A 229,566-nucleotide genomic window follows, 5' to 3' on the forward strand; every position below is an offset into this window, starting at 1 on the left:
TGTCGAATAAAGAGAGCGAACTCAAGGAAGTCATGCAGCTCTCGGGTTTCACCGAGCAACTTCAGCAGATGGCCAAGTTCGTCGGTGACATCGCCAGTCAAACCAACCTGCTGGCCCTCAATGCGGCCATCGAAGCGGCGCGAGCCGGTGAGGCCGGGCGAGGTTTTGCGGTAGTCGCCGATGAGGTGCGCAAGTTGTCGAGCATGTCCGGCGAAACCGGGCGCAAGATCAGTGAAACCGTGATCACCGTCAACGCTGCTATTGCCCGTACGGTGCAGATGTCCCGCCACCACGCCGAGCAAGACACCGTGACCCTCGCCGATTCGGAGCGCGTGGTCTCTCAGGTCATCGAACATTTTCGCGCTACCGCCCAGACCCTCGTACGCAACAGCCATGACTTGCAGCAGCAGAGTACCTGCGTCGCCGACGAGATTGCCGAGGTGCTGGTCGCCTTGCAGTTCCAGGATCGCGTCAGCCAGATGTTGACCCTGATTACCGGCGACCTGGGCAAGCTGCAGCAGCAACTGGACGAGCGCCAAGCGTCGAGCCTGAGTGGGCATGCGCTCCCTCCGATGCGCAGTGACCGTTGGCTGCAAGAGCTTTCAACGGCTTACACGATGCCGGAGCAGCACGCCATTCATGACGGTCAGCCGCACGCCAAGGCCGAGGCCAACGAAATCACCTTTTTCTAGAGGAGTTTTTCCGATGAGCAAAACCATTCTGATCGTCGACGACTCGGCCTCCATCCGGCAGGTGGTGAGCATCACGCTCAAAGGCGCCGGTTATGACGTCATCGAAGGCTGTGATGGCAAAGACGCACTGAGCAAGCTGGACGGCCGCAAAATCCACCTGATTGTCAGTGATGTGAACATGCCCAACATGGACGGCTTGAGTTTCGTCAAGGCCGCCAAGCTGCTGCCGGCCTACAAGTTCACGCCGGTCATCATGCTGACCACCGAGGCCGGTGATGCGATGAAGCAGCAAGGCCAGGCTTCCGGTGCCAAGGCGTGGATGGTCAAGCCCTTTCAGCCCGCACAAATGCTTACCGCCGTCTCCAAGTTGATCCTGCCATAGCGATGACCAGCGACTGCTGGCCAGGAGGTCTCCATGAAAAGCCCCACCCCGATGCTCCGTCGTATCCAGGTCATGGAAGGCCCCCTGACGATCTACACGGCGACTGAACAAAAAGACGTGTTGTTGTCGTTGTTTCCCCTGGCCCATGAGGTCGAGTTGGACTTGTCCAATGTCGACGAACTGGACAGCGCCGGCTTGCAACTGTTGATCCTCATCAAGCGCGAGTCGCTCAAAGAGGGCACGCAGTTGTTGCTGAGCAACCCCAGCCCGACGGTGATCGAAGCGATACGGCTCAGCGGCCTTGACGACTACTTCACCAATGCCTCTTTCCCCCTGTCGGTCGGAGCATGATCGTATGGCCCAGCCCATGAACATGGATGACGTGCTGCAGACTTTCATTGCCGAGAGTCGCGAACTGCTGTTGCAGATGGAAGATGCGCTGCTACAGATCGAGAAGTCGCCGCAGGACCTGGACACCATCAACGGCCTGTTCCGCGTCGCCCACACCATCAAAGGCTCGGCCGGCTTGTTTGGCTTGATGCCCATCGTTGAGTTCACCCATGTCGCCGAAAGCGTCCTGGATCGGGTACGCAGCCTGGAAGTGCGGGTCGACGAGGCGTTGAGTGCGTTGTTCCTCGACGCCCGTGACCATATCGGCCAATTGATCGACCTGCTGGCCGAGGATGGCAACCTCGATCGATTGGACGAACCGTTGCAGGTCCAGGGCCAACGCCTGGGTGAGCGGCTTGCCCTGTACCTGGACGGCTCGGTCGCGACCGCTTCGCCCACCCCTAAAGGGGAGCCGTCGTCGACGGATGAGCAAGGGGCAAGTCCTGGCCACTGGCATTTGTCCCTGCGCTTTGGCCCGGATGTCCTGCGCAATGGCATGGACCCCTTGGCGTTCCTGCGCTACCTGAGCACGTTGGGGCGCTTGCTGCATACCGTCAGCCTGTTCGACGCGTTGCCGCCCCTGGCGTCCATGGACCCGGAAACCAACTACCTGGGGTTTGAACTCGCGCTGGCCAGCGACGCTTCCCGTGAGGTCATCGACGGCGCCTTTGATTTTGTGCGCGACGACGCGATCGTGCAGATCCTCGCACCCCACGCCACTGTCCAAGTCTGCCGCGCGCACATCGATGCATTGCCGGAAGACAAGGCTGCGTTGCTCGAGCTGCTGGTGCGTTGCGGCACATTGACTGAGCCCCAGGCCGTACTCGTCGCTCAGGAGGGCGAGCACGCAGCGGCCGAGACGCGCGACGAGCCTGATGCAACACAGGACTCGAACACGCCGGTGATCAAGGCCGGCAAGAGTGCAGCGAGTCATGAAAGCAACCTGATTCGGGTCGATGCCGGCAAGCTGGATCAACTGATCAACCTGGTCGGCGAGCTGATCATCGCCGGCGCCGGAGCCAACCTGGTGGCGGTGCGTAGCGGGATTGGCGAGATGATCGAGGCCACCAGCCTGTTGTCGCGATTGGTGGAGGAGGTCCGTGACTCGGCATTGACATTACGCATGGTGCAGATCGGCGCGACGTTCACGCGTTTCCAGCGTGTGGTGCGGGACGTATCCAAAGAGCTGGGCAAGGACATCGTGCTGCACATCGGCGGTGGCGAGACCGAGCTGGACAAGACGGTTGTCGAGCGTATCGGCGACCCGCTGACGCACCTGGTGCGCAATGCCATGGACCATGGCATCGAACCCGCGTCCACGCGCCTGCAACGTGGCAAGCCGGCCCAGGGCACGGTGCGCCTGAACGCCTATCACGAATCCGGCAGCATCGTGATCGAGGTGTCGGACGACGGCGGTGGCCTGGCCAAGGACAAAATCCTCGCCAAGGCCCGCGAGCGTGGCCTGGTGGGCGAAGGCCAGCAACCCGCGGACAAAGACATTCTGAATCTGATTTTCGAGCCGGGTTTTTCCACCGCCGACCAGGTCAGCAACCTGTCGGGGCGCGGCGTGGGCATGGACGTGGTGAAGCGCAATATCACGGCTTTGCGCGGCAGCGTGAGCCTCGAGAGCGAAGAGGGGCAGGGCACCACGGTGCGCATTCGCCTGCCGCTGACGCTGGCAATCATCGACGGTTTCCTGATCGGGGTGGGCAAGGCGTCCTATGTCATCCCGCTGAACATGGTCGAGGAGTGCATCGAGCTGGCGCCGGAGCAATCGGCAGGCACCGGCTACCTGGACCTCAGGGGCGATGTGCTGCCGATCTTGCGCCTGCGGGACATGTTTGATGTGCAAGAACCTGGAGGTAACCGAGAAAACGTGGTCGTCGTGCAATACGCAGGCCTGCGTGCCGGCCTGGTGGTCGATCGCTTGCAGGGGGAGTTTCAGACCGTGATCAAACCATTGGGCAAAGTGTTTGGTGAGGCCCATGGACTGGGCGGGTTCACGATCCTTGGCAGTGGAGCCGTCGCCCTGATTCTGGATATACCCAATCTGTTAGGACTCGTTGCCAAGGACGCCACCTACCGTTCGATCCCAAGTCCTTTATCGACTCAATGAAGCGTCACCAGGAGTTCCTCGCCATGACCGTTATCAGAAACATCATGTTGTTGGTTTTCACGGCCGTACTGGGTGTTGTCGTGTTGGGCGGCACCAGCTTTTACCTGACCGATAAAATCAATACGAGCGCCAGTTATGCCAATGCCAACACGGTCCCCAGCTTGCTGGACATCGACCGTGCCGCCGCGGCCTTCACCGACCTTCATGCCTTGCAATGGCAGCATTTGAACGATCCCGAGAAAAATGTCGTGCCGAGTTACGCCGAGAGCGTGGCCCAGCGTTTCAGTGTCATTGCCAAAGCCCTGGATCACTATCAGGCCGAGTTGATCTCCGACGACCATGACACCGCACTGTTGAAGCAACTGCGTGGTCGCCTGGAGGAGTTCGCCAGCTTGCAGGCGCGTTTCGACACGTTCGTCGCCAGCGGCGATCAAGCCTCGGCCCGTGCCTTGATCGAGGCGAGCCAGCCCTTGCAAAACGCGGCGCTGACGGCGATCAGTGATCTGCGCGAATACAACCTGGAACTGGGGCGCAAGGGCCAACTGCTCGCGACCGCCACCGAGAAGAATGCACGCTACATCATCCTGTTGGTGAGTGGCCTGACGCTGTTGGCAACCCTGCTGATCGGTGGGTTGCTGGGGCGTAGCCTGATGCGCCAGCTCGGTGCCGAGCCGTCGGTGGTTCGAGCCTTCGCTGCACGTTTGTCCGCCGGCGAGCTGACGGCAAAGGCAACGCTGCGCCAGGGTGACACCACCAGCCTGATGGCGAGCATGCAGCAGTTGGGCGCGAGCCTGCATGAATTGATCGAGCAGATGGACCGTATGTCCAGTGAGCACGACAAGGGTGACATTGACGTGCAGATCGATGCTGGCCGCTTTCATGGCAGTTATCGCTCCATGGCCCAGGGCATCAACGATATGGTCAACGGCCACATCGCGGTCAAGAAAAAAGCCATGGCCTGTATCCGTTCGTTCGGCGAAGGCGATCTGTCGGCACCCCTCGAGCGCTTCCCAGGCAAAAAAGCCTTTATCAACGAAAACATCGAGCTGTTGCGCACCACTATCCTGGCGCTGATCAATGAAATGCAACACATGTCCAGCGAGCACGAAAAAGGTGACATCGACGTCATGATCGATGTGGATCGCTTCTCGGGTTCGTACCGTGATATCGGCCAGGGTATCAATGACATGGTCAGCGGCCATATCAGCGTGAAGAAAAAGGCCATGGCCTGTATCCGTTCGTTCGGCGAAGGCGATCTGTCGGCGCCGCTTGAGCGGTTCCCAGGCAAAAAAGCCTTTATCAACGAGAACATCGAGCAACTGCGGGCTAACGTCCAGGCACTGATCGAAGACACCCGCCAGATCAGTGACAGCGCGCTGATCGGCAAGCTGGACACCCGCCCTGACGTGACACGGCATCAGGGTGACTTCCGCCGCATCATCCTCGGCATCAATGGTTCGCTGGATGCGATCATCGTGCCGATTACCGAAGCCATGGAGGTGTTGTCGGCGATTTCCGGCGGCGACCTGACCCGTAGCATCAACGGCGACTATCAAGGCAAGTTCCTGGAGCTCAAGCACTCCGTCAACGGCACCGTGGAAAAACTCTCGGAAATCATCGCCGAAGTGCGCGGCTCGGCGGACTCGCTGTCCAGTGCCTCGGAAGAGATCTCCGCGACGGCCCAGAGCATGGCTCAATCGGCGTCCGAACAGGCCGCATCGGTGGAACAGACCTCGGCATCGATGGAGCAAATGTCGGCGTCCATTGCCCAGAACACCGAGAATGCCAAGGTGACCGATGGCATGGCGGGCAAAGCCAACAAGGAAGCGTCCGAAGGCGGTCGAGCCGTCAAGGATACCGTGGCAGCGATGAAGACCATCGCCGAGAAAATCGGCATCGTCGATTCCATTGCCTACCAGACCAATCTGTTGGCGCTCAACGCCGCCATCGAAGCCGCGCGTGCTGGGGAGCATGGCAAGGGGTTCGCAGTGGTGGCGGCAGAAGTGCGCAAACTGGCCGAGCGCAGCCAGATTGCCGCGCAGGAAATCGGTGAAGTGGCCAAGAACAGCGTGGCCTTGGCTGAACGCGCGGGCAACCTGCTGGACGAGATCGTGCCGTCGATCGCCAAGACGTCGGACCTGGTGCAGGAAATTGCAGCCGCCTCCGAAGAGCAATCCATCGGCTCCGAGCAAATCAACAGCGCGATGTCGCAGATGAGCCAACTGACCCAGCAAAACGCGTCGGCTTCCGAGGAACTGGCTGCGACGGCCGAGGAGATGAGCGGCCAGGCCGAGCAGTTGCAGGAACTGATGGGCTTTTTCACCGTACAGACCAAGCGCGCCGGGCGGACGGTCTCGATGCCCGCCACCAGCCGTGCGACGTTCACCCATGATCAGGACAGCCATTCAGAGAGCGGTGGTTTCGTCCGCTTCGGGAGTTGACCCATGAGTGCCTCAGCCGTTATGTCGGGCACTTTCGAGCCACCACTGCAAGTCGAGGAACCCTTGCAGTACCTGACCTTCCTGGCGGCCCAGGAGATGTATGCGGTCAACACCCTGAGTGTTCGCGAAATCATCGAATACAACCAGGTGACCAGCGTGCCGATGATGCCGGCGTTCCTGCGCGGGGTCATTAACCTTCGCGGTTCGGTGGTGCCGGTGGTGGACCTCAAGGCCCGGTTTGGCCAGGGGACGACGGTCTTGGGCAGCCGCACGTGCATTGTCATCCTGGAGGCGGCGAAGGAGGGTGAGTCCCAGGTCCTGGGGGTGGTGGTGGACTCGGTCAGCGAAGTGATCGAGATACTCGATGCGGATATCAAGCCCGCCCCCGCCTTCGGTAATCACATTCGCACCGACTTCATCCGGGGGATGACCAAGGTGCGAGGCGACTTTGTCACGCTGCTGCAAATTGAGCATGTTTTGTGTGTCGATGAGATGGCCGGCTTGATGAAAGTGTGACGCGAACGGCCGCGCCCCCAGGCGCAGGCGGACAGTAACTGATCCGAGGTGAATCATGGCGCTATCCATCGAAAATCCAGGCAATGCCACGGCCTCGAGCCCAGGCCAGTACCTCACCTTTGAGCTGGGGGAGGAGATGTTCGCCGTCGGCACGCTCAACGTACGAGAGATCATCGAGTATGGGCCGATCACCAGCGTGCCCTTGTTGCCCCCCAGCATTCGCGGGGTGATCAACCTGCGAGGCGCCGCGGTACCCATACTGGACCTGGGGGTGCGCTTTCGCGGCGAACGCACCGTACAGACCTCAAGGACCTGCTTTGTGATCCTCGAGGTGCAGACCAATGCCGTGCGCAAGCCGGTGGGCATCATTGTGGATGCGGTCAGCGAAGTGCTCGAGATCGCCGGGCAGGACATCGAACCCTCGCTGAACTTCGGTACCGACGTCAGGGCTGATTTCCTGTTGGGCATCGGCAAGCTGGAGAGCGGTTTCGTGCTGTTGCTGGATGTCGGTCGGGTGCTGTCCCTGGAGCAGGTCGATGCACTGGCGAACCTTGAGTCTTCGCTGCCTGCGACCGTCTGATTCTTTCTTGGAAACGTCCTTATGAACGTGATTCTGTCCGACGCCGAGTTTCAGCAATTTCGCAATCTCATTCATCAGATCGCGGGCATCAGCCTGTCCGATGCGAAGAAACAGTTAGTGAGCGCTCGGCTGGCCAAGCGCCTGCAAGTGTTCAAGCTCACGAACTACGGCGCTTACTACAAGGTGCTGATGCAGGACAGTGCGGAACTGCAGGTGGCGATCGACATGCTGACCACCAACGAAACCTATTTCTTCCGCGAGCCCAAGCATTTTGATTTCCTGCGTGATGTGGCGCTGCCCGAACTGCGCGGCAGCGGGCCGTTGCGCGTATGGAGTGGCGCGTGCTCGACCGGGGAGGAGCCCTATACCCTGGCGATGGTCCTGGCGGACAACCTCGCCGGTCGGCCCTGGGAAATTGTCGCGTCGGACATCAGCAGCCGGGTATTGGACAAGGCCCGCCTAGGGCGCTACCCCCTGGACGGGACACGCGGGATTCCCGAAGCACTGCTGCATAAATATTGCCTCAAGGGTGTCGGTACCAACCACGGGTGTTTCATGGTCGAACCGGCGCTGGCGTCGCGGATCGACTTCCAGGCGATCAATTTGAATAACCCGTTGCCGAAACTGGGGATGTTTGACGTCATCTTCCTGCGCAACGTGATGATCTATTTTGACAACGACACCAAAGTGCAGGTCGTCAAGCGGCTGGTCAGCCACCTCAAGCCGGGTGGGTATTTCATTGTCAGTCACTCGGAGAGCCTCAATGGCATCACCGATGAGCTGCGGCTGGTCAAGCCTTCCATCTACCGGAGGCCACATGCCTGATTCCCGCGAGGTGTTCCTGAATCCCGGCGAGTGGTTTTTCGGCGCTGGCTCGATTCGGCTACGAACCGTGCTGGGGTCGTGTGTGGCCCTGGTGTTCTGGCATCCCCGGCACTTGCTGGGCGGCATGTGCCACTACCTGCTGCCGCAGCGCGCGGTGGCCAAGCCCGGTGTGCTGGACGGGCGCTACGGCAATGAGGCACTCGAATTGTTGCTCGCACGGATACACGCGAGCAAGGTCCGGCCTGCCGAGTTCAGGATCAATGTCTACGGTGGTGGGGACATGTTTCCCGGGCTTGCGCGTGCGGATAACCACTACGTCGGGCAACGCAATGTCGAGCAAGCCAGGCGACTGCTCGACCTGCACCAGTTGCCTTGCCACAACTTCCACGTGGAAGGCGTGGGGTATCGCACCGTGGTGCTCGATCTTGCCACTGGCAACATTGAACTCAACTACCTGGCCCTGCAACGACCCCCCGGCAGACCCCATGGAGAGCGTACGACATGAGCCTTATCAAAGTGCTGATCATTGACGACTCCGCCGTGGTTCGCCAGGTACTGACGGCGACCCTGGGACAAGACCCCGCTATTGAAGTGATTGGCGCAGCCGCGGACCCGGTGTTCGCCATGGAAAAAATGAACAAGCAATGGCCGGATGTCATTGTGCTGGACGTCGAGATGCCACGGATGGACGGCATTACGTTCCTCAAGAAATTGATGGCCGAACACCCCACGCCGGTGGTCATCTGCTCCACATTGACCGAGAAGGGCGCGGCCACCACCATGCAGGCACTGGCTGCCGGCGCGGTGAGTATCGTGACCAAGCCACAACTCAATTTGCGCCAGTTTCTGACCGACAGCGCCGATGAACTGGCCGGTGCCGTCAAGGCCGCAGCCCGGGCCAACATGAAGCGGATGGTGCCGTCCGGGGAGCGGGTCCCCGTCAGGTTGAATGCCGACGCCATACTGCCTGGGAGCACTCAGGCGATGGCGCGCACCACCGAAAACATCGTTGCCATCGGAACGTCCACGGGAGGGACGCAAGCGTTGGAGCTGGTGTTGACCGCCTTGCCCAGGGTCTGCCCAGGCATTGTGATCGTGCAGCACATGCCTGAACACTTCACGGCGGCGTTTGCCGAGCGACTCAACCGACTGTGCGAGATCGAGGTCAGAGAAGCCAGGCATGGCGACCGGGTCATGCCCGGCTGTGCGCTGATTGCACCCGGTGGCCGGCACATGTTGCTCAAGCGCAGTGGTGCCCAATACCAGGTAGAAATTGTCGACGGGCCTCCCGTCAGTCGGCATCGCCCTTCGGTGGATGTGCTGTTTCGCTCGGTTGCCCGCAGTGCGGGGGGCAACGCCCTGGGCATCATCATGACGGGCATGGGGGACGATGGCGCCCGAGGCTTGAAGGAAATGCACGACAACGGTGCCCGCACCCTCGGCCAGGATGAACAGTCCTGTGTGGTGTACGGCATGCCCAAGGAGGCCTTCAAGCTGGGGGCCGTGGAGCGTGAGCTGCCCCTTGAGCATATTGCGGCGGCGATTTTGCAGTCGACGCATCAGCGTCGCTGAGGCTTCGGTCCGTGTGTGAGGGGCGGCAGGACACCCTGCGCCCCAGGCTCAAAGACTCGCGTTTCGACAATGTGGTCTGGGGTTCGGGCTAGAGCTTTTTCGCCATGTCCCTTAACACGAACTTCTGGATCTTGCCGGTCGAGGTCTTCGGCAACTGCGTGAACACCACCGTGCGCGGGACCTTGAAGCCCGCCAGGTGTTCTCGGCAGAAACTGATGATCTCGGCTTCGCGGACGTGGGGGTGGTCGGCCTTGAGGGTGATGAAGGCACAGGGCGTTTCACCCCATTTCTCATCGGGGCGGGCGACGACGGCTGCTTCCATGACGGCCGGGTGGCGGTACAGCACACCTTCGAGTTCGATGGTGGAGATATTCTCGCCGCCGGAAATGATGATGTCCTTGAGCCGGTCGCGGATTTCCACGTAGCCGTCGGGGTGGGTCACCGCCAGGTCGCCGGTGTGGAACCAGCCGCCTTCGAACGCTTCGGCGGTGGCGGTCGGGTTCTTCAGGTAGCCCTTCATCACGGTATTGCCGCGCATGAAAATCTCACCGATGGTCTGGCCATCATGGGGCGTGGGTTCAAGGGTTTTCGGGTCGGCGACCATCACGCCTTCCAGGGTCGGGTAGCGCACACCTTGGCGTGCCTTGATCTGCGCCCGTTCTTCCAGGGGCAGGGCATCCCATTCGGCGTGCCAGGCGCAGAGGGTCACCGGGCCATAGACTTCGGTCAGGCCATAGACGTGGATGACCTTGATGCCCATTTCTTCCACGGCACCGATCACCTTGGCCGGTGGAGCGGCGCCGGCGACCATGGCGTTCACCGGGTGGTCGATGGCGGCCTTGGCCGAGTCCGGCATATTCACCAGCGCGTTGAGCACAATCGGCGCACCGCACAAGTGGGTGACCTGGTGCTCGCGGATCAGATTGAGGATTTTCTGCGGATCGACTCGGCGCAGGAACACATGCACCCCGGCCAAGGCCGTGATGATCCACGGGTAGCACCAGCCATTGCAGTGGAACATCGGCAGGGTCCACAGGTACACGGGGTGGTTGCCGATCGCCCAGATCATCTGGTTGCCCAGGGAGTTGAGATAGGCGCCGCGGTGGTGATAGACCACGCCCTTGGGGTTGCCGGTGGTCCCCGAGGTGTAGTTCAGCGAAATGGCCTGCCATTCATCCTCCGGCCACTGCCAGGCGTAGTCCGGATCGCCTTCGGCCAGGAAGGCCTCGTAGTCCAGTTCGCTGACCGGCTGGCCTTCGCCGTATTCCGGGTCGTCGACGTCGATCACCAGCGGCGGATGGTCCAGCATGCCAATGGCGGCATGCACCACGTCATGGAACTCGCGGTCGGCGATCAGTACCTTGGCTTCGCCGTGGGCCAGCATGAACGCGATAGCCTCGGCATCCAGGCGCACATTGAGTGCATTGAGGACCGCGCCAATCATCGGCACGCCGAAATGCGCTTCGAGCATGGCCGGGATATTGGGCAGCATGACGGCCACCGTGTCGTTTTTGCCAATCCCGCGACCAGCCAGGGCAGACGCCAGGCGTCGGCAGCGACGGTAGGTTTGCGCCCAGGTGGCGCGCACCGATCCGTGGATCACGGCAGGGTAGTCGGGATAGACGCTGGCGGTGCGTTCGATGAAGCTCAACGGCGAGAGGGCGATGTGATTGACGCTGGTCGGCGCGAGGCCTTGCTCGTAAATGGACATGGTGCAAATACCCGGTGGCTGATTATTAGCTCTATTGGTCGAGGTGCTGGTGCTGGCCGCTCGGCGGACAACGCTGGCCTTGAGGCTTTAGCGTAGGCAAGCCGGCCCCAGCAGGAAAAGCGCGGTGACTTCTCCGGCCGCTTTTATATACTGTTCGCACGGATATATGGAAGTACTACCTGAGTTGTATAGTATATCTACTATATTTCGCTCACCGGCTTTCCCTCTGCATAGGTTCGATGATGATAGGCAACTCTGTGCGCGTGCCGCGCTGCTCGCCGCTGCTCGATCATGACCCGCAGCCGAGCCTCCTGTTGGACGCCCAGGCCCGGCCGCTGGAACTCAATGCGGCGCTGCGGGTATTGCTCGAGCAGCTGTCCCTGGCCGAGTGCGAAAGCCTGTTGCCGGTCAATTACGTGTCGCTCGTCCAGGCGTGCCTGGGGCAGGCGCGGGCGATCGAAAATGTCGAGGCGCAGTTCGCCGACCGCATCCTGGTGTGGACCTTTATTCCCGACCCTGGGGGCAATCGCGTACTGGCCCGTTGCCGGGACGCCAGTGCGCAGATTGCCGCCGAGCGCGAATCGGTCAAGGCCAGGCGCTTGTACCGGCTGATCATCGAAAACACCACCGACCTGATTTCCCGGCACACGCCCGACGGCTGTTTTCTCGATGCCTCGCCGGCGTCCTGGGCCTTGCTGGGGTATTGGCCGGGGGAGTTGCGTGGGCGCCCGGCGCAACGCCTGTTTCACCGCCAGGGCTTGGCCAGGCTGGCGCGTCGCGCCCGTGAGGGCCTGGAGCAGGACGGTTACTACACGATGACCTATCGCATCCGCCATCGTCAGGGGCATTACCTGTGGTTCGAGACGGCCTGCCGGGCAATCCGCGAGACCTACACGGGGGCGGTGGTGGAGGTGGTCAGCGTGTCCCGCGATATCACGGCCAGGGTCCAGGCCGAGGAAACCACCCGGCGCCTGGCCGAGGTGGTGGAGGCCCACACCGACCCCGTGTTGTTTATCCAGCCCGGCGGGGCCGTGACCTATCTCAACCCTGCCGCTCGACGCATCCTGGGGTTGCTTGAATCGCCGCAGATGCCGAGCCTGGCGCAGTTTCTCGGCAGCGAGGTCCTGGCCTGCCTGCACCGCGAAGGCTGGAGTAATGCGGAACGCCATGGCCGCTGGAGCCTCGACACGCGCCTGCAACCGCTGGGTGGGGCGGTGACGGTGCCCGTGGTGCTGATGTTGCTGGCGCATCGCTCTGCCAGCGGCGAGCGTTTTTATTCCCTGGTGGTTCGCGACCTCACTGAACGGGAGTTGCGCGAGGCTCAACAGCGTCATCACCAGGATGAACTGGCCCACACCGCGCGCCTGGTGACCCTGGGGGAACTGGCGTCGGGCATTGCCCATGAAATGAACCAGCCCCTGGCGGCCGTGGTGAACTACGCCAACGCCAGCCAGCGTTACCTGAGTGCCCTGGGCAGCGACTCCCCGGCGGCCGAACGGGTGGCGCAGGGCCTGGAGCGGATCTCCGTGCATGCCAACCATGCCGCGCAAGTGATCAAGCGCCTGCGCGCATTCCTGCGCAAGGGCCGACGGCGCATGGAGGCGTTGAACCCCCGGGAGGTGGCCCGCGAAGCGGTACGCCTGTGCGCCTGGGAGGCCGGCGATTGCCAGGTGACGATCGAGGATCGCCTGCCGGATAATCTGCCGCTGATCTACGCCGACCGCGTGCTGCTGGAGCAGGTGCTGTTGAACCTGCTGCGCAATGCCATCGAGGCGAATCGCGAAGCCCATCCCGGCCGGCCCTCGCGCCTGGTCATCGGCGCCGTGGCGCAGCGTGACGGCTGGGTGCAGATCGACGTCAGCGACCAGGGCCCCGGTGTATCACCGGCCCAACTGGAGCAGATATTTACCCCGTTCTACACCAGCAAGGCCAATGGCCTGGGCCTGGGCTTGTCCATGAGTCGCAGCATCATCGAAGGTTTCGGTGGCGAGTTGCAGGCTGTGCCGATGTCGGCAGGCCTGCAAATGTGCTGTCGCTTGCCGGCACATGCCCAGGGCGGTGCAACACAACAACAACAGGAATGAAGGCATGGTCAGCGTGACGGAACAGGTGGTGTATGTGGTGGATGACGACCAGGGGATGCTCGACTCGACCGTCTGGTTGCTGGAGTCGGTGGGCCTCAAGGCGCTGCCGTTTACCAGTGGCCGCGACTTTCTTGAGGCCTGCGACAGCCGCCTCAATGCCTGCGTGCTGCTGGATGTGCGCATGCCCGGCATGGGCGGCCTGAATGTCCAGGAGCACATGCGCAGCCGAGACTTGCACCTGCCGGTGATTTTCGTCAGTGGCCACGCCGACGTGCCGATCGTAGTCCGTGCCTTCAAGGCCGGTGCCCATGACTTTATCGAAAAGCCCTACAACGAACAGTTGCTGCTGGACAGCGTGCAGCAAGCCCTGAGCAAAGCCGATCAACACCACAGCCTGGGCGAAGGGCCTGCGCGGGTCCAGGCGCGCCTGCAACAACTGACGCCACGGGAGCGCGATGTGTTGCTCCCGCTGGTGCAGGGCTACACCAACCGGGAAATCGCCGAGCAGTTGGGTGTCAGCGTCAAGACCATCGATCTGTATCGCGCACGGGTGATGAAACGCATGGCGGCCAGTCATTTACCGGAGCTGGTGGGCATGGCGATTGCCGCCGGCCTGGTCGACCCCCTGCACCTGCGCTGAGGCGGCTCAGGCCACGGCAACCTGCAGGCTCGGCCGGTCACTGGGCCTTGTCGCCAGCATGCGCTCGATGGCACCGGTGAGCAGGTTCTCCAGCAGTTCGGTGCGTTCCGCCTCATCCAGCGCCTGATCGGCCAGCCAGCTCGGCGCGTTGTTCAGCAGCGTGGCGATGGCGTGGCCAGCGGCTTGCAGGGCCTGGGCACTCAGGCGCCGCGGCCGGCCGAGCATCTGCAACAGTCGGCGTTCGTATTGTTCGCGCAACTGCCGCACCCGCAGTTGCTGGTCTTGCGTGAGACAACCGCTGTCACGCTCCACCAGGCGGAAATGCCAGGGCATCTCTTCATGCAGCCTCAGGTGCGCGTGGATCAGCCGTTGCAGATTGTCCTGGCGCGAGCGTGGTCGCTGCTCGACGCGCCCCAGGGTGGTCAGCAGTTCTTCGTAGAACTCTTCGATCAGGTCCAGCAGCAGATGCTGCTTGCTGGGATAGTGGTGATACAGCGAGCCCGGGGTGAGCCCCAGGCTACTCGCCAGCTCGCGCATGCCGACTTGACCGAAGCCTTTGCTGGCCAGCAGTTCCAGGGCCTTGTTGCGGTGTTCGCACAGGCGCGAGCGATATTCAGCCATAGCTATGGAAGCCGCGCCCGGTCTTGCGCCCCAGGTAACCGGCGGCGACCATCTCCCGCAGCAGCGGGGCGCTGCGGTATTTGCTGTCCTGGAAGCCGTCGTAGAAGGCCTCCAGGATCGCCAGCAGGGTATCCAGGCCGATCAGGTCGGCCAGTGCCAGCGGGCCGATCGGCTGGTTGCAGCCCAGGCACATGCCGGCGTCGATGTCTTCGGCGCTGGCCAGGCCCTCCTGGAGCACCAGGATCGCTTCGTTGATCATCGGCACCAGGATGCGGTTGACCACAAAGCCTGGGCGATTGCCGGCGGTGATCGCGGTTTTGCCCAGGTACTGGGCCAGCTCGATGGCCTGGGCGTGGGTCGCGTCACTGGTCTGCAGGCCCCGGATCACTTCGATCAGGCCCATCACCGGCACCGGGTTGAAAAAATGCAGGCCGATAAAGCGCTCGGGGGCGTTGACGCTCGCTGCCAGTTCGGTGATGGACAGCGACGAGGTATTGGAGGCAATCACGCACCGCTCATCGACGTGCGCGGCGATCTGTTGCAACACGCGTCGTTTCAGCTCGAGGTTTTCCGTGGCGGCCTCGATCACCCATTGCACAGGCGCCAGGCTGGTGTAGTCGGTGCTGGTGCGGATCTTGTCCAGGGCGGCGTGCTTCTGCGACTCGCTGAGCAGCCCCTTGCTGACCTGGCGATCAAGGTTCTTGCCCACCGTGGCCAGGGCTTTTTCCAGGGCACCGGCGCAGATGTCCAGCAAGGTCACGTTAATGCCGGCCACTGCGCAGACCTGGGCGATGCCGTTACCCATGGTGCCCGCGCCGATTATGCCGATAGTCTGCAAATTCATCGTCAGTCTCTCTTCTCAAGGTGCGCTGCCTTTGCAGGGCAGGCACGCCTTGCAATACGGAGCATTGGGCGAGAGTCTAGGGCCCGACAATGTGGCGGCCTATGCCGTAACCTGTCAGTTGTATTGGCGTTTCTTACCATGTTCACGCTACAGGACCCCAGAATGATGCCCACGCGGGAAAAGGATTCGGTTGCCGTCTACTTCGTGCAGGTCATGATCCATGCGCTGCGCGACCAGCCTGAGCGGCAGGCCGCGGTGCTGGCCGAAGCGGGCATTGCGCCGGCGCTGCTGAATCAGCCCGAGGCCCGGGTGCCGGCCAGTGCGTTTGCGGCGTTATGGCTGATCCAGATTCGCGAGTTGAACGACGAGTTCTTCCGGCTCGACTCCCATGGCATGCCGCCGGGCAGTTTCGCCCTGATCTGCCGGGGGCTGATCCAGGAACCGAACCTGGGCAAGGCACTCACCCAGTGCCTGGCCAGTTTCTCCCTGTTCCTGCGCGATTTTCGCGGCAGCCTCAGCGTGCAGGGCAAGCGCGCGGTGCTGCGCCTGGAGGCCGGCGGCGGCGATGACGACACCCGTCGTTATGGCGAAGAAACCTTTCTGGTGCTGATGATCAGCCTGCTGTGCTGGTTGGGTGGCCGACGCGTGCCCATCGATCGCGCCGATTTCCGCCATGCCCGTCCGCCCCAGAGCGACGACCTGTTGCTGTGGGGCTACAACCTGACGTTTGGCGCCGAGCGCACCGAAATCGAATTTGCCAGCAGCTACCTGCACCTGGCCGTGGTCCAGGACCTGGCTTCGCTCAAGGTGTTCCTGCGCAGCGCGCCGCAATGGCTGGTGATCCGCTTTCGCAACCCACATGGCGTCTCGACCCAGGTGTACCAGCGCCTGCGTGGCAGTCATTACAGCCAATGGCCGGCCCTGGAGGACTTGGCGGTGGACTTGCACATGAGCCCCAGTACCTTGCGCCGACGCCTGGAGCGCGAGGGCTGTTCGTTTCAGGAGATCAAGGATGAAGTCCGGCGCAGCATGGCGCTGGAGCTGCTGTGCCAGACACGGGCCAGCATTGGTGAAATCGCCGCGCACAGTGGTTTCCAGGAGCCCAGCGCGTTTCATCGGGCCTTCAAGAAGTGGACCGGTGAAAGCCCTGGCCGTTACCGCGACCGCGTCCAGGGCAAGCCCTAATGCCATTCAGTCAGGGCTTTTTTGTAGGAGCGAGCTTGCTCGCGAAGAACTCACAGGCGCCGCGTTCATTCAGGAAGCACGCGTTATCGTTGACGTTTTTCGCGAGCAAGCTCGCTCCTACAAACAAGCCTTAACTGAATGAGCCCGCTCCCCACCGTTACAGTGTTCCTCCTTCAGTGAGAGTGTCCGTTTACGTCAGTTTTTCGACGGATTTGGTAATTGCCAGGGCGCACTCGCTCAACGCTCAATAGCGCTATGTGCTGCGGGCTCCGCAGTACACCTGGGTTTTTGCCGATGGCCGTCTGGGTCAATCGCCAGCGGCGAAGGCGGTAGCAGCCTGTCTAACGAGTCAACGAGGAAAGCAGCAATGAGTGGTTATGCCCATCCGTACCGCGATACCGAATTCGTGCTGGAGGAATTGGTCGGGTTTGAGCGGTTATGCGCGAGCGCCGGGCTTCAGGATGTCAATAACGAGCTGGTCTCGGCCATTTTGAGCGAGGCCGGCCGCTTGGGTTCCGGCGTGCTGGCACCGCTCAACCGGGTCGGCGATACCCAGGGGGCGCGGTTGGGCGAGCAGGGTGTGCAGGAAACGCCGGGGTTTGCCGATGCCTATCGGCAGTTCCAGGAGGGCGGCTGGCCCTCGTTGACGGCGGCGGAGCAGCATGGCGGGCAGAACCTGCCCAACGTGATCGGCACGGCCGTCAATGAAATCTGGCACAGCGCCAATATGGCGTTCGCCCTGTGCCCGATGTTGACCCAAGGCGCCATCGAGGCCATTGCCCATCACGGCTCGGCCGAACTGCAGGCGCACTACCTGCCCAAACTGGTCAGTGGCGAATGGACTGGCACCATGAACCTCACCGAACCGGATGCCGGCTCCGACCTGGCCGCGATCAAGAGCCGGGCGGTCCCCCAGGGCGATCATTACCTGATCAGCGGCCAGAAGATCTTCATCACCTGGGGCGACCACCAGATGACCGACAACGTCGTGCACCTGGTGCTGGCGCGGTTGCCAGAGGCTCCGGTGGGCGTCAAGGGCCTTTCATTGTTCGTGGTGCCGAAGTTCTTGCTCGACGCCCAGGGCCGGCCAGGTGCGCGCAATCATGTGCAGTGCATTTCCCTGGAACACAAACTGGGCATTCATGGCAGCCCCACCTGCGTGATGAACTTTGGTGACCCCGAAGGGGCCGTCGGCTATTTGCTCGGTGAACCGCACACGGGCCTGGCCTGCATGTTCACCATGATGAACCACGCCCGCCAGAGTGTCGGGTTGCAGGGGCTGGCGATTGCCGAACGGGCCTACCAGCAGGCGCGTCAATACGCCAAGGACCGCCTGCAAGGCTCGCGTAAGGACGGCAGCCGTTTCTCGATCATCCACTTTCCGGATGTGCGCCGGATGTTGTTGCAGATGAAAGCGTCCATCGAAGCCATGCGCGCGTTGGCCCTGGTGGCCGCGGCGGAAGTCGACCGTGCCGCGTGCGCAGCCACGGCAGACCTTGCGCGCGAGCATCAGGGCCGGGTCGACCTGTGGACCCCGATCGTCAAGGGCTGGCTGACCGAGCTGGCCCAGGAGGTCACCTCCCTGGGCGTGCAAATCCACGGCGGCATGGGGTTTATCGAAGAGACCGGCGCGGCCCAGCATTATCGTGACGCCCGTATCCTCACCATTTATGAAGGCACCACCGGTATCCAGGCGCTTGACCTGGTTGGGCGCAAGACCCTGCTGAACCAGGGCGAGCTGTTGAACAACCTGCTGGATGAAATGCATGAAACCGTCGAGCAACTGCACCGCATCGACGCCCTCGCGTACCAGGCGGTGACGCTGGAGGCCGCACTCGGGGCCGGACGCCAGGCCTTGTCCCTGTTACTCGACCAGGCCAAACACGATGGGGATTGGGCGGGCAGCGTCAGCGTTAACTACCTGATGCTGTTCGGCTACCTGTCGGGCGGCTGGCTCATGGCGCGCTCGGCGGTGCAGGCGCATGCGCGCCTGGCCGCCGGCACGGGCGACGCCAGCTTCCTTGAAGCCAAGGGCATCAGCGCACGTTTCTATGCCGAGCAACTGCTGCCCCGCGTGCACGCCTTGCTGGCGGCGATCAGCGCCGGGAGCGCGAGCATCATGGCGTTGGAGGAAGAGCAGTTCTGACCGCCGCGTTGTAGCGTCTGCAGCCGGGGGTACCTCACGGCTGCAGACGCCATTGGCCAGGGCGGCGTCAGTTGCATGTGTTATGAGGTAATAACGTCGAAATTGGCCGCTGTGGCGATAAATGGGGACAAAAACGCTGCCTGCCATTCAACATTCATAAAAACGTAACAACACTGCTGCAAAGTTCGGGAGCCCTTAAACACAAGGAGTTCCCTTAATGAAAAGCTTGATGAAGTCTGTTGCACTCGCCGTTACGGTATCGCTGTGCGGCACCACGGTGTTCGCTGCCGAGAGCGTCCGCCTGACCGGCTCCGGCGCCAGTTTCCCTGCACCGATCTACCTCACCTGGTTCAAGGACTTCAGCAAGAAAAGCGAAGGTGTCACCGTGGATTACCAATCCAAGGGCAGCGGCGCGGGTGTACAGGACTTCCTGAATAAAACCGTCGACTTCGCCGCCAGTGACTCGGCGATGAAAGACGAAGACATCGCCAAGGTCGCCGAAGGCGCGCAGTTGCTGCCGATGACCGCGGGCGAAATCGTGCTGGCCTACAACCTGCCGGGCAACCCCAAGGGCCTGAAGCTGCCACGGGATGTGTACTCCAACATCTTCCTGGGCAAGATCACCAAGTGGAACGATCCGCAGATCGTCGCCGCCAACCCTGACCTGAAACTGACCGATACGCCGATCACCGTGGTTGTGCGTGCAGACTCCAGCGGTACCACGGCGGTCTTCACCAAGCACCTGGCAGCGATCAATCCGCAGTTCCAGAAAGAGCTGGGTGAGGGCAACACCGTCAACTGGCCAGCCAGCGACAAATTCATCAAATCGCCCAAGAACGATGGTGTGACCGCCACCGTACGCCAGACCCCGGGCGCTATTGGCTACATCGAATACGGCTTCGCCAAGCTGGCCAAGGTTGACTTTGCCCAACTGCAAAACAAGTCCGGTCATTACGTCGTGCCGAACGCCGAAAGCGGTGCCGAAGCCCTGGCCGCGGTGAAAATGCCGGAAAGCCTGGTGGCCTGGCTGCCGGACCCGGACGGTGCCAAGTCGTACCCGATCACCTCCTACACCTGGATGATCTTCCGCAAGCAGAACGGCAACCCGGCCAAGGCCAAGGCCATGCGTGAAATGGTCGAGTACAGCCTGACCGAGGGGCAGAAAATCGCCGACTCGATGGGTTATATCCCGCTGCCGAAATCGGTCGTGGACCAGGTTCGCAAAGCGTCCGCCAACATCCAGTAACGCGCTTAGGGCCTCTCTCGGTGTGTGCTGCCAGCCATGCCGGGAGCGCTTCCCCCCTGTTCCGGAACTCGCCAATGAACACACCTTTTGTCGTACCGGTTAACCCGGATTCTGCCTGCCAGCCACCGTCTACGAAGGATTTCCTGGTTGACCGGACCTTCCGTGCGCTTGCGCGAATAGGGGTGGTGCTGGTGCTGGCATTGGTCTTTGCCTTGGTCTTCGAGGTGGGACGCAAAGCCCTTCCCGGCATGGAAAAGCACGGTTTTGACGTATTGCTCGGCAGCGTCTGGGACGTCAACCAGGGCAAGTACGGCATTCTGCCGGCTATTTGGGGCACGCTGTACAGCGCCCTGATCGCCTTGTTGATCGCCGGGTTTTTCGGCGTCAGCATGGCGATTTTCCTGACCCAGGACTTCCTGCCCGCAAAACTGGCCGCCGTGTTTCGTACCATCGTCGAATTGCTCGCCGCGATCCCCAGCGTGGTGTACGGCCTGTGGGGCATCTACGTGGTGATTCCGGCCATTCGCCCGCTGACGGCCTGGTTGAACACTGAACTGGGCTGGATCCCGTTTTTCGGCACGTCCTTGAGCGGGCCGGGGCTGCTCCCGGCGGCGCTGGTACTGGCCATCATGATTCTGCCGACCATTGCCGCGGTGTCCCAGGACGCCCTGACCGCCGTGCCGATGAAAACCAAGCAAGCGGCCTATGGCATGGGCACCACCCATTGGGAAGCGATCCTCAAGGTGATGGTCCCGTCCGCCGCCACCGGTATTTTCGGCTCGCTGGTCCTGGGCCTGGGCCGCGCGCTGGGTGAAACCATGGCCCTGGCCATGCTGGTCGGTAACGCGAACAACATCTCCCTGTCGCTGTTTGCCCCGGCCAATACCCTGGCGGCCTTGCTGGCGCTGAACTTCCCCGAAGCCGGGCCGAACGAGATCGAGGTGTTGATGTACGCGGCACTGGTGCTGATGTTGATCACGCTGATCGTGAACGTCTTCGGCTCCATGATCATGATGTATGCCCAACGGGGTAATAAGTGATGACTGATCTCACTGCAGCAACCGACCTGACCGCGCCCGCAGGCGCGATGCCCAGCTTGCAGCGCAAGTTCGAAGGCCGCGCCCTGCGTAGCCTGGTATTGACCACTCTGGTCTGGGGCGGCGCGCTACTGGCCAGCGTGCCGCTGATCTCCGTGCTCTACATGCTGATCATGCGCGGCGGGGCGCGCCTGAGCCTGGAAGTGTTCACCGAGTTGCCTCCGACGGGGTTCGAGACGGGCGGTGGCTTCGGCAACGCCATGGCCGGCACCTTTGTGATGGTCGGTATCGCGGCGGCTATCGCCGTACCGGTCGGCATCATGGCGGCGATCTTCCTGGCCGAACTGGGGCCGGACAGCAAGCTGGCCAACGCCTCGCGCTTTGCCGCCAAGATGCTCACGGGGCTGCCTTCCATCCTGGCCGGGGTGTTTGCCTATGCCCTGGTGGTGATGACCACCGGGACCTACTCGGCCCCGGCGGGCGGCGTGGCACTGGCGGTCCTGATGCTGCCCATCGTGGTGCTGACGGCGGAAGAGTCGATGAGGATGGTGCCCAAGATCATGAAGGATGCGGCCTACGGCATGGGCTGCACACGCTCGCAGGTCATCTGGAAAATCGTCTTGCCCACCGGCCTGCCGGCGATCCTCACGGGCGTCATGCTGGCCGTGGCGCGAGCGGCGGGCGAAACCGCGCCGTTGTTGTTTACCGCGCTGTTCAGCAACTACTGGATCTACCACGACGGCAGCCTGGCCGTCATGAATCCGACGGCCTCGTTGGCCGTGCTGATTTACAACTTTTCAGGCATGCCCTTCGACAACCAGCTTGAGCTCGCCTGGGCGGCCTCGCTGGTGCTGGTCATGATCGTGCTGGTCGTAAATATCGTCAGCCGTATTTTCGGCAAGCCCAAGTATTGAGAACGGGAGCACCTGAATTTTGAACGTATCAACTGCGCAACGAGCCGCTCCGTTTGTCACCCAGGCGCCTGTGGTCATGGACTGCAAACTGGACAAGATTTTCTACGGCAACTTCATGGCCGTGCGTGACAGCCATGTGCCGATCGAAAAAAACAAGATCACCGGCTTCATCGGGCCTTCCGGCTGCGGCAAAAGTACCGTGCTGCGTAGCCTCAACCGCATGAACGATCTGGTGAAGGGCTTTCGCTTCGAGGGCCATGTGCATTTCCTCGGGCAGGACGTCTACGGCAAGGGCGTTGATCCAGTGGTCGTGCGCCGCTATATCGGCATGGTGTTTCAACAGCCGAACCCGTTTTCGATGAGCATCTTCGACAACGTCGCCTTCGGCCTGCGCCTCAACCGCTACAAGGGCGACCTGGGTGATCGCGTCAAGCACGCCCTGCAAGGCGCCGCGCTGTGGGATGAGGTCAAGGACAAGCTCAAGGTCAGCGGCCTGTCGCTGTCCGGTGGCCAGCAGCAACGGCTGTGTATCGCCCGAGCCATCGCCACCGAGCCGGAGGTGCTGTTGCTCGACGAGCCTTGTTCCGCGCTGGACCCGATCGCCACCCGCCGGGTCGAGGAACTGATGGTCGAGTTGAAGAAGGACTACACCATCGCGCTGGTCACCCACAATATGCAGCAGGCCATCCGCGTGGCGGACACCACGGCCTTCTTCTCAGTGGACATTTCCCAGGGCACGCGCACCGGCTACCTGGTGGAGATGGGCCCCACCGCGCAGATTTTCGACAACCCGCGCGAACAAATGACCGGGGACTACATCAGCGGCAAGTTCAGCTGACCCACTTATCCAACGTTTCTCAGGATTGCCAATGCCTGCAACACGTCGCCTTGATTTGCCCGCGATCGAACGCGCACTGCGTGAGGTACAGAGCCGCTTTGCCGAACTCAGCCGGCACTTTACCGAGCCGCGCGACCCCTTGACGGACGAAGTGCTGCACAACGTGCTTGAAGGCTACGCGCTGATTGACGATTATGTCGCTCGCGGCGTCGACCTGTTCGATCTGCAGCAACTGAACCTGATGCTGGAGATCAACGCCACCGTGCTCTGCGGCAAGGACCCGGTGCGTCGGCTGGAATACGCCCAGCACCTGGCGGCCACCGAGGAGCACTTTTTCAACAACGTTGAAGGTGGCATCAAGGACTTGTACAACTGGTATTGCGCGTATCGCAGTGAGTCCGTGTGGAAGCGTGCCGCGGGTGTGTATGTGCGCATCCTCAGCAAGCCGCAATTGTTCATCGAGGGCAACAACCGCAGTGGCTCGCTGATCGTCAGCTACTTGCTGATGCGCGCCGGGTTGCCGCCGTTCGTGCTGACGCTGGATAACGCCGAGGGCTATTTCAACCCGTCCTCGGTCATACGCAACTCCGCCAAGCATGGCGTCAAGGCGTTGTACGAATTGCCCAAGATCAAGAAAAAATACGCTGCGTTCCTGGAAGATAAGGCGCCTGATCCAATGAAGTTTTTCCTGAGCGACACCGCCGTGCCTGCCTATCAGGGAGGCCTTTGATGGGACGGTATTCAGTGACCGACACGCTCCAGCGCCTGTTCAAACGCCCGCGCATCCGTATCTCGTTTGATATCGATGACACATTGGCCTGCCAGCTCCACCATAGCGCCGTCGAACGCAGCCGGCTGCCGGCCTGTGTCCACCGGTTGCTCGGCGAGCCGCTGCGCCTGGGGACACGCGCCCTGACCCGCGAACTGCGCCGCCAGGGTTGCAGCATCTGGGTCTATACCTCGTCCGGTCGCACACCGTCCTATATTCGGCGTTGGCTCATGCTGTATGGCATCCGTGTCGACGGTGTGGTCAACAGCGTGCTGCACAACCGTGCGCTGACGGTGCATGGCCTGTCGAATACCCCCTCCAAATTTCCGCCGGCCTTCGATATCGACTTGCATGTCGATGATTCCGAAGGTGTGCGCAGTGAAGGCCATGACCATGGTTTCCGCGTGGTCGTGGTGGACCCGCAGGACGAAAACTGGGCACAGCGAGTGCTGGATGCCGTCGCTCATGTCCAGGCGCAACTCGCCCGGCAGCAACCGCTCAGGCACCCACAGCCTGCGCGACCACGGGCGCAAGTGTTCTCCTCCTGAGCATGGGTATCTGCTTGGGCTCAACGCTGAACACCCGGTAGATAGGGGCTGCTGTGGCGAGCGGGCTTGCTGTGGTGAGAGGGCTTGCTGTGGCGAGCGGGCTTGCCCCGCGTTGGGCTGCGCAGCAGCCCCAGTCAAGAAGAACGCGGTGTATCAGACACTCTGTAGAGGCTGGTTTTGGGGCTGCTGCGCAGCCCAACGCGGGGCAAGCCCGCTCGCCACAACAGGTCTGTGTGCCGGGGCGATCGCCGGAATACGCCTTTCAGCGCATATGCAGAATAATCGGGCTGCTGCTGGCCGGGTCTGTATGCCCGCGCAGCTTGGCCACCGCCTTCGCGTCGACCGCGCCACCGCTGTTGCCCCAACTGCTGCGCACGAAACTCAGAACCTCGGCGATTTGCGCGTCGGTCAGTTGCTCGCGGAAGGCCGGCATGCGGTACGCGTCCGGCACGCCGGCGGCGACGACGCGTTGCGAGCCGTTGAGGGTGATGTTGATCGCCGAGGCGTCTTCCTTGGCCAGTGCCGAGGTGGCGCCGGCCAGCGGTGGCATCCACTCGGGTTGGCCCTTGCCGTCAAGGCCGTGGCAGGAGGCGCAGCGGGTCGCGTAGGTGTGCGCGCCGGGGGAGTCCGGGCGCGCTTCGGCGGTCACGTAGTGCCAGGGTGTGCCGTCGCGCTGCGGGTCGCCGGGTAGTGACTTGAGGTAGCGCGCGATGGCCGCCAGGTCGTCGTCAGCCATGAACTGGGTGGAGTTGTTGAAGGCTTCGGTCATCGAACCGTAGACCACCGCGTGTTGATTACGCCCGCTCTTAAGGAACTGCACGATCTCCGGTTCGCTCCAGCGCCCCAGCCCGGTGTTAGGGTCCTGGCGCAGGCTGGGGGCGTACCAGCCGTCGAGCAGGGCGCCGGCGAGGAACGGCGCGCCGGATTCGTCGAGGGCCTTCTCGTTGAAAGCCAGGCCGCGCGGCGTGTGGCAGCTGCCGCAGTGGCCCGGCCCCTGGACGATGTAGGCGCCGCGGTTCCACAGCGCGTCTTGGCTGGGCTTGGCCGCGTAGGTGGCGGTCGGCGCGAACAGGCCGTTCCACAACGCGATGGGCCAGCGCATATTCAGCGGCCAGGGAATATCGCTGGGGATATTCGGCTGCTTGGCCGGTTGCACGCCATGCATGAAAAACGCGTACAGCGCACGCACGTCATCGTCGCTGAGCTTGGCATAGGACGGGTAGGGCATGGCCGGGTAGAGGCGTCGACCACCTGGCGCTACGCCGTGGCGCACCGCGCGGTCGAAGTCGGCCAGGCTGTAGGCGCCGATGCCGGTGCCCTGGTCGGGGGTGATGTTGGTGGCGTGGATAGCTCCCAGCGGCGTGGCCATCTCCAGGCCGCCGGCAAACGGCGCCTTGCCCGGCAGGCTGTGGCAGGCCACGCAGTCGCTGAGGCGGGCGACGTACTCGCCACGGCTGATCAGGGCCGGCTCGTTACTGGCGGCCGCTTCCTGTGCGAAGGGTGAAGCGGGCTGACGGTTGACATACCAGGCCAGCAGCGCGGCGGCGACCAGGCCGGCCAGCGCGAGCCAGCCTACGGTTCTTGCGAATCGGCGGTTGTTCATGGGCGTTCCTTGTCGGTTAGCTGAAGGTGTATCGGCTCAATGGCAGGCTGCGGATGCGCTGGCCAGTCAGCTGCGCGACCGCATTGGCCACCGCCGGCGCCACGGCAGGCAGCGGTGGTTCGCCGATACCGCCCATCTTTTCGCCACTTTCGACGATCTTGACGTGCACCTGGGCCATGCGCGAAGGCGGCAGGATCGGGTACAGGTCGTAGTTGCGCGCACGTGGCTTGCCGTCCACGTACACCGCTTCCTCCAGCAAGGTTTGCGACAGGCCCAACGCCACGGCGCCATTGACCTGGGCCTCAATGATCGCCGGGTTGACGATGCTGCCCGGATCGATGGCTTCCCAGATCTGGTGCACCTTGACCTGGCCCTTGTCGATCGACACTTCGGCGATCACTGCGGCGTGGGAGCCGAACGGCGAAGCCATGGCCACGCCGCGCGCGCGTCGAGTGCCGTCTTCGGCGGTGTAGGGGCCACGCTTCCAGCCACCGGACAGCTCGCCCACCGCGTTGAGCAAGGTGGTCAGCCGTGGGTTGTCGCGCAGCAGGTGCAGGCGCAGCTCAAAGGGATCGCGGCCGCCTTTGTCCGCCAGTTCATCAAGGAACGCTTCGTAGAAGAAGTCGTTGAGCGAATTGCCCACCGAGCGCCAATAGCCGAGCATGGCCGGGCCCTTGACGTAGATCTGCGCGATGCGTTTGTTGGGGATGGCGTAGCTCTTGCCCGACAGCCCTTCAAGGGCCGTGGGGTCGAGCTTTTCGCCCTGTTTGCCGGCGATGGCTTCGGTGGGGCCTTCGGTGGCGCTGACTGCCTCGATTGCCACGGGCAAGCCTTCGGCGTCCAGCGCGGCGCGGAACTTGACCACCGCCACCGGGCGCAGCACATCGCGCAGAAACTCTTCCTCGCGGCTCCAGATCAACTTGATCGGACGGCCCACCGCCTTGGCCAGGGCGATGGCCTGCGGGTACGGGCTGGCCGAGTCATACAGGAAATGGCGGCCGAAAAAGCCGCCCAGCAGGGGCGAGTGCAGGTTGATTTTGGACGGGTCGAGACCGGCGCGCTTGGCGATGTCGGCGCGGAACAGGTCGGGCGCCTGGTTGGGCAGCCAGATGTCCAGCGTGCCGTCGGGGTTGAAGCGTGCCAAGGCCGACGGCGGCTCCAACTGAGCGTGGTTGACGTATTGATTGTGGTAGGTGGCTTCGACCTGGGTCTTGGCGCCTGCCAGGGCGGCGGCGACGTCGCCTTGGTTTTCGTCGTCGCGGGCCGGGCCTTGTTGGGCCGCAAGAAAATCACGGTACGTGTCGCTGGAAAAATTCGCCGGCATCACGCGCACGCTGGCATCGGCGGCAGCTTCCTGCCAGTCGACCTGGATCGCCTCGACGGCGCGCTTGGCGTGCCACCAGCGTTCGGCCACGACGGCGACCGCCCCAGGCAGTTGATGCACCGAGTGCACGCCTTTCATGGCTTCGACCTGGGCCTGGTTGCGCAGGCCGCCCACGCTCATGCCCAGGCGCGGCGCGTGCTGCACGGCGGCGTGGAGCATGCCGTCGACCTTCATGTCGATGCTGTATTGCGCCTTGCCGGTGGATTTGTCATAGGCATCCAGGCGCCTGACCGGCTTGCCGATCCAGCGGAACTGGCTCGGGTCGCGCAGGGTGATGCTGGCCGGGTCGGGCACCGGCATGTCCAGCGCGCGACTGGCCAGCTCGCCGTAGCCCAGTGAGCGGCCGGACGCGGCATGAACCACACGGCCCGGCTGGGTGGTCAGCTCGGCCAGCGGTACGCCCAACTGCTCGGCGCCGGCCTGCAACAGCATGGCGCGGGCCAGGGCGCCGAGGCGGCGCATGGTCGGGTAACTCATGCGCACCGACATGCTGCCGCCGGTAATGCGCATGCCGTTTTCCATCACCACATACGCTTCACCGGGCGGCGCGGCTTCGACGATGAACGTGGCGGGGTCGGCGTCCAGCTCTTCGCCGACAATCTGCGCCATCGCGGTATGGGTGCCTTGGCCACCTTCCATGAAGGGGCTGAGCAGGCGCACGCTGCCGTCCGGGCGGATCTCCAGGAACGCCGGCACCTGGGTGCCGCGTTCCGCCGTGGCGGCGGCCTGCACCCGGGCCGAGCCCAGCGGCAAGCCGAATCCGATGACCAGCGCGCCCACGGCCGTGCTGGTCAGAAAGCGCCGGCGCGACAGGTTGATGGGCTCGCTCAGCGACAGGTCGGGTAGCTCGTAGCGCGTGTTCATCAGGCGTTCTCCTGCTTGGCCAGGTCATGCACCGCGGTACGAATGGCGTTATAGGTGCCGCAGCGGCACAGGTTGACCATCGCTGCTTCGATCTGCGCATCACTCGGCGCGGGGGTGTGCTTGAGCAGCGCGGTGGCGGCCATCACCTGCCCGGACTGGCAGTAACCGCATTGCGCCACTTGATGCTCGACCCAGGCGGCGACCACCCGCTGGCCCACCGCATCGGCCTCGATGGCCTCGATGGTGGTGATCTCGCGACCGACCACACCCGCCACCGGCGTGACGCAGGAACGCACCACGTTGCCGTCCACCAGCACCGAGCAGGCGCCGCATTGCGCCAGGCCGCAGCCGTACTTGGTACCGGTCAGCCCAAGGTCATCACGGATGACCCACAGCAATGGCGTGTCGGCGTCGGCATCGACCTGATAGGACTTTTGGTTGATTCGTAGCTCCATGATGCATGGCTCCGTGGCTCATCGGCTGATCTTCGGTCGGTGGGGCTTTTTTCTTATGCGAGCGACAGGCGCTCATTGTCGAACTCTAGACCAGGGGGCAAGGGCTATCTATCAAAGCGCCGATAAGTCGGAGGATCAGGCAAGTATTCAAGAGGATTGGGCGATCGCGGCGCGGCAGGCCGCTCCCGGTGCGGACCTGTTCGGCTTTCGGGGGGCGTCTGGTTGGGGGCGGTGTATCAGTTGGCAAAGCAGCCGTAGGCGTGGCGGAACATCCCCACCGGCCTACGGCTCATATCAATCAACGAAACGCTGGCACGACCTGCTCGATAAACAGCGCCAGGGATTTCTTCTTCTCGGCGTGGGGCAAGCTGTTGTCGCACCAGAAGCTGAACTCATCCACGCCCAATTCCTGGTAGTACTTGATGCGCGGGATGATCTCTTCGGCGGTGCCGATCATCGCGGTCTTGTGCAGGCTGTCCAGTTCGAACTCGGGGCGGGCGGCGAATTTTTCCTCCGGGCTTGGCGCCAGGAAGCCGTTGACCGGCACCTCTTTGTTGCCGAACCAGGCATCGAAGGTGCGATAGAACTTGGAGATCGCCTTGGCCCCGACTTTCCAGCCCTCTGGATCGTCGGCGGCGTGTACGTGGGTGTGGCGCAGCACCATCAATTGCGGGCGCGGCACCGCCGGGTTGTTGTCCAGGGCGGCCTGGAATTTGTTCTTCAGGTCGAGCACCTCTTCATCGCCTTTCATCAGCGGCGTGACCATCACGTTGCAGCCGTTGGCCACTGCGAAGTTGTGTGAGTCCGGGTCGCGGGCGGCGATCCACATCGGCGGGTTGGGCTTTTGGATCGGTTTGGGCACGCTGGTGGAGGTGGGGAACTTCCAGAGGTCACCATCATGGGCGTAGTCGCCCTGCCACAGCGCGCGCACCACCGGCACCATTTCGCGCAGGGCCTGGCCACCGCTGGAGGCGGGCATGCCACCGGCCATGCGGTCGAATTCCACCTGGTAAGCGCCACGGGCCAGGCCGACTTCCATGCGGCCGTTGCTGATCACGTCGAGCAAGGCGCATTCACCCGCCACCCGCAGCGGGTGCCAGAACGGCGCGATGATGGTGCCGGCGCCCAGGTGAATGGTGGTGGTCTTGGCCGCGAGGTAAGCCAGCAACGGCATCGGGCTGGGCGAGATGGTGTATTCCATGGCGTGGTGCTCGCCAATCCATACGGTGCTGAAACCACCGGCTTCGGCCATCAGGGTCAGTTCGGTCAAGTCTTCGAACAGCTGGCGGTGGCTGATGCTTTCATCCCAGCGCTCCATGTGTACGAACAGGGAAAACTTCATGACGCTTACCTCGGATCTATTGTGATCGGCCTGTCGACTGCGGGCCCTTGAATGCTCACGCCCTTGTGAAGCCTGCCAGTGATGACGGCTGTTCGGCGGATTGATTGTTGGTATACCATAATACGGAATATCCGCAAAACTTTTCTCTCCAACGGTCGCACTCTCACCTCACAAGGAAGGCGAGCTAGATGAACATAAAACAAAAATTGATCCTGGCCTTTACGGTGATCGCCAGCCTGCCGGTGATTCTGGTGGCTGTGATGATCATCCTCAACGTGCGTCATGAAGCACGGGATGGCTTTATCGACGGCAGCGAGCGCGAGATCCGCCAGGTCGACAACGCCATGCAGCTGTTTTTCGAGGGCATCAGCCAGAACGTCGCCTACCTGGCAGCGCACCCGCAGTTGCAGGGCATTGATGGCGATGTGAAACGCTACCTGGCCGCCGATGCTGCGCGCGTCGCCCCCGGCGTGCGTGACGAGCAGGTGTTCAAACTGTTCGAAGGCTTGGCCAAGAGTCATTCGGCCTATACCTATCTGTCCTTGGGCACCGAAGACGGTGGTTATGTGTTTTGGCCCGGCGACCCCCAGCTCGCCAGCTACGACCCGCGCACGCGTCCCTGGTACAAAACCGCGATGGCGCAGCCGGGCAAGACCCTGCGCACCCAGGCCTACTACTGGGCCGCCGACGATGTGGTGCTGGTCAGCACCGTGCAAAGTTTCAACAGCCGCCAGGGCAAGCCGGGTGGGGTGGTGAATATCGACGTATCGCTCAAGCAACTGACCGACCTGGTCAAGCAGATCAAGTTGGGCGAGAGCGGCTACCTGATGCTGATGGAGGCCGACAATACCGTACTGGTCGACCCGAATGACCCGTCCCATAACTTCAAGGCGCTGGGCGAGTTGGGCGAGGGCTACCGGCAGTTGAGCGAGGCCGGCCAGGGTTTGGTCCAGGTCGAGCTGGCGGGGGAGCGCTACATGGCGCTTGTCTGGCCATCCAAGGCATTGGGCTGGCGATTTGTCGGGGTGATGCGCGAAAGTGAAGTGATGGCCGGCGCGGCGCGCCTGACCTGGCTGATCGCAGCCATCGCGCTGGTGTGCGCGGTGCTATTTGCCGGGGTCGGGGCCTGGTTTGCCGGGCTGATCGTCAAGCCGATTCGCGGCGTGGCCAGTGGCCTGGAAGGTATCGCTCAAGGCGAAGGTGACCTGACCGCGCGCCTGGCGATCAAGGGCCGCGACGAGACGGCGCAACTGGCCGGCTGGTTCAACCAGTTCCTCGAAGCGATCCGCACGCTGATTCAACGCATCGGCCAGGCCGCCGGGCAGATCCACAGCAGCTCTGGCAGTGCCACTGAAGTCTCGGTGGAAATGGCCGAAGTCGCCTCGCGCCAGCGCGAAGCGGTGGATATGGTCTCCACCGCGTTTCATGAAATGGTCGCCACTTCCAACGAAGTCGCGCGTTCCTGCAGCCAGGCCGCCGACTCGGCCGACAACGGCCAGCGCCAGGCCCATACCGGGCAGCAACAGATCGACGCGGCGGTGAACAGCGTGGGGCGCCTGAGCGAAGAAATCGGCCACTCCGCCCAGGCCATGGAGCAACTGGAAAAAGACAGCAACGACATCCAGTCGATCCTCGGCACCATCCGCTCCATCGCCGAACAGACCAACCTGTTGGCGCTGAACGCCGCCATCGAAGCCGCGCGAGCGGGTGAGCAGGGCCGTGGTTTTGCGGTGGTGGCGGACGAGGTGCGCGCGTTGGCCAAACGCACGTCGGACTCCACCGGCGAAATCGACGGGCTGCTGGGTAACCTGGCGCGGCGCACGCACCAGATGGGCAAGCAGATGCATGCCAGCCTTGAGGTGTCCCAGGAAACGGTGGTGTCGATCAACGACGCTCGCGAAAGCTTCGGGTTGATCCGCGAGTCGGTGGACGTGATCCGCGACATGAACACGCAAATCGCCACCGCCGCGGAAGAGCAGCACCAGGTGGCCGAAGACATCAATCGGCATATCAGCCAGATTCACGGGGATGCGCAATTGGTGGCAAGCCTGGCCGACGCCACACGCCAGGATGCACAGCAATTGACGGCGTTGTCGCAGACGTTGAATCAACTGGTCAGCCGGTTTCGAACCTGACCTGTATCTGGCCGTCATCCCGCAATCAAACTGTGGGAGGGGGCTTGCCCCCGATGGCGGTGGGTCAGCGACAAATAAGCGGGCTGTCCCACCGCGATCGGGGGCAAGCCCCCTCCCACATGTCTAACCGAGTACACCAGACACAACTCCGGTTGGCTCTAAGGCACACAGAAGCCAGAGCAAAACCAGACCGAGGGCTGCCTGATGATTGTGTGGCTCAGGCCGGCAGCGGCAGGGCGCCCATCTTGCCGTGGCAGTACACCAGTGGCCCGGCGTTCTGCTGGGGCACGATCAGGTTCTTCACCGAGCCGACCATGATCGCGTGGTCGCCGCCTTCGTATTCGCGCCACAACTCGCACTCGATCACCGCCGTGGCATTGGCCAGGATCGGGTTGCCCAGTGCGCTCAAGGTCCATTCGATGCCTTGCGCCTTGTCCTTGCCCTTGCGCGCGAACGCGTAGGCTTCGCTTTGCTGGCCTGCGGAAAGGACGTGGATGGCAAAGCGCTTGTTCTTGATCAGCACCGGGTACGAGTCGGAACTGTAGTTGGGGCAAAACAACACCAGGGCCGGGTCCATGGATAACGAGCTGAAGGCGCTGGCCGTCAGCCCGACGATTTGCCCGTCGTCATCCAGCGTGGTGATCACGGTGACCCCGGACGGAAACGAACCCATCACTTGTTTGTAGATGGCGGCATCGATCATGGGACGGTCCTCTGCGGGTTGAGCGGCTTTTATAGGTTTGTAGGTATGATGGTATACCGTAATACAATCCGTGCAACCGCTTTTTCAATCGCCCGATGAACGTCGATCCTGGCTCTTACAGCCAATAAATACGGGGACTATGCCAGGAAATAACCGCGTGCCCTGTGGCACACTTGCGGATCAGATGCGCGCTGAGACTACGGATCAGTCTTGTGAAAATGTTGGAATACCATAATATGGTGTTCATCTGAGGGGCGGCCGCAGAGCTCCCCCGGTTTGGCGTCAAACAACTATAAGATCAGACAAACGCGAGTTCATTTCCATGCCCCAGATGTCCCGGCAAGACCCCCTGATCGAGCATCACACGGTCGATTACGTCCCCCTCGCAGAGCGCCATGGAAAGGCCCGCGACCTGTTCACCTTATGGTTCAGCACCAACATTGCACCGCTGCCCATCGTCACCGGCGCCATGGTGGCCCAGGTGTTCCATCTCAACCTGGTGTGGGGGCTGCTGGCGATTGCCCTTGGGCACCTGCTCGGCGGCATCGTGATTGCCCTCGCATCGGCGCAGGGCCCGCGCATGGGCATCCCGCAGATGGTGCAGAGCCGGGGCCAGTTCGGCCGTTACGGTGCGCTGCTGATCGTGTTCTTCGCCGCGCTGATCTACATCGGTTTCTTCATTTCCAATATCGTACTGGCGGGCAAGTCCATCGTCGGCATCGTGCCGTCGGTCCCGGTGCCGGCAAGCATCCTGATCGGCGCGCTCGCCGCCACGGCTATCGGCGTGATCGGCTACCGCTTTATCCATAGCCTCAACCGTATCGGCACGTGGGTGATGGGCAGCGCGTTGCTGGCGGGGTTCGTCTACATCTTCGCCCATGACCTGCCGGCGGACTTCCTCACCCGTGGCGGCTTCAACGCGGCCGGCTGGCTGGCCACCGTATCGCTGGGGGTGATCTGGCAGATCAGCTTTTCGCCCTACACCAGCGACTACTCACGCTACCTGCCGGCGGATATCGGCATCACTCGGCCATTTATCGCGACTTACCTGGGCGCGACCCTTGGCACCATCCTGTCCTTCGCCTTTGGCCTGGTCGCGGCATTGGCCACCCCCGAAGGCACCGAAGCCATGCTCGCCGTCAAGCAAGCCACCGGCTGGCTGGGGCCGATCCTGATGGTGCTGTTCCTGCTCAACATCATCAGCCACAACGCCCTGAATCTGTATGGCGCGGTGCTGTCGATCATCACCTCGGTCCAGACCTTCGCCAGCCACTGGACCCCCAGCATCAAGGTGCGCGTGCTGCTCTCAGGCGTGATCCTCGCCGGTTGCTGTGTCGTCGCGTTGGGCGCGTCGGCGGACTTCATCTCGCAATTTATCGGCCTGATCCTCGCGCTGTTGCTGGTACTGGTGCCGTGGGCGTCGATCAACCTGATCGACTTCTACGTCATCAAGCGCGGGGTCTATGACATTGCTTCGATCTTCCAGGCGGATGGCGGGGTGTACGGGCGTTTCAACCTGCATGCGATCGTGGCGTATTTCCTTGGCATCCTTGTGCAACTGCCGTTTGCCAATACCTCGCTGTATGTGGGGCCGTGGGCCAACCTGGTGGAAGGCGCGGACTTGTCGTGGCTGGTGGGGTTGGTGGTGACGTGTCCGTTGTATTACTGCCTGGCGACACGTCAACACACCCAGAAGGTCAGGGCGGGGCGGTTGGGCTATACCGACTGATCCACGCCGCCAAACTCCTCCAATGCATCCACTAACGCGCCCTCGAAGTATTCCTTCGAGGCGCGATCCCACAGGATATGAAACGCCGGCACCTCCACACTCCCTGTGTGGATGACAATCCCATTCACCCGCGCCACCGACGTCTGCGCCACCATGCCCGGTTTGAATGTCGGGTGGCTGAGGTCGACGCCGCACAGCTTGGCCATGACCTGGGCAATCACACCGCCGCTGAGCCGCACACAGGCATGGCTGTCCTGGCGCGGCAGCAGGTAGTTGGCGCGGTGGTCGAGTTCCCAGCGCGCTTCTTCATCGGCGATGCGCTGGCCCTCATCCTGGGGGCTGCCCAACAACAGGTATTCGTTCTGCGACAGGCGCGCCACCCAACCGCCGTCGGCCTGCGCGAGTGCGCGGTTGGGCGCACCGGGCAGGGTGAAGCCGCGTGCGCTGAGGTACTCGGCGCTTTGCGTACCGCGAAAGCCAACCCGGGGCAGGTCGGTCTGATCTTGCAACTGGCAGGCAGGCGTGAACAATTCGTGGGCTTTCAGACTGGTCATGGCTTAACCCTCCTGGCGTTGGTTGGTGGGGTCGAAGAACGGCAGTTGCACCACCTCGGCCTGGACGACGATGCCGCCCTCGACGCGAATCGGAATGCGCTGCCCCGGTGTGCTCTGGTCGATCCCGGCATAGGCCAGGCCGATGATACGGCCCAGGCTGCTGGAGTATTCGCAGGAGGTGACGTTGCCGCTGATGTCCGCGCCGTTGAGCACCAGGTGGCCTTCCAGCGGTTGTACGCTGCCCTTGGGCAGGCTGAAGCCCACCAGTTTGCGTTTCAGCGGTTGGGCTTCGAGGATGTCCACCGAGCGGCGGCCGACGAAAAACGGCTTGGTGCGGCTCACTGCCCAGCCCATGTCGATTTCCGCCGGGTGGGTCATGCCATCGGTGTCCTGGCTGATGATCACGTGGCCTTTTTCCAGGCGCAGCAGGCGTTGGGTCTCGACGCCGAAGGGGCGAATGTCAAAGGCCTTGCCGGCCGTCATCAACGCGTCCCACAACGCCAGGCCGTGGCGCGCCGGTACGTGGATTTCATAGCCCAGTTCGCCGACGAAACCCACCCGCAGCAGGCGGGCCTTGGTCCCGGCCACCGTGCCCTGGCGCACGCCCAGGTAGGGGAAGCCTTCAGCACTGAGGTCGAGGTCGCTGCACACCTGTTCCAGCACCTTGCGCGAATCCGGCCCGGCCACGTTCACCGCACAGATCGCTGCCGTGACGTTGGTCACGTCCACGTCCAGGCGCCACTGCGCGTTCCACTTGAGCATCTGCTGGTAGATGCGGTCGACGCCGCTGGTGGTGGCGGTGACGTAGAAATGCTTGTCGGCCAGCCGCGCGCACACGCCGTCGTCGATCACCACGCCGTGTTCGTTGGTCATCAGCGCATAACGCGAACGGCCCACCGGCTGCTTGAGGAACGCAAAGGTGTACATGCGGTTGAGCAGTTCGGCGGCGTCCGGGCCGCGTACATCCAGGCCGCCCAGGGTCGACACATCGATCAGGCCAACCTTGTTGCGCACGTGCAGCGCTTCGGCCTGCATGCAGGCTTCGCGGTCCTCGGGCTTGCCATAGTAGGCCGGGCGTTGCCAGATACCGGCAGGCATCATCTTCGCCCCGGCTTGCACATGGCGCGCGTGCATCGGCGTTTGGCGGTAGGGGTCGAAGGCACGCCCGGCGACATGCGCGAGTTTTTCCGCCACGAATGGCGGCCGTGCGGTGGTCACTCCGGTTTCACTGATATTGCGCTGGGTCGCCCAGGCCACCAGCCGCGCGGTCGGCAGCGCCGAGTGGCGCCCCTGGGACGGGCCCATGCCGACCGTGGAGTAACGCTTGACCAACTGCACATCGCGGTAGCCGATGCGGGTGGCGTTGACGATGTCCGCCACTTGCAGGTCTTCGTCAAAATCCACGAAGTCCTTGCCCTTGGGGTGCGGGAAGATTGGCCAGTGGAAGTTGACCTGGGCTTCGCTGCGCAGCGGCACGCGCGGGCTGGCAGTCTTCAAGCCGAGGGCGAGCACACTGTCGGCGGCGGCATTGGTGGCGTCTGCCAGCACGTTGTCCAACTGGTGCCGACCGTGCACGGAGCCGGCCACATTCAGGTTCTGCGGTAAACCGCTGAGGCTGAACTCCGCACGCGAGTCGTCATAGGCCAGCTTGCCACCGGCCTGGCACAGCAACTGATAGACCGGCATATAACCGGCGGACATGCACAGCAGGTCGCAGTCGATCACTTGCCCGCTGGCGCTGACCTGGCCCTGGCCGGTGATCTGACGCACGTCGACGCCCTTCACATGGCGCAGGCCTTTTTCATGCAGGGCCTCGAACACCGTGCTGTTGGTCAGGCACGGGATCTTACGCTGGGCCAGGGCCGCGGGCAGGGCGTTGTCTGCCGGAGCGTGACGCAGGTCGATCACGGCGGCCACGTCGACGCCCTGGTCATGCAGGTCGAGGGCGGCGAGGTAGCCGTCATCGTTGCCGGTGAGCACCACGGCGCGCTTGCCGGGCTTGACCGCATAGAGCTTCATCAGGCGTTGCGCGGCACTGGTGAGCATCACCCCCGGTAGATCGTTGTTGCGGAAAACCACCGGTTGGTCGAACGAACCGCTGCACACCAGGCACTGTTGCGCGCGCACCTTATACAGGCGCTTGCCCTGGATCACCGGCAGGTAGTTGTCGGTAAACCAGGCATTGCAGGTGGCGTCGGTGAGCACTCGGATATTCGCGTGCTGCTGCACCGCGTCCAGCAACTCGCGGCGCAAGGTGTCGGCGCGGGTGCCGGCGATATCGAAGCGCGCATAGGTCAGCGACCCACCGAGGATCGGCTGCTGTTCGATCAGCAACACCTTGGCTCCGGCATTCGCGGCGGTCAGCGCGGCCTGCAAGCCGGCGGGGCCGGCACCGATCACCGCGAGGTCGGTAAACAGGTAGGCCTTGTCGTAGTACTCAGGTTGGAATCTCAGGTCGAGCACGCCCAGGCCGGCCTTTTTACGGATGATCGGCTCCCAGACTTTCCACATGCCCTTGGGCTTGTAGAACGAGCGATAGTAGAAACCCACCGGCATGAACCTGGAGAACTTGCCCAGGTAGGCGTCCTTGTCGTTGTCCAGCGAACCGTTGACGTTCTGCGCCGTTACGGCCAAGCCGGCGGACAGCGCGTGGGCATCGGCCAGCACGTTGGGTTCGCGGGGCAGTTGCACCAGGCTGTTGGCGTCCTGGCCGGCCATGGTCAAGGGGCCGCGTGGGCGGTGGTATTTGAACGAACGCGACATCAGGAAGCGCCCGTTGGCGAGCAGGGCACTGGCGATGCTGTCGCCCTGTAAACCTTGGTAGGGCAGGCCGTCGAAACTGAAATCGAGTGGCTGGTCACGCTGGATCAGCAGGCCCATGGGGGCGGGGAGGCGGTTCATCCGGCGATCTCCTTGGCGGTGGTGAAGTCGACGCGGGTGGTGAATAACTCGCGGGGATCGAAGGTGCGCAGGATTTCATCGGTGACCGTGTGGCGTTCGGCGAGGAACCAATAGCTGGAGGGCGTGTGCATCCACCATTCGCGCACCACACCGGCGAGGTTGTCGGTGTTGAACACGTAGTCGGCCCATTCGGCATCGCTGCACGTCACTGGGTCGGGCATCGGTTTGAATTCACCGCCATAGGTGAACTCGCTGATATTGCGTGGCCCGTTGAGCGGGCACATCATGATTTTCATAGTCCGCTCTCCGTCAGTGACTGGCCGCCGTGGCGCCCATCTCGTTGACTTGCTGGAAGGTCGAGAAACGTTCGAGACCAAACGGCTTGATCAGCTCCGGCACCTTGCCGCCGCTGGCGACCAGCTCGGCCATGGTCTTGCCGCAGATCGGCGTGGCCTTGAAGCCCCAGGTGCCCCAGCCGGCGTCGAGGTAGTAATTTTTTACCGGCGACAGGCCCATGATCGGGCTGTAGTCGGGGGTCATGTCGGTGATCCCGGCCCACTGGCGCATCAACTTGGCATTGGCGAGGAAGGGGAACATCTCGATGGCATGGGCCAGCAGGCTTTCCTTGAGGTCCAGGGTCGAGCGCGTGTTGAACAGCGGGTAAGGGTCGGAGCCACCGCCGAACACCACTTCGCCGCGGCTGGTTTGCTGCACGTAACAGTGCAGCGCCGAGGAACTGACCAGCGGATCGAGGAACGGCTTGAACGGCTGGGTGACCATGGCTTGCAGCGGGAAGGTCTGGATCGGCGAGCGAATGCCGGCCTTGGCCATCAGCAGCGAGCTGTGCCCGGCAATCGCCTGCACCGCGCAGCCGCACCGGATGGTGCCGCGATTGGTCTTCACCGCCGTGATGGCGCCGTTCTCGATCACCAGGTCCTGCACTTCGGTGAGCTGATGGATTTCCACGCCGCGTTTGGCCGCCTGCTTGGCGTAGCCCCAGGCCACGGCGTCGTGGCGCGCGGTGGCGCCGTCGATATGCCAGAGCCCGGCGATCACCGGCAAGTGGCCGGGGTCGAGGTTGAGGCTGGGCACCAGCTCGCGGATCTGCTGGCGGTCGATCATTTCCGTACGTCCGCCGAAGTGCTTGTTGACCTCAGCGCGCTGGCGGAACGAACGCACGGTGGCGTCGGTGTGGGCCAGGGTCAATTGGCCGCGCTCGGAGTACATGATGTTGAAGTCGAATTCGTTGGACAGCGACTGGAACATCTTCACCGACTCGGCATAGAAACGAACGCCTTCGCTGGTGAGGTAGTTGGAGCGGATCACCGCGGTGTTGCGCGCCGTATTGCCGCCGCCCAGGTAAGACTTTTCCAGCACTGCGATATTCGTGATTCCGTGGTACTTGGCCAGGTAGTAGGCGGTCGCGAGGCCATGGCCGCCGGCGCCGATGATCACGACGTCATAGCTGGCCTTGAGTTCCTTGGGCGGCGGTAGATCCACCTCCACCGGGTACTCCGAACTCAGTCCGTATTTCAATAGATTGAATGGCATACGGCCTCCGATTGGCTGCGTAAGGTGTGGTGTTGCGCGAGGGCGGCGGCCACGGTGTTTTTCATCAGGAAGGCAATGGTCATCGGCCCGACACCGCCGGGCACCGGGGTGATGGCGGCGACATGGGGCAGGGCGCTGTCGAAGTCGACATCGCCCACCAGGCGGCTGCGGCCGTCGTCGTCGATGCGGTTGATGCCGACATCGATCACCACCGCGCCAGGCTTGAGCCAGCTGGCGTCGATCAAGCGTGCACGGCCTACGGCGGCGATCACGATATCGGCCTGTTTGCACAGGGCCTGGGCATTTTGGCTGCGCGAATGCAGCACGGTCACCGAGCAGTCCGCCTTGAGCAGCAGCGCGGCCATGGGTTTGCCGACGATGTTCGAGCGGCCGATCACCACCGCGTGTTTGCCGCGCAGGTCGCCGCAGGTTTGCTCCAACAGGTACAGGCAGCCGCTCGGCGTGCACGGCGTGAGTACCGCGCGCCCCTGGCTGAGGCCGCCGACGTTCTGGCTGTGAAAACCATCGACGTCCTTGTCCGGTGAGATGGCCTCCAAGGCACGCAGTTCGTCCATCTGCGCCGGCAACGGCAATTGCAGGAGGATGCCGTGGATCGCCGGGTCGGCATTCAATTGGCCGATCAGGATCAACAGTTGTTCGGTGCTGGTGTCATCGGGCAGGCGATGCTCCACGGAGCGGATGCCCACCTCCTCGGCGCGCAGGATCTTGTTGCGCACATAGACCTGGCTGGCCGGGTCGTTGCCCACCAGGATCACCGCCAGGGCCGGTTGAATGTCTTGCGCATGCAGGTGCGCCACGTCCTCGCGCACTTGCAGCAGCACCCGCGCGGCGGCGGCTTTGCCGTCGATCAGTGTGGGCGCGCTCACCGGAACACCACCGTTCTGTCCTGGTTGAGGAAGACGCGGTGCTCCAGGTGGTACTTGACCGCCTTGGACAGGGCCACGGTTTCGGTGTCGCGGCCGATGGCGACGAGGTCGTCGGGCTTGTACACGTGGTCGACGCGCTGTACTTCCTGCTCGATGATCGGGCCCTCATCCAAGTCGCTGGTCACGTAGTGCGCGGTGGCGCCGATCAGCTTCACGCCGCGTTGATAAGCCTGGTGATAGGGCTTGGCCCCCTTGAAACCGGGCAGGAACGAATGGTGGATATTGATCGCCCGCCCCGACAGTTGCCGGCACAGGTCGTCGGAGAGGATCTGCATGTAGCGCGCCAACACCACCAGTTCGGTGCGGGTGTCGTCGACGATCTTCATCAGCTCGGCTTCCTGCGCGGCCTTGTTGTCCTTGGACACAGGCAGGTAAATAAAGCGAATACCCTCACGCTCGGCCATGGGCCGCAGGTCGAGGTGGTTGGAGACGATGGCGGTGATGGTCATGTCCATCTCGCCCTTGTGGTAGCGGTAGAGCAGGTCGGTGAGGCAGTGGTCGAACTTGCTCACCATCAGCATCACGCGCATCGGCTCGCGGGTGTCGTACAGTTCCCACTGCATATCGAAGGCCTGGGCGACCTCGGCGAAACCGTCCCTGATCTCTTGCAGGTTGCCCGCATGGCCATCGTTGAAACGGAACACCGCGCGCATGAAGAAGCGGCCGCTGAAGTCATCGTCGAACTGCGCCATCTCCCCGATGTAGCACGCCTTGTCTGCCAGGTAGGTGGTGACGGCAGCGACAATGCCGGACACCGCGGGACAAGTGACTTTGATGATGAAATGGTTTTTTTCGTGTTGCATGACACGTCCTCGGGATGATGGCGGCAGCTCATCGCATAGCGAAAAAATGTCTGAGGACAGCAGGCTCATTCCTTGAGCGCGTTTTCTTGTGGGGAATAAAATATTCCTGAAGTGGCTTTATAGGGGAATGGGGGCGGGGCGTCTAGGGGTTTTGGGAAAGATTTTTAACTGGGGGGAAATTTTTTGGTTGGGTTGGGTTGGGTTGGGTTGAGTACATATCCGTTTCTGCGGTAACGGCGGCTGGCGGTTCCGCTCTTACAACGGGTCACTTTTGGCAAACGCCCGGGATGCCGGCCCAGCCAAAAGTAACCAAAAGGTCTGTGCCCCACCACTCGGCAACGCGGGTTTCTTTTTGGTTGGCATACATGCACCTCTTACTCATGTTATGCCCGAACACAAAATTTCTGACACCCCCGAAACCCCCACCCCCAAAACAACGGATATGCCCACGATCACTCCTTATCCCCCCCATAATTCATAATCGACAACAACCGAATCGGCACCCGCACCAACTCCTCCGGCCCATGAGGAATTTCCCCCTCAAACGTCAAGCTGTCCCCAGCCTCCATCCGATACAGCTGATTGCCATGCCGATAAATCAACTCCCCCTCCAGCAAATGCAAAAACTCCGTCCCCGGATGAGCAAAGGTCGGAAACTCCTCACTGGCGTCATCCATGCTCACCATGTACGCCTCGAAACTCTTCTTCGGCCCGCGCGTATGGTTGAGCAGGTGATAGGTATGCCCCTTCTCGGTCCCCCGGCGCACCACTTCCATGCCCTGGTCAGCCTTGACCAGCAAGGCGCTGCCATCCTGCTGGTCGTATTCGCTGAACAACTTCGATAACGGCAGCCCGAGCACATCGCACAGGCGGCTCAAGGTATCGAGGCTGGTGGACACCTGGGCGTTCTCAATCTTGCTCAACATGCCCTGGCTGATATCGGCAATCTTCGCCACGTCGGACAGCTTCAGGTCCTGGGCCTGGCGCTGGCGTTTGATCTGCAGCCCCAGGTATTGCTCGAGCTTGAGGCGCGGGGCGGTTTCGGTGGACATGATCATCGGCTCCTGCACGGTTTCCGTTCAGTAATATTATTTTCGCACTGGGAAAGTGCAAGGTCTGGCGCTTGAAGGCCACCCCGCTGTACGTATTCCTGCGGGGAAAAGAATTTTCCCATATATACAGCACAAAAGCGCTTTCACCGGCACATCAATCCGCCGCTCGCGAATCTGGCAAGGGTATTGCATTCCTGTTGGGAAACTAACTTTCTTTTTAGGAATAAAAAGACAGCCTAGGCCCACCCACACGGTTTTGCCTTTCGCGAGGAGTGACACGCAATGTTGCCAGCAGAAACCCAGCGCATCATCGACAAGCACGGGATCAAGTACGTGCTTGCGCAGTTTGTGGATATACACGGGGCGGCCAAGACCAAGTCGGTGCCGATCTGTGGGCTCAAGACCGTGGCCGAAGAGGGCGCGGGGTTCGCCGGGTTTGCCATCAGCGGCATGGGCATGGAGCCTCATGGCCCGGACTTCATGGCGCGCGGCGATCTCTCGACATTGACCCCGGTGCCCTGGCAGCCAGGTTATGGGCGCGTGGTGTGCGTCGGTCATGTCGACGGCCAGCCCCATCCCTACGACAGCCGCTACGTGTTGCAACAGCAGGTGCAGCGCCTGCAGGACAAGGGCTGGACGCTGAACACCGGCCTGGAACCCGAATTCAACCTGATGCGCCGCGACGAGCAGGGCAAGTTGCAACTGGTAGACCCCAGCGACAACCTCGACAAGCCTTGCTACGACTACAAGGGCCTGTCCCGTTCGCGGGTGTTCCTCGAGCGCCTGACCGAAGCCTTGCAGGCGGTGGATTTCGAGGTCTATCAAATCGACCACGAAGACGCCAACGGCCAGTTCGAGATCAACTACACCTACAGCGACGCCCTGACCTCGGCCGACCGTTTCACCTTCTTCCGCATGGCCGCCGGCGAGATCGCCAATGACCTGGGCATGATCTGTTCATTCATGCCCAAGCCCGACCCGAAACGCGCCGGCAACGGCATGCACTTTCACTTGTCGATCAGCAGCGCCGAGAACAAAAACCTGTTCCATGACGCCAGCGACCCGAGCGGCATGGGCCTGTCGAAACTCGCCTATCACTTCGCCGCCGGTTTGCTCGCCCATGGCCCGGCGCTGTGTGCGTTCGCCGCGCCCACGGTCAACTCGTACAAGCGCCTGGTGGTCGGCAACTCGTTGTCCGGCGCCACCTGGGCCCCGGCCTTTATTGCGTTTGGCGCCAACAACCGCTCGGCCATGGTGCGCGTGCCGTATGGCCGCCTGGAGTTCCGCCTGCCGGATGCCGGTTGCAACCCTTACCTGGTCAGCGCCGCGATCATCGCCGCGGGCCTGGACGGTATCGATCGCCAGTTGGAAATCGACCACGTCTGCAACGAAAACCTCTACAGCCTGAGCCTTGAGCAGATCGCTGAACGCGGCATCAAGACCCTGCCGCAATCCCTCAAGGAAGCCTGTGACGCGCTGGAAGCCGACGCGCTGTTCGCCGAAGTGCTTGGCCCGCAGATCGTGGGCGAGTTCATCAAGCTCAAGCGCATGGAGTGGGTGGAGTACAGCCGCCATGTGAGCGACTGGGAAATCCAGCGCTATACCGAATTTTTCTGACACCGTGTGACGGAGACTTGTTATGTGTGGAATCGTAGGCCTGTACCTCAAGAATCCGCGGCTGGAACCCCAGCTCGGCCAGCTGTTTGAACCCATGCTGCAAGCCATGACCGACCGTGGCCCGGACAGCGCCGGTTTTGCCATCTACGGCGATGAAGTCGCCGATGGCTGGGTCAAGCTGACCCTGCAAGCCACCACCGAAGCCTTCGATTGGAAAGGCTTGATGGGCGAGCTGGAAGGGCGCCTCGGCTGTTCCCTGGACTGGTTCCAGAACGCCAGCGCCGCCGTATTGAAGATCCACGCCGACGAAGCCCCGGTGCGCCAGGCCCTGGCCGAACTGGCGCCGAGCGTACGCATCATGAGCGCCGGGCAGAGCATCGAGATCCTCAAGGGCATGGGCCTGCCCGAGGAGATTTCCCAGCGCTTCGGCCTGGCGAGCATGCAGGGCAGCCACATCATCGGCCACACGCGCATGGCCACCGAAAGTGCGGTGACCATGGAAGGCAGCCACCCGTTTTCCACCGGCGCCGACCTGTGCCTGGTGCACAACGGCTCGCTGTCCAACCACTTCCGCCTGCGCCAGGAACTCAAGCGCGAAGGCATCCACTTCGAAACCGACAACGACACCGAAGTCGCCGCCGGCTACCTGACCTGGCGCCTGCAACAGGGCGATTCGCTCAAAGAGGCGCTGGACCATTCCCTGGAAGACCTCGACGGCTTCTTCACCTTCGCCATCGGCACGCGCAACGGTTTTGCGGTGATCCGCGACCCGATTGCGTGCAAGCCGGCGATCCTCGCCGAGACCGACGACTACGTCGCCATGGCCTCCGAATACCAGGCGCTGTCGAGCCTGCCGGGCATCGAGAACGCGCGGATCTGGGAGCCGGCACCGGCCACGTTGTACATCTGGGAACGCCAGTCGGCTTAAGGAGCGCACACATGAAAACCATCGATCTTTCCACCGCCACCGTGCGTGACCTCAACCAGGCGCTGCACGCCCAGGCCATCGACAACGAATGGCGCGTGATCCATTCCAACGGCAAGCACAACCTCGCGGTGGGCGTGAACCAAGCCGTGTCCATCGATATCGAGGGCCACGCCGGCTACTACTGCGCGGGCATGAACCAGCAGGCTTCGATCACCGTGCACGGCAATGTCGGCGTGGGCTGCGCCGAGAACATGATGTCCGGCTCGGTACGGGTCAAGGGCAGCGCCTCTCAGGCGGCCGGGGCCACGGCCCATGGCGGCTTGCTGGTGATCGAGGGCGATGCGGGCGCGCGTTGCGGGATTTCCATGAAGGGTATCGACATCGTCGTCGGCGGCAGCATCGGCCACATGAGTTGCTTCATGGGCCAGGCCGGGCGTCTGGTGGTGTGCGGCGATGCCGGCGATGCGCTGGGCGATTCGCTGTACGAAACCCACATCTACGTCAAAGGCACGGTGGAGTCCCTGGGCTCGGACTGCGTCGAAAAAGAGATGCGCAGCGAGCACCTCAAGGAGCTGCAAGAGCTGCTCGACCGTGCGGGTTTCGCCCACCAGGCGGCGGACTTCAAGCGCTACGGCTCGGCCCGTCAACTCTACAACTTCAAAGTCGATAACGCCTCCGCGTACTGATCAGGAGCTCCACCATGACTGAACAAACCCCTCCGGTCCTGCGCGAGTCGGCCACCTTCGACCGCCTGACCATCCAGGAAATCCAGCGCGCCGCCGAAACCGGCATCTACGACATTCGCGGCGGCGGCACCAAGCGCAAGCTGCCGCACTTCGATGACTTGCTGCTGCTTGGCGCCAGCGTGTCGCGCTACCCGCTGGAAGGCTATCGCGAGAAGTGTGGCACCGACGTGATCCTCGGCAACCGCTTCGCCAAGAAGCCGATCCACCTGAAGATCCCAGTGACCATCGCCGGCATGAGTTTCGGTGCGCTGTCGGCCAATGCCAAGGAAGCCCTGGGCCGTGGCGCGACCATCGCGGGCACCAGCACCACCACCGGTGACGGTGGCATGACCCCGGAAGAGCGCGGCCAGTCCCAGCATTTGGTCTATCAATATTTGCCGTCGCGCTACGGCATGAACCCGGATGATTTGCGCAAGGCCGACGCCATCGAGATCGTCCTCGGCCAGGGCGCCAAGCCCGGCGGTGGCGGCATGTTGCTGGGCATGAAGGTCACCGAACGCGTGGCCGGCATGCGCACCTTGCCCATCGGTGTGGATCAGCGCAGCGCCTGCCGCCACCCGGACTGGACCGGGCCGGATGACCTGGCGATCAAGATTGCCGAGCTGCGCGAAATCACCGATTGGGAAAAACCGATCTACGTGAAGATCGGCGCGAGCCGGCCGTATTACGACGTGAAGCTGGCGGTCAAGGCCGGTGCCGATGTGATCGTGCTCGACGGCATGCAAGGCGGTACCGCCGCGACCCAGGAAGTGTTTATCGAGCATGTGGGCATTCCGATTTTGTCGGCCATCCCGCAAGCGGTACAGGCTTTGCAAGAAATGGGCATGCACCGCAAGGTCCAGTTGATCGTGTCGGGCGGGATTCGCAACGGTGCCGACGTGGCCAAGGCCATGGCGATGGGCGCGGACGCGGTCGCCATTGGTACGGCGGCGCTGATTGCCCTGGGCGATAACCACCCGAGGCTGGACGCGGAACTGAAAAAGATCGGCTCGGCCGCCGGCTTCTACGACGACTGGCAGAACGGCCGCGACCCGGCCGGTATCACCACCCAGGACCCGGAGCTGTCCAAGCGCCTCGACCCGGTAGAAGGTGGGCGGCGGTTAGCCAACTACCTGCGGGTGATGGTGCTGGAGGCGCAGACCATGGCGCGTGCGTGCGGCAAGTCGCACCTGCACAACCTCGACCCCGAGGACCTGGTGGCGCTGACCGTGGAATCGGCCGCCATGGCCCGCGTGCCGCTGGCCGGGACCAGCTGGGTGCCGGGTTCGAGTTACTGAATTACCCCCCCTGTGGGAGCGAGCTTGCTCGCGAAGATCGTCAACGATAACGCTGGCACCCTGGATGAACGCGTTGCCTGGACGTTTTTCGCGAGCAAGCTCGCTCCTACACACTTCTGTTGCAGGAGCTTTGAACATGGTCAATCGTCTTCTCGGCAAATCCCTCTTCGGTTTATTCGCGGCCGGTGCCTTTGCACCCTTGGCGTACGCTGCTGATGCCCCCACCTTGAACACCGGCAGTACCGCCTGGATGGTCACCGCCGCCGTGCTGGTGCTGTTCATGTGCTTGCCGGGGCTCGCGTTGTTCTATGGCGGCCTGGTCCGCGCGAAAAACATGCTTTCGCTGTTCACCCAATGCTTTGGCATCGCCGGGTTGGTGGGCGTGCTGTGGGTGATCTACGGCTACAGCATGGTGGTCGACACCACCGGCATGGTCGAAGGGCAGGTGACCTTCAACAGTTTTGTCGGCGGCCTGAGCCGTGCCTTCCTGGCCGGCATGACCCCGGAGAGCCTGGTGGGGGATATTCCGGAAGGGGTCTTCGTGACCTTCCAGATGACCTTCGCCATCATCACCCCGGCCCTGATCGCGGGGGCCTTTGCCGAACGCATGAAATTCTCGGCGGCGCTGCTGTTCATGGCCATCTGGTTCACCCTGGTCTATGCCCCGGTGGCGCATATGGTCTGGGGCGGTTCGGGGGCCTTGATGCATAACTGGGGCGTGCTCGATTTTGCCGGCGGCACCGCCGTGCACATCAATGCCGGTGTGGCGGCACTCGCCGCGTGCCTGATCCTCGGCAAGCGCAAGGGCTACCAGAACACGCCGATGCCTGCGCATAACCTGAGCCTGACCATGGCCGGCGCGGCGATGCTCTGGGTCGGCTGGTTCGGCTTCAATATCGGTTCCGGCGGTGGCCTCAGCGGTACCTCGGGCATCGTCATGCTCAATACCCAACTGGGCGCGTGCGCCGGGATTCTCGGCTGGATGTTCACCGAGTGGTTCAAGGTCGGCAAACCCAGTGCCCTCGGCCTGGCCAGCGGCGCGTTGGCCGGCCTGGTGGGGATTACCCCGGCGTGCGCTTATGTGGGGGTGGGGGGGGCGTTGGCCATCGGTCTGCTGTGCGGGGTGTTCTGCTACTTGAGCGTGACGGTGTTGAAGCGCCGTTTCGGCTACGACGACAGCCTTGATGTGTTCGGCCTGCATGGCATCGGCGGCATGATCGGCGCGGTGTTGACTGGCGTGTTCTGTGTACCGTCCATGGGTGGCCTGGTGGAAGGTGTGACCATGGGAGGGCAGGTGGTTGCCCAGCTCAAGGGGGTGTTGTTGACCACGGTGTATTGCTTTGTGGTCAGTTGGATCATTCTCAAAGTGGTCAATGCCCTGGTCGGCTTGCGTGCCCATGAGTCGGTGGAAGAGATGGGCCTGGACCTGGCCGAGCACAACGAGCGCGCCTACAACCACTGAGAACCCTGTAGGAGCGAGCTTGCTCGCGAAGATCGTTAACGATAACGCGGGCATCCTGGATGACCGCGTTGCCTGGACGTTTTTCGCGAGCAAGCTCGCTCCTACAGGTGCAGCGCCGGCGCTCGGGGCAGGGCTTTGCGCTGCAACTGGCTCGCCACCAGGGTGTTCTTCAGCCTGCGTGCCCATGAGTCGGTGGAAGAAATGGACCTGGCCGCCTAAAACCACTGAGAACCCTGTAGGAGCGAGCTTGCTCGCGAAGATCGTTAACGATAACGCGGGCACCCTGGATGACCGCGTTGCCTGGACGTTTTTCGCGAGCAAGCTCGCTCCTACAGGTACAGCGCCAGCGCTCGGGGCAGGGCTTTGCGCTGCAACTGGCTCGCCACCAGGGTGTTCTTCAGCAGGTAGGCTATCGTCATGGGGCCCACACCGCCGGGTACCGGCGTGATCGCGCTGGCCACGGTGCGGGCGCTGGCATAGTCCACATCCCCCACCAGCCTCGTGCCGGTCTCGGTGGTGATGCGGTTGATCCCGACATCAATGACCACTGCGCCAGGCTTGAGCCAGCTGGCGTCGATCAATTGCGGCCGGCCGACGGCGGCGACGACGATGTCGGCCAAACGGCACAACGCTGGGGCATCGACGCTGCGTGAGTGCACCACGCTGACCGAGCAGTGGGCCTGCAATAGCAGGGTCGCCATGGGTTTGCCGACGATGTTCGAGCGGCCGATGACCACCGCGTGCAAGCCGCTCAAGTCGCCGCAGGTTTCGTGCAGCAGGCGCATGCAGCCGCTGGGTGTGCAGGGCGTGAGCACCTCGATGCCTTGCACCAGGCCGCCGACGTTTTCGCGGTGGAAGCCATCCACGTCCTTGATCGGGTCAATCGCGTGGATCACCGCTGCCTCGTCGATATGCGCCGGCAGTGGCAATTGCACCAGGATGCCGTTGACCGACGCATCGGTATTCAACTGGGCAAGCAGGTCCAGCACCTGCGCCTGGCTGGCATCTTCCGGCAGCCGGTATTCCAGGGAGCGAATCCCGGCTTCCTTGGCCCGCAGCAGTTTATTGCGCACGTAGACGTGGCTGGCCGGGTCATCGCCCACCAGCAATACCGCCAGGGCCGGGTAGATCTGCTGCGAGGCAAGCAGCAGGACCTCTTCGCGAACCTCGTCGAGCACCTGGGCGGCGATGGCCTTGCCGTCGATATCGCGGGCAAGCGTGGGGAGAGAGCTGGTCAAAAGCGTCACCATTGTCTGGGAAATAAGGAGCTGAGGGATAACAATCCCTCAGCCATAGGCAGGCCAGAAGGCTCAGGCTACCAGTTGATGGCAGGCATACACCACCAGCACACCGGCCACCAGCGTGGCATAGGGCAGCCAGCCGGCGCGGCGTTGGCCGTCGTCGGCCTGGATATACAGGTCGGTGAGCATGGCGGCGGGGAAGTGGCCCTTGTCCTGCACATAGTGGCGGTAGCAGAACACCGGCAGGATCAGCAGCGCCAACAGCAAGCCGGTGACCAGCGTGCCCGCGCCCCAGATATCCGCGCCCAGGCCCATGCAGGCCAGGTTGACGAAACTCAGCACGCCGCCGGCCGCCAGCAGCACGGTGGGGGCTTTGTACGGGCGTACCCAGTCGGGGCGGTCCAGGCGGTGGATCCAGCCGGCATTGAGGTTGAGGAAGTTGAAGATGATGTAGCTGACGTTGGATGCCGCCAGCACGAACACGTAGTCCGACATCAGCAACAGCAGCAGGTTGAATGACAGGTCGGTCCACATTGCCGCCGTCGGCGCGCCGTGCTCGTTGGTGCGCCCCAGGTACTTGGGCAACCAGCCATCCACCGAGGCCTGATACAGGGTGCGCGACGAACCGGACATCGAGGTCATGATCGCCAGCAACGTCGCCAGCACCAGCATGATCAACACGATATTGGCGACCACCTTGCCGCCACCGATGCTGTCGGCCATCACCTGGCCAACCCCCATGCCGCTGTAGATCGCGGGCGAGAGCAGGCCGCTGTACACCGCCGGCGTCACGACTGCGCCACTGGCGTCGAGCACCGCCGGGGTCACGAGTTGGCCCAGCCCCAGGCTGCCCTGGAACGCCAGCGGTACCAGGGTGAACACCAGGATGCACAGCAGGCCGGCGTAGAAGATCGCCTTGAACGTGTCGCGCTTGGGGTCCTTGAATTCGCGGGTGTAGCACACCGCCGTTTCAAAACCGTAGGTGGACCACGCTGCCATGAACAGCCCACCGGCCATCAGCGACCAGCCGGAAATATCCCAGGGCCCATCGATGACTTGCCCGGCCGCGTCATGGGCCAGGGGGTAGAGCGGCAGGAAGTTGGCCTGGGCCGCATCCCCGGTGAACAAGGGCACCACGCCCACCAGCAGCAGCGGAATCAACGAGGTGACGCCGAGCACCAGGGTCAGGCGCGCCGAACGCAGGATGCCGCCGTGCTGCACGGCAAACACCGTGAGCAAAATCAACAAACCAATGGCGAACGTCGCGTTGATGCGCAGCGACAGACCGCTCTTGACCCAGCCCAGGTCCAGCAGGGTCAGTTGCCAGGTGTTGATCAACGCATCGGCGGGAAACAGCGCCGTGAGGATATACCCCGCCGCCAGCCCCGAGCCGATGGACAGCACCGGTGACCAGGCCAGCCAGTTGCACCACACCGACACCGGCGCGATCAGCTTGCTGTAGCGCACCCAGGCCACCGCGCCGTACACCGAGGCGCCGCCGGATTTGTGCGGGAACAACCCGGCGATCTCGGCGTAGGTGAAGGCCTGGATAAACCCGAACAGGATCGACACGATCCACACGATCCACGCCGGCTTGCCCACCGTGGCGGCAATCGCACCGATGGAGAACAGCACCAGCGCGGGCACGCCACTGGCGACCCAGAAGGCCCCGCGCCAATCGATCTTGCGGTGCAGGCTGCCCACCGAGCCGGCAGCCTGCGGTACAGCCTCGAACGTCGTCGCTTCCATCTTCGTATTCCCATGTCTGAATAGCGGTTAGGTTGGGGCAGTCAAAATGGGGTGGCACACACGTTTCGGGACGATCAGCTACGTACCCGGCTTTTGTCCGGGTCGTAGAAAATCGCTGCGCTGACCCTGGCGCTGATGCGCTTCTGCAGGCCATCGACTTTGCCAATCTCCAGTTCAGTGCCGGGCTCGGCGCAGCTCACGTCGACCCGGCACAGCGCGATATTGCTGGCCAGCAGCGGTGAGCGGCAGGCACTGGTGATCACCCCGACCTGGGCCCGGCCCTGGTACACCGGGTCGCCATGCCGGGCCGTCTCGTTGCCGCTCAGGTGCAGGCCGACCAGCTTGTGGCTGGGGTGGGCGCTGCGCCGCAACAGGGCATCGCGGCCGATGAAGTCATCGGTCTTGCTCTTGAGCGGTACGCTGAAACCGATGCCCGCCTCGAACGGGTCGGTCTGGTCGCTGAACTCGTAGCCGGCAAAGATCAGCCCGGCTTCGATGCGCAGCAGGTCCAGGGCCTCCAGGCCCAGCGGGACCAGGCCCAAGGGTTGGCCGAGTTGCCAGATGCGGTCCCACACCCGTTCGGCGTCTTCGGGCTGGCACCACACCTCAAAGCCCAGCTCGCCGGTGTAGCCGGTGCGCGAAATCATCAACGGGCAGCCGTCGAAACCGTCCAGCCGGCCGACCAGGAAGCGGAACCAGCCGAGGGTTTCCAGGCTCGGCTGGGTGGGCGGGGTCCAGACCATCTGCTTGAGCAGTTCGCGACTCAGGGGCCCTTGCACCGCCAGGTTGTGGATCTGCTCGCTGGCGGACTTGACCCACACCTTCATGCCCAGTTTCTGTGCCTGCTCGCGCAACCAGACGCCGGCGTAGTCTTCGCCGCAGATCCAACGGAAGTTGTCCGGGCCCAGGCGCAGCAGGGTGCCGTCGTCGAGCATGCCGCCGTGGGCGTGGCACATCGCCGAATACACCACTTGGCCCACCGCCAGGCGCCGCACATCGCGGGTCAGGCAGTACTGCAACAGGGCTTCGGCGTCGGGGCCGATGATTTCGAATTTGCGCAGGGCGGTCAGGTCCATCACCGCCACCCGTTCGCGGCACCCGAGGTATTCCTCGGTGGCGCCGTAACCGTCGTAGCGCAGCGGCAGCCACCAGTTGCGGTAGTCGGTGAAGCTGCCGGTGAGGGCGCTGGTGCGTGAGTGAAACGCGGACTCACGGGTGAGAATCGGGTCGGCATCCGCCGTGGTTCGAGTGCTCATGGCGATGGAAAAACGCTCCTTCTCGCTGTAGATGCGGACATGGATATCGGTCGGGTTCCAGCCATTGGCCGGGTCGATGTCATCCGGGCACGAGGTACTGCCACACAGCAGGTCGGTCATGGCCCGCAGCAGCACGTAGTCACCGGGCCGCGACCAGGGCTCATCCAGGGTCATCTGCTGGTGCGCATCAATCCCCGTATTGAAGAAAAAGTTGATCGCCGGCCAACCGTTGCGGGCCTGCACGCCATAGGGCGCAAGGACCTGGCTGAGGTTGTCGCTGCAGTTGTCGTGCCCGAAATACCCATGGGTTTCGTAGTAGCGCGCCGCGCAGGCCAGGGCGAATGAATCGTGGCGCCCGACGGTGTCTTGCACCACCTCCAGCATCGGTTGCATGTGGCGGTCGAAAAACTTCGAGAACAGCCCCGGTGCCGGGTAGGCGCTGCCGTTCAGGGTGCGCGTGACGGTCTGGTCCAGATCCAGCTCCACGCCGCGATCCAGGGCACGCCGGTCGAGGGCGACGAAGTCCGAACACTGGCGGCCGGCCACATCCAGCACCTGCACGTACTGGCCCTTGGCAACGGTGTAGCTGCGGGCCGTGCCCGCGCGCAGGGTGAATTCGTCCAGCACGTCGCCCAACGGCTCGGGCAGGTGCGGTACCAGCAGCGGCGACGGGTTGGCCCGCGTCACCCGCAGGCGCAGCTCGCTGGGCCGGTATTGCCGGTCGACGGCGGTGGCCTCGGCGGGCGCGGCGACGATCACCAGCAGCGCGTCCTGGGCGACAAACTGCCGGCTGTGGCCGGGCGGACTGTCGGTGTCCCACAGCGAGGCGGCCAGCGGCAATGCCTGGGCGTCGATGCCGCGCCGCTGGAGCGCCAGGCCGATACGCCCTGGCACACTGCACGCCGTTGACCCGCTCAGGCCCCAGCTCGCCAGGGCGCTGCGACCGCCGGCGTCGAGGGCCAGCAGTGCGCAGGGTTGCCGGCCTTCGACGTCGATCACGTGCAGACCGTCGCCAGGCTGCAAGTCCACCAGGGTCACACCGCCGGCGGCCACGCGGTAGCGCTCCAGGTTCGGCGCGCGGGCAAACAGCCCGGGCTCTCGGGGATGGGAAATACGCGGTGCATTCATCATCAGCCGACCGACTTGATGGGCGTCGCGGGCGCGCCCAGGTACGCTGCCATCGAATCATCCAGGGCCTGCAACCACGGCGTGTGGTGGGGCGGCGACTGGGTGCCGGTCATCAGCGAGCGGTAGGACTTGTCGCGATAACCCATGATGTTTTCCGCCTTGTCGTGCTTCCAGTGCAGAAAGGTTTCGTTGACCCCGGCGATGTCGAAATCCGGGTAGTCGGTGGCGTCCACCAGGTGCTGGATATAGGCGCCCTGGTATTCGAACATCTGCTGGTTGGTTTCCAGGGTCTGTTCCCGCGCGTGCCATTGCTGGCTGTCGGCGACCATCTCGGCCTGGCTGGGCAGTGGGATGCGCCCCAGGATCACATCGCGGGCATACCAGGCCTGGGCATCGAACATGTTGAAGGAGTACCACTGGTCCTGCATGCCGAGGTAGATCAGGCGGGGGTTGGGTTCCCAGAACACGCCCTTGTAGAGGTTCATCGGCCACAGGCGGTTGTCGGTCTTGAGGCTCAGTTCATCGGGCAGGAATGGGAAGTGGTGCTTGTAGCCGGTGCACAGGATCACCGCATCGATGTGCTTGCTGCTGCCGTCGGCAAAGTACGCGCGGTTGTTTTCCAGACGCTGGAGCAGTGGTTTTTCTTCCCAGTTGTCCGGCCAGGCATAGCCCATGGGGGCGGTGCGGTAGCAACTGGTGATGCTGCGCGCGCCGTATTTGTAGCATTGCGAGCCGATATCCTCGGCCGAATAGCTGCTGCCGACAATCAGCAGGTCCTTGTCCTTGAACTCCAGGGCCTCGCGAAAATCATGGGCATGTAGGATGCGCCCGGCGAATTGCTCAAAGCCTTCGAAGTACGGCACCTTGGGCGTGGAGAAGTGGCCGCAGGCGTTGATCACGTAGTCGAATGCTTCGCAGGTCAAGGTGTCGGTGTTGTAGTCGTGGGCATACAGGCTGAAGCGCTGGGTCTGTTCGTCGAAGGTGACTTGGCGCACCACATGGTTGAAGCGGATGTAGTCGCGTACCCCGGCTTTCTCCACCCGGCCCTTGATGTAGTCCCACAGCACCTCGCGCGGCGGGTAGGACGCGATGGGCCGGCCGAAATGTTCTTCAAAGGTGTAGTCGGCAAATTCCAGGCATTCCTTGGGGCCGTTGGACCACAGGTAGCGGTACATGCTGCCGTGCACCGGCTCGCCGTTCTCGTCGAGGCCGGTGCGCCAGGTGTAGTTCCACATGCCGCCCCAGTCCTGCTGTTTCTCGAAGCACACCAACTCGGGGATGGCGGCACCTTTGTCGCGGGCCGACTGGAACGCGCGAAGTTGCGCCAGGCCACACGGGCCGGCGCCGATGATTGCAACACGTAGGGTCATGAGCGTGCCTCCTGAAGGTTTCAGCGAAAGATCACTGTCTTGTCCTGGTTGATGAACACCCGGTGTTCCAGGTGGTATTTCAGGGCCTTGGAAAGGGCCACGGTTTCGGTGTCGCGGCCGATGGCGACCAGCGAGTCGGGCAAGTGGGTATGGTCGACGCGCTGGATTTCCTGCTCGATGATCGGGCCCTCATCCAGGTCGCTGGTGACGTAGTGGGCGGTGGCGCCGATCAGCTTGACGCCACGGTCATAGGCCTGGTGGTAGGGCTTGGCGCCCTTGAACCCTGGGAGGAACGAGTGATGGATATTGATCGCCCGCCCCGACAGGTGCTGGCACAGGCCGTCAGACAGGATCTGCATGTAGCGCGCGAGCACCACCAGGTCGGTCTGGGTGTCTTCGATGATGCGCATCAGCTCGGCTTCCTGGCTGGCCTTGGTGTCCTGGGTGATCGGCAGGTAGATGAAGCGGATGCCTTCGCGCTCGGCCATCGCCCGCAGGTCCAGGTGGTTGGAGACCACGGCGGTGATGTGCATGTCCATCTCGCCCTTGCGGTGGCGGTAGAGCAGGTCGGTGAGGCAGTGGTCGAATTTGCTGACCATCAGCAGTACGCGGGTCGGTTGGCGTGAGCTGAACAACTGCCAGTGCATATCGAACCCGCCGGCCAGGTCGCCCAGGCCTTCGCGCAGGGCGCCGATATCGCCGCTGACGCCGGTGTTGAAGCGGAACACCGCGCGCATGAAGAACTGCCCGGTGAACTCGTCGTCGAACTGCGCCAGCTCGCTGATGTAGCACTGCTGCCGGGCCAGGCAGGCGCTGATCGCGGCGACGATCCCGGACGCCGCCGGGCAGGTGATCTTGAGGATGTAATGTTCGCGGGAGGCGTCCATCGAAGGCTCCTGAATACAGTGAAGGAAGGCTCAGCCCTTGGCCGTGCGCTTGGTTTTTTGCGGGTCATCGAAGGGCAGGGCGTGGGTGCTGGCGCTGGCCTCAAGGCTGCCGCGCACCTGCACGGCAATACCGGGTTCGGAACAGGCGACGCTCATGCGCGCGATGGCCATCGAGCGTTTGCTCAGGCGCGAATACATGCCGCAGGTGATCACGCCGACTTGCCGGTTGCCCTGCCACAAGGTGTCGCCGGCCTCGGCGGCACGCACGCCCTCAAGCAGCACGCCGGTGATCTTGAAACGCTCCTGGCCGCGCAGGCGCTGGTGTTCTTCGGCGCCCCGGAACGCGCTTTTGCCCGGCGAAACGGTGAAGTCCAGGCCCATTTCCCAGAGGGTGTCGCCGGCCTTCTGGTCGGCGAAGGGGTACATCTGCGAGTTGTCGTAGGGGAAGAACATCAGCGAGCTTTCCACCCGCAGCCAGTCCAGGGCGGTGAAGGCGCAGGGGATGATCCCCAGGCCGGCGCCCTGTTCGAGGATGCTGTCCCACAGGAACGGCGCGTCGGCGGCCTTGCAGAAAATCTCGTAGCCGCGCTCACCGGTGTAGCCGGTGCGGGAGATCATCACCGGGCGCTCGAACAGGCGGGTTTGCAGGTGGTGGAAGTACGCCAGTTGGCGGATGCCGGGCACGTGTTCGGCGAGGAAGTCCACCGCCAGCGGGCCTTGCAGCGACAGGTCGTGCAGGTCGTCATCGAACAGCACCGCCACTTGCCGGCCCAGGGCCGAGCGCACCAGCATTTCATGCCCGCTGCCGGCGCCATGCACCACCATGAACGCATTGGGCCCGGTGCGGTAGACGATGCAGTCATCGACGAATTTGCCGTCCTCGTCGAGCATCGAGGCGTACACCGATTTGCCGGGGTAGAGCTTGGCGATGTCGCGGGTGGTCGCCCACTGCAACAGGCTCTCGGCGTGGGGCCCCACGTAATGGACTTTTTTCAGCCCCGACACGTCCATCAGGCCGGCGCGGGTGCGGATCGCTTCGTGGTGGTCGGCCAGTGCACTGCTGTAGGTCCAGGCGGTGCCCATGCCGTTCCAGTCTTCAAGGTTCGAGCCAAGGGCGCGGTGCCGTTCGGCCAATGCAGAGATACGCCAGGAGTGGGTCATGTGATGCTCCTTGTCGGGAAAATGAGGTCACGCGAGTGGGTCAAACTGGCTCAGCCACTCGACCAGCGTGCGGCGGTAGCGGGTCATGCCCTTGTAGTCGGCGATGGGGTCGGGCAGGTCGCGCAGCACGCGGTGCAGGCGACAGCCCCAGCCGGGTTGCGTGACCAGCTCGTCCAGGCTGATCAGGTAGGTACGGATGCTGAACATCACCGCGTGGCTGCGCGGCAGGCGCGCCATCACTTGCAGCTCGACCCGCAGGTGCACCTGCTGCCCGACGTTCTGCGCGGTGATCTGGCCGCGATCGGCGCCCCATTGATGGAACGTCTCGGGGGATGAATCCAGGCGCGGGTTGATGGTCAGGGTCCAGTTCAAGCGCCGCACGGGCTGGCCGACCTGCAGGTTGAGCAGGTACTTCAGCGCGCGGTCGAACACGCCCATCTGATGGGCCATGGGCACCGGTGCGTGCCATTGCTTGAAACTCATGCCGGCATCGAACGCCAGCGACCAGTCGGCCGGGCTGGTGACCAGGCCGGCGTCCATGTACAGGTCGCCGTCGCGCTGGTCGAGCAGGGCGAAATCCCCCTGCACCTGACGGCCGATGTACTCCAGCGGTGCGCAGGGCAGGCTGGTGGCGTCGCCGAAGATGAAGGGCTGGTCGATGTCCAGCAGGTGGTTGCGCCAATGCCAGTGCTCGCCGTCTTGCGTCAGGCTGAACCACTGCGGGTAGTCGGCGGCCAGGTGCTGCATGAGCATCTGCAACGCATCCCAGGCCGCCACTTGCATGTGCGGCATCACCAGGTAGCGGCGCGGGTCCTGGTCCAGCACCAGGGCGCGCTCGGCCATTTCCGAGCGGTAGTGCTCGTCGATGTCGAAGGCGTGCTCATAGATCGAGCCGGGGTCGCGGGAGGTGGCCGGTTCGATATTCACCGAGTACAGGTAGCTGTCCTCGATGAAGGGAAAGGGGAAGCGCCGGATCGCCGCCGGGCTGTTGCGAAAGCTGAAATCGTCGCGATAGCTCAACACGGGGCTCGATTGCAGGGGCATATCACTCACTCCTAGAGGTCCAGCGAAACGCAGGGGCCGTGGCCGCGCGAGACGCAGGGCATCAGAAATTCGGCCTGCTCGGCCGGGCTGAGGAAACTGTCACGGTGTTCGATGGCGCCGCCGTTGTGCCGGGTGATGCACTGGCCGCAGACCCCGCCACGGCACAGGTTGGGCACCTGTAGTCCTGCGTGCTCCAGGGCTTCGAGCAGGCTTTGCTCGGCCTCGACCCGCAGGCGCCGGCCGCTGCGCAGCAGGTGCAGGTCGAACGGCTGGCCCGGCTGGGCACCCTTGAAGGCTTCGGAATGCACGCGCTTGGGCGACCAACCGAGGCGGGTGGCCTCAAGCTCGACCGCGTCGAGCAGAGACTGCGGGCCACAGCTGTAGACGTGGCTGCCCAGTGGCCGGTTGGCGAGGATCCGGTTCAGGTCCGGGCGCCGTTCGTAGCTGTGCAGGCGCGGGCCTAGGCGTTGTTGCAACTCGTCGAGATAGGCGTCGCTGAGGCCCGGGCGGAACAGGTAATGCAGTTCGAAGTCGGCCTGCTGCTGTTCCAGCGCGGCGATATAGGCCATGAACGGCGTGATACCGATCCCGGCAGCGATGAGGATATGCCGGCGCGCGGTGCCGTGGGGCGCGAACAGATTGGCCGGCGGCGAGAGCTGCAAGGTGTCGCCGACCCGCACCTGCCGATGCAGGTACTGCGAGCCGCCACGCGAAGCGTCTTGCAGGCGCACGGCGATGCGGTAGTGGTGCAGGTGCGCCGGGTCGCTGGTCAGCGAATAGGCGTTGCGCACCGTGCCGTCGGCCAGCGGCAGATGCACTTGCACATGGCTGCCGGGCGAGAAGCCGGGCAGGGTACCGTCGCAGGCGGTCAGGGTGAGTTCGCGCACCACCGGCGTGAGCATTCTTGCGGCGCTGACCTGAACCTTCAGGGCCGCGCTCATGGCTGGAACCCTGCATAGGGCTGGTCGGGGTTGTGGCACACGCCGAGGTAAGCCCCCAGGCGCCGGGAGAAATGCGTACGCACTTCAAGCCCGACGTGGCAGCCGATGCAGTTCAATGAGGGCGCTGGCCCGGCAGCCTGGGTCAGGCCACAGTGGGCGCAATACACCTGGCGTAGGCCGGGCGTGGCGCAGGTCATGCTGATCTCGTCGTCTTCCAGGCCTGCGGCGCGGGCTTGCGCATGGATACGCCAGACAAAGGCTTCATCTCCCAGCAGGTAAAGCCGGCACCCCACGGTGGCGCTGCTCAATGCCTGTTGCAGGCGGCGCGCGAAGTCGGGTTGTTCGCCGTTCAGCAGTACCGGCTGGTCCAGCGTGGCGACCACCTCCGTGCAGGCGGTCGCCGATTGCATCACCACGATGGGGCGGCTGAGGGTGTGCGTCATGCGGGCTCCTCCAAGGTGCGTTTTGTTTCCTGTTGGGAGAGATACTTTCCTATGGGGAAAATCTTCTCAATCTGGAAAAAGGGCTATGCCTTTGGAGATAAGCCTTGCCCCAAGGGCGTTCGGGGCATGGAAGTTGCTGGGCTTGAGGTCACGCCGAGCAACGGGACGGGGAGTTATCGAAGAGTGCGAATACGACCGCAATGGTGGCCGCTCTGGTTGGGGCCTGTGCGCCGCGAACAGGCGCGCAGCGTGCGCCGGCTGTTGGCCGGGTTGCCCCTGCACGCTGACGGTGCCTTGTCGGATTTCCTGGACCGTTTCGACGCACTGCTACCCCGCGCCAGGCTCAACCTGATCCTCGGCGGCGAAGACCTCAGCCCGACACGCCGCGCCTTGATCGAAGGCTGCCAGGACGCCGCGACCTGCCCCTGGCGCAATGCAGCCGTGGCGCAAACGCCCCAGGCCTGTGGCCCGTGCCGGCAACGCGGTGTGCATCGCCTGGTGTGTGCCTTGCCCGAGGGCCAGAAGGGCGTGTTGCTGCTCGACACGCCCAGGCGAGCCGGTGCCAGCTGGCGCCAGTTGTTGGAAGAGGCAGCGCAGGCCGTCGGCGTAACCGTGCGCCTGCGCGGCCACGCCCGTGAGCAGCAGCGCAAACAGGCGACCTCCCGCCACGGTGCCCTGGCCCGTGAGCTGCACGATTCGGTGGCGCAGCAGTTGGGTTACCTGTCGTTCCAGGCCCATGGGTTGCAGTCGCAGTTGGGCGCGCCAGCCCTGCACGACCTGTGTGTCGGCCTGAGCCAGTTGCAACGCCAGGTGCGCGAGCTGATCACCAGTGCGCGCCTGACCATGGACGGGCGCTCGCTGCGCCAGGCCCTGGCCGATTCGGTGGCGGAGTTCTCGCGGCGTTGCATCATCGTGTTCGAACTGGACAACCGCCTGCCGGACGATGCCCTGGGCCCGGAAACCGAATTGCAGGTCTTGCAGATCATTCGCGAGGCCCTGGCCAATGCCGTGCGCCATTCCCACGCGCGGCACGTGCGCATTGAGCTGCGCCAGACCCAGGACGGCGACGCTTCAGTGTCGGTGGAAGACGATGGCATCGGCCTGAGCCCGGCATCCGACGAACATAATCATTTCGGCCTGGCGATTATCCGCGAGCGCGCCGCCAGCCTCGGCGCGCGCCTGAGCATTGAAACGATCCGCCCGCACGGGGTGCGCGTGCACCTTGGCCTGCGCCGCCACCACGACCTGCCACAGGGGAGTCTCGATGGACTGCACGACCTTATTACTGATCGATGATCACCCATTGTTTCGCAAGGGCCTGGCGCAGTTGTTCGATGCCAGCGACGACTTCGAAGTGGTGGGGCAGGCAGCCAGTGGCCGTGAAGGCATCAACCTGGCCGTGAGCCTGACGCCGCAACAGGTCCTGCTCGATCTGCACATGCCCGGCCTCAGCGGTTTGCAGGTGCTGGATGAACTGCGCCAGTTGCGCCTGGAGTGTCAGGTGGTGGTGCTCACCGCCTCGATGGACCGCGCCGAGCTGCTCACCGCCTTGCGCCTGGGCGCCAGCGGCTATGTGCTCAAGGAAACAGAGCCCGAGGCGTTGCTGGCGTATATGCGCAACTGTCACAAGGGCGCGATCGTGCTGGACTCGACCCTGATTGCCTTGCTCGCCGACCAGGCCGAGCCTGCGCCGGCGTGTGAGGCCGCGGGCAGCGAAAACCTCACCGAACGCGAAGGCCAGACCCTGGCGCTGATCGCCGCCGGCATGAGCAATAAACAGATCGGCCGGGAATTGGGGATCAGCGACGGCACGGTGAAAATCTACGTGCGTAGCCTGTTGCAGAAGCTTGGCCTGCATTCACGGCTGGAGCTGGCGGCCTGGGTGCACAGCGGCGCCTTGATGAAACAAGAGGAGCGCCACTAGATGAGGGACAGCCCCGAAGCGTTTGCGCACCTGCCGATTGACCTGATGGATTGCTTTCCCGCCGCCTTATTGCAACTGCGCGACAACGGCCAGATCGCCCACTTCAACCTGGCCTGGGCCGAGCTGATGGGGCCGCCGGGTGCCGAGCGCAACCTGATGGACTATGTGCACCAGGAAGACCGCCCGCTGTGGCGCCAGGCCCTGAATGAACTGCGCCGCCGCCCCGAGACCTCGTTCAACCAGCGCCTGCGCTTCGTGCACCCCTGCGGCGAGCTGCGCTGGTTCGAGATCAGCCTCAAGCGCGGCCCCCAGGGGTTCTATCTGGTGGCCAGCGACATCACCGCGCATAAACGCCGTGAAATTGCCTTGCAGGCCAGCCAGCGCAGCAGCATGAGCCTGCTCGACAGCATGCCGGGGCTGATCTACCGCGGGCGCAACAACCGCGACTGGACCATGGAATTCGTCAGCGCCGGCTGCCTGGAGTTGACCGGCTACCCCGCCGAGCGCCTGGTGGACAACCATGAGTTCACCTACAACAGCCTGATCCTGGCGCAGGATGCCGACTACGTATGGCGCGAGGTGCAATATGCGCTGTCGCGGCATGAGCCGTTCGAGCTCAATTACCAGATCCGCTGCGCCGACCGCTCGATCAAGCACGTATGGGAGAAGGGCGTGGGGATTTATGCCGATACCCGCGAGGTGCTGGGGATCGAGGGGGCGATTTTCGAGCGCAAGCTTTAACGGGTAAACGCCGTTCAAATGTGGGAGGGGCGGTGCGACGATTCGACTTGCCCCCGATGGTGGAGTGTCAGTGGATGCATCTTTGGCTGACACACAGCCATCGGGGGCAAGCCCCCTCCCACAGGGATCTACTGTGATTTCAAATAACGGAGCTATCCATGCAGCTTTTGATGGAAATGGCTGCCGCAGAACCAAACACCTACACAGATCCAAATGTGGGAGGGGGCTTGCCCCCGATGAGGGAGTGTCAGTAGATGCATCTGTAACTGAACCACAGCCATCGGGGGCAAGCCCCCTCCCACAAGGGTGACTCAGTGCGCGCCGGCGGCTTTGTTCAGGTCGCTTTCAGCCCATTCGGTATACACACACGCATCCGCCGTGGCCCAGCGCACGCGCACCGGGTCGCCGGCCTTGAGGGGCATGCCCGCGGCAGACAGCGCCTTGACCGTCATCGACGTGCCGCCGAGGGTTTTCACCGTGCAGGTCTGGCTTTCGCCGAGGAACAGCACTTCACCGACGATGGCCGACACTTCATTCCAACCGGCGGCCAAGGGCTGTGCGGTGGCCTGTTCGACGCTCAGCGCCAGGGCTTTTTCCGGGCGCACCATCAGCAGTACCTCCTGCTCGGTGTGCAACCCGCTGGTCAGGCGGATCGACAGGGATTGGCCTTCGAACGACGCCGCAGCATTGCCCTGGGCCTTGAGCTTGAGGAAGTTGGAGTTGCCGAGGAACGACGCGACAAAGGCGTTCGGCGGGTTCTGATAGAGGTCGAAGCCGCTGCCCAGGCCGACGATCTTGCCGTGGCTGAAAATCGCGATGCGCTGGGACAGGCGCATGGCTTCTTCCTGGTCGTGGGTCACGTAGACGATGGTGATGCCCAGGCGCCGGTGCAGTTGGCGCAGTTCGTCCTGCAGGTCTTCACGCAGCTTCTTGTCGAGGGCGCCGAGGGGTTCGTCCATCAGCAGGATGCGCGGCTCGTACACCAGCGCGCGTGCGATGGCGACCCGTTGCTGCTGGCCGCCGGACAGTTGCGAAGGGCGGCGATGCGCAAATTGCTCAAGCTGCACCAGCTTGAGCATGGCGTCGACGCGCTTCTCGCGTTCGGCGCTGGCCAGTTTGCGAATCGCCAGGGGGAAGGCGATGTTGTCGCGTACCGATAGGTGCGGGAACAGCGAGTAACGCTGGAACACCATGCCGATGTCGCGCTTGTGCGGCGGTACGTTGACCAGCGATTGGCCGCTCACCAGGATCTCGCCGCTGCTCGGTGTTTCAAAACCGGCGAGCATCGACAGCGTGGTGCTTTTGCCCGAGCCGCTGGAGCCGAGGAAGGTGAGGAATTCGCCGTCCTTGATATCCAGCGAAATGTTGTCGACGGCGGCAAATTCGCCGTAGTGCTTGTTCAGGTTGCGCAGGCTGACCAGGGGTTGGCCATGGCTTCGCGCGACATCGTTGATCACTGCACTCATGTTCTTCTCCTCGGCGCTCAGGCGCGGGTTTCGGTACGCCGGCGAACGGCGGCGGCAATCACCATGACCAGTACCGAGAGGCCGATCAGCAGCGTCGAAGCGACGGCGATCACAGGCGTCAGGTCCTGGCGCAGGGTGGTCCACATTTTCACGGGAAGGGTTTGCAGGGTCGGGCTGGCCATCATCACGCTGAGCACCACCTCGTCCCACGAGACCAGAAAGGCAAACAGCGCACCGGCCACCATTCCTGGGCGAATCGCCGGAAAGGTCACCTTGAACACCGCCTGCAAACGCGAGGCGCCGCAGATCACCGCCGCGTCTTCGATCGACTGGTCGAACAGCTTCAGCGAGTTGATGATCGAGATGATCGTGAACGGCAGCGCGACGATCACATGGCTGACCACAAAGGCGAACATCGTGCCGGTGTAGCCGAGCTTGAGGAACAGCGCGTACACCGCCACGGCGATGATCACCAGCGGCACGATCATCGGCAGCGTGAACAGACCGTAGAGCAGCTCACGGCCGGGGAAACGCCCGCGCACCAGGGCAAACGCGGTGGGCAGGCCCAGGGCGACGGCGAACACGGTGGTCAGCACCGCCACCTTGAGGCTGGCCATCGCGGCATTCATCCAGTCGGCGTTGGAGAAGAACTGGCCATACCATTTCAGCGTCCAGCCCGGTGGCGGGAACACCAGCCATTGCGACGAGCCGAACGAGAGCAGCACGATGAACACGATCGGCAGCAGCAGGAACAGGCCGATCAAGCCGGTGGTGGTGTAGAGGCCCAAGCGCATCCTGCGGCTCATGGCATTGGGAGTCAGGAGCATGACGGCTTACCTCGCGTTGCTGGCGCCAACCGGGGATTCCGGCTGAAGCTTCAGGTAGAAGTAGAACAGCACCAGGGTGATGAAGATCAGCAACGCGGCGCCGGCACTGGCCAGGCCCCAATTGAGGAACGATTGCACCTGCTGGATGATGAACTCGGGCAGCATCATGTTCTGCGCACCGCCGAGCAGCGCCGGGGTGACGTAGTAACCGAGGGACATCACGAACACCATCAGGCCGCCGGAAAACAACCCCGGCCGGCACAGCGGCAGGAACACCCGGAAGAAGTTGGTCCACGGGCTCGCGCCGCAGATCGAGCCGGCCTGCAGGATCATCGGGTCGATGGCCTGCATGGTCGCCTGCAACGGCAGCACAATGAACGGGATCATGATGTAGCTCATGCCGATCACCACGCCGGTCAGGTTGTGCACCATCTCCAGCGGCTGATCGATGATGCCCATCGCCATCAGCGCCTTGTTGATCACTCCGGAGGCTTGCAGCAAGACCAACCAGGAATAGGTGCGGGCGAGCAGGCTGGTCCACATCGATAGCAGCACGATGTTCAGGATCCAGCGCCCCCAGCCGCGCGGCACCAGGGTAATCGCCCAGGCCAGCGGGAAGCCCAGCAGCAGGCTGAACAGGGTCACCAGGCCCGCCACCGAAAAGGTGTTGAGCAGCACCCGTGCATAGGCCGAGTTGGCAAACAGTTGTTCATAGTTGCCCAGGCCCGGCACCGGCTCCAGCACGCCACGCAGCAGCAGGCCGATCAGCGGCGCCAGGAAGAACAGGCCGAGGAACAGCAGGGCCGGGATCAGGTTGCTCGACCCCCGCCAGCGCTGCGCCAGGGACGGCGCACCGGCCTTGGAGGAAACCGCGCCGGCAGCGCCGAGGGCGCTCCCGGTCGGTGTGGTTGCCGTCATTTTCATTTGACTAGCCATTCATTCCACCGTGTCGCAATGGCCGGACCGTTCTTGGCCCAGTAGGCGAAATCGAGGGTGATCTGATCCTTGACGTAGGCGGTCGGCAGGTTCGGCGCCAGCACCGAGTCGAGGCGCTGCACACTGTCGATGTTCACTGGAGCATAGGCGGTCAGGTTGGAAAAGTCGGCCTGGCCTTTGGCGCTGCTGGCACTGGCCAGGAACTTCATCGCGGCGGCTTTGTTCTTCGTGCCTTTAGGCACGACGAGGATGTCGGCCATCACCAGGTTCTGCTTCCAGCTCACGCCCACTGGCGCGCCGTCTTCCTGCAGGGCGTGGATGCGACCGTTCCAGAACTGGCCCATGCTGACTTCGCCGGAGGCCAGCAGTTGCTGAGACTGTGCACCGCCGCCCCACCAGACGATGTCTTTCTTGATGGTGTCGAGTTTCTTGAAGGCGCGGTCCAGGTCCAGCGGGTAGAGCTTGTCGGCCGGTACGCCGTCGGCGAGCAGGGCCAGTTCGAGCACGCCAGGGCTCGGCCATTTGTAGAGGGCGCGTTTGCCGGGGTAGGTCTTGGTGTCGAACAGCGCGGTCCAGTCCTGGGGCTTGCTGGCGCCGAGCTTGCCTTCGTTGTAGCCGAGCACGAAGGAGAAGAAGAACGAGCCCACGCCATGGTCGGAGACGAAGCGCGGGTCGATCTTGTCGCGCTGGATCACCGAGAAATCCAGGGGTTCGAGCAGACCTTCGGCGGCGGCGCGCAAGGCGAAGTCGGCCTCCACATCCACCACGTCCCACTGCACGTTGCCGCTTTCGACCATGGCCTTGAGTTTGCCGTAGTCGGTGGGCCCATCCTGGACCACGGTAATGCCGCTGGCCTTGCTGAACGGGTCGGCCCAGGCCTGCTTCTGCGCATCCTGGGTGCTACCGCCCCAGCTCACGAAGTTGATGCTTTCGGCCGCCAGGGCCGCGTGGGTGGCCGTCGCCAGTAAACCGGCAAACAGCACCGCGGTTGTACGTTTGTTCAACACCATGTTCACGCCCTCATTTGTTTTGTTATTGAGCGGGCTGGTAATGCCCGCCTATCGGGAGCAGTAGGTCAATCAGGGCCTCAGTCGGGGCCCCAAAAGGCGACCGTGCCAAGGGCTGTTATTGGTGCTATCCCTGGCGGGCGCACTTGGCGAAAGCGTTCGGTCTATGGAATATCATATTATGGTATTCCAAACTTTGTGCAAGCATTTTGCCTTACCGGTTATCCGTCATTCGGTGAAGGGAATGCTCTCGACCACCTCCAGGTCGTAGCCGGTCAGCCCGGCGTATTTGAGGGGCGGGCCGAGGTGACGCAGCTTGCCGACGCCGAGGTCCTGCAAGATCTGCGCCCCGGTACCCACTTCCGAATAGATGCGCGACTGCGAACGGTTGAACTGGCGTGGCGCCTGGGTGAGTTGTGGCACACGCTCCAGCAGCGCCTGGGACGACTCATGGTTGGCCAGCACCACCACCACGCCGCAGCCTTCGGCGGCGACGCGTTGCAACGCGGCCCACAGGGTCCAGTTGGACGGGCCGCTGTAGTCGGCGCCGACCAGGTCGCGCAGCGGGTCGATCACATGCACGCGCACCAGCGCAGGGGTATCGCGGCGCAACTGGCCCATGACCATTGCCATGTGCACGCCGCCGTCGATGCGGTCTTCGAAGGTGATCAGGCGGAACGTGCCATGCACCGTGGGCAAATCCCGTTCGCCAATGCGCACCACGGTACGCTCGGTGCTGAGGCGGTAGTGGATCAGGTCGGCGATGGTGCCGATCTTGATCCCATGTTTGCGCGCGAAAATTTCCAGGTCGGGGCGGCGCGCCATGGTGCCGTCGTCGTTCATCACTTCAACGATCACCGAGGCCGGTGTGTGCCCGGCCAGGCGCGCCAGGTCGCAGCCGGCTTCGGTGTGGCCGGCGCGGGTCAATACGCCGCCGTCCTTGGCGCGCAACGGGAAGATATGCCCAGGTTGCACGATGTCGGCGGGCCCGGCATTGACGTCAACGGCCGCCGCCACGGTGCGCGCGCGGTCGGCGGCAGAGATGCCGGTGGTTACGCCGCTGGCGGCTTCGATGGACACGGTAAACGCCGTACTGAACACGCTGCCATTGCTCGGCACCATCTGCTCGAGGCCCAGGCGCTGGCAATGTTCGTCGGTCAGGGTCAGGCAAATCAGGCCACGGGCTTCGCGAGCCATGAAACTGATAGTCTCGGCGGTGCAGCAGGCAGCGGGCAGCAACAGGTCGCCTTCGTTTTCCCGGTCTTCGTCGTCCACCAGGAGCACCATCTTGCCCTGGCGATAGTCTTCGATGATGTCTGCGATGCTGTTGAAGGGCATGTCAGTGTGCTCGTTTTGTTGGTTGTATGTATTATGGTATACCACAAAAACTCAACAAGAGGATGTCACGATGAAGGCTTACTGGATTGCCCATGTGGATGTGTCCGACGCAGAGCAGTACACGCAGTACACCCAACGCGCACCGGCAGCGTTTGCCAAGTTTGGCGGGCGGTTCCTGGCCAGGGGCGGGCGCAGCGAGGCGATGGAAGGCGGGCCGGCACGGCAGCGCAATGTGGTGATCGAGTTCGATAGCTACGAGCAGGCGGTGGCGTGCTACGAGTCTGCTGAATATCAGGAGGCGAAGGGGTACCGTGAAGGGGCGGGGGTGGCGCAGATCGTCATCGTGGAAGGGCTGGCGCCTTAGGTCATCAGGCCAAACATAGGACCAAATGTGGGAGGGGGCTTGCCCCCGATGGCGGTGGGTCAGCCAACCTCTCTGCCAACCGTGCCGCCGCCTTCGAAGCCTCGCTAAAGCTCGACATCTCCCACAGGGGATTGGTGGTATCCATGCGATCTACCGCCGGGCTGCTTTCTACCTGCCAACAGCGGGCCAGTGTGGGAGGGGGCTTGCCCCCGATGGCGGTGGGTCAGTCACCTTATTCAGCGGCTGACACACTGCTATCGGGGGCAAGTCGAATCGTCGCACCGCCCCTCCCACATTTGGTCCGGTGTTTGGCTGTGAGATCAGCGGATAAAGTGGATCTTGCCGCTGCCGTCATTGCCGATGTAGATGCCATACACCCCGGCCTGGCGTTCCTCGATATACCGTTCGAGGATCTGCCGGATCGCCGGGTAGTAGATGCTGTCCCAGGGAATGTCCTCGGGTGCGAAGAACCGGTAGTCGAGGGTTTCCGGGCCGAACTGGCCGGTGATCTCCAGCGCGATGGCGCGGAAGATGATGTACACCTCGCTGATCGTCGGCACGCTGAAGATCGAGTAGGGCGAGACGATTTCCGCGCGCACGCCGCTTTCTTCCCAGACTTCGCGCAACGCGGCTTGTTCAGTGGTCTCGCCGCCTTCCATGAAGCCGGCCGGTAGGGTCCAGGTGCCGGGACGGGGCGGGATTGCCCGTTGGCACAGCAGGTATTTGCCGTCCTGCTCGATGATGCAGCCGGCGATGATCTTGGGGTTGATGTAGTGGATATAGCCGCAACCCCGGCACATCAGGCGCTCATGCGTATCGCCCGGTGGCAACTGGCGACCGAGGTCACTGCCGCCGCATTTCGGGCAATAGCTTGGGCTGAACATGGTCAGTGGCCTATGCGCGGTTCTTTGAGCGCGATGGGCAGGGTGATCTCTGGAATCTTGCCGGTCTCTTCCTGCTTGCGCTTGAGGTAATCCAGGGCCACGGCAGCGGCTGCGCGCACGTGATCGACACAGGCCTGGTGCGCCGCGAGCGGATCGCCGCTCTTGATTGCCTGGACCATGCGTTCCATTTCCTGGTTACTGGCGCCGCGGCGGTTTTCCTGGGACACCGAGGTGGCGCGCAGGTAGCTGATACGCGCCTGCAACTGGCGCAGTTGCGTGGCCGCCACGTGGTTGCCGGAGCCTTCGAGCAAGACGTCGTAGAAGCCTTGCACCGAGTCGATCACCTGTTGCAGTTCGCCGTCCTTGAGGGCCTTGCGGTTCTCCTCCAGGGCTTTTTCCAGGGCCTTGATGTCCTTGGCCTTGGCGCGCAGGGTGAACAACTGCACGATCAAGCCTTCGAGCACGCAGCGCAGTTCATAGATGTCGACCGCGTCGGCCAGGGTGATGATCGCGACCTGCGGGCCTTTGGCATCGGCAAACTCCACCAGGCCCTCGGACTCCAGGTGACGCAGGGCTTCGCGCACCGACGTGCGGCTGACGCCCAGGCGATCACACAGGTCGCGTTCTACCAGGCGGTCGCCCGGCAGGAGCTGGAAGTTCATGATGGCGCTGCGCAGTTTCTCCAGCACGATTTCGCGCAGGGTGACCGGGTTGTGATTGACCTTGAAGCTGTCGTCGAGTGGCAGGCGTTTCATGGGGTCTGCTCTGAAGGTGGCTGTCCCTGCAAAACGAGCACCGGCAGCGGTGCTCGATCGATCAAAACAGCCAAGGGTTAACGGGTGGCCTCTGCATCGGCTTCGGCGAAAGCTTCCCGGGCCAGCCGGAAGCTGTCCACGGCGGCGGGAACCCCGCAATAAATGCCGACCTGAAGCAGAATTTCGCGTATTTGTTCACGACTCAGCCCGTTACGCAAGGCGCCACGTACATGCAGCTTGAGCTCGTGAGGTCGATTGAGGGCCGAAATCATTGCCAAGTTTATCATGCTGCGTTCTTTAAGCGACAAACCCTCACGGCCCCACACATGGCCCCAGCAGTACTCGGTGACCATCTCCTGCAAGGGCCGGGTGAAATCGTCGGCATTCTCGAGGGAGCGCTGCACATAGGCTTCGCCCAGCACCTGGGTGCGGATTTTCAGGCCCTGCTCATATTTGTCGTTGCTCATCGTACTGTGCTCCTCAGGCCAGGGTGGGCAGCGGGCCCAGCTTGCCTTTGTGGTAGATCATCGGCGTGACCGGTTGCTCGGGCAGGATCAGGTTCTTCACTGCGCCGACGATGATCGCGTGATCACCGCCATCGTATTCGCGCCACAACTCACACTCGATGATCGCCGTGGCCTTGGCCAGCAACGGGTTGCCCAGGTCGCTGAGGTGCCACTCGATGCCCTTGGCCTTTTCCTTGCCCTTGCTGGCGAAGGCATAGGCTTCGGCGGTTTGGTCGGCCGACAGCAAGTGAATCGCAAAGCGCTTGCTGTCGCGCAGCACCGGGTAGGTGTCCGAAGCGTAGTTGGGGCAGAACAGCACCAGGGCCGGGTCGATCGACAGCGCACTGAACGCGCTGGCGGTAATGCCCACGATGCCGCCGTCCGGGTCCAGGGTGGTGACCACCGTGACGCCGGAGGGGAACGAGCTCATGACGTCTTTGTAAATGCCGGGTTCGATCATGGTCGGGGTCTCTTAACGCATCACAAAAGGATCAGGCATGGGCGCCTGGGAGAGGTTGATCCACACCGTCTTCAGCTCGGTGTAGGCCAGCACCGAATCGATGCCGCTTTCGCGTCCGTAGCCGCTGTTCTTGAAGCCGCCGATGGGCGCCATGGCCGAGACGGCGCGGTAGGTGTTGACCCAGATGATCCCCGAGCGCACGTCCCGGGCCAGGCGGTGAGCGCGGCCCAGGTCGCGGGTCCAGATGCCGGCGGCGAGGCCGAACTGCGAGTCGTTGGCGATCGCCAGGGCTTCGGCTTCGTCCTTGAAGCGGATCACCGAGGCCACCGGGCCGAAGACTTCTTCCTGCATGATCTTCATCGAGTTGCGGTCGCACTCGAACAGGGTCGGCTCATAGAACCAGCCGGCCCCCAGGTTCTGCGGGCGCTTGCCGCCGGTGCGCAGGCGCGCGCCTTCGGCGATGGCGTCGGCCACCAGGCCCTCGACCACGGCCAGTTGCTGCGCAGTGGCCATGGGGCCCATCTCGCTGGCATCTTCCTGGGGGTTGCCGATGCGAATGCGCTGGGCGCGCTCCACCAGGCGCTCGACGAATTCGTCGTAGATCTCGTCCTGTACCAGCAGGCGCGAACCGGAGACGCAGCTCTGCCCGGAGGCGGCGTAGATCCCGGCAATCGCGCCGTTGATGGCGCTGTCGAGGTCGGCGTCGGCAAAGATGATATTCGGTGATTTACCGCCCAGCTCCAGCGATAACTTGGCGAAGTTCTCGGCACTGCTGCGCACCACATGGCGCGCCGTGGCTGCACCGCCGGTAAAGGCGATCTTGCGCACCAGCGGATGGCGGGTGAGGGCGGCCCCGGTGCTTGGGCCGTAGCCGGTCACCACGTTGACCACGCCCGGCGGAATCCCGGCTTCAAGGGCCAGGCGCGCGAGTTCGAGGATGGTCGCCGAGGCATGTTCCGACGGCTTGATCACGATGGTGTTGCCCGCCGCCAGGGCCGGCGCCAGCTTGATCGCCGTGAGGTACAGCGGGCTGTTCCAGGGAATGATCGCGGCGACCACGCCCATGGGTTCATGCACGGTGTAGGCAAACAGGTCGGGCTTGTCCAGGGGCAGGGTGCCGCCTTCGAGTTTGTCGGCCAGGCCTGCGGTGTAATGGAAGAACTCCGGCAGGTAACTGACCTGGCCACGGGTCTCGCGGATCAGCTTGCCGTTGTCGCGGCTTTCCAGCTGCGCCAGGCGTTCCTTGTTGTCGGCGATCAGGTCACCCAGGCGGCGCAGCAGTTTGCCCCGCGCGGTGGCGGTGAGGCCGCGCCAGGCCGGGCTGTCGAAGGCCTGTTGCGCAGCCTGCACCGCGCGTTCCACGTCGGCTTCATCGGCATCGGGCAACTGTGCCCAAGGTTCGGCCAGGGCCGGGTTGAGGCTGTCAAAGGTCTTGCCGGACAAGGCATCGACCCATTCTGCGCCGATGCACATCTGGAAGCGTTCAAGCGTCATGCCACGATCCCCTTTATCGGGTGTTGTTGGGAGTGCGCCGTCTGGAGGAAGTCCAGCAGCAGCTGGTTGACCAGGCGCGGCGATTCAACCGGCATCATATGCCGTTGCTCGGGCAATACCGCCACGGTTGCGCCGGGAATACGCTCCGCCAATTGGCGGGCCATCTGCGGTGTCGAGCCGGGGTCCAGCTCGCCGGTGGCCACCAGGGTCGGCACCTGGATGCTGCCCAGGTCGTCGGCGCGGTACATGTCCTGGGTCGCGAACAGCTCGTAGGTGGTCAGGTAGCCCTGGGGGTCGTTACCGGCCAGGGTCTGGCGCAACGCGGCGATCTGCGCCGGGTTGGCCGCCTGGTATTCACGGCTGAACCAGCGCGAGAGGGCCGCTTCGGCATTGGCATCCGGCCCATGCTCGGCGGCCTGGGCGGTGCGCGCAATCACCCCGGCGCGCTGTTCGGGGCTGCGGTTGAACACGCTGTTGAGCACTACCAGGCTGTTGAGGCGTTCCGGGTAGTGCAGGGCAAAGGCGCGCGCCACCAGGCCGCCCATTGAGAAACCGATCACCGTCGCCAGGGGCAATTGCAGGTGATCGAGCAGCTCCAGCAGTTGGTCGGCATAACCGAGCAGCGGTGTGCCGCTGTCCGGGCGCGGGCTGGCGCCATGGCCGAGCATGTCATAGGTGATCACGCGGTAATGGGTGGCCAGGCCAACCACCTGGCCGCCCCACATCTCTTTATTCAGGCCCACGCCGTGGATCAAAACCACAGGCTGGCCTTGGCCGGTCGCCAGGTAACTGGTGCCAGCCGGGGTACGTTCAGCGGTGAGCCGAATCATGGAGCGCTCCTGCATGCCTTTTTTGTTGGAGTGACGGTCTTGGCTTACTGGGTTTTTTCCGCCGCCAGCTCTTCGAGGTCGATGTAACGGTTGCCGATGCGCGGGTGCAGGCGGCCACCGTCTGCGCAGCCCAGCACCACCACGATTTCATCGGCGCGCGGCGCGTCTTCGATCTGCATTTCCAGGGTGATGTAGTGCGAGCGCAGGCCTTCGTCGTCCTTGTGCATCATCGGGATCTGGATCGACGTGCCCGGGCCACCGCGCTTGTTGGTGAAGCTCAGGTAGCTCTTGGCCTTGACCGCTTCGCGATAGTGGTTGCCGAAGCGCAGGGTATGGATGATCGCCGACGCGTGTTCGATCTCGCCGTCAGCCCCGACCACGGCGGCCTTGCCGTAGGCTTCGATCTTCTGCGCGCCACCAATGATGCCCACCAGGCGCTCTACCATCAGTGCACCGAGGTCCGAGCAGTTGGCACGGATCTCCGGTTTCAGGTCTTCGACAAACCCGCGACCCAGCCAGGGGTTTTTCAACACGACCGCCAGGCCAACCATGGTGACGGGAGTGTCAGAGGCCTTGCCGCCTTCAATAAAGGTTTCTTCTACGTAGCTGACGATCTTGCGGATTTCGAAACTCATGAGCTGCTCCGTCGGGTGTGAGTGGGTCCGTGTATGATGGTATACCATAATACCTTAAGTGCAAGAGCCAGCGATGGGCCGTCGATAAATACCGCGACAAAAGGTCAGGTGGTGCACCTTTTCAGGGGGGGCGAGGCGTGTGCTCGGGACGCCTGGCTCAGCAGGGCGAGGGAGCGCCAATGAGCGCGGACCGCCCAGCGATGATCACTGGGCTTGCGGGTGGGCTGGAGGCGTGCGTCAGGGCTGCGCGCGCGAGGCCGGCATGGCCGTGGCGCGGATATAACGTGCCGGCGACGTGCCCAGGGTCTTGCGGAACATGCTGATGAATGAGCTGACCGACTCATAGCCAAGCGCTTCAGCGGTGCGCTGTACCGACTCGCCTTCGGCCAGGCTTTGCAGCGCTACGATAATTTGCCATTGCTTGCGCCACTGACCGAAGGTCAGCCCGGTTTCACGTTTGACCAGGCGGGCCAGGGAGCGCTCGCTCATGGCCACTTGGCGTGCCCACTGGGCCATGGTGCAGCGGTTGGACGGGTCCTGGGCCAACCCGCGCGCGATCACGCGCAACTGGGCCGTCGCGGGCAGCGGCAGGTACAACTGTTCCGTCGGGGCAAGTTCCAGCTGTTCGAGCAGCACACTGGCCAATCGCGCGTTGGCACACGCTGGCGGGTAGTCCTGGGCCTGGGCGCTGAGGTGCAGGATCAGCTCCAGGATCAGCGGTGACAGCACCAACGTACAGCACTGTTGCGGTAGCGCCGCCGCGCCGGGCTCCACAAAAACAAAGCCGACTTTACCGTTGGCCGTGACCCGGTTGCTGTGGGCCACGCCACCCGGAATCCACACGCCGAACCCTGACGGCACCATCCACACCCCATCCTCCACCGTGCACACGATGCCGCCGTGATAAGCCACTACCAGCTGGCCTTTGCGGTGGGTGTGTACGGGAAACTCGGTGTCGTTGCGCTGGGCGCCCAGCATCAATGCCACGGCAGGTTGGTCGAGGCGATCGAGTTCGAACTGTTCAATCGTGGCGTGATTTGTCTCGTGCATGCCCCATCACCGCAACTTGGCTGAATTTGATTATATTCTGGCAGCATACTCAATATCGGCAAGGGTGCGTATTACCTAACATCGTCAGCAAGGCCATCGCGTTGATGGTCGACGGCGAGACCCACCGATGCTCAGCGAAATCACGATTGCCAACCTCTATATTCCGCCTTTGCTGGTTTACCTGGGGGTTTCAGCCCTGGTCTACGGGCTGCTGGAACGCACCATCCGCCGCTGGCTGGAGTGGGCCTGGCACCCGAGCCTGGCGCGTTTTTTTGTCTCGCTCATCATCCTTTCGACGTTAGTCCTGATGGTCTAAGCGAGGCGCCATGTCTATCAATAACCTCTTCAAGACGCTCGCCACGCTGGTACTGGGGCTGGTTGCGCTGCTGTTCTGTACGCAGTTGTGGCGAGCCTACGTATTGGCGCCCTGGACGCGCGACGGACGTGTCAGTGCGCATGTCATCCGGATGGCCCCGGAGGTGTCCGGCCAGGTCGAACACGTCCTCGTGGGGGATAACCAGTGGGTCGCCAAGGGCGCGTTGCTGTATCGGATCGATCAGCGCGCCTATCTGCTGGCCCAGCAACAGCGCGCCGCAGAGCTGGCAGAGGCACGTAGCGTGTTCGCGCAACGTACGGCACAGCTCCAGCGCCGCAGCCAACTCGGCGATGCGATTGCACGGGAAGAAACCGATAACGCGGCGCGGGACTTGGCGGTGGCCAAGGCCCGCCTGGAGGCGGCCCAGAGCCAGTTGGCCCAAGCCCGGCTGGACCTCGAGCGTACGACCATTCGTTCGCCGGTCGATGGTTACGTGACTCAACTGCGCCTGCAGCCAGGTGACTACGCCGTCGCCGGCACGACCAATGTGTTTGTGGTCGATGCGCACAGCTTCTGGGTCACTGCTTACTTTGAAGAAACCAAGCTCCCCGGTGTGCGACTGGGGGCCGCCACGTCGATCAAACTCATGGGGTTTGCGCCTTTGCTTGAAGGCCATGTCGCCAGTATCGGACGGGGCATCGCCGATGGTAACGAGCTGCGCAGCGAGGGCGGTTTACCCCAGGTGGCCCCGACGTTCAGTTGGATACGACTCGCCCAGCGGGTGCCCGTAAGGATTGAATTGGACAGCGTGCCCCCAGGCGTGGAGTTGGCGGCGGGGATGACGGCCAGTGTCGAAGTGAGTAAGGCCGGCGCCGAGCGACATTGGCGGCTGTCACGCTGGCTTCAGGCATTTATGTGATGAAGGGCCGCCTGTTGAGCGTGTTGAGTGGGCTGCCGCTGCCATGTACGCCGCAGACGCTGGGCTACGTGTCGCGCAGTGTCGCGGCGGCCACCCTGGCCCTGTGGCTGGGCTTGCAACTGCACCTGGATGCGCCGTTCTCGGCGGCGTCGACGGTGTTGCTGCTGATTCACCCGATCCAGGGCGCCGTGGTCGGCAAGGGTTTCCATCGTGTGCTGGGCACGCTGGTGGGGATCGTCGCTGCCTTCGTGCTGACCGCCCTGTTCGCCCAGAAAATGCTGCTGTTTATCCTTGGGGTCGGCGTGTGGCTCGGTCTCTGCGTCGGTGCCATGACGGTGCTGCGGCACTATCACGCTACCGCGGCCGTGGTCGCCGGTTACACCGTATGCCTTGCCCTGGGCCCGGCGATTGTCGCCCCCGAGCAAAGCTTCGAGCATATCGTGACACGCGGGACGGCGGTGGTACTCGGGGTCTTCAGCCTGAGCTTGGTGGCGACGCTGTTCAGCCGCAAGACCGTCGAGCAGAAGCTCAATCGGCTGCTCATCAGCGTGACGTCCCGCACGATACGCTGGCTGGCGATTCGGTTGAGTGGCGAGCAGGACGCGCACCCGAGCCTTGCCGCTGGGCCACTCTCGCTTGAGATCAGCCAGGTAGATGATCTGCTCGGCATCGGCCGGGGCGAGTCCGCGCTGATCCGCTCCCGGCTGCCGACGCTGCAGGCGGGGCTTGCGTACCTGCAGGGCGTGGTCCTGGCCGAGAGTACGTCCCATCGGTCTGCATTACACGCCATTGCCCGCATTGGCCGGGAGCTGCAACCGCTGGGCGAAGGGCTGGCCGACGCCACGCAGGATTTTTCCACGGCAGCCGAGCGCGTCAGGGCCATGCAACATTGGCTGGCGGGTGATCTTGAGCAGCACGCGAGCGATGCAGAGTACCTGGATGAATCCTTGGCAGACCTGTGCAGCGCCTTGTTGAGTTTTGCCAGCCTGCAACGCAATACCCAAGTGCCTGCCCGTGCAGTGGGCTTTCACCGACACTATGGGGACGCGCTGCGCAACGGCCTGCGAGCGTTGCTGGCGATTTTGGCGACGGCGGCCATCTGGTACCTCACCGGCTGGGACCAAGGGCCAACGCTGTTGGCGGTCGTGGGGCCATGTTGCACATTGCTGGCTACCAGCGCCGCACCCACCCAGGGCATGCGCGGTTTTATCAAGGGCACGCTCTACGGCATCCTGGCGGCTGCGGCCTGCAAGTTTCTGCTGCTGCCTCACATCAGTGGGTTTGCGCTGCTCAGCGTAGTGCTCACCGCGTTCTGGATATTCGGCATGCATGCCACGACCCGACCGCGCCACGCCCTGCAAGGCATTGCCTACCTGATCGCGTTCAATACCCTGGTCAGCACCGGGGAGACGGCGCACTACGACTTTGTCGAGTTCGCCAATCAAGCACTGGCCTGGATGGTGGCGCTTGCCGTTTGCCTGCTGGCTTTCCAACTGTTTCCGAAGAAATCCGCCAGCCCCATACGGGCACTCAGGCAGGCGCTGGAGAGGGACACACGACGCTTGCTGCGTCAGGGCAGCCGATTGGACAGGCTTGGATGGCAGGCGAAGCAACAACATCGAATGGTGTCGTTGCTGGCCTTATTGGGCGCAGATCAGCCACAGGCTGACCCAGCCGGCTATGTGTCGTTGCAGTTGAGCCGGAGCCTGGGGCGGCTGCAACGCAAGACCGGCCAACTGGCGCCGGGGTCGGCGATTGCCGAATGCGCGCAAAGGGGCGCTCGGCGACTGTCCAGGTATGCCTTGAACACCGCAGTGAGCGCGGCCCAGGCCCGGCGAACGGCGAAATCGATGCGCAGGCTGGGTGCCCCGCATCTCGCTGCGTGCTACGAGGAACTGGCTGGGTTGTTGGAACAATACGGGCGCTTGAAACGAGGGAGGCCCTGATCGATGTCGACCGCCGCGTCATAACGCGCTGATGACATGCCCTACCTGATGACAGTCAACTTGCGGCAAACGATAGCCGTTCTTTGAACCAGGTGACGGCCTGGTGCTTGAACGCCTCGGCCGGTGGCGTCAACGGGTAGCGCTGGTCGTAGGCTAATACGATGCGTTGGGCAGGCAGTTCTTCACGGACGGGGCGGCAGACCAGCGGTTGGCCGTCGTAGCTGTGGTCACCGAAGGGGCGGGTATAGGTCAGCGCCACGCCGAAACCATTTGCAACCAGGCTGCGCTGGAACTCGAAGCTGTGGGTACGCTGGACGCTGGCGGGGGTGAGCCCATAGAAGTTGAACAGGTCCAGCACGTGCTGCCAGCTGTGGATCTGATCGGTCACCACCAGGTTGCATTCGCTGAGCGCCTTGAGGCTCACATCGGCCTCGTTTGCCAGCGGGTGATCAGCGGCCAACAGGGCGTGGGCCTTCAATTGGCGCAGCTCGATGCAACCCATGTGTGCCGGCAGGCCCAAGTCGTAGGTCAATGCCAATTCCAGGCTGCCTTCGGCTAGGCGCTTGCCGAGGTACTCGAACCCGCCTTCGCGCATATCCACCGTGACCTGAGGATGTTCCAGTTGCAGGCGCCTGAGTATCTGCGGCAAGCAATAGGGCGCCAGGTCCTCATAGCACCCCAGCACCAACTCTCCGGAAAAGTCGCTGTCATCCGTCCCGATGGCGGAAAACGCCCTGGCCTCGGCCAGCACTCGCCTGGCCTGGGCCATGACCGTGCGCCCGAAAGGGGTCAGAGCGACGCCGAGCCCGCGTTGGCGAACGAACAGGGGCTGGTCGAACAACTGCTCCAGTTCGGTAATCGCCGTAGAAACCGAGGGCTGGGACACGTGCAACTCCTCGGCCGCCAGCGTGAGGTTGCCGTGTTTGGCCGCGGCGAGTGCATAACGTAATTGGCGCAGGCTGAACTTCATAAGATTTTCTTGGGTGATAAATCAATACATATTATTTTATCTTGGTTGGATGTCATGGAATATTTGCCCTGCGCCCCACCTTTATTTCTTGCTTGAGGGAGTTTCAGGTCATGACACACGGTTCATTCACCATCACTGAACAAGACATCGAGGCCTTTCAGCGCGATGGAGCGGTTTGCCTGCGGGGCATCTTCAGTGAGTGGGTCGAGACCATTGCCGCCGGCATCGAGCGCAACCTTGCCGAGCCGGGTACCTACGCCAGCCGCTACATCGACAAGGATGACAAACCGGGCGGTTTCTTCGATGACTATTGCAACTGGCAACGCATTCCCGAGTTTCGCGCGATGGTCGAAGAGTCGCCTGCGGCCTCTGTTGCTGCGGCTGTCATGCGCTCGCAGTCGGCACAGTTCTTCCATGACCATGTTCTCGTCAAGGAGCCGGGCGCGCAGAAGGCCACCCCCTGGCACCAGGATATTCCCTACTACTTTGTCGAAGGCAACCAGCACGTCAGCTTCTGGATACCCGTCGACCCGGTACGCGAGTCGACGCTGCGCCTGCTTGCTGGTTCACACCGTTGGGAGAAAGGCATAAAGCCGGTGCATTGGGCCGATCAAAGCGATTTCTACCGCGACGCCGATGGCTACCGCGACGCCCCCGATCCGGACTCGGAGCAAGGCATGCAAGTGCTCGAGTGGCAGATGCAGCCGGGTGACGCGGTACTGTTCGATTTCCGCACGGTCCATGGCGCCCGGGGCAATGCGTCGGCGCAGCGGCGACGCGTATTGTCGCTGCGTTGGCTTGGCGACGATATACGTTACATCGAGCGTCCAGGAAGGACCTCTCCACCGTATCCAGGGCATGCGATGCAGACCGGTCAGAGACTGCGCGAAGATTGGTTCCCGACGATACATCAAGGCGCTTGAGCTTCATCTTGATAACCACTGTTTGCCACAGTTGTGGCAACGACTTGCACTGCCATAACCCTGTTGACTGTGTTGGAGCGTGCGATTGTGAACATCCAAAAAAATAGCCTGGCCGCCACCCTGATTTCCCTTGGCCTGTTGGCCGCCAGTGGCGCGAGCCAGGCGGCCGGTTGGTGCGAGTCCGGTAAACCGGTGAAGTTCGCCGGGCTCAATTGGGAAAGCGGTATGTTGCTCACCGAGGTATTGGAGATTGTGCTCAAGGACGGCTATGGCTGTCAGATCGATACGTTGCCGGGTAACTCCATCACCATGGAGAGCGCCCTGGGCAGCAACGATATCCAGGTGCTGGCGGAAGAGTGGGTGGGACGCAGTGAAGTCTGGAACAAGGCCGAGCAGAGTCGGAAGGTCGTGGGCGTGGGCGCACCGATCATCGGTGCGACGGAAGGCTGGTACGTGCCGCGTTATGTGGTCGAGGGCGATGCCAGGCGTAATCTCAAGGCCAAGGCACCCGACTTGAAAAAGATCACGGATCTGCCCCAGTACGCCGCGCTGTTCAAGGACCCGGAAGAACCGAGCAAAGGGCGTTTTTACAATTGCCCGGCTGGTTGGACCTGCGAGCTGGAAAACAGCGAGATGCTCAAAAGCTACGGCCTGGAGGCCAACTACACCAACTTCCGCCCGGGGACCGGTCCGGCCCTGGATGCGGCCGTCCTGTCGAGCTACAAGCGCGGCGAGCCGATACTGTTCTACTACTGGTCACCGACCCCGTTAATGGGCCAGGTCGACCTGGTCAAGCTGGAAGAGAAACCGGGCGTCGACAAGAAGATCAGCATCAAGGTGGGGCTCTCCAGCGTGTTCCATGAGCAGGCACCCGAGTTGGTCGGTGTGCTGGAGAAGGTCAATCTGCCGATTGATCTGTTGAACCAGAACCTGGCCCGTATGAGCAAGGAACACATTGACTCGCCCAAACTGGCCCGGATGTTCTTCAAGGAACATCCAGAAATCTGGCACACCTGGGTCAGTGAGGCAGCGGCGAAAAAGATCGACGCCACGCTCTAGGGCCGCCTGAATCAGGGCGGCGGCTGTATCAGGGGGCAACGATGCGCGTTGCCCCCTTTTTTTCGCCGGCAGCGCCTACAGAATATTCAACGGGTAACTCACAATCACCCGATGCTCATCGCTGTCACGCTGGGTGGAAACTTCGGTACGCAACGACGCATGGCGCAGGGCGATGCTCAAATCCTTGAACGGCCCCTGCTGCACCACATAGCTCACGGTCAAATTGCGCTCCCACTCGGTTTTGTCGCCTGTCGGGGTGCGGATATTCGAGCCGCTTTCGTACATGCCCAGGAAACTCAGGCCAGGCACGCCCAGGTTTGCAAAGTCATAACCGTAACGCACTTGCCAGGTGGTTTCGCCGGCGCGCTGGAACTTGCCGATCATCGATTCGGTCATGAAGTAGGCCGTGGAGCCGTCGCCCTGGTTCAACCATACGGCGTCACTGTCGCCGCTGACTTGTTGCAGGCCGGCGGCGATCGTATGGCCGTTGACCAGGTAGGTGAATTGCGCGCTGCTCAGGCGGCTGTCGACTTTGCCCTTGGTGACGCCGTTACCGTAATAGCCGAAGGTGTAGAACGCCGGGTCATTGCCATTGGCGCCGTCAGAGCGGTTGTCGAAGTGGCGCAGGTCGGTGCGCAGGATGCCGGGGCCGACTTTCCAGTCGTATTTGAGGCCGAGGAAGTTCTGTTTGTAGAAGTCCTGCAGGTTGCCGTAGTAGTACTGCAATGTCAGGTCTTTGCTGGCTTTGTAGTCGACGCCGCCATAGTAGAACTTGTTCACGAACTCGCCAGTCTGCGCGTTGTTCGCGCCGGGGATCGACATGCCCATCTGGTTGCTCGAGCCGCGGCCCTTGACGTGTTCCAACTGGCCGAGGGTGAAGGTGAAGTTGTCGAGGTCCTTGGACTGGATCTGCCCACCGTTGAACGTCTGCTGCAACATGCGATCGGTCGACATCACCACCGGCAACATCGGCACCAGCGTGCCGTATTTCAACTCGGTGTTCGAGAATTTCGCCTTGGCCGTGAGGCCCAGGCTGCCGAACTCATCCACGGCGCGACCATCACTGTCGGTGGGGAAGATGTTGCCGTTGAACGCCGTGTGCTGAGGGTTGTAGTGCCGGCCCTTGCCCGAGTCCAATCGGACACCGAACATGCCAATCGCATCCACCCCAAAGCCGACCGTGCCCTGGGTATAGCCGGACTGAAAGTTGGCGATGAAGCCCTGGCCCCATTCCTGGGTGTAGTTGGGGTCGGCGGCGCCGCTACGGTTGTCGGCGTTACTGAAAAAGTTGCGCGCCAGCACATTGAGCTTGCTGTCTTCCACCAGACCTGCGGCGTAACCCTGTTGAGCGATGAGCAGGCCGCAAATGCCGGCCATTACTTTAGGTGCGCGATTGAAAAGCTCCATCGGAGTCATCCCCATGAGTTGTGAAGTGTTGTAAGAGGCAGTCAAAAGCGGCAGTTAAGGTTTTTATTGTTTTTCAGGAGCAACGGTGGCCGGTAACGCGTTCAGCTTTACCGGCGGCAAGCGGTACAGGATGAGCAGCGCGAATACGCCGAGTGCGGCGCACAGCAGCAGGCCGACGCCCACCGATTGGGCCAGGGCGTCACGGGCCAGGTTCAGCCATTGCGGGTGTTCGAGCAGCGCGGCGGCGGGGTGCAACAGCACTTGCGGGTCGGCGTATAACGCCAGGCCGTCCGCGTGGCCCTGGGCGACAAACACCCGTTGCAGGTTGGCGCTGTACAGCAGGTTGACCAGCGCGCCCATTGAAGCGGTGCCGAGCAGGCCGCCGACCAGGCGCAGGGATTGGGTCAACGCGGTGGCGATCCCGAGGAACTGCCGTTCAGCGAGGGTCTGGGTGAACACGGTCAGGTTGAGCAGGATAAACCCCAAGCCCAGGCCGGCGAGCAGGATCAAGCCGAGCAGGGTGTTGAACGAGGCAGCGCGCCCGGCGAGGGCCAGCCCGAGACATGCCAGCAGCAGCGCGACGAAACCACCCAGTGGCAACAGGTTGGGGTTGCGCAAGCGGGTGACGATGCGGCTGTTGACGATGGCGCCCAGGGTGATGCTCAACGCCAGCGGGGTAATCAGCAGCCCGGCGTCCTGGGGCGAGTAGCCATAACTGCCTTGCAGCAGCAGCGGCAGGTAGAACAACAACGAAAACATGATCGCCCCGGCCGCCATCGACAGCACGAACAGCAGGCGCATGCTCGGCAACCCGAGCAACGCCGCGGGCAGCAGCGCATGCCGGCAGCGGCGTTCCCAGCGCCACAGCGCCAGTGTCGCCAGCCCGCAACCCACGCCGAGGGCTGCACTGAGCATCAGGCTGGCATGCCCCAGCCATTCGACAAACAGTTGCAGGCTGCCCAGGGCCAGCGCGATCAGCAGGGCGCCGGGCCAGTCGAGGCTGATCTTCGTTTGTTGCAGCGGGCGGTAATACGGCAAGTAGCGCCAGGCGAAGAACAGCGCCAGGCAACCCAGCGGCAAATTGATGTAGAACACCGAGCGCCAACCGTAGGCTCCGGTCAGATACCCGCCCAGTCCCGGCCCGATGGCGTTGACCACGCTGAACAGCGCACTGAGCAGCATCTGCCAGCGCAGGCGTTGGCGTGTATCGGGGAACAGCTCGGGGATGCAGGCGAAGGCGGTGCCGATCAACATGCCGCCGCCGACACCCTGCAACGCTCGGCCAAGTACCAGCCACAGCATGTCCGTGGCCAGCGCGCAGGCCAGGGAGGCCAGGGTGAAGATCAGCGTTGCCGCCAGCACAAAGGGCTTGCGCCCGTAGTAATCACCCAACCGGCCGAAAATCGGGATGGTGACGATCGAGGCCAGCAAGTAGCCCGTAGCCACCCACGCATACAACTCGAACCCGTTCAACTCGGCGACGATGCTCGGCAACGCATTACCGATCACGGTCTGGTCGAGGGCCGAGAGCATCAGCACCAGCGAGATGCCAAGCATCGCCAGCAAGGCTTGGCGGAAGCCCAGGGCAGGGTGGGTGGCCACGGTCATCATCGAGTCCTCAGCGCAACGCGGCAACGGCGGCGGCGATGCGCGAGCAGCCTTCATCGAGGGTGGTGATATCTGTGGCGATCGACATGCGAAAGAACGGCGCCAGGCCATACGCCGTGCCCGCCACCACCGCCACGCCTTGGCTTTCGAGCAGGTACATGACCACGTCGTAATCGCTGTCCAGGCGCTTGCCTTCAGGCGTTGAGCGGCCCAGCAACCCGGAGCAGTTCACATACAGGTAGAACGCCCCGTCGGGCTTACGGCAACTGAGGCCGTCGATCGCATTGAGCAGCCCCAGGCAGCGGTCGCGGCGTTGTTGGTAGACCTCCACACTGGCCTGGACGAAGGACTGGTCGCCATTGAGTGCTTCAACGGCGGCGGCCTGGCTGATGGAGCAGGCGTTGCTGGTCGATTGCGATTGCAGGGTCGCCATGGCGCCGATCAAGTCGGCCGGGCCGGCGGCGTAGCCGATGCGCCAGCCGGTCATGGCGTAGGTTTTGGACACACCGTTGACCACCACGCTGCGCTCGCCCAGGGCCGGTTCGATGGCGAGGATGTGCGGGTTTTCCAGGCCCTCGTAACGGATGTGTTCGTAGATGTCGTCGGTCATCAGCAACACATGGGGAAAGTCGAGCAGCACATCGGCCAGGGCGCGCAGTTCGGCGGCGTTGTAGCTGGCGCCGGTCGGGTTGCTCGGCGAATTGAGCAGTAACCAGCGGGTGCGTTCGGTGATCGCGGCGCGCAACTGATCCGGGGTCAGTTTGAAGGCGTGTTCCTCCAGGCAGGCGAGGACCACGGGTTCGCCTTCGCAGGCCAGCACCATGTCGGGGTACGACACCCAGTACGGCGCCGGGATCAGCACTTCATCACCCGCGCCCAGCGTCGCGGCGAAGGCATTGAAGATCGCGCTTTTGGCGCCGCTGGTGACCAGTACCTGGTTCGCGGTGTAAGCCAGGCCGTTTTCCCGTGCCAGCTTGTCGACGATCGCCTGGCGCAATTGGGGCGTGCCGGCGTTTTGCGTGTAGCGCGTTTCGCCACGCTCGATGGCCGCATTGGCGGCGTGCCGGATATGCGCCGGGGTATCGAAGTCCGGCTCGCCCACCACCAGATTGATGATCGACTGGCCTTGCCGGCGAAGCTCGTTCGCACGGTCGGAAGCGGCGCTGCTGGGGGACGGCTTGATACGGTGCACACGGGCGGCGATGCGGGAGGCGGTCACGTGTCGTTCCTCGGTAATGACATTGACGAGGCCCTACAGTACGAGTCGCTCGCGCAGCCGCCATAAGACGATATCGTTCTGGTCGGATAGGAATCGCTTATGGCTGGAACTGAACACGCCCCGCACCCTGTTGGTGCGTCCAGGCCCGCATGCGTGGAACCGGTGTCGGTCACGCTCGGCATGATCGAGCCATAGCAAAGGCTTATGGGTAGGCCCCTGCGCACCTGGCGCATCGGCAGGCGTAAGGCTGGCCTGGCTCTTGCTAACCCCAGGGGGTCGTCTCCCTTTTTCGAGCAAGAGCACCGCCACCGTGAACCTGCGCCGTCTGAAGTACTTCGTGAAACTCGTCGATATCGGCAGCATGACCCAGGCCGCCGATGTGCTGCATGTGGCACAACCGGCCCTGAGCCAGCAACTGGCGACCCTGGAGGCCGAATTGCAGCAACAGTTGTTGATCCGCACCAAGCGCGGTGTCACGCCGACGGAGGCGGGCAAGGTGTTGTACGGGCATGCGCAAATCATCTTGCGCCAGTGCGAGCAGGCCCAGAGCGACATCAATGCCACCGGGCACGCGTTGTCCGGCCAGGTATCGGTCGGCCTGGCACCGGGCACGGCGGCGTCAACGCTGTCGTTGCCGTTATTGCGCCGGGTGCGCGAGCGGCACCCGGGCATCCTGCTGTACCTCAATGAAAACTTCGGCACCACCTTGAGTGAATTGATCATGAACGGCCGCATGGACATGGCCGTGCTGTATGGCGGCCGTGAAGTGCACGGCCTGAGCTTTGTGTCGCTGCTGCACGAGCACCTCTACCTGGTGAGCGCCGACCCCGCCATCAGCGCGCTGGAGCAGATTGCGCTGGCTGACCTGGCCGACATGGACATGCTGCTGCCGCGCCCCTACAACGTCATGCGTCGCTTGGTGGACGAGGCGTTCCAGCGTATCGGCCTGAGCGCGCGGGTGGTGGCGGAGATCGAATCATCGATCACCCTGACCGCCGCCGTGGCCGAGCACTTCGGTTCCACCATCCTGCCCGAGTCATCGGCGCGGGTGATGGTGGCGGCGACCTCGGTGCATATGTGCCGCATTGTCGAGCCCGAGGTGGATGCGCCCCTGGCCTTGTGCCTGTCCGGTCACCTGCCGCTCTCCGTGCCGGCCCAGGCGGTCAAGGCGATCCTGCTGGAGCTGGTCGCGGAGATGCGCGGCAGCCTGCTCTGAGGGGTCATAAGCACGGCTTATCACCCCAAAGCCAAAGCGTCTTGGTCGTTGGCGAACCGGCTCGCTACATTGGCTTCATCCACTCAGACACGCAGGGCAGGCAGGGGGCCAAGCATGGATTCCGAACGCATCAAGGGGCTGATCGATTTGCTCGCCGAATCCGATCTGCTCGAACTGAGTTTTACCGAAGGCGATAGCACGATTCGCCTTTTCAAGCAGGCCGGGCAAGCCGTGGTGCGCGAGTTACCTGGCGAGTCTGCCGAGCCTGCGCCGAGGGTGGTCGTGGCACCCGCCCAGGCCGTCACCGGGGTGGAAGTCAAGGCCAGCCTGTATGGCGTGCTGCACTTGACGCCCGCAGCCGGTGAAGCACCGTTCGTGGCGGTGGGCGATGCGGTCGAAGCCGGGCAAACCCTGGCGGTCCTCGAAGCGATGAAAATGTTCCACCCAGTCAAGGCCAAGGCCGCAGGCCACGTCATCGCGATCCTTGCCCAGAGTGGCACCGAAGTCGAAGCCGGCCAGGCGCTGTTTCGTCTCGGTTGATCCCCAGCCGCTTTTTTTAAGGTGAATTCAATGTTCGACAAAGTGCTGATCGCCAACCGTGGCGAAATCGCCCTGCGCATTCAGCGTGCCTGCCACGGCCTGGGGCTCAAGACCGTGGTCGTGCACTCCGAGGCGGACCGGCATGCGCAGTATGTGCAACAGGCCGACCAGGCGTTGTGCATCGGGCCGGCCTCGCCCACTCACAGTTACCTGAACCAGTCGGCGCTCTTGTTTGCGGCCAAGGTCAGCGGTGCCCAGGCGATCCATCCGGGTTATGGCTTTTTGTCGGAGAACGCGGGGTTTGCCGAGCGCATCGAAGCGGCTGGCCTGACCTTTATCGGGCCGAGCGCCGCGTGCATCCGCACCATGGGCGACAAAGTCGCGGCCAAGCGGGCCATGCGTGAGGCCGGGGTACCGTGCGTACCGGGGCCGGATAGCGTGATGCCGAGCGACGACGCCAGCATCCAGGCAATTGCCCACGACATCGGCTACCCGGTGATCGTCAAGGCCGCCGGCGGTGGCGGTGGCCGTGGCATGCGCGTGGTGAACGAAGCCGGCGCGTTGCTCGACGCCATCGCCCTGACCCGTGAAGAAGCGCGCTTGGCCTTTGGCAATCCGGAACTCTACATCGAGAAATTCCTCGGCCATCCACGCCATGTGGAAATCCAGGTGCTGTGCGATGCCCACGGCCATGCGATCTGGCTCGGTTGCCGCGATTGCTCCCTGCAACGCCGCCACCAGAAGGTGTTGGAAGAAGCGCCGGCGCCGGGGATCGATCCGGCGCTGATCGCCCAGGTCGGCGAACGTTGCGCCGCTGCTTGCCGGCAGATGGGCTATCGCGGCGTCGGCACCTTCGAGTTTCTGTATGAGGACGGTGAGTTCTTCTTCATCGAGATGAACACCCGGCTGCAAGTCGAACACCCGGTCACGGAGATGACGACCGGCATCGATATTGTCCAGCAGCAAGTGCGCATGGCGCGCGGCGAAGTGCTGGAGCTGCGCCAGCAAGACGTGCAGCTCAACGGCCATTCACTGGAGTGCCGGATCAACGCCGAAGACCCGATCACCTTTATGCCGACACCGGGGTTGATCCAGCGTTGGGACGTTCCAGGTGGTTTTGGCGTACGGGTCGACTCCCATGTCACCACGGGCTACCGGGTACCGCCGTATTACGACTCGATGGTGGCCAAGGTCATCACCCATGGCGCGACGCGTGATGAAGCCATGGCGCGCATGCGCCTGGCCTTGAGCGAACTGTGCGTGGAAGGCATCAGCACCAATATCCCGTTGCACCGCGAGATTCTTGACGACCCGACCTTTTGTGCCGGGGGCGTGGACATTCATCACCTGGAGCGCTGGTTGCAGCAACGGAGCCCGACATGAGTACTGCTTCTGAACCCCGTATCAGCCTGCTCGGCTCCACGGCGCTGTTGTTCGAAGCGCCGGGCGAGCTCGACCTGGCACCGCAGCAACGCATCTGGAGCCTGGCCTTGCAGGCCGGTACATGGCCCGAGATCCAGGAGGCGGTGCCCGGCATGAACAACCTGATGCTTACGTTCCTCCAGCCGCCGCGCAACCTTGAGCGAGTGTGCGAACGTTTGCTGCACGCCTGGGACAACTGTCCGCCATTGCCCCTCGAAGGGCGCATCGTCGAGTTGCCGGTGGTGTACGGCGGCGAGTTCGGCCCGCACATGGCGGACGTGGTGGCGCACACCGGGCTGGACATCGAAACCATCGCCAACCTGCATTGCGAACCGCTGTACCCGGTGTACGCCTTGGGCAGCCACCCGGGTTATTGCTACCTGGGCGGCATGGATGCGCGCCTCGCTACACCACGGCGCCAGGTGCCGGTGATCAGCATCGCTGCTGGCTCCGTGTCGATTGGTGGGGTGCAGACCGGGGTATCCGCCTCGGCCGGCCCCAGCGGTTGGAACACCATCGGCCGCACCGAGATGGTCTTTTTCGACCCGACCCAAAACCCGCCGGCGATGCTGCGGCCGGGTGACATGTTGCGCTTGCGTATCGAGAGGATCATTCGATGATCGAGATTGTATCGACTACCGCCCTGGCCACCGTGCAGGACTTCGGGCGCTTCGGCAGCCTGGGTTACGGCGTGGGCACTTCCGGTGCCATGGACCCTTTGGCGCTGGCGCTGGGCAACCTGTTGCTGGGTAATCCCGAGGACGCCGCAGCCATCGAGATTCCGATGTTCGCGTTCGACGTGCGGTTTATCCAGGACTGTGCCTTCGCCGTGACCGGCGCCGCCTGCGAAGCCAGTCTCGACGGCCAGCCCTTGCCGCCGAACTGGGTGGCGCAGGCGCGGGAAGGCCAAGTGTTGAGCCTGGGTTACCCGAGTTCCGGCAGTCGCGCCTACCTGTGCCTGCCCGGAGGCGTCGACGTGCCCTCGGTGCTCGGCTCGCGCAGCACCCAATTGCGCGGCGAATTTGGTGGTTTGCACGGCCGGGCCTTGCAACAGGGCGACCGCCTGGCTGTGTTGCGCCCTGGGGTGAGCACGCAGCCAACGGATTTCGGTGTTGTTTCACCGAGCCAGGCGCTGCCCTTGCAGTGCGACGGCTTGCCGGCCATGCGCGTGCTGCCGGCGGCGGAGTATGCGGGCTTTACGGATGAGTCTCGCGCGGCGTTTTGGGCCGGCGAGTGGAAGGTCACCCCCCAGAGCAACCGCTACGGCTACCGCCTCGAGGGCGCACCGATCCTGCCCAAGGTGCCGATGGAAATCCGCTCCCACGGCATCGTCCCCGGCGTGATCCAGGTGCCCCATGGCGGCCAGCCGATTATCCAGATGCGTGATGCGCAACCCAGCGGCGGCTACCCCAAATTCGGCACGGTGATCGAGGCCGACCTGTGGCGACTCGGCCAGGCGCCCATCGGCAGCAACGTGCGGTTTATCGAGTGCAGCTACGCCGAGGCCGTTGCGGCCCTGGCAGACAATCAGCGCTATCTCGTGGAGGTCCGCCGTCTGGTCGACCTGCACGGGCTGGCTTCGCGTTAAGGACATCGACCATGACCAATCAAGACATCCGCCAGTTGGCGGCGTGGCTCAAGGAGACCCATCTGGCGGGGGCGGAACTGCGCCGGCCGGGCATGCACCTGGTGCTCAAGCGCGGCGACGATGCCGCGGTCGCGGTTGTTGCCGCCCCGGAGCCGGTGAAGGCAGTGGATGAGCGGTTGCTCAAGACGCCGGGACTGGGCCGCCTGCTGCTGACCCATCCCGATCAACAAGACGTGCTGGTCGCCGTCGGCAGCCCCGTGGAACAAGGTCAACTGGTGGCCTTCCTGCAAGTGGGCGAGTTGCTGTTGCCGGTGCGTAGCCAACTGGCCGGGCGGCTGGCGGCAGTGTTGACCCCGTGTGGCAGCACCGTCGGTTATGGCGAGGCGTTCATGCGCCTGGCCACGGCATAAAGGAAGAGGGCTGGTGATGAAGATCGATTTGAATGCGGACCTGGGAGAGGGCTTCGGGCCTTGGCGCATGGGCGAGGATGAGGCATTGCTCAGCCTGATTTCCTCGGCCAACGTGGCCTGCGGTTTCCATGCCGGTGACCCGCTGATCATGGACACCACGGTGCGCCAGGCCAAGGCTGGCGGCATCGACCTCGGTGCGCATGTGGGTTTCCCCGACCTGATGGGCTTCGGTCGGCGGCAGATGAACATCGAGCTCAAGGAACTGACCACCTACGTGATCTACCAACTTGGTGCGCTGGCCGGTATGGCGGCGGTCAATGGCCACCGCATGACGCACATGAGCTTTCACGGGGCGCTCGGCAACCGGGTTGCGGCCGATGCGGCGCTGGCCGGGCCGTTGGTACGGGCCGTGGCGGCGTTCGACCCGACGCTGATCATCAGTTCCTCCAGCAGCCGCGCCATCGAAGGCGCCGCCGAACACTGCGGGCTGCGCGTGGCCACGACCTTCCTGGCCGACCGGGCCTATGACGATGACTGCCTGCTGGTGCCGCGCGCTGTGGTCGGGTCCGTGATCAAGGAGCCGGCGGCGGTCTTGCAACGGGTTCGCCAATTGCTGGAGGAGGGCACCGTGACCAGCCTCAATGGCAAGCGGATCGCGGTGCCGGCCCATTCGATCCTGCTGCACGGCGATACCCCCGGCGCAGTGGAACTGGCGCGCACCATACGGCGCGAAATCGAACAGGCGGGTGGTTGCATCACGCCGATTTCGCAGCTGCTGGCGACGTCATAAGCAGGGCTTATTGCCACACAGCCATTCCGTCTTGGTCGCCGACGCCCAGGCTGGATAGAGTCAAAGACATCGCGATCACGGGAGTGATCAGCACACGTACATGAGGACACCGACATGCCATTTTCAGACTACCAAACCGCGTTGGTCACCGGCGCTTCTTCCGGGATTGGCGCCGCTGTGGTCGAACGCCTGTGCCAGGAAGGCGTTCAGGTACATGCCCTGGCCCGCAGTGCCGACAAGCTCGAAGCTCTCGCCGCCAAGACCGGCTGCATCGCCCACGCCATCGACGTCACTGACCTGGCCGGGCTGACCCGTTTGTTCGCCACCCAACGCTTCGACATCCTGGTCAACAATGCCGGTGTCGATAAACCAGGCTCGATCCTCAAGGCCGACGCCGACGGCATCGACCTGCTGATCGACGTCAACCTGCGCGCGGTGCTGCACCTGGCGCGCCTGGCGTTGCCGGGGATGGTCGAGCGCGATTGCGGGCACATCATCAACATCAGCTCGATTGCCGCAGCCTACAACTTTGGCGGCAACTCGACATACCACGCGACCAAAGCGGCGGTGAGCATGCTCTCGCGCCAGTTGCGTATCGATGCGTTCGGCAAGCGCGTGCGGGTCACCGAGATCTGCCCCGGCCGCGTTGCCACCGACATCTTTGCCCATGTGCACGGCGATTCCGAAGAGACCTACAAACGCTTTGTCGAGGGCTTCGAATTGCCGCTGGCCAAGGATATTGCCGACGCCATTGCCTTTGCGATCGCTGCGCCGATCGCAGTGAACATCGGCCACATGGAAATCACCCCGACCTTGCAAGTACCGGGCGGGCTCTCCACCGCACGGCCCCAAGACTACCTGGGCTGAAACCCGCCCGTTAAAAACAGAACGGACCTATCCGTCGTCGCGTCACTCCACCACGGCCACGCCGGGTGTTTTTCAGTTCTGCCCTAGCCCAATGCCGATAGGGATTGACCATGAAGCATGACTTCGATTTGGCCGCGATTCTGCAAGGCGAGTACGCCGAGCTGATCGTCAAGGGCATCGAAATGACCTTGCAGCTGGCGGTGTTCGCCTGGCTGCTGGCGATGGTCCTGGCGCTGTTGCTGGTGACCGTGCGCCTGACTGGCCACGCGCTGGCCGACCGCCTGGTGGCGGGGTACGTGTCGTATCACCGCAATGTGCCGACCCTGGTGCAACTGATGTTGTGGTACTTCGGCGTGCCGACCTTGCTCAATGAGTCCACGCAACTGTGGCTGGCCAACCACAACACCGAATACCTGTTCTCGGTGATCGCCCTGGGGCTGTGCCAGGCCGCGTATTTCTGTGAAGACATCCGCAGTGGCCTGCGTGCGATTCCCGCCGGGCAGACAGAAGCTTCCAGGGCCCTGGGCCTGGGCTACGTGCGCTCGATGCGCTACGTCATCCTGCCCCAAGGCGTGCGCAACTGCCTGCCGTCGTTGATCAACCACACGGTGCTTCTGTTCAAGAACACCAGCCTGGCCATGGCCATCGGCGTGATGGAACTGACCTACGCCACCCGCGAAGTGGAGAACTACACGTTCCGTACCTTCGAGTCGTACCTGGTGGCCACGCTGTTTTACCTGGTGTTTTCCCTGCTGCTGATGGGCGCCGGAGCATTGCTTGCCCGGCACTTCAGCAAAGCCCTGGCGAGGTAGACGGCGATGTTCGATATCTTCTCGATCGTGCAGCAAAACTGGACGCTATTCCTCATCGGCCAGTACCCCCACGGCCCCTTGGGCGGGCTGGCGAGCACCCTGATCCTGGCGGCGCTGGCGCTGTTGCTGGCGTTCCCGTTCGGCCTGTTGCTGGCGCTGGCGCGGGTCTCGCCATGGAAAGGCCTGCGCCTGGTCGCCACGGTGTGGGTCTACGTGTTGCGCGGCATTCCACTGCTGATGGTGATCTTCTGGACTTACTTCCTGGTGCCCTTGTTGATTGGGCATAACATCACCGGGTTCATGACCATGCTGTGCACCCTGGTGATCTACCAGAGCGCCTACCTGTGCGAAATCATTCGTGGCGGCATCCAGGCGCTGCCGGCCGGGCAGTACGAAGCCTCCCGCGCCCTGGGCCTGGGCTATGTGCGCACCACGGTGTGGGTGATCCTGCCGCAGGCGCTGTACAACGCGCTGCCCAGCCTGATCAGCCAGTTCATCTCGATCATCAAGGAAACCTCCCTGGGCTATGTGATCAACGTCCAGGAAGTGACCTTCGCCGCCAACCAGGTCAACAACCAACTGCTGACCAAGCCGTTCCAGGTGTTTTTCATCCTGGCGATCATCTACTACCTGCTCTGTTTCGGCCTGACCCACCTGGCCGGTTGGGTCGAGCGCCGCATCGCGCGCAAGCGCCTGGGCAATGGCGGGCAAACCGTGTCGAGCGGGCCGTTGCTGGCCACTGATAATTGAAGAGGGCTGCGTCCATGCATCCAATGATCATGTTTTCGAAAATCAATAAATGGTACGGCGAGTACCAGGCGCTCACCGACATCACCGCCGAGGTTCAGCCTGGGGAAGTGGTGGTGCTGTGTGGCCCCTCGGGTTCGGGCAAGTCGACCTTGATTCGCACGGTCAATCGCCTGGAAGACATCCAGAACGGCCAGATCCTGTTCGATGGCCAGGACGTGCATGGCACCGACGCGCAGATCAACCGCCTGCGCAGCCGGGTCGGCTTTGTGTTCCAGAGCTTCAACTTGTTCCCCCACCTCTCGGTGCTGGAAAACATCACCCTCGCACCGAACAAGCTGCGCAACCTCAAGGGCGCGGCGGCCAAGCAAAAAGCCATGGAGTTGCTCGACCGTGTTGGCCTGGCCCACAAGGCTGGGGCGTATCCGGCGCAGCTCTCCGGCGGTCAGCAGCAACGCGTGGCGATTGCTCGCGCGCTGGCCATGGAGCCCCCGGTGATGCTGTTCGACGAGCCCACCAGCGCCCTCGACCCGGAAATGGTCGGTGAAGTGTTGAACGTGATGAAGGGCCTGGCCAAGGACGGCATGACCATGATGTGCGTGACCCACGAGATGAACTTCGCCCGTGAAGTCGCCGACACCATCTGGTTCATGGACGCCGGTCAGATTCTGGAAAAGAGCAAGCCCGAAGCGTTTTTCGTGCAGCCCTCGCACCCGCGAGCCCAACGTTTTATCGCCGACCTGCGGGCCCACTGAGCCGCGGCGGCTTTGCGTCCTCTGCCATTTCGATTGACCACGTTCAGGAGTTTTTCCATGGGTATGAAGCATCTGTTTATTGCACTGGCCTTGGCCCCTTTGGCCGTCGCGGTGGCGCAGGCCGACCAATTGAGCGACATCATGGCCAAGAAGTCGTTGAGCTGCGGTGTGTACGCCGACGTGCCACCGTTCTCCGCACCCGACCCGACAACCCGCGAACTGGTGGGCATGGACGTCGATCTGTGCAAGGCATTGGCCAAGACCATGGGCGTGGCGCTGGAGCTCAAGCCGCTGTCCGTGGAAGCGCGGATCCCGGAAGTGAAGATGGGGCGTGTCGACGTGATTTTCGCCAACCTGGCCTACACCAAGACCCGCGCCGAACAGATCCAGTTCAGCGACCCGTACTACATCGCCAAGGAAACCCTGGTGGTGCGCACGGCCAACGCCGACCAGCCGAAAAGCTTCTTCAAGGACAAGCGCATCAGCTCCACCAAGGGGTCCACGTCCGAGCAGTCGATCCGCATCGCCGGCGCCACGCCGGTCACGTTCCAGGACACCGGTTCGGCCTACATGGCCCTGCAACAGAACAAGGTAGTGGGGCTGGTGACCAACACCATGACCGCGCTCAAACTGGTCAACCAGGCCAAGGCCAGTGGTGTCGAGTTGGCGTTGGCCAAGGAGCCGATGGCCCTCGAGCCGATTGGCGCCGGCATGCGCCGCGACGAACCGGCCTTCCTGGCCAAGGTCAACGCATCGCTGATGGCAATGGAGAAAGCTGGAGAGATCGACGCGATCTGGGATCGCTGGATCGGGCCGAACACGGAGTACAAGATGGTGCGTGAAGACAAGGTGCAAAGCCTGAGCGCACTGAAATTCGACCCGCTGCCGTAGGCGCAACTCCGGCGATCGAACGCCGCAGCAGTGGGCCCGCTGCTGCTGGAGGTTTCATCGCCTGCCCGTGCATTACCGCCGCTTCGCTGACGTCCGCCGGCTCCCACGGGGCGCCGGTAGTGTTTGATCAATCCCTGGGCCGGCGCGTCGATCAAGTGCGCATCGCGCGCCTGATTCGCATCCACTCTCGATAGGCGGCGGTACGCTGGGCATCAGCGATTTGCTTGGCTTGGACAAAGTGCGCCCAGGTTGTCGAGTCGCCGTTGTAGGACTCGATAAGTGCGTAAGCCTTGGCCTCCAGGCGATCGGCTTCGAAGAACATTGCGGTGTTCTCGGCGATGGTGTCATCCCAGGTCTGTGTTGCCGTGTCGCTAAGCGCATGTCCATTCATTGTGTGACTCCTTGCGTTTATTGGATGCCTCCTGAGGCCCCTGAACTCAATGAGTTTGAGTGCTCAAGAAGATTCAAAAAAAATCCCTGACCATTCGATGAACGAGCGGGCACGCCCTAATGCCGTTCAGTTAAGGCTTTTTTGTAGGAGCGAGCTTGCTCGCGAAGAACTCACAGGCGCCGCGTTCACTCAGGAAACACGCGTTATCGTTGACGTTTTTCGCGAGCAAGCTCGCTCCTACAGAAGGCGATGTACGCTTAACTGAATTCAGGGGCGCGCCAACGTTGTGTAGATACCTCGCAAAACTCAGCGGGGGCTGAGGGCCGCCGGTTTTTTCAGCACATGGGCCATGCCCACCGTGCTGAGATACACCACGCTGCCTGGGTTTGGCGCTTGCAGGCCCGAGCTGCGCACCAGGATGGCCTGGCCAGGCGCGTCCTCGCCCGGTTGTAACGCCACGGTCAGGGTGCAGGTATTGCCGCCGAATTCGCGCTCGGTGACCACGCCACGGCAGCCGGATTCGTCGGTGGTACTCAGGTGCAGTTGCTCCGGGCGCAGCATGATCTGTGCCGCACCATGATTGGCCTGGCTGTCGACCGACACGCGACCCAACGCACAGTGAGCCCAGCCCGCCTCAATCCGCGCGGGCATGACCACGGCTTCGCCGAGAAATAACGCGGTTTGTTCGTCCACGGGGTACTGATAAAGGTTCATCGGATGCCCCGATTGCACCAGGCGCCCCTGGCGCATCACCGCCAACTGGTCGGCGAACGACAGCGCCTCACTCTGATCATGGGTGACCAGGATCGTGGTGATGTTCGCATCACTCAGCAACCGCGCCACCATCTTGCGCATGGCCGAGCGCAGGCCGGTGTCCAGTGCGGAAAACGGTTCATCCAGCAGCATCAGCCGGGGCTGTTGCGCCAAGGCCCGCGCCAGCGCCACGCGCTGCTGTTGGCCGCCGGACAGCTCGTGGGGCCAGCGCCGGGCCATGTTGGCGTCGAGGGCCACGCTGTCCATCAGTTCGGCGATGCGTTCGTGCCGTGCAGCGTGCTTGGCCGCGAGGCCGAAGCCAATGTTGTCGGCCACAGTCATGTGCGGGAACAACGCACCATCCTGCGGCACATAACCGATCTGGCGCTGGTGGGCCGGCACGGCGTGGATGTCGTCGACCAGCACCTGGCCGCTCAGGGTCAGGCTGCCGCTGTCGGGGAATTCAAAGCCGGCAATCATCCGCAGCAAGGTGGTCTTGCCGGAGCCGGAAGGCCCGACGATCACCGTGCGGCTGCCGTTGGGCACCGCCAGGCTGACGTCGGCCAAGGCCGCTTGGGTGCCGAAGGTTTTGCAAAGAGCAGTGAGTTCGAGGGCGTTCATCGGCCGGCCGTGCGTTTGGATTGGTGGTAGAGGAGGCCGGTCAACGGCAGTGAGAGCAGGATCATGATCAACGCGTAAGGCGCCGCGGCGGCGTAGTCGATCTCGCTGGTCATCGCCCAGAAACCGGTGGCCAGGGTGCGCGTGCCGTTGGGCGCGAGCAACAGGGTGGCGGTCAGCTCGTTGGTGATCGCCAGGAACACCAGCGCCGCTCCTGCAGCGGCGGCCGGGGCCGCCAGGCGCATCGTGATCAGCCACAGGGCGCGGCCCGGCGAGCGGCCAAGGCTGCGCGCCATGTTTTCCAGTTCCACCGGCGCCTGGGCGATGCCCGCACGCAGGCTCACCAGCGCCCGTGGCAGGAACATCAGCAGGTAGGCGAGCAGCACGGTGATCGTCGTCTGGTAGATTGGCCGGGCGAAGTGGATGGTCACCGTGACCAGCGCCAGTGCCACGACAATGCCGGGCAACGAACTGGTGATGTAGTTGCAGCTTTCCAGGATGCGTTGCAGGCGGCCCGGCGCACGAATCGACAGCCAGGCAATCGGTACCGCCGCGCAGGTGGTCAACACCGCACCGGCAATGCCCAGCAGCACGGTTTGCTCCAGCGCCGGCAGCAGCTCGCTGAACTGCCAGACCTCACGCCCACCGGCGACCAGCCATTTGCCCAGGGTGACCAGCGGCACGCCGAGGGCCAATGCACAGGTTGCGGCTTGCAAGCCGAGGGAGAGCATGCGGGTGACGGCGCTCAGCCGCACGATGCGTTGCTCACGGGCACTGCCGGAACCGACCCGGGCATAACGTGCATGGCCGCGCGAGGCGGATTCGACGGTGAGCATCGCCAGGCAACACAGGGCCAGCACCGCCGCGAGCATATTGGCCGCCGGGCCGTTGAAGGTGGACTTGAACTGATCGAAAATCGCCGTGGTGAAGGTGTCGAAGCGGATCATCGCGTACAGGCCATATTCGGCCAACAGATGCAGGCCGACCAACAGCGCACCGCCGCAGATCGCCAGGCGCAACTGCGGCAACACCACCCGCCGGAACACCGCCCAGGGCTTGAGGCCCAGGGATTCGGCCACGTCTTCAATCGCAGGGTCCAGCCGGCGCAGGGTCGCCGCCACCGGCAGGTACAGAAACGGGAAATAGGCGATCACCGACACCAGCACACCGGCCGGCAGTCCATGGATCGACGGCACCAGGCTGACCCACGCGTAACTGTGCACAAACGCCGGCACTGCCAGCGGCGCGACCGCCAGCAACGACCAGGCACGGCGGCCGGGCAGGTCGGTGCGCTCGGTCAACCACGCGAGCGCGACGCCCAATACGATGCACAACGGCAAGGTGAACAGCACCAGTAGCACGGTGTTCGTCAGCAACTCGCCGACGCGAGGGCGCCATACTAGCGCTTCGATTTGCGCCCAGCCGATTTGCCACGACACGCCGATCACAAACGCAATCGGCAGCAGCGCCAACAACGAAACCAGTACCGACAAACTGGTGACCCACGTGCCCCCACGGCTTTTGAACAGTCCGTGGGGGCGTTTGCGTAGCTGCGCGTGGGCGATGCCGGGTATCGACGATTCAGGCAACAATCAGAGCAGTCCGGCCTGGGTCATCAGCTCGACAGCCTTTTTGCTGTTGAGTTTCGACGCGTCGACCTTAGGTGCATCCAGTTGCGCCAGTGGCATCAGTTTGGGGTTGGATTGGGCGTTCTGGCCGACCGCGTATTCGAACGAATTGCCGTCCTTGAGGACCGCCTGGCCGTCTTTGCCGGTGATCCACTTCAAGAAGGCCTGGGCCTGTTCCTGATGCTTGCTGGAGGCCAGGACACCGGCACCGGAGATGCTCACAAACGCGCCCGGGTCCTGGTGCTTGAAGTAGTGCAGCTGGGTGTTCTTGCTGTTTTCACCGGTCTTGGATTGGTCGACGAAGCTGTAATAGTGATAGATCACACCGCTGTCGACCTGGCCGGCGTTGACGGCCTTGAGCACGGCGCTGTTGCCTCGGTAGATGCTCGCGTTGGCCTTCATTGCCTTGAGCCAGTCGAGGGTCGCGGCTTCGCCCTTGAGTTCAAGCACGGCGGCGACGATGGCCTGGAAGTCGGCACCGGCCGGTGAAGCGGCCCAGCGGCCTTTCCAGCTTGGCGAAGCCAGGTCCAGCAGGGATTTAGGCAGGTCGCCCTCTTTCAGTTTGCTCGGGTTGTACACGAACACGGTGGAGCGCGCAGCGATGCCCACCCATTTGCCATGAGCCGGGCGGTAGGCGGCGTCCACCTGTTGCAGGGTGGTCGGCGCGACCGGCGCGAACAGGCCTGCGTTGTCCACCAGCACCATGGCCGGGGAGTTTTCGGTGAGGAACACATCCGCCGGAGAGGCCGCGCCTTCCTGCACGAGCTGGTTACCCATCTCGGTGTCGTCGCCATTGCGGATCGTCACCGGAATCCCGGTTTCCTGGGTGAACCCTTCGACCCAGGCCTTGGTGAGGCTTTCATGCTGGGCGTTGTAGACCACGATGCCGACCGGCTCGCTGGCGGCATACACATGCCCGGCGCTGACCAGGGCGGTGGCCAGCAGGGCTTTTTTGACGAACGAAGGAAGGCGGGTGGTCATGCGGTGAGCGCTCCGGGTTTGTATGGCGACACGGGAAATCCGCTAGAGGTCGATTGAGACGAAATCAATAGGAATCATTTGCATGTTTAGGCGCGGCGAATGTAGAGCCGGGAATGAGAAAAAAACGTCAAAAAAATGTGATAAACGGGTCGCGAGCGCACGGGGTTGAAGGTGGTCGAAGTATTTTGGGTGGCCAATCATCAGCTATTGACGTGGGGAGCGATTGCCTACCTCTTTTATCCTGGTGTTACCCCATTCAAGAAAGCTGCTGGCACTGTAGACGTCGACTGACCGACCGCCATCGGGGGCAAGCCCCCTCCCACAGTTTTGACCCCGTTCAGGCAGTGATTTTTGAGGCGGTCAATGTGGGAGGGGGCTTGCCCCCGATGACGGAGGGTCAGTTGATACCTGTATGACTGACACACGGCTATCGGGGGCAAGCCTCCTCCCACATTTATCCTGCATTCCTACCGCCGACCTGTGCGGGTACTCACATCCACCCACACCGCCAGCACCAGGATGCTGCCCTTCACAATCATCTGCCAATAACTGTCCACATCCAGCATCGACATGCCGTTATCCAGGCTGGTGATCACCAGCGCCCCGAGCAGCGCGCCATACACCGTGCCCGAGCCGCCGCGCATGGATGTACCGCCGATGAAGCACGCAGCGATGGCGTCGAGTTCGCCCATATTGCCCGCCGACGGTGAGCCCGCCGCGAGGCGCGCGGTGTTGACCAGGCCGGCGAGGGCGCACATCACGCCCATGATCCCGAAGATCCACAGTTTCACCGCCTGCACATTGATACCTGACAGGCGCGTGGCTTCCATGTTGCTGCCCACCGCATACACGCGGCGGCCGAACACGGTCTGGCTGGTGACGTAGCTGAACACGCCAAGCAGCACCAGCAACAGCAGCACCGGCACGGGAATGCCGTCGTAGCTGTTGAGGGTGGTGACGAACCCAGCCAGCACCGCGCCGATCACCACCACGCGCAGTACGTCCCGCACCAGCGAGTGCGCGGCCAACCCGTGCAGTGCGCGGTTGCGCCGTTGTTTCCAGGTCAAGAACAGGGTCAGGGCAAACAGCAGGACCCCAAGGCCAAGCCCCACCGAATGCGGCAAATACCCCTGGCCCACATACACCAGCGATGGCGACACCGGCGCAATGGTGGTGCCGCCGGTAATCCCCAGCAGAATCCCGCGAAACGCCAACATGCCACCCAGGCCAACGATAAACGACGGGATGCGCAGGTAGGCGGTCATGTAGCCGTTGGCCAAACCGATCATCAAGCCACACAGCGCCACCAGGCTGAGGTTGGCCAGCAACGGCATGTGATAGACCACATCCAGGATCGCCGCGAGCCCGCCGAGCAAGCCGAGCAATGAGCCCACCGACAAATCGATCTCCCCGCTGATGATCACCAGCACCATGCCGCAGGCCAGGATCCCGGTGATCGACATCTGCCGCAGCAGGTTGGACAGGTTGCGCGGAGTGAGGAAACCGCCCTCGGTCTGCCAGCTGAAAAACAGCCAGATAAACGCCACGGCGATCACCAGGGCGAGCATTTTGTAGCGGGTAAACAGCTGTTTGACCTGATTCATCTACGCGGTTTTCCGATCGTTATTATTGTTTTGGCTGAGCGCGGCGGCGAGCACCTGTTCCTGGGTGAGCCCCTCGTTGATGAAGTCGCCCCGCAACTGGCCGTCGCCGATCACCAGCACTCGGTTGGACACGCCGAGTACTTCGGCCAGCTCCGACGAGACCATGATGATCGATACACCTTCGGCCGCCAGCGCGCCCATCAGTTTGTAGATCTCATACTTGGCCCCCACATCCACCCCGCGTGTGGGCTCGTCGAGGATCAGCACCTTGGGTTTGGCCATCAGCATTTTCGCCAGCACGGCTTTTTGCTGGTTGCCGCCGGACAGGCTGGTGATCGGCAAGAACGGGCTGGCCGTCTTGAGGTGCATGCGCGCGATCTGTTGGTCGATGCTGCCCAGTTCGGCCTCGGCGTCGATACGGGTCAGGTGCGCATAGGTGTCGAGCACCGCCAGGGTGATGTTCTGGCCCACGCCCAGGTCGGGAATGATGCCTTGGCGCTTGCGGTCCTCGGGCACCATGCACAGCCCGGCGCGGATCGATTTAAGCGGCGTGCGCGTGTCGATCAGTTGGCCGTCCAGCCACACCTCGGCGCTGTAGCGGCCGGGGTAGGCGCCGAACAGCGCCGACACCAGCTCCGTGCGCCCGGCGCCCACCAAGCCGGCGATGCCGAGGATTTCGCCGCGCTTGAGCACGAAGGAAATATCGTCGACACGTTTGCGCTTGGGGTTGTCGACGTCGTAGCAAGTCACGTGGCGCGCCTCGAAGATCACCTCGCCCACGGCATGGGGCTCGGTGGGGTAGAGGTTGCTCATCTCGCGTCCGACCATCTGCGTGATGATGCGCGGGATATCCATATCGGCCATCGCGGTGGTCGCGATGTGTTTGCCGTCGCGAATCACTGAGATGGTGTCGCACACCGCCGCCACTTCATCGAGTTTGTGGGAGATGTACACGCAGGCCACGCCCTTGGCCTTGAGGTCGCGGATGATGTCGAGCAGCACCTCGATCTCAGAGCGGGTCAGGGCCGAAGAGGGCTCGTCGAGGATCAACAAGCGCGCCTTTTTGTTCAGGGCCTTGGCGATTTCCACCAGTTGCTGGTAGCCGCCGCCGTACTGCGACACCGGCAGCGCGACGTTCATGTCCGGCACCTTGAGTTCGCGCATCAACGCTTCGGCGCGGTGCAGCATCGCCGGGTAGTTCATGCGCCCGCCGGGCAAGGTCAGCTCGTGGCCCATGAAGATGTTCTCGGCCACCGACAGGTCGGGCACCAGGGTCAGTTCCTGGTGGATGATGACGATACCGGCGGCCTCGGTTTCGCTGATGGACTGGGCCTTGAGCGGTTGCCCGTCCCAGAGGATTTCACCCTCCCAGGTGCCGTGCGGATAGACGGCCGACAGCACCTTCATCAAGGTCGACTTGCCGGCACCGTTCTCACCGCACAGGCCGACACATTCCCCCGGCCGCACCTTGATATCGATGCCGTTCAGCGCGTGGACACCGCCAAAGGTTTTGACGATGCCGTTCATTTGCAGCAGGTAGTCGGACATGACCATGGCTCACACAAAAGGCCGAAGAAACGCGGGTTCCCGTAGGAGCGAGCTTGCTCGCGAAGAACCCGAGGACACCGCGTTCATCCTCAATGCCCGCGTTATCGTTGACGTTTTTCGCGGGCAAGCCCGCTCCTACTGGCCAATCTGTTCTTTGGTATAGAACCCGTCCTTTTCCAACAGGTCGATGTTCGCCTTGGTCAGCGGGGTCGGGGTGAGCAGGATGGTGTCGACTTTCTTGCTGCCATTGTCGTACTGCGAGCTGTACGTCGGTTTCTCGTTACGTGCCAACTGCACCGAGAGTTTGGCGGCTTCGGTGGCGATCAGCTTGAGCGGCTTGTACACGGTCATGGTCTGGGTGCCGTCGATCACGCGCTTGACCGCCGCGAGGTCGGCGTCCTGGCCCGAGATCGGCACCTTGCCCGCCAGCTTCTGCGCGGCCAGGGCCTGGATCGCGCCGCCGGCGGTGGCGTCGTTGGAGGCGACGATAGCGTCGATCTTGTTGTTGTTCCGGGTCAGGGCGTTTTCGACGATGCTCAGGGCTTCAGTGGGGTTCCATTCCTTGACCCACTGCTGGCCGACAATCTTGATGTCGCCCTTGTCGATGGCCGGTTGCAGCACTTTCATCTGGCCTTCGCGCAGCACCTTGGCGTTGTTGTCGGTGGGCGCGCCGCCGAGCAGGAAGTAATTGCCCTTGGGCGCCGCTTGCAGCACGCCGCTGGCCTGCATCTCGCCGACTTTTTCGTTATCGAAGGAGATATACGCGTCGATGTCGGCGTTGAGGATCAGGCGGTCATAGGACACCACCTTGATCCCGGCTTTCTTGGCCTCGGCCACGGCGTTGGTCAACACGGTGGCGTTGAACGGCACGATCACGATCACGTCGACGCCACGGGAGATCAGGTTTTCGATCTGGGAAATCTGCTTCTGCTCATTGGCATCGGCAGACTGCACGAAGACCTTGGCATCGAGTTTTTCCGCCGCGGCAACGAAGTAGTCACGGTCACGGGACCAGCGCTCCAGGCGCAGGTCGTCGATGGAAAAACCGATTTTCGGGTGGGCAGAGTCGGCCATCACCGGCAGGGCGAGCAGGGCCAGGGCGGTGGCGAGCAGGGTACGTTTGAATGACTTCATGGTGGTGCGTCCTTTTATTGTTGTTGGAAAGACACAGCGTGATGCGGGTAGAACTGTAGAGCGTCCTTCGACGCTCCGTGCACAGATTTGTCGCGCAAATGTCACCGATAAATAAACCGGTTGACCACTCCCTCCAGCATCTCTTGCCGACCGCTCACGGCCTGCGGGTTCAGTTCATGGGCAAACGCATGTTCGGCCAGCGATTCCAGGCTGAACTCACCGGCCAGCACGGCTTGGCCCAGCGGCTGCTGCCAACCGGCATAACGCTGGTCCTTGAATTGCTGCAACTGGTCGTTCTGCACCATGGCCGCCGCACGTTCCAGCGCCAGGGCGAGTACATCCATGGCGGCGACATGCCCGTGGAACAAGTCCACCTCGTCCAGGCTCTGGCGGCGCACCTTGGAGTCAAAGTTATAGCCGCCATTCTTGAACCCGCCAGCCTTGAGGATTTCATACGTGGCCAGGGTCATTTCCTCGACGCTATTGGGGAACTGGTCAGTGTCCCAACCGTTCTGCGGGTCGCCGCGGTTGGCGTCGATGCTGCCGAAGATCCCCAGGGACACGGCGGTGGCGATCTCATGATGAAAACTGTGCCCGGCCAGGGTCGCGTGGTTGGCCTCGATATTCACCTTGATCTCATGTTCCAGCCCGTACTCATGCAAAAAGCCGAACACCGTGGCGCTGTCGTAATCGTATTGGTGCTTGGTCGGCTCCTGGGGCTTGGGCTCGATCAGCAGGTCGCCCTTGAAGCCGATCTTGTGCTTGTGCTCCACCACCATGCGCATAAAGCGCCCGAGCTGTTCGCGCTCGCGCTTGAGGTCGGTGTTGAGCAGGGTTTCATACCCTTCACGGCCGCCCCAGAGTACGTAGTTGGCACCCTTGAGCCGCAGGGTAGCGTTCATCGCGCTGAACACCTGGGCGGCAGCGTAGGCAAACACTTCAGGGTCGGGGTTGCTCGCTGCGCCAGCGGCAAAGCGCGGGTTGCTGAAGCAATTGGCGGTGCCCCACAGCAGCTTGATACCGGTTTGTTCCTGATGGCGCTCCAGGTGGTCGACCATCTGCGCGAAGTGGTTGCGGTACTCCTTGAGCGAGCTGCCTTCCGGCGCCACATCGGTGTCGTGGAAGCTGTAGTAGTCGATGCCCAGCTTGGAGAAAAACTCAAAGGCCGCGTCAGCCTTGCCGATGGCCACTTCCATCGGCTCACCGCTGCGTTGCCACGGGCGCTTGAAGGTGCCCATGCCAAACATATCCGCCCCCGGCCACACAAAGGTGTGCCAGTAACAGGCGGCCATGCGCAGGTGCTCGCGCATCGGTTTGCCGAGGATCAGCTTGTTCGCGTCGTAATGGCGGAAGGCGAGGGGAGAGTCGCTGGCAGGGCCTTCGAAGCGCACCTGATCGACACCGGGGAAGTACGGCATGGGCGTGTTCCTTATTGTTCTTGGCGATGTCTGGATACTAGCAACGGCACCTGGGCTGCTGATTATGAAAATCACCAAGGTGTAGTGCGATTTTGAGTGGCGAGGGCTAGTCTGTTACCACTGGCCCCCGGATAAAAACAATGAAAACCCTACCGCCCGTCCACCGCATCGCCCTGTTGTTCAACGGCAGCAAAATATACGACCGTGGCATCATCGCCGGCATCGGCAACTACCTGAGCAGCACGCGCGCGTCCTGGGATTTGTTCCTGGAAGAGGATTTCCTCTGTCGCCTGCGCGGCATCGAGCGCTGGCAGGGTGACGGCATCATTGCCGATTTCGATGACCCGCTGATCGGCGAGGCATTGGCCGATTGCAAACTGCCGGTGGTGGCCGTGGGCGGCTCTTATGAAGATGCGCGCGCCTACCCCAAGGGCATTCCCTACGTCGCCACCGATAACCATGCCTTGATGAAGCTGGCCTATGAGCATTTGATCGAGGCCGGGTTGACCCGCTTTGCCTGTTTCAGCCTGCCCGAAGCCCAGGCCAATCGCTGGGCCCAGGAGCGCGAAAAAGCCTTTCGCCGCCTGCTGCAACGCGATGGCCTGCACGTCGAGGTCTATCGTGGCCTGGGGACCAGTGCGCCGTTGTGGGACAGCGCGGTGGAACAGCAGATCGCCTGGCTGCACAGCCTGCCCAAACCGATTGGCATCATCGCCGTCACCGACGCCCGCGCACGGCAGTTGCTGCAGGCTTGCCTCACGGCCGGGATCGCGGTGCCGGAGGAGGTGGCGTTGATCGGCATCGACAACGATCCGCTGACCCGCACCCTGACGCGGGTGCCGCTCAGTTCGGTGATCCAGGGCACCGAGACCATGGGGCGTACGGCCGCCGCGCTGTTGCATCAGATGCTGCACGGCAAACCCTGCGCGGGCACGCAGATTCTGGTACCGCCGGAGGCGATCAATGTGCAGGCTTCCAGCGTGCATCAACCCTTGGGTAATCCGTATGTGATGCAGGCGCTGCTGTTTATCCGGCAGTACGCCTGCCAAGGCATCAAGACCGCGCAGGTGGCGGCCTATGTCGGTGTGTCGCGCTCATCCCTGGAAGCGCATTTTCGCAAGGCGCGTGGTTGCAGCGTGCATGACGAGATCCTGCGCTTCAAACTCGCGGCCGCTGCCAAGGGCCTGGAAAGCCACGAACTGGCGATTGCCGATATTGCCGCCAAGTGTGGCTTCAAGTCGGCGCAGTACCTGCACACGGTGTTTCGCCGCGAGTTCGGCTGTACGCCGCGCGAGTACCAGCAGGGCTAAAAAAGTAACCCCAGCAAGGAGGCTTTGACGGCTGCTTCTGCTTTGTTGCTGGCCTGGAGTTTGCGCATGGCGTTGACCAGATGAAACTTCACGGTCCGTGTGTCGATGTTGAGGATCATGCTGATCTCGACATAGGTTTTGCCCAGGGCCGTCCACCTCAAGGTCTCTTTTTCCCGTGCGGTCAGGGCGCGGTGGATGTCTGGCAAGCACTTTTCGGAAAAGAAGCGCGTCATGGATTCGTGTGCCAACTGTGTCAGCCAGATCAACTTGTTCTCGATGTGCTCGAGTTCCGTGGTCGAGATGTATTCACTGGAGCGCGACACCGAGAGCAATCCAATCGCGTTAGGGCCGCGTTGCGACGACAAGCACCAACCATGATTAAGCTGGTAATGGCGCGCTTCCTCCCAGAAGGCCAGGTGTTGCTGCTGTTGGGCGGCGGACCAGTGCAGCGGGATGGAGCGGGTCAGGCCATGGGCGACAGTGGGGTCTTGGGAGAAGTAGTTTTCGCTGACGTACTTCTGTTCCCACGAGCGGGGGTAGTTGGAAATCAGTACATATTGCGAAGCGCTCGACGGCAATGGAACTTTTAATCCATAAGAGCAGAACTCGAAGCCTAAGTTGGACGTTATCGTGTGCAGTTTATTGAAGAGTTCATGTTCGGTCGCGCAGTCGGACACGGCCTCTATTAATGTTTCGCGCCATTCTTTCACCAATAATACCTTCCGTGGTCAACGCCCCTGATGCTGGGAGGCGGGAGCGGATTATACAGGCTCTGCGGGTGATGAAGGGCGTGCGGTTGCGGGGTATCGAGTTGCCTGAAAAAGTCGGCAACACCGCATTCGACGTGGGATGCAGGTGAAATGAAGTCAGTAGTCGGCGCATTAAGCTTGATTATTTATTAGTACGGCAGTACTAGAAAGTCGGTTTTTGACCCGTAAGTTCTGCCTGGCCGGCGAGGGCTTCGATCGACCTGCCCATTTGGGCAGCTACTCACACAGTGATGGGTTTGTTGTACTTGCTTAATCATATTGGCTGGCTGGGTAGTTGGCATGCTTACGGCAATAACAGGGACGGTTGGCGAACTTTTGCCAGGGATGGCACGCGCGTTGGCTAACTATCGGTACGAAGTATTCGTTAAAACATTGGGTTGGCCGTTACATTGCGAGGAGGGTATTGAACTGGATGCGTTTGATCGTCCAGATACTGTCTATGTAGTGGCCTGTGATCGTGATCGCGAAATATTTGGTTGTGCCCGACTGCTTCCCACTAATGGGCCGTATTTGTTGGGGGAAGTTTTTCCGCATTTGATGGGTGCAAGTTCCCTGCCTTTTTCGCCGGGTATCTGGGAGCTTTCCCGGTTTGCCATCAGCCAGCCCAAGGGCCAGGTATTAACCGCCGCGCAAGCTTGGAAAAATACAGTAACGCTGGTCCGGGAAGTCATTGATGTTGCGCGCTCCAAGGGCGCTTTTCGATTGATCGCGTTCAGTGCGGTAGGCAATGAGCGCTTGCTCAAGCGGATGGGCGTCAATACCCGCCGGATTTCACCGCCACACCTGATCGATAACCAGAGCGTTGTGCCTTTCTGGATCGAGATCGACGACCAAACCACCCGTGCCTTATGCCTGGCCGCCTGAACACCCATGCCACGCAGGTGGGACGAGAATATCGATGAGCAGAGTCATAGGTTTGGCCGCGTGCGACTGGTATGCCTTGCGGCATCTGGACCAGCAGGTGTCGGTGGTGGGGCGCACGCAGCAACAGATTGAACAGCGCGTGATAGCAGCCTGCGAGCATTCGGCCACCGAACATAACATCCCGGTGGCGTGGCAAGACGAACACGGTAACCTCGTTGCCTTTTGCATTGTGCATTTCGATCGGCGCGCCACGATCAATGGGGTGGGCACTGCCTATTTTTCAACCCTGATCGCGTTACCCCAGGCAAGCGCCTTGCAGGCGCTGATGCACAGTTCAATCGACTATATAAACAGCTCGCGGTTGTTGCCCCGGCAGGTGACTGAGTTGGTCGGCCCCCTCCACAGTTCATTCCTGATTGAGCGCGGGCTGCGTACGTTCGAGTCCGACTTTAATGTGTTTTCATTGCCCGCCAATACGCTGGCACTCGCGGATGCAATGACCGAGGCGGGTTTCCACAAAGAAAAAGACCTGATCGAGATTGTCTTTGAACCGCCTGCCCAGGGTTATCAATACCAGGCCTTGGAAGACAAACTCACGCAACGATTGGCCGATATCCAGTTTGTTCATTGTGGCCAGGATGAACTGGTCGCCAAGAGTCAGCAATTGGCCGACTGTTATAACCGCGCCTGGGAACGCAACTGGGGTTATAGCCTGGCGTCGAAAGGGCAGTTTGAAGTGGCGGCGCGCAATATCAATAATATTTCTGCGTTGATCGCCGAGCGGCACGGTGAAGTGGTCGGTTTCACTATGTTTGCACCCGCCTTGAATCAACAGGGGTTATATGGCCGGGCGTTTTTCACCGGTGTCGCGCCGGCTTATCAACGCAAGGGATTGTCGGTTGCGCTCACGCTGAAGTTATCCGCGATTGCATTAAGTGTGGTCGGACGCGGACGCATCAGTGTGTCTTGGATGCTCGAAGATAACATCATGGTACTGCGCACCATGCGCCACCTGACTCAAGAGGGTGTTTGCCATGAACGCGCTTATCGAATTTATAGATATGCCACGCCGGCTGAATGAGAGTGTTATGCGCATAGATGACGTCGCCTTCAAATCGAAAGAGTTGGGTTATTACACCTACTTCCCTAAAGTGCGTTCGGCCTGTGGTCGCGACATGACCCTCGCCGACGGGCGCACGCTGTTGAACTTTGCGTCGTGTGATTACTTGGGTTTGTCCAATAACGAACGTATGAAAGAGTCGGCCATCGCGGCCATTCGCGAGTACGGTTCGAACATCGGCGGGCCGATGATTTTCAGTGGTTTTACTGAGTACCACGAGCGCTTGCAAAACCGTTACCGTGATTTGTTCGGTGGTCGCACCACGCTGATGTTTACCACGTCGTACCAAGCGAACTTCGGGGTGATCCCCTTGGCCGCTGAGCGTGCCGATCTGATTTTGCTGGACAAGCTGTCCCATGTCTCGATCTGGGACGGCGTGAAGCTATCGGGTTGCCCGTTCAGGGCCTACAGCCACGGCGACGTGGAGATGCTCGGGCAGTTGGTGCAGCTCAACCAGGACAAGAAAATCCTGATCATCAGCGACGGCGTGTTCTCCGCCGACGGGGATGTGGCCGATCTTGCCGCCATCGTGGCGTTGAAGCAGGTGCATCCGCAACTCGAAATCTACATCGACGATGCACACGGCGTGGGGATGTTGGGCGACTCCGGTCAGGGCGCCTGTGAGTCGGCGGGGGTCGCCGCGCAGGTTGACTACATTGTCGGCACCATGAGCAAGGCGTTCGGCTCTTCCGGTGGGTTCGTGGTGTTCAAGGACGAGGCGTTCGCCGAACGGGTGCGGTTCCGTTGCCCGACCTATAACGCTTCGCGCTCGGTGTCGCCGGGTGTCGCTTCGGCATCGTGCACCGCGCTTGAGATCAATGCCACGCAGGGCGCCGAACGCCGCCAGGCACTGGCTGAACTGACACGCTACACCCACGAACAACTGAGCGCCCTGGGCGTGGACAAACTCAGCTCGCGGACGGCGGTGATTCCCGTGGTGTTCAAGGACCCGATGGAGGCCGCACGGGTCAATGCCGAGCTGGTTGACCAAGGCATCATGGGGTCGCTGTTTGTGCCGCCCTTCGTACCCAACCATCAGTCCCGGATCAGGCTGTGCCTGACGTACAACCACACGGTGGCCGATGTGGATTACTGCATTACAGCCCTGCGCAGCGTGATCTGAGACCGCCGTCGGTTCCCCAATGCCAGCGGGCGCCTGCGTCCGCTGTTTAATCCGTCAACGAAGTGGTAATGAAATGGTTCAGGTGGCTTCGGCTCTGTTGGGCATCGTGCTTTTCTATTTTGTGTTGTGTAAAGGCCTGGGACTGTTGGTGCTCAACCGAGGCGTGCGGGTGAACTACACACGAAAAGTCGGGCACTTTGCGATGTTCCTGCTGCCCAGCCTGTTTTTCGCCTTGTTCAATATTCAAAGCACCCATGAGCGCTTGCTGCTGTCGATGGTGTCGACTGCCATCCTGTTCCTGGCGATGTGTGGATGGTCTCGTCGTCGGTCCCTCACCGCCCAACATATGTTTGCCAGTATTGATCGCCCGGAAGACTCGCCGCACACCCTTTCCTGGTTGGTGAGCCAGACCGTGGCGGGGTTGTTCGTGCTGTGGGTGACCCAGTATTGCTGGTTGGCGCTCGGGGTACCGGTGGAGTTGATATACATCACGATCCTGGCCACCACCTTCGGTGACGGGCTGGCAGAGCCGGTGGGTGTCCGTTTTGGTAAGCACGAGTACGTTGCGAAAGGCTTTTTTGTCGATAAGAAATTCAAGCGAACCCTTGAAGGCTCGGCCACTGTGTTTGTGATGTCGATGGTGTTTTGCGTGGCATTCGAGCAGTACTTTTCAGCGGGACAGTTTTTCCTGCTCTGCGCCGTGTTCCCACTTGCACTGACGCTGACGGAAGCCAAATCCCCGCACACCTGGGATACGCCGTTTCTGTTCCTGGTCGGTAACGCCATCGTGACGGGGGTGTACCTGCTGTGATTTATCTGATTCGCCATGCCTCACCCAAGGTCGACTATTCGCGCTGCGGTGCCGCACTGGCCAAAGTCCGCCTGGATGAATACAACCACACCGCCCTGATCGAAGAAGACGAAATCAGCGGCTTCTTGAACCGTACGCCGTTGTCGCAGCCGCTATTGAGCGCCGAGGCCACCATCTTGTCTTCACCCGTCAACCGGGCCTATGCCACGGCGTGCCGGTTGTTCGATGCGCAGCGTGTCCAGCGGGACAGCCGCTTGCACGAGTACGACCTGCGCTTGAGCGCCATTCCCTGGGTGACGATGGGCTTGAGGCAATGGTTCGCCCTGCATCGGGTGGCCTGGCTGCTGGGCATTTCATTGGGCGCGGCCTCCCGCAAGGACGAGTACCGTCGAGCGGCCGCGGTCGCCGACGAGCTCTATGCCGCCAGCACCGAGGCGGGCAAGACCGTGGTCGTCGTGTCCCACGGCATGTTCCTGCGATCGGTGCGCCAGCGCCTGCAAAAGCAGGGTATGCAGGCGCATACGGTTTATCGCTCAGGGTGTTTCACGGTCGAAACCTTAACCCCATGAAAGGGATTGCGTGCACGTGAAGAAGATACTGCTGTTAGGCGCCAGTGGGTTTATCGGACGAGGGGTCTACGAACGCCTTGACCCATTGCCGGGGATTGACGTTATCCGCCATTCGCGTTCGCCCAGGGCGGGGTACACGGCGTGCGAAATCGGCTCGCCGGCATTCGATAAGCTGGTCGACGAGTGTGATTGCATTGTCAATTGCACCGGCATCGGGCTTAGCCGCCTGGGCACGGCCGGCGCCAGTAACAAAGCCCTTACCGAGCAGATACTGGCCGCGATCAAACCCGGTGCCACGGGCAAGAAACCATTCTTTCATTTGAGCAGCGTCAAAGCCCACAACCCAGAGCAACGAGTGGATGCCTACGCCGATGACAAGTACGCGGCCGAGCAGGTGATTCACCTCAATAGCGACAAAGTGCAGGGCGTGATATTGCGCGTGCCGACGGTACTGGGGCGGCATGACAAGAACCTGCTACCGATGATTTCGATGTGCCGGTTGAAGCTGCTGCCGAAGGTCACCGGCCAACTTCCGGCCCTGCATGTGATTGGGGTGGAGAGTATTGCCACCTGCATTATCCAATGGTTGGCGCGCGTGCCTGACCCGGCACTGCACACGTATTACCTGCTCAGTGACCGCACGGTGACGTACAACGACCTGGTGGGCGAAGTGTATGCCCGCTTGCAACCACTGGCGCGCAGTGCCCGGTTACGTTCGGTCAGCGTGCACGGGTTGGCCAAGGTCTACAAAGTGCTGACGTTCATGGACCGGTTCAGGCGCGGGCGCAAGCTGTTTCCATGGGCGCGCTTCAATGATCTGTTTGTCTGCCCTTGGCACATCGAAAGCGGTGTAGACGTGATCCAGACCCCGCTCAGGGTGTCGGCGTTGATAGGAGACTACTTTGAAAACGCTCAGGGTTGATGTGGCGTTAAGCCTGCTGACGCCGTTGGCATGTGCATCGGCGGTCCTCATGTATTACGCCGGCCTGACATTCGTGGTGCCAATCTTCATGGCCAGTGTCCTGCTGCTGGCAGAGCTGTATTTTCTCCAGGAAACCGACAGCGACAGCACCTTCGATAAAGGCATCAAGAGCGGCTTCATGGTGTCCTGTGCCATATCGATCGTCATGTTGTTGCAGTTGCTGATGCGCAGCGATGTGCTGTTGCACCTTGTCGGCTCGTTGCTGATCGCCGGTGGGATCGGTTTGCGTGCCCATGGAAAGATCGTCCTGGGGCGGCACTTTTCCCACTCGCTGCGGGTACTTGCCGATCATCAGTTGGTCAAGGTCGGCGCCTTCAAATATATCCGGCATCCGGCGTATCTGGGCACGTTGCTGATCGTGACCGGCTTTGCCTTGTACACGAGTATCTACGCGGCACTGGTCATCTTTTTTTTGGCACTTGCGTTGATTCTCAAGCGCGTGAGTCAAGAGGAGAAAATGCTGCTGGGGTATTTCGGTGCCGCCTACAGGCAGTACCAGTTCGATAGTTTCAAAGTTATCCCGTTTGTTATCTGACTCGGTTATTTAAAAGGAGCGTTTATGAACACTGTGCATGAAGCAAAAATCAAGCAGATCGTCGCCAAGGTATTGGGGGTCAATGCCGAGGAGATTCGCAACCACGAAAACTTTGTCGAGGCGTATGGTGCCGATTCAATGTCAGGCATAGAAATCCTGGCGGGGATCGAGGGGGCTTTCCAGGTGCGGGTCGATGAAGCCTATCTGCCGCAGATCATCAGTGTGGATTCCATTCTCGGGTTTATCCACGAGACCTTGCCTGCGGCCGAGTGTGCATGATGAGCGCCGACAAGGGCAGGAGGGTGGTGGTCACGGGGCTGGGGCCGGTCAGTCCGATCGGCATCGGCAAAGCCGCGTTTTTCCAGGCGTTGAAAGCCGGGGTCAATGGCTCGGCGCCGCTTTGCAAAATCGACACCGACCGGTTCGAGCGCAAATACGGCTGTGAAGTGAAAGCGCCGGTCGGCCCCTTGATCCCGAATTTTGCCGCCTTCGCGCACGCCGGGGCTGCCAGCCATTTTGCCCTTGCCGCCACTGAACTGGCGCTGGCCGACGCGGGTATCGAGCGCGCCGCAATTCGCGGCCAGCGCGTCAATTGTTATTTCGGCACCACCTATGGCGAGTCTGATCGGATCGACAGCATGGTGACGGCCATGGCCGACCCCCAGTCGGACCCACAGCCGTCAGTCGACCCGGTGTTTGCCTCTGAAATCAGCCGTGATGTGCTCCGGTCAATCGGTTCGACCGGTGAGTCACTCACCATCGGCAACGCCTGCTCGGCCAGCAACACCGCGCTGATCTTTGGCTACGAGGCTATCCAGGCCGGGGACTGCGATATTGCCGTGTGCGGTGGCAGTGACGCGGTCTACAAGGCCACCTTCGCCACCTTCCATCGCTTGGGCAGCATGACCGACAAAGACTGCACGCCGTTCAATACCGGGCGTAAAGGCGTGCTGACCGCCGAAGGTGGCAGTGCCCTGGTGCTTGAGGATTACGAGCGGGCGCTGCGTCGGGGCGCGCCGATCTATGGGGAAGTGCTGGGGTTTTCGATGAACTGCGATGCCGACCATATGGTCAGGCTCAATCACCAGCGTGTCGGCGAGTGTCTGCAGGCCGCGTTGGCCAAGGCGGCAGTGGCGCCGGCTGAGGTGGGGTATATCTGTGCCCACGGCACTGGCACCGTGGCCAATGACAGCAACGAATACCAGGCCATCGAAGCGGTCTTCGGCGCGTCGCCGCCGCCGGTGAGTTCGATCAAGTCCATGATGGGCCACAGCATGGGCGCCGCGGCCGGCTTTGGCGCGATTGCCTGCATGCTGGCGCTGAGCGAGGGGCTGCCGCCGACGATCAATGTCACCGAGCAGGACCCGCACATCCCTCTTGATGTGGTTGCCCAGGGGTTCCGGGCGGGCAAGGTCGATGTGGTGGTCAACAACGCTTTCGCTTTTGGCGGGAATAATTCAATTCTGGTATTCGGTAATTTGAAATGACGGGCGACGCTATCGTTGGATTGATCCTGCGTGATTGGGTCATGTTGCAAATGCCCGGTGAGTTCGAGCACGGCGGCGTCGAATTGAACCGGGGCACCCGGCCTGCGTGGGACTTGGCCGCTGGCGAGCTGGTAGGCGGGCGTGAGCTGAAGAACTTCGACCGCCAAGCCTTGTTGCTGCTGGCGGCGATGGCGCTGGTCAACGATGACAACCACGGTGACACCCTGGTGCGCTCGGCCCTTATCGGTGCGACGTCCAATGGCTCCATCGACAGCGTCATTCAGTTGATCAAGGAATCCAACGACAACCGCTTTGCCTTTCAGGTCAACCCGGCGCAGATCCCCAATACCGTGATCAATTCGTCGTTGGGTCAATTGGCGATCAAATACGGCATCAAGGGCGCGAACGTCTCGTTGTGCGCAAAGGAGCTGAGTTTCTACAACGCCTTGGTTCAAGCCTTGAGGATTGCCCGGCGCGGCGACTCGGAGCGTCTCTACGCCACCGCGCTGGAAACCTTCAGCGGTGAGTTTGGCAAGCGCTACCTGCGCGCGATTGAACGGCCCGCCGAAGAACGGCCGGACACCGCGGCGGTGTTCAGCTTCGAGGCCAGTACCGACACGCAGGCGCCCGGGCTCGTCGTGCGGGCTTGTGTCACCGGGCGACTGCTCGCCGCCGACCCGGCCAGCCTGGGCGCGCTGATACGCGGGTGTCTGGCAGGGCAGGGCGTTGAACCGGCGGAGTGGCGCGTGAGCCTGGCCGCACCGGATGCCTGGCCGGCGACCTGCGTGGCGTTGAGCGACGCCCTGGGTATGCCGGTCGACAGGCTGGACCGGGCCAAGGCGCTGAGTTTGTCCCTGGTCGGCGCCTATCAATTGGCGCACCTGGCCAAAAGCATTCCGGCGCAAGGCGGTGGGGTGATGGCCTGTGTGGATGAAGAAGGTTTTTATGGCGTTGCACTGATTCAGCGTAACGCTTTTCAAGCGGCTGCGTTAACCGCGCCCAATCATTCGAGTCAAGCGGGTAGCTTATGATTGCGTTAGCCAGGGGGCTGTTGGTGTTGGTGTTGATCGTGTTGAGTTTTCCGTTCCTGTGCCTCTACATGTTGATCAACCCCTCGAAGAATAGAAACCTCTACGTGGCCTGTCGGGCCTACGCGGTGATCAATAAGATCTTCTCGGTGCGCGTGGATGTACGTGGTTTTGACAGCATCCCCACGACGCGTCCGTATATCTACGTGGCCAACCACCAATGCAACTATGACGTGTTGATCGTGGCGCAAGCGCTCAACCCCGGCACCGTGATCGTGGGTAAAAAATCCCTCAAGTGGTTGCCGCTGGTAGGGCAGTTGTATTGGCTGACCGGCAGCCTGTTCATTGATCGCAACAGCCCACGGGCGTCCATCCAGAGTTTGCGCAAGATCGCCAAGCGGGTTGTGGCCGACAATACATCGCTGTGGATCTTCCCCGAAGGCACGCGAAACCATGGCGGCCAGATGCTGCCGTTCAAGACCGGGGCCTTTCGGATTGCCAAGGATATGGGGGTGGGGATCATTCCCGTCACGATCAGCCCGGCGGTCAACCATATTGCCTACAACGCCTTGCGCAGTACCCACGTCAGCATCGTCGCCCACCCGCCCATCGAAGCCGATGAGGTGGCGGCGATGAGCGCCAAGCAGCTGGCCAATCACGCCCGCGAGATTATCAACAACGCGCTGCCTGTGGTTCAGCCATAGCGAGCCGCGGTCGTATCGCACAGCAAGGAGCACACAATGGGGTTTCTCACGGGTAAGCGCGTGCTGATCGTTGGCGTGGCCAGCCGCTTGTCGATTGCGTCAGGCATTGCCCAAGCGATGCATCGCGAGGGCGCCGAGCTGGCGTTCACGTATCAGAATGAAAAGTTCAAGGGGCGCGTGCAGGCGCTCGCCGCGGAATGGGGCACCGACGCGGCCCTGTGCGTGCCCTGCGATGTGGCGAGCGATGATGAAATTGCGCAGGTGTTCGAGCATTTGCGCCAACACTGGGACGCGCTCGATTGCATCGTGCATTGCGTGGGCTTCGCGCCGCTTGAGCAACTTGACGGTGACTTCACCGAGGTCACTACCCGCGAAGGGTTTCGCAGTGCCCACGATATCAGTGCGTACAGCCTGGTGGCATTGGCTAAAGCCGGGCGGGCAATGATGCGCGGCCGCCAGGGTAATGTGCTGACGCTGTCTTATCTGGGGGCTGAGCGCACGATGCCAAACTACAACGTCATGGGCATGGCCAAGGCCAGCCTGGAGGCCGGCGTGCGCTACCTGGCCAGCAGCCTGGGGGCCGAAGGTACCCGCGTGAATGCCATCTCGGCAGGACCGATCCGCACCCTGGCCGCGTCGGGCATCAAGAACTTCCGTGCCATGCTGAGCACCAGCGAATCCCAGGCGCCGTTGCGGCGCAATGTCACCATCGACGAGGTCGGCAACGCTGGCGCCTTCCTGTGCTCCGACCTGGCGTCCGGCATCAGCGGTGAAATCCTGTATGTGGACGCTGGCTTCAACACCACCGCCATGGGCGGGTGAAGCGAGTCAGGACGTCGCCTTGACCTGCGGCCCGAGTCTCAGGCCCGGCAGCAGGCGCCCAAGCCGGGGCTCGGGTCAGCCTGCGGTCATGGAGGCTTGCCGGCGGACAGCGCGGTGCCTGGGCACCGCGCCAGGGGCGGGTTAGGGCAGGGCGTAGGCGATCACATAGTCGCCACGGTCGGTGGACTGGCGTGCGCCGCCGGCGGTGATCACGATGTATTGCTTGCCGGTTTTTGGCGAGACATAGGTCATCGGGCCGCCCTGGCTGCCGACCGGGAGGCGGGCTTTCCAGATTTCATCACCGTTGCCGCTGTTGAATGCGCGCAGGTAGAAGTCCTGGGTACCGGCGATAAAGATCAGGCCGCCCTGGGTCGACAAGGTGCCGCCGAGGGTCGGCAGGCCAATCTTGATCGGCATGTGCATGCGAATGCCCAGGGGGCCGGTGTCTTCAACGGTGCCGACCGGCACTTGCCAGGCGATCTTCTGAGTCTTCATGTCGATGGCGGTCAGGGTGCCGAACGGCGGCGCCTGGCATGGGATGCCGGCCACCGACAGAAAGCGGTTTTTGTTCACCGCATACGGCGTGCCCTTGAGCGGCACGGCGCCCATGCCGGTGTTCAGCGCTTCGCCACCGGAGGTGGCCTGGGCCTTGTTCTGTGAAGGCACCATCTGGATCCACAGGCCCAGGCGCATGTCGTTGACGAAGATAAAGCCATGGACCGGGTCGGTGGAAAGGCTGCCCCAGTTCATGCCGCCCAGGGAGCCCGGAAAACTCAGGGATTTATCCGTGCCTGGCGCGGTGTACAGGCCGTCGTAGCGCATGCCCTTGAAGTCGATGCGGCACAGCAGTTGGTCAAACGGGGTGGCCCCCCACATGTCCGACTCGGTCAGGGTTTGCGCGCCGATCTGCGGCATGCCCAGCGACTTTGGCTGGGTCAGCGCGTACGGTTCGTTGGGGATATTGGCGGCCTTGACCGGTACTTCTTTCACCTCGGTCAGCGGTTGGCCGGTGGCGCGGTCGAGGACATAGATCTGCCCGGCCTTGGTGCCGATCACCACCGCCGGTACCGCCTTGTCGCTGCCGGGCGGGGTGAAGTCGATCAGGCTCGGTTGCATCGGCAGGTCGAAGTCCCACAGGTCGTTGTGGACGGTCTGGTAGACCCACTTTTCCTCGCCGGTGGAGGCGTCCAGCGCCAGCACGGAGGCACCGTATCTGTGGTTGAGTGGGGTGCGTTCCACGCCGTAGAGGTCGGTGGACGAACTGCCCATCGGCAAGAACACGGTATTCATCAATGGGTCGTAGGACATCGGTGCCCAGCTGTTCGGCGTGCTGCGCACATAGGTGCTGCCCGCTGCCGGGGCGTTTTTGTCCTGCGGGTTGCCGGGGTCGAAGGCCCAGCGCATGTGCCCGCTGATCACATCGAAACCACGGATCACACCGCCGGGCATGTCGGTCTGCACGTTATCGGCGACGCGGCCGCCCACCACCACGGTGGTGCCGGCGATCAACGGCGCCGAGGACAGTTGGTAGTAGCTGTCCGGCACATTGCCCAGGCCGGCTTTCAAGTCCACCTGGCCGTGGTTGCCGAAGTCTTCACAGAACTTGCCGGTGTCGGCATCGACCGCAATCAGGCGCGCATCAATGGTGTTGGTCAGCAAGCGTCGCTGGCATTGCGCACCCACCGCCACGCTGGCGGCCAGGATCGGCGAGCTGTGCGGCTGGGTCGGTTGGGCGATGGGCGCAGTGGCGTCAAAGTACGCCATGCCACGGCAACGCTGCCACACCGCCGATTTGGCGTTGATCTGGTTTTTCCACAGTTCTTTGCCGGTGTCGGCATCCAGGGCGATCAGGTTGTTGTGGGGGGTGCAGATAAACACCTTGTTGCCGATCTGCAGGGGCGTCAGTTGGTCTTCGGCGCCGTTGCCGTCACTGATGGCGATGTCGCCGGTGTGGTAGGTCCACGCCACTTTGAGTTTGTCGATGTTGTCGCGATTGATCTGGTCCAGCGCGGCGAAGCGGCTGCCGCCCTCGGTGTTGCCGTAGTGCGCCCAGTCTTTCTGTGCATCGGCCGGGTTGACCGGGGTGACGCCAGGGCCTGCACCGGTCGGCGCGACGCTGGGGTGCGCGACAAACATATTGCCTGCCGCCACTGCCACACCCATGGCCAACAGCGCAGCGACGCCATACGCGCCGCGTGCCGGTTTGCCGGCCAGCAGCGGGTAGACCAGCGCCACCACCACACCGATCACCGCAAACATGAACAGCCGCGAGAACAGTGGCCAGTACACCAGCCCCACATCCGCCACCGCCCATATGGCGGTGCCGACCAGGAAGGCGGCAAACAGCCAGGCACCCGCCGGTTTACGTGCGGCAATCAACAGGCCGGCAATCGCCATGGCCACGCCGCCGCTGAGGAAATACCAGGAACCGCCCAGGCTGACCAGTTTGACGCCACCGACAGCCAGGGCCGCGCCGAGCAAGGCGATGATCACGCCCAGGCCCAGCAGGAAGATTCTAGAGACGCCAGCGGCGCGCGATGCTCGTTTCATATCGACAAGACTCGAAGGTGAGAGGGCAAAGGCGTGATTTTAGCAACATAAGTAACCGGTTAGTACATTGTGCGCTGCAATATACTTTTACATGTAGGCGAACACTGTGGGACAGGTGCCGGGTTTTCCGCGCGACCGCGATAGGTGGCGCACGCAATAACGCGGTCGCCGCCTTCGCGGGTTATCAGCGCTGTGCTCGCCTGGCCGCGCTACCGCTGCTGCTCAAGAAACCCAGCCACACAGGCCATGCATGCCTCACGCTCTTCGACATGGGGCATGTGGCTGGACTGCTCGAATATCTGCCACTGCGCATTGGCGATCCCGTCGGCAAATGGCTGCACCGTCGCGGGTGTCGCTTCATCGAAGCGTCCGGATATCAGCAGCGTGGGCACCTGGATGGACGCCAGGCGTTCGATGATGCTCCAGGTGCGCAGGCTGCCGATCACGTGAAACTCGGTGGGGCCGTTCATGGCGTGATAGACGGTGGGGTCTGCATCGATGGCCGCGAAGGTGCGCGCCACCTCGGCGGGCATCGGTTGGATGCGGCACACATGGCGCGCGTAGAACACATCGGAGGCGGCGCGGTACTCGGCGCTGTCGGTGGTGCCCGCGTCTTCGTGCCGTTGCAGGGTGGCTTGCACCTCGGCGGGCAGGGCCTGGCGCAGTTCCTTTGCCGCTTGGCACCACAGCGCCATGGACGCCGGGGAGTTGGCAATGATCAGCGCCTTGAGGCCAACCGGTTGGCGCACCGCATGCTCGGCGCCGAGCATGCCGCCCCAGGATTGGCCCAGCAGGGCGTAGTCACGAATGCCCAGGTGGGCGATCAGGTTGTTCAGTTCAGCCAGGAACAGTTCCACCGTCCAGAAATCGCTGGGCGCTTCGGGCAAGTGGGTCGAGCGGCCGTTGCCCAATTGGTCGTAGTGCACCACGGCGCGGCCGGTGGCGGCCAGGTCCTTGAAACTGTCGACATAGTCATGGGTACAGCCGGGGCCGCCGTGGGCAATGATCAAGGGCAGTCGCCCTGAGTTCAAATCCCCCGTGACCCGGAACCACGTCCGATGCTCACGGAAATCGGCATAACCTTCGCGTACTTGCATGCTGTGTACCTCCTTGGGGTTCAGTGAGGTACAGGCTAGTCAAAACGGTGGGCCAGGTGCACTGGCAAAAATGATAGGTTCTCAGACTTCGACCAGGCGGTAATGCAGCCCGCGCGCCACGGCTTCGACGCGATTACGCGCGCCCAGCTTGCGCGCGGCGGCAACCAGGTGCAGGTTGACCGTGGCTTCGGAGCGGTGGAGGGTGGCGGCTATGCCTTTGGCCGACAGCCCCTTGGCCGAGTGTTGCAGGCACTCGCGTTCGCGGCGCGTGAGATGAATGTGGGTGCAGCAGCGTTCCGCCGGCGCCAGTAACTCACTGGCGCGGGCCTGGAACGTATGGGCCAGTACCAGCATCTCGCCGAGGTTGCGCTGGGCGTGTTGCTCGGCCTCCGCCGGGGCGCCGTCGACAAAGGCGGTCAGCGTGGCAAAGCCGCCATCGGGCAAGTGCAGCGGCACGGTCAGGCCGGTGCTCAGGCCATAGTCACAAATGTAGTGGGCCACCGGACGGTGGGCTTCGGTGAGGGCACCGTTCCAGTGAGTGTCGGTGCTGAACGACCAGGCGAACGGCGTAGTCCGTCGCGCTGCGCATTGCTGCACCGGGTCGATCTGGTAATAGCCGCGTTCGCACCACTGCGCATGCATATCGCCCGGGGCATTCAACGCCTTGAATACCGACGGCGTGATCAGTGCGCCTTCATGGCTGACGGGGACTGGCGCGTAATCATAGATCAGCGTCTTGAACCCCAGCGGGTTGATGACTTGCAGGACATGGGCCAGGCACGCGTCAAGGCTGCTCAAGGGGGCGAGTTGCTCGCTGAATGTCATCAGATCGGTATGCATGGCGCCTCCGGGCGGTGGGATGCTTGTTGTTGCAAGCAAACACTCTGCCAACGGCGGGGCGGGGCGCTTTTCACGCTGTGGGTGGCTGGCTTGCGCCATAGGCGTGGGTATTGTCGGAGGGTGGGATCAATGGCAGGCGTGCATGCGCGATGATGGTGCGCGGGGCGTCTTGCTGCCGCTTCATATGACTGCGGCCGGCTGGCGCGCCCGGCAAGGGCGCGCCGTTGCGGCAGGCTAGAACTTGAACCGCCCCACCAACCCCTTGAGCTGACCCGAAATATCCGTCAGCCGGCCGGACCCGGTCTGCGCCGAGTGAGCAAAGCCTTCCACCAGTTGCGCATCGGCATGGATCTGCGCGATGTGGCGGTTGATCTCCTCGGCCACCTGGTGCTGTTCCTCGGCCGCTGTAGCGATCTGGGTGTTCTGGTCGCGAATCGAGTCCACCGAGCCGAGGATCTTGTCGAAACTGTCGCGGGCCTGCTGGATACGTTCCACGCTGGTGTGCGACACCTGCAAGCTGCCCTGCATCTGCGCCGTCACTTCCTGGGTGCGACGGGCGAGGTTGCCCAGCAGGCTGTCGATCTCGCCGGTGGAGTCGGCGGTGCGTCGCGCCAGGGCGCGTACTTCGTCGGCCACCACGGCGAAACCACGGCCCTGGTCGCCGGCGCGCGCGGCTTCGATGGCGGCGTTGAGGGCCAGCAGGTTGGTTTGTTCGGCAATCGAACGGATGGTGTCGAGGATGGTGTTGATGTTCTGGCTGTCCTGCTCCAGCAACTGCATGGTCTGGGTCGACTTTTGCAGGTCTTCGCTGAGCTTGAGCACGCTGCCGGTGGCCTCGCCGATGTGTTGCTGGCCGTCGTGCACGTCGCGGTAGCCTTCGTCGGCACTGGCGGCGGCGGCGCTGCAAGAGCGCGCGACTTCGTTGGACGTGGCCACCATTTCGTTGAACGCGGTGCTCACCAGCTCTACGGCTTCACGTTGGCGGCCGGCGGCCTGGTTCATGTTGTTGGCGACTTCGCTGGTGTCGGCGGCGGCGGTTTGCAGGTCGGAAGAGGCGTTGCCGATGCGCTGCACCAGTTGCGCGATCATGCTCAGGAACTGGTTGAACCAGCCGGCCAGGCTGGCGGTTTCATCCTTGCCTTGTACCTTGAGTTGGCGCGTCAGGTCGCCTTCACCTTCGGCGATTTCTTGCAGGCCGTCGGCGACCCCGCGAATCGGGCGCACGATCACACTGGCGAAGCTGGCGCCGACAATCGCGAAGATCACGGCCAAGGCCGCGGCAATGGCGACGATCAGCCAGGTCAGGCGCGTGGCGCCGGCCATCACTTCATCACGCTTGATCAAGCCGATAAAGCGCCAGCCCAGGTCTTTGGAGCTGACCACGTTGGCCATGTAGGGCACGCCGTCGATCTCGACTTGGGTCACGCCGTCGCCGCGCTTGGCCAGTTCGGCGTAGCTGGGGCCGAGGTCGGCCAGGGGCTTGAAGTTGTGCTTGGCGTCGCTGGGGTCTACCAGCACGTTACCGTTGGCTTCCACCAGCATCAGGTAGCCGCTGTCGCCCAGCTTGATGTTGCGCACCAGTTCGGTCAGTTGCTTGAGCGACACGTCCAACCCGACCACGCCGAGGATGTTACCGGTGGCGTCGGCGACGGTATGTACGGTGCCGATCAGCACCACGTCGTCCGGGGCCCAGTAATAAGCGCCCGTGCGCACGGTGGTGCCTGGCGCGGCGATGGCGGCCTTGTACCAGGGGCGCACGCGCGGGTCGTAGTTGTTCAGCTTGGTATCGTCAGGCCAGCTGGCGTAGCCGCCGTCGCTCAGGCCCAGGGACAGGTAGGCAGTGCTGGGATGGCTCTTGGCGAACTGGTCGAAAATCGACAGCAGTTCTTTATTGGTCGGTGTCAGCGGGATTTGCGCGGCGTCGGCGCCCGCGTAGCTCTTGAGGTCCTTGGCCGCGACAACGCGCGGGTCCTTGGCCACGAAGTCGACGTTCTGGCTGATGCCGTCGAAAAACTGCTTCATGCCATTGTCGATCTGGCGGATTTCTCGGCCACTGCTGTCGAGGAAATTGGCCTGGGCCCCCTCGCGCACATTCAGTACAACCAGCACGGCCACCAGGACAACCGGCAGGCACGCGATGGCCGCAAACGCCCAGGTCAGCTTCTGCTTGATATTCATGACTTCTCCCGCGGGTATTTGTAGTTTTGGCAAGGAAAAACGGTAGCGGTGAACGTCGCATGTGTTGTTATGAGGGGTGCGGCCCATGCGTACTCCCTCTCTATCGGCCGTGGGAGCACGCACTTTAGGGCGCAGGGGAGGCTTAGCCGATGCGATCGCCACCGAGGGCATCGCGCTGCATCGATTGCAGGTTTCTCTCGATGGTTTCGCAGATGGTTTCCATCTGGATCTGATGCTCACTGGAATGAAACGGGCTTTGCAGGTCGGTGCCGATGCGTTCGATGGCCAGCAGCATAAAACCCACCACAGTGGACGCCAGCGGCGTGAACCAACCCAAGGATTCCACCAGGCCCACCGGCACGATCAGGCAGAACAGCGAGATGAACAGGCGTGGGAAATACACGTAAGGGTAGGGCAGCGGCGTGTTGGCGATACGCTCCATGCCGCCCTGGGCGTTGGACAAGTCCACCAGGGTCGACTCCAACCGCGCCAAGCGAATGCTGTCCAGGTGCCCGGCCTTGTATTCCTTGGCCAGCAGGGCGGCCGAGCCGGTGAGGATGTCGTTGGCGAAGTTGTTGGTGGCGCCATTGCGGGCGAACTCCTCTGACGGGATAAACGCACGCACCTCGTCCGGGCACGGCAGGCCCTTGAGATGGGCAGCCAGGCAATTCACATAGGCCACATGGCGGCGCAGCAGGGTGGCCTTGACCGGGTTCACCTCGCCCTCCGGGTCATCCAGCAGGGTCAACACCTGCCGTGCAAAGCTGCGCGAATTGTTGACCATCGCCCCCCACAGCGTGCGGGCTTCCCACCAGCGGTTATAGGCGCTGCTGTTGCGAAAACTGATCAGCACCACCAGGGCTGAGCCGAGCAGCGTCAGGGGCATCAGCGGCAGGTTGATCTTGGCGGTCAGGAACAGCATGAAATCCACGGTGACGGCGACGTCCCAGAGCAACAGCCAAAACAATGACCAGCCCACGTAGCCCATGGTCTTGATGACCAGGCGGTATTTCTTGGCGATAGCGGCTTTCAAACGAGGACCTCGCGGCGGCGGTAGGCAACAGTGCCTTAGCTCCGACGTCGCTGGGTGGGGAAGGTTCGCCTGTGGACGTGAAACGTTTAAGTCGTGGCGGCGGGGTTCGGCCTCTCGGCCTGGAGCTTTGGCACACCGTCCCTCCCACATTTGCCTCGCGTCAAACTTCCTACGTATCGATACAAAACGGTTACCTGAAAAATAGTGAATGAGAACAGATATCAAACGCGAATGACTTGGTATACCATTCGTGCGAATTTTTGGCAGGTTTGCCGCCCCTTCTGGCTCATTCACTAGGTTCAACATCCATGCGTCGTACCCTGATTTCCCTCTGTGTGCTTCAGGCGTTTTCCCCTTTTACCTGGGCAGAGGTGGCCTCTGCCGACAAGGCCAGTCTTGAGCTGCAAGCCATCGATGTCACGGGGGAGGCGGATTACGAGACGGCTCAAGGGCCGGTCAAGGGGTACCACGCCACACGCTCGGCGAGTGCGACGCGCACCGACACCTCGATTCATGAAACGCCGCAGTCCATCAGCGTGGTGTCCAAGGATGTGGTCGAAGACATCGGTGCCACCCGGTTGCAGGACGCACTGGACTACGCCGGCGGCGTAGGCCGCGCCAACAACTTCGGCGGGCAGGGGCTCACGACGTTCACCGTGCGCGGCTTTACCACCGGCGAGTTCTACCGCAACGGCTTCCCGATCAACCGCGGCTACCCGAACATGCCGGACGCCAACACCATCGAGCGCCTCGAGGTGCTGCGCGGCCCGGCAACCATGCTGTATGGCCGTGGCGATCCCGGCGGCACCTTCAACGTGGTCTCCAAGCAACCGCTGGCCGAACGCACCGTTACCCTCGGCAGCCAGCTGGATGACCAGGGCATGCGTCGTGGCACCCTGGATGCTTCGGGCCCGCTGGATGAGGAGGGGCGCCTGGCCTATCGCCTGAACGTGGTGGGTGAGGGCGGGGATACCTTCCGTGATCATGTCGAAACCGAACGCTATGGCGTGACGCCGGTGATCACCTGGCAGGCCAGCGATGACACCAAGGTGATCTTTGAAGGCGACTTCATGCGCAACAACCACCCGCTGGACCGTGGCCTGACGCGCTACCCCAATCAAAAAGGCACCGCCTCGCGCGACACCTTCTGGGGTGAAAAAGACGCCGGCAAACTGCACAACGACAACAGCATGGCCCAGTTGCGTTTCGAGCACCGGCTCAACGACAGCTGGACCCTGGGCGGTGGTTTCCAGTGGCTCGACGGCACCTTGCAAGGCAATGCTGTTGAAGCCAACAGCCTCGCCGCTGACGGCCGCACCCTGAGCCGCAACTTCAACTACCGCAAACTGGAGTGGACCGATAAAGACACCCAGCTCAACCTCACTGGCCATTTCTCCGCGGGCGGTTTTGATCACACCTTGCTCACCGGCGTCGAGTTCGAAGACTACGACTACAAGTCGATTATCCAGCGTTCCAGCGGCGCGGCGGGTAGCTACCCCATCGACATCTTCAACCCGGTCTATGGCCAGGCGCGCCCGGCCCTCACGCGCACGCCGACCCACGACAAGGAAAACCTCAAGACCTACGCGACGTTTGTGCAGGATCAAGTGGCGCTGACCGAACGTTTGAAGGTGCTGGCCGGTGCACGTTTCGAGCGTTTTGAGCATGACTACACCACCTATGTGCCGGGCGGTAAAAGTTGGCAGGCCGCCGACAATGCAGTCACCCCACGCATGGGCGTGATCTATGACCTCACCGACACCGTCGCGGTCTACGCCGACGCCGCTCGCTCGTTCAAGCCCAACACGGGGGCCAGCCGCGAGGGCGGTGGTTTTGCGCCGGAGAAGGGCAAGTCGTACGAGATGGGCATCAAGTGGGAAGCCCTGGACCGTCAACTCAGCGTCGACGCAGCGATCTACCAGATCGAGAAGAAAAACGTGCTCACCACCGACCCTTTCGACTCAACCTTCAGCGTGGCCGCCGGTCAGGTGCGCAGCCGTGGTTTCGATCTGAACGTGGCCGGCAATATCACCCCCGAGTGGCGTGTGATCGGTGGCTATGCCTACGTGGACGCCGAAGTGACCAAGGACAACACCCTGCGCACCGGTACGCGTTTGCTGAACATCCCGCGCAACAGCTTCAGCCTGCTCAACGTCTACGAATTCCAGGACGGCGCCCTCAAGGGCCTGGGCCTGGGCGCGGGTGGCAAGTATGTGGATGAGCGGGCCGGGCAAACCTCCAACAGCGCCTTCTCGATGGACGCCTACACCGTGGTCGACCTGCTCGGCTACTACAAGGTCAATGACAAGGTGCGGCTGAACCTGGACGTGAAGAACCTGTTCAACCGCGACTATGAAGAGGGGGCGTTTGGCAACGTCTACGCCTACCCAGGCGAACCGCGCACGGTGCAGGTGGGCATCGCCTACACGCTCTAACGGCGTGCACCGTTTCAATGTGGGAGGGGGCAAGCCCTAATGCCTGTCAGTTAAGGCTTTTTTGTAGGAGCGAGCTTGCTCGCGAAAAACGTCAACGATAACGCGTGTCTCCTGAATGAACGCGGCGCCTGTGAGTTTTTCGCGAGCAAGCTCGCTCCTACAAAAACGTCAACGATAACGCGTGTCTCCTGAATGAACGCGGCGCCTGTGAGTTTTTCGCGAGCAAGCTCGCTCCTACAAAAGGCGATGTACGCTTAACTGAACGGCATTAGGGCAAGCCCGCTCGCCACAGTTATAGTGTTCCCCCCCTGAACCGACTGGCATTAGGGCTTGCCCCCTCCCACATTGAAGTCAGAGCAGCGTCAGCACATTCATCAACATGTTGCACATGTAGGCCAGCAGGTCGTTGCAGGCCTCACGCGATTGCAATCGGTGTCACACCTTGCTGAAAAACTCCACGTTGGCAGGCGATAACTATTTACTCGCGCCCAAGGAGATGAGAAAAGCTCTGCCAACTTCCTGGATATGGACGTCCCATGCCTCGCTCAAGCCTTATCACCCGGCTATTGGTCGCACTGTTGGTCGGCGTGGCGCTTTGGTACGTGTGGATGATCGCCAGTGCCAAGCTCGAGTGGGGCGGCAGCAGCCCCGAGCAACACTGGCTGGGCACGGTGCCTGGCGTGCAAACGCGGGCGGTCAGCCAATATTGCACCGGCGTGCTGGTAACGCCCCAGGGCACCTGGCTGGTGGGGCGGCTGGAGGATGCCTACGAACCGTTCCAGCCGTCTGCCGCCATGGTCGACCTGAATGCCGTACTGCACGGCAAGGCGCCCGCACCGCCAAAGGAGCCGGGTGCCTTTGGCAGCCTGATCCCGAGCCGCGAGCGTGAAACCACGTTTATTTCGCGCCTGGATGCCAACGGCCAATTCACCCCTGTGGCCCATCTCAGCGGCGCAGCGTGTTTGGTGGCCAGCCCGGATGGCGCCCACCTGTACCTGTTGAGCGACGCGAACCGTCCCGATGACGCCGCCGCCCAGACCGTGGTATTTCGCAGCGATGACCAGGGCCAGCACTGGACATGGATGGCCGCAGGCTTTTTCCCGGAGGCGGACCGGGTGGCCGACAACCTGACCCCGTATTTCTACAACAAGGACGAGGTGTGGGCCTGGGGTTCACCCGGCACCGCGGACGACGAGGCCAGCGCCGACTCTTCCGGTGCAATTCCCACGGGCGTGTATTACTCCAGGGACGGCGGTGCCCACAGTGCGCCGGTCGTTGCACCTCAATCCTTGCTGGTACCGCGTGAGTACGCCCAAGGCAAGCGCCCGGACATCGTCGAATGGCGCACGGCCGAAGGGGAGTCCGGCGACGTGCGCAGCCATGTCCTGCAACAGGATGCCCAGCACGCAATGATCTGGGTGTCCCAGCGCTTTTGGGGCAGCCACCCCGACGGCCAGAGCAACAACCTGGCGATCGATATCACCACCCGTGCGTCGTTAACCCGCACGACCGGGGGCTGGCAGGTGGGGCGCCTTGAGCGTGAAGATGGCCTGTTTGTCACGGCGCTGGCGGACAACGGGGATGGCCGCGTGATCGGCTTGATCGATCAGGGCGGATATGGGCATACCGTGGTGGCCGAACTGAACACCACCACCCTGGCCTGGCAGCCCTTGAGCGACTTGCCCAGTGTGTTCTCGCCGTTGGCTGCCGACATCCAGGCCCGTGGGCTTTGGGTGGGGCGCAACAGCCTGTTGCTCAACACGTCCAGCGAACACCATCCGCCACGCTGGCTCTACTGGTGGGGGGACGCAAATATTTCCGCCGAGGCGGTGTTTTACTCCAAAGACTGGGGTCAGTCATGGCAGCGCCTGGCGGTGGATGGCTACATGGGGGTACGCGGCTTCGACGGTGGCAGCGACCGGGTGTTCTGGAGCCAACAAAAGAGCGCCGATGACACCGGCATAGGTTCCTACAGCTTGCACTAACCCAGCGGTTCAAGCTCCCCCACCGCAGGTTACAGCGGCGTCAGCACATTCATCACCGTATCCAACGCCACCCGCGTGTCATCCAGTTGCACCAGCGACGCATGCCGCGCGCCGAGGGCGTCGCGGTTCTGGATCGCGGTGAGGATTGCCTTGTGCCGGGGCAGGCTCAGGCCCTGGATATCCGGGCGGCGGTTGGTGATGCTGATCGACTCGCGCAGCGGCAGCGACAACATGTTGCACATGTAGGCCAGCAGGTCGTTGCGGGTGGCATCGGCAATCGCGCGGTGGAAGTCCAGGTCGGCCTGCAACAGCTGCTCGTGGGTCTGCGCGGTTTCCATGCCCAGGTAGGCTTTTTCGATGATGGCGATGTCTTCATCAGTGGCCGTGGTCGCGGCCATGGCGGCGATTTCCGGTTCGAGGATGCGCCGCACGCCCGCCAGCGTATTGAAGAACTCGCTATGGGGCGTGGACTGCATCAACCAGGACAGCACGTCCGGGTCGAGCAGGTGCCATTTCACCCGAGGCCGCACCACGGCGCCCACCCGGGGCTTGGAGTACACCAGGCCCTTGGCGCTGAGTACCCGTGTCGCTTCGCGTAATACCGAGCGGCTGACCTTGTACTCCTCGCAGAGCGTGGCCTCCATGGGCAGTCTTTCTTCGGGCTTGAAGCGACCGGAAACGATGTGCATGCCCAAGTCCTGAACGATCTGGGCATGCATGCTCTTGCGCGGCTTGGACGGCGGCTGATCCATAACGACAGGGATGCTCTGGCTTAAATTCGCGGCATCATAGCATCCCAATTAGTGGGAATGCCGAGGGACTTCCGCCCCTCGGCAACCGACCAGGAAGTCAAAGTCGCAACCCTGGTCGGCCTGCAGCACATGGTCGATGTACAGCTGGCGATAGCCGCCGACGATCAGGTTCTGCGGCGGTTTCAGGTCGGCCATGCGCGCCGCCAGCTCGGCGTCGGGGATGTCCAGGTGCAGGCGGCCGTTGGCGCAGTCAAGTTCGATCCAGTCGCCTTCCTTAACGGCAGCCAACGGTCCGCCGGCCGCGGCTTCCGGTGCCACATGCAAGACCACCGTGCCATACGCCGTGCCGCTCATGCGGGCATCGGAAATCCGCACCATGTCGGTTACGCCCTGGGCCAGCAGCTTGGCCGGCAAGCCCATGTTGCCGACTTCGGCCATGCCTGGGTAACCCTTGGGCCCGCAGTTCTTCATGACCAGGATCGAGTTGGCGTCCACGTCCAGCTCCGGGTCGTTGATGCGTGCCTTGTACATGTCGAAATTCTCGAACACCACCGCACGGCCGCGATGCTGCATCAGCTCGGCGCTGGCCGCCGAAGGCTTGAGCACTGCGCCCAATGGCGCCAGGTTGCCGCGCAGCACGCAGATGCCGCCGTCGGCGCGGATCGGGTTGTCGAGGGTGCGGATCACTTCGTCCTGGCCGTAGATCGGCGAGTCCTGGGTGTTTTCGCCCAGGGTCTTGCCGTTGACGGTCAAGGCGTTCGGGTGCGGGATCAGGTTGGCTTCACCGAGGCGACGCAGCACGGCGGGCAGGCCACCGGCGTAGTAGAACTCTTCCATCAGGAAACGCCCCGACGGTTGCAGGTCGACGATGGTCGGCATGCCACGGCCGATGCGGGTCCAGTCGTCCAGGTCGAGCTCGACGCCGATGCGCCCGGCGATGGCTTTCAAATGGATCACGGCGTTGGTGGAACCCCCGATGGCCGCGTTCACGCGGATCGCGTTTTCGAACGCCTCCTTGGTGAGGATCTTCGACAGCTTCAAGTCTTCGCGCACCATCTCGACCGCACGCATGCCCGACATATGAGCCAATACATAACGCCGCGCATCCACGGCGGGGATCGCCGCATTGTGGGGCAGGGACGTGCCCAGCGCCTCGGCCATGCAGGCCATGGTCGACGCGGTGCCCATGGTGTTGCAGGTGCCCGCCGAGCGCGACATGCCGCCTTCGGCCGCGAGGAAGTCATCCAGGGTAATGGTGCCGGCCTTGACCTGTTCACTGAGCTGCCACACCACGGTGCCCGAGCCAATGTCCTGGCCCTTGTGCTTACCGTTGAGCATCGGCCCACCCGTGACCACGATGGCCGGCACGTCGCAACTGGCCGCGCCCATCAGCAGGGCCGGGGTGGTTTTGTCACAGCCGGTCAGCAGCACCACACCGTCGATCGGGTTGCCGCGAATGGCTTCCTCCACGTCCATGCTCGCCAGGTTGCGGGTGAGCATGGCGGTGGGGCGCAGGTTGGATTCGCCGTTGGAGAACACCGGGAATTCCACCGGGAAGCCGCCGGCCTCGATCACGCCACGTTTGACGTGCTCGGCGATCTGGCGGAAATGCGCGTTGCACGGGGTCAGCTCCGACCAGGTGTTGCAGATACCGATGATCGGCTTGCCATGGAACTGATGGTCGGCAATGCCCTGGTTCTTCATCCAGCTGCGGTACATGAAGCCGTTTTTGTCGGCGGTACCAAACCACTGGGCGGAGCGTAGGCCGGGCTTTTTATCAGACATGATCGATTCTCTTATTGTATGACTATATGTTCTATCTGAAGCTAAACATAAGCGCAAAATCGACGCTTTGGAAGTGTTGTTTAGTAAATAGTACTACTATATAGTCGATCTCAACTGAGGGTTGGCCCTGGCGGATTTTCGCGAGAGGCGTCCCCCGAGCTTCTATAAGAACAACAATCGGAGATCGACCCCCATGAGCCAGGAACTGCGGCTTATCCGGCGCATTACGCTGAAACTGATTCCCTTCCTGATCCTGCTGTACCTGATCGCCTATGTGGACCGATCGGCGGTCGGGTTCGCCAAGTTGCACATGGGCGCCGACGTCGGCATCGGTGACGCAGCCTACGGCTTGGGCGCGGGGCTTTTCTTCATTGGCTACTTCCTGTTCGAGATCCCCAGCAACCTGATGCTCGACCGCTTCGGCGCGCGGCGTTGGTTCGCACGCATCATGCTGACCTGGGGCGCGATCACCATTGGCATGGCGTTTGTGCAGGGGCCGCACAGCTTCTATGTGATGCGCTTCCTGCTGGGCGCGGCCGAAGCGGGGTTCTTCCCCGGCGTGCTGTACTACATCACCCAATGGTTTCCGATTCGCCATCGCGGCAAGATCCTCGGGCTGTTCATCCTGTCCCAACCCATCGCGATGATGATCACCGGCCCGGTCTCCGGTGGCTTGCTGGGCATGGACGGCATCCTCGGGCTGCACGGCTGGCAGTGGCTGTTTATCGTGATCGGCACCCCGGCGATCCTGCTGACCTGGCCGGTGCTGCGCTACCTGCCGGATGGCCCCAAGCAAGTCAACTGGATGAGCGACGATGAAAAAGCCTGGCTCACCGGCGAGCTGAATAAAGACCTGCAAACCTATGGGCAGACACGTCACGGCAACCCGTTGCACGCCCTGAAGGACCAGCGTGTGTTGCTGCTGGCGCTGTTCTACCTGCCAGTGACTTTGAGCATCTATGGCCTGGGCCTGTGGCTGCCGACCCTGATCAAGCAGTTCGGCGGCACCGACCTGGTCACCGGTTTTATCTCCGCCGTGCCGTACATTTTCGGGATCATCGGCCTGCTGATCATCCCGCGCAGTTCCGACCGCCTGAATGATCGCTACGGCCACCTGGCCGTGCTTTATGTACTGGGCGCCATCGGCCTGTTCTTCAGCGCCTGGCTGAGTGTGCCGGTGCTGCAAATGGCCGCGCTGTGCCTGGCGGCCTTCGCGCTGTTTTCCTGCACGGCGGTGTTCTGGACCTTGCCGGGGCGCTTCTTTGCCGGCGCCAGTGCGGCGGCGGGCATTGCCTTGATCAACTCGGTGGGCAACCTTGGCGGCTATATCGGTCCGTTCGTGATCGGTGCACTCAAGGAATACACCGGCAACCTCGCCTCGGGCTTGTACTTCCTGTCCGGGGTCATGGTGTTCGGGCTGGTCTTGACCGGCGTGGTCTACCGCCTGCTGGAGCGCAAGCACGTCCTGCCGGTCGATCAATTCGCCGCCAGTGCCCGTGGCGCCACACGTACTTAATCAGGGAGAAGCTTCATGCGTTTAGTGCAGTTCGAATCAAACAACGGTGAGCGTCGGGTCGGCGTGGTGGATGGCAACCAACTGCGTGAAGTGCAAACCGCGCGCAGCGTGCGCGAACTGGCACTGGCCGCTATCGAGGCGGGCATCAACTTGCAGCAGCAGGTAGAGCGTCTCGGCCTGGGCGCCAGCCATGACTACGCGGCGTTGCTGGCCGACCTGAAAGTCCTGCCGCCGCTGGACCACCCGGACCCGGCCCATATGCTGATCAGCGGTACCGGCCTGACCCACCTGGGCAGCGCCTCGGCCCGCGACAAGATGCACCAGGGCGCTGACGAAACCGCACTGACCGACACCATGCGCATCTTCAAGTGGGGCCTGGAGGGCGGCAAGCCAGCAGCCGGCCAGGCGGGCGTGCAGCCCGAGTGGTTCTACAAGGGCGATGGCCGCATCGTCGTGCGCCCGGGTGCGGCTTTTCCGGTGCCGCCGTTCGCCGAAGACGCGGGCGAAGAGCCCGAGATCGGTGGCCTGTACGTCATCGGCCCTGACAGCAAGCCTTATCGCCTGGGGTTTGCGGTGGGCAACGAGTTCTCCGACCACGTCATGGAGCGCAAGAACTACCTGTACCTGGCCCATTCCAAACTGCGCAGTTGCAGCTTTGGCCCGGAGCTGCGCGTGGGCGAGTTACCGCAGCACCTGGCGGGCACCAGCCGCATCTTGCGTCACGGCGAGGAAATCTGGCGGAACGAATTCCTCAGTGGCGAGGCCAATATGTGCCACAGCCTGGAAAACCTCGAATACCACCATTTCAAGTACAGCCAGTTCCTGACCCCCGGCGATGTGCATGTTCACTTCTTCGGCACCGCCACCCTGTCATTCGCCGACGGTATACGTACCCTGCCGGGCGATGTGTTCGAGATCAGCCAGGCCGAGTTCGGCGCGCCGTTGATCAACGGTGTCGGCAGCAGCGATGCGGCATTCGAACCCGGCCAAGTCACCCCCCTTTAAGGAGATCAACATGCCCCAGTTCCTCGGCCACAACTATATCGGCGGCCAGCGCAGCGCCAGCGGCAGCGTCAAGCTGCACAGCGTCGATGCCAGCACGGGCGAAGCCTTGCCGCAGGCGTTCTACCAGGCCACGCCGGAGGAGGTCGACGCCGCCGCCCAGGCCGCCGCTGCGGCTTACCCGGCCTACCGCGCCTTGAGTGCCGCGCGCCGCGCGCAGTTCCTGGACGCGATCGCCGACGAGCTGGATGCCCTGAGCGATAATTTCATCGAGTTGGTCTGCCGCGAAACCGCGCTGCCCGCCGCACGTATCAAAGGCGAGCGTGGGCGCACCAGCGGCCAGATGCGCCTGTTCGCTACGGTGCTGCGCCGTGGTGATTTCTATGGTGCCCGTATCGACAAGGCGTTACCCGATCGCCAGCCGCTGCCACGCCCGGACCTGCGCCAATACCGCATCGGCCTGGGCCCGGTCGCCGTGTTTGGCGCGAGCAACTTTCCCCTGGCCTTTTCCACGGCGGGCGGCGACACCGCTGCCGCACTGGCGGCCGGCTGCCCGGTGGTGTTCAAGGCCCACAGCGGGCACATGGCCACGGCGGAACAGGTGGCCGATGCGATCATGCGCGCGGCTGCGGCCAGCGAAATGCCGGCGGGTGTGTTCAATATGATTTTCGGCGGCGGCGTTGGTGAAGCGCTGGTCAAGCACCCGGCGATCCAGGCAGTGGGCTTTACCGGCTCGCTCAAGGGTGGCCGCGCCTTGTGCGACATGGCGGCGGCGCGCCCGCAGCCGATCCCGGTGTTTGCCGAGATGTCGAGCATCAACCCGGTGATTGTGTTGCCCCAGGCGTTGCAGGCCAGGGCCGAAACCGTCGCCCGCGACCTGACCGCCTCGGTGGTGCAAGGCTGCGGCCAGTTCTGCACCAACCCCGGCCTGGTGATCGGTATCGCGTCGCCGGCGTTCACTGCGTTCACCCAGCAGGTGGCGCAATTGATCGGCGATCAACCCGCCCAAACCATGCTCAATGCCGGCACCCTGGGCAGCTATGCCAAGGGCCTGGAAAAACTCCTGGCGCACCCTGGCATCCAGCACCTGGCGGGCAGCGTCCAGGCCGGCAACCAGGCGCAGCCGCAAGTGTTCAAGGCCGATGTACGCCTGTTGATCGACGGCGACGAAGTGTTGCAGGAGGAAGTCTTCGGCCCGACCACGGTGTTCGTCGAAGTCGCCGACCAGGCCCAACTCACTGCCGCCTTGCACGGCCTGCACGGCCAGCTCACGGCGACGATCATTGGCGAACCGGCGGACTTTCAACAGTTCGCCGAGCTCACGCCGCTGCTGGAACAGAAAGTCGGGCGCATCCTGCTCAACGGCTACCCGACCGGCGTGGAAGTCTGCGATGCGATGGTCCACGGCGGGCCGTACCCGGCGACCTCCGACGCCCGTGGCACCTCGGTCGGCACCTTGGCCATCGACCGTTTCCTGCGCCCGGTGTGCTTCCAGAACTACCCTGATAGCCTGCTGCCCGACGCGTTGAAAAACGCCAACCCATTGCGTATCCAGCGTCTGGTGGATGGCACGCCATCGCGCGACCCGCTGTAAACCACAATCAGGAGGCGACATGTCGTGTACCGCTGTCACTGAACACCGTGCGCAACTGGGGGAAGGTCCGTTCTGGGACGTGCCGACCCAGGCACTGTACTGGGTCAATATCGCCGGCAAACAGGCACTGCGCCTGATGGGCGGGCACTTGCAGATCTGGCAGTTGCCCGAGCACGTTTCGGCGTTTATCCCGTGTGAAAGCGGTGATGCGCTGGTGACCTTGAGCAGTGGCGTCTATCGGCTGGACCTGGCGACCCAGGCCCTGACCTTGCTCTGCGTGGCCGACCCGCAACCGGGCAACCGTGGCAATGAAGCCCGCTGCGATGCCCAGGGCCGCCTGTGGCTGGGCACCATGCAGAACAACATCGGCGAACACGGCGAAGACCTGCCGATCACGCGGCGCTCCGGTGGCCTGTTTCGCATCGATGCAGACGGGCAGGTCACGCCGTTGCTGCACGGCCTGGGTATTCCCAACACCTTGCTGTGGAGCGAGGACGGCAGCCAGGTGCATTTCGGCGACAGCCTGGATGCCACGCTCTACCAGCATGCGATCCAGGCCGACGGTCAACTCGAGCCCGCAACGCTGTGGTTCGGCCCGCACGTACGCGGCGGGCCGGATGGCTCGGCCATGGACTCTGAAGGCTACATCTGGAACGCCCGTTGGGACGGCAGTTGCCTGCTGCGCCTGACGCCCGATGGTGAGGTGGACCGTATTATCGAGTTGCCCGTGAGCCGGCCCACCAGTTGCGTATTCGGTGGCCCCAACCTCACGACCTTGTATATCACCAGCGCCGCCAGCCCATTGGATCACCCTCTGGACGGCGCGGTGCTGGCCATCGAAGTCGATGTACCCGGCAAGCCTTGCCATCGCTTTGCCGGTTAGCTGTAGGCGCGAGCGTGCTCGCGAAAAGCCTGAGCGCGCCGTGTGCATTCAGGATGTACGCGTCATCGTTAAAGTTTTTCGCGAGCAAGCTCGCTCCTACAAAAAACAGCAAACAAAAAACAACAACAAGGAGTCACCCGTATGAAACGTCGTCGTGGTTTGCGTTCCCTGTGCTGCGCCGCTGTGGCGGTCTCGGCCATGAGCTTGAGCGGGCTGTTGCTGGCCGCTGAAGAAGTGAAGATCGGTTTTCTGGTCAAGCAGGCCGAGGAGCCGTGGTTCCAGACCGAATGGGCCTTTGCCGAAAAAGCCGGCAAGGAACATGGCTTCAAGGTGATCAAGATCGCCGTGCCCGATGGCGAGAAAACCCTCTCGGCCATCGACAGCCTGGCCGCCAACGGCGCCAAGGGCTTTGTGATCTGCCCGCCGGACGTGTCCCTGGGCCCGGCCATCGTCGCCAAGGCCAAGGCCAACGGTTTGAAAGTGATCGCCGTGGATGACCGCTTTGTCGATGCCAAGGGCAACTTCATGGAAGACGTGCCGTACCTGGGCATGGCTGCGTTTGAAGTGGGCCAGAAACAAGGCGCGGCCATGGCGGCCGAAGCGAAAAAACGCGGTTGGGACTGGAAGGACACCTACGCGGTGATCAACACCTTCAATGAACTCGACACCGGCAAGAAACGCACCGACGGCTCGATCAAATCCCTGGAAGAGGCCGGTATTCCCAAGGACCACATTCTGACGGCTGCGCTGAAAACCCTCGACGTCCCCGGCAGCATGGACGCCACCAACTCGGCCCTGGTCAAGCTGCCCGCCGGCGCGAAAAACCTGATCATCGGCGGCATGAACGACAACACCGTGCTCGGCGGCGTGCGTGCCACTGAGAGCGCCGGCTTCGCCGCCGCCAATGTCATCGGCATCGGCATCAATGGCACCGACGCCATCGGCGAACTGAAGAAACCCAACAGTGGCTTCTTCGGCTCGATGCTGCCCAGCCCGCATATCGAGGGCTACAACACCGCGAAGATGATGTTCGACTGGGTGACCACCGGCAAGGAACCACCGAAATACACCGCCATGGACGAAGTGACCCTGATCACCCGCGACAACTTCAAGCAGGAGCTGGAAAAAATCGGCTTGTGGAACTGACGGGTTTTCTCTCGCCGTTGCACTGCGTCCACACTTAACACTGATCCAATGTGGGCGCTGTCGAGCTTTAGCGAGGCAGCCTCGCTAAAGCTCGACAGCGCTTATATAAACCGCGTCAGTCAGCGGAGAACTTGAAGACGGTGTTCTGCCGATAAGTCTGTCCAGGGTCCAGGCGGGTTGACGCAAACTTGGGCTGGTTCGGCGCATCCGGGAAGTGCTGGGTTTCCAGGGTGAAGCCACTCCAGTGCAGGTAGGTCTTGCCGCCCTTGCCCTTTACCGAACCGTCGAGGAAGTTGCTGGTATAGAACTGCACCCCAGGCTCGGTGGTGTACAACTGCAAGCGCCGTCCGGAGGCGGGGTCGTGTACCTCGGCGGCGAGTTGTTTGATATTGCCTTGGGTGTCCAGCGCCCAGTTGAAATCAAACCCGCCCTGTTTGGGCTCGGCAAATTTGAGCTGCGGATGGTCATCCTTGATGTGCTGGCCGATAGGCGTAGGTTTCAGGAAATCCATTGGCGTGCCTTTGACCGGCGCCAGTTCGCCCGTGGGAATCAAGGTGGCGTTGACTGGCGTGTAGTGGCTGGCATGCAAGGTCGCGACCTGCTTGAGGATGTCGCCATTCCCCGCGCCGGCCAGGTTGAAATAGCTGTGGTTAGTGAGGTTAAGCACCGTGGGTTTGTCGGTGGTGGCGGTGTAGTCGATATGCAGTTCATTCTGGTCATTGAGACGATAGGTGACCTCGGTTTTCAGGTTGCCAGGGAAGCCCATTTCACCGTCCTTGGACAGGTAGCTCAGCTTCACACCGACGGAATCCTTATCCTTGACCGGCTCGGCTTTCCACACCTGCTTGTCGAAACCCTGGGCGCCGCCATGCAGCGAATTGGGGCCGTCGTTGAGTGGCACCTGGTAGCGCTTGCCGTCGAGCTCAAAGGCGCCGCCCGCCAGGCGATTGCCAAAGCGCCCGATGGTCGCGCCGAAAAACGCCGTGCCGGCCTGGTAGCCCTGTACGTCGTCAAAGCCCAGGACCACGTCGTCGAGCTTGCCGTGTTTGTCCGGCACCTTCAGCGACTGCAGCACACCGCCGTAAGTGATCACCGTGGCTTGCATGCCATGGCTGTTGCGCAAGATGTACTGCTCGACGGCAGTGCCGTCGTTGGTTTTACCGAAAGGTTTTTGCTCGCTGGACAAACCGGCTGCCTGGGCGCCACCGCTGGCGATCATCATGGACAGCGCCAGGCCGGACAGCAGGTATCGAGGGTGCTTCATGGTCGAACTTCCTTTTGTTGTTTTGGATGGAATAGTTCTACTAATGTGCGATATTTTGTCGATATGACAGCGAATTTATAGCCTTAAACGCCAATTTCGTAAAATAAAATAAGACTAATTGATCGAGGCATCCTTTTATGAGTACTGAACACGCCGTTTATCCCGACCTCAACGGCAAGACCGTATTGATTTCCGGGGGCGCCTCGGGGATCGGCGAATTCATGGTGCGGGCCTTCGCCGCGCAGGGTGCCAGGGTCGGGTTTGTGGACCGCGCGCAAAGCCAGGGCGAACGCCTGGCGGCCCTGTTGAGTTCGCGGGGGCATGCTGTGGAATTCGTGTGCTGCGACATCACCGATGAAATCGCCTACAAGGCGGCGATAGGGCGCTTCGAGCATTCCCTGGGGCCGATCACCGTGCTGGTGAACAACGCCGCCAATGACGTGCGCCACACCCTGGAAGAAGTCGATTCGGAAACCTTCGACAAGCTGATCTCCGTCAACCTGAAACATGCCTTCTTTGCCGCCAAGGCCGTGGTGCCGATGATGAAGCGCGCCGGCAGCGGCTCGATCATCAACCTCGGCTCCGTCGGCTGGATGATGGCCTCGGCCGGCTACCCGGTGTACGCCGCCAGCAAGGCCGCCGCCCACGGCATGACCCGCGCGCTGGCACGGGAGTTGGGGCCGAACCGTATCCGTGTGAACACGCTGGTGCCGGGTTGGGTGATGACTGAAAAACAGCTGGCCATGTGGGTGGATGACGCTGCCAAGGAGCTGATCAGCCGCAGTCAGTGCCTGCCGGGCAGTGTGCTGCCGGAGCATATCGCCAATATGGCGTTGTTTCTTGCTTCCGATGCGTCGGCGATGTGTTCGGCGCAGAATTTTATTGTGGATGGTGGTTGGGTCTGAGCCTGGAACCCTTGTCCAGACAACAGAGGCCAATGTGGGAGGGGGCTTGCCCTAATGCCGTTCAGTTAAGCGTACATCGCCTTCTGTAGGAGCGAGCTTGCTCGCGAAAAACGTCAACGAACGCGGCGCCTGTGAGTTCTTCGCGAGCAAGCTCGCTCCTACAAAAAAGCCTTAACTGAACGGCATTAGGGCTTGCCCCCGTGACGGCTCAGGAGCTGACGACTATCTAACTGATGCTCCGCGACTTAAATGTGGGAGGGGGCTTGCCCCCGATGGCGGCCTGGGCCGACCAGGATGCTGGAGTGGAATGAGTACATATCCGTTGCTGCGGTAACGGCTACTTAGGGTTCCGCTCTTACAGCGGGTCACTTTTGGAAAAGCGCCAAAAGTAACCAAAAACGCTTTGCCCCACCACTCGGCACCTCGCCTAGGCTCGGTGTGCCCGCAATCCGACATTGATTTGGGGGGCCGCCGCCACGCGCCATCCATGGCGCGGGGCGGCTAAACCGGCATCCCTGCCGGTTTACCCCCCAAATCAATATCGAATTCCGGCCAGCGTGGTTTAACGGGGCGCCTGAGATCAAGATCAAAAGCAAGATCTAAAGCAACGGCAAGATCAAGAGCGGCTCGCTTCGCATCGTGGTTACCGGGGCTGCTACAAAGTTGCTCCTGATACCCATGGCTATCGGGGGCTTGCCCCCGATTGCGGTGTATCAGTCAGTTCGTCCGTCACTGACCACCGCCATCGGGGGCAGGCCTCCTCTCTCATTTGAACTGCATCGCTTATTCAATCGGGTAACGCTTGAACGCCGGATGCTGCTCCAGCCGCTCGGCATGCCGTTGCAGATTAGGAAACGCATCCGCCTTGACCACCGATGCCACGGTGAACTGGCTGAACGACCAGGCAACCGCCGCGGTAATCGAGGCCTGGGTCAGTGCTTCGCTGTTGCCCACTTGCTTGTCCAGCAACGCATAGGCGGCGAGCAGTTGGCCGGTCACGCGCTCAAGCCAGGGTGCATGCAGTTTCTCGGCCGGGCGCAGGTTGTGTTCGTAGACGATCTGCACGCTCTTCTCACAGGCTGCCAGCGCCAGTCCCAGAACATGCAAGTCCTTGGCAAGTGCCGTCGGTTGTTGGGGCAGCAGCTTCCTGTCAGTCGGGGCCAAGGCTTCGAGGTAGTCCAGGATCAGGCTGGAGTCCATCAATACCGTGCCATCGTCCAGCACCAGGGTAGGCGCCTTGACCACCGGGTTGATCTGCGCAAATTCGTTGAAGGTGCGGAACACGGACAAGGGTTCATGCTCAAAATCCACCCCGTACAAGTCCAGGGAAATTGCCACGCGGCGTACGTAAGGCGAGTCCAGCATGCCGATCAGTTTCATGAAGCCTCCATTGCTATCAGGGTGACGAGCTCAAGAGATTAAGGGCACTCGGTCGCCCGGCGCAATTGTTGATACGCCTGCACCAACTGCTCCAGGCTGAACGCCAGGTTGCGCCCGCTGGGGTTGGGCAGTACCCACACTGACGCACCGCCCAACACCTTTGGCTGCAAGCCCCAGCCGATCTCGCGTTGGCCGCTTAACGCGCTGTAGCCGGGCTTGCCGAGAAACGCCACGAAGCGCGGCGCGTAGTGGCGGATCTTCTGTTCGAAGCCCGCCGCCGCCTGTGTGAACTCATGTCGCGCCAGTTCACCCGCGCTGGCCGTGGGGCGTTCCACCAACGTGGTCAGGCCGCAGTGGTAGTGCAACAGCGTGCGGCCGTGCTCGGGGCGGATTTCATGGGGGGTGAAACCGGCCAGGTGCAGGGTGCGCCAGAAGCGGTTGCTGCGGTTGGCGAAGTGCAGGCCGAGGGCAGCGGAACCCTTGCCGGGGTTGATGCCGCAGAACACCACGTTCAGGTGGTCGGCGAGGATGTCTTCCAGCCCGGCGTTCATGCCGGGCTCCTGAAGCCTTGGCGGCTGGCGCCCGGCGGTTGCCCGGTGATGCGTTTGTAGGCGCGACTGAAGGCCGCCTGGGAGGTATAGCCGAGTCGGTACGCCACTTCTTCGATGGGCAGGCGCTCCAGGGTCAGCCACTGGCTGGCGAGGCGCATGCGCAGTTCGGTCACGTAACGCAGCGGTGGTACCCCCAGGGTGGCCTGGAAACGATCCGCGAACACCGAACGTGAGGTATGACAGTGCGCCGCCAGTTCGGCCACGCTCCAGTCGCGCCCCGGTTGCTGGTGCAGGGCGAGCAGGGCGCCCGCCAACCGGGTGTCGCGCAAGGCGGCCGCGAGGCCCGATGCATTGGCGCAGGCGCATTCGACCCAGCCCCGCACGATCATCGCCGCCACCACATCGGCCAGGCGCGCGAGGATGCCGGCATAACCGACGCGGGCACTGGAGACTTCGCGTTCCATCACCGCCAGGATCGGCATCAAGCCGGGGTAACGCTGGCCCCCGGCGTCGATCAGCATCAAGGCCGGCATCAGGTTGCCAAGGCCCTGGATGCTGTCGAGCTCGAACTCCATGCAGGCGCTGAACAGCAGGGTGCTGGGCGGCTCATCGGGCGAGGCATTCACGGCACACACGGTATCGCCCAGCGGTGCGGCGTCGAAGCTGGCGATGTCCTGCACGGGGTCATCCGCTTTGGACAACAACGCGTGGGCGCCACCATGGGCGATGAACACCGCATTACCGGCCGACAACTCAAAGAGGCTGCCGTCCTGCAGGCGCAGGGTCGCGCAGCCGGCGGCCAGAAAATGGAAATACGCGTGCCCCGGCTTGGCCGCAAAGCCGATACCGAACACCGGCCCGGCCTGGATGCGCCGGTACTGCACGCCGCGCAGGCGCATGCTGCGCAGCAGCTCATTGATCAGTTCGGAGGACAGGGCGAACGCGTTGTCGGTTGGCATATTCGGGGTTTCGGTCAAAAACTCAAGGGTTTTAATCATAGATCATCCAGAGAGCGGAACCTAGACTGGCCGTCACGCTAATGCCTGAGGATGTCTTGTGATGAATGATTGTGTGTCCCATGCCCCTGTCGATTGCAGGGTAGAACCGACCACGCCGGCGTGGATGGCGGTGTTTTCCCTGGCGATGGGCGTGTTCGGCCTGCTCACGGCGGAGTACCTGCCGGCCAGCCTGCTGACGCCGATGGCCCTGGACCTGGGCGTGTCTCAAGCGTTGGCCGGGCAAGCGGTCACGGTCACGGCGGTGGTGGCCTTGTTCGCCGGGTTGCTGGTGCCTGGCCTGACGCGCGGTATCGACCGGCGCCTGGTGCTGTTGGGGTTCTCCACGCTGATGATTGCGTCCAACCTGCTGGTGGCGTTCTCGTCCAGCCTGTTGGTGCTGTTGTTGATGCGCATCTTGCTGGGCATTGCCCTTGGCGGTTTCTGGAGCATGGCGGCGGCGGTTGCGATGCGCCTGGTACCGGCGGCGTTGCTGCCCCGTGCCCTGTCGATCATCTTCAGCGGCATTGCGCTGGGTACCGTCGTCGCAGTGCCGTTGGGCAGCTACCTCGGCGGCCTGTACGGCTGGCGCAGCGCGTTTGTCGCTGCCGCCGCCGTTGGCGTGGTGACCCTGGCGTTCCAGCTGTTCACACTGCCACGCCTGGCACCCCGTGGCACCGCACGCCTGCGCACCGTGCTTGATGTACTGCTGCGCCCCGGCATTGCCGTGGGCATGTTCGGCTGCGTGCTGGTGCACACCGGGCACTTCGCGCTGTTTACCTACATTCGCCCGTTCCTGGAAAGCACCACCGGGGTCGGCCCCCAAGGGCTGGCACTGATGCTGCTGGGGTTTGGCGTGGCGAATTTTGTCGGCACGCTGCTGGCCGGGTGGTTGCTGGTGCGCAATCCCCGTGGAACCCTGGTGTTGATGCCGGTCCTGGTGGGCGTCGCTGCGTTGGCCCTGGTGCTGCTGCCGGCATCGCTGCCGGGCCAGGCGTTGCTCCTGGCGCTGTGGGGCATGGCCTTCGGCGGCGTGCCGGTAGCGTGGTCGAACTGGGTGGCGCGTGCGGTGCCGGATCAGGCGGAAAGTGCCGGTGGCATGGTGGTCGCTTCGGTGCAATCGGCAATCGCGGCGGGTGCCGCTGGCGGGGGTGCGATGTTCAGTGCCACCGGCATCGACGGGGTGTTTCTGGGCGCGGGTTGCTTGATGCTGCTGGCGGCGTTGTTGATCGCCCTGCGTGTGCAGGTACCCCGGCACGCTGAGGCGGGGAGTGTGACGCACCACCCGTCTTTGGTTTAGTCTCAAGCGCTTCGCTGATCGCAAACGCTGCTGGAGTCGTAAGCATGACCGAGTATGTACCCCCGAAAGTCTGGACCTGGGACACCGAAAGCGGCGGCACCTTCGCCAGCATCAACCGCCCGATTGCCGGCGCCACCCATGAAAAGACACTGCCAATCGGCAAGCACCCGTTGCAGTTGTATTCCCTGGCCACGCCCAACGGGCAGAAGGTCACCATCTTGCTTGAAGAATTGCTGGCCCTGGGGCACCGCGGCGCGGAGTACGACGCCTGGCTGATCAAGATCGGCGATGGCGACCAGTTCGGCAGCGGCTTTGTCGCGGTCAACCCGAACTCCAAGATCCCGGCCTTGATGGACCACAGCGGCGCCCAGCCGATTCGCGTGTTCGAGTCCGGCGCGATCCTGCAGTACCTGGCCGAGAAGTTCGGCGCGTTCTTCCCCACCGAGCCAGCGGCCCGCGCGGAGTGCTTGTCGTGGCTGTTCTGGCAGATGGGCAGCGCGCCTTACCTGGGCGGTGGCTTCGGGCATTTCTATGCCTATGCACCGAGCAAGATGGAATACCCGATCAACCGTTTTGCCATGGAGACCAAGCGCCAACTGGACGTGCTTGACCAGCGCCTGGCGGTGAGCGAATACATCGCCGGGGATGAATACACCATCGCCGACATTGCCATCTGGCCGTGGTACGGCGGGCTGGTCAAAGGCCGCTTGTATGGGGCCGCGGAGTTTCTGTCGGTGCATGAGTACAAACATGTACAGCGCTGGGCGGAGGCGATTGAAGCGCGGCCGGCGGTGCAGCGTGGGCGGCGGGTGAATCGGGTGTCGGGCGAGCCCCATGAGCAGTTGGCCGAGCGGCATGACGCAAGTGACCTGGACTGATTGAGTTCCACGTGTGGGAGGGGCGGGGCGAGGGTTCGACTTGCCCCTCCCACAGTTGGATGTCCTTATCTTCGATTTATTTGTAGCGCTGTTCGAACACCGCCACCTGTTCAGGCTTGATGAGCTCGAACGGCACCCACACCTCCGACTCGATCGGCTCGCCCTTGATCATCTTGATCGCAGACTGCACTGCCTGAGTGGCCTGGGCCTTGGGGTCCTGGAACACCGAGGCGGTGAGCATGCCTCGCTTGATCGCCGCCAAGCCGTCGGGCAAGCCGTCGATGCCGATAATCGCGATCTCACCCTTGGCCTTGCCCGCCTGTTGCAAGGCCATGGCCGCGCCAATCGCCATTTCATCGTTGTTGGCCACGATGGCATCGAACTGCGTGCCCGCCAGCAACCAGTTGCTGGTCAGGTCCATGCCCTTGCTGCGTTGCCACTCGGCGCTTTGCTGCTCCACCACCTTGATGCCGGGAAAGTCCTTGAGCACCTGCTTGGCGCCTTCGGTGCGGTCATGGGTGGCGTTCTGCGCGAGGTCGCCCATGATGATCGCCACATGGCCTTTGCCGCCGAGTTTGTCCGCGAGGTAGCGCATCTGCAATTGCCCGGCTTCGATATCGTTGGACGCCACGGTGACGACGCCCTTGGGCAAGGTGCGCTCATCCGGATGGCGGTTGACGTACACCAGCGGCGTCTTGGCCGCCACGGCGGCGCGGGTCATGTTGGCGGTGGCGGCGGTGTCCACCGGCAGCACGATCACGGCGTCGACTTTCTGGTTGAGAAAGCCTTCGACCTGGTTGAGCTGGCGCACCACGTCGCCCTGGGCGTCTTCGAACTGGATCTGCACGTCCTGTTGTTTAGCGGCATTTTCCAGGCCGGTGCGCACGTAGGTCATGAAATTATCGTCGACCCGCGCGATGCTCACGCCGATGCGATACGCGGCGAAGGTCCATTGGCTGAACAGCAGTAAAAACGCAGCAACAAGCAATGAATAGCGATGCATGAGGGTGTTCCTTTTATTGTTATAGGGTGAACGCTTGACGGAAACGCTCCAGGGCCAACTCACTGTCGCCGCTGGCCCAGCCTTCGAGGCCGACCACGCCGTTGTAGCCCATGGCGTGCAGGGCCCTGGCAATGGCCGGGTAGTGGATTTCGCCGGTGCCAGGCTCCTTGCGCCCGGGCACGTCGGCCACCTGGATTTCGCCGATGGCGCTGCCTGCGCGCTGGATCAGTTCGATCAGGTTTCCTTCGCCGATCTGCGCGTGGTACAGGTCCAGGTTCATCTTCAGGTGCGGGCTGCCCACCGCTTCGATCAGCGCCAGGGTGTCGTCGGCGCGGGCGAACGGAACGCCGGGGTGGTCGACCTCAGTGTTGAGGTTTTCCAGCAGGAACACGCGGCCGGCGTCTTCGCCCAGGCGCGCGATTTTTTCCAGTGTCTTGCACGCGCTCAGCCACATGCGCCCGGTGGTCTGGCCCACGGGCTGCACCGGCAGGCCGCCGTCACCCAGGCCGGTGCCGTGCAGGTTGAGGCTGGGGCAGTTCAGGCGCTCGGCGACGCCGATGGATTCGCGCGCGCTGTCGAGCAGTTGGCGGATGCCGTCGGGGTCGGTAAGGCTGCCGCTGATATAGCCGGTCATCGAGGTGAAATCGGCGCCGGTGGCGGCGAGGGCGCTGATGTCCTTGTGGGTCCAATTCCAGATCTCGGCGCTGAAACCCAGTGCGTGGATGCGCTTCACGCGCTCGATGAAGGGCAAGTCGAGAAACACCATCTCGGCACTGATCGCCAGTTTGAACGGGCTCATCAGCGGGCTCCCTGCACGGCCACGGCCCTGCCGGTTTCGAACGACTCGATACAGGCGCGGGCGATCGCCAGGGCGGCGCGCGCGTCTTCACCACTGGCCATGGGCTTGGCGCCGCTGCGCAAGCAGTCGACAAAGTGGTTGAGTTCGGCGATGTAGGCGTCGCGCAGCAGGTCGGTGTCCATACGCTGGGTGTCGGCCTGGATGCCCTGGGCCAGGTAGCGCACCAGGTCGGAGTCGTTGAGGCTGCCCATGCTCAGCATGCCGGCGCTGCCGAACACTTCGCCGCGCACGTCGTAGCCGTACACTGCCTGGAAGTTGGCCTCGGCGGTGGCGATGGCGCCGTTGTCGAAGCGGATCGCGACCACGGCGGTGTCGAGGAAGCCTTTGCTTTTGTACTCCGGCGCGATCAGTGCGTCGGCCATCACATACACCTGCACCGCTTCGGCACCGGGGTTGAGGTAGCGCAGGGTGTCGAAGTCGTGGATCAGGGTTTCCAGGAAGATCACCCATTGCGGCGAATTGGCCGGGTTATTGAGTGCCGGGTCGCGGGTCAGCGAGCGCAACAGCTGCGGCGTGCCGATGCGGCCGGCCGCCACGTCGAGGTGGGCGGTGCGGAAGCTCTTGGCGAAGCGCCGATTGAAACCGACCTGCAGCGGCACGCGCGCATCGGCCGCGGCGGCAATGGCGCGGTCGGCTTCGTCGAGGGTGATGGCCATGGGTTTTTCGCAGAAGATCCCCTTGCCGGCGCGAGCGGCGCTGATCACCAGTTCGGCGTGGCTGCGGGCGGGGGCGGCGATGAGGACGCCGTCGATGTCCGGGTCGTCGAGCAACTGCTGCGGGTCGGTGTAGACCTTGTCCACCCCCAGTTCGGCTGCCAGGCGTGCGGCTTGGCCGGGAGTGGGGTCGGCGATGGCGGCGAGGGTCGCGCCGGGGATGTGTCGCGCAGCGGTCAAGCCGTGGAAGCTTCCCATGCGACCAGCACCGATCAAGCCCAGGCGGATGTTCTGTGTACTCATGAAATGACCCCTTTTTATTGTTGGCCGCAGGACAGCCCTGACTGGCAAAGGGGCAGGAGCAAAGGTTATGCCAATTTATAAGTAACTGATAATTAACAGTTTATAAAATACAATAAACAAAATGTGTTCATTCTGATGACATGCCTATACTGACATGTCAAAAACATGAACATGGGTACCTCACGATGAGCATGGCGTTCAGCATGCAAGACCTCGACTACCTGACGGCCCTGGGGCCGGCGGCGCTGAACGACGGCCCCATTGCCGCGCTGGAACACGCGTGGCGCGCGTGCCTGGCCGGTCAGGTGCAGCGCCCGGTCGAGGTGCGCCAGGTGATCTGGGACTCGTGGCGGCGCAGTGTCGATGCTGGTATCGACCCGCAGGACAGCCAATACCGCTTCGCCGCCGCCGACACGCTGGCGACCACCCTGGCCAGCCACCGCGTGCTGATCGCCGCCGCCGCGCAAGTCATGCACGGCTTGTTGGCCTACAACCCTCGCGGCCATATCAACCTCACCGACGCCGACGGCATCACCCTGTATTTCTGCGGGCTGGACATCACCCCCGTCGGCAGTCGCCTGCTCGAATCAGTCCAGGGCACCAATTGCACCGGCCTGGCCCTGGCCGAAGACCGCCTGGTGTACGTGCTGGCCGAGGAGAACTTCGGCAGTGGCCTGCGCCAACGCCGCATGCACTGCGCCGCCGCGCCGATCAGGAATGCCCAGGGCCAGACCCTGGCGATGCTGACCCTCACTGCCGAGCCCGGCTGGTTTCACTTTCACACCCTCGGCACCGTGCAAGCCGCCGCCGAAGCGGTCTCTCGTCAGATGGCCCTGCAAGCGCTGTTGGAAGAGCAGCAAACCGTGCTCGAAGTCCTCAACGAGGGCCTGGTGGTGCTCGATGAGCGTGGCTGCATCAAGGCGCTCAACCGTTATGCCCGGCAACTGTTCGGAGTGGGGCTGGAACTGATCGGCAGCCCGTTCCAGCGCCTGGGCCGCAGTGAGTTGAGTGACGCCATTCTTCTACGCGGCGGTGAGTCGGTGCGTGACCTCGATTGCACCTTCCACCTGCACGACCGCAGCCAGCTCGCCTGCCTGGTCTCGGTGTGCCCGTTGGAGCAGGGCGGGGTGATCGTGTCACTGCGCGAGAACCGCCGCATCCGCGAAATCACCCGGCGCATCATCAGCACCCAGGCCCGCTATACCTTCGACACCATCCAGGGCACGTCGCGGGCGATCCAGGACGCGCTGCACCTGGGGCGTATCGCCAGTCGCAGTGAATCCACCACCCTGATCCTCGGCGAAAGCGGCACCGGCAAGGAACTGTTCGCCCAGGCCATCCACAACGCCAGCGACCGCGCCAACGGCCCGTTCGTGGCGGTCAACTGCGGCGCGATCCCACGCGATCTGGTGCAAAGCGAGCTGTTCGGGCATGTCGAAGGCGCATTCACCGGCTCGGCCCGTGGCGGGTCGGCGGGCAAGTTTGAACTGGCGGATGGCGGTACGATCTTTCTGGATGAGATTGGCGATATGTCCTTCGACGCTCAGGTCAGCCTGCTGCGCGTATTACAGGAAGGCGAGATCACCCGCGTCGGCGCGAAAAACTCACGGCAGGTGGACGTGCGCATCATCGCCGCGACCCACCGCAACCTTAGCCAGGCGGTGGCCGAAGGCGCGTTCCGTGAAGACCTCTACTACCGCCTCAACGTACTGAACCTGACCGTACCGCCGTTGCGCATGCGCCGTGAAGACATCCCGTTGCTGGCGCGGCACTTCCTTACACGCTGTGCTCGTTCGCTGCGTAAAGCGGTGCAGGGCTTTGCCCCGGATGCGCTGGAATTGCTCTCGGCCTACGCCTGGCCGGGCAATGTGCGCGAGCTGGAAAACAGCATCGAGCGCGCCACCAACCTGGCGACAGGCGAGTGGATCCAGGCGGCCGATCTGCCTCTGGAAACCAGACCGCGCGCCACGCTGCGCCACCACGAACCTCAGCCCGCCCAGGACCTGAGCAGCCACGAAATGCACGCCATCGTCGCCACGCTCAAAAGCACCGGCGGCAACATCCGCCTGGCCGCCCGGCAACTGAACGTATCGCGGGGTGGGTTGTACAACAAGATGAGTCGATTCGGCCTGAATGCCGGCGATTTTCGCGGCGCGTAAATTCAAAATGTGGGAGGGGCAAGCCCTAATGCCGTTCAGTTAAGGCTTTTTTGTAGGAGCGAGCTTGCTCGCGAAAAACGTCAACGATAACGCGTGTTTCCTGAATCAACGCGGCGCCTGTGAGTTTTTCGCGAGCAAGCAGCCTAAGCGAGGTGCCGAGTGGTGGGGCAAGAGCCCTTTTGGTTACTTTTGGGGCTCTTTTCCAAAAGTGACCCGCTGTAAGAGCGGAACCCTAAGCAGCCGTTACCGCAGCAACGGATATGTACTCGGTCAAATCCAACCACATGGTCGGCCCGAAGGCCGCCACGGAAACAAGCCCCCTCCCACATTGATTGCGTGACTATTCGGAATAGACGGGGTAGTCGATGTAACCCACCTCCCCCCCACCATACATCCCCTCTTCTCGCAGCGGATTCAACGGCCAGCCGTTGAATAGCCGCTGCGGCAGATCCGGGTTGGCAATGAACGGCCGTCCGAAGGCAATCAAATCCGCCAGCCCGGCTTCCACCAGTTTCGCGCCGCGTTCAGCGGTGTAACGACCGGCATAGATAATGCGGCCGCTGAAGGTGCTGCGCACGGCTTCACGGAAGGTGTCGGGCAACACGGGGGCGTTGTCCCAGTCGGCTTCGGCGATGGAGACATAGGCGATGCCCGAGGCTTGCAGCACCTTGATCGCTTCGATGTAGGTGTGATGCGGGTCTTCTTCCACCAGGCCGATATACACACGGTCCTCATCGGTACCGCTGAACAGCGGCGAAAAACGCACGCCCAACCGTTCCGGCCCCACCACCTTGCACACCGCCTCGACGATCTCACGCAAAAAGCGCAGGCGATTATCCAGTGAGCCGCCGTATTCGTCGTCACGCTGGTTGGCGTGGGCCGAGATGAACTGGTTGACTAGGTAGCCGTTGGCCGAATGAATCTCGACCCCGTCAAACCCTGCGTCCAGTGCATTGCGTGCCGCCTGGGCGTAGTGCTGGACCAGTGCCTTGACCTCTTGGGTGGTCAACGCACGGGGCACCGGCGGTTGCATCAGCTCGCCCACACCCGGCCCGGTTGCGATAAAGGCTTTGGCTTGCTCGGCTGCCAGTGCGGACGGCGCAACCGGTGCGGCGCCGTCGGGCTGCAAGGCGTTATGGGACACGCGGCCCACGTGCCACAACTGGGCGAAGATGACCCCGCCCTCGGCGTGCACGGCGTCGGTGACTTTGCGCCAGCCGTCAATCTGCGCGGGGGTGTAGATGCCTGGCGTCCAGGCGTAACCCTGGCCACGCGGTTCAATCTGCGTGCCTTCGCTGACCATAAAGCCGGCCGTCGCGCGCTGGCGGTAATACTCGGCCATCAGGTCGGTGGCGATATCGCCGGGTTGCGCGCTGCGCTGGCGTGTCAGGGGCGGCAGCACCACACGGTTGTTCAGGGTGTGATGCCCCAGTGAAATCGGGGTACTTAAAACAGAGTGGGTCATTCGAGAACTTCCAAATTGAGGACAAGCGAAGGCATTGGCGACTCCAGGGAGTCGCCAAGCCATCCAGCGTGTCAGGGGTTTAAGCGGTGAGTTTCAGCAGGGCCTTGGCCACATCACTGGAGCTGGCAGGGTTCTGCCCGGTGACCAGCAAACCATCTTCGAGGACAAAGGACTGCCAATCCGCGCCCTTTTCATACTTGCCGCCCAGGGCCTTGAAATCATCTTCAATCAGGAACGGCACCACATCGGTCAAGCCCACCGCCTTCTCTTCCGAATTGGAGAAGCCGGTGACGCGACGGCCCTTGACCAGCGGCTCGCCATTGACCGCCTTGACGTGACGCAAGGCACCCGGCGCGTGGCAGACAAAGCCGATAGGTTTGCCGGCCCGCTCGAAGGACTCGATCAGGGCGATGGAAACCGGCGACTCCGCCAGGTCCCACAGCGGGCCGTGGCCACCTGGGTAGAACACGGTGTCGAAGTCGTCAGCGTTGACCGTGTCCAATTTGACCGTGTTGGCCAGGGCCTGCTGCGCAGCCGGGTCGGCGGCAAAGCGGCGGGTTTGTTCGGTTTGTGCATCGGGTGCGTCACTGACCGGGTCCAGGGGCGGCTGGCCGCCGGCCGGGGATGCCAGGACCACCTCGACCCCGGCGTCCTTGAACGCGTAGTACGGCGCGGCAAATTCTTCGAGCCAGAAGCCGGTCTTGCGGCCGGTGTCGCCCAGTTGGTCGTGAGAGGTCAGTACCATTAATACTTTCATGTTCCAGTGCCTCGATCGATGTGAATGTCAGTGTGTTCAGGGCAACCCAACATCTGTCGGGTCAGCCACAGCGCCTGATCAAAAGGCGCAGACGTACGGGTGATCTTGTTCATGACGCTGGTGCCCAGCCATAACGCATACAGCTGATGGGCGAGATCCCTTGGGCTGTGTTCAAGCACCAGGGAACCGTCTTCAACGCCGCGCTGCATGGCCTCGGCGAGCATTTGGATAGTGCGCGAGGTGCCACGATGCAGCGCCAATCGCATGGGCTCTGAAAGGTCTGACACCTCCGCACCGAGTTTGACGGCAAGGCATTTGCCTGCATCGGTGCAGCCGGTCTGGTTGTCGATCCAGGCTTGCCAATAGCGCATCAACTTGGCCTGCTGGGATAACCCCGGCTGGGCGAAGAGTTGCGCCATTCCCTGCACGTAGCGATCAAAGTAGGTGTCAAGCAAGACGACACCAAATGCATCCTTGGAATCGAAGTAGTGATAAAACGAACCTTTGGGCACATCGGCGGCTTGCAGTATTTCGTTCAACCCCACGGCGGAAAACCCTTTGCGGCCCACAATCGATTGCGCCGTCTCCAGAATGGTCTGCCGTGCACTTTTGGTTTCGCTGTTCATGCTTCACTCCGCCCGATTAGACCAGTCGTCTAGTGCGTGGAGTGAATGTTAGGAGCCGAGCCTTACGCTCACAATGTCATATCCGCAAGGATTCCGGACACGCTGCAAAGGCGGTTGCCGTTTTCCCGGCAGCCACCGACAATCCCTTCTCCCACGCCCCAGGAGACATGCGATGCACAGCGTTGCGCTGATGGTTTACCCGAACTTCCAATCCTTGAGCCTCAGCCTGGGCTCGGTGTTCGAGTGCGCGAACCTGCTGCGTGGTGAGCCGGCCTATGAGTTTCACCTGGTGTCGGAAAGCGGCGGCGCGGTGATGACGTCCCAGGGGTTCTCGGTCAATACCACGCCGATTCGGCCCGAAGGCTATGACACCCTGATCGTCAGCGGTTACCTGGAATTTCGCCTGCCGGAAGCGAACCTGCTGGCGCTGGTCAAGGCTGCGTCGCTGCAATCGCGGCGGATTGCCTCGCTGTGCACGGGCATTTTCGTGCTGGCCGAGGCTGGGTTGCTGGAAGGCAAGCGCGCCACCACGCACTGGATTCATGCGCCGGCTTTTCGCAAGCGCTACCCGGCTATCCAGTTGGAAGACGACAAGCTGTTCATCGTCGACGGCCAGATCTGGACCGGTGCCGGCATGAGCGCCGGGGTCGACCTGGCGTTGGCGATGGTGGAAAACGACCTGGGCAGCGACCTCGCCCGGCGCATCGCGCGCAAGCTGGTGATTGCCCAGCGTCGCGGCAGTGAACAATCGCAGTTGTCCGCCTTGCTGGAACTGGACCCCAAGTCCGACCGCGTGCAACTGGCCCTGGCCTACGCGCGTGAGAACCTCACCCACGATCTGTCCGTGGACGCCTTGGCCGACGTCGCCCGTCTGAGCCCGCGCCAGTTCAGCCGGGTATTTCGCGAAGAAACCGGGCAGACGCCGGCCAAAGCCATCGAAGCCCTGCGCGTGGAAGCCGCGCGGGCGATGATGGAAACCAGCCGTCACCCCGTGGAAGTGGTGGCGCGCGAAACCGGCTTCGGTGATCGCGAGCGCATGCGCCAGGCGTTTCTACGTGCTTTCGGGCAACCGCCCCAGGCGATGCAACAGGCGCTGTTCAATACGCGTGCCTAGCGGCAGTGGTAAGGGCTTTCGCTCTTGAGTTCTTCCCCGGTTTTGAGGTCACGGATGGTCACCGTGGCTTTCGGGAAGTTCTGGCAGAACATATTGCGCGAGGAATAGATAGCGCTGCCGTGGCTGGTCATCACCATGTTGATCGGAGCGCCCGAGGCGTCGACGGCCGTGACATCGTAGTCACCCGACATCGTTACGCAACCGCCCAAGCTCAGCAGCAGCGCAGCGCCAACGAGGTATTTGGAAAAAGACACTGTGTGCATTTCGCATCCTTGTGAAATTAAGGGCCAGAACGGCCAGCGAGATTAGGAACAGGCCGCCGCGTTTAAGTTCAACATTGTGTTCAATGCAACGCCGCCCGGGTAATCAGGTAACTGGTCAACTGCGGGTCATCGTCCAGCTCGATGGCCTGCACCGGGCGTGGCAGGTTATCCAGCACCGTACGCCAGAATGCCTGGGACACTTCATCCTGGTCATAGAAACGCACCAGCCAATCGGCCTCGCCGCTGCACAGCACCTGGGTGGCGATCGCGCTGCCGATGCCCTTGCGACGATAGCGCTTGAGAATAAACAGGTCGGCCAGTTCCAAGGCATGGATGCCCGGCACTTCGCTGCCCTCGATCAGCAGGAAGCCGGCGATATAACCGTCGACCAGCAACAGGTTGGCGCTCCATTGCGGGTCTTGCCAATAGCGGTTCAGGTGTTCGTCATGGATGTAGAAACGACCGTCCGCCTCGACATCTTCCTGCTCCCAGTCCGACGACTCGTAGGCGTAGTACTGGTAAAGATTGCGGATCAACTCGGATGCTTCGGGGCCGGTCTGGATCAATTCAACGGTGGTTTCAGGCATGGGGCTCTCGGTGAAAAAAAACAGGGCGCCATTGTTCACAAAACCCCGCCCCAGTCCAATAGCGGTCTCCACCTTTCTACTTGCTGAACCGATTGCAAATAGCGATTGCATTGGCCGAATTCTTGAAACATTTGGAATAAACTTCGCCGACTCGCCCGTTATTCTCAAGGACACCTATTTTGACCAACGTCTGTTCCGCCGGCCTGGATGTGGGCTTCGCCTCTCTGGATTACCTGCAAATCTTTATCCTGGGCGTGATCCAGGGCATTACCGAGTTGTTACCGGTGTCGTCCACCGCCCACATGCGCGTGATACCCGCCCTGCTCGGCTGGCAAGATCCGGGCTCGGCGTTTTCGGCGGCGATGCAGTTGGCGGCGCTGGCTGCGGTGGTCAGTTACTTCTGGCGCGATGTGCACCAAGTGACCACCGGCAGCATCGGCGCGGTACGCCGGGGTGACTACAACGACCGCTGGTTCAAGCTGGCTGTGGCGATTGTGCTGGCGACGATCCCCATCGGCATTGCCGGCCTGGCGCTGTCCTCGACCTTGAATGCCTGCAACTCGCCGTTGCGCGGGCTGATGGTGATCGGCATTTCCTGCGTGGTGATGGCGGTGTTGCTGGCGGCGGCCGAGCTGCGTGCCCGGCATACACGGGACGTCAGCCAGATGCGCCTGCGGGATGCGTTGATCGTCGGTGTCGCCCAGATCGGCGCGTTGATTCCAGGCGTATCGCGTTCCGGCTCGACCCTCACCGCAGCCCTGTTCCTTAACTTCAAACGCGAAGAAGCCGCGCGCTTTTCCTTCCTGCTGGGCCTGCCGGCCATCGCCCTCGCCGGCCTGAAGGAGCTGTGGGTGCTGCTGCACGCCGACATGCCCGCCCACGCCTGGCCGCATTTGCTGTTTGGGCTGGTGGTGGCCAGCGTGTCGGCGTTCTTTGCGATCTGGGGCCTGATGAAGTTCCTGGAGCGCTTCTCCACCTGGCCCTTTGTGATCTACCGCGCGCTGCTCGGGGTGTTCCTGATTGTGGCGGTCAGTACCGGCTTGCTGAGCTGACCCGAGGCGCAGCTATTCGTCTGGTAGAGTTCAGTGATCGCAACGGAGTGGTCGCTGAACATGTCTTTCTTGAAACGCGTACAACACCAGAAAATTTCACGTCCCAACCAACACAGCTTCCACCCTGACCGGTGGAACGCAGCGCTGGATCCCGACGCCGCTGACGCACAGGACAAGAGCCTGCATCAAGCCGGCCTGTGGTTTTACCGCGCGTTTGGTGAATTGCGCAAACAGCTGAGTTTTGCCGCTGACCGGCAGATCCCCAAGAAGAACAAACTGTTGGCGTTCATCACCCATGCCAACCTGAACGCCATGATGTATGAGCAGGCCGCGAAGGAGATTCGCGAAAACATCGGTGACCTCGATCCGGCCGAGATCACGCGCCAGCAACTGGTGCCCAAGTTTTCCGACAACCAGGGTACAGAGCACTCGATCGATGAGGTTGCCCAGGCCGATATCGACGGGCTGCAAATGCCCATCCAGATGGTGCTGGCGGAAAAAGGCGATGCGTCAGAACCGGATATCAGCACCACGCATTTCGACCTCAAGCGTGTCGCCCACGACTATCAACTGGGTGCCTTTTACGGTGTGCTTGAAGAGCACTGGGAGGACTGCCTGTGGAACGACTACAGATTCGAGCACGGTGCCAGGATCTTGCTCACGCCAGGCAATCAGCACTTCGCCGCCTGGAAGGTCATCAGTCAATTTCGGCGCAATATTCTCGTTCATTCGAAGACAACCGCGCGGATCATGCACTTCAGCAGGCACTACACGCAAAATTCCCACACCGAACTGGGGATTGTGCGACCTGTCTGTGCGATCACCCACCGTGAGGGCGTCACTCACTACCACCTCGCCGATGACGCAGAGGTCCAGCGCTCAGCCCTGGCCACCTACCTGATCATCCATGAGGCCCTGGAACCGTACTACAACGGATATTCCGCCTTCCAGGCGCCCAAATTGGATGGAGCAACCCTCCATGACGTGGTCAGGTGCTGGGCCGTCCTGTGCAGCCTGGCAAGATGCCTGCTGGATACCCCCAAGGCGCCACCTGAAACACCGTTGGGCGACTCGTTGCTGGTGCATGTGGCTGCACCGATGGTCGATAGAACCGCGTTGCTCAATGCGGTATCCGAATCCCTGGGAGTGGACCTGGCACGTAGCCGGGCACTGATTGATTTCCTGACCTTTGATCACACCGACAAATCGGATACCGGTAAGAACGAGTTGTGGACGCAACCGTTAATCCCCTACAACGACGATAAACTGCTGGTGTTATTCACGCCGCTGCTGTGGGGCACCACCCAACGCAACGTGAATATCTGGTTGCGACAGATGGGCGCCGACCTGGCGGCGCGCGGCAACTCGTTCGAAACCCATGCGCGTCAGGTCCTGGAACGCTATGCCCAGGACTCGCGCCTGAAAAAACACATTCGAATCATGCCGCATGCCTTCACATTCAACTTACCGAAGGCCGCTACGCCCCCGTATGAGGACATCGACCTGCTGATGCTGATCGGCAGTACGCTGGTGGTCGGCGAAGTAAAATGCTTCCTGCAACCTGCCGATACGCTGAGCACCTTCAAGCATCGAGACAAGGTCATCGAGGCTTGCGCGCAACTGACACGCAAAATCGAGGGTATCCGACAACATGAAAAGTCTTTTAGAAAACAGTGCCTGAAAGCCAATTTCCCGCTGCCTGACAAGCTCTCGATCCAACCCGTGGTGCTGTTGAACGGACCGGCCCACTGCGGGATTCCCTATGACGGCGTACCGATTGTCGACACGTTGATTCTGTCGACCTTCCTGAGCGGCGTTATCCGGCAAAACATCACCGAAACCGTCGAGGGCGTGATCGCCGAAGAGCAGATTCATCTCTACACGGACCTCCCGGGCGCTGAAGCCAACCTTGCCGATTACCTGTCAGCCCCACCGCAACTGGCCTACATAAAAGCCGGGCTCACCGTGCAGGAATCCAACCGCCAACACATAGCCCAACCGCTCGAGGCCATCAGCTATCGGTATTTCGAGGTGGTCCTATAGGCCGGGGCTGCGCTCCGCCAGTTCGTCGAGCAGATCGGCCGACGGCACGAAAAACAAGCCGCCGGTGACCGCCGTGCTGAAGTCGAGCAAGCGGTCGTAGTTGCCCGCCGGGCGGCCGACGAACATGTTTTCCAGCATCTGCTCCAGTGGCTGCGGCGAGCGTGCGTAACCGATGAAGTAGGTGCCGAACTCCCCGGCGCCCGGACGGCCGAAGGGCATGTTGTCGCGCAGGATTTTCACTTCTTCGCCGTTCTCGTCGGTGATGACGGTCAGCGCGCTGTGGGAATTGCTCGGCTTGGCCGCATCGTCCAACTCGATATCCGACAACTTGGTGCGCCCGATCACCTTTTCCTGGGCTTCCACGGTCAGGCCGTTCCAGGCGGTCATGTTGTGCAGGTATTTCTGCACCAGCACGTAGCTGCCGCCTTCGAATTCGGGGTCTTCGTCGCCGACGATGGTGAAGCCCACGGCCTTGCGCCCCACCGGGTTCTCGGTGCCGTCGACAAAGCCGATGATGCTGCGCATGTCGAAGTAGCGGAAACCCTGGACTTCATCCACGACCTTGACGCTGTCACCGAGGGCCGTCATCAGTTGGGTGGCGAGTTCAAAGCACAGGTCCATCTGTTCGGCACGGATGTGCAGCAGGATGTCGCCGGGCGTCGACACTGCCATGCGCCCTGGCACCCCGAACTCGCGAAATGGATGCAGCGAGGCCGGGCGTGGCGCGCCGAACAGCCGGTCCCAAGCCTGCGAGCCGAAGCCACAGACGCACGTGAGGTTGCCCGCCGGCACGCGTTTACCCACCGAGCGCACCAGCCCGGCGATGTCCGCGCACCAGGCGCGCACGCTGTCTTCAGTGCCAGGCGCGACGGTGGCAACCATGAAAATCGCGCTGCTGGTGATGGGGTGGCAGACGGACTGAGGCTCAAGAGGCGGCTGAACAGACGAAGTCGACATAGTGGAAGTCCAGGCTAAAGGGCGAGAGTGAACCCGCGCAGATTAGCAGATCATTTCCGACACTCCTGCCACACGTCGCGAATCAATGCCTTGAGCTTCAACGCCTCGGCCCAGCGATCACTGATTTCATGCCCATCGGCGCCGGTGATGGCATAGGGCGGCGGGCCCAGTTCGCAGGTGAAGGACAGGCTTTGCGGGGTTTCGGGGCGAGCCAGCCAGTCTTCGATCCCGTAGCGCCACCACTCGGTAAAGCGTTGCACCCAGGCTTGGTGCTGGGGAAACGCCAGGGAGACTTGCACCTGTTCACTGCTGGCCACACGCCCATGAAAGCCCCAGCTGTGCTGCAGGATCGTGCGGATCTGTTCATCGTCTTCAACGGCGCCGGGCTCGGGCAATTCGCGCCCGACCACGTAGTGGGACAAGTCAGCGAGCAGTTTCAGGTCGGGCATCTGCGTCAGCAGGTCGAGGGTGAACAGCAGGTCGTTGGTGAGGCGATAGCGGTGGGTTTCCAACAGCACCGGAAAGTCCACCTGCTCGGCCAGGCGTTGCCAGCCTTCGATCAAACGCGCGGCCTCGGTTTGGGTACGTGGGCGCACATCGGCTTGCAGGGTGAGGTGGTGGCAGCCGTGGCGGCTGATCACATCCAGCGCGGTCGCCAGGTCGTCGACGCTTTGCGGGAACAACTGGCCTTCGATCTGCAGGCCCCGCGCCATGGCGGCGGCGTGCAGTCGCGCCACATCGGCGGCTTGCCAATAGTGATCGGTAATGCCGTCGAAACCGGCGGCTTTGATACGGTCGAGTTGGGCCTCCAGAGGGCCGGGCTCGGTGTGCATCGCCCACAAGGATTGGAATACCAGGAATTGGCGCATATCAGCCTCGCAGCAGGTGTTTGAGGGACACGTGGGGGTCGGCCAGGCTGGCAGGGTTCAGGGCGATGCGCGCGCTGATCAGCCGTTCGCACAGCTTGACATCCTTGGCCACGCTATTGCCGGGGCCCCAGCCGCAGGCGCCTTGCAGGCGATGGTCGGCGTCGAGGTAGAACAGCAGCAGCCCCGCGTCCGGCAATACACGGCTGACGGTCAGCGGCGTGATCACGCCCACGGTCTGCAACCCCCAGTCGTACTGGTCGGACCAGAAACCGGGGAGCGTTTCGAACGGCTCGTCGCGCCCCAGCATGTTGAGCGCGGCATGCCGCCCTTGCGCCTCGGCGTTGCGCCAGGTTTCCTGGCGTTGGTACTCGCCGCCGAGGCGAAACTCGCAAACGTCCCCTGCCGCGTAGATGTCCGGCACACCGGTGCGCAGGTGCGTGTCAACGCGAATGCCCTGCCCCACCTCCAGCCCCGCCGCCACGGCCAGCTCGATATTCGGTTGCATGCCGATGCCGACCACCACCAGGTCACAGGGCAGCCACTGCCCATCCACCAGTTGCACCGCCTCTGCATGGATCGACTCCAGCGCCACATTCAGGCGCACGTCGACGCCGTGTTGGCGATGCAGCTTCAGCAGCGCCTCGGAGATGACCGGCGCCAGCACCCTGCCCGCCAAGCGTGGCCCGGCTTCGAGCACCGTCACCTCGCAGCCCAGGCCGCGCGCCGTCGCCGCCACTTCCAGGCCGATAAACCCGCCGCCGACAATCACCAGCCGCGCTCCGGGGCGCAACGCGGATTTCAGCGCCAGCGCTTCATCGTGGGTGCGCAGGTACAGCACGTTGGCCTGTTCCTGGGGCAAACGCCGCGCCCTGCCCCCGGTGGCCAGCAACAGGCCGGCGTAGGACAGCCACTGGCCGTCGGCGAGTTGCAGGCGGTGTTGCGGCGGGTCCAATTGGCGGACCGGGTTACCGGCGATATGTTCGATGCCCAACTCGGCCAGCCGCGCGCTGTCGCACAGGCTGCACCCGGCCAGGTCCATGCTGCCCTGCAACAGCCCTTTGGACAGGGGCGGCCGCTCGTAGGGCACGTGCGGCTCGTCGCCGATCAGGATCAGGCGCCCGCTGTAGCCTTCTTCACGCAGGGTCAATGCCGCGCGGCCACCGGCATGGCCGGCGCCGACGATGATCAGGGCGGCGGTCATCATCAGGCCGTGACGGCGAGCAAAACCCGCCCCGCTTCGACCCGCACCGGGTAGGTCTTGAGGTTGACGCACACCGGCGCGCCCAAGGCCTTGCCGGAGCGGTAATCGAAGCGCCCGTTGTGCTTGGGGCATTCGACCACATGGTCCATCACCAGGCCGTCGGCGAGGTGGATTTTCTCGTGGGTGCACAGGCCGGCGGTGGCGAAAAACTCATTGTCCGCCGAGCGGAACACCGCGTAGGTGTGCGGCCCGTGATCGAAGCGCAGCACGTCTTCTGCGTCTATTTCGCCCACGGCGCAGACGTCGATCCATTGATCGTTCATGGCGTTTTCTCTTGTTATTGGAGGGTGTCAGCCGGCAGTGGCTTCTGCATGCATCGGGGCCCTGGCGGCCGGTTCAGCACTGGGGCCGATGGGACGTTGGACGAAGTAAGTCGAATCGCTGCGCTGCTTCCAGATCGTCGGGATGATTTCCTTGTACGCCTCGAACAGGTTGGCGTACGGCGGCGGGCAGTCGTTGCGGATCTCTTCGTGCAATTGCGCCAATGCGTGGTACGGCACCATCGGGTACATGTGGTGCTCAAGGTGGTAGTTCATGTTCATGTAGATAAAACGCAGCACGCGGTTCATGTAGATCGTGCGGCAGTTGCTGCGGTGGTCGAGCACGTCTTCGGCCAGGCCCACATGCTGGCTGAGGCCGAACACGTAACCGAGCCAGGCACCGTAGAGGCTCGGCAGGCCCACCAGCATCAGCGGCAGCCAACTGTGCAAGTACAACGCAGTGCCGATGACCAGCGCATAAATGCCGACCCAGATACGCGCGGCGCGGAACACCTTGGGCCACTCGGACTCCGGGATAAAGTCCTGCTCCTGGGCACTCATCTGGCCGATCGCATGGCGCGCCACACCGCTGAAGGTCTTCCAGGCCAGGGGCAGGTTGAACAGGCTGAGCACCATCATCGGCAGGCTCGGCGGACGTGGTTCGACGATCTCCGGGTCGCGGCCGACGACGATCGTGTCGGTGTGGTGCCGGGCATGGCTCCAGCGCCACACGTGGGGCTCGAAGATGCACATGAAGCTCGCGACCTGGTACAGCACGTCGTTCATCCAGCGGGTCTTGAATGCGGTGCCGTGGCCGGTTTCGTGCCAGCGCGGGTTGGACGCGGTGCCGTACAGCACGCCATAGGCGAAGAAGAACGGCACGCAGGCCCACGTGCCCCAGAACCAGTAGCCGCCGAAGCCGGTGGCGAACAGCGCGGTCACCCAAATAGCGGTATCGAGCAACGCCGGGGCGTCGCGGCGTTGCATCAGTTCTTTCATGCGTTTACGGGAAATCGGCGATTGGTACCAACTGGCCGAGACCAGGCCTTTTTCCGCCGCGCGGGCGGCTTCGGGACCGGTGAGGCTGTAGTCGCGCCGAGCGTGATGAGCGGTGTGTTCAGGCATTGTTATTGTTCTCCGCAAGCGAGAGGTTTCAGGTGCTTTGCGAAACCAACGATAGAGTGCGGCTAAATCACCCTCAAGGCCTTGAATCCATTCCCTATCAAGCTATCATCCAGGCCCAGCGGGGCTTGATAGTTTTCTATCAAGACGCTCAAGAGGGCTGTCATGAACAACAATAAACGCCCCACCATCGCCACCGTCGCCGCCCATGCGGGCCTGAGTGTGGCCACTGTCGACCGCGTGCTGAATGCGCGCGCGCCAGTCAATCCGCAGACGGCCGAGCAGGTGTTCCAGGCCGCCGAAGCCGTGGGCTATTTTGCTGCGCGGCTGATCGGCCAACGCATCCGCGAACGCCGGCCGACCTATCGCTTCGGCATTCTGCTGCTGGGTACCGCCCAAGCGTTCTATGCCCACCTGGCGCAGTCGATCAGCGAGGCGGCGCAGCATCACGCCACCACCAACCTCACCTGCCAGTTCGACTACATCAACGACCGCACACCCAGCGCCATCGTCGCGCAGATCGAACAACTGGCCGTGCAGTGCGACGCCCTCGCCGTGGTCAGCTTCGCCCACCCGCTGATCAACGCCTGCCTGGCGCAGATCCGCGCGGCCGGCGTGCCGGTGGTGGCCCTGCTCTCGGATATTCACGAGCAAGCCCTTGAACCCTACGTGGGCCAGGACAACCACGTGGTCGGCCGCACCATGGGCTGGCTGCTCGCCCGCACCTGTGGCGCACGCAAAGGCAGCGTGGGGATCCTGCTCGGCGGCCATCGCTTCCTCGGTCACCAGGCACGGGTCGAAGGCCTGCACAGCTACCTGGCCGAACACGCACCTGGGCTCAAACCGCTGGAGCCGCTGATCAACCTGGACAACTGTGACATCACCGAAGAAGCCACCCTCGACCTGCTCACCCGCCACAGCGACCTGCGCGGCCTGTGTGTGGTCGGCGGCGGCGGCGACGGCATCATCAGCGCCCTGGCGCAGCTGCCCAAGCGCCCGGCGTTGTGCTGCATCTTGCAGGAGTCCACGGCGCTGTCACGCCAGGCACTGAGCCAGGGGTTGATCGATGTGGTAATGGATTCACAGCCCAGGCAGACGGCGAACGCGCTGGTGCAGTTGCTGGTGGAATTGCAGAGTGCCGAGGGGTTTGATCCGGTGCGGCATCGGGTGCATATCGCGCCGCAGATTGTCACCTCGGAGAACATGTGAGCCTGAGACAGGGGGATCAAATGTGGGAGGGGCAAGCCCTAATGCCGTTCAGTTAAGCGTACATCGCCTTCTGTAGGAGCGAGCTTGCTCGCGAAAAACTCACAGGCGCCGCGTTGATTCAGGAAACACGCGTTATCGTTGACGTTTTTCGCGAGCAAGCAGGACGCCGGGTTAGCCGTCCTGGGCCAGGGATGGCCCATGACGGCGGCCCACGCTCCAAAGCCTGCGTTCGGGCACACCGAGCCTAGGCGAGGTGCCGAGTGTTGGGGCGAAGCGTTTTTGGTTACTTTTGGCGCTCTTCCAAAAGTGACCCGCTGTAAGAGCGGAACCCTAAGCAGCCGTTACCGCAGCAACGGATATGTACTCGCTAAAACTCCAAAAAAGCGGTCGGCCCAGAGGCCGCCACGGAACCAAGCTCCCTCACCCCCAAGAGATTTTTCAGCCTGAAAGTTGTGCAGACACCCATGCTCGGATAGCGGTATGACAGTCACAGCATCATTGACTGACCTACTGCAATCGGGGGCAAGCCCCCTCCCACATTTAATAGGTGTTGCCTGCCGGTTACTCCACCCGCAATACAATCTTGCCGATATGGTCCCCACCTTCCATCCGTGCATGGGCCTGGGCGGCGTCGGTGTATTCGTACACCTTGTCGATGATCGGCAGGCACCGCCCGGCCTCCAGCACCGGCCACACATATTCGCGCAGTTGCTGGGCGATCGCGGCTTTCTCATCCTTGGTGCGCGCGCGCAACAGCGAGCCGGTGATCACCGCGCGCTTGCCGAGAATGCTCAGCAGGTCGACATCATTGGCCTTGGCGCCGCCGAGGAAGCCCAGCATCACCAGGTGACCGTCCATGGCCAGGGCCTTGAGATTGTTGTTGAGGTACGAGCCGCCCATGATGTCGAGGATCACGTCCACGCCCTGGCCGTCGGTCTGTTGCGCGATGACCTCGGCAAAATCCTGCTCGCGATAATTGATCGGCTCGCCGCCAAGCTGGGCAATGGCCGCGCATTTGTCGGCGCTGCCGGCGGTGGCGAAGGCCTGGATACCGAACTCGCGGCAGAGCATCAAGGCGGTGGTGCCGATGCCGCTGCTGCCACCGTGGATCAACACGCGCTGGCCGGTGTGCGCGCCGCCAAGGCCGAACAGGTTGGCCCACACGGTGAAGAAGGTTTCCGGTATGGCAGCGGCTTGAATCCAGTCCATGCCGGCGGGGATCGGCAGCGCCTGGCTGGCGGGCACCGTGCAGAACTGCGCATAGCCGCCGCCGTTGGTCAGGGCGCAGACCTTATCGCCCAGGGCGTATTCGGTCACGCCGTCGCCCAGCGCGGCGACTTCCCCTGCCACTTCCAGGCCAGGCAGCGGGTTCATGCCAGGTTTCATCGGGTACTTGCCGGCGCGTTGCAGGGCGTCGGGGCGGTTGACCCCGGCCGCATGCACGCGAATCAGGATCTCGCCGGGGCCCGCCACCGGTACATCTGCGCGGCGCGGCTGCAGCACCTCGGGGCCACCGGGGGTGGTGATTTCGATCAGGGTCATTTCTTTCGGGAGCGTCATTTCAGATTACCTGCAGCGATGAGCGTATGGGGTGGGACCGCGGCGGACGGTCGGCGGTTCAGCAGGCGCATGCCCAGTTCGAGTGCCAGGGCAACCACTATCGCCCCGGCGGCGATCATGAACAACCACCCATGCTGGCCACCGCTGAAGTTGAACAGGGCGGAATAGGCAAACCCCGAGAGCGCCTGGAAAGTGGCAAAGGAGACCGTGGCACGGCTCCACGCGACCTGCTGCTGATGATGGCTGGGGATCAGTTCATGCACCCGTGCCAGCGCCAACGGCACAATGCCCGGCGGGAAAGAACCGAGGAGCACCGCGAGTACCGCCAGGGCCGTCAACGAGCCGGCAAACGGCAACGACCCGACCGCTATCGCCTGCACCACCAGCACCACGCGAATGCTCAAGCGCGCGCCCAGTTTGTCTGCGAGGAACCCGTAAGTGACCGGCCCCACAATCGAACCCAGGCCGTACATCACCCAGATCATCGCGCCGATATGCGCCCCGGCCCCCAGGCCACGGGCCACGTAATCCACCAGGAACACCATCGCCGGTACCAGCCCTGCGGCCATAAAGGCGTACTGGGCGAACAGCAGGTACACCCCGGATGGCGTCGCGACGGCCGGGCCGGAGGGCCGCGCATCTTCATGCAGCGTGCCCGAAGGCCAGGCGAACCAGCTGGCGGCGGTCAGCACCACGGCCAACAGGCCCAGGCCGAACCAGGTCTGCTGCAAGCCCAGGCTCAGCAGCGGGGGGACTATCGTGCCGGAGCCGGCGATGCCCAGGCCAATGCCGAGGAAGATCGCCCCACTGGCCAGGCCCCGACGTGCGGCCGGTACATGGGGCAACACGGTCGCGGCCACCAGCACCATGATCGCGCCACCGGCAATCCCCGACAGCAGGCGCCAGGCGAAGAACCACACTACCGACAGCGGGAAGCCACAGGCAAAGAACGCGAGGGTCACCGCCAGCATCATGAGGCGCAGCGCGGTCCTGTTCGAGGTGCGCTGGGCGATAGGCCGGCCGATCAGCGCGCCGATCAGGTAACCCACCAGGTTGGCGGCGCCGAGGTACACCACATCATTAGCGCTGAACCAGTGGGCCTGGATCAGCGATGGAATCAACGGCGTGTAGGCGAAGCGCGCCAGGCCGATGCTGACCAGGCTGGCACACAGGCCGGCGAAAATCGGCAGCCACAAGGCCGTGCGAGAGGGGGGATGAGTGTCGGGCATGACGGTGGTCCTGGGTATTTTCTCTGGCGCCCAGCATATCCAGGTTTTTCGATGCAATAATGCAGCGATTACGCGTCATGGCGATGCAGATATGCAGCACAAGGAGGCAGCATGAATTGGGATGACGCACGGGTGTTCCTGGCGGTGTGCCGCGAGTCGACATTACGCGGTGCCGCGCGGGTGCTTGGGGTCGACCAGGCCACGGTCGGGCGGCGGGTCAACGCCCTGGAAAAGGCCTTGGGCGCGACGTTGTTCCTGCGCACCTCCGAGGGCTATGCATTGACCGCCGTTGGCGAGGCCGCCTTGCTCTCGGTGGAAAAAATGGAACGCTCGGCCCTGGATCTCCAGCGCCAGATCCAAGGCCTGGACGACCGCCTGACCGGCATTGTGCGGGTCAGCAGCACCGACTCCCTGGCCATCGACTTCCTGATCCCGGCGATCGCCCGGCTGCACCATCAGCACCCCGACGTGCGTGTGCAACTGGACGCTTCCACCCAGTTCCTCAGCCTGGCCAAGCGTGAAACCGACATCGCTGTGCGCAACATCCGCCCGGACAGCCCCGACCTGATCGCCCGGCGTATCGCGCGTTGGCCGGTGGGCCTGTTCGCTTCACAGGCGTATGTCGACCGCCACGGTGTGCCGGAGCCGGGCAGTCTGTTCGAAGGCCATGACCTGGTGGTCTACCAGCCGTACCTGCAAACCCAGAAGGACATGAGCCTGGTGTCCGAACCCTTGGGCCGTGGGCGCATTGTGGCCGCGTTGAGTTCCAGCCTGCTGGTACGCCGCTCGATTGCCGCCGGCATCGGTATCGGTGAAATCCCGGTGCCGACCGGCCAGATGGACGGCCTGGTGCGTGTGTGGCCGGAGCGTACGCGGCCCTTGCCGTATGACGTGTGGCTGGTGACCCATGCCGACTTGCGCCACACCGCGCGGGTACGGGCGGTGATCGACGAGATCGTCGCCGGGTTTTCCGGCACCGGGGAGTAAGGTCAGCACACGGTTGCAAGCGTGCGCAGCGCTCTGCGGACACAATCGACGTCGATAACGTGTCAACCCACCGGAGCGCATATGAACGAATCAAGACACCAGGACATCGGGCTGTTATTTCTGCGGGTCAGCGGGGCGCTGTTCCTGCTGTGGGTGCATGGCCTGCCCAAATTGCTCAACTACAGCGAGCAGTTGAAGCTGATCGAAGACCCGTTTCACCTCGGCGCCCATGTCACCCTGCTGCTGGCGATATTCGCCGAAGTGCTGTGCCCGCTGCTGATTATCGCCGGGGTGCTGGTGCGCCTGGCGTGCCTGCCGATCCTGGCGGTGCTGTTGATTGCGATGGTGGTGGTGCATCCGGAGTGGACGTTGCTGGAAGGGCAATTCGGCTGGCTGCTGTTGATCATTTTCACCAGCATCCTGATTGCCGGGCCAGGTCGCCTGGCGCTGGAAAAAAAGGCCGGTTAAACCCTGCCCTTGTAGGAGCGAGCTTGCTCGCGAAGAACCCAAGAGCGACGCGTTAAATCTGATTGACTGCGTCATCGTTGACGATCTTCGCGAGCAAGCTTGCTCCTACAGGGCACTAGCGTTCCGGCCAAAGGAGCGGGGTGTTTCAGCGATTGAGGAACGCCAGCAGGTCCTCGTTCAAGGCTTGGGTGTGGGTCACGGCAAACCCGTGTGGCGCATCCTTGTACACCTTCAACTTGGCACCCTTGATCATCTCGGCCGCCACCTTGCCGGTGGTCTCGAACGGCACGATCTGGTCGCCGTCACCGTGGATCACCAGGGTCGGTACGTCGATCTTGGCCATGTCCGGGCGGAAGTCGGTCTCGGAGAATGCACTGACGCAATCCACGGTCGACTTGAGGGACGCCAGCATGGCGATCTGCAGGGTCTGGGCCAGCGTACCTTCGGAAACGGTCTGGCCCTTGTTGATGCCGAAGAACGGCGTGTTGAAGTCCGCGATGAACTGCGCACGGTCTTTGAGCAACCCGGCCTTGATACCGTCGAACACTTCGCTCGGCACGCCTTGTGGGTAATCCGCCTGCTGGCCGAAGATCGGCGTCACGGCGCCCAACAGCACCAGGCCGGCCACCCGTGCACTGCCGTGGCGGGCGATGTAGCGGGCCACGTCACCGCCGCCCATGGAGAAGCCCACCAGGGTCACGTCCTTGAGGTCCAGGTGTTCGATCAACTGCGCGATGTCGTCAGCGAAGGTGTTGTAGTCGTTACCGGTCCACGGCTGGTCAGAGCGCCCGAAGCCACGGCGGTCAAATGCGATAGTGCGAAAACCACGGCTGCTCAGGTATTCCATCTGGTATTCCCACATGTCGGCATCCAGCGGCCAGCCGTGGCTGAACAGCACCGGTTTACCGCTGCCCCAGTCCTTGAAATAGATCTGGGTACCGTCTTTGGCTACGAATGTGCTCATGGAAAAACTCCTTGGTTGAGGGACTGGACATCAGCCTCACTATTGCCCGAAACCGGGCCAGGGGCTTGTACGGGTGTGCTTGCCTGGGGTCACCAACTGAACTTGAGCTCGACCCCCAGGTAGTTGCTGTCATCGCCGCCGGCGTCGCGCAACGTGCGGCCGACCGCGTAATGCACCGCTTCAACCGCACCGGTGAGGTTCGGCGTAAACACGTAGTCGGTGCGCAATTGACCGTAGGCACCGGTCCAGCGTCCACCCTGGCCTGCGGTGCCGGCGACTGGCAGGTTCGGTTGCGTGTACACCGCATCGCTGGTGGTCTGGCGCCACAGCAGGCCGACGGCGGTCTGCACGCTGAGCTTGTCGATGGGCTTGACGGTGATCGACGGTTTGACGTGAATCAGGTTGCTGTAGCCCGTATAGCCGGCCAGGGAAAAATAGTAGCCGTTGGGGAACAGCGGGTTGAACGTGCCGACTGTACCGTCACCGGTCTTACGGTCGCCCGAGGCGATGTCCAGTTGCAGGCCGATGCGCGGTTTCCACGTCACGCTGTCGAAGGTGTATCCCGTGCGGCTGCCGCCGGCCCAGGCGCGAATATCCTTGTTGCCCACCGAGCCGCTTTGCAGCATGGCTTCAATGTCCCAGTCGAACCCCTGGGCCGTGCCGCCCAGGCGTGCATCCAGCAGGTGGCGGGTTTCATCGCCGTCCGCATCCAGATAGTGCGCAGCGCTGCGCTCGTACACGCCGTAGTAGGCCGACAGCTCATTCTTGCCGCCCACCAGCCGCTCGACCCGCAGCATGTGGAAGCGCGCGTCACTGTTGGATTTGTCGTCGAAGTGCCGCTCGTCCTGATACTGCACCGGCTGGCTGGCAATCCCGATAAAGCGCCAGTTGGACGTTTCCCAATCGGCCCACAATGCATCGAAGGATTGCCGCACGTTCGGGCCGTCCCGCGATGAGATGAAACGCTGCAAGTCGAAGGCAAAGTCCTGGCGCCCGACACGCGCCTTGAGCGTGCCGCTGCTGAAGGCGTTGACGTATTCGGCAAAGGCCAGGCGCAAATCGACGCGGTTCTGGTCGGCGCCGCCGACCGTGGTCTTGTCGTAGGCGCGTGCATCTTCCAGTTGGGTGAAGAGCCGCCAGTTTTCGTTCAAGTGCAGGTCGGCGTGCACCTGGAAGCGCTGGATCAGGTAGCTGTCACGCTTGACGCCCTTCACCCCAAAACCATTGGCATCGTTCATCTCGAAGCGCTCGCGCAACGTCGCCCCCAATGACAAATAGGTGAACGGGTTGGCGCTGGACAGCGGGATGTACTTCAAGCTGTCCAGCGGTTGGGTGCGCAGCGCCGGGTCTTGGAGCACCGACCAGTCTTCCTGCCAGCGGTTGGTCTTGATGGCCGGTCGTGTCGGTTGATCGTCGGCGTGGGCGCTGCCGATCAGCAGCGGCCACAGCACGGCCAGGCCCCAGCCTGTGCGGCCAATCATTTTGCAGCGAGGAGCTGGTGAATTTCCGCGACGTAGCCGCCGGGGAATTCAACCACGGCGCTGCGGCGGCCCTTGCTGTCAAAGGCCGGCACCAGGACCTTGGCGCCGGAACCGGTGGCCTTGCCCAGGGTAGCCGTCAGGTCAGGCACTTGATAACCGGTGGTCTCATGGCCGAAGGGGTAGGGCAGTTGGCCGTTGGTGACCAGCACCGCCATGCGTCCGAACGGTGACTCGATATCGACGCGGCGGTACGTGCCAGTGGCCTGGCCCACATCGGCGCCGGGCGCATGCTTGTCATCGGCCAGCACCTTGCCGTGGGAGAAGCCCAGGAACGATTTGATAAAGGCATCGGCGCGCTCGGTGGACAGGTACACGCGGTTTTCCGGCACGGTCTGGAACGCCGCGTAGGCCGGGGTCTTGGTGTGCCAGTAGAGCTGCATGTTCACGCCACCCGGCCATTGCACCACGGCGTCACGCCCGATCGGGTCCGGGAAGTCGCTGACGATAACGGCAGCGCCGTTTTCCCGCGCGGCTTTGAGTGCAACGTCCATGTCCTTGACCAGGTAGCCGTTGCGTTCCTGGCCAAAAGGGTGCGGGATAGGCGTGGTGAAACCGAACAGCGACACCGTGCCCGCCGGCGTCTGCAGCAGTTGCGAGGTGGTACTGCTCGGCACCGGCAGCACGTTCACCACTACCTGGGGCGTGCTTTTGCCGCCGAAGGTGGCGAGGAAACTCTGGGTGAAACGGTCCACATCCGCCGGGGCCACATAGACGTGGCTGGTGTCGTATTGTGGCGCCACGGCCACGCTCGGGGTTGCCGCGAAGGCATTGCCCATCATTGCGCCCGCCAGCAGCGTCAATGCCAAAGATACCTTGATTGCTTTGCTACGCATGCCCATTCTCCAGCACTTCTACGCGATTGAAAGCCGTGAGGTTAGGCGCAGGGACGCGATGGAAATTGTACAGACGTGCTCGGTTGAACGGTTCAGCGTCTATGCTGGTCCACTGACCTCTACCGTCAGATCACACAGGTGAACGAAATGGCCAAGACATACAGTTACGCCGCCCAGAACGCCAAGGATGCCCTCAAGCCCTTTACTTTCGAGCGCCGCGCGCCGGGGGCGGATGACGTACAGATCGACATTCTCTACTGCGGCGTGTGCCACTCCGACCTGCACACCGTGCGCAACGAGTGGAACAACACCCTTTACCCTTCGGTGCCCGGCCATGAAATCGTCGGCCGCGTGACGGCGGTGGGTGGCAATGTGAGCAAGTTCAAGGTCGGCGACCTCGCCGGTGTCGGCTGCATGGTCGACAGCTGCCAGCACTGCGCCTCTTGCGCCGAGGGCGAGGAGCAATATTGCGAGAACGGTTTTACCGGCACCTACAACGGCCCGGTGTTTGGCGGGGAGAACACCTTCGGGGGCTACTCGGACAATATCGTGGTCAAGGAGAAGTTCGTGCTGCGTATCTCCCACGATGACACTAATCTGGCGGCCGTGGCGCCGCTGCTGTGCGCCGGCATCACCACCTATTCGCCGCTGCATCACTGGAAGGTCGGTCCCGGCAAGAAAGTCGGCGTGGTCGGCCTCGGGGGCCTGGGGCATATGGCGGTGAAGATTGCCCACGCCATGGGCGCCCATGTCACCGTGTTCACCACCTCGCCGAACAAGCGCGAAGACGGCCTGCGCCTCGGTGCCGATCAGGTGGTGGTGTCGAAGAACCCGGACGAAATGGCCAAGGTCGCCAACAGCCTGGACTTCATCCTCAACACCGTCGCCGCGCCGCACAACCTCGACGCCTTCCTCAACCTGCTCAAGCGCGACGGCACCATGACCCTGGTCGGCGCCCCCGACAGCCCGCACCCGTCGCCTACGGTGTTCAACCTGATCTTCAAGCGCCGCAGCCTGGCCGGTTCGTTGATCGGCGGCATCCAGGAAACCCAGGACATGCTGGATTTCTGCGCCAGGCACGAGATTGTCTCGGACATCGAGATGATCGATATCCAGGGCATCAACGAGGCGTATGAGCGCATGCTCAAGGGCGATGTGAAGTATCGGTTCGTGATCGATATGGACAGCTTGAAAAAGGAAAGCCACGCGGCCTGAAACCCGATCTCCAAACCACTGTAGAGCCTTTTTGGGAGGGGGCTTGCCCCCGATGAGCATGGGTATCTACACAATTTCCAGTGGTCTGTGGCGAGGGAGCTTGTTTCCGTGGCGGCCTTCGGGCCGACCATGTGGTTGGATTTGACCGAGTACATATCCGTTGCTGCGGTAACGGCTGCCTATGGTTCCGCTCTTACAGCGGGTCACTTTTGGAAGAGCGCCAAAAGTAACCAAAAACGCTTCGCCCCAACACTCGGCACCTCGCCTAGGCTCGGTGTGCCCGAACGCAGGCTTTGGAGCGTGGGCCGCCGTCATGGGCCATCCCTGGCCCAGGACGGCTAACCCGGCGTCCTGGTTAGCCGTCCTGGGCCAGGGATGGCCCATGACGGCGGCCCACGCTCCAAAGCCTTCGTTCGGGCACACCGAGCCTAGGCGAGGTGCCGAGTGGTGGGGCACAGACCTTTTGGTTACTTTTGGGGCTCTTTTCCAAAAGTGACCCGCCGTAAGGGCGGAACCGCCAGTGGCCGTTACCGCAGAAATGGATATGTACACAGACCCACACTAACTCAACAACACCACCCCCCCAGGCAACTCCGTACACCTGGCCCCATAAGCATCCCGAATCAACAGCGCCACCCCCGCCAACTGCTGCAAGCTGAACCGCGCCTGCACTCGCCGCTTGCCCAGTTCCTTGTTCAGCAACACCAACATCCCCGGTCGATATCGGTTGATCTCATCCACCACCGTCGCCAACGTTGCGTTGTTGAACACCAGCACCTGCTCACGCCAGGCCACTACCGCGTGGGCATCGACGCTCGTCACTTCACCCATGCCCGCCGCGCCGTAGGTCAGTTGCCGGCCACTCTCCAGGCGTACATTACGCCCGGCGACGTCCACCGACAGCCACCCCTCGATACAGGTCACGCAGACGTTGCGATCGGTATGCCGCACGTTGAACCGCGCCTGGGCCGCGCTCAGCCAGCCCTGGCCCGCCTGGACCTTGAGCGGCTGTGCCACGTCGGCGAGGACTTCGACTTCGCCTTCGAGCAGTTCGATCCCCTGCCCCACCCGGCTGATGCGCGTCTGTGTATTGAGCTCCAGGCTCACACCCTCGCTCAATAACACCTGGCGCTGTTCGCCGACCTCGGTTCGGTAGTCGGCGGTCAACCCGGCAAACCCGCCCGGCACACCGACGTTGACCATCACCACCGCCGCCGACGCTGCAATCGCGCCGCCGAGGAAGGCACGCCGGCCAAAATGACGCGGGCGCTCGGCCTGTTCGGCCGCTGCGCCCAAACGCTGCCACAGCGTCTTGGCCTGTTCGAACGCCTGGGCATGTTCCGGGCTTTGGGCGCACCACGCTTTCAGGGCCTTGGCATCGGCCACGGTAGCGCGGCCCGAGGTCAACAGGACCAGCCAGTCGCGGGCTTCGTCGTGCAGTGGGCTGGCGGGTGTTTCCCGGGCGGTGGAGAAGCTAAAAATATTCAAGCGCGCAAATACTCACGGATTTATCAGGGACTCACTACTAAGACGGTTTCCCGGCCCCGGGACCGAACCGCTGAATCACTTTTCTTTCCAGGCGCTGGGCACAGTAGCCCAGGGCAGCCTTGATTTCTTTCTCGACCATGCGTGTGGAAATGCCGAAACGCTGGGAGATTTCCAGGTGCGGCGCCTCTTCCAGACGCGCGGCGATGAGGATCTTGCGCCGGCGTGCCGGCAGTTCGTAGAGGGCCTTGACCAGCGATTGGATTTCTTTCTGGCCACCCACCACCCGCGACGGGTCCAGGACTTCGTCGGCGCTTTGCAGCAGCTCTTCCACCTCGCTGCCGGTCAGCAGGCGCGCGTCGGCCTGGCGGCGGTCGGCGGCGATGTTCAAGGCCATGCGGTACAGGTAGGCATTGGGCTGCTGAAGGTTTGGCGGCATGTCCATGCGGTCGACCCGCAGGTAGGTTTCGTGCAGCACGTCGTTGGCCAGGTCCTCCGAGCCCAGGCGCTTGCGCAACCGCACCTTGAAGTCCTCGTAGGACGCCAGGAACAAGCTGACCATTGTGCTCTGCCCGGTATTTTTCATCCGCCCCAGGCTCCGTTTGCTGCTGTGCATTCCATGCGCGTTCCTGTTGTGTCAGGCATCAAAAGTAAAGTCACCGGTTGGCGCAGGGAACTCGGTGCCGGGCGTTCGACCCGCGCGGTTGCCAGGCTGCGTACCAGTGCTTCATCGCGTTGTTCATCGCCGGTGGAACTGACCAACCGACTGTGTTCGATCAGCCCTTGCGGGTTGACCCACACCTGCACCAGTGCCCGAAAACTGCCGGGCCGGGTCAGCGGCGAGCGGCACAGGCTGGTCTCGATGGCCTGCTGCAAGGCCGTGGCGTAGCTGTTGTTGATGCGCGCGGCATTGCGTGCCGCCGTACCACGGGTTGCAGGCGGCTGGCTGACCTCGGGCAGTTGCAGGGTAAACGCATCGCTGCGTGCATAACGTGCCATCAGGCCACTCCCTGTCAGCAACATCGCCAGAGCCTCCTGTGCCGTGAAGCGCCCGCGCACACTGATGGAGCGCCGGCCCAGCGTCAGTTCGCGGTCGACCAGCACCGCCATGCCGGTGGCACGGCTGTACGCTTGCAGTGCGTGTTCCAGGTCTTGTGCCGGCAGGTCCAGGCTCAACAACGGGGGCTCTGCCTTGGCGGGCGGCGTGCCCGTCAGCAGCAACAGCAAGACCAGGGCGCATACGGCGCGCCGCCAAGTCCCCTGTTCACCCCCCGCGTTGCATCGCTGCACGGCCGACGTGTCCTTGAAAACCGTCATCCTGAGGCCAGTTTATGAACCTGATGTTACGGTGATAGCAAAAAAAACATCACGGTGACGAGAGGCCCGCTGCACTACACTTTCACGCCATGCCGGCCCATTCTCTCGGGCCCATCAGGAGGCTCCGATGAAGCTGTTTCCAACCCTCGCCAGCCTGTTGCTGTGTATCGCAATGCCCCTCGCCCACGCTGAAACCGCGGCCAATGGCTGCACGGAAGTCACGGTGGATGGATATAAGGCGCCCAACTACGGCTGCCTTGGCCAGCAGATGGGGAATGCACCGAACGCGGCCAAGGCCGCACAAAAAAATCGCGAAGCGCAGAATATCCCGGTACAGAAGCGGCCACCGAACCAGGTGGGGCTGTCTACCCCTGCGGCGACCAGTGTGCGCATGGGCAATACCTTCGGGACCTCGGTGAAACCGCAGCGGCCTTGAGGGCTCTGGGCACAATCCATCAAGCATTCAATAGATTTTTCATCGCTGGCCGATGCTGGTGGGTGCGACGACTCGACTTGCCCCCGATGGTGGTGGGTCAGTTAACAAATAAGTGACTGACACGCCCTCATCGGGGCATAAGTATCTACACAACTTTTTTCAGCGGTCTGTGGCGAGGGAGCTTGGTCCCGTGGCGGCCTTCGGGCCGACCGTTAGCCGTCCTGGGCCAGGGATGGCCCATGACGGCGGCCCACGGATTCAAGCCTTCGTTCGGGCACACCGAGCCTAGGCGAGGTGCCGAGTGGTGGGGCAAGAGCCCTTTGGTTACTTTGGGGCTCTTTTCCAAAGTGACCCGCCGTAAGGGCGGAACCGCCAGCCGCCGTTACCGCAGAAACGGATATGTACACGGACCACCCGCCATTACCGCAGCAACGGATATGCCCCCGACCCCCGACCCCCAATACACCAGCGACCATGAGCAACGGATATACCCTACCAAACCAACCCCAACACCTGCCGATACCGCTCCACCCCCTGCGCCGTCTGCCGCACCAGACTCACCTCCAACCCCAACGGATCCTCCCGCCGATTCCCACTCAACTGCCGCCACCCCTTATCCGCCTCCCACACCCGCACCTGCAGATCACTGACCCCCGTCAACACCACCACCCCATCCTTCGCCGCCGGCAACGGAAAGCGATCCCGCGCCGGCGCGACCGCGCGGTACAGGTTGTCGCCCTTGAGCCACCAACGCACCCGCTGCAACCCATCCCCCGCGACCGGCGCACTGCGGATCACATCCAACCGAAACCCCTTGCTGTCGGAACTGCGCACCGTCACCGCCGCCAACCCGTCCGATGGGGCCGCGCGGTCTTTCGGCGGGTTCAGTTCCACACTGGCGCGCAGGCTGACGTCGCGCTGCAACTGGTTCAACGCCCGCAACACCGCCTCGGTCTGTTCCGTGCTCGCCTGCAAGTGCTGATCGGCCCGGTTAACGCTGTCGAGCCCCCGCCAGGCAATCAGGCTGACCAGCGCCATGAGCATGATCGCCACCATCACCTCGATCAGCGTAAAACCCTTCTGCGATGGGTTCATGGCTGGCTCACCACGCGCATCAAGCCCGCAGCATCGCGTTGCAGGCTGAGACGGTGTTGCCCGTCAGACAGCACCACACGCACGGGCGGGTTGATCCATTCGGCGTTGAGCACCAGGGTTTGCCGCGGCTCGATGTTGATTTGCATCGGGGTGCTCTCCCACAGGCGCGGGCGCAGTTGGGCGTCGCCCTGGAAGGCTTCCACGCCCAGGCCGTCCTCGCTGGGGCGGTTGAAGCGAAAGCCCTTGGCGTCGGCGCGCCAGGTGATCGGGCGGCCGTCGGCGCGGGCTTCGGCCTGGGCCACTTGCAGCAGTTGGCTCAGGCGTTCGGCGTCTTTGCGCAGCAGCTGCAGTGGGTCGGGCTTGATGGTCAGGCTGATGGCGGCGCTGGCGATGCCGATGATCACCAGCACCACCATCAGTTCGATCAGGGTAAAGCCATGCTGTTTCATGGTGGCGTACCTGGAAAGCTGGCGAGGTTGTGAAATAAAAACGTGCGAATTGGCCTGTAGGCTGGTGCCATGGACAAACAGGAGGTCCTTCCCATGGCATTTGCCCTTCGTTTTTCACCGGCCCATGGCGTACAGGCCCTGGGCGTGCTGGCGGCGTTGGCCGGCGTTGCGGTATGGACGCCGCTGCTGCTCACCTCTGCCGAATCCCATACGCCCCAGGTTGCGCCCCAGGCGCTGGCGACGCGCAGTGATAACCCCGCGCTGCAATGGTTCTCCACGGTGCCGGCGGCGGTGCAGGTCAAGGTTTCGGGGGTGCTGGCCGGGGCACGTGGTGCGGTGGCGATCCTCAGCCTCAACGAGGGCCCGCCGCGCAGCTTTTTACTCGGCGAGCACCTCAGCCCCGGCGTGCGCTTGACGGCCATCGCGGGTGACAGCGTCGAGATCGAGCGCGCGGGCGAGAAGGTGCGCGTGCCCCTCGACACATTGCCGCAGGCGCCGGCCTTGCCACGGTTCACTCGGCCTTGACCTGCGGCCTGGCCAGCGAGGTTTCCAGGCGGGCCAGGGGTGGTGCGTCGCGGCTGGCGTCCAGCACTTGCACATTGACCTGCAACAGCCGGTTATCGGGGCCGATGCTGATGGTTTGTTCGCAGCGCAGTTTCAAGCGCCCCTGATCACACGTGAACGTCCTCTTGCCGGGGCTCGCACGCCCCTCCAGGCGCAATTCCGCCAGACGACTGTGTGCCGCCAGCAACGCCATGGACTTGTCGCGCAGCAGGCCGTTGCTCTGGGTCATCAGCCCGGCCACGCGCACGGCGGCGGCCATGGCCACGGCGATGATCGCCAGCGCCACCAGCACTTCTATCAAGGTAAAACCTTGCGCGTTGCGACGGCCGTACATGGCGCTCTCAAAGCCGGGAAACAGGCCCGCAGACTAGCGCCGCGAGTTGACCGATTGGCGACCGAAGCTCCCGAGGATTTTCAATACGACTGACATGTGTTCTTGCAACACTGCGCCACGAAACGCACTCAAGCCAAGGAATGTCGAGATGGATATCGCGCGCCTAACATCCCCCACGCCAGGCCCTCGCGGGCAACGTGGCTTTACCCTGATCGAGATCATGGTGGTGGTGGTCATCCTCGGGATCCTCGCGGCCATGGTGGTACCCAAGGTGCTCGACCGCCCGGACCAGGCGCGGGCTACCGCCGCGAAACAGGACATCGCCGGGTTGATGCAGGCGCTGAAACTCTATCGCCTCGACCACGGCACTTACCCCACTATGAACCAGGGTCTCAAGGTGCTGGTGGAACGCCCGGCCGATGCGAAGAACAGCAACTGGCGCGCCTATCTCGACCGCCTGCCCAACGACCCATGGGGCCACCCTTATCACTACCTCAACCCGGGCGCCAACGGTGAGGTCGATGTGTTCTCCCTGGGCGCCGACGGCCAACCGGATGGCGAAGGCGTCAATGCCGATATCGGCTCCTGGCAGTTGTAAGGCGCGCCATGAAACGGTATTCGTCCGCAGCGGCGAAGCAGCGCGGCATGGCGATTATCAGCGCCTTGCTGATCGCCGCGGTGGTGGCGGTGATCGCCGGCGGCATGCTCACGCGCCAGACCGTCTTTACCCGCAGCCTGGAAGCCGAACAGTTGCGTGTGCAGGGCCAATGGCTGTTGCAGGGTGGCCTGGAACGCAGCCGTCAGCTGCTCTGGGCGGCGCGCCAGAAGGACGTGCTGACGCGCCTTGACCAGCCCTGGGTGCGCATCCAGGCCGGCGTGTTCGAGGGGCGGATCGACGATGAACAGGGCAAGTTCAACCTGCGCAACCTGGTTAACCGCGAACAGCTCGACGCCGAGCAATTGCACAACTTCGAGCGCCTGTGCCGCACCCTTGGCGTGGACCCGGCCGTCAGCCGCCGCATCAGCCAACGGGTGATCGCTTCCTACGCACAAAAGGGGTTGCCCGCCAAATACCCGATGCTGCGCAGCCTCGACGACCTGAGTGGCCTCGAAGGCCTGACCCCCGAGGTGTTGCAGCGCTTGCAGGCCTACATCAGCGTGCTGCCTGGCAATACCTGGGTCAACGGCAACACCGCCAGCGCCGAAGTGCTCAGCGCGGTGGTGCCGCAGCTCAGCCTGTCCCAGGCCCATGGGCTGGTGGCCGAGCGCGACAATGGCCATTGGTTTATCAACCGTGGGGATTTCGTCAACCGTCTGCACTTGCCCCAGGTGGCGGTGGATTCGGTGCAAGTGGGCATTACCAGCGAGTGGTTTCGCCTGCAGGGCCAGGCGCGGCGCGAGCGCCGTCGAGTGACGATCGACGCGTTGTTGCATCGCCCCGAAGACCGTGAACCCAAGGTGATCTGGTCGCGGGTGGGCGTATGAAACGCTTGCGCATTGGCTTGCCGCCGCTGGACCAGGTCAGCGCTGAAAGCCGGGTGAAATTTGCCTGGCTAGACCGCGGTGTGGTGGTGTCCGAAGGGCATGAAAGCCTGACGCAATTGGGCAAGAGCCGGCAGGCCGTGGACTGTTTTCTGCACCCGCGTGACAGCCTGCTCACCAGCCTTGAGCTGCCGCCATTACCCGCTGCAAAAACCCATGCGGCGGTGGCCTGTGCGGCGCAGGCGTTGATCCTCGGCGCGTTGGACCAGATGCACGTGGCCCACGGCCCGCGCGACAGCCAGGGGCGCGTCCAGGTGGGCTGGGTGCCCAAGGCCGGCCTGGAACAGTTGGCCCAGATACTGGCGCAGGTCCAGCTCAAGCTGCGTGGCCTGTACCCGGCGCCCTATGCCTTGCCGGTAGGCGCTGCGGCGTTGGACGACGGGTATCTGTTGACCCGCGATAGCCTGCAACAAGGGACGGTTCATCCATTGGGATTGCAGGCGCTCGATCTGCCGCTGGTGGACGCCACCCAACGCTGGACTGGCGCGCTGCCCGGTTGGGGCCTGCACGGCCACCTCAATCAAACGGCCAGCGGTGGTTGGGGCAGGGCGCTGGCCTGTGTCGCCCTGGCCACCGTCATCTGGACCCTCGGCCTGAACCTCTACGCGGCGCGCCAAGTGGACGAAGGCCAACGGCTCAAGGCCTTGATGAGCCAACAGGTACGCCAGGCATTCCCCGAATTGCCGGTGGTGCTCAACCCCTTGCAGCAGGCCCGCCAACAGCTGGCCGCGCGGCAAACCGGCGCGGCGGCCGACCCCGGCCAGCGCTTTACCAGCCTGTTGCAGATCGGCGGCAGCAACTTGCCGTTCATGGTGGGCAGCGTCGACAGCCTGGTTTTCGAACAAGGGCGCTTGCACCTTGGGTTGCTGGCCGACACTCACAGCCCGACGCTGCCAGGCGAGGCGCAGGCCGCGTTGGCCCAGGCCGGTTTTACCGCGACCCGCGATGACCACGGCTGGACCCTTGGCCTGGCGCAACCGGCAGAGCAAGCGGGAGCCAGCGATGAATAAGTGGCGCCGTCTGCGTAGCCAGGCCCAGGGCTTCTGGCGCGGCCTGGCCCTGCGTGAACAACGCCTGCTCAGCGGCGCCAGCCTGGTCCTGGCGGGCATGCTGACCTGGCTGGTGCTGGTGCAGCCTGCGTTGAAGAAGATCGACTACTGGCAGGCCGAAACCCCGAAATTGCGCGCCCAAGCCGCCGCCTTGCAGGTGCTGTTACAGGGCGTCACGGCGCCTCGGCACGCCGACGAAAGCGCACTGCGCCAGGCCCTGGACAGCGCCGGCCTGCAAGGCCGCTATCAGTTGCAGGCCCTGGAAACCGGTGGCTGGCGCCTGACATTCGACAACGCCCCGGCCGATGCCGTGGTGGACTGGTTGCTGGGCAACCCCCGTGCATTTTCCCTGGAGGTGTCCGAGGCGCGCTTGCAGCGTAGCGCGGACGCCGTCGACAACTCGGCCGGCACTGTGTCCGGGACCGTTCGCATGGATCAGGCGCTTGGCGCTAAGGAAGCTTCATGAAGTGGTCAGTCCCCAACCCCGCGCCTTTTCGAAAGGTCGCGCCGCTGCTGTTACTGGCCTTGAGCGCGTGCAGCCATAACCCGCCGCCCGACACGCCGTTGCTGGTGGACAGCGAGCTTGGCCAGCCCTTGGCCGACACCCGGCGCAGCGGCGAAACCATGCTCGATCGCCAGCGCGAACCGGCGCCCACGCCGCGCGTCCAGCACCCGCTGACCAACAGTGCCCGTGCTCATGCCCCGAGCACCGTCAAGGCGCGCAACCCGCTGGGCGATCAGCCGGTGCAACTGAATTTCGTCGACGCCGATATCCAGGCCGTGGTGCGTGCGCTGTCCCGTGCCACCGGTCAGCAATTCCTGGTCGACCCACGGGTTAAAGGCAACCTGACCCTGGTCAGCGAAGGCCAGGTGCCGGCGCATCAAGCCTATGACATGCTGTTGGCGGCGTTGCGCATGCAGGGGTTCAGCGTGGTCGACGTCGGCGGTGTGGCCCAGGTGGTGCCCGAGGCCGATGCCAAGTTGCTCGGCGGGCCGATCTACAGCGCCGGCAGCAGCGGCATGCAGACGCGGACCTTTCGCCTGCAATATGAAAACGCGGTGAACCTGATTCCAGTGCTGCGCCCCATCGTGTCGCCGAACAACCCGATCAACGCCTACCCCGGCAACAACAGCATCGTCATCACCGACTACGCGGAAAACCTCGCGCGGGTGGCGCAGATCATCGACGGCATCGATACCCCCGGCGCCATCGACACCGACGTGGTGAAGGTGCAGAACGGCATTGCCGTGGACATCGCCACCATGGTCAGCGAACTGCTGGATACCCAGGGCGCCGACCAGACCCAGAAGATCAACGTGGTCGGCGACCCACGCTCCAACTCGATCATCATTCGCGCCGGCAGCCCCGAGCGCACCGAGCTGGCGCGCAACCTGATCTACAAGCTCGACAACGCCCAGAGCAACCCGAGCAATATGCACGTGGTGTACCTGCGCAACGCCCAGGCGGGCAAGCTGGCGCAGTCGCTGCGCGGCTTGCTCACCGGCGAGAGCGAGTCGGGTGTCAGCGAGGAAGCGCGGGGCAAGCTCAGCGCCATGGGTGGCACTGGCCAGACGACCCAGGGCAACACCACCACGCAGAACAGCAGCGGTACGCCCACCGGCAGCGGCGTACCGTCCGCGTATGGCCAGACCGGCACCACCGGCACCAGCGCCAACGGCAGCACCGCCAGCGATCAGAACACCGCGTTCAGCGCCGGCGGCGCGACCATCCAGGCTGATGCCACCACCAACACGTTGCTGATCTCCGCGCCCGACCCGCTGTACCGCAACCTGCGCGAAGTGATCGACATGCTCGACCAGCGCCGCGCCCAGGTGGTGATCGAAAGCCTGATCGTCGAAGTCGGCGAAGACGACGCCAGTGAATTTGGCGTGCAATGGCAGGCTGGCAACCTGGCGGGCAAGGGCGGCTTCGGCGGCGTCAACCTGGGCGGCAGCGGGGTCAATGGCACGCCCACCAGCAAGACCAGCATCGACGTATTGCCCAAGGGCCTGAATATCGGTCTGGTCAATGGCACCGTGGACATCCCCGGCATTGGCAAGGTGCTCGACCTCAAGGTGCTGGCCCGTGCGTTGAAGAGCAAGGGCGGTACCAATGTGCTGTCGACGCCGAACCTGCTGACCCTGGACAACGAAGCCGCGAGCATTTTTGTCGGGCAGACCATTCCGTTCGTCACCGGCAGTTATGTGACGGGCGGCGGTGGCACCAGCAATAACCCGTTCCAGACCGTGCAGCGTGAAGAAGTGGGGCTCAAGCTGAATGTGCGCCCGCAGATCTCCGAGGGCGGCACGGTGAAGCTGGATATTTACCAGGAGGTCAGCAGCGTGGATTCCCGGGCTTCGGTGGCGGCGGGCACGGTGACCAACAAGCGCGCGATCGATACCAGCATCTTGCTGGACGACGGGCAGATCATGGTGCTTGGCGGGTTGTTGCAGGATGGCTATAGCCAGAGCAATGACGCGGTGCCTTGGCTCTCGGATATTCCGGGGTTGGGGGCGTTGTTTCGCAATGAAAAGCGCAGTGTGAGCAAGACCAATTTGATGGTGTTTTTGCGGCCTTACATTATTCGTGACGGTGGGGCGGGGCGCAGTATTACGTTGAATCGGTATGAGTTTATGCGCCGGGCGCAGGGTGGGTTGCAGCCGGAGCGTAGTTGGGCGATGCCGGATGTGCAGGCGCCGCAGTTGCCTTCGGTGGAGAAGGCGATTCCTGGGGCGCAGCAACAGCAGCAGGGGCCGCGGGCGGTGATTCGGGCGGTGCCGGTTTCTGGTTCTGGGGGGAGGCCGTGAGTGTTTTGATGGTGTACATATCCGTTGCTGCGGGAGCGGTGGCTGGCGGGTTGGGGTACATATCCGTTGCTGCGGTAACGGCGGCTGGCGGGGGGGGGTACATATCCATTGCTGCGGTAACGGCCACCTATGGTTCCGCTCTTACAGCGGGTCACTTTTGGAAGGACCCAAAAGTAACCAAAAGGTCCTCGCCCCACCACTCGGCACCTCGCTTAGGCTCGGTGTGCCCGAACGAAGGCTTTGGAGCGTGGGCCGCCGTCATGGGCCATCCCTGGCCCAGGACGGCTAACCCGGCGTCCTGAGCCTAAGCGAGGTGCCGAGTGGTGGGGCAAGAGCCCTTTTGGTTACTTTTGGGGCTCTTTTCCAAAAGTGACCCGCTGTAAGAGCGGAACCGCCAGTAGCCGTTACCGCAGCAATGGATATGTACACCCCCCCGCCAGCCACCGTTCCCGCAGCAACGGATATGCCCACGCCCACCCCCAAAAAGGGCCCACCCCATGAGCCTTCTGCCCTACGCCTGGGCCAAATCCCAACGCATCCTCCTGCGCCCCAGCGAGCAGGGCATGCTGCTGACCGTCTGCCCCTCAACCCCCGGCTGGTCCATCAGCGAAGTCCATCGCCAGTTCGGCCAGGCCCGCCTCGAGCAAGTGCGCGATGACGAACTCGACGGCCTGCTCGCCAGCGCCTATGCCGATACAGGCAGCGCCGCCGCTGTGGTCGGCGCTGCCGAAAACGAAGTCGACCTCGACCGCCTGATGCAGGACATGCCCGAGATCACCGACCTGCTCGATACCCAGGACGGTGCGCCGGTGATCCGCATGATCAACGCCTTGCTGACCCAGGCCGCGCGGGACGAGGCCAGTGATATTCATATCGAGCCGTATGAAACCCATTCCGTGGTGCGCTACCGCGTCGACGGCACCCTGCGTGACGTGGTGTCGCCGCGCAAGGCGTTGCATGGCGCGCTGGTGTCGCGCATCAAGATCATGGCGCAGCTCGACATCGCCGAAAAACGCTTGCCCCAGGACGGCCGTATTGCCCTGCGCGTGGCCGGGCGGCCGATTGATATTCGTGTGTCGACCGTGCCCACCGGGCATGGCGAACGCGTTGTGATGCGCTTGCTGGACAAGCAGGCCGGGCGTCTGCAATTGGAGACCCTGGGCATGGAGCCGCAGTTGCTCGCGCGCCTCGACACCTTGATTCGCCAGCCCCATGGCATCGTGCTGGTCACCGGGCCCACCGGCAGCGGCAAGACCACCAGCCTGTACGCGGCCCTGGCGCGGCTGGATGCGAGCACCAGCAATATCCTCACCGTCGAAGACCCGGTGGAGTACGACCTGCCGGGTATCAGCCAGATCCAGGTCAACGCCAAGATCGACATGACCTTCGGCCTCGCGCTGCGGGCGATCCTGCGCCAGGACCCGGACATCATCATGATCGGCGAAATCCGCGACCTGGAGACCGCCCAAATCGCCGTGCAGGCCTCGCTCACCGGCCACCTGGTGCTCGCCACCTTGCACACCAACGACGCGGTGTCGGCGGTCAACCGCCTGATCGACATGGGCGTCGAACCGTTTTTGCTGGCCTCGTCACTGCTGGGCGTATTGGCCCAGCGCCTGGTGCGGCGCCTGTGCCCGCATTGCAAGCAGGAAGACCCCGCCGCGCCTGGCACCTGGCGCCCGGTGGGCTGCGCGCAGTGCAACCAGATCGGCTACAGCGGGCGTACCGGCATTCATGAGTTGTTTTGCGTCGACGACGATATCCGCAGCCTGATCCACCAAGGCGCCGGCGAGCAGGATTTGCGCGTGGCCGCACGCCGTGCGGGGATGTTCAGCATGCGTGAAGACGGCGAGCGCTGGGTGCGCAGCGGCGCCACCGCGCCCGAAGAAATCCTGCGCGTGACACGGGACGCCTGATGAATCGCTATCGCTATGAAGCCGCCGATGCCAGCGGCAAAGTCGAGGCCGGGCACCTGGAGGCCGACAGCCAGAGCGGCGCGTTTGCCGTGCTGCGCAGCCGTGGCCTGACCGCGCTGCGGGTGCAGGTCGAAGGCAGTCAGCAAAGCGCTGCCGGCAGCAGCCTGTTCAGCGCCAAGCTGTCGGACAACGACCTGGCCTGGGCCACGCGGCAACTGGCGAGCCTGCTCGGCGCCAGCCTGCCGTTGGAGGCGGCGCTGAGCGCCACGGTGGAGCAGGCCGAGAAAAAGCACATTGCCCAGACCCTGGCCGCTGTGCGTGCCGATGTGCGCGGCGGCATGCGGTTGGCGGATGCCTTGGCGGCACGGCCACGGGACTTCCCGTCGATCTACCGCGCACTGATCGCGGCGGGGGAGGAGTCCGGTGACCTGGCCCAGGTGATGGAACGCCTGGCGGACTACATCGAAGAGCGCAACAACCTGCGCGGCAAGATCCTCACTGCGTTCATCTACCCCGGTGTGGTGGGGCTGGTGTCGATCGGCATCGTGATTTTCCTGCTCAGCTACGTGGTGCCGCAGGTGGTCAGCGCGTTTTCCCAGGCGCGCCAGGACCTGCCGGGGCTGACCCTGGCGATGCTCAACGCCAGCGACTTTATCCGCGCCTGGGGCTGGCTGTGTTTCGGCGGCATCGTCGGCAGCTTCTGGGGTTGGCGCCTGTACCTGCGCGACCCGGTGGCGCGGTTGAACTGGCACAGCCGGGTGCTGCGCCTGCCGCTGATCGGGCGTTTTGTGCTGGGCCTGAACACCGCGCGGTTTGCCTCGACCCTGGCGATCCTCGGCGGTGCCGGCGTGCCGTTGCTGCGTGCGTTGGAAGCGGCGCGGCAAACCCTGTCCAACGAGCGCCTCAGCCAGTGCGTCAACGATGCCACGGCCAAGGTGCGCGAAGGCGTCAACCTGGCCCCTGCACTGGCGGTGGAAAAAGTCTTCCCGCCGGTGCTGATCCACCTGATCGCCAGCGGCGAAAAAACCGGCTCGCTGCCGCCGATGCTCGAACGCGCCGCGCAGACCCTGTCGCGGGACATCGAACGGCGTGCCATGGGCATGACCGCGTTGCTGGAGCCGTTGATGATCGTAGTAATGGGCGCGGTGGTGCTGGTGATCGTGATGGCGGTGCTGTTGCCGATCATCGAGATCAACCAACTGGTGACCTGACTCCACGCGGTCAAAAATGTGGGAGGGGGCTTGCCCCCGATTGCGGTGTGTCAGCAACAACTGAGGTGACTGACCCACCGCTATCGCCGGCCCTCAACCTCGGGTTCCTCATTCCGTCACATCCACTCCCCTCGCCACAGCCCGCGCCGCCTTGACGAAACCCGCGCTGAAACCCCGCTGTCACCTACCGCCAAACCGCTCAAAAGCATGACCAAAACACCCGAGAATCTTTTTAAAAATCAAGCCCTTCCTCCCGAGGTTTTTTCGTTTTGCTGTCATCGGAAGCTGCCAAATTCCTAACCCATGGCCTCACCCCTCGCCACCCCCGACACACGGCTTGGGACCGAAGCCATGGCGTCATGCAAGAGCCATCTACCCCAAACGTACAAACACGATGAAAGGAGATTCTTCATGTTTAAGCGCAACGTTCTCGCGGTATCCATGACCCTCGCTGCACTGTGCTCGGCACAGGCTGCAATGGCTGACATCAACGGCGGTGGTGCGACCCTGCCACAGAAGCTGTACCAGACCTCCGGTGTGCTGACTGCCGGTTTCGCCCCTTACATTGGTGTGGGCAGCGGGAATGGCAAGGCAGCCTTCTTGACCAACGATTACACCAAGTTCGTGGCTGGCGTGAGCAACAAGAACGTGCACTGGGCCGGTAGCGATTCGAAGCTGACTGCGACTGAACTGTCGACCTACGCCACCAACAAACAACCTACCTGGGGCAAATTGATCCAGGTGCCTTCGGTGGCTACTTCGGTTGCCATTCCTTTCCGCAAGAGCGGTGCCAACGCGGTTGACCTGAGCGTTTCAGAGCTGTGTGGTGTGTTCTCCGGCCGTATCACTGACTGGAGCGGGATTTCGGGCGCTGGCCGTACTGGCCCGATCACGGTTGTCTATCGCAGCGAGAGCAGCGGTACCACCGAGCTGTTCACGCGTTTCCTTAACGCCAAGTGCACTGAGACCGGCACTTTCAACATCACCACCACCTTCGGCACCAGCTACACCGGTGGCCTGCCTGCCGGCGCTGTTGCCGCCACTGGCAGCCAGGGCGTGATGGATGCCGTGAACGATACTTCTGTCGCTGAAGGCCGCATCACCTACATGAGCCCTGACTTCGCTGCGTCTACGCTGGCCGGTCTGGACGACGCCACCAAGGTTGCCCGTGTTGGTAAAAACACGGCTAAGGGCATCAAAGGCGTATCGCCAGCTCCGAGCAATGTTTCCGACGCCATTGCTCAGGTTCTGCCACCTAACGACCCGAGCGCTCCGCTCGATGTCACCAACCCGGACAACTGGGTTCCAGTGTTCGGTAAAACAGGCGTGGCCGGTGTCCAGCCGTACCCGGATTCGGGCTACCCAATCCTCGGCTTCACCAACCTGATCTTCAGCCAGTGCTACGCCGACGCTACCCAGACCAGCCAAGTGCGTGCCTTCTTCACCAAGCACTTTGGCGACACCAACAACAACGACGACGCCATCACGGCCAACCGTTTCGTACCGCTGCCAGATAACTGGAAAACCGCCATCACCGATAACTTCGTGACGGCAAGCAGCGCGTTGAGCATCGGCAAAACCAACGTTTGCAACGGCATCGGTCGTCCGCTGTAACCCAAGCTTTCACCGACCCGCAACACCTGATCAGCAACGGCCTGTGCCGTTGCTGATTTTTTGCATTGCGATTTCCTCTGTAGGAGCGAGCTTGCTCGCGAAGGTCGTCAACGATGACGCGGGCTTGTTGAATGCCTGCGGCGTCCTCACGTTTTTCGCGAGCAAGCTCGCTCCTACAGAAACTGTGCGTCGTCCTTATCGGGCCGTTACCAGTCCTTTATGAACTTTGCATGACAGAAGTTCAGTCGCGCCCCCCGCCAACCGCCTAACCCTCATACACAAGCCTGTCTTGCCCCTGGGCGCCAATAAAGAAGGAAGATTCCCGATGGTCCGCTGCAAATCGCCGGTTAACCTGAAAGCCCAAGAGACGGTCCTGCGGCTCAAGCCCTTGGCCCACGCCATTGCCTTGTTGATGGTGGCAGGCAATGCCCAGGCGGCCACGGCGTTCAGTTCCGGTTGGTTTGCCGACAAAGGCGCGTCCCAGGCCGCGACGGCGGCGCGGATCAGTGCCGGGCAGGTGCCGGGGGTTCCAACGCTGAACCAGCAAGCGCGGGTCAACCAGCAGATGGCGCGCTCGATCAGCAACTTGAATACCAGTGTCGCGGCGATTGCAGCGCAGCAGGCGGCGCAAGCGGCAGGGCGCCAGGCGGCGTTTGGCCAGGTGTCGACGATTCCCGATGGCCTGGGCAAGGGCGGCCTGCAAGTTGACAACAGCCTGACCCAGGGCTGGACCAACGCCAAGGGCCCGACCCAGAGCCAATCCGGCGGCAAAACCACGGTGAGCATCGAACAGACGGCTGACAAGGCGATCCTCAATTGGGAGACCTTCAACGTCGGGCGCAACACCACCGTGGATTTCCAACAGCAGGCCAGTTGGGCCGTACTCAACCGCGTCAACGATCCCGACGCGCGACCCAGCGAGATCCAGGGCCAGATCAATGGCGCCGGCACGGTGATGATCGTGAACCGCAACGGTGTGGTCTTCAATGGTACCAGCCAGGTCAACGTGCGCAATCTCGTGGCCGCCGCTGCGACCATCACTGATGAGCAGTTCACCCAGCGCGGTATTTACGTGGATGGCACCGGCACCCAGCCGACCTTCACCGACGCAGCGGGCAAGGTCCAGGTACAGCGCGGTGCGCTGATCCAGACCCACACCCCGTCCACCTCGACGGATGCGGGCGGCTATGCCTTGCTGCTCGGTTCGGAAGTGGACAACGCCGGTACGATCAACACCGCAAAGGGCCAGACCACCCTGGCGGCCGGCGACAGCTTCTATATCCGTAAAGGCGTCGGCACCGCAGGCAACGACCGCTCCACCACGCGCGGCAATGAAGTGGCGACCAGCCTCAAGGCCGGCAGCAACGCCGGCAAGGTCAGCAACAACGGCCTGATCATGGCCTCCACTGGTGACATCACCCTGACCGGGCACCAGGTGCAGCAAAACGGCGTGGCCCTGGCCAGCACCTCGGTGGACACCCGTGGCACGATTCACCTGCTCAATTCCGCCACCGACACCACCGGCAGTGTGACCCTGGGCGAGGGCAGCACCACCGCGATCCTGTTGGACAGCAGTGGCAGCACTGCGCTGAACAGCCAGCAAAGCAATGGCCTGACCAAGCTCGACGGCACCCCCGCCAACCTGATCACCGGTCTGTTCAACAACCTCAGCGCCGTGGCCGATCGCACCGACCAATCGCGTATCGAGATCGTCAGCGGCGGCACCGTGGACTTCCAGAAAGGCTCGATCACCCTGGCCACCGGTGGCCAGGTCGCGGTCAGCGCGACCGGGCGCAGCCTGGTGCGCGATGGGGCGATGATCGACGTGTCCGGCGCGGTGGGCGTCAAGGTGTCGATGGAAGCCAACAACATCAAGATCAACGTGCAGGGCAACGAGCAGCGCGATGCGCCGGTCAACCGTGACAGCGGGCAGTTGATCAACAACGATGTGTGGGTCGACCTGCGCGAGCTGGTGTTTGTGCCCGCCGGCACCAACGGCTATGCGACGGATCGCTGGTACACCGCCGGCGGCTTGCTGGAAGTCGGCGGCTACCTCGGCACCCAGGGCCACTCGGTGGGTGAGTGGATGGCCCAGGGCGGTACCGTGACCTTTACCGGCAAGGACGTGGTGACCCAAAAGGGCGCGCAGATCAACCTGTCGGGTGGCACCGTGGATGTGCAGGCCGGTTATATCCAACAGACCTGGCTCAAGGGCCCCGATGGGCGCTTGTATGAAGTGTCCAGGGCGCCGGGCGACATTCTCTATTCCGGTTTCTACAAGGGGTTTGAAGACACCAGTAAACGCTGGGGCCAGACCGAGTATTACTACAACCCCATGATCGCCAAGCAACGCCGTTACGAGTCGGGTTACACCGTGGGCCGCGATGCCGGCAAGCTGGTGGTCGGAACCACCAGCGCGGTGCTGGAAGGGCAACTGATCAGTGACGTCTTCCAGGGCGATCGCCAGACCCAGGCGCCAAACCTCAACCTCGACGGTTACCAGCAGTCACAGAAGGCCATGGCCCAGCGCGCGCAGTTGATCATTGGCGGGTACACACCGGTCTATAACAAGACCACCGGCACCCTGCGCTATGCCCTGAACGGCACTGCCGCCGAAGTGCTGATTGACAGCAACACCCAAAAGATCGCCGAGGGCCTGGACCTCAGCACCGCACTGCCGGCGGATCGCCAAGGCAAGCTGGTGCTCGACAGCGATCAGCTCAATGGCTACTCACTGAGCGCGATCAAAGTCGGTGCCACGCAGCAGATCACCGTCAACGGTGCGCTCACGGTGGCGGATGGCGGCGATATCACCTTGTTCGGGCCAGGGGTCAACCTCAACGCCAACCTCACGGCCCATGGTGGCAGCATCAATGCCGGTAACATTCTCAGCCAGGTCGACCCGCTTAAAGCCGGGGCTGTGGGTGACACGATCCTGGCGGGGGGCGGTATTGTCGACGTCGCCGGCGGGGTCAGGCTGGACACCACCGGGCGCTGGAACAACCTGCTGCTGGACCCAGCCAATACCGCCGGTGTGGCCTATGTGAACGGCGGCAAGGTGTCGCTGCGTAGCACCGCGAATGTCAACCTGGCGACGGGCAGTGTGGTGGACGTGGCTTCCGGTGGCACGCTGGGTGTGAATGGCACCCTCACTGGCGGCAAGGGCGGGGACGTGACCCTGGCGGCCCTTGGCACTTTGGCGCTGGACGGCGAGATTCGTGGCTATGGCGTCAGCGGCGGCGGCACCCTGGCGTTGCAGGCGCGCCAGGTGCAGATAGGCGACAGCGCCACGGCGCCGGCCGCCGACACCTTGCAACTGGCCGGCGACTTCTTCAATAAGGGCTTCTCGGCCTATGACATTACCGGCAATGAAGGGCTGCTGGTCACCGATGGCACCCAGGTGGATGTCACTACGCCGGTCTACCGTTTGGGCGAACAGACATCCGGCGTTTCGAGCGGCAGCGACCCGGCCGCTGCCCTTGAGCGCTGGACGCCAGCGTTGTACCAGGAAAACCCGACCCAAGGCGTATTGAACCAGCGCCTGGGTGCCAGCTTGAGCTTGACCGCGGGTCATCAGGACTCCACTGCGGCCGACCTGGCCACCACGACCCTGACCGTAGGCCAAGGCGCGGTGATCAATGTCGACCCCGGCCAGGGCATCAACCTGCGCAGCGTCGGCCAGCTGACGATGAACGGTACTCTCAATGCCTGGGGCGGGAGCGTCAGCCTCGGCGGCCTGACGGTGGGCAGCTCCGAAGCGACGAATGCCGTTGGCCATGGCCGCTCGATTTGGGTGGGCGAGAACGCGCTGATCGACGTGGCGTCGCGGGCGGTTACGGCGGTGAACAACCGTGGGGGGGTCTACGGTCAGGTGCGCAGTGGCGGCAAGATCAGCATCGGCGGCGATATCGACCTGGCGACCGGCATTGCCAAGGCCAGCGACCTGTTTGTGGTGGTGCGCAAGGGCGCGCGCCTGGATGCTTCGGGTGCCCAGGCGGCGCTGGACATTCCAGGCCAGGGCCGGGTGTTGGTCGCGAGCAAGGGCGGCAGCATCAGCTTGGCCTCCAACAATGGCCTGTACCTGGACGGCAGCGTTGTCGCCCGGGCCGGTGGTGCGGGGGCGGCGGGCGGTAGTTTGTCGCTGGCGCTGGAAAGCCCGTATTACGCCAAGAGTACGGTCACCGACAGGGTGCTCAATGTGCGCGAGCTGGTGATCAGTCAAGTCCATCAAGACAGCCTCTTACCGGGTACCGCCGATGCCGCGGCTGCGAGCCTGGAATACGGTCATGGCCGCCTTGGGGTGGATCAGGTCAGCGCTGGTGGTTTTGACAACCTGGCTTTGCTCAGCAACGGCCTGTTGAGTTTTGACGGCGACGTGGCGTTGAACATGGGCCAGAGCCTGCGCCTGTACAGCGGCGCCATGGGCCTGACTGAAAACGCTGCCGCTAATGCCCGTATCAACCTGTCGGCGCCTTACCTGTTGTTGGCGGGCATCCTTGCGCCGCTGGATCCCACAAAGGACCAATACCTGCATCCGGTGTTGACCTCAGGCATGTCGCGACGCGCCAGTCAGGCGGTATTCAACGCCGGTGGCAACCTGATCGATGTGCGCGGCAATGTGCTGATGGGCAACAAGAGTGATCTGACGCTGGCCGATGGCAGCCTGGTGACTGTCGACCGTCGCGGTTTCGACGATGTACAACTGACGAGCCAGGGCGACCTGCGCTTCTTGGCCGGTGCCGATGCAAACGTGATTGCCCAGGGCATCAGCACACAACTGATGACCCGGGGGGACATGACCCTGAGTGCCGCACAGCTGTACCCCGCGACCGAAGTCGGGGCGCGGGTGATCGCCGGTTACCTGGACGGTCTCAGCAACAATGGCACCGGCTTCAACTACGACCCGACGCGTACCTTGACCATTGCACGCACCGGTGACAGCCAGAGCGCCACGCCGTATTCGGCGTTCGGTCGCCTGCAATTGGGCGGCCCTACCATCAAGCAGGGCGGGGTGATACGCGCGCCCCTGGGGCTGATCGAAATTGGCAGCCTGGGCTCCAGTCGTGTCGAATTGCTGCCCGGCAGCCTTACCTCGGTGAGTGGCAAGGGGTTGGTGCTGCCCTATGGCGGCACGGTGGATGGGCAGGTTTATAAGTACAACGGCAAGACGGTGACGTTCATCGGCCAAGGAGGCTCAGCCCTCAACGGCACCCTTAATGTCGGCATGACGTTGGGCGGTGAGTCGGTGTTGGTGCGGCCTGGTGCTACCGTTGATCTGTCCGGCGGTGGCGAGCTGCTCGGGGCCGGGTTCATTTCCGGGCGCGGCGGCTCCACGGATGCGCGCTACAACCCGTTGGTGCAGTTCGGCGCAAATGGTGGCTTTGTGTTGCCGGGGCTGGGCACTAACCCGGTCTATGCGATTGTGCCCGGCGCGCAACCGGGCTACGCCCCGGTAGCACCGGAGGGTGGGGCCGTCGAGCCGCTTGTGGGCCAGCAGATCACGATCGGTGCTGGTGTGCCGGGGCTGGCGGCGGGCACTTATACGCTGATGCCGTCCACCTATGCCCTGATGCCGGGGGCGTTCAGGGTGGAAATCAACGGCCTGGCCGGCCTTGGCAGCCAAGGGGCAGCCCAACTGATGGGCAACGGCTCATGGTCCACTGCCGGGCAGCTGTCCATCGCCAACACCGGCATCAGCGACAGCATCGCGAGCCAAGTGATCCTGACCTCCGCCGATACCTTGCGCCGTTACTCCCAGTACAACGAAACCAGCTACGCGCAATTTGCCATAGCCGATGCCGCGCGGCTCGGTGTCCCACGGGCATTGCTGCCGGTGGATGCGAAGACCTTACAACTGGCCTTGCGCCTGGGGGCCGGGGCGGATGCTTTTTCGTTCCAGGGCAATGGTCGCTTCGAGGCCGCTGAAGGGGGGTACGGGGGTACCGTTGCGCTGATGAACGTAGACCACAGCGGTCTAGGCAACGACCTCGAAATCGTGGCTGCCGGCCGGGGCGCCACCAGTGGTTTCAACGGTATCACCGTGGATGCCGACAGCTTGAATTCGCTGGGTGCCGCGCGCCTGATGATCGGGGGGACGACAGTGGTCAACTACGGCCAGGCGGGCAACTACATAACCCTTGCCAACGGCACCACTGGCGCTCTCGTCTTGCGAGAGGGCGCGAGCCTGGCGGCGCCGGAAGTGTTCCTGGTGGCTTCCACCGGTTCCATCGTGGTGGAGCAGGGGGCGTCCATCAATACTATCGGGCGTGGCAAGGCCAGTTATGACGCGCGTGACGGTTTCATCTACAACCTGGCCAACACACTGGCGGTTTCCAACGGTTTGCTCAATGTGGTCGCAGCGGCGCAACCGGATGTCGGCCGCGGCATCCAGTTGGGGGTATGCAACAACGCGCCGTGCACTGGGCAGACCGCCCTGTACTCCGAAGGCAGCATTGTCGCCTTGACCGACAGCACCCTGCAGATGGGCGATCAGGTGCGTTATGGCACCCGTCACCTCAACCTGGGGCTGACCAGCATCAACGTTGGCAGCCCGCAAGCGCTGGCCGACGCCGCGGCGGGGAATCGCTTGCCAGCGGGCCTGACCCTCACCCAGCAAGTGCTCGACCGCCTGCTGCGCGGCGACACTCAGTTTGGCGCTCCGGCCCTGGAGACCCTGCAACTGTCGGCGCGGGACAGCTTCAATTTCTACGGCTCCGCCACCCTCGACACCTACGATGCGGTGACCGGCAAGTCCCTGTTGAACAACCTGATGCTCTCCACCCCGGCGATCTACGGTTCCGGGGGCGCGAATGATGTGGCGACCATCCATACCGCCAACCTGATCTGGCAGGGCGCCGAGGCAGCCCCTGGCATGGTGGTGGCGGGTGGTGCGGGCACCGGCAGCGGGCGCCTGGATATCAACGCCGAACGCATCGTGTTCGGTTATGGCGAGTTTGCCCAAGCCAGCACCACTGCAACGTTGAAGCGCCTCGCCCTGGGCTTTGCCAATGTCAACCTGAATGCCAGCGACCGCATCACCGCCAACCACAAGGGCAGCCTTTCGGTGTACCAGAGCCAAGGTGCCTATGACGCGCTCAAGGGCTTTGCCTACAGTGGCGGCAACCTGAATATCCTCACGCCACTGATGACCGGCGAAGCCGGCTCGGTGAATAAGATCACCGCGGGTGGCGCCATCGACATCAGCGCATCGGCAGGCCCGGTGGGTAAAGTGGAAGGCCTGGGCGGCGAGCTGTCGCTGCAGGGCGACAGCCTTCGCCTGGCCAGCGCGGTGGTACTGCCCAGCGGCAAGGTCACCCTGGGCGCCCGTGGCGACGTGGTGCTGACCGACAACGCATCGGTTGATGTGTCCGGTCGCTCGATCGTTTTCAACGACCTGACCAAATACAGCGCGGGGGGCGACGTGGTGCTGGAGAGTCGCGCAGGCAATGTGCAGCAGGCCGCGGGCTCGACCATCGACTTGTCGGCGCAGTACAACCAGGCGGGCAAGCTACGCGCCGTGGCGGTGGGCGGCACGGCCGGCACCGTCGACCTGGCGGGCAAGATCCTTGCGGGTAGCAGCGGTTATTACGATGCCGGCGGCACCTTGGTGCCGTACCTGGCCGGCGCGGTGGAAGTCCAGGCCCAGCACCTGGGTGGCAGCGGCAGCTTGAGTGACCAGTTCGCCGCCCTCAACCAGCGTCTCAACCAGGGCCAGGTCTTTGGCGCGCGCAGCTTCCAGCTCAAGCAGGGCGACCTGATCATCGGCGACGGAGTCAAGGCCAACACCGTGGATGTCTCGGTGGACAGCGGCACGTTGCGCGTGACTGGCCGGGTGGACGCCAGTGGCGAGCGCGTCGGCAGCATCAACCTGGCTGGCAAGAACGGCCTGACCCTGGACGGCACTGCGGTGCTTGACGCCCATGGCACGCAATTGCGCGTGGACAGTTACGGCAAGATCATCGATTCGCCGAACCGCGCCATCGTGGTCCTGGGTTCCGGCATCGGCCAACTGACCCTGGCCGACGGGGCGCGAGTTGACCTGCGCCATGGTACCGAAGCCGCCACCGCCAATGACGGGCGCAACCGTGGCACGTTGGAACTGAATGCGCCGCGCCTGGGTGCCGATGACATCGCGATCGACACCAGTGGACGCTTGACGATCCAGGGCGCGCGCTCGATCGCCCTCAATGGCATGGCCACCTATGATAATGCGCCGCTCGGGACCGGTACGACCGCCAGCGGCAGGCCGTATCAGGTCATCACCCAGAAATACCTGGATGACATACACGGTCTCAACACCACGTTCATCGATGCGGCGTTGAGTAACACCAACCTGGTACAGAACAAGCTGGCCGGTCTGAACAATGCGACCTACGGCGATACGTTCCACCTGCGTCCCGGCGTAGAAATCATCAGCAAAACCGCCGATGGCGACCTGGTGGTACAAGGCGACCTGGACCTGTCCGGCTATCGCTACGCCAGCCTGAAATCGCCTACCCGTGCGGTGACCGAGGCGGGCAGCCTGACGCTGCGCGCCGGTGGTAACCTGAATATCTACGGCAGCATCAATGACGGCTTTGCAGTGCCTGCAGCGACGGCGGATGACAACGGCTGGGTACTGCGTGCGGGTCTCGATTACACCGGCGGCGCGGTGGTAATACCGCGCAACGGTGTGATTCTGGCGGACGGTACGACGTTCCCAGGTGGCACGACGCTTAACTTTGACCTGCCGATCAAAGCGCGGAGCCTGCCGGCTGGCACCCGGCTGCCGGTCGCAGTGACCCTCGCTGAGGAACTGGTGCTTCCGGCCGGCACGGTGCTGGCGGGCGCCGTGCGCGATGCGACAGGGAGTGTGCTGTACCCGGCAGGCACCCTGTTAAGCACAGCGGTGACCTTCCCGGCTGACAGTATCCTGGATGCCGGGAACGTGTTGGTCAGTCTGACCGAAGTCAAGCAGATGACCTGGCCTGCTGGCGTGCCGCTGCCCAGCGTAGCCTCCGTGACCCTCTTTGGCACCAAGGAACTGCCTCGTGGTGCGCGGTTGCCGGAGGGCGTCAACTTTAAATTTCCGGGGGCCGCAAAGTCGATACAGTTGCGAGTGCCGGACCCAAACTATCCGAACCGTCTATGGGCCGCAGCGCCCATGCTGCCTGAGGGCTCCCAGTCGTGGTCGATGCGCCTAGTGGGTGGGGCCGATACCCAGGCGGCCAACAGCCGGATGCTGCTGGCGCATCCACAGGCCGGTGCCGGTGATCTGCGCCTGGCCGACAGCCATTACGGCGTCTTCGGTCCGAGCAAGATAGTGGGCAGCAGCGCGCGTTTCAGCGTAATCCGCACCGGTACGGCGGACCTGGAATTGCTGGCCGCGGGTGATTTAAGCATGGAATCGCTCTTCGGCGTCTACACCGCCGGCAGTCCCACCGCTGCCACCGCCGGTAGCCCGCAAGGTGCCTGGTTCCCGGATGGGGGAGGTAATGTGTTGTTGAAGGTCGGTGGCAACCTGACCGGCAACATTACCAGCAAGGCGAGGTCCACTGGCGGGCGGCCGGTGACTACCGATGGTGAGGTGGATTCGGTCAACGTCGGCAATTGGCTCTGGCGTCAAGGCAATGGTTTGAGCGGCAGCCAGGCGCAACCCACCGCCTGGTGGATCAACTTTGGCTCCAAGGTGCCGTTAGCGGGGCTAGCGGATCGGATGGTGGGCTTTACCGGGTTCGGCACCCTGGGCGGCGGCAATCTGAATGTCGAGGTCGGTGGCGATGCGGGGATGCTCAAGCCTGTGGCGAACCTGGCTGGCAACATAAGCCCGCGCAGCACGGGCCTGGTCCTCGCGGTAGGCAGTACTGGGCGGGTCGCGGCCGATGGCAGCCTGCAACTCACCGGCGGCGGCGATCTGAACGTGCGGGTGGGTGGGGCGGTGAACCCCGGCAGCCAGACGGCGCTGGAGCATCTCAATGGCGCGGTGGTGGATCTGCGTGGGCATGTACAACTGACGGGTGGCGCCCTGGGTAGCCTGACGTTGCGTTATGGCAGCCAGCCTAAGGATCAGAGCCCCAGCGAAATCCGCGCCTACGATCCGACCCGCTCGACTTCTGCGGCCGCGACCGGTGGTTGGAGCCTGTTTCCGGGGGATGCGACCTTCAGCCTGGCCACCCGTGGTGACCTGGTGCTGCAGGACGTGGCCGACCCTGGCCGTGCACCGCAGATGAATATCCTGGCTTACGAGAATAATGGGGTCAGCGGTCTGGGGCAGAGCTGGTTCAGCCTGTGGACCAACCGCACAGCCATCGACTTGTTCTCGGCCGGTGGCAATCTCACGCCGTTGACCGATACCGCAGAGTCGGACATGGCAGCAGTGTATCCCGCGACATTACGTGCAGTCGCCGCCAATGGCAGCCTGTACTACGGCCGCGCTTCATCCTTCAACACAGCACCTTGGCCGGAGCTCAAGGCGCTGGTGTTGGCACCGTCGACCAACGGCCAGTTGCAACTGCTGGCGGGGGATTCGATCTACGGCGGTGACCTGACGATCAGCCGTTCCAGCGCGGCGCCGAATAGTTTGGCGAGCATCCTGCATCCGGCTTTCCAGGGCTTTATTAGCAGGCGCCCGGACGTGGGCAGCGGGAATGTCTCTATCGACGGCAATATTGCCCGCCTGGGCATCTCCTACCCGTTGTTTGCCTTCGGTCCCAACACCGCCAGTACGTCATGGGGTGATGCTCTGGAGCCTGCACGTTTCTATGCGCTGAGCGGCGATCTGCTCGCGGTCAACAGTGGGCGTGCGATCACCATTACCGGCTCGGATGACGCGCGTTTCGGGCAGACCTATTACGAGGGCGCTGGCGCGGTACGGATGCTGGCCGGGCGAGATATTGTCCGCAGCGGCACTCTCCTGAGCGGCGCCACGGGCGGGGACCCGACGACCGGTCAGTACACCTTTGCGGGCAACCTGTTCGTGCATAACGGCGCCAGCGACATTTCCATCGCCAGCGCCGGTCGCGACATCCTCTACAGCAGCTTCAATGTCGCCGGCCCCGGCACCCTGGAAGTGACCGCTGGGCGCAATATCCTGATGGACGACCAAGTGGCGATCACCAGCCTGGGGGCCGTGGCTCCTGGCGACACCCGGCCTGGTGCGAGCATCGTGATGCAAGCCGGCGCAGGCCCCAACGGCCCGGATTACCGCGGCTTTGTCGAGGCCTACCTGAACCCCGCTAACCTGGCCCAGCCAGGGGAGTCGATCCAGGGCGGCAAAATCGCCAAGACCTACGAAAACGAACTGGTCTCCTGGCTGGCCGAACGCTTCGGTTTCGTCGGCAATAGCGAACAGGCGCGAACCTACTACGCCGCACTGCCGGTCGAACAACAGCGGGTTTTCGCCCGTGACGTGTACTTCGCCGAACTCAAGGCCGCCGGCCGCGAGTACAACCAGGACGGCAGCGTACGCCAGGGCAGCTATGTCCGTGGGCGTGCGGCGATTGCCAGGTTGTTCCCCGAGACCGACGTGGCCGGTAACCCGATCAGCTACAAAGGCAATATCACGATGTTCGGCGGCGCGGGTGTACACACCAACTTCGGTGGCTCGATCCAGATGCTCACCCCAGGCGGCAACCAGACCTTCGGCATCGAAGGCGCGGCGCCTCCGTCGACGGCGGGTGTGATCACCCAGGGCACGGGGGATATCCAGTTGTACTCCCTGGGCAGCATCCTGCTCGGCCAGAGCCGCATCATGACCACCTTCGGCGGTTCGATCATGGCCTGGACCGCTCAGGGCGACATCAACGCCGGGCGCGGTTCCAAGACCACCGTGGTGTACACACCGCCCAAGCGCGTCTATGACAACTGGGGCAACGTGGGCCTGTCGCCATCGGTACCGAGCACCGGGGCGGGGATCGCCACGTTGAACCCGATCCCGGAAGTGCCGGCGGGGGACATCGACCTGATCGCGCCGCTGGGCACCATCGACGCGGGCGAGGCGGGCATTCGGGTGTCGGGCAACGTCAACATCGCCGCCTTGCGCGTGGTCAACGCGGCCAACATCCAGACCCAGGGCAAATCGTCCGGGGTGCCGGTGACGGCCACCGTCAACACCGGCGCCATGAGCTCGGCCAGCGCGGCGGGGGCGGCGGCGTCCCAGGCAGCGGAGGGTGCCGCACGCAGCCAGCAGGCGGCGGCCAAGCAGGGCAGGGCGTCGATCGTGACGGTGGAGGTACTGAGCTTTGGCTCCGAGCCGGTACAGCGCGAGCCGCAGGAACAGCAGAAAACCTCCGGCTACAACCCCAACAGCCCGGTGCAGGTACTGGGCGCCGGACCGTTGAGTGAACAGGCGCGTGCGCGCTTGACGGATGAAGAGCGCAAGCAGATCACCCTGTAAGGACTTAGAAAGGACCTCTCGATGTACCGTTTGGGGCGATCAATGATCGCCCCGTTTTTTTGGGGTTGTTGGCGCGGCGGCCTGATAGCCGACCGGATTTGTGCCTGGTGACTCGGTTAAAAATGTGGAAGGGGGCTTGCCCCCGATGAGGGTGTGTCAGTCACTTATTTGTTAACTGACCCGGCGCCATCGGGGGCAAGCCCCCTCCCACAATTGGATCTCCACAGGTCAGAGATCTCCATAGGTGAGGTAGACCTCGGCCTGGTTTTGCTCTGTCTTTTGCTGCCTTGGAGCCGACCGGTGTTGTGGCTGGTGTACTCGGTTAAAAATGTGGGAGGGGGCTTGCCCCCGATGAGGGCGTGTCAGTCACTTATTGGTTAACTGACTCGGCGCCATCGGGGGCAAGCCCCCTCCCACAATTGGATCTCCACAGGTCAGAGATCTCCATAGGTCAGGTAGACCTCGGCCTGGTTTTGCTCTGTCTTTTGCTGCCTTGGAACCGACCGGTGTTGTGGCTGGTGTACTCGGTAAAAATGTGGGAGGGGGCTTGCCCCCGATGAGGGTGTGTCAGTCACTTATTTGTTAACTGACCCGGCGCCATCGGGGGCAAGCCCCCTCCCACAATTGGATCTGGTGGGGCAAGAGCCCTTTTGGTTACTTTTGGGGCTCTTTTCCAAAAGTGACCCGCCGTAAGGGCGGAACCGCCAGTCGCCGTTACCGCAGAAACGGATATGTACACGGAACCCCCGCCCCCCCCAACCCCCCCAAAAAATTGCCCCCCACCCAATCCCAAATGAAGCTTTCATGACAAAAGTTCGGTAGCTCCCCCCCATCCCCGTCTTGCCTATGTAACGCGCTGGAGGCGACCACAAATCACCTCCCCAGCCGTCAGCAGGACGCCAGGAGTGGGGCAAATGGGAACTATGGAACGTTACTCGAAAGTCGGCATGCAGGAGCTCGACCAGCGCCTGTCGAAGATCGTCGAAGCCGCGCGCAAGAAACCGGTCTCGGTGTACCGCTACGGCGCACCGTGGGTGTGGATCGTCTCCCAGGACGATTGGCAGGGCGCCTTGAAGGAAGTCTCCAGCTACATCCCGGCGAGCCATTCGCTGGTGTTGCTGCGCCCGCAGATCGACGAGGTGTTCGACCGGCACCCCGACCTGCTGCAGCCCACACCGGGGATGCTGATCGCACCGCGCACCGTGCTGCAGATCCTGTTGTTGCAACTGCTGTACTCGGTGCCCAGCGAACAGCAGCTGCACGAGCAGCTCAACTACAACCTGCTGTTCCGCTGGTTCGTCGGCCTCGAACTGCACCAGAAGGTGTGGGGCCTCCACGTCCTGCAACGCGACATTGCCACCTTGCTGAACAACCCGCGGGCGGTGCAGCTGATCCAGACCATCATCGGTGACGTGTTTGGCGGCGCCTTGCTGCACATGCAGGAGTTCTCCCTGAACTTCGCGCTGCTGCACACCTGGCTGGCCCGGCACAGCCAGCTTTCGACCATCCGCAATTGAGCAGGCCAAACGCCATACACACGGCGACGGCGCAATATTTTAGACACTTAGGGGGCTGTGTGGAGCATCTGTTCAAGTCAACGTTGGCGTTGTGCTGCCTGACGCTGGGCGCCTTCGCGCAGCCGGTGCTGGCCGAAGAGGGCGAAGCCCCGGCGCGCCGGGTGGACGTCAACGAGTACTTCGTGCGCGGCAATACCGTGCTCGATGCCGCAACGATCGAGGAGGCGGTGTACCCGTTTCTCGGCCCGCAAAAGACCCTGGGCGATATCGAAGGCGCCCGCGATGCGTTGCAGAAGATCTACCAGGCACGGGGTTACCAGTCGGTGTTTGTGGAACTGCCCGAGCAGAAGGTCGATGACGGCATCGTGTTCCTGCAAGTCAGCGAAACCAAGGTCGGCCGCGTGCGCGTCGTTGGGGCCAAGCATTACTCACCCGTGGAAATTCGCGAAGAAGTGCCGGGCCTGAAAGAGGGCGCCGTGCCGGATTTCACCTCGGTGCAAAGCCAACTGGCCGGGCTCAACCGCAGCGCCGGTCGGCAGGTTACGCCGCTGGTTCGCGAAGGCCAGCGCCCCGGCACCATGGACGTGGATTTGCAGGTGGAAGACCAGAACCCCTGGCACGCCAGTCTCGGCCTGAACAACGACTACAGCGCCGACACCGAGAAGCTGCGCTCGGTCGCGACCCTGGGCTACGACAACCTCTGGCAACTGGGCCACAGCATTTCCCTGACCTACTTCACCGCCCCCGAGGACAGCTCGAATGCCAAGGTCTGGTCGGGTTCCTACAGTGCCCCGCTGGATGAGCGCTGGACCTTGCAGTTCTCCGGCTACCAGTCCGACAGCAACATCGCCACCATCGGCGGCAGCAACGTGTTGGGCAAGGGCCACTCCTACGGGGTATCGGCCATCTACAACCTGCCGGCGGCAGGCAACTGGGCCAATTCGTTTTCGTTCGGGATCGACTTCAAGGATTTCGACGAGGAGCTGAAGTTCGGCAACAGCAGCGACCAGGTACCGCTCAAGTACGCGCCGTTGACCTTTGGCTACAACGGTTATCGCTACACCGAGCAATCCCAGTTGGGGCTGGGCTTGAACCTGATCGTCGGCACCCGCGCATTTTTTGGTTATGGCAGCGACGCTAAAGCGTTCGACAACAAGCGCTACAAGGCCAGTGCCAGCTTCGCCGTGCTCAAGGGCGACCTGAATTACACCTACACCTTCGCCAACGATTGGCAGTCGGCGAGCAAGGCCGGCTTCCAGTTGGCCTCGGGGCCGCTGGTGTCCAACGAGCAGTATTCCGCCGGTGGCGCCACCTCGGTGCGCGGCTACCTGGCGGCCGAGCGCACCGGGGATGAAGGTTTCCTGCTCTCCCAGGAGTTGCGCACACCGTCCCTGGCCAAGTTCCTCGGCAGCTACGTACAGGAGTGGCGCTTCTATGCGTTCGCCGAAGGTGCGCGCCTGCGCCTGCATGACCCGCTGCCCGAGCAGGAAGACGAATACAGCCTGGCCAGTGTCGGCCTGGGCACCCGCGCCAGTTTGAGCAAATGGTTGTCCGGCAGCCTGGATTGGGGCTACCCGCTGCTCGACGGACCGAACACCCAGAAACAGGACTCGCGACTGCACTTCAGTGTGCAGGCGACTTTCTGACCCTTTTCCCCGGAGACTCTTCCCATGCAACGCCTAATCCTGAGCCTGTTGATCTGCCTGGGCTTCGCGCTCCCGGCCACTGCCCATGCCTGGTGGCAAGACGACTGGCATTACCGCAAACAGATCAGCGTGGACACCACCGCCCAAGGCGCGGCGATCAGCCAGGCCCTGGGCCGTACCGCGCTGTTGGTGCGCCTGCACACCGGCAACTTCACCTTTGACGGGGTCAAGGATGACGGCAGCGACCTGCGCTTTGTCAGTGCCGATGACAAGACGGTGTTCAACCACCAGATTGAAAGCTTCGACCCGCTGATGGGCATGGCGCTGATCTGGGTCGATGTGCCCAAGGTCGAGGGCGGCCAACGCCAGGACCTGTGGATGTACTACGGCAACCAGAAGGCCCCGGCCACGGCGAACGGCCAGTTGACCTTCGACCCGAACTACACCGCGATCTACCACTTTGACGGCGCCAATGCGACGCCGCCGCGTGACACCACGGCCTATGCCAACACCGCGCTCAACGCCACCGGCACCAGCATCGACGGTGTGATCGGCCGCGCCTTGCAGTTCGGCGGCCAGCCGCTGCTGTTGCCGGCCAGCCCATCGCTGCAACACGCCGCGGGTGGCGCCTTCACCTTCAGCGCCTGGCTGCGCCTGGACCAGGCCAGCGGCGAGCAAATCGTCGTGGCCCGCCGTGAGGGGCCCCACAGCCTGTTGCTGGGCGTGAACCAGGGCATGCCGTTTGTCGAGATCGACGGCCAGCGCGCGGCGTCGACCCAGCCGCTCAACCCTGGCCAATGGCAGCACCTGGCGTTCACCGCCGAGGGTGAAAAAGTCGCGCTGTATGTCAATGGCCGCGAAACCGCGAGCCTGGCAGTGGCCATGCCAGCGTTGAATTCACAATGGGCGATTGGCGCCGACCTGCCCGAAGCCGGCAGCACGCACCTGCCATTCGCCGGGGCCATCGATGAGTTGCGCCTGTCCAAGGTGGCCCGCCCGGCTGCGTTGTTGCTGGCCGACGCGAGCGCCCAGGGCGCCGAGTCGAAACTGGTGGCCTACGGGGTGGATGAAGAGCAGTCGGGCTTCGGTTTCGGCAGCCTGGGCTTTTTGCTCAAAGCCGTGCCGGCGGACGCCTGGGTGATCATCCTGGTGCTGGTGGCGATGATGTTCCAGTCGTGGTTCATCATGATCCGCAAGAACCGCATGGTCAGCCGCGTGAGCAGTGCCAACGAGGTGTTTCGCGAGCAGTTCGCGCAGATCGGCACGCGCCTGGAAATGTTCTATGACGACGCCGTGCTCGCCGAACGCCTGACGCATTCCTCGCTGTGGCGCCTGTACCGTGTGGCGATCAAGGAGATCCGCACCCGTCGCGCCCAGGGCGCCGACACGTCGTCGGTGTCGGCGGCGACCATCGAAGCCATCCGCTGCTCCATGGACGGCGTGCGCACCCGTGAAAACCAGGCGCTCAGTTCCAAACTCTCGACCTTGTCCAACGCCATCGCCGGCGGCCCGTATATCGGCCTGCTCGGTACGGTGCTGGGGATCATGGTGGTGTTCCTCGGCACGGCCATGGCCGGCGACGTGAACATCAACGCCATCGCCCCAGGCATGGCGGCCGCCTTGCTGGCCACGGCCATGGGGCTGTTCGTCGCGATTCCCGCACTGTTTGGCTACAACCGCCTGATCACGCGCAACAAGGAAGTCAGCGCCGACATGCGTGTGTTTGTCGACGAGTTCATCACCCGCCTGGCGGAGATGCACGGCGAGAGCCAGTTCAGTGAAGCGGGGCACCGTGCTCCGCACCACGCGCCGGTTTCGGCCTGAGGAGAATCGCCATGGCTTCCGTAAATGCCTCCCACGACGATGATGACGACGCGGCTGTCGACAGCATCAACATCACGCCCTTGGTGGACGTGCTGATGGTGGTGCTGGTGATGTTTATCCTCACCGCCACCGCCCAGGTCTCGGGCATCCAGATTCACTTGCCCAAGGCCAGCGCCTCGGTGTCGTTGTCCGAGGCCAAGACCAAGGCCATCTCGGTGAACGATGGCGGCCAGGTGTTCCTCGATGCCTACCCGGTCACCCTCGGCGAGCTGGAAGAGCGCCTGCGCATCGAGAAAGCGCTGAACCCGGACTTCCCGGTGATCGTGCGCGGCGACGCCATGGTGCAGTACCAGAAGGTGATCGAGGTGCTCGATTTGCTGCGGCGGCTGGAGCTGTCCCAGGTCGGGCTGGTCACCGGCAAGCCGAGCCAGGGCTGAGCCATGACTGCACAGATCCCGATGCCGCCGTTGCCGGTAAAGAACAAGCCGCCGCTGCGCCCGCTGAAGTGGGGCGCCGGCCTGCTGCTGGGCGCCGTGGCGGCCTGGTTCCTCTGGCAATGGGCCAATGACATGAGTGGTGTACGCCGCGAAGCGCCGAAGGTGCCGACGATTATCCCGTTGCCGCCACCGCCGCCACCGCCGCCGGAAAAACCCAAGGAACCCGAGCCCAAGGTCGAGGAAAAAGTCCCTGAGCCGGTGCCCACCCCTGAACCCGAGGAGGTCAAGCCGGCAGAAGAAGCACCGCCTTCGCCGGCCGATGATCTGGCCAACCCGATGCAGATCGACGGCGACGCGCAATCAGGCAATGACGCTTTCAACATCGGCGCGGGCAAGGGCGGCGGCATGGCGGGCAGTGGCGGCGGTGGCCTCGGTGCCGGTACCTACAAGCAGTACCTGGCCGGCGTGTTTCAGCGCCTGCTGAGGGAAGACCCGGAGTTACGCAAGAAGGCCTACGCGGTACAGGCGGACGTGTGGTTGAGCGCCGAGGGCCAGGTCACGCGGGTTGAACTGGCCAAGTCCAGCGGCGACGCCGAGACCGACGCCCAGGTGCTGGCGGCCTTGCGCACGCCCCATGCCACGCAACGTGTTCCTGCGTCAGTGACCCTGCCGGTACGCCTGTCCCTCAAGGGTCGGCGTCCGGATTGAACAAACCTACTTATTCGCAGTTTTTTACAGGAGTTGCGTACACATGATTTCCCCCGTGAATCGACTGACCCTGGCGGTCGGCATGGTCATCGCGACCCTGGTCGGCCAGGCGGCTGCAGCCCCGGTCGCGCCTTCGGAAAACGTCACGATCAACCTGATCCGCCTGCTGGTGCAACAAGGCGTACTGACCCAGGACACCGCCAATGGGCTGATTGCCCAGGCGGAAAAAGAAGCCCAACAGGCACGCCAGGCCAATGCCGCCCCGGTGGTCGCCAGCGGCCCGGCGGCGGCGCCTGGGGATGTGCGCGTGCAGTACGTGCCGCAGGCGGTGCGCGACCAGATCCGCGACCAGGTCAAAGCCGAGGTGATGGCCACCGCCAAGCAGGAAAACTGGGCCCAGCCCAATACCTTCCCGGATTGGGTCTCGCGCATCAGCTTCGATGGCGATATCCGCCTGCGTGACGAGTCGCGCTACTTCTCAGGCAACAACAGCCCGGAAATCACCGACTTCGCCAAGCTCAATGACACCGGCCCGTATGACGTCAACAAGAACTCGAACACCAAGTTCCCGCCGTTGATCAACACCACCCAGGACCGCGAGAACCTGTTCCGCCTGCGCGCGCGCCTGGGCATGAAAGCGGTGATCTCGCCGGAGTGGACCGCGGGTATTCGCCTGGGTACCGGCTCTGACAATAACCCGGTGTCCACCACCCAGACCCTGGGCGGTGGCTTTGGCAAGAAGGACATCTGGCTCGACCAGGGTTACCTGAGCTGGAAAGCCAACGATGCCATGACCCTGACCGCGGGACGTATCGCCAACCCGTTCTACTCCACCGACATGATGTACTCCACCGACCTCAATTTCGACGGCGTGGCCGCGATCTTCAATCACACGCTCAGCAACGAATGGGGCCTGTTCGGCACCCTGGGTGCGTTCCCGGTCGAATACACCTCGGATGCGGCCACTGCCAACGGCATCGACAAGCAAGACAGTGAGACCAAGTGGCTGTTCGGTGGGCAGATCGGCGCGGACTGGAAGATCAACCGCAGCAACCGCCTCAAGCTGGCCGCGGCGTACTACCAGTTCCAGGATATCGAGGGTGAACGCTCCAGCCCTTGCTCGACGTGGAAGGGCGCACCCGGTTGCGACACTGACGGCACCCGCGTGGCCTTTATGCAAAAAGGCAACAGCGTGTTCAACCTGCGCAACAACACCACCAACCCGGCCACCCCAACCACCACCCCGGACCCACAATACGTGGGCCTGGCATCCAAGTTCGATGTGCTGGACCTCAACCTGGTCTGGGACAGCGAACTGCCGAGCGACTTCAAGCTGCGCACCCAGGGTAACTTCATCCACAACCTGGCCTACGACAAGGGCGAAATGCTCAAGCGCAGCGAAGGCGAGATCGTCAACAACATCAACAGCAATGGCCAGTTTGAAAGTGGCGGCAATGCCTTGATGGTCTCCTTCACCCTCGGCAGCGCGCTGGAGATGCGCAAGCGCGGCGACTGGAACGTATTGGCTGGCTACAAGTACATCCAGCCGGACGCCTTGCCCGACGGTTTCAACGACTCCTCGTTTCACCTGGGCGGCACCAACGCCAAGGGGTATTTCATCGGCGGCAACTACGGTATCGACAAGAACATCTACGCCAGTGCGCGTTGGTTGAGCGCATCCGAAGTGTATGGCGCGCCGTTTGAAGTCGATGTGATGCAACTGGAACTCAACACGCGCTTTTGATGCGCAGGGAGATGCCACATGAACACGCGAATATGCGCGCTGCTGTTGGCGCTGGTCGCCACCGGGGCCTCGGCCGAAGGCATGGAAGAGCGCCTACGCACGCAACTGCGCAGCACCACCCAGCAGTTGCAGGCGTTGCAAAGCGAACAGGCCCAGGCCAGCGCTGCACGCCTGGCCGCTGAAAACCAGGCCAAGCAAGCCCAGGCGCAGATCAAGCAACTGACCGCCGAGCTGGAAAAAGCCCGTGGTACGGCTGAGCAACTGGCCGGCCAGCAACAGAGCCTGCACAGCCAGGCGCAGGCCCAGGTGGCGGCGAGCAACGAGCAGATCGGCAAGTTCAAGAAGGCCTATGAAGAACTGCTGGCCCTCGCCAAGGGCAAAGAGGCCGAGCGCGCGCGGCTGCAAGCACAATTGAGTGAACGTGACACACAAGTGCAGCAATGTTCAGCCAAGAATCAACAAATGTACGGCGTGGCCCAGCAGTTGCTCGCGGCCTACGAAAAAATCGACGTGGCCGAGGTGATGAGTATTCGCCAGCCCTTCGCCAGTGGTGCGCGGGTCAAGTTCGAGGAACTGGCCCAGGGCTTTGGCGACGATTTGTACAAGACCCGTTATGACGCGCCCCAGGCAGCTGCCACTCACTGATAGACAAGGAAGAGATCCCCATGAGCGAATTGATCACCGGCGTGACCGTCCAGAGTTTGACCGAGCTGTTGCAAGAGGCCGGCTACCGGGTCAACCAGAGCGAACAGAACGGCATCGTGCAACTGCTCAGCGCCAGCCAGGGCATCGGCTTTGCCGTGCGCTTTGGCAACCCGTCGGCAGAGCCGGGCAGCTATGTGGACTTCACCTACAACTGCGCGCTGCGGGTACAGGGCGCATTGCCCGAGGGCCTGGCCCAGGTGTGGAATGCCTCGCGCCGCTTTGCGCGGTTGTCGTTGCAGGGCGAGTTCCTGTTGATGGAAATGGACGTGGTGGTGGCCGGCGTTGGCGCCACGCACCTGCGCAGCCAGCTGGAGCTGTGGGACCGCCTGTTGCAGGAATTTATCGTCTACCTGCGTGAATACAGCCAACAGGCTGCGCAGTTGCAGGCCCAGGCGGCTGAACCCGTGGCTGAAGAGGCGCCGATCCTGTGAAAAAGCCAACCTTGCTTGTCGGCGCCGGTGCGCTGACGTTGCTGGTGGTGGCGGTGGGGCTGAGCCTGCGCCCGGGCAGCGACCCGGTCGCCGCGCAGCAGCCGGCGCCCGCCGTCAGCCCCGAACAGGGCGGGCCAGCCGTGGCACGCCTGGGCAACCAGCACATTGACCTGACTGAACTGAAAAGCGTGCTGGCGAGCCTGCCGGCCGAAACCCGCGAGCAACTGCGCGGTAACCGCGGCGCCCTGGAGACCTGGCTGCGTTCGCGCCTGGCGCAGAAGGCCGTGCTCGAACAGGCCGACGCCCAGGGCTGGCGCCAGCGCCCGGAGGTGGAGCAACAGACCCGCGCCGCCACCGAGCAGATCGTGTTCCGCGACTACATGCTCTCGGTCAGCCAGGTGCCGGCCGATTACCCCAGCGCCGCCGAGTTGCAACAAGCCTACGACAGCGGCAAGGCGCAGTGGGTGACGCCGCCGATGTATCGGGTCAGCCAGATTTTCCTCGCGGTGGATGGCCCGCAAAGCGTCGACGCGGTGCGGCGCCAGGCCCAGGAACTGAGCCGCAAGGCCCAGGCGGCGCCGGCGGATTTTGCCGCCCTGGCCGCGCAATATTCCCAGGACCCCGGCACTGCGCAACAGGGCGGCGACTCGGGCTTGCAGCCGTTGCAGCAACTGGTACCGCAGGTGCGCGAGGTGGTCTCGCGGCTCAAGGTCGGCGCGGTGTCGGACGCGGTGCAGAGCGCGGCGGGTTTTCATGTGCTCAAGCTCACCGCGCAGCAACCGGCGCGTACCGCCACCCTCGACGAACTGCGCGAGCGCCTGACCCAGGCCCTGCGCGCCCAACGTCAGGAACAGATTGCCAAGGCGTACCTCGAAGGCATGCTCAACACCGCCACCTTGAGCATCGACGGAGCACAGCTGAACACCGTGCTGGAGTGATACGCGTCGACCGCATTGGATGCACAAGCCCCACAAGACAGGGAGTCTCCCATGGCATTTCTAGAACCGTCCGGCCCCCAGGGGCCTGCACCCTATCGCGAGCCGAACCCGGTGCGCGGCGCCTGGCTGGCATTAGCCAGCGAGATCGAGCCGGAGGTGGTGCGCTACTTCCTGGTCAGTGCGCGTTGCGGCTGTTTCATGCAGGCCGCGCGCAGCCTGAATATCAAGGCGACCCTGCTGCGCAAACGCCTGGCGCAGCTGGAGGAACAGCTGCACCATTCGCTGTTCAGCTACCAGGGCAATGGCCTGGTCCTCAGTCGCGACGGCCAGCAACTGCAAGCGCAATTGGTCGCCCTGGCCCATGAGCGGCGCCTGCCGGTGCTGGAGCAGCCGTTGATCCGCCTGGCGGTGGCCGAACCGATCCTGCACGACATCCTTGGCCGCGACCTGATCGCCTTGCTGCGCCGTAACGCCAGCGTGCGCCTGGAGATCATCTCCCTGGACAGCCAACTGTCACTGCAGGCGGTGGACGTGGATGTGGTGCTGTGGCTCTCCGACGCGGATGGCCCCGCGCCGGGCCCGAGTTTCCCCACCGAGCCACCGAAGCGCCTGGCGCGCTTGCACTACTTGCCGCATATCGCCAAGCGCTACTCGCGACTGACGACCCGCCCCGACAGTGTCGACGACCTCGCCGACTACATGCTGGTGCAGTGGCGACCCGACGTACAGGTCGACGCCTTGCAGCCCTGGAACCGCGTGGTGGAACAACGCCTGGCGGCAGTGGTGCAGGTGCAGGCCTATTCGCTGATGCTGGAGATGATTCGCTGCGGCGCGTGCATCGGCTTGTTGCCCCATTACATGAGCAGCTTCGACCGTGGGCTGGTGGCCTTGCCGGGCTTGCTCGCCGAGAGCATGCAGCGCCAGGTGTGGCTGGCGGTGAACGCACAGGTGCAGCACGCCGAGACCGTGCAGATGATTGTCGAGTTGATCGTCAGTACGTTCGACGGGCGGCGCGAGTGGTTTGATTAACGCTGCAACACCCCCCGAAACGTCGCGCTCAGGGCCCGCAATGTTTCACGGGAGCGTGTGTCACTGATGCGGCTGTAGAGCACCACTTCACTCACGGGCAAGGCGGGCAAACCGTATTGCCCACTCACCTCCACGGCGCCGGCCGGTGCCACGCGGTGGGCGAGGGCGGCCACGCCCAACCCGGCGCTGACCGCTGCCCCCACCGCCATCACGCCGCCGCCGACAAACACTTCGGCCCAGTCGATGCGCGCGGCGTCCAGTGCCTGTGTCGCCAACTGGCGAACGCCGCAGGGCGCGGCCATGGTCGCCATGCGCAACGGCGTGCCTGGGCTGTGTTGCCAGCCGGGCGCGGCAAACCAGCCAAAACGTTCCACCGCCAAGACTTCGCCGTCCTGGCGATCGCCTTCGTTGCGCACGATCACGGCGTCCAGTTCGTTGCGGTCGAACGCGCCGACCAGGTCGCGGGAGGAGGCGATGCGCACTTCCAGGATCACCAGCGGGTCGTAGGCGGCGAGACGGCTTAGCCAGGAGGGTAAGTCCGGCCCGGCCACGTGGTCGCTGATGCCGATCACCAGGCGCCGGGAGGCGTGACTGCCGAGGTCGGCCAGGGCGCGTTCATGGGCATTGAGCAGGGCGCGGGCCGCGACGATAAAGCGTTCGCCCTGGGGCGACAGCCGCACATGGCGGGGGGTGCGCTCCAGCAGGCGATAACCCAGGCGCTCTTCAAGGCGCTTGAGCTTGAGGCTGATGGCGGCCTGGGAGGTGTCGAGGGCTTCGGCAGCGCGGGTGAAACTGGCGAAATCGGCGACCAGCACAAACGCCTGCACGGTGTCGATATCCAGGGGTTTGGGCGCATCGGTCATATCAAATCCTTATCGCACTTATATTGGGTGATATCTTGTTGAAATCATCGCCGCTGCGCAAGCTGGACCCTCAATTTGCACGGGAGCTTTTCCATGTTTGCCAAACAGTATTCACATCGCTTGCCTGCCGACTACGACATGGGCGTGATTCGCCAGCGCGCGACGCAATTGGGGCCGTTATGGGACGGCACCGAGGGTTTGATTTTCAAGGCCTTCATTGCTCAGGAGCACGGGCAGGGAGCGGGCGTGGGCAACCTGTATGCCTCGGTGTACCTGTGGTCGGACCCGTTGCAGGCCGCCGATTTTCTGCTGGGCGAACGCTTTCAAAAAGTGCTCGACAGCTTTGGTCGACCGCACATTGAAAGCTGGCTGCCGCTGGACGTGCAGCGCGGGCCGGCGCAGGGCGCCTTGAGCCTGTATCGAGAGGAGTGGGCGCTGGAACCGGGCGCAGACCGGGCCGCGAGGCTGGCCGAGGAGAAAGTGCGCAACCGGCAGGTGGCGGACCGCCGCGATACGTTCGCGGTGCTCCTGGCCTTGGATGTGCAGGCCTGGCGCCTGGTGCGCATCACCGTATCGGCCCAGCCGGTGGCGGCGGAGCGTCCGGGCACGGGCTACCAGGTGCTCTATCTGGCGCAAGGCGTTGCGTCACAGGGCTAAGTGCGCCAGTCTTGGTGGCTTGATCTTTCCTGTCGCAGCGACTTGCAATGCATGCCACCCGTTTGACATTGATTTGCCATGCCCTCACCCCGCTGCAAAAGCGCGGGCGCTTCCCCGATGACGAATCGCTGGCGCTGAATGGGCCAGGTGCAACGCTGTCCCTGGCCGGTGGCTTCAAGAAAGGCCGGCGCCTGCTGTGTGGGCCTGAGGCCCGGACCCGCGAGACCGCGCGTCTGTTCGGCACCGACGCGGTGATCGAGCCGGCGCTGCGCGATGGCGATTTCGGCCAGTGGAAAGGCCAGGACATCGGTCAACTGGACAGCGATGCCTTGACGACCTGGCTCACCGACAGTGCCAGCGCTCCCCATGGCGGCGAGTCGGTGGACCAGATCTGCACGCGGGTGGCGCTGTGGATGGAATCCCTGGAAAGCCAGCCTGGGCATGTGTTGGCCGTCACCCATCCGTTTGTTATCCGCGCGGCGATGCTGTACGTCATGCGCTATCCCATCGCGCTGTTCCACCGCATTGATGTCGAGCCGTTGTCCGCCACCGAGCTGCGCTTCAACGGTGTCTGGCGCCTGCGCCTGGAAACTCACGCCTGGCCCCCCGAACATGGCAAAATCGCCGCCCCGCAATGAGAGCAACCCATGAAACGCATCCTGATCATCGGCATTGGCGCCGGCAACCCTGACTACATCACGATGCAGGCCGTGAAAGCACTGAATCGCACGGATGTGTTTTTCCTGATGGACAAGGGCCAGAGCAAAGACAAGCTGATCGACCTGCGCCGCGAGATCTGCGAGACCTATATCACCGAGCCCGGCTATCGCTTCGTCGAGGCCGATTGCCCCGAGCGGGTGCGCGGTGATATCGACTACACCACCGCCGTGCAGGACCTCAATCGCGACAAGCAGCAGACGTTCGAGCGCATGATCAACGAGCACCTGGCGGACGGTGAGGTGGGGGCTTTCCTGGCGTGGGGCGACCCAGCGTTGTACGACAGCACCATTCGTATCTTGCAGGCGATCCTGGCCAGCGGCCGCTGTGCCTTTGAGTTCGAGGTGATCCCCGGCATCACCAGCGTGCAGGCCCTGGCCGCGCAACACAAAGTCCCGCTGAACCGCATCGGCAAGTCCATCGAGATCACCACCGGGCGCCGCTTGGCGGCGGGGCAGGCGAGTGATGCCGATACCCTGGTGGTGATGCTCGACGCGGAAGATTCCTACCGTACGGTGGCCGACCAGGACCTGGATATCTACTGGGGCGCCTACCTGGGCACGCCGGATGAAATCCTGATCAGTGGCAAAGTCAGTGACGTGGCTGAACAGATCGAACGGGTGCGCAAGGCCGCGCGCCTGGACAACGGCTGGATCATGGACACTTATTTATTGCGCAAACCCTGAGGTCATTTCCCATGCTCAAACTGTTTGCCCTGGCGCTGACCCTGGTGGCCGGCGCCGCCCAGGCCGATGCTACCCTGCACACCGACTTGCCGTTGTCCTACCTGGAACAGACCCAGGGCGATGCGCGTAACCAGCCGTTGGTGATTTTCCTGCACGGGTTCGGCAGCAACGAGGAAGACTTGTTTGGCATCAAGGATGCGCTGCCGTCGACCTGGACCTACCTGTCAGCCCGCGCGCCCATGCCCGTGGACCCCCACGGGTTTCGCTGGTTTACCAAGACGCCGGGTGAGGGCGATTACGATGGGGTGACTGAGGATCTGCAGAGCAGTGCCAGGCTGATCAAGGACTTTGTCGGCAAGGCCACCGCCAAGTACCACACCCAGCCTGACCGGGTGTTCCTGGTGGGGTTCAGCCAGGGCGCGATCATGTCTTACGAGGTGGCATTGCGTGATCCTGGGCTGGTGCGCGGCATCGCAGCGCTCAGTGGCAGCGTGCTGCCGGTGCTCAAGGCTGAGCTCAAGCCGGATCCGCGATTGGCACCCCTGGCGATCTTCATTGGCCACGGCACGTTGGACCAGGCACTGCCCTATGCGTCGGCAACGCGGGCGAATGAGGTATTGGAGAAGATCGGGCTGAAGCCGGAGTTCCATACCTATCCGGGCATGAACCACACCGTCAGCGCAGCGGAAATCCAGGACCTGAAAGCCTGGTTGGAAAAAAGCTTGAAGTAAACGCGGTCAAAAGGGTGGGAGGGAAGGCCCCTTAATGTGGCGAGCAGGCTTGTTGTGGCAAGCCCTAATGCCGTTCAGTTAAGCGTACATCGCCTTCTGTAGGAGCGAGCTTGCTCGCGGCAAGCCCTAATGCCGTTCAGTTAAGGCTTTTTTGTAGGAGCGAGCTTGCTCGCGAAGAACTCACAGGCGCCGCGTTCACTCAGGAAACACGCGTTATCGTTGACGTTTTTCGCGAGCAAGCTCGCTCCTACAGAAGTCGATGTACGCTTAACTGAACGGCATTAGGGCAAGCCCGCTCGCCACAGTTAGCCCGTCTGCCATAACAGCCCACATGCCACAACAGTCCGCTCGGCACTGAAGTGCGGTTCCCCCATGGGATCTTCATTGCCGGGAATAAGTTAACCGCCGAAGGTTTGTGAAGGCCGGCGCAATGTCGGGTCAAACGGGTTGATCCTGGGACCGATCGCCGCCGCTTCGCGTTTCAACAACTCCACCACCATCGGCAACCGGCTCGGCCCCAGGCGATCGCTGATGGTCGCCACGCTCAATGCCGCCACCGCATGCCCGTCCCGGTTGAGGATCGGTACCGCCAGCCCCGCCATGCCTTCCAGCACCCCGGTGTTGCGCGCCGCATAGCCCAGGTTGCGCACATTCTCCACCTCCGAACGCAACAGCACCTCGTCATACAGATGGAAATCCTTGAGCCGTGGCAAGTTGTAGCGGATCACCGTCTCGCGCTCTTCTTCCGGCAGGAATGCCAGGATGGCCAGGCTGCCCTGCCCCACGCCCAATGCCACGCGCCCGCCGATGTCGCCGGTGAAGGTGCGGATCGGGTACGGGCCCTCGCTGCGGTCCAGGCAGATCGCGTCAAAGCCGCTGCGCGCCAGCAAAAACAATGAGTCGCCCAAGGACGCGCTCAAGCGCAGCATGCTCGGGCGCACCAAGTCGCGCAGGTTGCCGGTCTTGCCCGCGTTCGCCGCCAGGGCGAAGAACTCCAGGCTCAGGCGATAACGTTTGCTGCGCGCGTCCTGTTCGACCATGCCTTCGTCCATCAGGCTGCGCAGCAGGCGGTGGGTGGTGGGCTGGGACAGGCCGACCTGTTGGGCGAGTTGGGTGACGCGCTCACCACCTTCCGGCACCTCACCCAGGGTACGCAGCAACGCGAACAGACGGGACACCCCGCCCGCCCCCACTTCCTTACTGTTGTTATTCCGCTCAGTGGAATCCATAACGCGCTATCTCATGAGTAATTCTGTTCAGTGAATAAATCTTAAAATAATTGCTCACCCAGTGAAATTCCATCTTCCGCCCATCCTAGTCTTCGTCCTAATCTGCGTCCACAGGGGCGAAATGAACAACAACCGGCAGCCGACTTGAGATCGAGCGCCAACGCACCCGCAACACTCTTTTCGCATCTGCCCAAAACAAAAAAAGCGCGTTTCGACGCGACTGAAAAAAAGGTGGAACGCAGACATGGCATTTCTCCAACTCAACGCCTTGAGCAAACGCTACGGCGCCGTCGACGCGGTGGTCGCCACTGACTTGGCGGTGGAAAAAGGCGAGTTCGTTTCCCTGCTCGGCCCCTCGGGCTGCGGCAAGACCACTACCTTGCAAATGATCGCCGGCTTCGTCGAGGTGAGCGGCGGCCAGATCCTGCTCGACGGCCGCGACATCACCCATGCCAAGCCCGCCAGCCGTGGCCTGGGCGTGGTGTTTCAGAGCTACGCGCTGTTCCCGCACATGAGCGTGCGCGACAACGTCGCCTTCGGCCTGAAGATGCGCAAGGTGCCGGGCAGCGAGATCGCCGCCAAGGTCAAGACCGTGCTGGAGCTGGTGCGCCTGGCCCCCCACGCCGACCGTTACCCACGGGAGTTATCCGGCGGCCAGCGCCAACGCGTGGCCCTGGCGCGCGCCCTGGTGATCGAGCCGCCGGTGTTGCTGCTGGATGAGCCGCTGTCCAACCTCGACGCCAACCTGCGCGAAGAGATGCAGTTTGAAATCCGCCGTATCCAGTGCGCGGTGGGCATCACCACCTTGATGGTCACTCACGACCAGGCCGAGGCGCTGTCCATCAGCGATCGTGTGGTGGTGATGCAAGCCGGGCGCGTGACCCAGATCGATGTGCCGTACACCCTGTACGAACACCCCCGCACGCGGTTTATCTCGGACTTCGTCGGCAAGGCCAACCTGCTGCCCGGCGACTATGACGAGCTCGGCACTGCGCAGGTCCGCCACGCCAAGGGCGACGGCGAGTTGGTGTTGAGCCTGCGCCCGGAAAAAATCCAGCTGGTGGACGCCGGCACCGGCCGCCTGCAAGGCCAGGTCGTCAACCGCTACTTCTTCGGCAGCCAGTGGCTGTACCGCCTCCAGACCGCGCTGGGCGAAATCACCGTGGTGCGTAGCAACGACGGCAGCGCGCCGTTGGGCCATGGCGCAACGGTCGGCCTGGATTGGCAGGCCGACCTGCTGCGGGTATTGGCGACGGATGAGGTGCACGCATGAGTCGGGGTTATTGGCTCTCGCTGCCGGCGCTGGTGCTGTTCGCCGGGCTGCTGATCCTGCCGTTGGGCCTGACGCTGGTGCTGTCGTTCAACGTGTTCGACTATCAGGTGGGTGTAAAGGCGGATGAATGGACCTTGGCCCATTACCTGTCGTTGTTCAGCGATGCGTACTTCTACGAGATCTTCTGGCGCACCTTCTGGATCAGCGCGTTGGTGACCTTGCTGTGCGTGGTGATTGGCGTGCCCGAGGCCTACATCCTCAGCCGCATGGGCACACCGTGGCGCTCGATCTTCCTGATTTTGATCCTCACGCCGCTGTTGATTTCGGTGGTGGTGCGGGCGTTCGGCTGGAGCCTGCTGCTCGGTGCCGACGGGCTGGTGAACCAGATGATCCAGGCGCTGGGCGGGCGCCCGGTGAAGCTGTTGTACACGCCGTTCGCGGTGATCATTGCGCTGGTGCACGTGATGCTGCCGTTCATGATCATTCCGGTGTGGACCTCGCTGCAAAAGCTCGACCCCTCGGCCGAACAGGCGGCGTTGTCGCTGGGCGCAAGCCAGGCCACGGTGATGCGTAAGATCGTGTTGCCACAGGTCATGCCCGGCGTGCTGTCCGGCACCTTGATTGTGTTCGGCCTGGCCGCCAGCTCCTTTGCGATCCCCGGCCTGCTCGGCGGACGCCGCCTGAAAATGGTCGCCACCGTGGTGTACGACCAGTACCTCTCGGAACTCAACTGGCCCATGGGCGCGACCATCGCGGTGGTGCTGTTGCTGGTCAATCTGCTGATCATGCTGAGCTGGAACCGCATGGTCGAAGGCCGCTACAAAAAGTCCCTGGGGGTTTAAGCGCATGTCCAGAAACGGTCCTTTGGCCCTCGGTTTCCACGGTTTGGTGGTGCTGTTCATGATGGCGCCGCTGGTGGTGGTGTGCCTGGTGGCTTTCACCCCGGAAAACACCTTGAGCCTGCCCACCTCGGGTTTCTCACTGCGCTGGTTTCGCGCCGTGTTCGAGCGGGCCGACTTTATCCAGGCGTTCTATAACAGCCTGATCCTGGCGTTTACCGCCGCGACCTTGGCGACACTGATCGCGGTGCCGGCAGCGTTGGCGATCAGTCGCTATCAGTTCCCGGGGCGCAACTTCTTCAGCACCTTGTTCCTGTCACCGATCATCATCCCGCACCTGGTACTGGGGGTGGCGATGCTGCGCCTGTTTGCGCTGATGGGGGTGAATGGCAGCTTCACCTGGCTGATGTTGGCGCACGTGGTGATCATCACGCCCTATGTGCTGCGCCTGGTATTGGCGGCGGCGGTCGGCATGGATCGCAGCGCCGAGCAGGCCGCCGAGTCCCTCGGCGCCGGGCGCATCACGCTGTTTCTCAGGGTGACGTTGCCGATGATTTTGCCCGGCGTGGCCGGTGGCTGGTTGCTGGCCTTCATCAACAGTTTCGATGAGGTGACCTTGTCGATCTTTGTCAGCTCGCCAGCCACGCAAACCCTGCCGGTGCGCATGTATGTGTACGCCACCGAGTCCATCGACCCGATGATGGCGGCGGTGTCGGCGCTGGTGATTGCGCTGACGGCGGCGACCATGATTCTGCTCGACCGGGTCTACGGCCTGGACCGCGTGCTGGTGGGGAAACATTGATGGCTCTGTTCAAACGATTGGCCGAGACCGCGCGCCCTGCCGTGGCCTTCACCCTCGACGGGCAACCGGCCACCGGCCTGCGCGGCGACACCCTGCTGACCGCCGTGCTGACCTGTGCCGAGCACCTGCGCGGCAGCGATTTCAGCGCCGAGCGCCGCGCCGGGTTTTGCCTGATGGGCGCCTGCCAGGACTGCTGGGTGCGCCTGGAGGATGGGCGGCGGGTACGCGCCTGCTCGACGTTGCTGGAAGAAGGCCAGGTGATCAGCCGTGATCCGGGGCGCCAGCTATGAAGCCGGTGGTGATTGTGGGCGCAGGCCCGGCGGGGATCAGCGCGGCGCGCACCCTGCTCGACCACGGCGTCAAACCTTGCCTGATCGATGAAAGCCTGCGCGGTGGCGGGCAGATCTATCGGCGCCAACCAGCGGGTTTCCAACGCTCAGCCAAGCAGGTCTACGGTTTTGACGCGCGCAAGGCAGACGCCGTGCACCGCACGATGGATGAGTTGGCCGGTTTGATCGACTATCGGCCCGAAACCCTGGTGTGGAATGCCGAGGACGGTCGCCTGGACACGCTCAAGAGCGGCCGTGCCGAGAGCCTCGAGTATTCGCGGATCATCGTCGCGACCGGCGCCACCGACCGTATCCTGCCTGTTTCGGGCTGGACCTTGCCCGGCGTCTACAGCCTGGGCGCCGCGCAAATCGCCTTGAAGTACCAGGGCTGCGCCATCGGCGAACGGGTGGCGTTTTGTGGCAGCGGGCCATTGCTCTATTTAGTGGCTTATCAATACGCCAAGGCCGGGGCCAAGGTGGTGGCGGTGCTCGACAGCGCGCCGTTCAGTGCGCAATGCCGTGCGTTGCCGGCGCTGCTCGGGCAACCGGCGACGTTGGCCAAGGGCTTGTATTACCGCGCCTGGCTGAGCGCCCACGGGGTTCCCGTGCATCAGGGCGTGACGCTCCAGCAGATCGAGGGCGAACAGCGGGTCAGCGGTATTCGTTGGGATAGGCAAGATTTGGCCTGTGACGCCGTGGCCTTCGCCCACGCCCTGCGCAGCGAAACCCAACTGGCGGATCTGCTCGGCTGTGAATTTGAATGGAATGCCTTGAACCGTGCCTGGTTGCCGCGCCGGGACAACGCTGGGCGCAGCAGCCTCGCAGGCGTGTACCTGGCAGGCGACGGTGCCGGGATCATGGGCGCGGATGCCGCACAGATGGCGGGCGAGCGGGCGGCGTTGGCGGTGTTGGAAGACGCAGGCGTGGCCATCGATCATCGCCGCCCCGCTGTGCTGGAGCAGCAATTGGCAGGCATCCAACGCTTTCGCCAGGGGTTGGAGACTGCGTTCCCCTTCCCTGAAGACTGGGCGGCGCAGGCACCGGATGAATTGATTGTGTGCCGCTGTGAAGAAGTCAGCGTCGGCGATGTACGCGCCGTGGTGGATGAAGGCCACTGGGAGATCAACCGGGTCAAAGCCCATTGCCGGGTTGGCATGGGCCGCTGCCAGGGCCGCATGTGCGGGCTGGCGGCAGCCGAGATCGTCGCTGAGCGCAGTGGCCGCGGGATTGAACACGTCGGCCGCTTACGTGGCCAGGCACCGATCAAGCCGCTGCCGTTTGGCGTGCAGGTGCAGCCATGATCGACGTCATCGTGTTGGGCGGCGGGATCGTCGGGGCTTCGGCGGCCTTGATGCTGGCGCACAAAGGCCAGCGCGTGGCCCTGGTAGAGCGGGACTTTTGTGGCTCGCATTCCAGTGGCGTGAATTACGGCGGCGTCAGGCGCCAGGGTCGGCCGTTGCATCAGTTGCCGCTGTCGCAGCGTGCCCACCAGCTGTGGGCCGACTTGCCGGGGTTGATCGGTATTGAGGGCGAATACGTGCGCTCCGGGCATCTGAAACTGGCGCGCAGTCATGCGGATTTCGCCGCGTTGCAGGCCTATGCCGAGCAAACCCGAGGTTTTGGCCTGGGCTTGCAGCTGCTCGATCACGCCGAACTGCGCGCACGTTTCCCTTGGGTCGGCGATATCGCAGTGGGGGCTTCACTGTGCCCCGAGGACGGGCACGCCAACCCGCGACTGGTGTCCCCCGCCTTCGCCCGTGCGGCGCAACGCCTGGGCGCATCGGTATACGAGCAGGCCGAAGTGATCCGCATCGAACATGACAGCCGCCATTTCCGCGTGCACTGCGCCAACGGCCTGCACCTGCAAGCCCCCTGGTTATTGAACTGCGCCGGCGCCTGGGCCGGCACCCTCGCCGCGCAATTTGGCGAGCCGGTGCCGATCATTTCGGCGCACCCGGCCATGTTGGTCACCGAACCGCTGCCGGTGGTGATGAACGTGAGCACCGGTGTCGAAGGCGGTGGGATTTATGCACGCCAGGTGGCCCGCGGCAATTGCATCCTTGGCGGCGGGCGCGGCTTTGCCCTTGGCCCCCGGCAGGCGCGCCCCGGGCAAGCGGCAGTGCTGGAAATCCTGCGCAATGCCGCCGAGCTGTACCCGTTCCTCAAGGGCGCCCAGGCGATTCGCACCTGGAGCGGCACCGAAGGTTACCTACCCGATCACGAGCCGGTGATCGGCCCCAGCAGCACCCAACCTGGCCTGCTCCACGGTTTCGGCTTTGCCGGCGCCGGGTTCCAGCTGGGCCCAGCGGTCGGTGAAGCCCTGGCAGAGATCGTCTGCGACGGGGCCAGCCGCCAACCCATCGAAGCGTTTTCCATCCGTCGTTTCCAAGCCTGAGAGGAAAAACATCCATGAACACTCGTATTGCGCTGTCCTGCTTGTCCCTCGCTCTGCTCGCCTCCACCGCCCATGCCGCGCCGACGCTGTACCTGGGCATGAACGGCGGCACCATGGAACGGGTGTACGCCGACAAGGTGCTGCCTGCGTTCGAGAAGGCCAACAACGTCAAGGTGGTGATCGTGCCCGGCACGTCGTCGGACATCCTCGCCAAGGTCCAGGCCAACAAAGACAACCCGCAGATGCACGTGATGTTCCTCGACGACGGCATCATGTACCGCGCCATCTCCATGGGCTTGTGCGACAAACTGGCAGCCAGCCCGACCCTGGAACAGATCCCGGCCAAGGCGAAGATCAAGGACCAGGCCGTGGCCGTGACGTTGGGCGTCACCGGCCTGGGCTACAACGCCAGGATGTTCAAGGAAAAAGGCTGGGCCGCCCCCACCTCATGGATGGACCTGGCCGACCCGCGCTTCAAGGACAAAGTGGTGTTCCAGTCCGTGGCCTCTTCCACTTTCGGCCTGCACGGTTTCCTCATGTTCAACCGCCTCCAGGGCGGCGACGAAACCAACGTGGAGCCCGGCTTCAAGGCCTGGCCAAAAACCGTTGGCCCCAACGTGCTGGAATATATCGCCAGCTCCGCGAAAATCTCCGAGATGGTGCAAACCGACGAAGCGGCGATCTTCCCCCTCACCCCAACCCAGGTGGCCACCCAGAAACTCCTCGGTGTGCCAATGGAATACGCGCAACCCAAGGAAGGCGCCGTGGTGCTGAACGTGGCCGAGTGCGTGATCGCGCGTAATGACCAACCGGAACTGGCACAGAAACTCGCCGCCTTTTTGCTGACCGCCGAGGCCCAGGCCCCGGCGCTGGAGGAAGGCGACCAGATCCCGTCGAACCCGTCCACCCCGACCACCGACAAGACCCGCGCGCGGGTAGAGGCGATGCAGGGGTATTTGCAGACGGCGATTTCGATCGATTGGGACCAGGTGAACCAGGCGCGGCCGGAGTGGAATGCGCGGTGGAGTCGGTCGATTGAGCGGTAGGCGGGTATAGCTTGCGCTCCCACGTTGTTGACGTGGGAGCCGCCGTTACCCTTCCCTGCCCGCCCTGGCCTTGAGTTTATTGCAGTAATTTTTGTAGATCGCTCTCGCGGTATTTCGTTGAATGCGGATTTCAAATAATTTTTGCCGCATTTCCCGGTGGCGTTCGGTATTGAGCAGAAGCAATCCCAGGAGTGGAAATACAACGCCCAGAGAAAACGCCACGGTATGCGGGCGGTATTGAATCGTTGGTATGACCAGCATCAGGCAGAAAGCGAAATAGCCCGCCAGGAGTCCAACTGCCCAGTTGAAGCCACGCACAATCATGAAATTGGAAAACCCGAAGAAAAACGTCAGCGACAGAAGCCCCCACCCCATCAATTCGGTTCTCAGTGACGGCTCGAGCTTGCGCAAATAGTGATCATCAACCAGCACGGTCACCATAGCGGTTGAGAAGATAGCCATGAATATCGTGCTCATGAACACTGGAAAGTTACGGCGGAGAAGACGGAGAGGTGACTCATTCACTCTGAAATCTCCTCGTACCAGCCCACAACTATCGTCGTGGCATTTCCAACGTGACCATGTTGATAACTTCCAGCCAGCCCCGAAATCCCGCCCAGAACATCGTTTAATGGTTCGTTGAAGCGTCGAACCCTGCGGCTTTCTACCCGTTCACGGGGGGTGAGGTGGGCCCAGGGGAAACCGTCCTTCAATACGCTGCTAGCCATTCCTTTACTCCTGAACTCACAAGAGCGCAGAGCGTAAAGAATCAATATCCGTCAAGAATGTAGGAAGGTTTCCTTTTTTAAGACAGGCACTTCCCGATCTGGTCTCAGCGCCTTGTAGTCAATCCTGGGAATGGGAAAGGTACCGCCGCAGAAAGCCGATGGCGGGCCGATCCGGTTCGGCTGGAATATTCGCGAGCACATCAACATTTGATCGTCCGTTCAAGCGGGAACTATCGGCAGCGCGCGTTTGTGCGCTGTCTTGCTGTACGCCCCTTCGACAATCGTCCTCACCCGCTCACTCACCGGCTCGCCCATCAGGTAGGCATCGATCTCTTCGTACGTGCAGCCATAGGCATGTTCATCCAGCTTGCCCGGTACGAGTTCTTCCAGGTCGGCAGTGGGCTGCTTGTGCACCAGGTTCGTCGGGGCCCCAAGGGCACTGGCCAACAGACGTACCTGGGTCTTGGTCAGGCCCGACAGCGGTGCCAGGTCACAGGCGCCGTCGCCGAATTTGGTGAAGAAGCCCATCAATGCCTCGGCGCCGTGGTCGGTGCCGACGACCAGGCCGTTGTGCAGGTTGGCCACGGCGTACTGGGCGATCATGCGGGTACGGGCCTTGACGTTGCCTTTGATGAAGTCGACATGCTCCGCACTGGCTTCAGTGGCGCTCAGGCTGGCCATCAGGCCGTCGACGCTGGCGGCGATGTCGAGGGTGTCGATCTGGTCCGGAGCGATGAAGTCCAGGGAGGCCTGGGCGTCGTGTTCGTCGGCCTGGCTCTTGTAGGGCAGGCGCATGGCGATAAAACGCGCGGCGTAGTCCTCGGCCCGCAGTTGCTCCACCGCCAACTGGCACAGGCGACCGGCGGTGAGCGAATCGACGCCGCCGCTGATGCCCAGTACCAGGGCCTTGCAGCCTGAGTGGCGCAAGGTGGTCTTGATGAAGTCGATGCGCCGTTGGATTTCCTTGGCTTCACCGCCCTTGACCAGTTGCCGATCGATATTCAGTTCCTGCGCGATACGTTCTTGCATGTCACACCTCCACCCTGCCCACGTTGAACACCTGTGCCGCGTACTGCAAAAACGAGGCGTCTTCGCAGACATTCTTGATCGGATCATCGGAGAATTTCACCACCGGTTCGCCGTGCACCCGTACCAGCTTCATGACGATACTCAGCGGCTCGACGCCCTCCACATCGCACGCCAGGCTGGTGCCCATGCCGAAACCGAACTTGGCCTTGCCACGCACGTGACGCAGGATCGGCAGGCATTTTTCGAAGTTCAGGCCGTCGGAGAACATCAGGTCCTTGGTCATCGGGTCGATGCCCAATGCTTTGTAGCGGGCCAGGACTTTGTCGGCCCAGGCGATGGGATCGCCGGAGTCCTGGCGCAAACCGTCGTACAACTTGGCGAAGTACAGGTCGAAGTCCTTGAGGAAAAAGTCGGTGCTGATGGTGTCGGTCAAGGCAATGCCCAGGCGGCCGCGGTATTCACGTACCCAGTTTTCCAGGCCGGCGTTCTGGCTTTCGCGCAAGCGCCCCAGTTGCTGGTGCACCATCATCCACTGGTGAGCCATGGTACCAATCAGCGGCAGGTCGAATTCGTAGGCCAGGTGCGCGTTGCTGGTGCCCACGAAGTGGCCGGGGAAGTCGCGGCGCATGATGTCCACCACTTCACGCTGGGCCTTGAATGACAGGCGCCGACGGGTGGAAAAGTCAGAGACGCGCAGGTCGGCCAGCTCGTCGCGGCTGAGGTGTTTCTCCAGCCAATCGAATTTCTGGTAGAGCTTGCGGGTGACGTCTTCCAGGGTCACGTCCGGGTACTTGTCGCGGTTGCGCAACTCACTGACCAGCGCCAGCACCGGCTGCTCGAACATGATGCAGTGCAGCATCGGGCCGACCACGCGGATATTCAGCTGGCCGTCGATTTCGCTGACGTGGATGTAGCGCAGGTTGAAGCGGAACAGGCCGAGGAAGCGTTCGTAGTCGGGGGTCAGGTATTCGCGAAAGCGTGGGTTGAACAGGAAGCGCAGCTCGCCTTCGCGCATTTGCAGGCCGGCCATTTTTTCAAGCTCGGCACGCAGTTCGGGGATCAGGTGACCGAGTTTTTCCCTGGAGCGCACGATGAAGTTGTATTCCACATCGACATTCGGGTGCTGGTGCAACACCGCCTGCATCATGGTGAAGGTGTAGTAGTCGGTGTCGAGCAAGCCCTGGATCACCGGGGCTTCGTAGTCGTAGGCACTTTCCATGGTGTGTCTCCTTAACGCGTGGCCATCGCGGCCAGTTCTTCGCGGGTGCTGCTGATCACAGCCCCGGCCTTGAGCAACTCATTGACGGCCTGCACGCTCCCCTCGTCGCTGATTCCTCGGCATGCCGGCAGGTGCAGGACCACCTCCAGGCCAGCCTTGAGCAGTTGCAGCGCAGTGGTCTTGACGCAGTAGTCCAGGGCCAGGCCGCCGACAATCACACGGACCACGCCTTGGGCCTTGAGGTATTCGATCACGCCCGTGGAGAGCTTGTCGTGCAGGTCGTGGTAGCAGGCGCCGTAAGGGTGCAGGTCGGGTTCGACGCCTTTCCAGATGAAGTAATCGTAGTCATATGGGGCGGGCAACTCGTCCAGCAGGGTGAAACCCTCGGTGCCCGGCACGCAGTGGCTGACCCAGGTGACATCGGCGTGCGCCAGGCCGGTGGGTTGCAGCATCTCGCTGGGTTGGGCAACCACCCAGGGGGCGTGCGGGCTGTGGGCATCTTTGCTGCCGATGCGGTGGCCGGCGAGGCTGGCCATGTAGTTGAGTTCGGCACCGATCTGGTCACCACCCGCCACCGGCAACTCGTTGGGGCACAGCGGCGTAAAGCTCTTCTGGGCGTCGACGTCGAATGAAGCGATGGCAGTTTTCGAGAGGGTCATGGCGGTTCTCCTGTGGCCTGGAAATAAAAGTACACGTCATGTACTTTCATTGCAAGAAACATTTGTTTATCTATTCTGGACTCAGTACATGACATATCTATTTGATCCGTTAGACTGTGCCCCACCGCTGTTTACAAGGACTCCACATGCCACTGAGCGCCTACCTCCACACCGTCGACCTCTGCGTGCTGTGCTACTGCCGCGCGGCGGGAGAATTAAAGCTGCTGCTGAATAAACGCGACGCCGAGCCGTTCGCCGGGCATTGGGCGCTGCCGGGCGTGGTGGTGAATGGTGGGGTGCAGGATCTGAGCCTCCAGGATGCCGTGGAACGCTTGCGCGCCAGCAGCAAGGTTGGCCTGGCGTTGGCCTGGAGCGAGCAAGTGGGCACGGTGGGCGATGCGTTTCGCGACCCGCGTTGCTGGTCGTCGTCCACTTATTACCTGGCGATCGTCGCCGATGAGGTGGCGCTGGGTGAGCATCAGGGCTGGTTTTCGCTGAAGGCGGTGGCCGATGGCAGCATCAAGTTGCCGTTCGATCACAACAGCATCGTCGCGGCCGTGCAGGAGCGGCTGTTGTCCAAGTCGCTGTACAGCAACTTGCCCTTGATGTTCCTGGGCCATGAGTTCAGCGCGCCGGAAGCGACGACGATCTTCTCGCTGGTGCTGGCGCGGCCAGTGTTGAAGACCAGTATTCGCCAGCGCTTGTTGAAGCTGACGGAGGCAGGGTACTTGCGCGAGACGGGACGCAAGAAGCAAGGCGAAGGCGGCAGGCCCCAGGCGACGGTGGAGAACCTGAGACCTGGGGAGGTTTATTTCTTTGATCGCAGTTTTGCTGACTAAGCACCCTTTTCAAGAACGATGACGTTCAAATGTGGGAGGGGGCAAGTCGAATCGTCGCACCGCCCCTCCCACATTATTTTGATTGGGGTATGGCTTCAGCTCATCCAGTTGCCGCCATCGACGTTATAGGTTTGCGCCACCACATAATCGGCCTCCTTCGACGCCAGGAAAATCGCCATCCCGGTCAAATCCTCGGCCGTCCCCATCCGCCCAAACGGCACCTCGGCCGCCACCTGCCGCTTCTTCTCGCCCGGCGCCAGCCCTTCATGCTTGGCGAACAATGCATCCACCCCGTCCCAATGCTCGCCATCCACCACTCCCGGCGCGATGGCGTTGACGTTGATGCCCTGCTTGATCAGGTTCAGCCCCGCCGATTGCGTGAGGCTGATCACCGCCGCCTTGGTCGCGCAGTAGATCGCCACCAGCGGCTCGCCACGACGCCCGGCCTGGCTGGCCATGTTGATGATCTTGCCGCCATGGCCCTGGCTGATCATCTGCCGTGCCGCCGCCTGCAACGTGAACAACGTGCCGGCAACGTTGATCGAGAACAGCCGCTCATAACTGTCGCGGGTGATATCGACGATGGGCGCCAGGTCGAACAGTGCGGCGTTGTTGACCAGGATATCCAGCTTGCCGGCCTGGGCCACCACGGCGGCAATTGCGCTGTCGATGGAAGCTTGGTCGGTGACGTCCATCGCCACCGCGTAAGCCTGGGGCCCGAGTTCGGCCGCTGTGGCCTGGGCGCGTTGCAGGTTGATATCGGCGATGGCCACGGTCGCGCCTTCGGCGATATAGGCCTGGGCAAAGGCGCGGCCGATGCCGCGCGCCGATCCGGTGATCAGCGCGCTCTTTCCTTCGAGTCGTTTCATGGGTTTGTCCGTCAACGTTATTTGGGATAGCCGGCGCGTTTCATCTCACGCTCGGTGGTGGACTGGGCCTGCTGCAATGCCTGATCGACCGACATGCCGCCGGTCAACGCCGCCGAAAGCAGCTTGCCGACGGAAGTGCCGATGGCCTGGAACTCGGGGATGGTCACGTACTGGATGCCCACGTACGGCACCGGCTGGGCCGAGGGATGCGCGGGATCGGCGTGCTTCATCATCTCCAGGGTGACCCGGGCGAACGGTGCGGCCTTCAGGTAGGCCGCGCTGTAGGTGGATTGGCGCGTGCCCGGCGGTACGTTGGCGAGACCCTCCTTGTCAGCCACCAACTGGATGTAGTCCTTGGAAGTGGCCCAGGTGATAAAGGTCTTGGCGGCATCCTTGTGCTTGGACGTGGCGGGGATCGCCAGGGACCAGGCATAGAGCCAGGAAGAGCCTTTGTCGGTGACTTCGGTGGGCGCGGCGACGAACCCTACGCTGTCGGCGACCTTGCTCTGGCTCTTGTCGGTGGTGAACGAGCCGGCGACGCTGGCATCCACCCAGATGGCGCATTTGCCACTGTTGAACAGTGCCAGGGTTTCGTTGAAGCCGTTGCTGGACACACCCGGCGGGCCGTATTGCTTGAGGGTGTTGACGTAGAAGTTGGCCGCCGCGGTCCACTCGGGGCTGGTCAATTCCGGCTTCCACTGCTCATCGAACCAGCGTGCGCCAAAGGCGTTGGCCATGGTGCTGAGCAGCGCGATGTTCTCGCCCCAGCCGGCCTTGCCGCGCAGGCACATCCCGTATTGGTCTTGGTCTTTAGCCGTGAGCCTGGCGGCGAACTCGCCGAGCTGGGTCCAGGTGGGGTGCGCG

General features: G+C 62.9%; 203 protein-coding genes and 6 pseudogenes (2 of these 209 cut by a window edge). 114 read left to right on the top strand and 95 right to left on the bottom strand.

The window, feature by feature from the left end; genetic code table 11:
- The 11 genes and pseudogenes from A7317_RS09850 to A7317_RS09895 all read left to right on the top strand — a co-directional run.
- A protein-coding gene (locus tag A7317_RS09850) for a methyl-accepting chemotaxis protein (RefSeq protein ID WP_081329170.1) crosses the window boundary here: on the top strand, nt 1-692 show its 3' portion. It extends 586 nt beyond the left edge of the window; 692 of the gene's 1,278 nt are visible here — the last part of the coding sequence; its start codon lies off the left edge, out of view; it ends in the stop codon at nt 690-692.
- Between the two features lie 13 nt (nt 693-705).
- Nucleotides 706-1,074: a response regulator gene (locus tag A7317_RS09855; protein ID WP_024074638.1), complete on the top strand. Its 369-nt coding sequence runs from the start codon at nt 706-708 to the stop codon at nt 1,072-1,074.
- A 33-nt stretch (nt 1,075-1,107) separates the two neighbouring features.
- Nucleotides 1,108-1,425 carry an STAS domain-containing protein gene (locus A7317_RS09860; protein WP_024074639.1) on the top strand — a complete coding sequence of 106 codons (318 nt, stop codon included), beginning with the start codon at nt 1,108-1,110 and terminating at the stop codon, nt 1,423-1,425.
- A gap of 4 nt (nt 1,426-1,429) precedes the next feature.
- On the top strand, nt 1,430-3,580 hold the full coding sequence (locus A7317_RS09865; protein WP_172831344.1) for a chemotaxis protein CheA: 2,151 nt from the start codon (nt 1,430-1,432) through the stop codon (nt 3,578-3,580).
- Between the two features lie 23 nt (nt 3,581-3,603).
- A pseudogene (locus tag A7317_RS31005) lies at nt 3,604-4,854 on the top strand (MCP four helix bundle domain-containing protein); the annotation flags it as partial.
- A gap of 192 nt (nt 4,855-5,046) precedes the next feature.
- Nucleotides 5,047-6,021 (top strand): annotated as a pseudogene (locus A7317_RS31010) (methyl-accepting chemotaxis protein); the annotation flags it as partial.
- Between the two features lie 3 nt (nt 6,022-6,024).
- The gene (locus A7317_RS09875; RefSeq protein ID WP_223840712.1) at nt 6,025-6,537 is read left to right on the top strand and encodes a chemotaxis protein CheW; all 513 of its coding nucleotides are present in this window, start codon (nt 6,025-6,027) and stop codon (nt 6,535-6,537) included.
- 55 nt (nt 6,538-6,592) lie between these two features.
- A complete protein-coding gene (locus tag A7317_RS09880) occupies nt 6,593-7,117 on the top strand; it encodes a chemotaxis protein CheW (RefSeq protein WP_069075672.1) in 525 nt (174 codons plus the stop codon).
- A gap of 21 nt (nt 7,118-7,138) precedes the next feature.
- Complete coding sequence (locus tag A7317_RS09885; protein WP_024074644.1) at nt 7,139-7,942, top strand: CheR family methyltransferase; 804 nt, start codon at nt 7,139-7,141, stop codon at nt 7,940-7,942.
- Entirely contained in the window at nt 7,935-8,447 is a 513-nt protein-coding gene (locus A7317_RS09890; RefSeq protein WP_024074645.1) for a chemotaxis protein CheD, read from the top strand. The genes A7317_RS09885 and A7317_RS09890 overlap by 8 nt, the downstream gene beginning before the upstream one ends.
- A complete protein-coding gene (locus A7317_RS09895) occupies nt 8,444-9,514 on the top strand; it encodes a protein-glutamate methylesterase/protein-glutamine glutaminase (RefSeq protein WP_024074646.1) in 1,071 nt (356 codons plus the stop codon). Before A7317_RS09890 ends, A7317_RS09895 begins: the two co-directional genes overlap by 4 nt.
- Before the next feature lie 88 nt (nt 9,515-9,602).
- Here the strand turns inward: A7317_RS09895 and A7317_RS09900 are convergent, their stop codons facing one another.
- A complete protein-coding gene (locus A7317_RS09900) occupies nt 9,603-11,225 on the bottom strand; it encodes an acyl-CoA synthetase (protein ID WP_024074647.1) in 1,623 nt (540 codons plus the stop codon).
- Nucleotides 11,226-11,464: 239 nt separating this feature from the next.
- Here A7317_RS09900 and A7317_RS09905 point away from each other — a divergent pair, with 239 nt between their 5' ends.
- Both A7317_RS09905 and A7317_RS09910 read left to right on the top strand, forming a co-directional pair.
- Complete coding sequence (locus tag A7317_RS09905) at nt 11,465-13,309, top strand: PAS domain-containing sensor histidine kinase (protein WP_069075673.1); 1,845 nt, start codon at nt 11,465-11,467, stop codon at nt 13,307-13,309.
- Between the two features lie 4 nt (nt 13,310-13,313).
- Entirely contained in the window at nt 13,314-13,949 is a 636-nt protein-coding gene (locus A7317_RS09910; RefSeq protein WP_081329171.1) for a response regulator transcription factor, read from the top strand.
- A gap of 6 nt (nt 13,950-13,955) precedes the next feature.
- Here the strand turns inward: A7317_RS09910 and A7317_RS09915 are convergent, their stop codons facing one another.
- Both A7317_RS09915 and A7317_RS09920 read right to left on the bottom strand, forming a co-directional pair.
- Nucleotides 13,956-14,570, bottom strand: coding sequence for a TetR/AcrR family transcriptional regulator (locus A7317_RS09915; protein WP_069075675.1), 615 nt, complete (start codon nt 14,568-14,570; stop codon nt 13,956-13,958).
- The gene (locus tag A7317_RS09920) at nt 14,563-15,414 is read right to left on the bottom strand and encodes a 3-hydroxybutyryl-CoA dehydrogenase (RefSeq protein WP_024074651.1); all 852 of its coding nucleotides are present in this window, start codon (nt 15,412-15,414) and stop codon (nt 14,563-14,565) included. Before A7317_RS09920 ends, A7317_RS09915 begins: the two co-directional genes overlap by 8 nt.
- A gap of 162 nt (nt 15,415-15,576) precedes the next feature.
- On the opposite strand from A7317_RS09920, the gene A7317_RS09925 reads away from it, so the two are divergent.
- From A7317_RS09925 to A7317_RS09960, 8 genes are all read left to right on the top strand, one after another.
- Entirely contained in the window at nt 15,577-16,599 is a 1,023-nt protein-coding gene (locus A7317_RS09925; protein ID WP_024074652.1) for an AraC family transcriptional regulator, read from the top strand.
- Nucleotides 16,600-16,966: 367 nt separating this feature from the next.
- Nucleotides 16,967-18,745, top strand: coding sequence for an acyl-CoA dehydrogenase (locus A7317_RS09930; protein WP_069075676.1), 1,779 nt, complete (start codon nt 16,967-16,969; stop codon nt 18,743-18,745).
- Between the two features lie 217 nt (nt 18,746-18,962).
- Nucleotides 18,963-19,991: a phosphate ABC transporter substrate-binding protein PstS gene (gene pstS, locus A7317_RS09935; protein ID WP_069075677.1), complete on the top strand. Its 1,029-nt coding sequence runs from the start codon at nt 18,963-18,965 to the stop codon at nt 19,989-19,991.
- Nucleotides 19,992-20,065: 74 nt separating this feature from the next.
- The gene (pstC, locus tag A7317_RS09940; protein WP_024074655.1) at nt 20,066-21,031 is read left to right on the top strand and encodes a phosphate ABC transporter permease subunit PstC; all 966 of its coding nucleotides are present in this window, start codon (nt 20,066-20,068) and stop codon (nt 21,029-21,031) included.
- Complete coding sequence (pstA, locus tag A7317_RS09945; protein WP_024074656.1) at nt 21,031-21,942, top strand: phosphate ABC transporter permease PstA; 912 nt, start codon at nt 21,031-21,033, stop codon at nt 21,940-21,942. The genes pstC and pstA overlap by 1 nt, the downstream gene beginning before the upstream one ends.
- A gap of 76 nt (nt 21,943-22,018) precedes the next feature.
- Complete coding sequence (gene pstB / locus A7317_RS09950) at nt 22,019-22,780, top strand: phosphate ABC transporter ATP-binding protein PstB (protein WP_017847588.1); 762 nt, start codon at nt 22,019-22,021, stop codon at nt 22,778-22,780.
- Between the two features lie 31 nt (nt 22,781-22,811).
- Nucleotides 22,812-23,510 (top strand): hypothetical protein, encoded by a 699-nt coding sequence (locus tag A7317_RS09955; RefSeq protein WP_024074658.1) that lies wholly within the window; start codon nt 22,812-22,814, stop codon nt 23,508-23,510.
- A complete protein-coding gene (locus A7317_RS09960; RefSeq protein WP_024074659.1) occupies nt 23,510-24,097 on the top strand; it encodes a hypothetical protein in 588 nt (195 codons plus the stop codon). The genes A7317_RS09955 and A7317_RS09960 overlap by 1 nt, the downstream gene beginning before the upstream one ends.
- A gap of 262 nt (nt 24,098-24,359) precedes the next feature.
- On the opposite strand, the gene A7317_RS09965 is transcribed toward A7317_RS09960, so the two are convergent.
- The 4 genes from A7317_RS09965 to A7317_RS09980 form a co-directional block, all read right to left on the bottom strand.
- Complete coding sequence (locus A7317_RS09965; protein WP_069075678.1) at nt 24,360-25,700, bottom strand: c-type cytochrome; 1,341 nt, start codon at nt 25,698-25,700, stop codon at nt 24,360-24,362.
- 16 nt (nt 25,701-25,716) lie between these two features.
- The gene (locus A7317_RS09970; RefSeq protein WP_069075679.1) at nt 25,717-27,948 is read right to left on the bottom strand and encodes a xanthine dehydrogenase family protein molybdopterin-binding subunit; all 2,232 of its coding nucleotides are present in this window, start codon (nt 27,946-27,948) and stop codon (nt 25,717-25,719) included.
- Nucleotides 27,948-28,403, bottom strand: coding sequence for a (2Fe-2S)-binding protein (locus A7317_RS09975; RefSeq protein ID WP_024074662.1), 456 nt, complete (start codon nt 28,401-28,403; stop codon nt 27,948-27,950). Before A7317_RS09975 ends, A7317_RS09970 begins: the two co-directional genes overlap by 1 nt.
- Before the next feature lie 298 nt (nt 28,404-28,701).
- The gene (locus tag A7317_RS09980) at nt 28,702-29,745 is read right to left on the bottom strand and encodes an LLM class flavin-dependent oxidoreductase (protein WP_069075680.1); all 1,044 of its coding nucleotides are present in this window, start codon (nt 29,743-29,745) and stop codon (nt 28,702-28,704) included.
- 344 nt (nt 29,746-30,089) lie between these two features.
- Between A7317_RS09980 and A7317_RS31510 the strand changes: the two are divergent.
- Both A7317_RS31510 and A7317_RS31515 read left to right on the top strand, forming a co-directional pair.
- Nucleotides 30,090-31,022, top strand: a pseudogene (locus A7317_RS31510) (cache domain-containing protein); the annotation flags it as partial.
- A 261-nt stretch (nt 31,023-31,283) separates the two neighbouring features.
- Nucleotides 31,284-31,880: pseudogene (locus A7317_RS31515) on the top strand (methyl-accepting chemotaxis protein); the annotation flags it as partial.
- A 217-nt stretch (nt 31,881-32,097) separates the two neighbouring features.
- Here A7317_RS31515 and A7317_RS09990 read toward each other — a convergent pair.
- Nucleotides 32,098-32,583, bottom strand: coding sequence for a flavin reductase family protein (locus tag A7317_RS09990; RefSeq protein ID WP_024074665.1), 486 nt, complete (start codon nt 32,581-32,583; stop codon nt 32,098-32,100).
- 322 nt (nt 32,584-32,905) lie between these two features.
- Here A7317_RS09990 and A7317_RS09995 point away from each other — a divergent pair, with 322 nt between their 5' ends.
- A complete protein-coding gene (locus A7317_RS09995; protein ID WP_069075682.1) occupies nt 32,906-34,312 on the top strand; it encodes a purine-cytosine permease family protein in 1,407 nt (468 codons plus the stop codon).
- Here the strand turns inward: A7317_RS09995 and A7317_RS10000 are convergent.
- The 7 genes from A7317_RS10000 to A7317_RS10030 all read right to left on the bottom strand — a co-directional run bounded on the left by A7317_RS10000 (nt 34,300) and on the right by A7317_RS10030 (nt 42,120).
- Entirely contained in the window at nt 34,300-34,866 is a 567-nt protein-coding gene (locus A7317_RS10000) for a sarcosine oxidase subunit gamma (RefSeq protein WP_069075683.1), read from the bottom strand. The two genes, A7317_RS09995 and A7317_RS10000, sit on opposite strands and share 13 nt — an antisense overlap.
- A gap of 3 nt (nt 34,867-34,869) precedes the next feature.
- Nucleotides 34,870-37,767, bottom strand: a complete 2,898-nt coding sequence (locus tag A7317_RS10005) for a 2Fe-2S iron-sulfur cluster-binding protein (protein WP_069075684.1) — start codon at nt 37,765-37,767, stop codon at nt 34,870-34,872.
- Complete coding sequence (locus A7317_RS10010) at nt 37,764-38,063, bottom strand: sarcosine oxidase subunit delta (RefSeq protein WP_024074671.1); 300 nt, start codon at nt 38,061-38,063, stop codon at nt 37,764-37,766. Before A7317_RS10010 ends, A7317_RS10005 begins: the two co-directional genes overlap by 4 nt.
- A gap of 13 nt (nt 38,064-38,076) precedes the next feature.
- Complete coding sequence (locus tag A7317_RS10015) at nt 38,077-39,318, bottom strand: FAD-dependent oxidoreductase (RefSeq protein ID WP_024074672.1); 1,242 nt, start codon at nt 39,316-39,318, stop codon at nt 38,077-38,079.
- A complete protein-coding gene (gene folD / locus A7317_RS10020) occupies nt 39,300-40,205 on the bottom strand; it encodes a bifunctional methylenetetrahydrofolate dehydrogenase/methenyltetrahydrofolate cyclohydrolase FolD (RefSeq protein ID WP_069075685.1) in 906 nt (301 codons plus the stop codon). Before folD (A7317_RS10020) ends, A7317_RS10015 begins: the two co-directional genes overlap by 19 nt.
- Nucleotides 40,202-41,068, bottom strand: a complete 867-nt coding sequence (gene purU, locus A7317_RS10025; RefSeq protein WP_024074674.1) for a formyltetrahydrofolate deformylase — start codon at nt 41,066-41,068, stop codon at nt 40,202-40,204. Before purU (A7317_RS10025) ends, folD (A7317_RS10020) begins: the two co-directional genes overlap by 4 nt.
- Nucleotides 41,069-41,520: 452 nt before the next feature.
- On the bottom strand, nt 41,521-42,120 hold the full coding sequence (locus A7317_RS10030; RefSeq protein WP_041161149.1) for a helix-turn-helix domain-containing protein: 600 nt from the start codon (nt 42,118-42,120) through the stop codon (nt 41,521-41,523).
- A 282-nt stretch (nt 42,121-42,402) separates the two neighbouring features.
- Between A7317_RS10030 and glnT the strand changes: the two genes are divergently transcribed.
- From glnT to A7317_RS10055, 5 genes are all read left to right on the top strand, one after another.
- The gene (glnT, locus tag A7317_RS10035; protein ID WP_024074677.1) at nt 42,403-43,737 is read left to right on the top strand and encodes a type III glutamate--ammonia ligase; all 1,335 of its coding nucleotides are present in this window, start codon (nt 42,403-42,405) and stop codon (nt 43,735-43,737) included.
- Between the two features lie 22 nt (nt 43,738-43,759).
- Nucleotides 43,760-44,665 (top strand): class II glutamine amidotransferase, encoded by a 906-nt coding sequence (locus A7317_RS10040; RefSeq protein ID WP_069075686.1) that lies wholly within the window; start codon nt 43,760-43,762, stop codon nt 44,663-44,665.
- 11 nt (nt 44,666-44,676) lie between these two features.
- Nucleotides 44,677-45,351 carry a protein glxC gene (locus A7317_RS10045; protein WP_024074679.1) on the top strand — a complete coding sequence of 225 codons (675 nt, stop codon included), beginning with the start codon at nt 44,677-44,679 and terminating at the stop codon, nt 45,349-45,351.
- 14 nt (nt 45,352-45,365) lie between these two features.
- A complete protein-coding gene (locus A7317_RS10050; protein ID WP_024074680.1) occupies nt 45,366-46,688 on the top strand; it encodes an FMN-binding glutamate synthase family protein in 1,323 nt (440 codons plus the stop codon).
- Nucleotides 46,689-46,824: 136 nt separating this feature from the next.
- On the top strand, nt 46,825-48,150 hold the full coding sequence (locus tag A7317_RS10055; RefSeq protein ID WP_041160897.1) for an ammonium transporter: 1,326 nt from the start codon (nt 46,825-46,827) through the stop codon (nt 48,148-48,150).
- Nucleotides 48,151-48,479: 329 nt separating this feature from the next.
- Here A7317_RS10055 and folD (A7317_RS10060) read toward each other — a convergent pair whose 3' ends face one another.
- The 9 genes from folD (A7317_RS10060) to A7317_RS10100 form a co-directional block, all read right to left on the bottom strand.
- Entirely contained in the window at nt 48,480-49,400 is a 921-nt protein-coding gene (gene folD, locus A7317_RS10060) for a bifunctional methylenetetrahydrofolate dehydrogenase/methenyltetrahydrofolate cyclohydrolase FolD (protein WP_069075687.1), read from the bottom strand.
- Between the two features lie 60 nt (nt 49,401-49,460).
- Nucleotides 49,461-51,140, bottom strand: a complete 1,680-nt coding sequence (locus tag A7317_RS10065) for an APC family permease (RefSeq protein WP_024074683.1) — start codon at nt 51,138-51,140, stop codon at nt 49,461-49,463.
- 74 nt (nt 51,141-51,214) lie between these two features.
- Nucleotides 51,215-53,524 carry a DUF1989 domain-containing protein gene (locus tag A7317_RS10070; RefSeq protein WP_069077383.1) on the bottom strand — a complete coding sequence of 770 codons (2,310 nt, stop codon included), beginning with the start codon at nt 53,522-53,524 and terminating at the stop codon, nt 51,215-51,217.
- Between the two features lie 2 nt (nt 53,525-53,526).
- On the bottom strand, nt 53,527-54,894 hold the full coding sequence (locus A7317_RS10075) for an NAD(P)-binding domain-containing protein (RefSeq protein WP_069075688.1): 1,368 nt from the start codon (nt 54,892-54,894) through the stop codon (nt 53,527-53,529).
- 20 nt (nt 54,895-54,914) lie between these two features.
- On the bottom strand, nt 54,915-55,781 hold the full coding sequence (gene purU / locus A7317_RS10080; protein ID WP_024074686.1) for a formyltetrahydrofolate deformylase: 867 nt from the start codon (nt 55,779-55,781) through the stop codon (nt 54,915-54,917).
- Between the two features lie 30 nt (nt 55,782-55,811).
- On the bottom strand, nt 55,812-56,942 hold the full coding sequence (locus tag A7317_RS10085) for an aminomethyltransferase family protein (RefSeq protein WP_069075689.1): 1,131 nt from the start codon (nt 56,940-56,942) through the stop codon (nt 55,812-55,814).
- 27 nt (nt 56,943-56,969) lie between these two features.
- Nucleotides 56,970-57,986: a heme-dependent oxidative N-demethylase family protein gene (locus A7317_RS10090; RefSeq protein ID WP_041160898.1), complete on the bottom strand. Its 1,017-nt coding sequence runs from the start codon at nt 57,984-57,986 to the stop codon at nt 56,970-56,972.
- Between the two features lie 11 nt (nt 57,987-57,997).
- Nucleotides 57,998-58,927 (bottom strand): PDR/VanB family oxidoreductase, encoded by a 930-nt coding sequence (locus A7317_RS10095; RefSeq protein ID WP_024074689.1) that lies wholly within the window; start codon nt 58,925-58,927, stop codon nt 57,998-58,000.
- Nucleotides 58,924-59,370 carry a dimethylamine monooxygenase subunit DmmA family protein gene (locus A7317_RS10100; RefSeq protein WP_024074690.1) on the bottom strand — a complete coding sequence of 149 codons (447 nt, stop codon included), beginning with the start codon at nt 59,368-59,370 and terminating at the stop codon, nt 58,924-58,926. Before A7317_RS10100 ends, A7317_RS10095 begins: the two co-directional genes overlap by 4 nt.
- A gap of 225 nt (nt 59,371-59,595) precedes the next feature.
- On the opposite strand from A7317_RS10100, the gene A7317_RS10105 reads away from it, so the two are divergent.
- Genes A7317_RS10105 through A7317_RS10115 form a run of 3 tightly spaced genes read left to right on the top strand, consistent with a single transcriptional unit; the run spans nt 59,596 to nt 62,035 of the window.
- Nucleotides 59,596-60,666, top strand: coding sequence for an ATP-binding protein (locus A7317_RS10105; protein WP_237141788.1), 1,071 nt, complete (start codon nt 59,596-59,598; stop codon nt 60,664-60,666).
- Nucleotides 60,635-61,294 carry a response regulator gene (locus A7317_RS10110; RefSeq protein ID WP_069075690.1) on the top strand — a complete coding sequence of 220 codons (660 nt, stop codon included), beginning with the start codon at nt 60,635-60,637 and terminating at the stop codon, nt 61,292-61,294. Before A7317_RS10105 ends, A7317_RS10110 begins: the two co-directional genes overlap by 32 nt.
- The gene (locus A7317_RS10115) at nt 61,295-62,035 is read left to right on the top strand and encodes a PAS domain-containing protein (protein WP_069075691.1); all 741 of its coding nucleotides are present in this window, start codon (nt 61,295-61,297) and stop codon (nt 62,033-62,035) included. It begins immediately after the preceding gene.
- A 311-nt stretch (nt 62,036-62,346) separates the two neighbouring features.
- Here A7317_RS10115 and A7317_RS10120 read toward each other — a convergent pair whose 3' ends face one another.
- The 5 genes from A7317_RS10120 to ribBA all read right to left on the bottom strand — a co-directional run bounded on the left by A7317_RS10120 (nt 62,347) and on the right by ribBA (nt 67,609).
- Nucleotides 62,347-63,501, bottom strand: a complete 1,155-nt coding sequence (locus A7317_RS10120; protein WP_024074694.1) for an ABC transporter ATP-binding protein — start codon at nt 63,499-63,501, stop codon at nt 62,347-62,349.
- Nucleotides 63,502-63,518: 17 nt separating this feature from the next.
- Nucleotides 63,519-64,328, bottom strand: a complete 810-nt coding sequence (locus tag A7317_RS10125; RefSeq protein WP_010567348.1) for an ABC transporter permease — start codon at nt 64,326-64,328, stop codon at nt 63,519-63,521.
- 6 nt (nt 64,329-64,334) lie between these two features.
- Nucleotides 64,335-65,252 (bottom strand): ABC transporter permease, encoded by a 918-nt coding sequence (locus tag A7317_RS10130; RefSeq protein ID WP_024074695.1) that lies wholly within the window; start codon nt 65,250-65,252, stop codon nt 64,335-64,337.
- Nucleotides 65,249-66,274, bottom strand: coding sequence for an ABC transporter substrate-binding protein (locus A7317_RS10135; protein WP_024074696.1), 1,026 nt, complete (start codon nt 66,272-66,274; stop codon nt 65,249-65,251). Before A7317_RS10135 ends, A7317_RS10130 begins: the two co-directional genes overlap by 4 nt.
- 225 nt (nt 66,275-66,499) lie before the next feature.
- Nucleotides 66,500-67,609, bottom strand: coding sequence for a bifunctional 3,4-dihydroxy-2-butanone-4-phosphate synthase/GTP cyclohydrolase II (ribBA, locus tag A7317_RS10140; RefSeq protein ID WP_069075692.1), 1,110 nt, complete (start codon nt 67,607-67,609; stop codon nt 66,500-66,502).
- 70 nt (nt 67,610-67,679) lie between these two features.
- Here ribBA and A7317_RS10145 point away from each other — a divergent pair, with 70 nt between their 5' ends.
- The gene (locus tag A7317_RS10145) at nt 67,680-67,973 is read left to right on the top strand and encodes a DUF1330 domain-containing protein (protein WP_024074698.1); all 294 of its coding nucleotides are present in this window, start codon (nt 67,680-67,682) and stop codon (nt 67,971-67,973) included.
- A 320-nt stretch (nt 67,974-68,293) separates the two neighbouring features.
- On the opposite strand, the gene A7317_RS10150 is transcribed toward A7317_RS10145, so the two are convergent.
- The 8 genes from A7317_RS10150 to A7317_RS10185 all read right to left on the bottom strand — a co-directional run bounded on the left by A7317_RS10150 (nt 68,294) and on the right by A7317_RS10185 (nt 74,587).
- Nucleotides 68,294-68,857: an NUDIX hydrolase gene (locus A7317_RS10150; protein WP_069075693.1), complete on the bottom strand. Its 564-nt coding sequence runs from the start codon at nt 68,855-68,857 to the stop codon at nt 68,294-68,296.
- A 2-nt stretch (nt 68,858-68,859) separates the two neighbouring features.
- Nucleotides 68,860-69,612 carry a GntR family transcriptional regulator gene (locus A7317_RS10155; protein ID WP_024074700.1) on the bottom strand — a complete coding sequence of 251 codons (753 nt, stop codon included), beginning with the start codon at nt 69,610-69,612 and terminating at the stop codon, nt 68,860-68,862.
- Nucleotides 69,613-69,689: 77 nt separating this feature from the next.
- A complete protein-coding gene (locus A7317_RS10160; protein WP_024074701.1) occupies nt 69,690-70,079 on the bottom strand; it encodes a carboxymuconolactone decarboxylase family protein in 390 nt (129 codons plus the stop codon).
- A gap of 13 nt (nt 70,080-70,092) precedes the next feature.
- The gene (locus A7317_RS10165) at nt 70,093-70,578 is read right to left on the bottom strand and encodes a flavin reductase family protein (RefSeq protein ID WP_069075694.1); all 486 of its coding nucleotides are present in this window, start codon (nt 70,576-70,578) and stop codon (nt 70,093-70,095) included.
- 12 nt (nt 70,579-70,590) lie between these two features.
- The gene (locus A7317_RS10170; protein ID WP_024074703.1) at nt 70,591-72,072 is read right to left on the bottom strand and encodes an aldehyde dehydrogenase; all 1,482 of its coding nucleotides are present in this window, start codon (nt 72,070-72,072) and stop codon (nt 70,591-70,593) included.
- Complete coding sequence (locus A7317_RS10175) at nt 72,069-72,902, bottom strand: alpha/beta fold hydrolase (protein WP_024074704.1); 834 nt, start codon at nt 72,900-72,902, stop codon at nt 72,069-72,071. The genes A7317_RS10170 and A7317_RS10175 overlap by 4 nt, the downstream gene beginning before the upstream one ends.
- 44 nt (nt 72,903-72,946) lie before the next feature.
- Nucleotides 72,947-73,537 carry an amino acid synthesis family protein gene (locus tag A7317_RS10180; protein ID WP_024074705.1) on the bottom strand — a complete coding sequence of 197 codons (591 nt, stop codon included), beginning with the start codon at nt 73,535-73,537 and terminating at the stop codon, nt 72,947-72,949.
- Nucleotides 73,538-73,774: 237 nt separating this feature from the next.
- Nucleotides 73,775-74,587 (bottom strand): AraC family transcriptional regulator, encoded by an 813-nt coding sequence (locus tag A7317_RS10185; protein WP_069075695.1) that lies wholly within the window; start codon nt 74,585-74,587, stop codon nt 73,775-73,777.
- A 127-nt stretch (nt 74,588-74,714) separates the two neighbouring features.
- On the opposite strand from A7317_RS10185, the gene A7317_RS10190 reads away from it, so the two are divergent.
- The 3 genes from A7317_RS10190 to A7317_RS10200 are packed head-to-tail and all read left to right on the top strand — an operon-like array spanning nt 74,715 to nt 77,768.
- Entirely contained in the window at nt 74,715-74,903 is a 189-nt protein-coding gene (locus A7317_RS10190) for a DUF1656 domain-containing protein (RefSeq protein ID WP_041160899.1), read from the top strand.
- A 10-nt stretch (nt 74,904-74,913) separates the two neighbouring features.
- Nucleotides 74,914-75,822, top strand: coding sequence for an HlyD family secretion protein (locus tag A7317_RS10195; RefSeq protein ID WP_069075696.1), 909 nt, complete (start codon nt 74,914-74,916; stop codon nt 75,820-75,822).
- On the top strand, nt 75,822-77,768 hold the full coding sequence (locus A7317_RS10200; RefSeq protein WP_069075697.1) for an FUSC family protein: 1,947 nt from the start codon (nt 75,822-75,824) through the stop codon (nt 77,766-77,768). The genes A7317_RS10195 and A7317_RS10200 overlap by 1 nt, the downstream gene beginning before the upstream one ends.
- A gap of 55 nt (nt 77,769-77,823) precedes the next feature.
- Here the strand turns inward: A7317_RS10200 and A7317_RS10205 are convergent, their stop codons facing one another.
- The gene (locus A7317_RS10205; RefSeq protein WP_069075698.1) at nt 77,824-78,738 is read right to left on the bottom strand and encodes a LysR family transcriptional regulator; all 915 of its coding nucleotides are present in this window, start codon (nt 78,736-78,738) and stop codon (nt 77,824-77,826) included.
- Between the two features lie 110 nt (nt 78,739-78,848).
- On the opposite strand from A7317_RS10205, the gene A7317_RS10210 reads away from it, so the two are divergent.
- Both A7317_RS10210 and A7317_RS10215 read left to right on the top strand, forming a co-directional pair.
- Nucleotides 78,849-79,661 carry a phytanoyl-CoA dioxygenase family protein gene (locus A7317_RS10210; protein WP_069075699.1) on the top strand — a complete coding sequence of 271 codons (813 nt, stop codon included), beginning with the start codon at nt 78,849-78,851 and terminating at the stop codon, nt 79,659-79,661.
- 87 nt (nt 79,662-79,748) lie between these two features.
- A complete protein-coding gene (locus tag A7317_RS10215) occupies nt 79,749-80,720 on the top strand; it encodes an ABC transporter substrate-binding protein (RefSeq protein WP_370531099.1) in 972 nt (323 codons plus the stop codon).
- Between the two features lie 75 nt (nt 80,721-80,795).
- Here A7317_RS10215 and A7317_RS10220 read toward each other — a convergent pair whose 3' ends face one another.
- The 3 genes from A7317_RS10220 to A7317_RS10230 form a co-directional block, all read right to left on the bottom strand.
- Complete coding sequence (locus A7317_RS10220; protein ID WP_069075700.1) at nt 80,796-82,127, bottom strand: OprD family porin; 1,332 nt, start codon at nt 82,125-82,127, stop codon at nt 80,796-80,798.
- A gap of 63 nt (nt 82,128-82,190) precedes the next feature.
- The gene (locus A7317_RS10225; protein ID WP_069075701.1) at nt 82,191-83,735 is read right to left on the bottom strand and encodes an MFS transporter; all 1,545 of its coding nucleotides are present in this window, start codon (nt 83,733-83,735) and stop codon (nt 82,191-82,193) included.
- A 10-nt stretch (nt 83,736-83,745) separates the two neighbouring features.
- Nucleotides 83,746-84,954 carry an aspartate transaminase gene (locus A7317_RS10230; protein ID WP_069075702.1) on the bottom strand — a complete coding sequence of 403 codons (1,209 nt, stop codon included), beginning with the start codon at nt 84,952-84,954 and terminating at the stop codon, nt 83,746-83,748.
- Between the two features lie 310 nt (nt 84,955-85,264).
- On the opposite strand from A7317_RS10230, the gene nac reads away from it, so the two are divergent.
- The 12 genes from nac (at nt 85,265) to A7317_RS10290 (ending at nt 94,992) form a co-directional block, all read left to right on the top strand.
- A complete protein-coding gene (gene nac / locus A7317_RS10235) occupies nt 85,265-86,170 on the top strand; it encodes a nitrogen assimilation transcriptional regulator NAC (RefSeq protein ID WP_069075703.1) in 906 nt (301 codons plus the stop codon).
- Nucleotides 86,171-86,284: 114 nt separating this feature from the next.
- Nucleotides 86,285-86,710: an acetyl-CoA carboxylase biotin carboxyl carrier protein gene (locus A7317_RS10240; RefSeq protein WP_069075704.1), complete on the top strand. Its 426-nt coding sequence runs from the start codon at nt 86,285-86,287 to the stop codon at nt 86,708-86,710.
- Between the two features lie 30 nt (nt 86,711-86,740).
- Complete coding sequence (gene accC / locus A7317_RS10245) at nt 86,741-88,093, top strand: acetyl-CoA carboxylase biotin carboxylase subunit (RefSeq protein WP_069075705.1); 1,353 nt, start codon at nt 86,741-86,743, stop codon at nt 88,091-88,093.
- On the top strand, nt 88,090-88,752 hold the full coding sequence (gene pxpB, locus A7317_RS10250) for a 5-oxoprolinase subunit PxpB (protein WP_069075706.1): 663 nt from the start codon (nt 88,090-88,092) through the stop codon (nt 88,750-88,752). The genes accC and pxpB overlap by 4 nt, the downstream gene beginning before the upstream one ends.
- Nucleotides 88,749-89,720 (top strand): biotin-dependent carboxyltransferase family protein, encoded by a 972-nt coding sequence (locus A7317_RS10255; protein WP_069075707.1) that lies wholly within the window; start codon nt 88,749-88,751, stop codon nt 89,718-89,720. Before pxpB ends, A7317_RS10255 begins: the two co-directional genes overlap by 4 nt.
- Nucleotides 89,721-89,731: 11 nt before the next feature.
- Nucleotides 89,732-90,130, top strand: a complete 399-nt coding sequence (locus tag A7317_RS10260) for a biotin/lipoyl-containing protein (protein WP_069075708.1) — start codon at nt 89,732-89,734, stop codon at nt 90,128-90,130.
- 16 nt (nt 90,131-90,146) lie between these two features.
- Nucleotides 90,147-90,920: a LamB/YcsF family protein gene (locus tag A7317_RS10265; RefSeq protein WP_069075709.1), complete on the top strand. Its 774-nt coding sequence runs from the start codon at nt 90,147-90,149 to the stop codon at nt 90,918-90,920.
- Between the two features lie 114 nt (nt 90,921-91,034).
- Nucleotides 91,035-91,787 (top strand): SDR family oxidoreductase, encoded by a 753-nt coding sequence (locus A7317_RS10270; RefSeq protein WP_069075710.1) that lies wholly within the window; start codon nt 91,035-91,037, stop codon nt 91,785-91,787.
- Between the two features lie 110 nt (nt 91,788-91,897).
- Nucleotides 91,898-92,599, top strand: coding sequence for an amino acid ABC transporter permease (locus A7317_RS10275; protein WP_069075711.1), 702 nt, complete (start codon nt 91,898-91,900; stop codon nt 92,597-92,599).
- A gap of 6 nt (nt 92,600-92,605) precedes the next feature.
- Nucleotides 92,606-93,349, top strand: coding sequence for an amino acid ABC transporter permease (locus tag A7317_RS10280; protein ID WP_069075712.1), 744 nt, complete (start codon nt 92,606-92,608; stop codon nt 93,347-93,349).
- Nucleotides 93,350-93,372: 23 nt separating this feature from the next.
- Entirely contained in the window at nt 93,373-94,101 is a 729-nt protein-coding gene (locus A7317_RS10285) for an amino acid ABC transporter ATP-binding protein (RefSeq protein WP_172831380.1), read from the top strand.
- Nucleotides 94,102-94,158: 57 nt separating this feature from the next.
- Complete coding sequence (locus A7317_RS10290) at nt 94,159-94,992, top strand: ABC transporter substrate-binding protein (protein WP_069075714.1); 834 nt, start codon at nt 94,159-94,161, stop codon at nt 94,990-94,992.
- 151 nt (nt 94,993-95,143) lie between these two features.
- On the opposite strand, the gene A7317_RS10295 is transcribed toward A7317_RS10290, so the two are convergent.
- From A7317_RS10295 to xylA, 8 genes are all read right to left on the bottom strand, one after another.
- Nucleotides 95,144-95,383, bottom strand: a complete 240-nt coding sequence (locus tag A7317_RS10295; RefSeq protein ID WP_069075715.1) for a hypothetical protein — start codon at nt 95,381-95,383, stop codon at nt 95,144-95,146.
- 306 nt (nt 95,384-95,689) lie between these two features.
- The gene (locus A7317_RS10300) at nt 95,690-96,757 is read right to left on the bottom strand and encodes an ABC transporter ATP-binding protein (RefSeq protein ID WP_069075716.1); all 1,068 of its coding nucleotides are present in this window, start codon (nt 96,755-96,757) and stop codon (nt 95,690-95,692) included.
- Nucleotides 96,754-98,346, bottom strand: coding sequence for an ABC transporter permease (locus A7317_RS10305; RefSeq protein WP_069075717.1), 1,593 nt, complete (start codon nt 98,344-98,346; stop codon nt 96,754-96,756). The genes A7317_RS10300 and A7317_RS10305 overlap by 4 nt, the downstream gene beginning before the upstream one ends.
- Nucleotides 98,347-99,363 carry an iron ABC transporter substrate-binding protein gene (locus A7317_RS10310; RefSeq protein WP_069075718.1) on the bottom strand — a complete coding sequence of 339 codons (1,017 nt, stop codon included), beginning with the start codon at nt 99,361-99,363 and terminating at the stop codon, nt 98,347-98,349.
- 467 nt (nt 99,364-99,830) lie between these two features.
- Nucleotides 99,831-100,967, bottom strand: coding sequence for a sugar ABC transporter permease (locus tag A7317_RS10315; RefSeq protein WP_024074736.1), 1,137 nt, complete (start codon nt 100,965-100,967; stop codon nt 99,831-99,833).
- Nucleotides 100,968-102,515, bottom strand: coding sequence for a D-xylose ABC transporter ATP-binding protein (gene xylG, locus A7317_RS10320; RefSeq protein WP_041161155.1), 1,548 nt, complete (start codon nt 102,513-102,515; stop codon nt 100,968-100,970). It lies immediately after the preceding gene.
- A gap of 135 nt (nt 102,516-102,650) precedes the next feature.
- Nucleotides 102,651-103,649, bottom strand: a complete 999-nt coding sequence (gene xylF, locus A7317_RS10325) for a D-xylose ABC transporter substrate-binding protein (RefSeq protein ID WP_024074738.1) — start codon at nt 103,647-103,649, stop codon at nt 102,651-102,653.
- A 101-nt stretch (nt 103,650-103,750) separates the two neighbouring features.
- Nucleotides 103,751-105,067 carry a xylose isomerase gene (gene xylA / locus A7317_RS10330; protein WP_024074739.1) on the bottom strand — a complete coding sequence of 439 codons (1,317 nt, stop codon included), beginning with the start codon at nt 105,065-105,067 and terminating at the stop codon, nt 103,751-103,753.
- Between the two features lie 140 nt (nt 105,068-105,207).
- Here xylA and A7317_RS10335 point away from each other — a divergent pair, with 140 nt between their 5' ends.
- Entirely contained in the window at nt 105,208-106,377 is a 1,170-nt protein-coding gene (locus A7317_RS10335; RefSeq protein WP_024074740.1) for a XylR family transcriptional regulator, read from the top strand.
- On the opposite strand, the gene A7317_RS10340 is transcribed toward A7317_RS10335, so the two are convergent.
- The gene (locus A7317_RS10340; RefSeq protein ID WP_024074741.1) at nt 106,374-107,087 is read right to left on the bottom strand and encodes an autoinducer binding domain-containing protein; all 714 of its coding nucleotides are present in this window, start codon (nt 107,085-107,087) and stop codon (nt 106,374-106,376) included. The genes A7317_RS10335 and A7317_RS10340 overlap by 4 nt on opposite strands.
- A gap of 339 nt (nt 107,088-107,426) precedes the next feature.
- On the opposite strand from A7317_RS10340, the gene A7317_RS10345 reads away from it, so the two are divergent.
- From A7317_RS10345 to fabI, 12 genes are all read left to right on the top strand, one after another.
- A complete protein-coding gene (locus A7317_RS10345; protein WP_069075719.1) occupies nt 107,427-108,011 on the top strand; it encodes an acyl-homoserine-lactone synthase in 585 nt (194 codons plus the stop codon).
- A gap of 106 nt (nt 108,012-108,117) precedes the next feature.
- The gene (locus tag A7317_RS10350) at nt 108,118-109,092 is read left to right on the top strand and encodes a GNAT family N-acetyltransferase (protein ID WP_172831346.1); all 975 of its coding nucleotides are present in this window, start codon (nt 108,118-108,120) and stop codon (nt 109,090-109,092) included.
- Nucleotides 109,093-109,099: 7 nt separating this feature from the next.
- Nucleotides 109,100-110,254 (top strand): aminotransferase class I/II-fold pyridoxal phosphate-dependent enzyme, encoded by a 1,155-nt coding sequence (locus A7317_RS10355; protein WP_024074744.1) that lies wholly within the window; start codon nt 109,100-109,102, stop codon nt 110,252-110,254.
- 82 nt (nt 110,255-110,336) lie between these two features.
- Nucleotides 110,337-111,065: a hypothetical protein gene (locus A7317_RS10360; protein ID WP_144113499.1), complete on the top strand. Its 729-nt coding sequence runs from the start codon at nt 110,337-110,339 to the stop codon at nt 111,063-111,065.
- Nucleotides 111,062-111,634 carry a histidine phosphatase family protein gene (locus A7317_RS10365; protein WP_024074746.1) on the top strand — a complete coding sequence of 191 codons (573 nt, stop codon included), beginning with the start codon at nt 111,062-111,064 and terminating at the stop codon, nt 111,632-111,634. The genes A7317_RS10360 and A7317_RS10365 overlap by 4 nt, the downstream gene beginning before the upstream one ends.
- Nucleotides 111,635-111,650: 16 nt before the next feature.
- A complete protein-coding gene (locus A7317_RS10370; RefSeq protein WP_168233302.1) occupies nt 111,651-112,556 on the top strand; it encodes an NAD-dependent epimerase/dehydratase family protein in 906 nt (301 codons plus the stop codon).
- Nucleotides 112,537-113,151 (top strand): methyltransferase family protein, encoded by a 615-nt coding sequence (locus A7317_RS10375; protein WP_155766390.1) that lies wholly within the window; start codon nt 112,537-112,539, stop codon nt 113,149-113,151. Before A7317_RS10370 ends, A7317_RS10375 begins: the two co-directional genes overlap by 20 nt.
- A 24-nt stretch (nt 113,152-113,175) precedes the next feature.
- Nucleotides 113,176-113,430, top strand: coding sequence for an acyl carrier protein (locus tag A7317_RS10380; RefSeq protein WP_024074749.1), 255 nt, complete (start codon nt 113,176-113,178; stop codon nt 113,428-113,430).
- On the top strand, nt 113,430-114,638 hold the full coding sequence (locus tag A7317_RS10385) for a beta-ketoacyl-[acyl-carrier-protein] synthase family protein (protein WP_069075723.1): 1,209 nt from the start codon (nt 113,430-113,432) through the stop codon (nt 114,636-114,638). The genes A7317_RS10380 and A7317_RS10385 overlap by 1 nt, the downstream gene beginning before the upstream one ends.
- Nucleotides 114,635-115,669, top strand: coding sequence for a hypothetical protein (locus A7317_RS10390; RefSeq protein WP_069075724.1), 1,035 nt, complete (start codon nt 114,635-114,637; stop codon nt 115,667-115,669). Before A7317_RS10385 ends, A7317_RS10390 begins: the two co-directional genes overlap by 4 nt.
- Nucleotides 115,666-116,370 carry a lysophospholipid acyltransferase family protein gene (locus tag A7317_RS10395; RefSeq protein ID WP_024074752.1) on the top strand — a complete coding sequence of 235 codons (705 nt, stop codon included), beginning with the start codon at nt 115,666-115,668 and terminating at the stop codon, nt 116,368-116,370. Before A7317_RS10390 ends, A7317_RS10395 begins: the two co-directional genes overlap by 4 nt.
- Nucleotides 116,371-116,406: 36 nt before the next feature.
- A complete protein-coding gene (gene fabI / locus A7317_RS10400; RefSeq protein ID WP_069075725.1) occupies nt 116,407-117,192 on the top strand; it encodes an enoyl-ACP reductase FabI in 786 nt (261 codons plus the stop codon).
- Between the two features lie 141 nt (nt 117,193-117,333).
- Here fabI and A7317_RS10405 read toward each other — a convergent pair whose 3' ends face one another.
- The 6 genes and pseudogenes from A7317_RS10405 to A7317_RS10425 form a co-directional block, all read right to left on the bottom strand.
- The gene (locus A7317_RS10405) at nt 117,334-119,742 is read right to left on the bottom strand and encodes a glucose/quinate/shikimate family membrane-bound PQQ-dependent dehydrogenase (protein ID WP_069075726.1); all 2,409 of its coding nucleotides are present in this window, start codon (nt 119,740-119,742) and stop codon (nt 117,334-117,336) included.
- 209 nt (nt 119,743-119,951) lie between these two features.
- Complete coding sequence (locus A7317_RS10410; protein ID WP_069075727.1) at nt 119,952-120,839, bottom strand: proline iminopeptidase-family hydrolase; 888 nt, start codon at nt 120,837-120,839, stop codon at nt 119,952-119,954.
- An 81-nt stretch (nt 120,840-120,920) separates the two neighbouring features.
- Nucleotides 120,921-121,679, bottom strand: coding sequence for a helix-turn-helix transcriptional regulator (locus A7317_RS10415; protein ID WP_024074756.1), 759 nt, complete (start codon nt 121,677-121,679; stop codon nt 120,921-120,923).
- A 234-nt stretch (nt 121,680-121,913) separates the two neighbouring features.
- A pseudogene (locus A7317_RS31520) lies at nt 121,914-122,429 on the bottom strand (methyl-accepting chemotaxis protein); the annotation flags it as partial.
- Between the two features lie 348 nt (nt 122,430-122,777).
- Nucleotides 122,778-124,028 (bottom strand): annotated as a pseudogene (locus tag A7317_RS31525) (cache domain-containing protein); the annotation flags it as partial.
- Nucleotides 124,000-124,890, bottom strand: a complete 891-nt coding sequence (locus tag A7317_RS10425; protein WP_069075729.1) for a bestrophin family protein — start codon at nt 124,888-124,890, stop codon at nt 124,000-124,002. The gene A7317_RS10425 and the pseudogene A7317_RS31525, both read right to left, overlap by 29 nt.
- A gap of 308 nt (nt 124,891-125,198) precedes the next feature.
- Between A7317_RS10425 and A7317_RS10430 the strand changes: the two genes are divergently transcribed.
- Complete coding sequence (locus A7317_RS10430) at nt 125,199-127,325, top strand: TonB-dependent siderophore receptor (protein WP_069075730.1); 2,127 nt, start codon at nt 125,199-125,201, stop codon at nt 127,323-127,325.
- Between the two features lie 536 nt (nt 127,326-127,861).
- Entirely contained in the window at nt 127,862-129,310 is a 1,449-nt protein-coding gene (locus A7317_RS10435) for a hypothetical protein (protein WP_069075731.1), read from the top strand.
- A 29-nt stretch (nt 129,311-129,339) separates the two neighbouring features.
- Here the strand turns inward: A7317_RS10435 and A7317_RS10440 are convergent, their stop codons facing one another.
- Nucleotides 129,340-130,062 (bottom strand): FadR/GntR family transcriptional regulator, encoded by a 723-nt coding sequence (locus tag A7317_RS10440; protein ID WP_024074761.1) that lies wholly within the window; start codon nt 130,060-130,062, stop codon nt 129,340-129,342.
- A gap of 48 nt (nt 130,063-130,110) precedes the next feature.
- Complete coding sequence (locus A7317_RS10445) at nt 130,111-131,847, bottom strand: IlvD/Edd family dehydratase (protein ID WP_069075732.1); 1,737 nt, start codon at nt 131,845-131,847, stop codon at nt 130,111-130,113.
- A gap of 193 nt (nt 131,848-132,040) precedes the next feature.
- On the opposite strand from A7317_RS10445, the gene A7317_RS10450 reads away from it, so the two are divergent.
- The 5 genes from A7317_RS10450 to A7317_RS10470 all read left to right on the top strand — a co-directional run bounded on the left by A7317_RS10450 (nt 132,041) and on the right by A7317_RS10470 (nt 137,988).
- Nucleotides 132,041-133,363 carry an MFS transporter gene (locus tag A7317_RS10450; protein WP_024074763.1) on the top strand — a complete coding sequence of 441 codons (1,323 nt, stop codon included), beginning with the start codon at nt 132,041-132,043 and terminating at the stop codon, nt 133,361-133,363.
- 15 nt (nt 133,364-133,378) lie between these two features.
- Complete coding sequence (gene araD1, locus A7317_RS10455) at nt 133,379-134,368, top strand: AraD1 family protein (protein ID WP_069075733.1); 990 nt, start codon at nt 133,379-133,381, stop codon at nt 134,366-134,368.
- 10 nt (nt 134,369-134,378) lie between these two features.
- On the top strand, nt 134,379-135,959 hold the full coding sequence (locus A7317_RS10460) for an aldehyde dehydrogenase (NADP(+)) (RefSeq protein ID WP_069075734.1): 1,581 nt from the start codon (nt 134,379-134,381) through the stop codon (nt 135,957-135,959).
- Between the two features lie 19 nt (nt 135,960-135,978).
- On the top strand, nt 135,979-136,842 hold the full coding sequence (locus A7317_RS10465) for an SMP-30/gluconolactonase/LRE family protein (protein WP_024074766.1): 864 nt from the start codon (nt 135,979-135,981) through the stop codon (nt 136,840-136,842).
- Nucleotides 136,843-136,983: 141 nt separating this feature from the next.
- On the top strand, nt 136,984-137,988 hold the full coding sequence (locus A7317_RS10470) for a substrate-binding domain-containing protein (RefSeq protein WP_024074767.1): 1,005 nt from the start codon (nt 136,984-136,986) through the stop codon (nt 137,986-137,988).
- 115 nt (nt 137,989-138,103) lie between these two features.
- On the opposite strand, the gene A7317_RS10475 is transcribed toward A7317_RS10470, so the two are convergent.
- Nucleotides 138,104-139,252, bottom strand: a complete 1,149-nt coding sequence (locus A7317_RS10475) for an aldose epimerase family protein (protein ID WP_024074768.1) — start codon at nt 139,250-139,252, stop codon at nt 138,104-138,106.
- A 137-nt stretch (nt 139,253-139,389) separates the two neighbouring features.
- Between A7317_RS10475 and A7317_RS10480 the strand changes: the two genes are divergently transcribed.
- Nucleotides 139,390-140,157 (top strand): SDR family NAD(P)-dependent oxidoreductase, encoded by a 768-nt coding sequence (locus A7317_RS10480; protein ID WP_024074769.1) that lies wholly within the window; start codon nt 139,390-139,392, stop codon nt 140,155-140,157.
- A gap of 783 nt (nt 140,158-140,940) precedes the next feature.
- Here the strand turns inward: A7317_RS10480 and A7317_RS10485 are convergent.
- Genes A7317_RS10485 through A7317_RS10495 form a run of 3 tightly spaced genes read right to left on the bottom strand, consistent with a single transcriptional unit; the run spans nt 140,941 to nt 143,047 of the window.
- Entirely contained in the window at nt 140,941-141,537 is a 597-nt protein-coding gene (locus tag A7317_RS10485) for a glutathione S-transferase family protein (protein ID WP_069075735.1), read from the bottom strand.
- 38 nt (nt 141,538-141,575) lie between these two features.
- Nucleotides 141,576-142,088 (bottom strand): G/U mismatch-specific DNA glycosylase, encoded by a 513-nt coding sequence (gene mug / locus A7317_RS10490; protein ID WP_069075736.1) that lies wholly within the window; start codon nt 142,086-142,088, stop codon nt 141,576-141,578.
- On the bottom strand, nt 142,085-143,047 hold the full coding sequence (locus A7317_RS10495; protein ID WP_069077386.1) for an AraC family transcriptional regulator: 963 nt from the start codon (nt 143,045-143,047) through the stop codon (nt 142,085-142,087). Before A7317_RS10495 ends, mug begins: the two co-directional genes overlap by 4 nt.
- 100 nt (nt 143,048-143,147) lie before the next feature.
- On the opposite strand from A7317_RS10495, the gene A7317_RS10500 reads away from it, so the two are divergent.
- The gene (locus A7317_RS10500; RefSeq protein WP_069075737.1) at nt 143,148-144,383 is read left to right on the top strand and encodes an MFS transporter; all 1,236 of its coding nucleotides are present in this window, start codon (nt 143,148-143,150) and stop codon (nt 144,381-144,383) included.
- Between the two features lie 44 nt (nt 144,384-144,427).
- Nucleotides 144,428-145,261 carry a glutathione-dependent disulfide-bond oxidoreductase gene (yghU, locus tag A7317_RS10505; protein WP_069075738.1) on the top strand — a complete coding sequence of 278 codons (834 nt, stop codon included), beginning with the start codon at nt 144,428-144,430 and terminating at the stop codon, nt 145,259-145,261.
- Nucleotides 145,262-145,337: 76 nt separating this feature from the next.
- Here yghU and A7317_RS10510 read toward each other — a convergent pair whose 3' ends face one another.
- Genes A7317_RS10510 through A7317_RS10520 form a run of 3 tightly spaced genes read right to left on the bottom strand, consistent with a single transcriptional unit; the run spans nt 145,338 to nt 148,079 of the window.
- Entirely contained in the window at nt 145,338-146,264 is a 927-nt protein-coding gene (locus A7317_RS10510) for a sugar ABC transporter substrate-binding protein (protein ID WP_069075739.1), read from the bottom strand.
- Between the two features lie 19 nt (nt 146,265-146,283).
- A complete protein-coding gene (locus A7317_RS10515) occupies nt 146,284-147,063 on the bottom strand; it encodes a TIM barrel protein (protein ID WP_024074776.1) in 780 nt (259 codons plus the stop codon).
- Nucleotides 147,063-148,079, bottom strand: coding sequence for a Gfo/Idh/MocA family oxidoreductase (locus A7317_RS10520; protein ID WP_069075740.1), 1,017 nt, complete (start codon nt 148,077-148,079; stop codon nt 147,063-147,065). The genes A7317_RS10515 and A7317_RS10520 overlap by 1 nt, the downstream gene beginning before the upstream one ends.
- A 185-nt stretch (nt 148,080-148,264) precedes the next feature.
- Here A7317_RS10520 and A7317_RS10525 point away from each other — a divergent pair, with 185 nt between their 5' ends.
- Nucleotides 148,265-150,238 carry a sigma-54 interaction domain-containing protein gene (locus A7317_RS10525; protein WP_069075741.1) on the top strand — a complete coding sequence of 658 codons (1,974 nt, stop codon included), beginning with the start codon at nt 148,265-148,267 and terminating at the stop codon, nt 150,236-150,238.
- Between the two features lie 340 nt (nt 150,239-150,578).
- Here A7317_RS10525 and A7317_RS10530 read toward each other — a convergent pair whose 3' ends face one another.
- From A7317_RS10530 to A7317_RS10540, 3 genes are all read right to left on the bottom strand, one after another.
- Nucleotides 150,579-151,703: an alkene reductase gene (locus A7317_RS10530; RefSeq protein ID WP_069075742.1), complete on the bottom strand. Its 1,125-nt coding sequence runs from the start codon at nt 151,701-151,703 to the stop codon at nt 150,579-150,581.
- 79 nt (nt 151,704-151,782) lie between these two features.
- Nucleotides 151,783-152,460 carry a type 1 glutamine amidotransferase domain-containing protein gene (locus tag A7317_RS10535; protein WP_069075743.1) on the bottom strand — a complete coding sequence of 226 codons (678 nt, stop codon included), beginning with the start codon at nt 152,458-152,460 and terminating at the stop codon, nt 151,783-151,785.
- Nucleotides 152,457-153,086: a TetR/AcrR family transcriptional regulator gene (locus A7317_RS10540; RefSeq protein WP_069075744.1), complete on the bottom strand. Its 630-nt coding sequence runs from the start codon at nt 153,084-153,086 to the stop codon at nt 152,457-152,459. The genes A7317_RS10535 and A7317_RS10540 overlap by 4 nt, the downstream gene beginning before the upstream one ends.
- Before the next feature lie 172 nt (nt 153,087-153,258).
- On the opposite strand from A7317_RS10540, the gene A7317_RS10545 reads away from it, so the two are divergent.
- Nucleotides 153,259-154,200: a GlxA family transcriptional regulator gene (locus tag A7317_RS10545; protein WP_024074788.1), complete on the top strand. Its 942-nt coding sequence runs from the start codon at nt 153,259-153,261 to the stop codon at nt 154,198-154,200.
- Here the strand turns inward: A7317_RS10545 and A7317_RS10550 are convergent.
- Nucleotides 154,197-154,463: a hypothetical protein gene (locus tag A7317_RS10550; RefSeq protein WP_069075745.1), complete on the bottom strand. Its 267-nt coding sequence runs from the start codon at nt 154,461-154,463 to the stop codon at nt 154,197-154,199. The two genes, A7317_RS10545 and A7317_RS10550, sit on opposite strands and share 4 nt — an antisense overlap.
- 80 nt (nt 154,464-154,543) lie before the next feature.
- A complete protein-coding gene (locus A7317_RS10555; RefSeq protein ID WP_041161159.1) occupies nt 154,544-155,050 on the bottom strand; it encodes a GNAT family N-acetyltransferase in 507 nt (168 codons plus the stop codon).
- Nucleotides 155,051-155,229: 179 nt separating this feature from the next.
- Here A7317_RS10555 and A7317_RS10560 point away from each other — a divergent pair, with 179 nt between their 5' ends.
- Both A7317_RS10560 and A7317_RS10565 read left to right on the top strand, forming a co-directional pair.
- A complete protein-coding gene (locus A7317_RS10560; RefSeq protein ID WP_024074786.1) occupies nt 155,230-156,102 on the top strand; it encodes an undecaprenyl-diphosphate phosphatase in 873 nt (290 codons plus the stop codon).
- Nucleotides 156,103-156,162: 60 nt separating this feature from the next.
- The gene (locus A7317_RS10565; protein WP_069075746.1) at nt 156,163-158,145 is read left to right on the top strand and encodes a hypothetical protein; all 1,983 of its coding nucleotides are present in this window, start codon (nt 156,163-156,165) and stop codon (nt 158,143-158,145) included.
- On the opposite strand, the gene A7317_RS10570 is transcribed toward A7317_RS10565, so the two are convergent.
- Genes A7317_RS10570 through A7317_RS10590 form a run of 5 tightly spaced genes read right to left on the bottom strand, consistent with a single transcriptional unit; the run spans nt 158,140 to nt 162,617 of the window.
- The gene (locus tag A7317_RS10570; protein ID WP_069075747.1) at nt 158,140-159,102 is read right to left on the bottom strand and encodes a Dyp-type peroxidase; all 963 of its coding nucleotides are present in this window, start codon (nt 159,100-159,102) and stop codon (nt 158,140-158,142) included. The two genes, A7317_RS10565 and A7317_RS10570, sit on opposite strands and share 6 nt — an antisense overlap.
- Before the next feature lie 50 nt (nt 159,103-159,152).
- On the bottom strand, nt 159,153-159,971 hold the full coding sequence (locus A7317_RS10575; RefSeq protein ID WP_069075748.1) for a sugar phosphate isomerase/epimerase family protein: 819 nt from the start codon (nt 159,969-159,971) through the stop codon (nt 159,153-159,155).
- Between the two features lies 1 nt (nt 159,972).
- Nucleotides 159,973-161,172 carry an NAD(P)/FAD-dependent oxidoreductase gene (locus A7317_RS10580; RefSeq protein ID WP_069075749.1) on the bottom strand — a complete coding sequence of 400 codons (1,200 nt, stop codon included), beginning with the start codon at nt 161,170-161,172 and terminating at the stop codon, nt 159,973-159,975.
- A 2-nt stretch (nt 161,173-161,174) separates the two neighbouring features.
- Nucleotides 161,175-161,495, bottom strand: coding sequence for a MocE family 2Fe-2S type ferredoxin (locus tag A7317_RS10585; protein ID WP_024074781.1), 321 nt, complete (start codon nt 161,493-161,495; stop codon nt 161,175-161,177).
- A gap of 27 nt (nt 161,496-161,522) precedes the next feature.
- Nucleotides 161,523-162,617, bottom strand: coding sequence for a fatty acid desaturase family protein (locus A7317_RS10590; RefSeq protein WP_069075750.1), 1,095 nt, complete (start codon nt 162,615-162,617; stop codon nt 161,523-161,525).
- A gap of 162 nt (nt 162,618-162,779) precedes the next feature.
- Between A7317_RS10590 and A7317_RS10595 the strand changes: the two genes are divergently transcribed.
- Nucleotides 162,780-163,823 carry a LacI family DNA-binding transcriptional regulator gene (locus A7317_RS10595; RefSeq protein ID WP_069075751.1) on the top strand — a complete coding sequence of 348 codons (1,044 nt, stop codon included), beginning with the start codon at nt 162,780-162,782 and terminating at the stop codon, nt 163,821-163,823.
- 561 nt (nt 163,824-164,384) lie between these two features.
- Here the strand turns inward: A7317_RS10595 and A7317_RS10600 are convergent.
- Nucleotides 164,385-165,383, bottom strand: coding sequence for an NAD(P)H-quinone oxidoreductase (locus tag A7317_RS10600; RefSeq protein WP_069075752.1), 999 nt, complete (start codon nt 165,381-165,383; stop codon nt 164,385-164,387).
- The gene (locus A7317_RS10605; protein WP_069075753.1) at nt 165,380-166,612 is read right to left on the bottom strand and encodes a YbfB/YjiJ family MFS transporter; all 1,233 of its coding nucleotides are present in this window, start codon (nt 166,610-166,612) and stop codon (nt 165,380-165,382) included. The genes A7317_RS10600 and A7317_RS10605 overlap by 4 nt, the downstream gene beginning before the upstream one ends.
- 111 nt (nt 166,613-166,723) lie before the next feature.
- Here A7317_RS10605 and A7317_RS10610 point away from each other — a divergent pair, with 111 nt between their 5' ends.
- Both A7317_RS10610 and A7317_RS10615 read left to right on the top strand, forming a co-directional pair.
- Nucleotides 166,724-167,599, top strand: coding sequence for a LysR family transcriptional regulator (locus tag A7317_RS10610; RefSeq protein ID WP_069075754.1), 876 nt, complete (start codon nt 166,724-166,726; stop codon nt 167,597-167,599).
- An 81-nt stretch (nt 167,600-167,680) separates the two neighbouring features.
- Nucleotides 167,681-168,067 carry a DoxX family protein gene (locus A7317_RS10615; protein ID WP_024074795.1) on the top strand — a complete coding sequence of 129 codons (387 nt, stop codon included), beginning with the start codon at nt 167,681-167,683 and terminating at the stop codon, nt 168,065-168,067.
- Nucleotides 168,068-168,212: 145 nt separating this feature from the next.
- On the opposite strand, the gene A7317_RS10620 is transcribed toward A7317_RS10615, so the two are convergent.
- From A7317_RS10620 to A7317_RS10630, 3 genes are all read right to left on the bottom strand, one after another.
- The gene (locus tag A7317_RS10620) at nt 168,213-169,031 is read right to left on the bottom strand and encodes an alpha/beta fold hydrolase (RefSeq protein WP_024074796.1); all 819 of its coding nucleotides are present in this window, start codon (nt 169,029-169,031) and stop codon (nt 168,213-168,215) included.
- A gap of 89 nt (nt 169,032-169,120) precedes the next feature.
- Nucleotides 169,121-170,512: an alginate export family protein gene (locus A7317_RS10625; protein ID WP_069075755.1), complete on the bottom strand. Its 1,392-nt coding sequence runs from the start codon at nt 170,510-170,512 to the stop codon at nt 169,121-169,123.
- Nucleotides 170,509-171,405 carry a VOC family protein gene (locus A7317_RS10630; protein WP_041160903.1) on the bottom strand — a complete coding sequence of 299 codons (897 nt, stop codon included), beginning with the start codon at nt 171,403-171,405 and terminating at the stop codon, nt 170,509-170,511. Before A7317_RS10630 ends, A7317_RS10625 begins: the two co-directional genes overlap by 4 nt.
- Nucleotides 171,406-171,552: 147 nt before the next feature.
- Here A7317_RS10630 and A7317_RS10635 point away from each other — a divergent pair, with 147 nt between their 5' ends.
- Nucleotides 171,553-172,620, top strand: a complete 1,068-nt coding sequence (locus A7317_RS10635; protein WP_069075756.1) for an NAD(P)-dependent alcohol dehydrogenase — start codon at nt 171,553-171,555, stop codon at nt 172,618-172,620.
- Nucleotides 172,621-173,181: 561 nt separating this feature from the next.
- Here A7317_RS10635 and A7317_RS10640 read toward each other — a convergent pair.
- From A7317_RS10640 to A7317_RS10650, 3 genes are read right to left on the bottom strand one after another with little or no spacing between them, the layout of a single operon-like run.
- Entirely contained in the window at nt 173,182-174,108 is a 927-nt protein-coding gene (locus A7317_RS10640; protein WP_024074803.1) for a FecR family protein, read from the bottom strand.
- Between the two features lie 37 nt (nt 174,109-174,145).
- Nucleotides 174,146-174,691, bottom strand: coding sequence for an RNA polymerase sigma factor (locus tag A7317_RS10645; RefSeq protein ID WP_024074802.1), 546 nt, complete (start codon nt 174,689-174,691; stop codon nt 174,146-174,148).
- On the bottom strand, nt 174,688-175,332 hold the full coding sequence (locus tag A7317_RS10650; RefSeq protein ID WP_041161160.1) for a secretin and TonB N-terminal domain-containing protein: 645 nt from the start codon (nt 175,330-175,332) through the stop codon (nt 174,688-174,690). The genes A7317_RS10645 and A7317_RS10650 overlap by 4 nt, the downstream gene beginning before the upstream one ends.
- A 217-nt stretch (nt 175,333-175,549) precedes the next feature.
- On the opposite strand from A7317_RS10650, the gene A7317_RS10655 reads away from it, so the two are divergent.
- Nucleotides 175,550-175,858 (top strand): hypothetical protein, encoded by a 309-nt coding sequence (locus A7317_RS10655; RefSeq protein ID WP_024074800.1) that lies wholly within the window; start codon nt 175,550-175,552, stop codon nt 175,856-175,858.
- A 492-nt stretch (nt 175,859-176,350) separates the two neighbouring features.
- On the opposite strand, the gene A7317_RS10660 is transcribed toward A7317_RS10655, so the two are convergent.
- Both A7317_RS10660 and gspH read right to left on the bottom strand, forming a co-directional pair.
- Entirely contained in the window at nt 176,351-176,953 is a 603-nt protein-coding gene (locus A7317_RS10660; protein ID WP_024074805.1) for a type II secretion system protein GspJ, read from the bottom strand.
- Entirely contained in the window at nt 176,950-177,402 is a 453-nt protein-coding gene (gspH, locus tag A7317_RS10665) for a type II secretion system minor pseudopilin GspH (protein ID WP_024074806.1), read from the bottom strand. Before gspH ends, A7317_RS10660 begins: the two co-directional genes overlap by 4 nt.
- A gap of 93 nt (nt 177,403-177,495) precedes the next feature.
- On the opposite strand from gspH, the gene A7317_RS10670 reads away from it, so the two are divergent.
- A complete protein-coding gene (locus A7317_RS10670; protein WP_024074807.1) occupies nt 177,496-177,927 on the top strand; it encodes a type II secretion system protein N in 432 nt (143 codons plus the stop codon).
- Here the strand turns inward: A7317_RS10670 and gspI are convergent.
- Nucleotides 177,914-178,300: a type II secretion system minor pseudopilin GspI gene (gene gspI, locus A7317_RS10675; protein WP_024074808.1), complete on the bottom strand. Its 387-nt coding sequence runs from the start codon at nt 178,298-178,300 to the stop codon at nt 177,914-177,916. The genes A7317_RS10670 and gspI overlap by 14 nt on opposite strands.
- Nucleotides 178,301-178,448: 148 nt before the next feature.
- On the opposite strand from gspI, the gene gspG reads away from it, so the two are divergent.
- From gspG to A7317_RS10770, 19 genes are all read left to right on the top strand, one after another.
- Complete coding sequence (gene gspG / locus A7317_RS10680) at nt 178,449-178,898, top strand: type II secretion system major pseudopilin GspG (protein WP_024074809.1); 450 nt, start codon at nt 178,449-178,451, stop codon at nt 178,896-178,898.
- Nucleotides 178,899-178,906: 8 nt separating this feature from the next.
- Nucleotides 178,907-179,785: a type II secretion system minor pseudopilin GspK gene (gene gspK / locus A7317_RS10685; RefSeq protein WP_024074810.1), complete on the top strand. Its 879-nt coding sequence runs from the start codon at nt 178,907-178,909 to the stop codon at nt 179,783-179,785.
- Entirely contained in the window at nt 179,782-180,852 is a 1,071-nt protein-coding gene (gspL, locus tag A7317_RS10690) for a type II secretion system protein GspL (protein WP_024074811.1), read from the top strand. The genes gspK and gspL overlap by 4 nt, the downstream gene beginning before the upstream one ends.
- Nucleotides 180,845-181,357, top strand: a complete 513-nt coding sequence (gene gspM / locus A7317_RS10695) for a type II secretion system protein GspM (protein ID WP_024074812.1) — start codon at nt 180,845-180,847, stop codon at nt 181,355-181,357. The genes gspL and gspM overlap by 8 nt, the downstream gene beginning before the upstream one ends.
- Nucleotides 181,354-183,699 (top strand): type II secretion system secretin GspD, encoded by a 2,346-nt coding sequence (gene gspD, locus A7317_RS10700; RefSeq protein ID WP_024074813.1) that lies wholly within the window; start codon nt 181,354-181,356, stop codon nt 183,697-183,699. The genes gspM and gspD overlap by 4 nt, the downstream gene beginning before the upstream one ends.
- A 497-nt stretch (nt 183,700-184,196) precedes the next feature.
- Nucleotides 184,197-185,615, top strand: coding sequence for a type II secretion system ATPase GspE (gspE, locus tag A7317_RS10705; protein WP_024074814.1), 1,419 nt, complete (start codon nt 184,197-184,199; stop codon nt 185,613-185,615).
- Nucleotides 185,615-186,826, top strand: coding sequence for a type II secretion system inner membrane protein GspF (gene gspF / locus A7317_RS10710; protein WP_024074815.1), 1,212 nt, complete (start codon nt 185,615-185,617; stop codon nt 186,824-186,826). Before gspE ends, gspF begins: the two co-directional genes overlap by 1 nt.
- Before the next feature lie 411 nt (nt 186,827-187,237).
- Entirely contained in the window at nt 187,238-188,440 is a 1,203-nt protein-coding gene (locus tag A7317_RS10715) for a substrate-binding domain-containing protein (RefSeq protein ID WP_024074816.1), read from the top strand.
- Between the two features lie 325 nt (nt 188,441-188,765).
- Nucleotides 188,766-200,813 carry a filamentous haemagglutinin family protein gene (locus tag A7317_RS10720; RefSeq protein WP_069075757.1) on the top strand — a complete coding sequence of 4,016 codons (12,048 nt, stop codon included), beginning with the start codon at nt 188,766-188,768 and terminating at the stop codon, nt 200,811-200,813.
- A gap of 923 nt (nt 200,814-201,736) precedes the next feature.
- On the top strand, nt 201,737-202,330 hold the full coding sequence (locus A7317_RS10725; protein ID WP_069075758.1) for a transposase: 594 nt from the start codon (nt 201,737-201,739) through the stop codon (nt 202,328-202,330).
- Between the two features lie 59 nt (nt 202,331-202,389).
- On the top strand, nt 202,390-203,976 hold the full coding sequence (locus tag A7317_RS10730) for a ShlB/FhaC/HecB family hemolysin secretion/activation protein (protein WP_024074820.1): 1,587 nt from the start codon (nt 202,390-202,392) through the stop codon (nt 203,974-203,976).
- A 24-nt stretch (nt 203,977-204,000) separates the two neighbouring features.
- Nucleotides 204,001-205,800 carry a DUF2341 domain-containing protein gene (locus tag A7317_RS10735; RefSeq protein WP_024074821.1) on the top strand — a complete coding sequence of 600 codons (1,800 nt, stop codon included), beginning with the start codon at nt 204,001-204,003 and terminating at the stop codon, nt 205,798-205,800.
- A gap of 11 nt (nt 205,801-205,811) precedes the next feature.
- Entirely contained in the window at nt 205,812-206,237 is a 426-nt protein-coding gene (locus tag A7317_RS10740) for an ExbD/TolR family protein (protein ID WP_010211136.1), read from the top strand.
- Nucleotides 206,238-206,240: 3 nt separating this feature from the next.
- Nucleotides 206,241-206,945: an energy transducer TonB family protein gene (locus A7317_RS10745; RefSeq protein WP_024074822.1), complete on the top strand. Its 705-nt coding sequence runs from the start codon at nt 206,241-206,243 to the stop codon at nt 206,943-206,945.
- Between the two features lie 43 nt (nt 206,946-206,988).
- The gene (locus A7317_RS10750) at nt 206,989-208,689 is read left to right on the top strand and encodes a putative porin (protein WP_069075759.1); all 1,701 of its coding nucleotides are present in this window, start codon (nt 206,989-206,991) and stop codon (nt 208,687-208,689) included.
- Nucleotides 208,690-208,707: 18 nt separating this feature from the next.
- Nucleotides 208,708-209,334: a hypothetical protein gene (locus A7317_RS10755; RefSeq protein ID WP_024074824.1), complete on the top strand. Its 627-nt coding sequence runs from the start codon at nt 208,708-208,710 to the stop codon at nt 209,332-209,334.
- A gap of 20 nt (nt 209,335-209,354) precedes the next feature.
- Nucleotides 209,355-209,825, top strand: a complete 471-nt coding sequence (locus tag A7317_RS10760; protein ID WP_069075760.1) for a YbjN domain-containing protein — start codon at nt 209,355-209,357, stop codon at nt 209,823-209,825.
- Nucleotides 209,822-210,763 carry a peptidylprolyl isomerase gene (locus A7317_RS10765; protein ID WP_069075761.1) on the top strand — a complete coding sequence of 314 codons (942 nt, stop codon included), beginning with the start codon at nt 209,822-209,824 and terminating at the stop codon, nt 210,761-210,763. The genes A7317_RS10760 and A7317_RS10765 overlap by 4 nt, the downstream gene beginning before the upstream one ends.
- A gap of 51 nt (nt 210,764-210,814) precedes the next feature.
- The gene (locus A7317_RS10770; RefSeq protein WP_069075762.1) at nt 210,815-211,792 is read left to right on the top strand and encodes a LysR family transcriptional regulator; all 978 of its coding nucleotides are present in this window, start codon (nt 210,815-210,817) and stop codon (nt 211,790-211,792) included.
- Here the strand turns inward: A7317_RS10770 and A7317_RS10775 are convergent.
- A complete protein-coding gene (locus A7317_RS10775; RefSeq protein ID WP_069075763.1) occupies nt 211,789-212,655 on the bottom strand; it encodes a LysR family transcriptional regulator in 867 nt (288 codons plus the stop codon). The genes A7317_RS10770 and A7317_RS10775 overlap by 4 nt on opposite strands.
- A 93-nt stretch (nt 212,656-212,748) precedes the next feature.
- Between A7317_RS10775 and A7317_RS10780 the strand changes: the two genes are divergently transcribed.
- The 4 genes from A7317_RS10780 to A7317_RS10795 are packed head-to-tail and all read left to right on the top strand — an operon-like array spanning nt 212,749 to nt 215,446.
- Nucleotides 212,749-213,312, top strand: a complete 564-nt coding sequence (locus A7317_RS10780) for a DUF4865 family protein (protein WP_069075764.1) — start codon at nt 212,749-212,751, stop codon at nt 213,310-213,312.
- A 47-nt stretch (nt 213,313-213,359) separates the two neighbouring features.
- On the top strand, nt 213,360-213,950 hold the full coding sequence (locus tag A7317_RS10785; RefSeq protein ID WP_069075765.1) for a histidine phosphatase family protein: 591 nt from the start codon (nt 213,360-213,362) through the stop codon (nt 213,948-213,950).
- 9 nt (nt 213,951-213,959) lie between these two features.
- Entirely contained in the window at nt 213,960-214,715 is a 756-nt protein-coding gene (cobF, locus tag A7317_RS10790) for a precorrin-6A synthase (deacetylating) (RefSeq protein ID WP_024074831.1), read from the top strand.
- An 11-nt stretch (nt 214,716-214,726) separates the two neighbouring features.
- On the top strand, nt 214,727-215,446 hold the full coding sequence (locus A7317_RS10795; RefSeq protein ID WP_069075766.1) for an alpha/beta hydrolase: 720 nt from the start codon (nt 214,727-214,729) through the stop codon (nt 215,444-215,446).
- 398 nt (nt 215,447-215,844) lie between these two features.
- Here the strand turns inward: A7317_RS10795 and A7317_RS10800 are convergent, their stop codons facing one another.
- Nucleotides 215,845-216,675: an IclR family transcriptional regulator gene (locus tag A7317_RS10800; protein ID WP_069075767.1), complete on the bottom strand. Its 831-nt coding sequence runs from the start codon at nt 216,673-216,675 to the stop codon at nt 215,845-215,847.
- 244 nt (nt 216,676-216,919) lie between these two features.
- Between A7317_RS10800 and A7317_RS10805 the strand changes: the two genes are divergently transcribed.
- From A7317_RS10805 to A7317_RS10835, 7 genes are read left to right on the top strand one after another with little or no spacing between them, the layout of a single operon-like run.
- Entirely contained in the window at nt 216,920-217,948 is a 1,029-nt protein-coding gene (locus A7317_RS10805) for an ABC transporter ATP-binding protein (protein ID WP_024074862.1), read from the top strand.
- Nucleotides 217,945-218,790 (top strand): ABC transporter permease, encoded by an 846-nt coding sequence (locus tag A7317_RS10810; protein WP_069075768.1) that lies wholly within the window; start codon nt 217,945-217,947, stop codon nt 218,788-218,790. The genes A7317_RS10805 and A7317_RS10810 overlap by 4 nt, the downstream gene beginning before the upstream one ends.
- Before the next feature lie 4 nt (nt 218,791-218,794).
- A complete protein-coding gene (locus A7317_RS10815; protein WP_024074860.1) occupies nt 218,795-219,589 on the top strand; it encodes an ABC transporter permease in 795 nt (264 codons plus the stop codon).
- Nucleotides 219,589-219,879 (top strand): (2Fe-2S)-binding protein, encoded by a 291-nt coding sequence (locus A7317_RS10820; protein WP_024074859.1) that lies wholly within the window; start codon nt 219,589-219,591, stop codon nt 219,877-219,879. Before A7317_RS10815 ends, A7317_RS10820 begins: the two co-directional genes overlap by 1 nt.
- Nucleotides 219,876-221,219 carry an NAD(P)/FAD-dependent oxidoreductase gene (locus A7317_RS10825; protein WP_069075769.1) on the top strand — a complete coding sequence of 448 codons (1,344 nt, stop codon included), beginning with the start codon at nt 219,876-219,878 and terminating at the stop codon, nt 221,217-221,219. The genes A7317_RS10820 and A7317_RS10825 overlap by 4 nt, the downstream gene beginning before the upstream one ends.
- The gene (locus A7317_RS10830) at nt 221,216-222,313 is read left to right on the top strand and encodes an NAD(P)/FAD-dependent oxidoreductase (protein ID WP_069075770.1); all 1,098 of its coding nucleotides are present in this window, start codon (nt 221,216-221,218) and stop codon (nt 222,311-222,313) included. Before A7317_RS10825 ends, A7317_RS10830 begins: the two co-directional genes overlap by 4 nt.
- A 14-nt stretch (nt 222,314-222,327) precedes the next feature.
- Nucleotides 222,328-223,359, top strand: a complete 1,032-nt coding sequence (locus A7317_RS10835; protein WP_069075771.1) for an ABC transporter substrate-binding protein — start codon at nt 222,328-222,330, stop codon at nt 223,357-223,359.
- A gap of 45 nt (nt 223,360-223,404) precedes the next feature.
- On the opposite strand, the gene A7317_RS10840 is transcribed toward A7317_RS10835, so the two are convergent.
- The 5 genes from A7317_RS10840 to A7317_RS10855 all read right to left on the bottom strand — a co-directional run bounded on the left by A7317_RS10840 (nt 223,405) and on the right by A7317_RS10855 (nt 226,994).
- A complete protein-coding gene (locus A7317_RS10840) occupies nt 223,405-223,821 on the bottom strand; it encodes a hypothetical protein (RefSeq protein ID WP_223817850.1) in 417 nt (138 codons plus the stop codon).
- Nucleotides 223,822-223,880: 59 nt separating this feature from the next.
- The gene (locus tag A7317_RS30610) at nt 223,881-224,087 is read right to left on the bottom strand and encodes a hypothetical protein (protein ID WP_150054877.1); all 207 of its coding nucleotides are present in this window, start codon (nt 224,085-224,087) and stop codon (nt 223,881-223,883) included.
- A 219-nt stretch (nt 224,088-224,306) separates the two neighbouring features.
- On the bottom strand, nt 224,307-225,116 hold the full coding sequence (gene nadE / locus A7317_RS10845) for an ammonia-dependent NAD(+) synthetase (RefSeq protein ID WP_024074853.1): 810 nt from the start codon (nt 225,114-225,116) through the stop codon (nt 224,307-224,309).
- 1 nt (nt 225,117) lies between these two features.
- A complete protein-coding gene (gene pncB / locus A7317_RS10850; protein WP_069075772.1) occupies nt 225,118-226,335 on the bottom strand; it encodes a nicotinate phosphoribosyltransferase in 1,218 nt (405 codons plus the stop codon).
- A gap of 11 nt (nt 226,336-226,346) precedes the next feature.
- The gene (locus tag A7317_RS10855) at nt 226,347-226,994 is read right to left on the bottom strand and encodes a nicotinamidase (RefSeq protein WP_024074851.1); all 648 of its coding nucleotides are present in this window, start codon (nt 226,992-226,994) and stop codon (nt 226,347-226,349) included.
- Between the two features lie 146 nt (nt 226,995-227,140).
- Between A7317_RS10855 and A7317_RS10860 the strand changes: the two genes are divergently transcribed.
- Nucleotides 227,141-227,833, top strand: coding sequence for an NUDIX hydrolase (locus tag A7317_RS10860; RefSeq protein ID WP_069075773.1), 693 nt, complete (start codon nt 227,141-227,143; stop codon nt 227,831-227,833).
- A gap of 95 nt (nt 227,834-227,928) precedes the next feature.
- On the opposite strand, the gene A7317_RS10865 is transcribed toward A7317_RS10860, so the two are convergent.
- Together A7317_RS10865 and A7317_RS10870 are read right to left on the bottom strand one after the other, a co-directional pair.
- A complete protein-coding gene (locus A7317_RS10865; protein ID WP_069075774.1) occupies nt 227,929-228,702 on the bottom strand; it encodes an L-iditol 2-dehydrogenase in 774 nt (257 codons plus the stop codon).
- A 17-nt stretch (nt 228,703-228,719) separates the two neighbouring features.
- A protein-coding gene (locus A7317_RS10870; protein ID WP_069075775.1) for an ABC transporter substrate-binding protein crosses the window boundary here: on the bottom strand, nt 228,720-229,566 show its 3' portion. It continues 479 nt past the right edge of the window; only the last 847 of its 1,326 coding nucleotides appear in the window; its start codon lies beyond the right edge, outside the window; the stop codon is at nt 228,720-228,722.

The organism is Pseudomonas fluorescens (assembly GCF_001708445.1).
Taxonomy (GTDB): domain Bacteria; phylum Pseudomonadota; class Gammaproteobacteria; order Pseudomonadales; family Pseudomonadaceae; genus Aquipseudomonas; species Aquipseudomonas gorinensis.

Excerpts from the sequence above, each read along its gene's own strand:
- A7317_RS10600 (WP_069075752.1), bottom strand. The coding sequence starts at position 165,383 with ATGACGCTCCCGAAAGAAATGACCCTGATCGAAATCACCACCCCCGGT.
- gspI (WP_024074808.1), bottom strand. The coding sequence starts at position 178,300 with ATGTACGGCCGTCGCAACGCGCAAGGTTTTACCTTGATAGAAGTGCTG.
- A7317_RS10085 (WP_069075689.1), bottom strand. The coding sequence starts at position 56,942 with ATGACCCACTCCTGGCGTATCTCTGCATTGGCCGAACGGCACCGCGCC.
- gspE (WP_024074814.1), top strand. The coding sequence starts at position 184,197 with ATGAGCCTTCTGCCCTACGCCTGGGCCAAATCCCAACGCATCCTCCTG.
- A7317_RS09955 (WP_024074658.1), top strand. The coding sequence starts at position 22,812 with ATGCCTGCAACACGTCGCCTTGATTTGCCCGCGATCGAACGCGCACTG.
- pncB (WP_069075772.1), bottom strand. The coding sequence starts at position 226,335 with ATGGAAAGTGCCTACGACTACGAAGCCCCGGTGATCCAGGGCTTGCTC.
- A7317_RS09910 (WP_081329171.1), top strand. The coding sequence starts at position 13,314 with ATGGTCAGCGTGACGGAACAGGTGGTGTATGTGGTGGATGACGACCAG.
- pstC (WP_024074655.1), top strand. The coding sequence starts at position 20,066 with ATGAACACACCTTTTGTCGTACCGGTTAACCCGGATTCTGCCTGCCAG.
- A7317_RS09990 (WP_024074665.1), bottom strand. The coding sequence starts at position 32,583 with ATGATCGATGCCGCCATCTACAAACAAGTGATGGGTTCGTTTCCGTCC.
- A7317_RS10315 (WP_024074736.1), bottom strand. The coding sequence starts at position 100,967 with ATGAATCAGGTCAAACAGCTGTTTACCCGCTACAAAATGCTCGCCCTG.
- accC (WP_069075705.1), top strand. The coding sequence starts at position 86,741 with ATGTTCGACAAAGTGCTGATCGCCAACCGTGGCGAAATCGCCCTGCGC.
- pstS (WP_069075677.1), top strand. The coding sequence starts at position 18,963 with ATGAAAAGCTTGATGAAGTCTGTTGCACTCGCCGTTACGGTATCGCTG.
- A7317_RS09930 (WP_069075676.1), top strand. The coding sequence starts at position 16,967 with ATGAGTGGTTATGCCCATCCGTACCGCGATACCGAATTCGTGCTGGAG.
- A7317_RS10445 (WP_069075732.1), bottom strand. The coding sequence starts at position 131,847 with ATGTCTGATAAAAAGCCCGGCCTACGCTCCGCCCAGTGGTTTGGTACC.
- A7317_RS10005 (WP_069075684.1), bottom strand. The coding sequence starts at position 37,767 with ATGAACCGCCTCCCCGCCCCCATGGGCCTGCTGATCCAGCGTGACCAG.
- A7317_RS10090 (WP_041160898.1), bottom strand. The coding sequence starts at position 57,986 with ATGCCCCTGCAATCGAGCCCCGTGTTGAGCTATCGCGACGATTTCAGC.
- A7317_RS10625 (WP_069075755.1), bottom strand. The coding sequence starts at position 170,512 with ATGATTGGCCGCACAGGCTGGGGCCTGGCCGTGCTGTGGCCGCTGCTG.
- A7317_RS10595 (WP_069075751.1), top strand. The coding sequence starts at position 162,780 with ATGAACAACAATAAACGCCCCACCATCGCCACCGTCGCCGCCCATGCG.
- A7317_RS09885 (WP_024074644.1), top strand. The coding sequence starts at position 7,139 with ATGAACGTGATTCTGTCCGACGCCGAGTTTCAGCAATTTCGCAATCTC.
- A7317_RS10095 (WP_024074689.1), bottom strand. The coding sequence starts at position 58,927 with ATGAGCGCGGCCCTGAAGGTTCAGGTCAGCGCCGCAAGAATGCTCACG.
- glnT (WP_024074677.1), top strand. The coding sequence starts at position 42,403 with ATGTTGCCAGCAGAAACCCAGCGCATCATCGACAAGCACGGGATCAAG.
- A7317_RS10300 (WP_069075716.1), bottom strand. The coding sequence starts at position 96,757 with ATGAACGCCCTCGAACTCACTGCTCTTTGCAAAACCTTCGGCACCCAA.
- A7317_RS10485 (WP_069075735.1), bottom strand. The coding sequence starts at position 141,537 with ATGAAACTGATCGGCATGCTGGACTCGCCTTACGTACGCCGCGTGGCA.
- pstB (WP_017847588.1), top strand. The coding sequence starts at position 22,019 with ATGGACTGCAAACTGGACAAGATTTTCTACGGCAACTTCATGGCCGTG.
- A7317_RS10345 (WP_069075719.1), top strand. The coding sequence starts at position 107,427 with ATGCTTACGGCAATAACAGGGACGGTTGGCGAACTTTTGCCAGGGATG.
- A7317_RS10585 (WP_024074781.1), bottom strand. The coding sequence starts at position 161,495 with ATGAACGATCAATGGATCGACGTCTGCGCCGTGGGCGAAATAGACGCA.
- A7317_RS10810 (WP_069075768.1), top strand. The coding sequence starts at position 217,945 with ATGAGTCGGGGTTATTGGCTCTCGCTGCCGGCGCTGGTGCTGTTCGCC.
- A7317_RS09995 (WP_069075682.1), top strand. The coding sequence starts at position 32,906 with ATGCCCCAGATGTCCCGGCAAGACCCCCTGATCGAGCATCACACGGTC.
- A7317_RS10735 (WP_024074821.1), top strand. The coding sequence starts at position 204,001 with ATGCAACGCCTAATCCTGAGCCTGTTGATCTGCCTGGGCTTCGCGCTC.
- A7317_RS10580 (WP_069075749.1), bottom strand. The coding sequence starts at position 161,172 with ATGACCGCCGCCCTGATCATCGTCGGCGCCGGCCATGCCGGTGGCCGC.
- A7317_RS09900 (WP_024074647.1), bottom strand. The coding sequence starts at position 11,225 with ATGTCCATTTACGAGCAAGGCCTCGCGCCGACCAGCGTCAATCACATC.
- A7317_RS09925 (WP_024074652.1), top strand. The coding sequence starts at position 15,577 with ATGATGCCCACGCGGGAAAAGGATTCGGTTGCCGTCTACTTCGTGCAG.
- A7317_RS09860 (WP_024074639.1), top strand. The coding sequence starts at position 1,108 with ATGAAAAGCCCCACCCCGATGCTCCGTCGTATCCAGGTCATGGAAGGC.
- fabI (WP_069075725.1), top strand. The coding sequence starts at position 116,407 with ATGGGGTTTCTCACGGGTAAGCGCGTGCTGATCGTTGGCGTGGCCAGC.
- A7317_RS10110 (WP_069075690.1), top strand. The coding sequence starts at position 60,635 with ATGGACTGCACGACCTTATTACTGATCGATGATCACCCATTGTTTCGC.
- A7317_RS10415 (WP_024074756.1), bottom strand. The coding sequence starts at position 121,679 with ATGCATACCGATCTGATGACATTCAGCGAGCAACTCGCCCCCTTGAGC.
- A7317_RS10190 (WP_041160899.1), top strand. The coding sequence starts at position 74,715 with ATGCTCAGCGAAATCACGATTGCCAACCTCTATATTCCGCCTTTGCTG.
- A7317_RS09975 (WP_024074662.1), bottom strand. The coding sequence starts at position 28,403 with ATGGAGCTACGAATCAACCAAAAGTCCTATCAGGTCGATGCCGACGCC.
- A7317_RS10660 (WP_024074805.1), bottom strand. The coding sequence starts at position 176,953 with ATGAACCCATCGCAGAAGGGTTTTACGCTGATCGAGGTGATGGTGGCG.
- A7317_RS10450 (WP_024074763.1), top strand. The coding sequence starts at position 132,041 with ATGAGCCAGGAACTGCGGCTTATCCGGCGCATTACGCTGAAACTGATT.
- xylF (WP_024074738.1), bottom strand. The coding sequence starts at position 103,649 with ATGAAGTCATTCAAACGTACCCTGCTCGCCACCGCCCTGGCCCTGCTC.
- A7317_RS10605 (WP_069075753.1), bottom strand. The coding sequence starts at position 166,612 with ATGCCCGACACTCATCCCCCCTCTCGCACGGCCTTGTGGCTGCCGATT.
- A7317_RS09875 (WP_223840712.1), top strand. The coding sequence starts at position 6,025 with ATGAGTGCCTCAGCCGTTATGTCGGGCACTTTCGAGCCACCACTGCAA.
- A7317_RS10395 (WP_024074752.1), top strand. The coding sequence starts at position 115,666 with ATGATTGCGTTAGCCAGGGGGCTGTTGGTGTTGGTGTTGATCGTGTTG.
- A7317_RS10525 (WP_069075741.1), top strand. The coding sequence starts at position 148,265 with ATGAGCATGGCGTTCAGCATGCAAGACCTCGACTACCTGACGGCCCTG.
- A7317_RS10815 (WP_024074860.1), top strand. The coding sequence starts at position 218,795 with ATGTCCAGAAACGGTCCTTTGGCCCTCGGTTTCCACGGTTTGGTGGTG.
- A7317_RS10055 (WP_041160897.1), top strand. The coding sequence starts at position 46,825 with ATGGTCAATCGTCTTCTCGGCAAATCCCTCTTCGGTTTATTCGCGGCC.
- A7317_RS30610 (WP_150054877.1), bottom strand. The coding sequence starts at position 224,087 with ATGGCTAGCAGCGTATTGAAGGACGGTTTCCCCTGGGCCCACCTCACC.
- A7317_RS10040 (WP_069075686.1), top strand. The coding sequence starts at position 43,760 with ATGTGTGGAATCGTAGGCCTGTACCTCAAGAATCCGCGGCTGGAACCC.
- A7317_RS10645 (WP_024074802.1), bottom strand. The coding sequence starts at position 174,691 with ATGAAAAATACCGGGCAGAGCACAATGGTCAGCTTGTTCCTGGCGTCC.
- A7317_RS10310 (WP_069075718.1), bottom strand. The coding sequence starts at position 99,363 with ATGACCACCCGCCTTCCTTCGTTCGTCAAAAAAGCCCTGCTGGCCACC.
- A7317_RS10740 (WP_010211136.1), top strand. The coding sequence starts at position 205,812 with ATGGCTTCCGTAAATGCCTCCCACGACGATGATGACGACGCGGCTGTC.
- A7317_RS10120 (WP_024074694.1), bottom strand. The coding sequence starts at position 63,501 with ATGAGTGCAGTGATCAACGATGTCGCGCGAAGCCATGGCCAACCCCTG.
- A7317_RS10125 (WP_010567348.1), bottom strand. The coding sequence starts at position 64,328 with ATGCTCCTGACTCCCAATGCCATGAGCCGCAGGATGCGCTTGGGCCTC.
- A7317_RS10195 (WP_069075696.1), top strand. The coding sequence starts at position 74,914 with ATGTCTATCAATAACCTCTTCAAGACGCTCGCCACGCTGGTACTGGGG.
- A7317_RS10785 (WP_069075765.1), top strand. The coding sequence starts at position 213,360 with ATGCATGCCACCCGTTTGACATTGATTTGCCATGCCCTCACCCCGCTG.
- A7317_RS10010 (WP_024074671.1), bottom strand. The coding sequence starts at position 38,063 with ATGAAAATCATGATGTGCCCGCTCAACGGGCCACGCAATATCAGCGAG.
- A7317_RS10335 (WP_024074740.1), top strand. The coding sequence starts at position 105,208 with ATGAAAACCCTACCGCCCGTCCACCGCATCGCCCTGTTGTTCAACGGC.
- A7317_RS10635 (WP_069075756.1), top strand. The coding sequence starts at position 171,553 with ATGGCCAAGACATACAGTTACGCCGCCCAGAACGCCAAGGATGCCCTC.
- A7317_RS10745 (WP_024074822.1), top strand. The coding sequence starts at position 206,241 with ATGACTGCACAGATCCCGATGCCGCCGTTGCCGGTAAAGAACAAGCCG.
- nadE (WP_024074853.1), bottom strand. The coding sequence starts at position 225,116 with ATGCAAGAACGTATCGCGCAGGAACTGAATATCGATCGGCAACTGGTC.
- cobF (WP_024074831.1), top strand. The coding sequence starts at position 213,960 with ATGAAACGCATCCTGATCATCGGCATTGGCGCCGGCAACCCTGACTAC.
- A7317_RS10170 (WP_024074703.1), bottom strand. The coding sequence starts at position 72,072 with ATGACGCTTGAACGCTTCCAGATGTGCATCGGCGCAGAATGGGTCGAT.
- A7317_RS10045 (WP_024074679.1), top strand. The coding sequence starts at position 44,677 with ATGAAAACCATCGATCTTTCCACCGCCACCGTGCGTGACCTCAACCAG.
- A7317_RS10820 (WP_024074859.1), top strand. The coding sequence starts at position 219,589 with ATGGCTCTGTTCAAACGATTGGCCGAGACCGCGCGCCCTGCCGTGGCC.
- A7317_RS10145 (WP_024074698.1), top strand. The coding sequence starts at position 67,680 with ATGAAGGCTTACTGGATTGCCCATGTGGATGTGTCCGACGCAGAGCAG.
- A7317_RS10615 (WP_024074795.1), top strand. The coding sequence starts at position 167,681 with ATGAACGAATCAAGACACCAGGACATCGGGCTGTTATTTCTGCGGGTC.
- A7317_RS09895 (WP_024074646.1), top strand. The coding sequence starts at position 8,444 with ATGAGCCTTATCAAAGTGCTGATCATTGACGACTCCGCCGTGGTTCGC.
- A7317_RS10165 (WP_069075694.1), bottom strand. The coding sequence starts at position 70,578 with ATGATCGAACCCGGCATTTACAAAGACGTCATGAGCTCGTTCCCCTCC.
- A7317_RS10265 (WP_069075709.1), top strand. The coding sequence starts at position 90,147 with ATGAAGATCGATTTGAATGCGGACCTGGGAGAGGGCTTCGGGCCTTGG.
- A7317_RS10065 (WP_024074683.1), bottom strand. The coding sequence starts at position 51,140 with ATGGAAGCGACGACGTTCGAGGCTGTACCGCAGGCTGCCGGCTCGGTG.
- A7317_RS10200 (WP_069075697.1), top strand. The coding sequence starts at position 75,822 with ATGAAGGGCCGCCTGTTGAGCGTGTTGAGTGGGCTGCCGCTGCCATGT.
- A7317_RS10550 (WP_069075745.1), bottom strand. The coding sequence starts at position 154,463 with ATGCACACAGTGTCTTTTTCCAAATACCTCGTTGGCGCTGCGCTGCTG.
- A7317_RS10590 (WP_069075750.1), bottom strand. The coding sequence starts at position 162,617 with ATGCCTGAACACACCGCTCATCACGCTCGGCGCGACTACAGCCTCACC.
- A7317_RS10460 (WP_069075734.1), top strand. The coding sequence starts at position 134,379 with ATGCCCCAGTTCCTCGGCCACAACTATATCGGCGGCCAGCGCAGCGCC.
- A7317_RS10220 (WP_069075700.1), bottom strand. The coding sequence starts at position 82,127 with ATGGAGCTTTTCAATCGCGCACCTAAAGTAATGGCCGGCATTTGCGGC.
- A7317_RS10750 (WP_069075759.1), top strand. The coding sequence starts at position 206,989 with ATGATTTCCCCCGTGAATCGACTGACCCTGGCGGTCGGCATGGTCATC.
- A7317_RS10835 (WP_069075771.1), top strand. The coding sequence starts at position 222,328 with ATGAACACTCGTATTGCGCTGTCCTGCTTGTCCCTCGCTCTGCTCGCC.
- A7317_RS10205 (WP_069075698.1), bottom strand. The coding sequence starts at position 78,738 with ATGAAGTTCAGCCTGCGCCAATTACGTTATGCACTCGCCGCGGCCAAA.
- A7317_RS10500 (WP_069075737.1), top strand. The coding sequence starts at position 143,148 with ATGAATGATTGTGTGTCCCATGCCCCTGTCGATTGCAGGGTAGAACCG.
- A7317_RS10465 (WP_024074766.1), top strand. The coding sequence starts at position 135,979 with ATGTCGTGTACCGCTGTCACTGAACACCGTGCGCAACTGGGGGAAGGT.
- A7317_RS10160 (WP_024074701.1), bottom strand. The coding sequence starts at position 70,079 with ATGAGCAACGACAAATATGAGCAGGGCCTGAAAATCCGCACCCAGGTG.
- A7317_RS10130 (WP_024074695.1), bottom strand. The coding sequence starts at position 65,252 with ATGAAAATGACGGCAACCACACCGACCGGGAGCGCCCTCGGCGCTGCC.
- A7317_RS10825 (WP_069075769.1), top strand. The coding sequence starts at position 219,876 with ATGAAGCCGGTGGTGATTGTGGGCGCAGGCCCGGCGGGGATCAGCGCG.
- A7317_RS10355 (WP_024074744.1), top strand. The coding sequence starts at position 109,100 with ATGCGCATAGATGACGTCGCCTTCAAATCGAAAGAGTTGGGTTATTAC.
- ribBA (WP_069075692.1), bottom strand. The coding sequence starts at position 67,609 with ATGCCCTTCAACAGCATCGCAGACATCATCGAAGACTATCGCCAGGGC.
- A7317_RS10440 (WP_024074761.1), bottom strand. The coding sequence starts at position 130,062 with ATGGATCAGCCGCCGTCCAAGCCGCGCAAGAGCATGCATGCCCAGATC.
- A7317_RS10050 (WP_024074680.1), top strand. The coding sequence starts at position 45,366 with ATGACTGAACAAACCCCTCCGGTCCTGCGCGAGTCGGCCACCTTCGAC.
- A7317_RS09920 (WP_024074651.1), bottom strand. The coding sequence starts at position 15,414 with ATGAATTTGCAGACTATCGGCATAATCGGCGCGGGCACCATGGGTAAC.
- A7317_RS10760 (WP_069075760.1), top strand. The coding sequence starts at position 209,355 with ATGAGCGAATTGATCACCGGCGTGACCGTCCAGAGTTTGACCGAGCTG.
- A7317_RS10185 (WP_069075695.1), bottom strand. The coding sequence starts at position 74,587 with ATGCACGAGACAAATCACGCCACGATTGAACAGTTCGAACTCGATCGC.
- gspF (WP_024074815.1), top strand. The coding sequence starts at position 185,615 with ATGAATCGCTATCGCTATGAAGCCGCCGATGCCAGCGGCAAAGTCGAG.
- A7317_RS10225 (WP_069075701.1), bottom strand. The coding sequence starts at position 83,735 with ATGACCGTGGCCACCCACCCTGCCCTGGGCTTCCGCCAAGCCTTGCTG.
- A7317_RS10725 (WP_069075758.1), top strand. The coding sequence starts at position 201,737 with ATGGAACGTTACTCGAAAGTCGGCATGCAGGAGCTCGACCAGCGCCTG.
- A7317_RS10570 (WP_069075747.1), bottom strand. The coding sequence starts at position 159,102 with ATGTCGACTTCGTCTGTTCAGCCGCCTCTTGAGCCTCAGTCCGTCTGC.
- A7317_RS10405 (WP_069075726.1), bottom strand. The coding sequence starts at position 119,742 with ATGAAACGAGCATCGCGCGCCGCTGGCGTCTCTAGAATCTTCCTGCTG.
- A7317_RS10150 (WP_069075693.1), bottom strand. The coding sequence starts at position 68,857 with ATGTTCAGCCCAAGCTATTGCCCGAAATGCGGCGGCAGTGACCTCGGT.
- purU (WP_024074674.1), bottom strand. The coding sequence starts at position 41,068 with ATGCAACACGAAAAAAACCATTTCATCATCAAAGTCACTTGTCCCGCG.
- A7317_RS09960 (WP_024074659.1), top strand. The coding sequence starts at position 23,510 with ATGGGACGGTATTCAGTGACCGACACGCTCCAGCGCCTGTTCAAACGC.
- A7317_RS10470 (WP_024074767.1), top strand. The coding sequence starts at position 136,984 with ATGAAACGTCGTCGTGGTTTGCGTTCCCTGTGCTGCGCCGCTGTGGCG.
- xylA (WP_024074739.1), bottom strand. The coding sequence starts at position 105,067 with ATGCCGTACTTCCCCGGTGTCGATCAGGTGCGCTTCGAAGGCCCTGCC.
- A7317_RS10275 (WP_069075711.1), top strand. The coding sequence starts at position 91,898 with ATGAAGCATGACTTCGATTTGGCCGCGATTCTGCAAGGCGAGTACGCC.
- A7317_RS09855 (WP_024074638.1), top strand. The coding sequence starts at position 706 with ATGAGCAAAACCATTCTGATCGTCGACGACTCGGCCTCCATCCGGCAG.
- A7317_RS10180 (WP_024074705.1), bottom strand. The coding sequence starts at position 73,537 with ATGAGTTTCGAAATCCGCAAGATCGTCAGCTACGTAGAAGAAACCTTT.
- A7317_RS10135 (WP_024074696.1), bottom strand. The coding sequence starts at position 66,274 with ATGGTGTTGAACAAACGTACAACCGCGGTGCTGTTTGCCGGTTTACTG.
- araD1 (WP_069075733.1), top strand. The coding sequence starts at position 133,379 with ATGCGTTTAGTGCAGTTCGAATCAAACAACGGTGAGCGTCGGGTCGGC.
- A7317_RS10115 (WP_069075691.1), top strand. The coding sequence starts at position 61,295 with ATGAGGGACAGCCCCGAAGCGTTTGCGCACCTGCCGATTGACCTGATG.
- xylG (WP_041161155.1), bottom strand. The coding sequence starts at position 102,515 with ATGTCCGACTACCTGCTGCAAATGAACGGCATCGTCAAAACCTTTGGC.
- A7317_RS10280 (WP_069075712.1), top strand. The coding sequence starts at position 92,606 with ATGTTCGATATCTTCTCGATCGTGCAGCAAAACTGGACGCTATTCCTC.
- A7317_RS10255 (WP_069075707.1), top strand. The coding sequence starts at position 88,749 with ATGATCGAGATTGTATCGACTACCGCCCTGGCCACCGTGCAGGACTTC.
- A7317_RS10620 (WP_024074796.1), bottom strand. The coding sequence starts at position 169,031 with ATGAGCACATTCGTAGCCAAAGACGGTACCCAGATCTATTTCAAGGAC.
- A7317_RS09980 (WP_069075680.1), bottom strand. The coding sequence starts at position 29,745 with ATGAAGTTTTCCCTGTTCGTACACATGGAGCGCTGGGATGAAAGCATC.
- A7317_RS10855 (WP_024074851.1), bottom strand. The coding sequence starts at position 226,994 with ATGACCCTCTCGAAAACTGCCATCGCTTCATTCGACGTCGACGCCCAG.
- purU (WP_024074686.1), bottom strand. The coding sequence starts at position 55,781 with ATGGACGCCTCCCGCGAACATTACATCCTCAAGATCACCTGCCCGGCG.
- A7317_RS10210 (WP_069075699.1), top strand. The coding sequence starts at position 78,849 with ATGACACACGGTTCATTCACCATCACTGAACAAGACATCGAGGCCTTT.
- A7317_RS10775 (WP_069075763.1), bottom strand. The coding sequence starts at position 212,655 with ATGACCGATGCGCCCAAACCCCTGGATATCGACACCGTGCAGGCGTTT.
- A7317_RS09880 (WP_069075672.1), top strand. The coding sequence starts at position 6,593 with ATGGCGCTATCCATCGAAAATCCAGGCAATGCCACGGCCTCGAGCCCA.
- A7317_RS10175 (WP_024074704.1), bottom strand. The coding sequence starts at position 72,902 with ATGATTCGGCTCACCGCTGAACGTACCCCGGCTGGCACCAGTTACCTG.
- A7317_RS10155 (WP_024074700.1), bottom strand. The coding sequence starts at position 69,612 with ATGAAACGCCTGCCACTCGACGACAGCTTCAAGGTCAATCACAACCCG.
- A7317_RS10285 (WP_172831380.1), top strand. The coding sequence starts at position 93,373 with ATGATCATGTTTTCGAAAATCAATAAATGGTACGGCGAGTACCAGGCG.
- A7317_RS10520 (WP_069075740.1), bottom strand. The coding sequence starts at position 148,079 with ATGAGTACACAGAACATCCGCCTGGGCTTGATCGGTGCTGGTCGCATG.
- A7317_RS09865 (WP_172831344.1), top strand. The coding sequence starts at position 1,430 with ATGGCCCAGCCCATGAACATGGATGACGTGCTGCAGACTTTCATTGCC.
- A7317_RS10545 (WP_024074788.1), top strand. The coding sequence starts at position 153,259 with ATGCACAGCGTTGCGCTGATGGTTTACCCGAACTTCCAATCCTTGAGC.
- A7317_RS09890 (WP_024074645.1), top strand. The coding sequence starts at position 7,935 with ATGCCTGATTCCCGCGAGGTGTTCCTGAATCCCGGCGAGTGGTTTTTC.
- mug (WP_069075736.1), bottom strand. The coding sequence starts at position 142,088 with ATGAACGCCGGGCTGGAAGACATCCTCGCCGACCACCTGAACGTGGTG.
- A7317_RS10860 (WP_069075773.1), top strand. The coding sequence starts at position 227,141 with ATGCCACTGAGCGCCTACCTCCACACCGTCGACCTCTGCGTGCTGTGC.
- A7317_RS10555 (WP_041161159.1), bottom strand. The coding sequence starts at position 155,050 with ATGCCTGAAACCACCGTTGAATTGATCCAGACCGGCCCCGAAGCATCC.
- A7317_RS10715 (WP_024074816.1), top strand. The coding sequence starts at position 187,238 with ATGTTTAAGCGCAACGTTCTCGCGGTATCCATGACCCTCGCTGCACTG.
- A7317_RS10075 (WP_069075688.1), bottom strand. The coding sequence starts at position 54,894 with ATGACCCTACGTGTTGCAATCATCGGCGCCGGCCCGTGTGGCCTGGCG.
- A7317_RS09915 (WP_069075675.1), bottom strand. The coding sequence starts at position 14,570 with ATGGCTGAATATCGCTCGCGCCTGTGCGAACACCGCAACAAGGCCCTG.
- A7317_RS10830 (WP_069075770.1), top strand. The coding sequence starts at position 221,216 with ATGATCGACGTCATCGTGTTGGGCGGCGGGATCGTCGGGGCTTCGGCG.
- A7317_RS10015 (WP_024074672.1), bottom strand. The coding sequence starts at position 39,318 with ATGCCATTCAATCTATTGAAATACGGACTGAGTTCGGAGTACCCGGTG.
- A7317_RS10780 (WP_069075764.1), top strand. The coding sequence starts at position 212,749 with ATGTTTGCCAAACAGTATTCACATCGCTTGCCTGCCGACTACGACATG.
- A7317_RS10480 (WP_024074769.1), top strand. The coding sequence starts at position 139,390 with ATGAGTACTGAACACGCCGTTTATCCCGACCTCAACGGCAAGACCGTA.
- gspG (WP_024074809.1), top strand. The coding sequence starts at position 178,449 with ATGGATATCGCGCGCCTAACATCCCCCACGCCAGGCCCTCGCGGGCAA.
- A7317_RS10670 (WP_024074807.1), top strand. The coding sequence starts at position 177,496 with ATGGCATTTGCCCTTCGTTTTTCACCGGCCCATGGCGTACAGGCCCTG.
- A7317_RS10385 (WP_069075723.1), top strand. The coding sequence starts at position 113,430 with ATGAGCGCCGACAAGGGCAGGAGGGTGGTGGTCACGGGGCTGGGGCCG.
- A7317_RS10270 (WP_069075710.1), top strand. The coding sequence starts at position 91,035 with ATGCCATTTTCAGACTACCAAACCGCGTTGGTCACCGGCGCTTCTTCC.
- A7317_RS10770 (WP_069075762.1), top strand. The coding sequence starts at position 210,815 with ATGGCATTTCTAGAACCGTCCGGCCCCCAGGGGCCTGCACCCTATCGC.
- A7317_RS09970 (WP_069075679.1), bottom strand. The coding sequence starts at position 27,948 with ATGAACACGCGCTACGAGCTACCCGACCTGTCGCTGAGCGAGCCCATC.
- folD (WP_069075687.1), bottom strand. The coding sequence starts at position 49,400 with ATGGTGACGCTTTTGACCAGCTCTCTCCCCACGCTTGCCCGCGATATC.
- A7317_RS10030 (WP_041161149.1), bottom strand. The coding sequence starts at position 42,120 with ATGTCCACCGAAACCGCCCCGCGCCTCAAGCTCGAGCAATACCTGGGG.
- A7317_RS10865 (WP_069075774.1), bottom strand. The coding sequence starts at position 228,702 with ATGAAACGACTCGAAGGAAAGAGCGCGCTGATCACCGGATCGGCGCGC.
- A7317_RS10475 (WP_024074768.1), bottom strand. The coding sequence starts at position 139,252 with ATGAAGCACCCTCGATACCTGCTGTCCGGCCTGGCGCTGTCCATGATG.
- gspL (WP_024074811.1), top strand. The coding sequence starts at position 179,782 with ATGAAACGCTTGCGCATTGGCTTGCCGCCGCTGGACCAGGTCAGCGCT.
- A7317_RS10530 (WP_069075742.1), bottom strand. The coding sequence starts at position 151,703 with ATGACCCACTCTGTTTTAAGTACCCCGATTTCACTGGGGCATCACACC.
- A7317_RS10410 (WP_069075727.1), bottom strand. The coding sequence starts at position 120,839 with ATGCAAGTACGCGAAGGTTATGCCGATTTCCGTGAGCATCGGACGTGG.
- A7317_RS10540 (WP_069075744.1), bottom strand. The coding sequence starts at position 153,086 with ATGAACAGCGAAACCAAAAGTGCACGGCAGACCATTCTGGAGACGGCG.
- yghU (WP_069075738.1), top strand. The coding sequence starts at position 144,428 with ATGACCGAGTATGTACCCCCGAAAGTCTGGACCTGGGACACCGAAAGC.
- gspK (WP_024074810.1), top strand. The coding sequence starts at position 178,907 with ATGAAACGGTATTCGTCCGCAGCGGCGAAGCAGCGCGGCATGGCGATT.
- A7317_RS10515 (WP_024074776.1), bottom strand. The coding sequence starts at position 147,063 with ATGAGCCCGTTCAAACTGGCGATCAGTGCCGAGATGGTGTTTCTCGAC.
- A7317_RS10510 (WP_069075739.1), bottom strand. The coding sequence starts at position 146,264 with ATGCATCGCTATTCATTGCTTGTTGCTGCGTTTTTACTGCTGTTCAGC.
- A7317_RS10565 (WP_069075746.1), top strand. The coding sequence starts at position 156,163 with ATGTCTTTCTTGAAACGCGTACAACACCAGAAAATTTCACGTCCCAAC.
- A7317_RS10435 (WP_069075731.1), top strand. The coding sequence starts at position 127,862 with ATGCCTCGCTCAAGCCTTATCACCCGGCTATTGGTCGCACTGTTGGTC.
- A7317_RS10000 (WP_069075683.1), bottom strand. The coding sequence starts at position 34,866 with ATGACCAGTCTGAAAGCCCACGAATTGTTCACGCCTGCCTGCCAGTTG.
- A7317_RS10655 (WP_024074800.1), top strand. The coding sequence starts at position 175,550 with ATGAAGCTGTTTCCAACCCTCGCCAGCCTGTTGCTGTGTATCGCAATG.
- A7317_RS10755 (WP_024074824.1), top strand. The coding sequence starts at position 208,708 with ATGAACACGCGAATATGCGCGCTGCTGTTGGCGCTGGTCGCCACCGGG.
- pstA (WP_024074656.1), top strand. The coding sequence starts at position 21,031 with ATGACTGATCTCACTGCAGCAACCGACCTGACCGCGCCCGCAGGCGCG.
- A7317_RS10100 (WP_024074690.1), bottom strand. The coding sequence starts at position 59,370 with ATGACGCACACCCTCAGCCGCCCCATCGTGGTGATGCAATCGGCGACC.
- A7317_RS10240 (WP_069075704.1), top strand. The coding sequence starts at position 86,285 with ATGGATTCCGAACGCATCAAGGGGCTGATCGATTTGCTCGCCGAATCC.
- A7317_RS10295 (WP_069075715.1), bottom strand. The coding sequence starts at position 95,383 with ATGAATGGACATGCGCTTAGCGACACGGCAACACAGACCTGGGATGAC.
- A7317_RS10630 (WP_041160903.1), bottom strand. The coding sequence starts at position 171,405 with ATGCGTAGCAAAGCAATCAAGGTATCTTTGGCATTGACGCTGCTGGCG.
- A7317_RS10430 (WP_069075730.1), top strand. The coding sequence starts at position 125,199 with ATGCGTCGTACCCTGATTTCCCTCTGTGTGCTTCAGGCGTTTTCCCCT.
- A7317_RS10290 (WP_069075714.1), top strand. The coding sequence starts at position 94,159 with ATGGGTATGAAGCATCTGTTTATTGCACTGGCCTTGGCCCCTTTGGCC.
- A7317_RS10720 (WP_069075757.1), top strand. The coding sequence starts at position 188,766 with ATGGTCCGCTGCAAATCGCCGGTTAACCTGAAAGCCCAAGAGACGGTC.
- A7317_RS10800 (WP_069075767.1), bottom strand. The coding sequence starts at position 216,675 with ATGGATTCCACTGAGCGGAATAACAACAGTAAGGAAGTGGGGGCGGGC.
- A7317_RS10575 (WP_069075748.1), bottom strand. The coding sequence starts at position 159,971 with ATGCGCCAATTCCTGGTATTCCAATCCTTGTGGGCGATGCACACCGAG.
- A7317_RS10840 (WP_223817850.1), bottom strand. The coding sequence starts at position 223,821 with ATGGCTATCTTCTCAACCGCTATGGTGACCGTGCTGGTTGATGATCAC.
- A7317_RS10390 (WP_069075724.1), top strand. The coding sequence starts at position 114,635 with ATGACGGGCGACGCTATCGTTGGATTGATCCTGCGTGATTGGGTCATG.
- A7317_RS10805 (WP_024074862.1), top strand. The coding sequence starts at position 216,920 with ATGGCATTTCTCCAACTCAACGCCTTGAGCAAACGCTACGGCGCCGTC.
- A7317_RS10260 (WP_069075708.1), top strand. The coding sequence starts at position 89,732 with ATGACCAATCAAGACATCCGCCAGTTGGCGGCGTGGCTCAAGGAGACC.
- A7317_RS09905 (WP_069075673.1), top strand. The coding sequence starts at position 11,465 with ATGATGATAGGCAACTCTGTGCGCGTGCCGCGCTGCTCGCCGCTGCTC.
- pxpB (WP_069075706.1), top strand. The coding sequence starts at position 88,090 with ATGAGTACTGCTTCTGAACCCCGTATCAGCCTGCTCGGCTCCACGGCG.
- gspD (WP_024074813.1), top strand. The coding sequence starts at position 181,354 with ATGAAGTGGTCAGTCCCCAACCCCGCGCCTTTTCGAAAGGTCGCGCCG.
- gspH (WP_024074806.1), bottom strand. The coding sequence starts at position 177,402 with ATGAAACAGCATGGCTTTACCCTGATCGAACTGATGGTGGTGCTGGTG.
- A7317_RS10535 (WP_069075743.1), bottom strand. The coding sequence starts at position 152,460 with ATGAAAGTATTAATGGTACTGACCTCTCACGACCAACTGGGCGACACC.
- A7317_RS10795 (WP_069075766.1), top strand. The coding sequence starts at position 214,727 with ATGCTCAAACTGTTTGCCCTGGCGCTGACCCTGGTGGCCGGCGCCGCC.
- A7317_RS10495 (WP_069077386.1), bottom strand. The coding sequence starts at position 143,047 with ATGCCAACCGACAACGCGTTCGCCCTGTCCTCCGAACTGATCAATGAG.
- A7317_RS10380 (WP_024074749.1), top strand. The coding sequence starts at position 113,176 with ATGAACACTGTGCATGAAGCAAAAATCAAGCAGATCGTCGCCAAGGTA.
- A7317_RS09965 (WP_069075678.1), bottom strand. The coding sequence starts at position 25,700 with ATGAACAACCGCCGATTCGCAAGAACCGTAGGCTGGCTCGCGCTGGCC.
- A7317_RS10610 (WP_069075754.1), top strand. The coding sequence starts at position 166,724 with ATGAATTGGGATGACGCACGGGTGTTCCTGGCGGTGTGCCGCGAGTCG.
- A7317_RS10070 (WP_069077383.1), bottom strand. The coding sequence starts at position 53,524 with ATGAATGCACCGCGTATTTCCCATCCCCGAGAGCCCGGGCTGTTTGCC.
- gspM (WP_024074812.1), top strand. The coding sequence starts at position 180,845 with ATGAATAAGTGGCGCCGTCTGCGTAGCCAGGCCCAGGGCTTCTGGCGC.